204 protein-coding genes, 1 other RNA gene and 2 riboswitches (2 of these 207 running past the window's edge) are annotated in these 230,146 nt (G+C 69.4%); of the genes, 101 read left to right on the top strand and 104 right to left on the bottom strand.

The features are described from left to right. The 3 genes from ppdK to COA17_RS01700 form a co-directional block, all read right to left on the bottom strand. Positions 1-1,548, bottom strand: partial view of a pyruvate, phosphate dikinase gene (gene ppdK, locus COA17_RS01710; RefSeq protein WP_096609791.1) — the 5' portion only. It extends 1,146 nt beyond the left edge of the window; only the first 1,548 of its 2,694 coding nucleotides appear in the window; the start codon lies at positions 1,546-1,548; its stop codon lies off the left edge, out of view. A 145-nt stretch (positions 1,549-1,693) separates the two neighbouring features. Beyond that, positions 1,694-3,757, bottom strand: a complete 2,064-nt coding sequence (gene glyS, locus COA17_RS01705) for a glycine--tRNA ligase subunit beta (RefSeq protein ID WP_096609789.1) — start codon at positions 3,755-3,757, stop codon at positions 1,694-1,696. Positions 3,758-3,992: 235 nt separating this feature from the next. Continuing rightward, a complete protein-coding gene (locus tag COA17_RS01700; RefSeq protein WP_096610699.1) occupies positions 3,993-4,832 on the bottom strand; it encodes a glycine--tRNA ligase subunit alpha in 840 nt (279 codons plus the stop codon). 236 nt (positions 4,833-5,068) lie between these two features. Between COA17_RS01700 and COA17_RS01695 the strand changes: the two genes are divergently transcribed. The 10 genes from COA17_RS01695 (at position 5,069) to COA17_RS01650 (ending at position 11,831) form a co-directional block, all read left to right on the top strand. Beyond that, positions 5,069-5,272, top strand: a complete 204-nt coding sequence (locus COA17_RS01695) for a helix-turn-helix transcriptional regulator (protein WP_066485333.1) — start codon at positions 5,069-5,071, stop codon at positions 5,270-5,272. Next, positions 5,265-5,447: a hypothetical protein gene (locus COA17_RS01690; protein WP_066485332.1), complete on the top strand. Its 183-nt coding sequence runs from the start codon at positions 5,265-5,267 to the stop codon at positions 5,445-5,447. The genes COA17_RS01695 and COA17_RS01690 overlap by 8 nt, the downstream gene beginning before the upstream one ends. Beyond that, positions 5,444-5,893 carry a hypothetical protein gene (locus COA17_RS01685; RefSeq protein ID WP_141396999.1) on the top strand — a complete coding sequence of 150 codons (450 nt, stop codon included), beginning with the start codon at positions 5,444-5,446 and terminating at the stop codon, positions 5,891-5,893. Before COA17_RS01690 ends, COA17_RS01685 begins: the two co-directional genes overlap by 4 nt. 5 nt (positions 5,894-5,898) lie before the next feature. Then, on the top strand, positions 5,899-6,324 hold the full coding sequence (locus COA17_RS01680; protein WP_096609785.1) for a hypothetical protein: 426 nt from the start codon (positions 5,899-5,901) through the stop codon (positions 6,322-6,324). 43 nt (positions 6,325-6,367) lie between these two features. Further along, positions 6,368-7,267, top strand: coding sequence for a TraB/GumN family protein (locus COA17_RS01675; RefSeq protein ID WP_066485326.1), 900 nt, complete (start codon positions 6,368-6,370; stop codon positions 7,265-7,267). 119 nt (positions 7,268-7,386) lie between these two features. After that, positions 7,387-8,058, top strand: coding sequence for a 50S ribosomal protein L25/general stress protein Ctc (locus COA17_RS01670; protein ID WP_066485324.1), 672 nt, complete (start codon positions 7,387-7,389; stop codon positions 8,056-8,058). Between the two features lie 106 nt (positions 8,059-8,164). Beyond that, on the top strand, positions 8,165-8,731 hold the full coding sequence (pth, locus tag COA17_RS01665; protein WP_066485379.1) for an aminoacyl-tRNA hydrolase: 567 nt from the start codon (positions 8,165-8,167) through the stop codon (positions 8,729-8,731). A 41-nt stretch (positions 8,732-8,772) separates the two neighbouring features. Further along, complete coding sequence (locus COA17_RS01660) at positions 8,773-9,357, top strand: TIGR02466 family protein (RefSeq protein WP_096609783.1); 585 nt, start codon at positions 8,773-8,775, stop codon at positions 9,355-9,357. Positions 9,358-9,406: 49 nt separating this feature from the next. Next, positions 9,407-11,086: a DEAD/DEAH box helicase gene (locus tag COA17_RS01655; RefSeq protein ID WP_096609781.1), complete on the top strand. Its 1,680-nt coding sequence runs from the start codon at positions 9,407-9,409 to the stop codon at positions 11,084-11,086. Between the two features lie 10 nt (positions 11,087-11,096). Beyond that, positions 11,097-11,831 (top strand): TonB family protein, encoded by a 735-nt coding sequence (locus COA17_RS01650; protein WP_096609779.1) that lies wholly within the window; start codon positions 11,097-11,099, stop codon positions 11,829-11,831. 47 nt (positions 11,832-11,878) lie between these two features. Here COA17_RS01650 and COA17_RS01645 read toward each other — a convergent pair whose 3' ends face one another. After that, positions 11,879-14,374, bottom strand: coding sequence for an alkaline phosphatase PhoX (locus tag COA17_RS01645; protein WP_245857345.1), 2,496 nt, complete (start codon positions 14,372-14,374; stop codon positions 11,879-11,881). A gap of 421 nt (positions 14,375-14,795) precedes the next feature. Here COA17_RS01645 and rplJ point away from each other — a divergent pair, with 421 nt between their 5' ends. The 3 genes from rplJ to COA17_RS01630 all read left to right on the top strand — a co-directional run bounded on the left by rplJ (position 14,796) and on the right by COA17_RS01630 (position 16,927). Beyond that, positions 14,796-15,311, top strand: a complete 516-nt coding sequence (rplJ, locus tag COA17_RS01640; RefSeq protein WP_066712004.1) for a 50S ribosomal protein L10 — start codon at positions 14,796-14,798, stop codon at positions 15,309-15,311. Between the two features lie 69 nt (positions 15,312-15,380). Continuing rightward, a complete protein-coding gene (rplL, locus tag COA17_RS01635; RefSeq protein ID WP_066712002.1) occupies positions 15,381-15,761 on the top strand; it encodes a 50S ribosomal protein L7/L12 in 381 nt (126 codons plus the stop codon). Between the two features lie 257 nt (positions 15,762-16,018). Next, complete coding sequence (locus COA17_RS01630) at positions 16,019-16,927, top strand: CE1 family esterase (protein WP_096609775.1); 909 nt, start codon at positions 16,019-16,021, stop codon at positions 16,925-16,927. Between the two features lie 18 nt (positions 16,928-16,945). Here COA17_RS01630 and COA17_RS18700 read toward each other — a convergent pair whose 3' ends face one another. Further along, a complete protein-coding gene (locus COA17_RS18700; protein ID WP_141396998.1) occupies positions 16,946-18,079 on the bottom strand; it encodes a hypothetical protein in 1,134 nt (377 codons plus the stop codon). Positions 18,080-18,131: 52 nt separating this feature from the next. Beyond that, positions 18,132-18,665: an acyloxyacyl hydrolase gene (locus COA17_RS01615; RefSeq protein ID WP_176484758.1), complete on the bottom strand. Its 534-nt coding sequence runs from the start codon at positions 18,663-18,665 to the stop codon at positions 18,132-18,134. A gap of 257 nt (positions 18,666-18,922) precedes the next feature. Here COA17_RS01615 and rpoB point away from each other — a divergent pair, with 257 nt between their 5' ends. Beyond that, the gene (rpoB, locus tag COA17_RS01610) at positions 18,923-23,104 is read left to right on the top strand and encodes a DNA-directed RNA polymerase subunit beta (RefSeq protein WP_096609767.1); all 4,182 of its coding nucleotides are present in this window, start codon (positions 18,923-18,925) and stop codon (positions 23,102-23,104) included. Between the two features lie 159 nt (positions 23,105-23,263). Beyond that, on the top strand, positions 23,264-27,550 hold the full coding sequence (rpoC, locus tag COA17_RS01605) for a DNA-directed RNA polymerase subunit beta' (RefSeq protein ID WP_066487664.1): 4,287 nt from the start codon (positions 23,264-23,266) through the stop codon (positions 27,548-27,550). A gap of 349 nt (positions 27,551-27,899) precedes the next feature. Here the strand turns inward: rpoC and COA17_RS01600 are convergent, their stop codons facing one another. Then, on the bottom strand, positions 27,900-29,429 hold the full coding sequence (locus COA17_RS01600; RefSeq protein WP_176484757.1) for an aminoacyl--tRNA ligase-related protein: 1,530 nt from the start codon (positions 29,427-29,429) through the stop codon (positions 27,900-27,902). A gap of 86 nt (positions 29,430-29,515) precedes the next feature. On the opposite strand from COA17_RS01600, the gene COA17_RS01595 reads away from it, so the two are divergent. Next, positions 29,516-30,412: a DMT family transporter gene (locus COA17_RS01595; RefSeq protein WP_096609763.1), complete on the top strand. Its 897-nt coding sequence runs from the start codon at positions 29,516-29,518 to the stop codon at positions 30,410-30,412. A gap of 18 nt (positions 30,413-30,430) precedes the next feature. On the opposite strand, the gene gcvPB is transcribed toward COA17_RS01595, so the two are convergent. The 5 genes from gcvPB to gcvT form a co-directional block, all read right to left on the bottom strand. After that, a complete protein-coding gene (gcvPB, locus tag COA17_RS01590; RefSeq protein ID WP_096609761.1) occupies positions 30,431-32,119 on the bottom strand; it encodes an aminomethyl-transferring glycine dehydrogenase subunit GcvPB in 1,689 nt (562 codons plus the stop codon). Between the two features lie 4 nt (positions 32,120-32,123). After that, positions 32,124-32,318, bottom strand: a complete 195-nt coding sequence (locus tag COA17_RS01585; protein WP_096609759.1) for a hypothetical protein — start codon at positions 32,316-32,318, stop codon at positions 32,124-32,126. Continuing rightward, positions 32,315-33,673 (bottom strand): aminomethyl-transferring glycine dehydrogenase subunit GcvPA, encoded by a 1,359-nt coding sequence (gene gcvPA, locus COA17_RS01580; RefSeq protein WP_096609757.1) that lies wholly within the window; start codon positions 33,671-33,673, stop codon positions 32,315-32,317. The genes COA17_RS01585 and gcvPA overlap by 4 nt, the downstream gene beginning before the upstream one ends. Positions 33,674-33,822: 149 nt before the next feature. Further along, the gene (gene gcvH / locus COA17_RS01575) at positions 33,823-34,194 is read right to left on the bottom strand and encodes a glycine cleavage system protein GcvH (protein WP_066484465.1); all 372 of its coding nucleotides are present in this window, start codon (positions 34,192-34,194) and stop codon (positions 33,823-33,825) included. A gap of 1 nt (position 34,195) precedes the next feature. Further along, complete coding sequence (gene gcvT, locus COA17_RS01570; RefSeq protein ID WP_096610697.1) at positions 34,196-35,335, bottom strand: glycine cleavage system aminomethyltransferase GcvT; 1,140 nt, start codon at positions 35,333-35,335, stop codon at positions 34,196-34,198. Positions 35,336-35,513: 178 nt separating this feature from the next. Continuing rightward, a riboswitch (glycine riboswitch) is annotated at positions 35,514-35,616 on the bottom strand. A 119-nt stretch (positions 35,617-35,735) separates the two neighbouring features. Between gcvT and COA17_RS01565 the strand changes: the two genes are divergently transcribed. Further along, on the top strand, positions 35,736-36,002 hold the full coding sequence (locus COA17_RS01565) for a hypothetical protein (protein ID WP_066488138.1): 267 nt from the start codon (positions 35,736-35,738) through the stop codon (positions 36,000-36,002). Here COA17_RS01565 and COA17_RS01560 read toward each other — a convergent pair. Then, entirely contained in the window at positions 35,995-37,176 is a 1,182-nt protein-coding gene (locus COA17_RS01560) for an MFS transporter (protein ID WP_096609755.1), read from the bottom strand. The two genes, COA17_RS01565 and COA17_RS01560, sit on opposite strands and share 8 nt — an antisense overlap. A gap of 75 nt (positions 37,177-37,251) precedes the next feature. Then, positions 37,252-37,881 carry a nitroreductase gene (locus COA17_RS01555; protein ID WP_339346677.1) on the bottom strand — a complete coding sequence of 210 codons (630 nt, stop codon included), beginning with the start codon at positions 37,879-37,881 and terminating at the stop codon, positions 37,252-37,254. A 114-nt stretch (positions 37,882-37,995) separates the two neighbouring features. Between COA17_RS01555 and COA17_RS01550 the strand changes: the two genes are divergently transcribed. The 3 genes from COA17_RS01550 (at position 37,996) to COA17_RS01540 (ending at position 40,572) form a co-directional block, all read left to right on the top strand. After that, positions 37,996-39,195, top strand: coding sequence for an acetyl-CoA C-acetyltransferase (locus tag COA17_RS01550; RefSeq protein WP_096609751.1), 1,200 nt, complete (start codon positions 37,996-37,998; stop codon positions 39,193-39,195). Positions 39,196-39,313: 118 nt separating this feature from the next. Further along, positions 39,314-40,096 carry an SDR family NAD(P)-dependent oxidoreductase gene (locus COA17_RS01545; protein ID WP_066488131.1) on the top strand — a complete coding sequence of 261 codons (783 nt, stop codon included), beginning with the start codon at positions 39,314-39,316 and terminating at the stop codon, positions 40,094-40,096. Between the two features lie 131 nt (positions 40,097-40,227). Then, positions 40,228-40,572, top strand: a complete 345-nt coding sequence (locus COA17_RS01540) for an acyl-CoA thioesterase (RefSeq protein WP_245857343.1) — start codon at positions 40,228-40,230, stop codon at positions 40,570-40,572. A 122-nt stretch (positions 40,573-40,694) separates the two neighbouring features. Here the strand turns inward: COA17_RS01540 and COA17_RS01535 are convergent, their stop codons facing one another. Then, entirely contained in the window at positions 40,695-41,849 is a 1,155-nt protein-coding gene (locus tag COA17_RS01535; protein WP_096609749.1) for a PQQ-dependent sugar dehydrogenase, read from the bottom strand. Positions 41,850-42,040: 191 nt separating this feature from the next. On the opposite strand from COA17_RS01535, the gene rimP reads away from it, so the two are divergent. The 6 genes from rimP (at position 42,041) to rbfA (ending at position 48,638) form a co-directional block, all read left to right on the top strand. Continuing rightward, positions 42,041-42,619 (top strand): ribosome maturation protein RimP, encoded by a 579-nt coding sequence (gene rimP / locus COA17_RS01530; protein WP_245857341.1) that lies wholly within the window; start codon positions 42,041-42,043, stop codon positions 42,617-42,619. Continuing rightward, on the top strand, positions 42,619-44,244 hold the full coding sequence (gene nusA, locus COA17_RS01525; protein WP_066489619.1) for a transcription termination factor NusA: 1,626 nt from the start codon (positions 42,619-42,621) through the stop codon (positions 44,242-44,244). Before rimP ends, nusA begins: the two co-directional genes overlap by 1 nt. Further along, a complete protein-coding gene (locus tag COA17_RS01520; RefSeq protein ID WP_066489617.1) occupies positions 44,244-44,483 on the top strand; it encodes a tautomerase family protein in 240 nt (79 codons plus the stop codon). The genes nusA and COA17_RS01520 overlap by 1 nt, the downstream gene beginning before the upstream one ends. 123 nt (positions 44,484-44,606) lie before the next feature. After that, the gene (locus tag COA17_RS01515) at positions 44,607-45,317 is read left to right on the top strand and encodes a DUF448 domain-containing protein (RefSeq protein WP_066489615.1); all 711 of its coding nucleotides are present in this window, start codon (positions 44,607-44,609) and stop codon (positions 45,315-45,317) included. Beyond that, entirely contained in the window at positions 45,314-48,100 is a 2,787-nt protein-coding gene (gene infB / locus COA17_RS01510; RefSeq protein ID WP_096609745.1) for a translation initiation factor IF-2, read from the top strand. Before COA17_RS01515 ends, infB begins: the two co-directional genes overlap by 4 nt. A 154-nt stretch (positions 48,101-48,254) precedes the next feature. Then, positions 48,255-48,638 (top strand): 30S ribosome-binding factor RbfA, encoded by a 384-nt coding sequence (gene rbfA / locus COA17_RS01505; protein WP_066490309.1) that lies wholly within the window; start codon positions 48,255-48,257, stop codon positions 48,636-48,638. Between the two features lie 214 nt (positions 48,639-48,852). Here the strand turns inward: rbfA and COA17_RS19230 are convergent, their stop codons facing one another. Continuing rightward, positions 48,853-48,996, bottom strand: coding sequence for a hypothetical protein (locus COA17_RS19230; RefSeq protein WP_176484756.1), 144 nt, complete (start codon positions 48,994-48,996; stop codon positions 48,853-48,855). Between COA17_RS19230 and COA17_RS01500 the strand changes: the two genes are divergently transcribed. The 6 genes from COA17_RS01500 (at position 48,989) to pnp (ending at position 54,725) form a co-directional block, all read left to right on the top strand. After that, positions 48,989-49,573, top strand: coding sequence for a thymidine kinase (locus COA17_RS01500; RefSeq protein WP_096610695.1), 585 nt, complete (start codon positions 48,989-48,991; stop codon positions 49,571-49,573). The genes COA17_RS19230 and COA17_RS01500 overlap by 8 nt on opposite strands. Positions 49,574-49,606: 33 nt before the next feature. Further along, positions 49,607-50,272 carry a hypothetical protein gene (locus COA17_RS01495; protein WP_141396997.1) on the top strand — a complete coding sequence of 222 codons (666 nt, stop codon included), beginning with the start codon at positions 49,607-49,609 and terminating at the stop codon, positions 50,270-50,272. A gap of 28 nt (positions 50,273-50,300) precedes the next feature. Then, entirely contained in the window at positions 50,301-50,993 is a 693-nt protein-coding gene (locus tag COA17_RS01490; protein WP_096609741.1) for a site-2 protease family protein, read from the top strand. Positions 50,994-50,997: 4 nt separating this feature from the next. Further along, entirely contained in the window at positions 50,998-51,954 is a 957-nt protein-coding gene (gene truB, locus COA17_RS01485) for a tRNA pseudouridine(55) synthase TruB (RefSeq protein ID WP_096609739.1), read from the top strand. A 23-nt stretch (positions 51,955-51,977) separates the two neighbouring features. Next, complete coding sequence (gene rpsO, locus COA17_RS01480) at positions 51,978-52,247, top strand: 30S ribosomal protein S15 (RefSeq protein WP_066490321.1); 270 nt, start codon at positions 51,978-51,980, stop codon at positions 52,245-52,247. Positions 52,248-52,400: 153 nt separating this feature from the next. Then, on the top strand, positions 52,401-54,725 hold the full coding sequence (gene pnp, locus COA17_RS01475; RefSeq protein ID WP_070321721.1) for a polyribonucleotide nucleotidyltransferase: 2,325 nt from the start codon (positions 52,401-52,403) through the stop codon (positions 54,723-54,725). Positions 54,726-54,815: 90 nt separating this feature from the next. Here pnp and COA17_RS01470 read toward each other — a convergent pair whose 3' ends face one another. The 4 genes from COA17_RS01470 to COA17_RS01455 form a co-directional block, all read right to left on the bottom strand. Continuing rightward, positions 54,816-55,301 carry a hypothetical protein gene (locus COA17_RS01470; RefSeq protein WP_096609737.1) on the bottom strand — a complete coding sequence of 162 codons (486 nt, stop codon included), beginning with the start codon at positions 55,299-55,301 and terminating at the stop codon, positions 54,816-54,818. Between the two features lie 126 nt (positions 55,302-55,427). Beyond that, on the bottom strand, positions 55,428-56,198 hold the full coding sequence (locus tag COA17_RS01465; RefSeq protein ID WP_066491436.1) for a class II aldolase/adducin family protein: 771 nt from the start codon (positions 56,196-56,198) through the stop codon (positions 55,428-55,430). Between the two features lie 76 nt (positions 56,199-56,274). Then, on the bottom strand, positions 56,275-56,976 hold the full coding sequence (locus COA17_RS01460; protein ID WP_245857340.1) for a prolyl hydroxylase family protein: 702 nt from the start codon (positions 56,974-56,976) through the stop codon (positions 56,275-56,277). Between the two features lie 75 nt (positions 56,977-57,051). Then, the gene (locus tag COA17_RS01455) at positions 57,052-59,763 is read right to left on the bottom strand and encodes an EAL domain-containing protein (RefSeq protein ID WP_096609735.1); all 2,712 of its coding nucleotides are present in this window, start codon (positions 59,761-59,763) and stop codon (positions 57,052-57,054) included. A gap of 112 nt (positions 59,764-59,875) precedes the next feature. Between COA17_RS01455 and COA17_RS01450 the strand changes: the two genes are divergently transcribed. The 4 genes from COA17_RS01450 (at position 59,876) to COA17_RS01435 (ending at position 65,344) form a co-directional block, all read left to right on the top strand. Next, complete coding sequence (locus tag COA17_RS01450) at positions 59,876-61,399, top strand: fumarate hydratase (RefSeq protein ID WP_096609733.1); 1,524 nt, start codon at positions 59,876-59,878, stop codon at positions 61,397-61,399. A gap of 164 nt (positions 61,400-61,563) precedes the next feature. Continuing rightward, complete coding sequence (acnA, locus tag COA17_RS01445) at positions 61,564-64,251, top strand: aconitate hydratase AcnA (RefSeq protein WP_066491424.1); 2,688 nt, start codon at positions 61,564-61,566, stop codon at positions 64,249-64,251. Positions 64,252-64,324: 73 nt separating this feature from the next. Continuing rightward, complete coding sequence (locus COA17_RS01440) at positions 64,325-64,630, top strand: zinc ribbon domain-containing protein YjdM (protein ID WP_096609731.1); 306 nt, start codon at positions 64,325-64,327, stop codon at positions 64,628-64,630. A gap of 96 nt (positions 64,631-64,726) precedes the next feature. Then, positions 64,727-65,344, top strand: a complete 618-nt coding sequence (locus COA17_RS01435; protein WP_096609729.1) for a hypothetical protein — start codon at positions 64,727-64,729, stop codon at positions 65,342-65,344. Between the two features lie 136 nt (positions 65,345-65,480). Here COA17_RS01435 and COA17_RS01430 read toward each other — a convergent pair whose 3' ends face one another. Beyond that, a complete protein-coding gene (locus COA17_RS01430; RefSeq protein WP_096609727.1) occupies positions 65,481-66,878 on the bottom strand; it encodes an amino acid permease in 1,398 nt (465 codons plus the stop codon). 225 nt (positions 66,879-67,103) lie between these two features. Beyond that, positions 67,104-67,952, bottom strand: coding sequence for a LysR family transcriptional regulator (locus COA17_RS01425; protein WP_096609725.1), 849 nt, complete (start codon positions 67,950-67,952; stop codon positions 67,104-67,106). Positions 67,953-68,036: 84 nt separating this feature from the next. On the opposite strand from COA17_RS01425, the gene COA17_RS01420 reads away from it, so the two are divergent. The 4 genes from COA17_RS01420 to COA17_RS01405 are packed head-to-tail and all read left to right on the top strand — an operon-like array spanning position 68,037 to position 73,621. Next, positions 68,037-69,191 carry an acyl-CoA dehydrogenase family protein gene (locus COA17_RS01420; protein WP_096609723.1) on the top strand — a complete coding sequence of 385 codons (1,155 nt, stop codon included), beginning with the start codon at positions 68,037-68,039 and terminating at the stop codon, positions 69,189-69,191. A 40-nt stretch (positions 69,192-69,231) separates the two neighbouring features. Then, positions 69,232-70,830: a carboxyl transferase domain-containing protein gene (locus tag COA17_RS01415; RefSeq protein WP_096609721.1), complete on the top strand. Its 1,599-nt coding sequence runs from the start codon at positions 69,232-69,234 to the stop codon at positions 70,828-70,830. Between the two features lie 4 nt (positions 70,831-70,834). Then, complete coding sequence (locus COA17_RS01410; protein WP_096609719.1) at positions 70,835-72,685, top strand: acetyl/propionyl/methylcrotonyl-CoA carboxylase subunit alpha; 1,851 nt, start codon at positions 70,835-70,837, stop codon at positions 72,683-72,685. 48 nt (positions 72,686-72,733) lie between these two features. Next, complete coding sequence (locus COA17_RS01405; RefSeq protein WP_096609717.1) at positions 72,734-73,621, top strand: DMT family transporter; 888 nt, start codon at positions 72,734-72,736, stop codon at positions 73,619-73,621. Here the strand turns inward: COA17_RS01405 and COA17_RS01400 are convergent. Next, the gene (locus COA17_RS01400; protein ID WP_141396996.1) at positions 73,618-74,085 is read right to left on the bottom strand and encodes a hypothetical protein; all 468 of its coding nucleotides are present in this window, start codon (positions 74,083-74,085) and stop codon (positions 73,618-73,620) included. The genes COA17_RS01405 and COA17_RS01400 overlap by 4 nt on opposite strands. 156 nt (positions 74,086-74,241) lie before the next feature. Between COA17_RS01400 and COA17_RS01395 the strand changes: the two genes are divergently transcribed. Next, positions 74,242-75,516, top strand: coding sequence for a cation:proton antiporter (locus tag COA17_RS01395; RefSeq protein ID WP_096609713.1), 1,275 nt, complete (start codon positions 74,242-74,244; stop codon positions 75,514-75,516). A gap of 177 nt (positions 75,517-75,693) precedes the next feature. Here the strand turns inward: COA17_RS01395 and COA17_RS01390 are convergent, their stop codons facing one another. From COA17_RS01390 to cyoA, 7 genes are read right to left on the bottom strand one after another with little or no spacing between them, the layout of a single operon-like run. Further along, positions 75,694-76,236: a response regulator transcription factor gene (locus COA17_RS01390; RefSeq protein ID WP_096609711.1), complete on the bottom strand. Its 543-nt coding sequence runs from the start codon at positions 76,234-76,236 to the stop codon at positions 75,694-75,696. Continuing rightward, complete coding sequence (locus COA17_RS01385; protein ID WP_096609709.1) at positions 76,233-77,519, bottom strand: ATP-binding protein; 1,287 nt, start codon at positions 77,517-77,519, stop codon at positions 76,233-76,235. Before COA17_RS01385 ends, COA17_RS01390 begins: the two co-directional genes overlap by 4 nt. Then, a complete protein-coding gene (locus tag COA17_RS01380) occupies positions 77,509-78,213 on the bottom strand; it encodes an SURF1 family protein (protein WP_176484755.1) in 705 nt (234 codons plus the stop codon). Before COA17_RS01380 ends, COA17_RS01385 begins: the two co-directional genes overlap by 11 nt. Continuing rightward, positions 78,213-78,650, bottom strand: coding sequence for a cytochrome o ubiquinol oxidase subunit IV (gene cyoD, locus COA17_RS01375; protein WP_245857338.1), 438 nt, complete (start codon positions 78,648-78,650; stop codon positions 78,213-78,215). The genes COA17_RS01380 and cyoD overlap by 1 nt, the downstream gene beginning before the upstream one ends. Further along, positions 78,647-79,279: a cytochrome o ubiquinol oxidase subunit III gene (gene cyoC, locus COA17_RS01370; protein ID WP_066491375.1), complete on the bottom strand. Its 633-nt coding sequence runs from the start codon at positions 79,277-79,279 to the stop codon at positions 78,647-78,649. Before cyoC ends, cyoD begins: the two co-directional genes overlap by 4 nt. A gap of 4 nt (positions 79,280-79,283) precedes the next feature. Then, complete coding sequence (cyoB, locus tag COA17_RS01365; protein WP_096610691.1) at positions 79,284-81,284, bottom strand: cytochrome o ubiquinol oxidase subunit I; 2,001 nt, start codon at positions 81,282-81,284, stop codon at positions 79,284-79,286. A gap of 7 nt (positions 81,285-81,291) precedes the next feature. Continuing rightward, on the bottom strand, positions 81,292-82,431 hold the full coding sequence (gene cyoA / locus COA17_RS01360) for a ubiquinol oxidase subunit II (protein WP_096609702.1): 1,140 nt from the start codon (positions 82,429-82,431) through the stop codon (positions 81,292-81,294). 127 nt (positions 82,432-82,558) lie between these two features. Between cyoA and COA17_RS01355 the strand changes: the two genes are divergently transcribed. After that, the gene (locus COA17_RS01355) at positions 82,559-83,878 is read left to right on the top strand and encodes an MFS transporter (protein WP_096609700.1); all 1,320 of its coding nucleotides are present in this window, start codon (positions 82,559-82,561) and stop codon (positions 83,876-83,878) included. Positions 83,879-84,160: 282 nt separating this feature from the next. Here the strand turns inward: COA17_RS01355 and COA17_RS01350 are convergent, their stop codons facing one another. From COA17_RS01350 to COA17_RS01335, 4 genes are all read right to left on the bottom strand, one after another. Further along, complete coding sequence (locus COA17_RS01350; RefSeq protein ID WP_245857336.1) at positions 84,161-84,412, bottom strand: hypothetical protein; 252 nt, start codon at positions 84,410-84,412, stop codon at positions 84,161-84,163. Between the two features lie 65 nt (positions 84,413-84,477). Beyond that, positions 84,478-85,992, bottom strand: coding sequence for an efflux transporter outer membrane subunit (locus tag COA17_RS01345; protein WP_096610689.1), 1,515 nt, complete (start codon positions 85,990-85,992; stop codon positions 84,478-84,480). Continuing rightward, positions 85,979-89,185, bottom strand: coding sequence for an efflux RND transporter permease subunit (locus tag COA17_RS01340; protein WP_096609698.1), 3,207 nt, complete (start codon positions 89,183-89,185; stop codon positions 85,979-85,981). Before COA17_RS01340 ends, COA17_RS01345 begins: the two co-directional genes overlap by 14 nt. A 6-nt stretch (positions 89,186-89,191) precedes the next feature. Further along, positions 89,192-90,394: an efflux RND transporter periplasmic adaptor subunit gene (locus tag COA17_RS01335; RefSeq protein WP_096609696.1), complete on the bottom strand. Its 1,203-nt coding sequence runs from the start codon at positions 90,392-90,394 to the stop codon at positions 89,192-89,194. Positions 90,395-90,480: 86 nt separating this feature from the next. Between COA17_RS01335 and COA17_RS01330 the strand changes: the two genes are divergently transcribed. Then, entirely contained in the window at positions 90,481-91,113 is a 633-nt protein-coding gene (locus COA17_RS01330; protein WP_096609694.1) for a TetR/AcrR family transcriptional regulator, read from the top strand. Positions 91,114-91,129: 16 nt separating this feature from the next. Here the strand turns inward: COA17_RS01330 and COA17_RS19225 are convergent, their stop codons facing one another. Then, complete coding sequence (locus COA17_RS19225) at positions 91,130-91,306, bottom strand: hypothetical protein (RefSeq protein WP_176484753.1); 177 nt, start codon at positions 91,304-91,306, stop codon at positions 91,130-91,132. Positions 91,307-91,404: 98 nt separating this feature from the next. Between COA17_RS19225 and COA17_RS01325 the strand changes: the two genes are divergently transcribed. Further along, complete coding sequence (locus COA17_RS01325) at positions 91,405-92,427, top strand: LacI family DNA-binding transcriptional regulator (protein ID WP_096610687.1); 1,023 nt, start codon at positions 91,405-91,407, stop codon at positions 92,425-92,427. A gap of 118 nt (positions 92,428-92,545) precedes the next feature. On the opposite strand, the gene COA17_RS01320 is transcribed toward COA17_RS01325, so the two are convergent. Beyond that, the gene (locus COA17_RS01320; RefSeq protein WP_425442643.1) at positions 92,546-93,592 is read right to left on the bottom strand and encodes a YeiH family protein; all 1,047 of its coding nucleotides are present in this window, start codon (positions 93,590-93,592) and stop codon (positions 92,546-92,548) included. Positions 93,593-93,685: 93 nt separating this feature from the next. Between COA17_RS01320 and COA17_RS01315 the strand changes: the two genes are divergently transcribed. Next, positions 93,686-94,924 (top strand): MFS transporter, encoded by a 1,239-nt coding sequence (locus tag COA17_RS01315; RefSeq protein WP_096609690.1) that lies wholly within the window; start codon positions 93,686-93,688, stop codon positions 94,922-94,924. Positions 94,925-95,060: 136 nt separating this feature from the next. On the opposite strand, the gene COA17_RS01310 is transcribed toward COA17_RS01315, so the two are convergent. After that, complete coding sequence (locus COA17_RS01310; protein ID WP_096609688.1) at positions 95,061-97,385, bottom strand: TonB-dependent receptor; 2,325 nt, start codon at positions 97,383-97,385, stop codon at positions 95,061-95,063. Positions 97,386-97,458: 73 nt separating this feature from the next. Further along, entirely contained in the window at positions 97,459-98,553 is a 1,095-nt protein-coding gene (locus COA17_RS01305; protein ID WP_096609686.1) for a Gfo/Idh/MocA family protein, read from the bottom strand. 26 nt (positions 98,554-98,579) lie between these two features. Here COA17_RS01305 and COA17_RS01300 point away from each other — a divergent pair, with 26 nt between their 5' ends. From COA17_RS01300 to COA17_RS01260, 9 genes are all read left to right on the top strand, one after another. Beyond that, the gene (locus COA17_RS01300) at positions 98,580-99,488 is read left to right on the top strand and encodes an aldo/keto reductase (protein ID WP_096609684.1); all 909 of its coding nucleotides are present in this window, start codon (positions 98,580-98,582) and stop codon (positions 99,486-99,488) included. Positions 99,489-99,537: 49 nt separating this feature from the next. After that, complete coding sequence (locus tag COA17_RS01295; protein WP_096609682.1) at positions 99,538-100,599, top strand: LLM class flavin-dependent oxidoreductase; 1,062 nt, start codon at positions 99,538-99,540, stop codon at positions 100,597-100,599. An 11-nt stretch (positions 100,600-100,610) separates the two neighbouring features. After that, the gene (locus tag COA17_RS01290; RefSeq protein WP_066491939.1) at positions 100,611-101,213 is read left to right on the top strand and encodes an NADPH-dependent FMN reductase; all 603 of its coding nucleotides are present in this window, start codon (positions 100,611-100,613) and stop codon (positions 101,211-101,213) included. Beyond that, on the top strand, positions 101,206-102,399 hold the full coding sequence (locus COA17_RS01285) for a molybdopterin-dependent oxidoreductase (protein WP_096609680.1): 1,194 nt from the start codon (positions 101,206-101,208) through the stop codon (positions 102,397-102,399). The genes COA17_RS01290 and COA17_RS01285 overlap by 8 nt, the downstream gene beginning before the upstream one ends. Continuing rightward, complete coding sequence (locus COA17_RS01280; protein WP_096609678.1) at positions 102,396-102,725, top strand: cytochrome C nitrite reductase; 330 nt, start codon at positions 102,396-102,398, stop codon at positions 102,723-102,725. Before COA17_RS01285 ends, COA17_RS01280 begins: the two co-directional genes overlap by 4 nt. 64 nt (positions 102,726-102,789) lie before the next feature. After that, positions 102,790-103,965: an acyl-CoA dehydrogenase gene (locus COA17_RS01275; RefSeq protein WP_096609676.1), complete on the top strand. Its 1,176-nt coding sequence runs from the start codon at positions 102,790-102,792 to the stop codon at positions 103,963-103,965. Between the two features lie 173 nt (positions 103,966-104,138). After that, positions 104,139-105,140 (top strand): LLM class flavin-dependent oxidoreductase, encoded by a 1,002-nt coding sequence (locus tag COA17_RS01270; protein ID WP_096609674.1) that lies wholly within the window; start codon positions 104,139-104,141, stop codon positions 105,138-105,140. 53 nt (positions 105,141-105,193) lie between these two features. After that, entirely contained in the window at positions 105,194-105,670 is a 477-nt protein-coding gene (gene purE, locus COA17_RS01265) for a 5-(carboxyamino)imidazole ribonucleotide mutase (RefSeq protein WP_096609672.1), read from the top strand. Beyond that, positions 105,667-106,737: a 5-(carboxyamino)imidazole ribonucleotide synthase gene (locus tag COA17_RS01260; RefSeq protein ID WP_096609670.1), complete on the top strand. Its 1,071-nt coding sequence runs from the start codon at positions 105,667-105,669 to the stop codon at positions 106,735-106,737. Before purE ends, COA17_RS01260 begins: the two co-directional genes overlap by 4 nt. A gap of 10 nt (positions 106,738-106,747) precedes the next feature. On the opposite strand, the gene COA17_RS01255 is transcribed toward COA17_RS01260, so the two are convergent. After that, positions 106,748-107,446 carry an aspartate/glutamate racemase family protein gene (locus COA17_RS01255; protein WP_096610685.1) on the bottom strand — a complete coding sequence of 233 codons (699 nt, stop codon included), beginning with the start codon at positions 107,444-107,446 and terminating at the stop codon, positions 106,748-106,750. 187 nt (positions 107,447-107,633) lie between these two features. Here COA17_RS01255 and COA17_RS01250 point away from each other — a divergent pair, with 187 nt between their 5' ends. Further along, the gene (locus COA17_RS01250) at positions 107,634-108,428 is read left to right on the top strand and encodes an alpha/beta hydrolase (RefSeq protein ID WP_217990982.1); all 795 of its coding nucleotides are present in this window, start codon (positions 107,634-107,636) and stop codon (positions 108,426-108,428) included. A 54-nt stretch (positions 108,429-108,482) separates the two neighbouring features. Here COA17_RS01250 and COA17_RS01245 read toward each other — a convergent pair whose 3' ends face one another. Continuing rightward, a complete protein-coding gene (locus tag COA17_RS01245) occupies positions 108,483-108,782 on the bottom strand; it encodes a hypothetical protein (RefSeq protein WP_066491965.1) in 300 nt (99 codons plus the stop codon). 35 nt (positions 108,783-108,817) lie between these two features. After that, positions 108,818-111,700, bottom strand: coding sequence for a M16 family metallopeptidase (locus COA17_RS01240; protein ID WP_096610681.1), 2,883 nt, complete (start codon positions 111,698-111,700; stop codon positions 108,818-108,820). Between the two features lie 104 nt (positions 111,701-111,804). On the opposite strand from COA17_RS01240, the gene COA17_RS01235 reads away from it, so the two are divergent. The 4 genes from COA17_RS01235 to COA17_RS01220 all read left to right on the top strand — a co-directional run bounded on the left by COA17_RS01235 (position 111,805) and on the right by COA17_RS01220 (position 116,480). Next, on the top strand, positions 111,805-112,281 hold the full coding sequence (locus COA17_RS01235; RefSeq protein WP_245857332.1) for a MarR family winged helix-turn-helix transcriptional regulator: 477 nt from the start codon (positions 111,805-111,807) through the stop codon (positions 112,279-112,281). Further along, entirely contained in the window at positions 112,269-113,672 is a 1,404-nt protein-coding gene (locus tag COA17_RS01230; RefSeq protein ID WP_070321548.1) for an efflux transporter outer membrane subunit, read from the top strand. The genes COA17_RS01235 and COA17_RS01230 overlap by 13 nt, the downstream gene beginning before the upstream one ends. Then, entirely contained in the window at positions 113,669-114,865 is a 1,197-nt protein-coding gene (locus COA17_RS01225; RefSeq protein WP_096609666.1) for an HlyD/EmrA/EmrK family protein, read from the top strand. Before COA17_RS01230 ends, COA17_RS01225 begins: the two co-directional genes overlap by 4 nt. A 64-nt stretch (positions 114,866-114,929) precedes the next feature. Continuing rightward, complete coding sequence (locus tag COA17_RS01220) at positions 114,930-116,480, top strand: DHA2 family efflux MFS transporter permease subunit (protein WP_096609664.1); 1,551 nt, start codon at positions 114,930-114,932, stop codon at positions 116,478-116,480. 164 nt (positions 116,481-116,644) lie between these two features. Here COA17_RS01220 and COA17_RS01215 read toward each other — a convergent pair whose 3' ends face one another. The 7 genes from COA17_RS01215 to COA17_RS01185 form a co-directional block, all read right to left on the bottom strand. Continuing rightward, positions 116,645-117,340 (bottom strand): TetR/AcrR family transcriptional regulator, encoded by a 696-nt coding sequence (locus COA17_RS01215; protein ID WP_066484282.1) that lies wholly within the window; start codon positions 117,338-117,340, stop codon positions 116,645-116,647. 104 nt (positions 117,341-117,444) lie between these two features. After that, positions 117,445-118,329, bottom strand: coding sequence for a 3-hydroxyisobutyrate dehydrogenase (gene mmsB / locus COA17_RS01210; protein ID WP_096609662.1), 885 nt, complete (start codon positions 118,327-118,329; stop codon positions 117,445-117,447). A 45-nt stretch (positions 118,330-118,374) separates the two neighbouring features. Next, positions 118,375-119,151, bottom strand: a complete 777-nt coding sequence (locus tag COA17_RS01205) for an enoyl-CoA hydratase (protein WP_096609660.1) — start codon at positions 119,149-119,151, stop codon at positions 118,375-118,377. Between the two features lie 102 nt (positions 119,152-119,253). Then, positions 119,254-120,321: an enoyl-CoA hydratase/isomerase family protein gene (locus COA17_RS01200; protein WP_096609658.1), complete on the bottom strand. Its 1,068-nt coding sequence runs from the start codon at positions 120,319-120,321 to the stop codon at positions 119,254-119,256. Further along, positions 120,318-121,463, bottom strand: coding sequence for an acyl-CoA dehydrogenase family protein (locus tag COA17_RS01195; RefSeq protein ID WP_096609657.1), 1,146 nt, complete (start codon positions 121,461-121,463; stop codon positions 120,318-120,320). The genes COA17_RS01200 and COA17_RS01195 overlap by 4 nt, the downstream gene beginning before the upstream one ends. 241 nt (positions 121,464-121,704) lie before the next feature. After that, the gene (locus COA17_RS01190) at positions 121,705-122,244 is read right to left on the bottom strand and encodes a hypothetical protein (RefSeq protein ID WP_096609655.1); all 540 of its coding nucleotides are present in this window, start codon (positions 122,242-122,244) and stop codon (positions 121,705-121,707) included. Positions 122,245-122,258: 14 nt separating this feature from the next. Beyond that, positions 122,259-123,758 (bottom strand): CoA-acylating methylmalonate-semialdehyde dehydrogenase, encoded by a 1,500-nt coding sequence (locus COA17_RS01185; RefSeq protein WP_066484297.1) that lies wholly within the window; start codon positions 123,756-123,758, stop codon positions 122,259-122,261. 88 nt (positions 123,759-123,846) lie between these two features. Between COA17_RS01185 and COA17_RS01180 the strand changes: the two genes are divergently transcribed. After that, on the top strand, positions 123,847-124,737 hold the full coding sequence (locus COA17_RS01180) for a LysR family transcriptional regulator (protein WP_096609653.1): 891 nt from the start codon (positions 123,847-123,849) through the stop codon (positions 124,735-124,737). 3 nt (positions 124,738-124,740) lie between these two features. Here COA17_RS01180 and COA17_RS01175 read toward each other — a convergent pair whose 3' ends face one another. The 4 genes from COA17_RS01175 to COA17_RS01160 all read right to left on the bottom strand — a co-directional run bounded on the left by COA17_RS01175 (position 124,741) and on the right by COA17_RS01160 (position 128,704). Beyond that, complete coding sequence (locus COA17_RS01175; protein ID WP_096609651.1) at positions 124,741-125,781, bottom strand: mannose-1-phosphate guanylyltransferase/mannose-6-phosphate isomerase; 1,041 nt, start codon at positions 125,779-125,781, stop codon at positions 124,741-124,743. Next, positions 125,778-126,749, bottom strand: coding sequence for an SDR family NAD(P)-dependent oxidoreductase (locus tag COA17_RS01170; protein WP_096609649.1), 972 nt, complete (start codon positions 126,747-126,749; stop codon positions 125,778-125,780). Before COA17_RS01170 ends, COA17_RS01175 begins: the two co-directional genes overlap by 4 nt. A 34-nt stretch (positions 126,750-126,783) precedes the next feature. Beyond that, positions 126,784-128,085, bottom strand: coding sequence for a UDP-glucose dehydrogenase family protein (locus COA17_RS01165; protein ID WP_096609647.1), 1,302 nt, complete (start codon positions 128,083-128,085; stop codon positions 126,784-126,786). 163 nt (positions 128,086-128,248) lie between these two features. Further along, complete coding sequence (locus tag COA17_RS01160; protein ID WP_176484752.1) at positions 128,249-128,704, bottom strand: PilZ domain-containing protein; 456 nt, start codon at positions 128,702-128,704, stop codon at positions 128,249-128,251. A 619-nt stretch (positions 128,705-129,323) separates the two neighbouring features. On the opposite strand from COA17_RS01160, the gene COA17_RS01155 reads away from it, so the two are divergent. After that, positions 129,324-130,625 carry a sugar transferase gene (locus COA17_RS01155; RefSeq protein WP_070321408.1) on the top strand — a complete coding sequence of 434 codons (1,302 nt, stop codon included), beginning with the start codon at positions 129,324-129,326 and terminating at the stop codon, positions 130,623-130,625. Positions 130,626-130,779: 154 nt separating this feature from the next. Here the strand turns inward: COA17_RS01155 and COA17_RS01150 are convergent, their stop codons facing one another. The 3 genes from COA17_RS01150 to COA17_RS20015 form a co-directional block, all read right to left on the bottom strand. Further along, the gene (locus tag COA17_RS01150) at positions 130,780-132,138 is read right to left on the bottom strand and encodes an HlyD family type I secretion periplasmic adaptor subunit (RefSeq protein ID WP_096609645.1); all 1,359 of its coding nucleotides are present in this window, start codon (positions 132,136-132,138) and stop codon (positions 130,780-130,782) included. Continuing rightward, positions 132,135-133,913, bottom strand: a complete 1,779-nt coding sequence (locus tag COA17_RS01145; protein ID WP_082741120.1) for a type I secretion system permease/ATPase — start codon at positions 133,911-133,913, stop codon at positions 132,135-132,137. The genes COA17_RS01150 and COA17_RS01145 overlap by 4 nt, the downstream gene beginning before the upstream one ends. Before the next feature lie 111 nt (positions 133,914-134,024). Continuing rightward, complete coding sequence (locus COA17_RS20015) at positions 134,025-138,848, bottom strand: cadherin domain-containing protein (protein ID WP_141396995.1); 4,824 nt, start codon at positions 138,846-138,848, stop codon at positions 134,025-134,027. 230 nt (positions 138,849-139,078) lie between these two features. On the opposite strand from COA17_RS20015, the gene COA17_RS01135 reads away from it, so the two are divergent. From COA17_RS01135 to COA17_RS01095, 9 genes are all read left to right on the top strand, one after another. After that, positions 139,079-139,516 (top strand): hypothetical protein, encoded by a 438-nt coding sequence (locus COA17_RS01135; protein WP_066492187.1) that lies wholly within the window; start codon positions 139,079-139,081, stop codon positions 139,514-139,516. After that, positions 139,513-140,703, top strand: a complete 1,191-nt coding sequence (locus COA17_RS01130; protein ID WP_096609641.1) for a hypothetical protein — start codon at positions 139,513-139,515, stop codon at positions 140,701-140,703. The genes COA17_RS01135 and COA17_RS01130 overlap by 4 nt, the downstream gene beginning before the upstream one ends. 171 nt (positions 140,704-140,874) lie before the next feature. Then, entirely contained in the window at positions 140,875-141,759 is an 885-nt protein-coding gene (rfbA, locus tag COA17_RS01125) for a glucose-1-phosphate thymidylyltransferase RfbA (RefSeq protein WP_066492204.1), read from the top strand. After that, complete coding sequence (gene rfbC / locus COA17_RS01120; protein ID WP_096609639.1) at positions 141,756-142,301, top strand: dTDP-4-dehydrorhamnose 3,5-epimerase; 546 nt, start codon at positions 141,756-141,758, stop codon at positions 142,299-142,301. The genes rfbA and rfbC overlap by 4 nt, the downstream gene beginning before the upstream one ends. After that, positions 142,298-143,155 carry a dTDP-4-dehydrorhamnose reductase gene (gene rfbD / locus COA17_RS01115; RefSeq protein ID WP_096609627.1) on the top strand — a complete coding sequence of 286 codons (858 nt, stop codon included), beginning with the start codon at positions 142,298-142,300 and terminating at the stop codon, positions 143,153-143,155. The genes rfbC and rfbD overlap by 4 nt, the downstream gene beginning before the upstream one ends. Position 143,156: 1 nt before the next feature. Next, entirely contained in the window at positions 143,157-145,250 is a 2,094-nt protein-coding gene (locus COA17_RS01110; protein WP_096609626.1) for an acyltransferase family protein, read from the top strand. Between the two features lie 2 nt (positions 145,251-145,252). Further along, a complete protein-coding gene (gene rfbB, locus COA17_RS01105) occupies positions 145,253-146,323 on the top strand; it encodes a dTDP-glucose 4,6-dehydratase (protein WP_066485894.1) in 1,071 nt (356 codons plus the stop codon). Positions 146,324-146,345: 22 nt separating this feature from the next. Next, positions 146,346-147,497 carry a glycosyltransferase gene (locus COA17_RS01100; RefSeq protein WP_096609624.1) on the top strand — a complete coding sequence of 384 codons (1,152 nt, stop codon included), beginning with the start codon at positions 146,346-146,348 and terminating at the stop codon, positions 147,495-147,497. 5 nt (positions 147,498-147,502) lie between these two features. Continuing rightward, entirely contained in the window at positions 147,503-149,398 is a 1,896-nt protein-coding gene (locus COA17_RS01095) for a heparinase II/III domain-containing protein (protein WP_096609622.1), read from the top strand. Here COA17_RS01095 and COA17_RS01090 read toward each other — a convergent pair. The 6 genes from COA17_RS01090 to COA17_RS01065 are packed head-to-tail and all read right to left on the bottom strand — an operon-like array spanning position 149,385 to position 156,016. Continuing rightward, positions 149,385-150,149, bottom strand: coding sequence for an acyltransferase (locus COA17_RS01090; RefSeq protein ID WP_066486297.1), 765 nt, complete (start codon positions 150,147-150,149; stop codon positions 149,385-149,387). The genes COA17_RS01095 and COA17_RS01090 overlap by 14 nt on opposite strands. Beyond that, on the bottom strand, positions 150,146-151,339 hold the full coding sequence (locus COA17_RS01085) for a glycosyltransferase (RefSeq protein WP_096609620.1): 1,194 nt from the start codon (positions 151,337-151,339) through the stop codon (positions 150,146-150,148). Before COA17_RS01085 ends, COA17_RS01090 begins: the two co-directional genes overlap by 4 nt. Beyond that, positions 151,336-152,604, bottom strand: a complete 1,269-nt coding sequence (locus tag COA17_RS01080; RefSeq protein ID WP_176484751.1) for a flippase — start codon at positions 152,602-152,604, stop codon at positions 151,336-151,338. The genes COA17_RS01085 and COA17_RS01080 overlap by 4 nt, the downstream gene beginning before the upstream one ends. 1 nt (position 152,605) lies before the next feature. Further along, complete coding sequence (locus COA17_RS01075) at positions 152,606-153,544, bottom strand: glycosyltransferase family 2 protein (protein WP_096609617.1); 939 nt, start codon at positions 153,542-153,544, stop codon at positions 152,606-152,608. Positions 153,545-153,548: 4 nt separating this feature from the next. Beyond that, the gene (locus COA17_RS01070) at positions 153,549-154,874 is read right to left on the bottom strand and encodes an O-antigen ligase family protein (protein ID WP_096609615.1); all 1,326 of its coding nucleotides are present in this window, start codon (positions 154,872-154,874) and stop codon (positions 153,549-153,551) included. Next, a complete protein-coding gene (locus COA17_RS01065; RefSeq protein ID WP_096609614.1) occupies positions 154,874-156,016 on the bottom strand; it encodes a DUF1972 domain-containing protein in 1,143 nt (380 codons plus the stop codon). Before COA17_RS01065 ends, COA17_RS01070 begins: the two co-directional genes overlap by 1 nt. A gap of 415 nt (positions 156,017-156,431) precedes the next feature. On the opposite strand from COA17_RS01065, the gene COA17_RS01060 reads away from it, so the two are divergent. The 4 genes from COA17_RS01060 to COA17_RS01045 are packed head-to-tail and all read left to right on the top strand — an operon-like array spanning position 156,432 to position 158,875. Next, positions 156,432-156,977, top strand: a complete 546-nt coding sequence (locus tag COA17_RS01060; protein ID WP_245857331.1) for a UDP-N-acetylglucosamine transferase subunit ALG14 — start codon at positions 156,432-156,434, stop codon at positions 156,975-156,977. Beyond that, positions 156,974-157,450, top strand: a complete 477-nt coding sequence (locus COA17_RS01055) for a glycosyltransferase (protein WP_066486241.1) — start codon at positions 156,974-156,976, stop codon at positions 157,448-157,450. The genes COA17_RS01060 and COA17_RS01055 overlap by 4 nt, the downstream gene beginning before the upstream one ends. Beyond that, positions 157,447-157,935 (top strand): glycosyltransferase family protein, encoded by a 489-nt coding sequence (locus COA17_RS01050; protein WP_197418500.1) that lies wholly within the window; start codon positions 157,447-157,449, stop codon positions 157,933-157,935. Before COA17_RS01055 ends, COA17_RS01050 begins: the two co-directional genes overlap by 4 nt. After that, positions 157,919-158,875 carry a glycosyltransferase family 2 protein gene (locus tag COA17_RS01045; protein ID WP_096609610.1) on the top strand — a complete coding sequence of 319 codons (957 nt, stop codon included), beginning with the start codon at positions 157,919-157,921 and terminating at the stop codon, positions 158,873-158,875. Before COA17_RS01050 ends, COA17_RS01045 begins: the two co-directional genes overlap by 17 nt. Here the strand turns inward: COA17_RS01045 and COA17_RS01040 are convergent. Further along, positions 158,847-160,046 (bottom strand): glycosyltransferase family 4 protein, encoded by a 1,200-nt coding sequence (locus COA17_RS01040; protein WP_096609608.1) that lies wholly within the window; start codon positions 160,044-160,046, stop codon positions 158,847-158,849. The two genes, COA17_RS01045 and COA17_RS01040, sit on opposite strands and share 29 nt — an antisense overlap. Continuing rightward, complete coding sequence (locus tag COA17_RS01035; RefSeq protein ID WP_096609606.1) at positions 160,043-160,789, bottom strand: heparin lyase I family protein; 747 nt, start codon at positions 160,787-160,789, stop codon at positions 160,043-160,045. The genes COA17_RS01040 and COA17_RS01035 overlap by 4 nt, the downstream gene beginning before the upstream one ends. Positions 160,790-160,881: 92 nt before the next feature. Between COA17_RS01035 and COA17_RS01030 the strand changes: the two genes are divergently transcribed. From COA17_RS01030 to COA17_RS01005, 6 genes are all read left to right on the top strand, one after another. After that, complete coding sequence (locus tag COA17_RS01030; protein WP_096609605.1) at positions 160,882-161,925, top strand: glycosyltransferase; 1,044 nt, start codon at positions 160,882-160,884, stop codon at positions 161,923-161,925. A 69-nt stretch (positions 161,926-161,994) separates the two neighbouring features. Beyond that, positions 161,995-163,374, top strand: a complete 1,380-nt coding sequence (locus COA17_RS01025) for an O-antigen ligase family protein (protein ID WP_176484750.1) — start codon at positions 161,995-161,997, stop codon at positions 163,372-163,374. Between the two features lie 97 nt (positions 163,375-163,471). Next, positions 163,472-164,560, top strand: a complete 1,089-nt coding sequence (locus COA17_RS01020; protein WP_070321403.1) for a glycosyltransferase family 4 protein — start codon at positions 163,472-163,474, stop codon at positions 164,558-164,560. Continuing rightward, on the top strand, positions 164,557-166,620 hold the full coding sequence (locus COA17_RS01015) for an acyltransferase family protein (protein ID WP_096609599.1): 2,064 nt from the start codon (positions 164,557-164,559) through the stop codon (positions 166,618-166,620). Before COA17_RS01020 ends, COA17_RS01015 begins: the two co-directional genes overlap by 4 nt. Next, positions 166,617-168,017 carry an O-antigen ligase family protein gene (locus tag COA17_RS01010; RefSeq protein ID WP_096609597.1) on the top strand — a complete coding sequence of 467 codons (1,401 nt, stop codon included), beginning with the start codon at positions 166,617-166,619 and terminating at the stop codon, positions 168,015-168,017. Before COA17_RS01015 ends, COA17_RS01010 begins: the two co-directional genes overlap by 4 nt. Continuing rightward, a complete protein-coding gene (locus COA17_RS01005; protein ID WP_096609595.1) occupies positions 168,014-169,132 on the top strand; it encodes a glycosyltransferase in 1,119 nt (372 codons plus the stop codon). The genes COA17_RS01010 and COA17_RS01005 overlap by 4 nt, the downstream gene beginning before the upstream one ends. Here the strand turns inward: COA17_RS01005 and COA17_RS01000 are convergent. Beyond that, positions 169,021-170,322 (bottom strand): hypothetical protein, encoded by a 1,302-nt coding sequence (locus COA17_RS01000; protein WP_245857330.1) that lies wholly within the window; start codon positions 170,320-170,322, stop codon positions 169,021-169,023. The two genes, COA17_RS01005 and COA17_RS01000, sit on opposite strands and share 112 nt — an antisense overlap. A gap of 65 nt (positions 170,323-170,387) precedes the next feature. Here COA17_RS01000 and COA17_RS00995 point away from each other — a divergent pair, with 65 nt between their 5' ends. The 3 genes from COA17_RS00995 (at position 170,388) to COA17_RS00985 (ending at position 173,650) form a co-directional block, all read left to right on the top strand. Beyond that, complete coding sequence (locus COA17_RS00995; protein ID WP_096609593.1) at positions 170,388-171,641, top strand: putative DNA modification/repair radical SAM protein; 1,254 nt, start codon at positions 170,388-170,390, stop codon at positions 171,639-171,641. Between the two features lie 64 nt (positions 171,642-171,705). Then, positions 171,706-172,191, top strand: a complete 486-nt coding sequence (locus tag COA17_RS00990) for a hemerythrin domain-containing protein (protein ID WP_066487252.1) — start codon at positions 171,706-171,708, stop codon at positions 172,189-172,191. A gap of 46 nt (positions 172,192-172,237) precedes the next feature. Beyond that, positions 172,238-173,650, top strand: a complete 1,413-nt coding sequence (locus COA17_RS00985; RefSeq protein WP_096609591.1) for a UdgX family uracil-DNA binding protein — start codon at positions 172,238-172,240, stop codon at positions 173,648-173,650. Positions 173,651-173,770: 120 nt separating this feature from the next. Here the strand turns inward: COA17_RS00985 and COA17_RS00980 are convergent, their stop codons facing one another. After that, a complete protein-coding gene (locus COA17_RS00980; RefSeq protein WP_096609589.1) occupies positions 173,771-174,565 on the bottom strand; it encodes an aldo/keto reductase in 795 nt (264 codons plus the stop codon). Between the two features lie 80 nt (positions 174,566-174,645). Between COA17_RS00980 and COA17_RS00975 the strand changes: the two genes are divergently transcribed. Further along, complete coding sequence (locus tag COA17_RS00975; RefSeq protein WP_070321546.1) at positions 174,646-175,278, top strand: DedA family protein; 633 nt, start codon at positions 174,646-174,648, stop codon at positions 175,276-175,278. Between the two features lie 34 nt (positions 175,279-175,312). Here the strand turns inward: COA17_RS00975 and COA17_RS00970 are convergent, their stop codons facing one another. The 11 genes from COA17_RS00970 to COA17_RS00920 all read right to left on the bottom strand — a co-directional run bounded on the left by COA17_RS00970 (position 175,313) and on the right by COA17_RS00920 (position 183,334). Next, the gene (locus COA17_RS00970) at positions 175,313-176,011 is read right to left on the bottom strand and encodes a DJ-1/PfpI family protein (RefSeq protein ID WP_096609587.1); all 699 of its coding nucleotides are present in this window, start codon (positions 176,009-176,011) and stop codon (positions 175,313-175,315) included. A gap of 26 nt (positions 176,012-176,037) precedes the next feature. Beyond that, positions 176,038-176,124: riboswitch (ZMP/ZTP riboswitch) on the bottom strand. A 45-nt stretch (positions 176,125-176,169) separates the two neighbouring features. Further along, on the bottom strand, positions 176,170-176,619 hold the full coding sequence (locus COA17_RS00965) for a hypothetical protein (protein WP_096609585.1): 450 nt from the start codon (positions 176,617-176,619) through the stop codon (positions 176,170-176,172). Between the two features lie 4 nt (positions 176,620-176,623). Continuing rightward, positions 176,624-177,157: a demethoxyubiquinone hydroxylase family protein gene (locus tag COA17_RS00960; RefSeq protein ID WP_066485222.1), complete on the bottom strand. Its 534-nt coding sequence runs from the start codon at positions 177,155-177,157 to the stop codon at positions 176,624-176,626. Further along, on the bottom strand, positions 177,154-177,651 hold the full coding sequence (locus COA17_RS00955; RefSeq protein WP_176484749.1) for a disulfide bond formation protein B: 498 nt from the start codon (positions 177,649-177,651) through the stop codon (positions 177,154-177,156). The genes COA17_RS00960 and COA17_RS00955 overlap by 4 nt, the downstream gene beginning before the upstream one ends. Further along, complete coding sequence (locus COA17_RS00950; protein WP_096609583.1) at positions 177,648-179,033, bottom strand: S41 family peptidase; 1,386 nt, start codon at positions 179,031-179,033, stop codon at positions 177,648-177,650. The genes COA17_RS00955 and COA17_RS00950 overlap by 4 nt, the downstream gene beginning before the upstream one ends. Positions 179,034-179,132: 99 nt before the next feature. Further along, a complete protein-coding gene (locus COA17_RS00945) occupies positions 179,133-180,248 on the bottom strand; it encodes a murein hydrolase activator EnvC family protein (protein ID WP_096609581.1) in 1,116 nt (371 codons plus the stop codon). Further along, complete coding sequence (locus tag COA17_RS00940; protein ID WP_066713282.1) at positions 180,248-180,673, bottom strand: 23S rRNA (pseudouridine(1915)-N(3))-methyltransferase RlmH; 426 nt, start codon at positions 180,671-180,673, stop codon at positions 180,248-180,250. Before COA17_RS00940 ends, COA17_RS00945 begins: the two co-directional genes overlap by 1 nt. A gap of 39 nt (positions 180,674-180,712) precedes the next feature. Next, positions 180,713-181,108, bottom strand: a complete 396-nt coding sequence (rsfS, locus tag COA17_RS00935) for a ribosome silencing factor (protein ID WP_096609579.1) — start codon at positions 181,106-181,108, stop codon at positions 180,713-180,715. A 9-nt stretch (positions 181,109-181,117) separates the two neighbouring features. Continuing rightward, positions 181,118-181,738, bottom strand: coding sequence for a nicotinate-nucleotide adenylyltransferase (locus COA17_RS00930; RefSeq protein WP_096609577.1), 621 nt, complete (start codon positions 181,736-181,738; stop codon positions 181,118-181,120). A gap of 22 nt (positions 181,739-181,760) precedes the next feature. After that, positions 181,761-183,023, bottom strand: a complete 1,263-nt coding sequence (locus tag COA17_RS00925; RefSeq protein WP_096609575.1) for a glutamate-5-semialdehyde dehydrogenase — start codon at positions 183,021-183,023, stop codon at positions 181,761-181,763. A gap of 32 nt (positions 183,024-183,055) precedes the next feature. Next, positions 183,056-183,334, bottom strand: coding sequence for a hypothetical protein (locus COA17_RS00920; RefSeq protein WP_066485681.1), 279 nt, complete (start codon positions 183,332-183,334; stop codon positions 183,056-183,058). A gap of 91 nt (positions 183,335-183,425) precedes the next feature. Here COA17_RS00920 and msrB point away from each other — a divergent pair, with 91 nt between their 5' ends. Further along, entirely contained in the window at positions 183,426-183,920 is a 495-nt protein-coding gene (gene msrB, locus COA17_RS00915; RefSeq protein WP_096609573.1) for a peptide-methionine (R)-S-oxide reductase MsrB, read from the top strand. Positions 183,921-183,939: 19 nt separating this feature from the next. On the opposite strand, the gene COA17_RS00910 is transcribed toward msrB, so the two are convergent. The 3 genes from COA17_RS00910 to COA17_RS00900 form a co-directional block, all read right to left on the bottom strand. After that, on the bottom strand, positions 183,940-184,476 hold the full coding sequence (locus COA17_RS00910) for a CHAP domain-containing protein (protein WP_096610675.1): 537 nt from the start codon (positions 184,474-184,476) through the stop codon (positions 183,940-183,942). A gap of 183 nt (positions 184,477-184,659) precedes the next feature. Then, on the bottom strand, positions 184,660-186,141 hold the full coding sequence (locus tag COA17_RS00905) for an MFS transporter (RefSeq protein ID WP_176484748.1): 1,482 nt from the start codon (positions 186,139-186,141) through the stop codon (positions 184,660-184,662). Beyond that, entirely contained in the window at positions 186,138-186,965 is an 828-nt protein-coding gene (locus COA17_RS00900; RefSeq protein WP_096609571.1) for an SDR family NAD(P)-dependent oxidoreductase, read from the bottom strand. The genes COA17_RS00905 and COA17_RS00900 overlap by 4 nt, the downstream gene beginning before the upstream one ends. Before the next feature lie 143 nt (positions 186,966-187,108). Between COA17_RS00900 and COA17_RS00895 the strand changes: the two genes are divergently transcribed. The 4 genes from COA17_RS00895 to COA17_RS00880 all read left to right on the top strand — a co-directional run bounded on the left by COA17_RS00895 (position 187,109) and on the right by COA17_RS00880 (position 190,483). After that, positions 187,109-188,260: an acyl-CoA dehydrogenase family protein gene (locus tag COA17_RS00895; RefSeq protein ID WP_066485688.1), complete on the top strand. Its 1,152-nt coding sequence runs from the start codon at positions 187,109-187,111 to the stop codon at positions 188,258-188,260. Positions 188,261-188,367: 107 nt separating this feature from the next. Beyond that, positions 188,368-189,156: an SDR family oxidoreductase gene (locus COA17_RS00890; RefSeq protein ID WP_066485689.1), complete on the top strand. Its 789-nt coding sequence runs from the start codon at positions 188,368-188,370 to the stop codon at positions 189,154-189,156. Positions 189,157-189,365: 209 nt separating this feature from the next. Next, on the top strand, positions 189,366-189,596 hold the full coding sequence (locus tag COA17_RS00885) for a hypothetical protein (protein ID WP_096609569.1): 231 nt from the start codon (positions 189,366-189,368) through the stop codon (positions 189,594-189,596). Next, the gene (locus tag COA17_RS00880) at positions 189,593-190,483 is read left to right on the top strand and encodes a bestrophin family protein (protein ID WP_096609567.1); all 891 of its coding nucleotides are present in this window, start codon (positions 189,593-189,595) and stop codon (positions 190,481-190,483) included. Before COA17_RS00885 ends, COA17_RS00880 begins: the two co-directional genes overlap by 4 nt. 65 nt (positions 190,484-190,548) lie before the next feature. Here COA17_RS00880 and ssrA read toward each other — a convergent pair. Then, positions 190,549-190,918, bottom strand: a transfer-messenger RNA (tmRNA) gene (gene ssrA / locus COA17_RS00875). A gap of 45 nt (positions 190,919-190,963) precedes the next feature. Here ssrA and COA17_RS00870 point away from each other — a divergent pair. Further along, complete coding sequence (locus COA17_RS00870) at positions 190,964-191,395, top strand: RrF2 family transcriptional regulator (protein WP_066485696.1); 432 nt, start codon at positions 190,964-190,966, stop codon at positions 191,393-191,395. A gap of 88 nt (positions 191,396-191,483) precedes the next feature. Further along, positions 191,484-193,616, top strand: a complete 2,133-nt coding sequence (gene ligA / locus COA17_RS00865; protein ID WP_096609565.1) for an NAD-dependent DNA ligase LigA — start codon at positions 191,484-191,486, stop codon at positions 193,614-193,616. 3 nt (positions 193,617-193,619) lie between these two features. On the opposite strand, the gene COA17_RS00860 is transcribed toward ligA, so the two are convergent. Continuing rightward, positions 193,620-196,142: a TonB-dependent receptor gene (locus COA17_RS00860; protein ID WP_096609563.1), complete on the bottom strand. Its 2,523-nt coding sequence runs from the start codon at positions 196,140-196,142 to the stop codon at positions 193,620-193,622. Positions 196,143-196,278: 136 nt separating this feature from the next. On the opposite strand from COA17_RS00860, the gene COA17_RS19220 reads away from it, so the two are divergent. Next, positions 196,279-197,193, top strand: a complete 915-nt coding sequence (locus COA17_RS19220; RefSeq protein WP_176484747.1) for a transferrin-binding protein-like solute binding protein — start codon at positions 196,279-196,281, stop codon at positions 197,191-197,193. A gap of 2 nt (positions 197,194-197,195) precedes the next feature. Then, entirely contained in the window at positions 197,196-198,482 is a 1,287-nt protein-coding gene (locus COA17_RS19215) for a surface lipoprotein assembly modifier (RefSeq protein WP_176484746.1), read from the top strand. A gap of 161 nt (positions 198,483-198,643) precedes the next feature. Here the strand turns inward: COA17_RS19215 and ftsH are convergent, their stop codons facing one another. The 5 genes from ftsH to ptsP form a co-directional block, all read right to left on the bottom strand. Further along, positions 198,644-200,614 carry an ATP-dependent zinc metalloprotease FtsH gene (ftsH, locus tag COA17_RS00850; RefSeq protein WP_066491147.1) on the bottom strand — a complete coding sequence of 657 codons (1,971 nt, stop codon included), beginning with the start codon at positions 200,612-200,614 and terminating at the stop codon, positions 198,644-198,646. 63 nt (positions 200,615-200,677) lie between these two features. After that, positions 200,678-201,682: a tRNA lysidine(34) synthetase TilS gene (gene tilS / locus COA17_RS00845; RefSeq protein ID WP_245857329.1), complete on the bottom strand. Its 1,005-nt coding sequence runs from the start codon at positions 201,680-201,682 to the stop codon at positions 200,678-200,680. 1 nt (position 201,683) lies between these two features. Next, entirely contained in the window at positions 201,684-202,598 is a 915-nt protein-coding gene (locus COA17_RS00840) for a tetratricopeptide repeat protein (protein WP_096610671.1), read from the bottom strand. Between the two features lie 86 nt (positions 202,599-202,684). Further along, entirely contained in the window at positions 202,685-203,596 is a 912-nt protein-coding gene (locus tag COA17_RS00835; protein ID WP_176484745.1) for a helix-turn-helix domain-containing protein, read from the bottom strand. Positions 203,597-203,756: 160 nt separating this feature from the next. After that, positions 203,757-206,027 (bottom strand): phosphoenolpyruvate--protein phosphotransferase, encoded by a 2,271-nt coding sequence (ptsP, locus tag COA17_RS00830; protein WP_066485643.1) that lies wholly within the window; start codon positions 206,025-206,027, stop codon positions 203,757-203,759. Positions 206,028-206,149: 122 nt separating this feature from the next. Here ptsP and COA17_RS00825 point away from each other — a divergent pair, with 122 nt between their 5' ends. Continuing rightward, positions 206,150-206,605, top strand: a complete 456-nt coding sequence (locus COA17_RS00825) for a TM2 domain-containing protein (RefSeq protein WP_096609555.1) — start codon at positions 206,150-206,152, stop codon at positions 206,603-206,605. 10 nt (positions 206,606-206,615) lie between these two features. Here the strand turns inward: COA17_RS00825 and COA17_RS00820 are convergent, their stop codons facing one another. The 6 genes from COA17_RS00820 to COA17_RS00795 all read right to left on the bottom strand — a co-directional run bounded on the left by COA17_RS00820 (position 206,616) and on the right by COA17_RS00795 (position 210,954). Next, entirely contained in the window at positions 206,616-207,071 is a 456-nt protein-coding gene (locus COA17_RS00820) for a hypothetical protein (protein WP_096609553.1), read from the bottom strand. A gap of 245 nt (positions 207,072-207,316) precedes the next feature. Next, a complete protein-coding gene (locus COA17_RS00815) occupies positions 207,317-207,664 on the bottom strand; it encodes a DUF3060 domain-containing protein (protein ID WP_066485649.1) in 348 nt (115 codons plus the stop codon). Between the two features lie 51 nt (positions 207,665-207,715). Further along, on the bottom strand, positions 207,716-208,762 hold the full coding sequence (gene ruvB / locus COA17_RS00810) for a Holliday junction branch migration DNA helicase RuvB (RefSeq protein ID WP_096609551.1): 1,047 nt from the start codon (positions 208,760-208,762) through the stop codon (positions 207,716-207,718). A gap of 54 nt (positions 208,763-208,816) precedes the next feature. After that, positions 208,817-209,413: a Holliday junction branch migration protein RuvA gene (gene ruvA, locus COA17_RS00805; protein ID WP_066485655.1), complete on the bottom strand. Its 597-nt coding sequence runs from the start codon at positions 209,411-209,413 to the stop codon at positions 208,817-208,819. Then, on the bottom strand, positions 209,410-209,916 hold the full coding sequence (ruvC, locus tag COA17_RS00800) for a crossover junction endodeoxyribonuclease RuvC (RefSeq protein WP_066485657.1): 507 nt from the start codon (positions 209,914-209,916) through the stop codon (positions 209,410-209,412). Before ruvC ends, ruvA begins: the two co-directional genes overlap by 4 nt. Before the next feature lie 294 nt (positions 209,917-210,210). After that, entirely contained in the window at positions 210,211-210,954 is a 744-nt protein-coding gene (locus COA17_RS00795) for a YebC/PmpR family DNA-binding transcriptional regulator (protein WP_096609549.1), read from the bottom strand. A gap of 125 nt (positions 210,955-211,079) precedes the next feature. Between COA17_RS00795 and COA17_RS00790 the strand changes: the two genes are divergently transcribed. Then, positions 211,080-212,546 (top strand): ATP-binding protein, encoded by a 1,467-nt coding sequence (locus tag COA17_RS00790; RefSeq protein ID WP_096609547.1) that lies wholly within the window; start codon positions 211,080-211,082, stop codon positions 212,544-212,546. 93 nt (positions 212,547-212,639) lie between these two features. Here COA17_RS00790 and COA17_RS00785 read toward each other — a convergent pair whose 3' ends face one another. The 6 genes from COA17_RS00785 to COA17_RS00760 all read right to left on the bottom strand — a co-directional run bounded on the left by COA17_RS00785 (position 212,640) and on the right by COA17_RS00760 (position 217,166). Then, positions 212,640-213,023 (bottom strand): hypothetical protein, encoded by a 384-nt coding sequence (locus COA17_RS00785; protein ID WP_141396994.1) that lies wholly within the window; start codon positions 213,021-213,023, stop codon positions 212,640-212,642. Between the two features lie 33 nt (positions 213,024-213,056). Beyond that, positions 213,057-214,304: a DNA/RNA non-specific endonuclease gene (locus tag COA17_RS00780; RefSeq protein WP_096609543.1), complete on the bottom strand. Its 1,248-nt coding sequence runs from the start codon at positions 214,302-214,304 to the stop codon at positions 213,057-213,059. A gap of 92 nt (positions 214,305-214,396) precedes the next feature. Continuing rightward, complete coding sequence (locus COA17_RS00775) at positions 214,397-214,927, bottom strand: PilZ domain-containing protein (protein WP_066484241.1); 531 nt, start codon at positions 214,925-214,927, stop codon at positions 214,397-214,399. A gap of 157 nt (positions 214,928-215,084) precedes the next feature. After that, complete coding sequence (locus tag COA17_RS00770) at positions 215,085-215,351, bottom strand: DUF2312 domain-containing protein (protein WP_066484246.1); 267 nt, start codon at positions 215,349-215,351, stop codon at positions 215,085-215,087. 131 nt (positions 215,352-215,482) lie between these two features. Beyond that, a complete protein-coding gene (locus COA17_RS00765; RefSeq protein WP_231738480.1) occupies positions 215,483-216,775 on the bottom strand; it encodes a metal-dependent hydrolase family protein in 1,293 nt (430 codons plus the stop codon). A 100-nt stretch (positions 216,776-216,875) separates the two neighbouring features. Next, positions 216,876-217,166 carry a DUF1244 domain-containing protein gene (locus tag COA17_RS00760; protein ID WP_066484267.1) on the bottom strand — a complete coding sequence of 97 codons (291 nt, stop codon included), beginning with the start codon at positions 217,164-217,166 and terminating at the stop codon, positions 216,876-216,878. A gap of 69 nt (positions 217,167-217,235) precedes the next feature. Between COA17_RS00760 and pyk the strand changes: the two genes are divergently transcribed. The 3 genes from pyk (at position 217,236) to COA17_RS00745 (ending at position 220,026) form a co-directional block, all read left to right on the top strand. Further along, positions 217,236-218,753, top strand: coding sequence for a pyruvate kinase (gene pyk, locus COA17_RS00755; protein WP_066484248.1), 1,518 nt, complete (start codon positions 217,236-217,238; stop codon positions 218,751-218,753). Between the two features lie 66 nt (positions 218,754-218,819). After that, positions 218,820-219,161, top strand: coding sequence for an HNH endonuclease (locus tag COA17_RS00750; protein ID WP_141396993.1), 342 nt, complete (start codon positions 218,820-218,822; stop codon positions 219,159-219,161). Positions 219,162-219,420: 259 nt separating this feature from the next. Then, complete coding sequence (locus COA17_RS00745; protein ID WP_096609541.1) at positions 219,421-220,026, top strand: opacity protein; 606 nt, start codon at positions 219,421-219,423, stop codon at positions 220,024-220,026. 129 nt (positions 220,027-220,155) lie between these two features. Here COA17_RS00745 and COA17_RS00740 read toward each other — a convergent pair whose 3' ends face one another. The 3 genes from COA17_RS00740 to COA17_RS00730 form a co-directional block, all read right to left on the bottom strand. Further along, the gene (locus COA17_RS00740; RefSeq protein WP_096609539.1) at positions 220,156-221,067 is read right to left on the bottom strand and encodes an alpha/beta fold hydrolase; all 912 of its coding nucleotides are present in this window, start codon (positions 221,065-221,067) and stop codon (positions 220,156-220,158) included. After that, complete coding sequence (locus COA17_RS00735) at positions 221,064-221,375, bottom strand: EthD family reductase (protein ID WP_176484744.1); 312 nt, start codon at positions 221,373-221,375, stop codon at positions 221,064-221,066. Before COA17_RS00735 ends, COA17_RS00740 begins: the two co-directional genes overlap by 4 nt. 172 nt (positions 221,376-221,547) lie before the next feature. Beyond that, entirely contained in the window at positions 221,548-222,123 is a 576-nt protein-coding gene (locus tag COA17_RS00730; protein ID WP_066484256.1) for a TetR/AcrR family transcriptional regulator, read from the bottom strand. A gap of 142 nt (positions 222,124-222,265) precedes the next feature. Between COA17_RS00730 and COA17_RS00725 the strand changes: the two genes are divergently transcribed. Both COA17_RS00725 and COA17_RS00720 read left to right on the top strand, forming a co-directional pair. Further along, complete coding sequence (locus COA17_RS00725) at positions 222,266-224,641, top strand: TonB-dependent receptor (protein ID WP_096609535.1); 2,376 nt, start codon at positions 222,266-222,268, stop codon at positions 224,639-224,641. Positions 224,642-224,655: 14 nt separating this feature from the next. Beyond that, complete coding sequence (locus COA17_RS00720) at positions 224,656-225,927, top strand: cytochrome P450 (protein WP_096609533.1); 1,272 nt, start codon at positions 224,656-224,658, stop codon at positions 225,925-225,927. 9 nt (positions 225,928-225,936) lie between these two features. On the opposite strand, the gene COA17_RS00715 is transcribed toward COA17_RS00720, so the two are convergent. After that, positions 225,937-226,215, bottom strand: coding sequence for a UvrB/UvrC motif-containing protein (locus COA17_RS00715; protein ID WP_096609531.1), 279 nt, complete (start codon positions 226,213-226,215; stop codon positions 225,937-225,939). A gap of 62 nt (positions 226,216-226,277) precedes the next feature. Here COA17_RS00715 and COA17_RS00710 point away from each other — a divergent pair, with 62 nt between their 5' ends. Next, complete coding sequence (locus tag COA17_RS00710) at positions 226,278-227,957, top strand: sulfotransferase family protein (RefSeq protein WP_096609529.1); 1,680 nt, start codon at positions 226,278-226,280, stop codon at positions 227,955-227,957. Positions 227,958-227,967: 10 nt separating this feature from the next. Here the strand turns inward: COA17_RS00710 and COA17_RS00705 are convergent, their stop codons facing one another. Further along, a complete protein-coding gene (locus COA17_RS00705) occupies positions 227,968-229,140 on the bottom strand; it encodes an acyltransferase family protein (RefSeq protein ID WP_096609527.1) in 1,173 nt (390 codons plus the stop codon). Between the two features lie 25 nt (positions 229,141-229,165). Next, positions 229,166-230,146, bottom strand: the final stretch of a protein-coding gene (locus COA17_RS00700; RefSeq protein ID WP_245857439.1) for a TonB-dependent receptor. It continues 1,800 nt past the right edge of the window; only the last 981 of its 2,781 coding nucleotides appear in the window; its start codon lies beyond the right edge, outside the window — the gene reads right to left on this strand; its stop codon occupies positions 229,166-229,168.

The raw sequence follows: 230,146 nt of genomic DNA, 5'->3' as shown, positions 1-230,146 counted from the left end.
GTCGCCCTCGCGCACCTCGCGGCCCGAAACGCGCGCGATCTTCGCCCTGGCGTCGATCGCCAGCGTCCCCGCGCCCGACACGCACGGACGGCCCATGCCGCGCGCGACGACCGCGGCGTGGCTGGTCATGCCCCCGCGCGCGGTCAGGATGCCCTTGGCCGCGTGCATCCCGTGGATATCCTCCGGGCTGGTCTCGGTGCGCAGCAGGATCACCGCCTTGCCGTCCGCGGCCCAGCGTTCCGCGGTATCGGCGTCGAACACCGCCGCGCCGCTTGCCGCGCCGGGGCTGGCGGGCAGCCCCTTGGTCAGGACGTCGCGATGCGCATTGGGGTCCAGCGTCGGGTGGAGCAGCTGGTCCAGCGCCTGCGGCTCGACCCGCGCGATCGCCTCGTCACGGGTGATGAGGCCTTCGTTCGCCATGTCGACCGCGATCTTCAGCGCGGCCTTGGCGGTGCGCTTGCCCGACCGGGTCTGCAGCATCCACAGCTTGCCGCGCTCCACGGTGAACTCGATGTCCTGCATGTCGCGGTAATGCGTCTCGAGCCGGTCGAACACCGCCGCCAGCTCGGCATAGACCTCCGGCATCGCTTCTTCCATCGACGCGGGCCTGGCGCCGGCTTCCTCGCGCGCGGCCCTGGTCAGGTATTGCGGCGTGCGGATCCCCGCGACCACGTCCTCGCCCTGCGCGTTGATCAGGAATTCGCCGTAATAGGCGCGGTCGCCCTTCGACGGATCGCGGGTGAAGGCGACGCCGGTGGCGCTGGTGTCGCCCATGTTGCCGAACACCATCGCCTGCACGTTGACCGCGGTGCCCCAGTCGCCGGGAATGTCGTTCAGCCGGCGATAGACCTTGGCGCGTTCCGACTGCCACGAACCGAACACCGCGCCGACCGCGCCCCACAATTGGTCATGGACGTCCTGCGGGAACGGCTTGCCCCATTCCGCCGCGACCAGTTTCTTATACTCGGCCACCAGCGCGCGCAGATCGTCGGCCGACAATTCGGTGTCGAGCGTGAAGCCGCGATCTTCCTTGGCGACTTCCAGCGCTTCCTCGAACGCGCCATGGTCCAGTTCCAGCACCACGTCGGCGTACATCTGGATGAAGCGGCGATAGCTGTCCCAAGCGAAGCGCGCATCGCCGCTGGCCGCCGCCAGCCCCTCGACCGTGGCATCGTTCAGCCCCAGGTTGAGGACGGTGTCCATCATCCCGGGCATCGACACGCGCGCGCCGGAACGGACCGACACCAGCAGCGGATCGGCGGCATTGCCGAACGTCTTGCCGGTCACCTGCTCGATATGCGCGATACCGTTCGCGACCTCGGCCCGCAGCGAGTCGGGGAACTTCTCCCCCTCCTCGTAATAGCGGGTGCACATCGCGGTGGAGATGGTGAAGCCCGGCGGCACCGGCAGGTCAATCGAGGCCATTTCGGCCAGGTTCGCGCCCTTGCCGCCCAGCAGGTTCTTGTCGCCCTTGCCGCCGTCGGACACGCCGCCCCCGAAACGATAGACGTAGCGTGTATCCGTCGCTGCCTCAGCCGCCGTCGCCATGCTCTCGTCTCCTGTCCCTGTCCCGTGCCGATGCCGTTCGCATCCATGTCGTTGTTGCAACGCAACACACCGTTGCGCGCCGGAAAGCAATATGGATTCGCCTCGCCCCGCGACAGCAGGCCTTTCGCCAGCGGCGGACGCGCGCCTACCCCTCGATACGCGAGAAATCGGCGACGCCGTGCACCGCGTCGCGCACCCGCAGCAGCAACGCCAGCCGCGCCGCGCGCTTCGCCGGATCGGCATCGTTGACCGTCACCGCCTCGAAAAAGGCGTCGATCGGCGCGCGCAGCGTCGCCAGCGCGGCCATCGCCCCCGCGAAATCCTCGCGCGCGACCGCATCCGCGGCGGCGGGTTCGGCGGCGTCGAGCGCGGCAACCAGCGCCGCCTCGGCGGGTTCGCGATCATACGTCGCCCCGGCGGAAGCCGGGGCCTCGCGCGGCTCCTGCCCCGCTCCCTCGCCAGAGACCCCAGCCTTCGCTGGCGTGACGTCAGTGGTGACGCCTTCCTTCTTCAGGATGTTCGCCGCCCGCTTGTACCCGGCGAGCAGGTTCGCACCGTCATCGGTGCCGACGAACGCCTGCAACGCATGGACCCGCGCCAGCAGCCGAACCAGATCGTCTTCCCCACCCAGCGCGAACACCGCGTCGATCAGGTCATGACGAACGCCCGCCTCGCGCTGCTGGACCTTGAGGCGGTCGGCGAAGAAGTCGAGCAGGTCCGCCGGCACCGAGTAACGCACCCGGTTCTCAGTGATGAGCCGGATCACCCCGAGCGCGGACCGACGCAGCGCGAACGGATCCTTCGAGCCGGTCGGCGCCTGACCGATCGCGAAGAACTGTTGCAGGCTATCCAGCTTGTCCGCCAGCGACACCGCCACCGTCACCGGATCGGTCGGCACCTCGTCGCCCTGCCCGACCGGCCTGTAGTGATCGCGGATCGCGTTCGCGACCGCCGGGTCCTCGCCCTGCGCGGCGGCGTAATAGCCGCCCATCAGCCCCTGCAGTTCCGGGAATTCGCCGACCATGCCGGTGACCAGATCGGCCTTGCACAGTTCGGCCGCGCGACGCGCAAGTGCCGGGTCGCATCCCGGCACGACGCCCTCGCTCGTCAACCACTCGGCCAGCTTCGCGACGCGCTCCACCTTGTCGGCGACCGTCCCCAGCTTTTCGTGGAAGACGATCCGATCCAGCTTCTTCGCCTGCTCCTCCAGCGGCACCTTCAGGTCGGTGTCGTAGAAGAAGCGCGCATCGGAAAGCCGCGCCGCCAGCACCTTGCGGTTGCCCTCGACGATTTTCGCCCCGCCGTCGTCGGCATCGATATTCGCGGTGCAGACGAAGGCATTGGCCAGCTTCCCGTCAGCATCGCGGCACACGAAATACTTCTGGTTCACCCGCGCGGTCAGCTGGATCACCTCGGGCGGGACCGACAGATAATCGGGGTCGAAGCGGCCCAGCAGCGGCATCGGCCATTCGGTCAGCCCGGCATTCTCGGCCAGCAGCCCTTCGTCGCGCACCAGCGTCAGCCCCGCCTTGGCGGTGACCATCGCCGCGCCGGTCGCGATGATCGCCGCGCGCTCATCCTGGTCGACGATGACATGCGCGTCGCGCAGCGTCTCGACATAGTCTGCCGCCGACCGGATCGTCACCGCGTCCGGATGATGGAAACGGTGCCCCGCCGTCGTCGCGCCACTGGCGATCCCGGCGATCTCCACCGGCACCACCGCCTCGCCGAACAGCGCTACGATGCCCTGCAACGGCCGCACCCAGCGCAAGCTCTCGGTCGAAGCCGACGCCGCGCCCCAGCGCATCGACTTGGGCCAGGGAAAGGCGCGGATGACGACGGGGATCGCCTCGGCCAGCACCTCGGGCGTGGCGCGGCCGGGACGTTCGGTGACCGCGAACAGCACGCCGTCGCGCTCGACCAGTTGCTCGCGGGTCAGCCCGGTCTTGCGCAGGAAGCCTTCCAGCGCCTGCGGCGGGGCGCTCGCCTTCGGCCCCTTCACTTCCTCGCTCACCGCCTGGGTCGCGTCCGGCAGCCCGCGCAGGATCAACGCCAGCCGCCGCGGCGTGGCATAGGTGACCGTCTCCGACGCGCTCAGCCCGGCCTTCGCCAGTTCACCCGCGAACAGGCGCGCCAGATCCTCACGCGCCTTGGCCTGCATCCGGGCGGGGATCTCCTCGGAACGGAGTTCGAGCAGGAAGTCGGTCATGCGAAAATCGCCGTCTGGAAGGAGGGTTCACGCGAAGGCGCGAAGACGCGAAGACGCTTGGTTCGCGCCGAGACGCAGAGCCGCAGAGAGGCCGCGCCAGCGGCAAGTATTCCGCCACCGCCACGCTGCCGAACGTCAGTTGCTGCCGCACGATCGAACCGCAAGCGCCCCATCTCTGCGCCTCTGCGCCTCTGCGCGAAAAAATCGACGGCACCGTCGCGGCGTCGCGCGGACATCACGCCGCCCACCCGTTCTTCTCCATCTGTGCCGCGCACGCCGCCTTCGCCAGATCGCGCACGCGGCCGATATAGGCCTGCCGCTCGGCGACCGAGATCACGCCGCGCGCCTGCAACAGGTTGAACGTATGGCTGGCCTTGATCGCCTGTTCGTACGCCGCGATCGGCAGCTTCGCCGCCAGGCAATTCTCGCACTCGGCCGCCGCCTTGCGGAACGCGTCGAACAGCCGGTCGGTGTCTGCCACCTCGAAATTCCACGTCGACATCTGGCGCTCGTTCTCCAGGAACACGTCGCCGTACGAAACGCCCGCATCGTTGAACGCCAGGTCGTACACATTGTCGACGTTCTGGATGTACATCGCCAGCCGCTCCAGCCCGTAGGTCAGCTCGCCCGCAACCGGCTTCATGTCGAAACCGCCCATCTGCTGGAAATAGGTGAACTGCGTCACCTCCATCCCGTCGCACCACACTTCCCAGCCGAGGCCCCAGGCGCCCAGCGTCGGGCTTTCCCAATCGTCCTCGACAAAGCGGATGTCGTGGACGCGCATGTCCACCCCGATCGCCGCCAGCGACCCCAGGTACAGTTCCTGCAGGTTCGGCGGGCTGGGCTTCAGGATCACCTGATATTGGTAATAATGCTGCAGCCGGTTGGGGTTCTCGCCATAGCGGCCGTCGGTCGGGCGGCGGCACGGCTGGACATAGGCGGCGTTCCACGCGTCCGGCCCCAGCGCGCGCAACGTGGTCGCCGGGTGGAACGTCCCCGCCCCCATTTCCATGTCATAGGGTTGCAGGATCGCACATCCATGCTCCGACCAATATTGGTGGAGCCGCAGGATCATCGCCTGGAAGGACAGCGGGCGGGGGGCAGACGGGTCGCTCACGCGCGCAGCCTGTGGCGGAACCGCCCGACGGAATCAACTCGCCACCGCGTGACCCGCGTCGCTGTCGCCAACCTTGCATGACATTTTGTCAGGCACGCTTGACAAAGACGCGACTCGCTGACACTTTGTCACGGTCACCTGACATTCGGTCAGGCGATGCTGACAAGAGGCTTTGGATGTTGCAAGGAAGCGACATGAAGAATCGCCTCAAGGTGCTGCGTGCGGAACGCGACTGGAGCCAGGCCGAGCTGGCCGGGCGGCTGGACGTGTCGCGCCAGGCGGTGAACGCGATCGAAACGGGGAAATACGATCCCTCGCTGCCGCTCGCCTTCCGCATCGGCCGGCTGTTCGGCCTCACGATCGAGGAGATTTTCGATGACGGAGAAGGTGATGCGTGACCGGCCGCGCGGGCGCAACGCGGTGGCGCAGCTCGTGCTCGGCATCGTGCTGGGGCTGATGGTGATGGGGCACGATCCGCTGACCGTGCTGGAGCGCGCGATCGGCGATGGCGCGCCGTCCGCCTCGTGGCGCCTGCCGCATCTGGCTATCAACGTCGCGGTGGAATGGCGATGACCCCTGCCCCTATCGCTGCGGAAGCCGGCTGGGGCGAGGCGCGCATGCGCGACCGTCGCCGCCGCCGGGTGCGCCGCGCGGCAGCCATCATCGTCGCCGCGACCGTCAGCATGATCGCGCTGCCGTTCCTGGCCGGCGTGGCCGACGGGTTCCTCGGACGCCCCCACCGCGTCTCCGTCCCCGCGACGGAGGTGGTGGCGACCACGATCACTTTCGCAATCGTGGTGCTGGGTGCGGGCATCTGGGGCTGGCGCGAGGCGGACGAGGTCCAGCGACGCGACGCGCTATCGATGTGGGCAACGATCGGCGTCGTCGGCTTCATCGGTCATCCGCTGGCCGAGCAAATGGAACGGGCGATGGACAGCGGGTCGCTGGCGGACGCGCTGTGGTGGGTGTCGCTTGCCGCAGGGCTGGCGGTGTTCGCGTGGCGCAAGGCGCGGGGGTAATCGGGATGCCGCGGATCCATCGACCCGGCGGGCGACAGCGCGCCAATCACCGCCTGCTGGCGCTGTCGGGGCTGCTCGGCGGCGCGATCGGCCTGGGCATCGCGCTGGTGGCGACGCGCGGGGTGCCCGACGGGACACGCCCCGATCTCATGTCCGCGCCGCTGCCCTTGTGGTTCGCGGTCGTGCTCGCGTTCGCCTGGGGCGTGGTACTGCCGGTCATTTCGTGGCGCTGGCACCGCGTCGTCGACGAGCATGAACGCGAGGCGTATCGCGACGGCGCGGTCGCGGGTTTCTACGCCGTGGCGATCGGCGCGCCGATCTGGTGGACGTTCTGGCGCGCCGGAATGCTCCCGCCGGTCGACGCGACCGCGCTGTTCGCTGCGATGATCGCGGTCACCGGCATCGTCTGGCTATGGCGAAAGTATCGCTGACCCTGTTTCCACCACCCTGTTTCCTTCGTTAGGAACCTCCTCCATGAACCGCCTCATGAAGACCGCCACCACCGCCATTGCCCTGCTGCTGGCGCTCCCCGCCTGTGCGCAACAGGCGCGCGACTCGTCCCCCACCGACGCCGATCCCGCCTTGTGGGTGGTGAAGGACGCCGATACGACCATCTATCTGTTCGGCACCATCCACGTGCTGAAACCGGGTCTCAGCTGGTTCGACGAAGGCGTGAAGAAGGCGTTCGACGCCTCGCAGACGCTGGTGCTGGAGATGGTCGAACCCGACGCGGCCACCCAGCAGCGCGTCGTCATGGCCAAGGCGTTCGACCCCGCCGGCACCCCGCTGACCCAGGCGCTGCCCCCCAATTACCGTGGCGCCTTCGCCACCGCGATGGGCCAGGGCAACGTCCCCGCGGCGGCCTACGACAAGATGCGCCCGTGGTTCGCCGCGGTCACCCTGTCGCTGCTGCCGATCCAGAAGCTGGGCTACGATCCCGCCAACGGCCCCGAAGCCGTGCTGACCAAGGCGGCGCGCGCCGCCGGCAAGAAGGTCGAGGGGCTGGAAACGTTCGAGGGGCAGCTGGGCATCTTCGACGGCATCTCGCGCGACGGACAGCTCCAGCTGCTGGAAAGCACCCTCGACGAACTGCCAAAGGTGGAAACCACGTTCGAGACGATGGTGTCCGCTTGGGCGAAGGGCAACCCCGACGGCGTGGCCGCGGAAATGAACGAATCGCTCAAGGATTCGCCCGAGGTCGCCAAGACGCTGCTGACCGACCGCAACAAGCGCTGGGCGGCGTGGATCGCGGAGCGGATGAAGCAGCCGGGCACCGTCTTCATCGCGGTCGGCGCGGGGCATCTGGCGGGCGACCAGAGCGTGCAGGCGCAGCTGGGCGCGTACAAGCTGAATGCGGTGCGTGTGAACTACTGACGCGGCGCCCGGCCGACCTTGCGTTTCCGGCGCGTTGCCGCTAAGCGCGCCGGCTTCCCGCCATGGTCATCCCTGGAGGCGTGTCGGGAAACGTACTCACAAGTTTCGGAGCATATCGCATGAGCGACACCATCACGCTCGCAGCCGAGGCGCGTGACCGGGTTGGCAAGGGAGCCTCCCGTGCACTGCGTCGTGACGGCCGCGTCCCCGCCGTGATCTACGGCCAGAAGAAGGAACCGACCGCGATCCATCTCGAGGAGAAGGCGCTGGTCAAGGCACTGATGACCGGCCACTTCATGAACTCGGTCATCATGGTCGACGGTCAGCGCACGCTGGCCAAGGACGTGGCGTTCCACCCCGTCACCGATCGTCCGACGCACGTCGACTTCCTGCGCATCGCCGCGCACGAAACCGTCACCGTGCCGGTCCCGGTCGTGATCGTGGACGAGGAACTGTCGCCGGGCGTGAAGAAGGGCGCCGTGCTGTCGCTGGTCGCTACCGAACTGGAGCTGACCGTCGACGCCGCGGACATCCCGTCGGAAATCGTCGTGTCGGTGAAGGGCAAGGACGTGGGCGACACGATCCACATCGGCGACGTGCGCGTACCCAAGGGCGCGAAGCTGGTGATCGAGGATCCGGAATTCACCGTCGCCACGATCGTCGCCCCGTCGGCGATGCTCGCCGAGGCGCAGGAACAGGCCGCCGAGGAAGCCGCGCTGGCCGAAGCCGCGTCGGCCGAGGCTGCTGCCGAAGCCGCCGCCGAGGAAGAGGGCGAGGACAAGGGCGAGTAATCGCGCCGCCTTGCCGCCTACGGCAAGTCTTACGGGGGCAGGGCAGCGGCGACGCTCCCCTGCCCCCTTCGCTTTTTGCCCCCTTCGCCCTTTGAAGGAACGCGACATGCAATTGTGGGTCGGCCTGGGCAATCCGGGCGCGCAATATGCGATGAACCGGCACAATGTCGGCTTCATGGCGCTGGACGCCATCGCCGAGGTCCATGGCTTTGCCCCGCCCGCGAAGAAGTTCCAGGGCTGGTTGCAGGAAGGTCGGATCGGCGGCGACAGGGTGCTGCTGCTCAAGCCCGCCACCTTCATGAACGACAGCGGCCGGTCGGTGGGCGAGGCGATCCGCTTCTACAAGCTGGGCGTCGAGGCGCTGACCGTGTTCCACGACGAACTCGACCTGGCGCCGATGAAGGTGAAAGTGAAGCAGGGCGGCGGGACGGCCGGACATAACGGCCTGCGCTCGATCGACCAGCATCTCGGCCCCGATTTCCGGCGCGTGCGGATCGGCATCGGCCATCCGGGCCACAAGGACCGCGTGACCGGGCATGTGCTGGGCAATTACGCCAAGACGGAGATCGAGCCGCTGTCCGACCTGCTCGGCGCGGTCGCGGCGGAGGCGGACTGGCTGGCGAAGGGCGACGACACGCGCTTCATGAACGACGTCGCGCTGCGCCTGGGGTGATGCCGCGCCCGCCCTCCCCTTCCGCCGACAGGACCGCCCCGATGCCGACACGCCAGCTGTTCCCGACCCATTTTTACGAAGCGCCGATCGACTCCCCCGATCTGATCGCCGAGCTGGACGAATCGTGCCGCACGCTGGCGCAGGACGACGTCGCGGGGCGGCGCTGGTCGAAGGAGCACGGCTATCGCGGCTACACCAGCTATGCGTCGCTCGACGATCTGCCGCTGCGCGACCCCGTCTTCTCTGATCTGAAACGGCACCTCGACCGACATGTCGCCGCCTTCGCGCGCGATGCGGGAATGGAATTGGGCGGGCGCCGGCTGAAGCTGGACAGCCTGTGGGTCAACATCATGAAGCCGGGCGGCGCCCATTCGGGGCACATCCATCCGCACAGCGTCGTGTCGGGCACCTGCTACGTCGCGGTGCCGCCGGGGTCAGGCGCGCTCAAGCTGGAGGATCCGCGGCTGACGATGCTGATGGCCGCGCCGCCGCGCGCCGACACCTTCGTCTATGCGGAGCCGCAGCCCGGCACCGTCTTCCTTTGGGAAAGCTGGCTGCGACACGAAGTGATGCCCAACGCCGCGAAGGCGGACCGCATCAGCATCAGTTTCAATTACCGCTGGTAACCCGGCGCCACTGGCATTTCCGCCTTCGCGATACCATCTGGACGATCTCATGAACGCAACGAACATCCCCGCCGCACTGTCGAGCGCGCTAGAAGCGCGTGGCTATGCCGCGCTCACCCCCGTCCAGAGCGAGGTGACCGCCGACGAGGCGATCGGCCGCGACCTGCTGGTGTCGGCACAGACCGGCTCCGGCAAGACCGTCGCCTTCGGGCTGGCGATCGCCGGCCAGTTGCTGACAGACGACCAGCTGCCGCAGCCGGGCGCGCCGCTGGCGCTGGTAATCGCGCCGACACGCGAACTGGCGCTGCAGGTCGCCAAGGAGTTGACGTGGCTTTACGCCGATGCGCGGATCGCCACCTGCGTCGGCGGCATGGACCCCAGCCGCGAACGCCGCGCGCTGAACCACGGCGCCCACATCGTCGTCGGCACCCCCGGGCGCCTGCGCGACCATGTCGAGCGCGGCGCGCTGAACCTGTCGCAGATCCGCGCAGCGGTGCTGGACGAGGCGGACGAGATGCTCGACATGGGCTTCCGCGACGATCTGGAGGCGCTGCTCGACCAAACACCGGCGGAACGGCGCACATTGCTGTTCTCCGCCACCCTGCCCAAGACGATCGTCGCGCTGGCCCGCAAGTATCAGCGCGATGCGTTGCGCATCTCGACCGTCAGCGAACAGCGCGGGCATGGCGACATCACCTATCGCGCGGTCACCGTCTCCCCTTCGGAAATCGAGCATGCGGTCATCAACCTGCTGCGCTTCTACGAGGCGGAGACCGCGATCCTGTTCTGCGCGACGCGCGACAATGTCCGCCACCTGCACGCCGGGCTGGTCGAGCGTGGGTTCGCCGCGGTGGCGCTGTCGGGCGAGCATTCGCAGAATGAGCGTAACCACGCGCTCCAGGCGCTGCGCGACCGCCGTGCGCGGGTGTGCGTAGCGACCGACGTGGCCGCGCGCGGCATCGACCTGCCGACGCTGAGCCTGGTCGTCCATGTCGAACTGCCGCGCGATGCCGAGGTGTTGCAGCACCGTTCGGGCCGCACCGGACGCGCCGGCAAGAAGGGGACGGCGGTGCTGTTGGTCCCCTACCCGCGCCGTCGCCGTGTCGAGATGATGCTGCGCGGCGCGCGTATCGCCGCCGAATGGGGCGAGGTGCCGACCGCAGAGGCGATCCGCGCGAAGGACCGCGAGCGACTGCTCGAACGTCTGCTCGCCCCGGTCGAGGTGGACGAGGACGATCAGGCGCTCGCCGCCGAATTGCTGGCGCAGCGATCGGCGGAGGAGATCGCCGCCGCCTTCGTCGCGGCGCAGCGCGCCAGCCTGCCCGCGCCCGAGGAACTGTCCGACCGCGCGCCGGAGGATCGGCAGAAGGCGCACCGCCCCGGCTTCGACGATGTCGTGTGGTTCCGCATGAACGTCGGCCGGCGGCAGAATGCCGATCCGCGCTGGGTGCTGCCGCTGCTGTGCCGCCGCGGCCATGTGACCAAGGCGGAGATCGGGGCGATCCGCATCGGCGCGATGGAAACGCAGTTTCAGGTGCCCAGCGCGCTCGCCGGCCGCTTCGCGGCCGCGGTACGCGCCAGCGCCAATGCTGATGGCGAGGACGAAAGCGGCGTGCGGATCGAGCCGATGCAGGGCGCGCCGGCGCCAATGCGCGGCGGTCCGGGCGGCGCCGGCGGCCCGCCGCAGCGGCGCTATCAGGCGCAACGCACCCCGCGCCCGCGGCGCTGACGCGACGATCATGACCGGGACGCGGCGAACCGAACGGATCGTCGCGTGGGCGCTGGTGCTGGCGCTTCATTCCGCGGCCTGCTGGTGGCTGCTCGCGCCGGATGAGGCGGTGCCCGGGGCGACGCCGGGGGCTTCGCTGGCCACGTTCGACATTCCGCCGCCCGCGCCCGCTCCCCCGCCCCCGCTCCCGGCGGCGGACGATGCGGGCCGTTCATCCGTCCGGGCGCCGGCCCGGACCGCGAATCCCACCCCGCTCGCCGCGCCGCCGGTCATTATCGTCCCGCCATCCGTTCCGCTGCTGGCCGCTCCGGTCGCAGGCAGCGGAATTGGCGCGCAGGCCGACGGCGCCGCGACCAGCGATGGGAACGGCAGCGGCGCGGAAGGCGCCGGCGCGGGCGCGGGCGCGGGCGCTGCCGGGACACCCGCCCGACTGATTCGCGGGGTGATCCGCGCCCGCGACTATCCCGCCGCCGAACGCCGCGCGCGGATCGACGGGGTGGTGACGGTGCGCTTCACCGTTACGCTGGATGGCCGCGCGATCGCCTGTCGCACGATGCGGTCCAGCGGCAACGCGGCGCTCGATGCGACGACATGTCGACTGATCGAGCAGCGGTTCGGCTACGCCCCCGCCCGCGACGCGAATGGTGCGCCCCACGCCGAGGAGCGCGGCTGGGAGCAACGTTGGTGGATCGACGCGGCCGCCGACGGCGCCATCAACGGCGACGCCCCGCCGCCCGGACCGTGACGGCCGGACGACGGGGCGCCGCGCAGGGTCGGCGGAGTACCCGCGCCTTACAGGCCGACGACGCCGCCGTCGTTCTTGGTGATGACCACCGTGGCCGCCCGCGGACGACCGGTGCCGGTGCCGGTCGCCTGGCTCTGCGGCCAGTTGGAGGTGATGTTGGCGAAGTTGCCGTCCTCACCCGGGTGCTGGACGTTGACGAAGATCGTGCGGCCGTCGGCGGTCGAGGTGATGCCGGTGATCTCGCACTCCTTCGGGCCGACCAGGAAGCGCTTCAGCTTCGCACCCGGCGCCGCGCCGACGCGGGTCGTCGTGGTGGCGGTGCCGCCGAAGCTGGTCGTGACGCTCTTGGTCGTGCCGTCACCGACGCGGCCGGGCATGCCGATCAGCATCATGCAGTTGGTCACGTCGGTGTAGGCGCCGTCGTCGGTCTGTACGAACAGCAGCGGCGACGCCTGGCCGGCCGCGTTGGTGGGCAGGCCGAACCACAGGCCATCGGGCGACGAGAAATCGTTGGTGTCGTCCAGCCCCGACAGGTTGATGTTGTCGGCATTGGCGTTGGCGCGCGCACCGAAGGCGTAGACGTCCCAGGTGAAGGTCAGCGATTCGGTCGAGTCGTTGGCCTCGCGCAGGCGTACGACATGCCCGTTGGCGTTGCCGCTGTTGGTGCCGCCGTCGGTGCGGGTGTCGACATAGGCGCGCGGGTTGGCCGCATCGACCGCGCGGGTGCTGCTGCTCGACGCCACGCCGCGGCGGTTCGAGTTATTGGTCAGCGTGCAGTACATCTCGCCATTGACCGGGTTCACCGCGGTCCATTCCGGGCGATCCATCGGGGTGGCACCCAGAATGTCCGCCGCGATGCGGGCGTTGATGAGCACGTCGGCCTGGCTGGCGAACGGATAGGACGCGCTCCCCGTCAGCCCGTTCTGGCCGAACACCAGCGGCAGCCAGGTACCCGTGCCGTCGGCGTTGAACTTCGCGACATACAGCGTGCCGGTGTCGAGATACTTGTCACCGGTCGCCAGCCGGTTCGACGCGGTGGCGTCCGCCGCCGACCAGGCAGTGGCCGATACGAACTTGTAGATATATTCGTTGCGGCCGTCGTCGCCCATGTAGAACGCCGGCTTCACGCCCGCAATCATGCGGCCCGCCATCACGCCTTCGTGCGCCATGCGGCCCAGCGCGGTACGCTTGCGCGGGGTCGAGCTGGGATCATAGGGATCGATCTCGACCACCCAGCCGAAGGTGAACGGCTCGTTGCGGAAATCGGCGGTGCCGTCCGCGGCATTGGCGGCGACTGCCGAGGCGTTCCAGCGCGAGAAGATCGTGCTGCTCGCATCCGCTGCGGCCACCGTTTCCCAGCCGTAGCGGCTGGCGGTGCCGACGCCGTAGCGCGACATCGACGTCACCTGCTTGGCATTTCCCGCCGCGGTCCGCACCGCCGCGTCGGTCGACGACCGCGCGAAATAGCCCGCCCAGTTTTCCTCGCAGGTGGCGTAGGTGCCCCACGGCATCGCGCCGTTCGCGCAATTGTTGATCGTGCCGCGACCGGTGGTGCCGTCCGCCGAATAGCGCGTGCGCAGCTGCGCGTCGCCGCGCGCCGGGCCGCTGAACGTCACCGGCGTGTTCGGCGTCACGCGGCGGTTGAGCGCGCTCGCCGCGACATAGCTCCACGCACCGGTGTTGCCCGCGCGGGTCACCTCGACCACCGAAACGCCATGCGCCTCGATCTCCTTGACCACCTCGGCCTCCGGGCGGCGCTGCACGCCCGCCGAGTCCGCCACGGTCGTCGGCGCGCCGACGTGCATATACTGCGGGTTGATATATTCGTGGTTGATCGCCAGCAGGCCGCGTGTGCTGTTGCTCGCGTCCGGGGTGTTGCCGCTGGCAGCCAGCCCGAAATAGCTCATGCCGTCATGGTTGTCGCCGGCGCGCTGCGCGTAATTGGTGTCCGACCCGTTGTTGGCGAACGCCGAAACGCCCGAGGCGATCGGGTCGCCCGCGCGGTACAGCACGGTGGCGGTATAGCCGGTCGGGACGGTCACGATGTCGTTCTTGTTCTTGGCGACCGCGGTGAACGCCAGCGTCGCCGGGCTGACGACGACGGTCGAACGCTCGCTGCTCGACCCGCTCGGGCCGGAGGCGGTGAACTGCAGGACGATGTTGGTCGTGCTGGCGACGTTGGGGGTCACGAAGCTGACCGAGGTGCCGCTGACGGTCAGCGCGACGGTCGGCCCGCTCACCTGCGTCCAGGTGCTCGACGTCGCGTTGCTGCTGGCGCTGGAGCTCAGCGTGACGACCCGGCCACCCTGCGCCTGGACGGTGGTGCCGTCCGCCACGGTGATGACGGAATTGCGCCCGTCGTCATCGTCGCTGCACCCGGTCAACAGCGTGGCGCCGAACGCGGCGGTGGTCATCGCGCTCATCCCGCCCATCATCTGGCGACGCGAGTAACGCTGCTCGACCAGCTCACCCAGCGTGGTGGTGGTCGACGGGTTGGCATCGACGTTGCCGTCGTAATCGTTGCCGATGATAAGGTCAGTCACGGTAGTCCCCCGGTGCGATGCGGTGTACCGGCCGTACTTGGCCGCGGTAAAAGGCATGGCGATGAAGCTACCGCGACACGAAAACGACAGATCGGCGTCAGAACGGTGACACGCGCACGGGGCTTGACGCGCGGCGCGGTTCGGCTATGACGCCGCCCGCGTGCCCCGGCCGGATGGCCTGGGCGCACCGTCCGAGACAGCGGGTGGCATCCCCGGATGCCTTAATCTCCCGCCGAGGCGGGGACAGGATTGATCGCGCCAGTCGTGCCGCTTTCCCATGGAAGCCGCACGTGCGGCCCGTCGCCCGTTAGCGGGCATCCCATTCCCCATCGCTGGACAATGCCGCCGGCCGCATTTGCGGATGGCGGTTCGTACCCGGAAGGGTCCGTTCGCGCGGCCCCTTCCCAACGTGGAGAATGGCATGGATCGTAGTCAGAAGACCGCGGCCGTCGCCGAACTGAACCGCACCTTTTCCGAGGTTGCCGTGGTGGTCGTCACCCGCAACCTCGGCATGACGGTGGCGCAGTCGACCGACTTGCGCAACCGGATGCGGGCAGCCGGCGCGACCTACAAGGTCTCGAAGAACAAGCTTGCCAGGATCGCACTCGACGGCACCGATTACGGTTCGCTCAGCGACATGCTGACCGGCCCGGTCGGCCTGGCTTCCTCGACCGATCCGGTCGCGGCGGCCAAGATCGTCGTCGAATTCGCCAAGACGACCGACAAGTTCGAGATCGTCGGCGGTGCGATGGGCACGACCCCGCTGGACGTGGCGGGCGTGCAGGCACTGGCCACGCTGCCGTCGCTGGACGAGCTGCGTGCGAAGATCGTCGGCCTGATCGTGGCACCCGCCACGAAGCTGGCGACCATCACCCAGGCCCCGGCCGCGCAGATCGCGCGCGTGCTGGCAGCTTATTCGGAGAAGGAAGCCGCCTGATTTCGGGCAGCATCCTGTTGATTTTTTGGAATTTGGGGCACCTGTCCCCGCTTGATAGGAAGTAAGATCATGGCAGACCTGAACGCGCTGGTTGACCAGCTGAGCGAACTGACCGTCCTCGAAGCCGCCGAGCTGTCGAAGCTGCTCGAAGAGAAGTGGGGCGTTTCGGCCGCTGCGGCGGTTGCGGCGGCTCCGGCCGCCGGTGGCGCCGCCGGTGGCGCGCCGGCCGCTGAAGAGAAGACCGAATTCGACGTCGTGCTGACCGGCGACGGTGGCAAGAAGATCAACGTCATCAAGGAAGTCCGCGCGATCACCGGCCTGGGCCTGACCGAAGCCAAGGCGCTGGTCGAAGGCGCGCCGAAGCCGGTCAAGGAAGGCGTGTCGAAGGACGAGGCCGAGAAGGTCAAGAAGCAGCTGGAAGAAGCCGGCGCGACCGTCGAACTCAAGTAAGCCGAATGCGCGGGCGGGACGCGTTGCGTCTCGCCTGCGCACGGCCGGCCGGTAGTCCGGCCATCCGTGGGGCGTCATGGAATGTCCTTCCGTGACCCCGGCGACAGAAGAAGGGGCGACTCCCGTGCGGGGCCGCCCCTTTTTTGTTCGGCGGGCATGGCCGTTCATCGCCGGGAAGGCATGGCACCGTTACGTATGCGCAACATCCATTTGCGGGAGCGAAGGACGTGCGCAACAAGACGTTATTGATAGGGGCGATGGCATTGACGGCATTGGCCGCCGATGCGGGGCTGGCGGAGCGGCCCGGCCTGCTGGCGCGATGGCGCGAGGCACGCGCGGCGCAGCAGCGGACCAATGTCGATGCGACCGTCCATGACCTGTCGATCGCCGGGCAGCAGCGGCGCTACCGCCTGCTCGACGCGCATCGCGGCAGCGCCCCCGCCCCGCTGATCGTCGCGCTGCATGGCGGCGGCGGCAACGGCGCGTCGATGATCGCGCGCTGGGCGGACCAGGCACGCCGCGCGGGCGTGATCGTCGTCGCTCCCGACGGGATCGGTCGCAACGATCGCATGGGGACGTGGAATGCCGGCGGCTGCTGCGGGGAGGCGGCATCGCGCGGCGTCGACGACATCGCCTTCGTCGCGGCGGTGATCGACGATGTCGCGCGGCGCACCGCGGTCGATCCGCGCCGCATCTACATCACCGGATTTTCGAACGGCGGAATGCTGACGCACCGTGTGGCGATCGCGCTGGGCAACCGGATCGCCGCGGCGGCGGTCGTGTCCGGTGCGATGTTCGGCGACGAACCACGCGCGGTGGCGCCGGTGCCGATGCTGGTGATCCATGGTGAGCACGACGACGTGGTGCCGTTCGCGGGCGGCAACAGCCCGAAGGGCTTCGTCGGACGGATGCAGAGCCGGCCGTTCCTGGCGACCCGCCGTTCGGTCGATGCGTGGCGGACAACCAACGGCTGCACCGCCGCGCCGGTGGTCACGCACAGCGCGGGCGCATCGGTCGAAACGAGCACCGGATGCACCAGCGGCGCCGAAGTCCGCTTCGTCGACCGCCCATTGGGCGAGCATGAATGGCCGGATGCCCGCGGGGCGGACGGCGCGTTCGATGCGAGCGCGACGATCTGGCAGTTCTTCGCCGCGCAACGGCGCTGACGCGCCGCCCGGCGCCGGTCAGCTGCGCAGCGAGAGGGCGTGCGGACGAACCGCCACCGAATCGTGCATCCGTCCCGGCCCGTCGAGCCAGAAGGGCGCGAGCTTCGCCGCACCGTCGCGCTCCAGCCCGACCGCGAACGCACCGGCGGTCTGCCCCGCGATCCCCCCGGTGACGTAGCGCAGGTTGACCGCCGCGACGGGCACGAACATCGGCCGCCCGCCCGCCGTCAGCACGGTGATCGCCCCGCGCGGCAGCGTCACCAGCACGGTGACGACCCGCTCCTCACCCGGGGCGAGCGCGAAGGGTGCGGTCGCGGGCGCGGCCACCGGATGGGCGAAAATGGCGCCCAGTTCGTCGTCCTGCGACGCACTGGCACTGAGCAGCCGGACGTCGAGGCGGATATCCTCGGCCGGGCGCTCGCCGTCGTTACGGACGGTGACCTGCGCGTCCAGCGTCGCGGTCAGCAGGTTCACGCCGGCCCGCCGTGCGACCAGATCGAACGCGATCCACCCGCGCGCCGCTGGTGCGACCGGCGGCGTCGGGTCAACGGGGGCACGCGGCCGGCGGGGCACGACGGGCGCGGCCGGTGGTTGCGGCGCGGCGACCTCGTCCGCGACCACGCGCGCCGAACGGCGCCGCCACAGCCACGCCCCTGCGGCCGCGACACCCAGCACGGCCAGCACGACTGCCCACCACGGGGTGCCGGCCGGCGCATCGGCAGGCGACGGAGCCGCGATCGGCGTCGCGGGCGTCACCGGCGCGGCGGGCGTCGCGGCCTCCACCGGAACCGGCGAGGACGGCGTCTCCCTCTCGACCCGGACAGGCGTCGGTGTCGATGTCGCACGCGGGGTCGGCGTGGCACGCGCGGTCGGAGTCGAAGCCGGGGTCGGGGTCGGGCGCATGCGCGGGGTAGGCGTCGCGACCGGGCGTGGTGTCGTACGCACCCGTGGCACGGTGACGATCGGAGCCACCGCAGGCACCGACGGGCTGGCGGCGGGCAGCGGCACGCGGATCGGCGGCGGCACCGCGCTGGCATCGGCGGGTAACGTGGTCGCCGCCGGGACGGGCACGTCCTGCGCACGCGCGGCAGCGGCGACCATGGCGGTGCCGGCCGACATGCCGGCCAGCAGGACGGGGAAACGCAAACTCATCGCTCCCCCGCTACCCGCCCGCACGCCGACGTCAACCGCCCGCGACACGCATTTACGGCAGACGGATCGACACGCGCGTCCCGATCATGTCGAGCCCGGGGTTCTGCCGGCTGAAGAGCTGTGCGTGGCTGAGGTGCGTCCATTGCAGCTCCGCGGTGACGCGGGGCAGGATCGGGACCCCAACGCCCAGTTCCGGCTCGAACACCACCCGGCTGCCCAGATCGGTGCGAAAGCCATCGGCGCCGACGCGATAGGAAGGCCCGTCGTGCACCGCCAGCCCGATCCCGGGCCGCACGAACCACCCCGGCAGGCCGACCGTCAGCGCCACGCCCGCCGCGGCGAAGCTGGTGTCGCCGCGCGCGTTCGCGGATACGAACGCATAGGGGCGCAGCGTCGCAACGCCCGCGTTCAGCAGCGGCTTGCCGCGCACCCCCAGTTGCAGGTCGGTACCGCCCTCCCCGGTCGCCTTGGTGAGCGGGGTGTCGACGCCATGCGACAGGACGCCGGCAAACACCTCCTGCGCGCCGGCGGTGACGGGGAACAGCGCCGCAAAGGCACCAGCCAGGAAGGGAATGACGCGCAACATGCTCACCCCTACCCCGCCCGTCCCCGCAGCGATAGCATCACGCGGTTGACGCTGTGCCAGTGCGGGCCTATATCCCGACGACTTTCCACAGCCTCGGGACATGGCGCGCCGTCGCGCAGCGCGTCGTACGGATGGGGGCTGGAAAGACAGGACGCTGACAGGCTGCCGTCTCCCGATCTTCGGGATCAGACGTGCGGCCTTTCGTCGTTCCTGACCCAAGCGCCCGTGAATTCTGGCTGACGAGGCACAAAGCTCTTATGGCGACCAATCCGATCGACGCGGGAACCGCGCGGACCGACAAGGCGGGCACGCGCAAGCGTCGCATCCGCAAGGTATTCGGCAACATCCACGAAGTGGTGCAGATGCCGAACCTGATCGAGGTTCAGCGCGAAAGCTACGAACAGTTCCTGCGCTCCGATCCGTCGATCGGCTATGTCTCGGGCCTGGAAAAGACGCTGCGTTCGGTCTTCCCGATCCGCGACTTCGCGGGCACCGCCGAGCTGGACTTCGTCAATTACGAGCTGGAGCCGCCGAAGTTCGACGTCGAGGAATGCCGCCAGCGCGGCATCACCTATGCCGCGCCGATGCGCGTCACGCTGCGCCTGATCGTGTTCGAGGTGGATCCGGATACGGAAACCCGCTCGGTGCTCGATATCAAGGAGCAGGACGTCTACATGGGCGACATGCCGCTCATGACCGAGAACGGCACCTTCTTCATCAACGGGACCGAGCGCGTCATCGTGTCGCAGATGCACCGCTCGCCGGGTGTGCTGTTCGACCATGACCGTGGCAAGACCCACGCATCGGGCAAGTATCTCTTCGCCGCGCGCGTGATCCCGTATCGCGGCTCGTGGCTGGATTTCGAATTCGACGCCAAGGACATCGTCAACGTCCGCATCGACCGCAAGCGCAAGCTGCCGGTCACCGCGCTGCTGTATGCGCTGGGCCTCAACTCGGAAGAGATTCTCAACCACTTCTACAACCGCGTCACCTTCGTGCGCGGCGAAGGGGGCTGGCAGATCCCGTTCAACGCCGAGAACTGGCGCGGCGCCAAGCCGACGTTCGACCTGATCGACGCCTCGTCGGGCGAGATCGTGTTCCCGGCCGGCACCAAGGTGACCCCGCGCGCCGCCAACAAGGCGGCTAAGGACGGCCTGACCACGCTGCTGATCCCGACCGAGGAGATCTACGGTCGTTATTCGGCCTATGACCTCATCAACGAGGGCACCGGCGAAATCTACGTCGAGGCCGGCGACGAGATCGGTCCCGACAATCTCGAGAAGCTGGACAAGGCCGGGATCGAGAAGATCGACCTTCTCGACATCGACCATCACTCGACCGGGCCGTGGATACGCAACACGCTCAAGGCCGACAAGGCCGAGGAGCGCGAGCAGGCGCTGTCCGACATCTATCGCGTGATGCGCCCCGGCGAGCCGCCGACGCTGGAGACGGCCGAGGCGCTGTTCGCCGGCCTGTTCTTCGATCCCGACCGCTACGACCTGTCGGCGGTGGGCCGCGTCAAGCTGAACATGCGCCTCGACCTCGATGCCGAGGACACGGTGACGACGCTGCGCACCGAGGATATCCTCGCGGTCGTCAAGACGCTGGTCGACCTGAAGGACGGCAAGGGCGAGATCGACGACATCGACAATCTCGGCAACCGCCGCGTGCGGTCGGTGGGTGAGCTGCTGGAGAACCAGTATCGCGTCGGCCTGCTGCGCATGGAGCGTGCGGTCAAGGAGCGCATGTCGTCGGTCGACGTGTCGACCGTCATGCCGAACGACCTGATCAACGCCAAGCCCGCGGTCGCCGCGGTGCGCGAGTTCTTCGGCTCGTCGCAGCTGTCGCAGTTCATGGATCAGACCAACCCGCTGTCCGAAGTGACGCACAAGCGCCGTGTTTCGGCGCTCGGGCCGGGCGGTCTGACGCGTGAGCGCGCGGGCTTCGAAGTCCGCGACGTCCACCCGACGCACTATGGCCGCATCTGCCCGATCGAGACGCCGGAAGGCCCGAACATCGGCCTCATCAACTCGCTGTCGACCTTCGCGCGCGTCAACAAGTACGGCTTCATCGAGACGCCGTATCGCAAGGTCGTAGACGGCAAGGTGACCAACGAGGTCGTCTACCTGTCGGCGATGGAGGAGCAGAAGCACACCGTCGCGCAGGCTTCGGCCGAAACCGACGCCGATGGCCGTTTCACCGAGGAGCTGGTGTCGGCGCGGCAGGCGGGCGAATTCCTGATGGCGCTGCCGGAAACGGTGACGCTGATGGATGTCAGCCCGAAACAGCTGGTGTCGGTCGCCGCCTCGCTGATCCCGTTCCTGGAAAACGACGACGCGAACCGCGCGCTGATGGGTTCGAACATGCAGCGCCAGGCGGTACCGCTGGTCCGTGCCGAGGCGCCGTTCGTCGGTACCGGCATGGAAGAGACGGTGGCGCGCGATTCGGGCGCGGCGATCTCGGCGCGTCGCGCCGGCGTCGTCGACCAGGTCGACGCCAGTCGCATCGTGATTCGCGCCACCGGTGAGGTCAGCGCGACCGAATCCGGCGTGGACATCTACACGCTGATGAAATTCCAGCGTTCGAATCAGTCGACCTGCATCAACCAGCGCCCGCTGGTGAAGGTTGGCGACGTGGTGCGTGCCGGCGACACGATCGCCGACGGCCCGTCGACCGAGTTCGGCGAGCTGGCGCTGGGCCGCAACGCGCTGGTCGCGTTCATGCCGTGGAACGGGTATAACTACGAGGATTCGATCCTCATCTCCGAGCGGATCGTGAAGGACGACGTGTTCACGTCGATCCACATAGACGAGTTCGAGGTGATGGCCCGCGACACGAAGCTGGGGCCGGAGGACATCACCCGCGACATCCCGAACGTCGGCGAGGAAGCGCTGCGCAACCTCGACGAGGCGGGCATCGTCTATGTCGGCGCAGAAGTGGAGCCGGGCGACATCCTGGTCGGCAAGATCACGCCGAAGGGCGAAAGCCCGATGACGCCGGAAGAGAAGCTGCTGCGCGCGATCTTCGGTGAAAAGGCGTCGGACGTGCGCGACACCTCGCTGCGGCTGCCGCCGGGCGTGGCGGGCACGATCGTTGACGTGCGCGTCTTCAACCGCCACGGCATCGACAAGGACGAGCGCGCGATGGCGATCGAGCGCGAGGAGATCGAGCGCCTGAAGAAGGACGCCGACGACGAGCGCACGATCCTCAATCGTGCCACCTGGTCGCGCCTTCGCGAGATGCTGCTGGATCAGGTCGCCACCGCGGCGCCCAAGGGCGTCAAGAAGGGCGTCACCATCGACATGGACGTGCTCGACAGCGTCGACCGTCACGAATGGTGGAAGTTCGCGGTCCAGGACGATGCCGTGCAGGCGAACCTGGAAGCCGTGAAGGGCCAGTATGACGAGGCGGCCAAGCGCATCCGCGACAAGTTCGAGGATCGCCGCGAGAAGCTGGAGCGGGGCGACGAGCTGCCGCCGGGCGTGCTCAAGATGGTCAAGGTGTTCGTGGCGGTGAAGCGCAAGCTGCAACCGGGCGACAAGATGGCCGGCCGTCACGGCAACAAGGGCGTCATCAGCCGCATCCTGCCGGTCGAGGACATGCCGTTCCTTGCCGACGGGACGCCGGTCGACCTGGTGCTCAATCCGCTGGGCGTGCCGAGCCGCATGAACGTCGGGCAGATCTTCGAGACGCACCTGGGCTGGGCGGCGCGCAACCTGGGCATGCAGGTCGCGCGGCAGCTGGAGGAATGGCGCGAGGCCAATCCGGACGCCACGGCGGGCGAGATGCCCGACGCGGTCAAGGAGCGGCTGAAGACCATCTACGGCGACCATTACGTCGACGAGATCGAGGCACGGGACGGCGAGGAGATCGCCGAGCTGGTCCATAACGTGCGCACCGGCGTGCCGATGGGCACTCCCGTGTTCGATGGCGCACGCGAAAGCGACGTGTCGGAGATGCTGGAGCTGGCCGGTCTCGACACGTCGGGCCAGTCGATCCTGTACGACGGGCGTACCGGCGATTCGTTCGACCGGCGCGTGACGGTGGGCATTATCTACATGCTGAAGCTGCACCACCTGGTCGACGACAAGATCCACGCCCGCTCGATCGGGCCGTACAGCCTCGTCACCCAGCAGCCGCTGGGCGGCAAGGCGCAGTTCGGCGGCCAGCGGTTCGGCGAAATGGAAGTGTGGGCGCTCCAGGCATATGGCGCGGCCTACACGCTCCAGGAGATGCTGACGGTGAAGTCGGACGACGTGGTCGGCCGCACCAAGGTCTACGAGGCGATCGTCAAGGGCGACGACACGTTCGAGGCCGGCATCCCGGAGAGCTTCAACGTGCTGGTCAAGGAAATGCGCTCGCTGGGCCTCAACGTCGACCTCAAGTCCCACGAGGACCTGGGTTACGACGAAGACGGCGTGGCGATCGCGGCCGAGTAATAAGCAACCACCCTCCCTTTCCCGGCGGGAGAGGGAGGGAGCGGCCAACGGCCGCGGAAGGGTGAGGACGACGATGCGCGTCCCTCCCCCTCACCTTCCCACCCGGCGGCGCCGGGCGGGTCCCTTCCTCTCCCAGCGGGAGAGGAGAAAGAGGTTGAAATGAACGAACTGACCAATTTCGCCAATCCGCTCGCGAAGCCGGAAACCTTCGACCAGATCCAGATCGGGATCGCGTCGCCGGACAAGATCCGCAGCTGGTCCTTCGGCGAGATCAAGAAGCCCGAGACGATTAACTATCGCACGTTCAAGCCCGAGCGTGACGGCCTGTTCTGCGCGCGCATCTTCGGTCCGATCAAGGACTACGAATGCCTGTGCGGCAAGTACAAGCGCATGAAGTACAAGGGCATCGTGTGCGAAAAGTGCGGTGTCGAGGTCACGGTGTCGAAGGTCCGCCGTGAGCGGATGGGCCATATCGAACTGGCGGCACCGGTCGCGCACATCTGGTTCCTGAAGTCGCTGCCGAGCCGCATCGGCCTGCTGCTCGACATGCAGCTCAAGCAACTGGAGCGCGTGCTGTACTTCGAGGCGTATATCGTCATCGAACCGGGCCTGACGCCGCTCGAGAAGTATCAGCTGCTGACCGAGGACGAACTGCTCGAGGCGCAGGACGAATATGGTGAGGACGCCTTCTCCGCCGGGATCGGCGCCGAAGCGGTGCGCATCATGCTCGAGAACCTCGACCTCGAGGGCGAGAAGGTGCAGCTTCTGGAAGAGCTGGCGACGACCAAGTCGGAGCTGAAGCCCAAGAAGATCATCAAGCGCCTGAAGGTCGTCGAGAGCTTCCTGGAATCGGGCAACCGGCCGGAATGGATGATCCTCGAGGTCGTGCCGGTCATCCCGCCCGAACTGCGTCCGCTGGTGCCGCTGGACGGTGGCCGCTTCGCGACGTCGGACCTCAACGACCTGTACCGCCGCGTCATCAACCGCAACAACCGCCTGAAGCGGCTGATGGAGCTGCGCGCGCCGGACATCATCGTCCGCAACGAAAAGCGCATGTTGCAGGAAGCGGTCGACGCGCTGTTCGACAACGGCCGGCGCGGCCGCACGATCACTGGCGCCAACAAGCGGCCGCTCAAGTCGCTGTCCGACATGCTGAAAGGCAAGCAGGGCCGCTTCCGCCAGAACCTGCTCGGCAAGCGCGTCGACTATTCGGGCCGTTCGGTCATCGTGACCGGGCCGGAGCTGAAGCTGCACCAGTGCGGCCTGCCCAAGAAGATGGCGCTCGAGCTGTTCAAGCCGTTCATCTACGCGCGCCTCGACGCCAAGGGCCTCAGCATGACGCTGAAGCAGGCGAAGAAGTGGGTCGAGAAGGAGCGCAAGGAGGTCTGGGACATCCTGGACGAGGTGATCCGCGAGCACCCCGTGCTGCTGAACCGCGCGCCGACGCTCCACCGCCTGGGCATCCAGGCGTTCGAGCCGGTGCTGATCGAGGGCAAGGCGATCCAGCTCCACCCGCTGGTCTGCTCCGCGTTCAACGCCGACTTCGACGGCGACCAGATGGCCGTGCACGTCCCGCTGAGCCTTGAGGCGCAGCTGGAAGCACGCGTCCTGATGATGTCGACCAACAACATCCTGTCCCCGGCGAACGGCAAGCCGATCATCGTGCCGTCGCAGGACATGGTGCTGGGCCTCTACTATCTCTCCATGGAGAAGCAGAACGAGCCGGGCGAAGGCATGCTGCTGGCCGACATGCAGGAGGTGCACCAGGCGCTGAACGCCGGCGCGGTGACGCTGCATTCGAAGATCGTCAGCCGCGTTCCGCAGACGGACGAGGACGGCAAGCAGTATCTCAAGCGGTATGAGACCACGCCGGGCCGCATGCTGCTGGGCGAATGCCTGCCCAAGAGCCACAAGGTGCCGTTCGACGTCGTCAACCGCCTGCTGACGAAGAAGGACGTCGGCGACGTGATCGACGAGGTGTATCGTCACACCGGCCAGAAGGAGACGGTGCTGTTCGCCGATGCGATCATGGCGCTCGGCTTCCGTCATGCGTTCCGCGCCGGCATCTCGTTCGGCAAGGACGACATGCTGATCGCGCCGGACAAGGACAAGCTGGTCGACGAGACGCGCGAGCAGGTGAAGGACTTCGAGCAGCAGTATCAGGACGGCCTGATCACGCAGCAGGAGAAGTACAACAAGGTGATCGACGCCTGGAGCCGCTGCGGCGACCAGGTGGCGGCGTCGATGATGAACGAGATCAAGGCCGTTCGCATCGACGAGGAGACCGGCCGCGAGAAGCCGATCAACTCGATCTACATGATGGCCCACTCCGGTGCGCGCGGCAGCCCCGCGCAGATCAAGCAGCTGGCCGGCATGCGCGGCCTGATGGCCAAGCCGTCGGGCGAGATCATCGAGACGCCGATCATCTCGAACTTCAAGGAAGGTCTGACCGTCCTTGAATACTTCAACTCGACCCACGGCGCCCGCAAGGGCCTGGCGGACACCGCGCTCAAGACCGCGAACTCGGGCTACCTGACCCGGCGTCTGGTCGACGTGTCGCAGGACTGCACGATCGTCGAGATCGATTGCGGCACCGAGCGCGCGCTGGAGATGAAGGCGATCGTTCAGGGCGGCTCGACCATCGCCTCGCTGGGCGAGCGTATCCTGGGCCGCACCACGGCCGAGGACGTCGTCGACGCCAAGACGGGTGCGGTCGTCATCCCGACCGGGACGCTGCTCGACGAGCCGATGGTGGCGCAGATCGAGGCGCTGGGTATCCAGGCGATGAAGATCCGCTCGCCGCTGGTCTGCGAAAGCAAGGTCGGCGTGTGCGGCAAGTGCTACGGGCGTGACCTCGCCCGCGGTACGCCGGTCAACATCGGCGAGGCGGTCGGCGTCATCGCGGCGCAGTCGATCGGCGAGCCGGGCACGCAGCTGACGATGCGGACCTTCCACATCGGCGGTGCGGCGCAGCTGAACGAACAGTCGAACCTGGAGGCGCCGGTCGACGGCACCGTCGAGTTCCGCGACCTGCGGATCATCGAGGACCAGCGCGGCCGCCGCGTCGTGCTGAGCCGTTCGGGCGAGATCGCGATCGTCGACATGGACGGCCGCGAGCTGGCGGTGCACAAGATCCCGTACGGCGCGTACGTGATGTTCGACGACGGTCATATCGTCACCAAGGGCGACCGGATGGCCGAATGGGATCCGTTCACCATGCCGGTGATCACGGAAACCGCCGGTACGGTGAAGTTCCAGGACCTCATCGAGGGCAAGACGCTGACCGAACAGGTCGACGAAGCCACCGGCATCGCTCAGCGCGTCGTGATCGAATATCGCGCGTCGACCAAGTCGAAGGAGGATCTGCGTCCGCGCCTGACCCTGCTGGACGAGGGTTCGGGCGAGGCCGCACGCTACATGCTGGCGGCGGGCGCAGTGCTGTCGGTCGAGGACAATGCCGCGGTGCAGGCGGGCGACGTGCTGGCGCGTGTCGCGCGTGAATCGGCCAAGACCCGCGACATCACCGGCGGTCTGCCGCGCGTCGCCGAGCTGTTCGAGGCGCGCAAGCCGAAGGAGAATGCGATCATCGCGAAGGTCTCCGGCCGGGTGGTGTTCGGCAAGGATTACAAGGCCAAGCGCAAGATCGGTATCCAGCCCGAGGACGGCGGCGAGGTCGTGGAATATCTGGTGCCGAAGTCGAAGGTGATCGACGTTCAGGAAGGCGACTACGTCAAGCGTGGCGACAACCTGATCGGCGGCAGCCCCGACCCGCACGACATTCTGGAAGTGCTCGGCATCGAGCCGCTGGCCGAATATCTGGTCAGCGAAATCCAGGAAGTCTATCGACTGCAGGGCGTGAAGATCAACGACAAGCACATCGAGGTGATCGTTCGCCAGATGCTGCAGAAGGTGGAGATCATCGAGTCGGGCGACACCACGCTGCTGGTCGGCGAACAGGTGGACCGCGAGGAGATGGACGCGATCAACGCCAAGCTGGAGAAGAACCAGCAGCCGGCGCAAGGCAAGCCGGTCCTGCTGGGCATCACCAAGGCGTCGCTGCAGACCCGCAGCTTCATCTCGGCCGCGTCGTTCCAGGAAACCACCCGCGTCCTCACCGAGGCGGCTGTCCAGGGCAAGCAGGACACGCTGATGGGGCTGAAGGAGAATGTCATCGTCGGCCGCCTGATCCCGGCGGGCACCGGCGCGGGCATGAACCGCCTGCGCGTGGCAGCCTCCAGCCGCGACGCCGCGCTGCGGGTCCAGCAGCGCAAGCTGCAGGAAGCGATGATCCTGTCCGGCACCGCCGCGCAGGTGAAGGCGGCCGAAAATGCGCGCAGCCCGCGCGACGAGGTCGGCACCGGCAGCGATCCGCTGGCCGCGGTGGTCCGGTCGGGGCACGGCACCGATGCGGATGCCGGCGAGTATCTGAACGAGGCGGGGGAATAACCTTCCCCGCCCGATCGGGCAGCTGACGCGAAAGGCCGTCGTCCGGGATGCCGGACGGCGGCTTTTTCGTATCGATCCGGCCGGTATCGGCATCGAAAGGGCAGGACGGCAACAAGCGCACTATAGCGACGAAGCACACTGCGCCGCTGGCCGGGCCCCGATGGCGCTAACAGGCGTCGCGCTGTCGCCGATCCAGACGATCGCCAGCGAAACCGGGGACGCACACGCGCCCGACGCCGTTCGCCCCGCCTGTCGCGCTGCCGTCCGCCTGCCGTCCGTCACGCGGCCGGGCGTATCGCTGGCGGGCTATCGATTGCTGGAACGACGCGCGACAGCGCGCCGCGGCCGATCAGTAGGCGCGGCCGATCAGCACCCGTTCGACCGCCGGCGCACCGGTGAAGACGCACGCACCGTCGACCGCGGGCTGATCCATCGGCGCATTGCGCAGCGTCAGCTTCAACGCCTTCAGCTTCTCGACCACCGCATCCAGCGCGGCGCCGGTCGGACGCGACCATTGCACCTCGCGCCAGCCGGGGTTCTTCGCCCCGTCCGCAAAATGCGCTTCCACCGCCGCCCAATCGGCGGCGGGCATGACGTTCGCGTGCAGCCGGTCGCGTGCCTCGGCGAAGAGTGCCTGCTGGATTTCTTCCAGCAGCGCCCCCGCACCGGCGACGAACGCACCACGCTCGGTCGCGGCGCTGTCGAGCTTGCCGTCCGCGCGGTACAGCCGGTCACGACGGATGACCGAGACGTTGCCCGCCGCCATATCGCGGCCGCCGACCTCGATCACGATCGGCGCACCCTTCTTCACCCAGCCCCAGCGCTTGTTGGTGGACTTCACCGCCTTCAGGTCGAGCAGCGCGCGCACCGGTTCGCCGAGCGCGATTTCGCGCGCCAGCGCCGCCTGCAACTCCTTGCAATAGGCGATCAGCGCCTCATCCTCGGGCGTGTCGCGCAGCATCGGCACGATCACCACCTGCCACGGCGCGACGCGCGGCGGCACGCGCAACCCGTCGTCGTCGCCATGCACCATGATGAGGCCGCCGATCATCCGCGTCGACACGCCCCAGCTGGTGGTATTGGCCAGTTCCAGCTGCCCCTCGGCGTTCTGGAAGCGGATGTTCTGCGCCTTGGCGAAATTGGTGCCCAGGAAGTGGCTGGTGCCCGCCTGGAGCGCCTTGCCGTCCTGCATCATCGCCTCGATGCTGTAGGTCGCGACCGCGCCGGGGAAGCGTTCATTCTCCGGCTTTTCGCCCGCGATCACCGGCAGTGCGATGCACGTCTCGGCGAACTCGCGATACACCTCCAGCATCTTGAGCGTCTCGGCCTGCGCCTCCTCGGCGGTAGCGTGGGCGGTATGCCCCTCCTGCCACAGGAATTCGGCGGTGCGCAGGAACATGCGCGTGCGCATTTCCCAGCGCACGACATTGGCCCATTGGTTGATGAGCACCGGCAGGTCGCGCCACGACTGGACCCAGCGTGCAAAGGCGTGGCCGATCACCGTCTCGCTGGTCGGACGGACGACTAGCGGCTCCTCCAGCTTCGCTGCGGGATCGGGGACCAGCCGGCCCTTGCCGTCGGCGACCAGCCGGTGATGCGTGACGACCGCCATCTCCTTGGCGAAACCGTCGACGTGGCTGGCCTCTTCCTCGAAATACGACAGCGGGATGAACAGCGGGAAATAGCAATTCTCGTGGCCGGTCGCCTTGATGCGATCGTCGAGCAGCCGCTGGATCCGTTCCCAGATGCCATAGCCCCACGGCCGGATGACCATGCACCCGCGCACGCCGCTTTCCTCCGCCAGGTCGGCCTCGGTGATGACGGCCTGATACCAGGCGGCGAAGTCCGCCTCGCGGGTGACGGAAAGGGCGTGTTTCATGATCCGCGACCTAAACGAACCGGCGATTTTGGCAACTGGAGCGGTGCGGGGTTCCGCCGCCCCGCCCGCGCGGCTAGGCGGGCGTCATGTCCAGCGATCGCATACTGGCGGGCATCGCGCTGCGATTGCTGGCCATCTTCTTTCTCGCCACGATGTCCGCCCTGATAAAGTGGGGCGAGCATCGCGGCGCGACGCTGTTCGAGGGGATGTTCTGGCGACAGGCGTGCGCGCTGCCGGTGGTGCTGGCGTTCGTGGTGCGCGGGCCGGGGCTGGCATCGCTGCGCACGGCGCGCTTCCGCGGCCATCTGGCACGGGCGATGGTCGGGCTGGTCGGCATGGTCTTCACCTTCGGCGCGGTGATCCTGTTGCCGCTCGCGGAGGCGACGACGTTCCAGTTCACCGTGCCGATCTTCGCCACGATCCTGGGCGCGACATTGTTGAAGGAGCGAACCGGCATCCAGCGGTGGGCGGCGGTGCTGGTGGGGTTCGTGGGCGTGCTGGTGGTGGCGCAGCCGGGCAGCGCGCATTTATCCCCGATGGGCGCGGCGGTGGGATTGCTGGCCGCGCTGTTCGTCGCACTGGTCGCGGTGCTGCTGCGCCAGCTGCGTGACGAACCGACCGGTACGACCGTCTTCTGGTTCACCACGCTGACGCTGCCGCCGATCGCCATCCCCTATGCCTTCCACCTCCAGGCGCATGACGCCGGCACCTGGGCGATCCTGGCGGCGACCGGGGTGGTCGGCGCGCTGGGGCAATTGTCGATCACCGCCGCGTCGCGGCTGGCGCCGGTCAGCGCGGTGGTGCCGATGGACTATTCCGGCCTGCTGTGGGCAACCATCTACGGCTGGCTGCTGTTCGGCGCACTGCCCGCGCCGATGACCTGGGTGGGGGCGCCGATCATCATCGCCAGCGGGCTGTTCATCGTCTGGCGCGAACACCGGCTGGGCCGGCAACAGACGACGACCGTCGCGCCCGACGATTGAGCGCGGAGCGCGCGCCCTTTACTCCGCCGCCTCCGCCGCCGCGACCGGGGGCTTCCAGCGCAGCACCGGCTTGCGTGCGGCCAGCGTCTCGTCCAGCCGGGCGCGGGGCGCGAAGTGCGGCGCGGTCTTCAGCGCCATGTCGCCCGCCTTCGCCCGCTGCGCCACCGAGCGCAGCGCGCCGATGAACTGGTCGAGCGCGGCCTTGCTCTCCGTCTCGGTCGGCTCGACCAGCATCGCGCCGTGCACCACCAGCGGGAAGTACATGGTCATCGGGTGGAAGCCCTCGTCGATCAGCCCCTTGGCCACGTCGATGGTCGAGAACCCATCGGCCAGCCCGCGATCGCTGAAGATCGCCTCGTGCATGCACGGCCCGCTGGCAGCGAACGGCGCGTCGAGCGTGTCCTCCAGCGAGCGCAACACGTAATTGGCGTTAAGCACCGCATCCTCGGCCACCTGCCGCAGCCCGTCGGCGCCGTGGCTGAGGATGTACGCGAGCGCGCGGGTGAACATCCCCATCTGGCCGTGGAAGGCGGTCATCCGCCCGAAGCTGTCGAGCTTGCCGTCGAAATGCTCGTTCGAGAATTCCTCGGCACGCTCCTCCTCGATGAGGTGGACGTAACCATCCGCCGTCCGCGCGGTGAACGGCAGCGGGCCGAACGGCGCCAACGCCTTCGACAGCACCACCGGCCCCGACCCCGGCCCGCCGCCGCCATGTGGGGTGGAGAAGGTCTTGTGCAGGTTGATGTGCATCGCATCGACGCCAAGGTCGCCGGGCCGCACGCGCCCGACGATCGCGTTGAAGTTCGCCCCGTCGCAATAGACATAGCCGCCAGCGGCATGGACCGCGTCGCTGATCTCTTTCAGATCGCGCTCGAACAGCCCGCAGGTATTGGGGTTGGTGATCATCACCGCCGCAACGTCCGGCCCGAGCCGCGCCTTGAGCGCCGCGGTGTCCACGCGCCCGTCGGCGGTGGCGGGAATATCCTCCACCGTGAAGCCCGCGAAGGCGGCGGTGGCCGGGTTGGTGCCGTGCGCGCTTTCGGGCACCAGCACGACCTTGCGATGCCCCTCACCGCGCTTCTCCAGCGCCGCCTTGATGCACAGGATGCCGCACAATTCGCCGTGCGCGCCCGCCTTCGGGCTCATCGCGACGCCATACATGCCGGTCAGCGTGATGAGCCACATCGCCAGTTCGTTGATGACGCCCAAGGCGCCCTGCACCGTGTCGACCGGCTGGAGCGGGTGGACGTCGGCGAAACCGGGCAGCCGCGCGACCTTTTCGTTCAGGCGCGGATTGTGCTTCATCGTGCACGACCCCAGCGGGAACAGCCCCAGGTCGATGGCGTAATTCTGCCGGCTGAGGCGGGTGTAGTGGCGGACCGTTTCCTGTTCGGACAGCCCCGCCAGCCCGATCGGCGCGGTGCGCTCCAGACCTCCTAGCCCTCTCCCCGCCGGGGAGAGGGTTGGGTGAGGGGCCGGTGTCTCGTCGAGACCGGCCTCTCGGTGAGACCCCTGCCCCTCACCCCGGCCCTCTCCCCAATGGGGAGAGGGAGCGGAGGCGAAATCGACGCCCGTGGTTTCCGAAGAGCCGATCTCGAAGATCAGCGGCTCTTCCAGCATCAGCGCGCGGTTGCCGGTGAAGGTCGCGGGGGCGCCATCGCCCTGCTGCGGGGTGCTCGGGCGCCAGCCGCTCTGGTTCAGTGCCATCGGATCACAGACCTTTCGACGTCGCGGCGGCGGGGCCGGCGCGGCGGTTGCTGAAGACGAATGTTGCGAAAGTTGAGACGATCGCGGCCTTTTCGCCAATGTTGAGACCCGGCTCCATCCACTTGGGAAAGCATGGGAATTCCAACATTGCCAGTGATTCGCCATGATGGAAGGAGAAAGGCAGGCCGCGCATCGTCACGCCAGCGCCTCTTCCAGCGCAGTGGCCAGCGCCGCGATATCGTCGTCGATCACGGTTTCGGTCACCGCGACGACCAGCCCGTTCGCCAAGGCCTCCTCACCCGGATAGAGCCGCCCCAGCGACACGCCCGCCAGCACGCCGCGATCGGCCAACGCACGCACCACCGGCCGCGCCTCGCGCCCGATATCCAGCGTGAATTCGTTGAAGAAGGTGTCGTTGACCACGCGCACGCCCGGCACCTGCGCCAGCCGGTCGGCCGCGCGGCAGGCGTTGGCGTGGTTGATCGCCGCCAGTTGCCGCAACCCCGCCTCGCCCAGCAAGGTCATGTGGATCGAGAAGGCCAGCGCACACAGGCCCGAATTGGTGCAGATGTTGCTGGTCGCCTTCTCGCGCCGGATATGCTGTTCGCGCGTCGACAGCGTCAGTACGAACCCGCGCTTGCCATCGGCGTCGACGGTCTGGCCGCAGAAGCGCCCCGGCGTCTGGCGCAGATACTTTTCCTTGCACCCGAACAGCCCGACATACGGCCCGCCGAACTGGAGGCCGACGCCCAGCGACTGCCCCTCGCCCACGACGATATCGGCGTCCATCTCGCCCGGCGAGCGGATCGCGCCCAGCGCCACCGGCTCGGTCACCACCGCGATCAGCAGCGCCTTCTTCGCATGGCAGGCATCGGCCAGCGGGGTCAGGTCCGCGATGCGGCCGAGGATATCGGGGTATTGCACGACCACGCACGACGTCTCGTCGTCGATCTTCGCGATCAGCGCGTCGATATCGGTGTCGGCACCCAGCACCGGCAGCGAGGTGTCGAGCGCGTCGCCGGTATATTTCGCCATCGTCTTCGCGACCGAGACGTAATGCGGGTGCAGCCCGCCCGACAGGATCGCCTTGCCCCGCCGGGTGATGCGCCGCGCCATGCCGATCGCTTCCCAGCAGGCGGTCGACCCGTCGTACATGCTGGCGTTGGCGACGTCGGTTCCCAGCAGCGATGCGACCTGCGTCTGGAATTCGAACAGCATCTGCAACGTGCCCTGCGCGATTTCCGGCTGATAGGGCGTGTAGGCGGTCAGGAACTCGCCACGCTGGATCAGGTGATCGACGCTGGCGGGCACATGGTGGCGATAGGCGCCCGCCCCCAGGAAGAACGGCACGTCGCCCGCCACCATGTTCTTGCGCGCCAGCGCGGTCATGTGGCGTTCGACCGCCAGTTCGCTGGCATGGCCGGGCAGGTCGCGGATCGGCCCGTCGAGCCGCGCCGCTTCGGGCACGTCGGCGAACAGATCATCGATCGAGGACGCGCCGATGACCGACAGCATCTCGGTCCGGTCGGCGGGGGTCAGGGGCAGGTAGCGCATCGTGTCATTCTCCCCCCTCCCCGGCGGGGAGGGGTCGGGGGAAGGGTTGCGTCCGGGGATACGGGAGGCGGCTGGCGAGACGGCGACTGTCTTGCGAGCACGCGCCCCCGCCCCCAACCCCCTCCCCGCCGGGAGGGGGCTTCTTGTCGTCAGAGCTTGGCGACGAAGGCGGCGTAGGCGGTTTCGTCCATCAGCTCGTCCAGTTCGGCCGTGTCGGACAGCGTGATCTTGAAGAACCAGCCCTCCCCTTCCGGGTCGGAATTGACCAGCGAGGGGTCGTCGACCAGTGCCGGATTGCCTTCCAGCACGATGCCCGACACCGGCGCATAGACGTCGGAGGCGGCCTTCACGCTTTCCACGACCGCGGCCTCGTCGCCCTTGGCGATCTGGCGGCCGTCGTCGGGCACCTCGACGAACACGATGTCGCCCAGCTGGCCTTGCGCATAATCGGAAATGCCGACCGTGCCGATGTCGCCATCGACGTCGATCCACTCATGATCCTCGGTGAAATAACGGCTCATCTTACTTCACTCCTCGGAAGTAGCGGTGGGGAACGAACGGCATCGCGGTGACGGTCGCCTGGTGGACCTTCCCGCGCTGCGAAAGCTGGACGACCGTGCCCGGCGCGGCCAGCGCGGCGGGGACATAGGCCATGGCGATCGGCGCGCCGACGCTGGGCGCGAACCCGCCGGAGGTGACGCGGCCGATCGCGGTGCCGGCGGCATCGACCACCGTCGCGCCCTCGCGCACCGGCTGGCGACCGTCGACCAGCAAGCCGACGCGCTTGGTTTCGGCACCCGCCTCGCGCTCGGCCAGGATGCGCGCGGCGCCGGGGAAGTCGGCGGTTTCGCGGCGACGCTTGAACAGCGCGAAACCCAGGTCGGCCATCACCGGAGTGGTCGTGGGATCAAGGTCATGGCCGTAGAGCGGCAGCCCCGCCTCCAGTCGCAGCGAATCGCGTGCGCCCAGCCCGATCGGCTTCACCTCCGGCTGCGCGACCAGCGCATCGGCCAGCGCCTCCGCCGCGTCGCCGGAAACCGACATCTCGAACCCGTCCTCGCCGGTATAGCCCGAGCGGCTGATCCACAGCGGGTGGCCGTTCCAGTCGAACGCGCCCGCCTGCATGAACACCATGTTCTCGACACCGGGGATCAGCCGCGCCAGCGCGTCGACCGCCTTCGGCCCCTGCACCGCCAGCAGCGCGTGATCCTCCATCAGGTTCAGCGTCACCTCTTCGGGCAGCCGCTCGATCATGTGGCCGATATCGTCGTATTTGGTCGCGCCGTTGACGACCATATAGACCTGTTCGTCCGCCTGGCGCGTCAGCATCAGGTCGTCGAGGATCCCGCCCGCGTCGTCCAGCAGCAGCGAATAGCGCGCGCGGTTCAGCGTCAGCCCGGCGATGTCGGCGGGCATCAGCGCCTCCAGCGCGGGGACCACGCCCTCGCCCGTGAAGGTCAGCTGGCCCATGTGGCTGACGTCGAACAGCCCGGCATGCTCGCGCGTCCACAGATGCTCGGCCATGATGCCGTCGTACTGGACGGGCATGTGATAGCCGGCGAATTCGACCATCCGCCCGCCCTTGGCGCGGTGCCAGGCGTCGAGCGGCAGCGTCAGGATCTCGATCGGTTCGAGTTCGTCGTCGGGAAGCGTGTCGCTCATCATCCATGTCCGTCACGAGGGTGGAACGCCGCCACGGAACCGCTGCCCCGCGCCATCGATCCCGATGCCCCCTCTGTCACGGAACCTGAGAGCTTTCTCCGCGGCGCCGGTGCGGCGGCGGCGGATTACCCCTTCGGTGGGCCGGCGCGTGGAGCGCCCGCCGCTTTCCAGAGTGTCGATGGCCCGCGCGGTCCATGGTGCCTGAGAGATTCCGGGGTGGTTGCTCCTTCGGCGGCGACGCCCGGCCTGGAAGGCCCGTCGCACTCTCCCGCGCGTGCCCATGCCGGTCGCCCGGCATCGACGCCACCGCCTCTACGCGACCCGCCGGGTGAGTCAATCGGGAGCCGATGCGCGCGCCGCCGGTTGTTGCAGACGACAGGGTTCGTAGGAGAGGAAGGCCATGGATATCGCCCATACCAGCGCCGTCGAACGCATCGCGCGCGTGCTCGCCGGCCAGCGGCTGAGCGCCAACGCGGAGGGGCAGACCGAATCCGCCGCCGGGGCGGTCGATGCCGCCTGGAAGGACTATCGCGACGATGCGGTCGCGGTGCTCCACACGCTGCGCGCGCCCAGCGAGGCGATGGCCGCGGCGGGCGACGTGGCGATATGGGAGCGGATGGTGCTGGCCGCGATCAAGGAGGCGCGGCCCGCCGGCATCGTCATGTAGCGCGCCGCTCGACCGCCCAGGATACCGCCAGCATCGCCAGGCCGCCCAGCGCCAGCGCCGCGCCGACCCAGCCGGTCGACGTCCAGCCATAGCCGGCGGCGATCGCCATCCCGCCCAGCCACGGGCCGAGCGCATTGGCGACGTTGAACGCCGAATGGTTGAGCGCCGCCGCCAGCCCCTGCGCATCGCCGGCGACGTCCATCAGCCGCGTCTGCAACACGCTGCCCAGCGATCCGCCGACCCCAATCAGCAACACCGCGACGATCACCGACCACAGATGCCCGGCCGCGAACGGCCACAGCATCAGCGACGCCGCGCTCCACACCAATACCCCCGCGGCGGTCGGCAGCAGCGCACGGTCGGCGAAGCGCGGGACGATCAGGTTGCCCGCGGTCATCCCCACGCCGAACACCGCCAGCGCGACCGGCACGACCGCGGTCGACACCTTCGTCACCGCCGCCATCGTATCGGCCAGATAGGTATAAACCGCGAACAGCCCGCCGAAGCCGATCGCGCCGACGCCCAGCGTCAGCCACACCTGCGGCGTGCGCAGCGCCGCCAGTTCGCGCAACGGGCTGGCATCCGCGTCGGCGCGGTCACGCGGCGCGAACAGCGCCACCAGCGCGGCGGTCAGCCCCGCCAGCACCGCGACGATCACGAAGCACGATCGCCAGCCGACCACCTGTCCCAGCGCATTGGCCAGCGGCACGCCGACGATCGTCGCCACCGTCAGCCCCAGCAGCACGCGCGCCGCCGCCTGCGTCCGCCGCCGTTGTTCCACCAGCGAGGCCGCGACCAGCGTCGCGATCCCGAAATAGGCGCCGTGCGGCAGCCCGCTGAGGAAGCGGAACGCCATCATCGTGCCATAGTCGGGCGCGACCGCCGACAGCGCATTGCCGAGCGCGAACATCGCCATCAGCGCGATCAGCAGCGTCCGCCGCGCCATCTTCGCGCCGATCACCGCCAGCAGCGGCGCCCCGACGACGACCCCCAGCGCATAGGCGCTGATGACGTGCCCCGCGGTGGGCGCATCGACGCCAAGGTCGCGCGCCATGTCGGGCAACAGGCTCATCGTCGCGAACTCGGTCGTCCCGATCGCGAAGCCGCCGACCGCCAGCGACAGATGGATGAGGCCGACCGGCGCGCTGGGCCGGTCGGCGATGGCGGTGGCCATGGCGCGTTCCCGATGGTGGTTATCGCGCTTTAGCTGGCCATTGTGCGGTGCAGCGTCAACCCCGCACCACCCGGGTTACGCCAGGATGCGCAGCCATTCCTCCTCCGGCGCGCGCGCCGACCGGGTCAGATTGGCGGGATCGTCGGTGTCCTCGTAACCGATCGCGACGCCGCAGAAGAGCATCCGCTCGGCTGGCACCTCCAGGAACGCCTCCACCGTCTGCGGATAGACCGCCCAGCATTCCTGTGGGCAGGTCGCCAGCCCTTCCTCGACCGCCAGCAGCATCAGGTTCTGCAGGTACATGCCCAGGTCCGCCCATTGCGGCGGTCCCATGCGGCGGTCGACCGTCACGAAATAGGCCGCCGGCGCGCCGAAGAACTGGAAGTTGCGCGCGAACCACAGCGCGCGCGCCTTGCGATCCTCGCGCGGGATGCCCAGTCGGCCGTACATCTCCTCCCCGATCGCGAAAGTGCGCTGGCGATAGCGGTCGTCCATCTCCTTGGGATAGATGTCATAGCCCGGCGTCTCGGTTTCGCGCCGCTCGATCTTCCCGGCCATGATCCCCTTCAGCCGCGCCATCGATTCGCCGTGGACGATATCGATGTGCCACGGCTGGATGTTGCCGCCGGTCGCCGCGCGCGACGACAGCAGCGCCAGCCGCTTGAGCACCGCCGGATCGACCGCCCGATCGAGATAACCGCGCACGGACCGCCGCGCCCGAATTGCGTCCGCTACATCCATTCGACTCTCCGCCTCTTGCCGTTCGCGTCAATCTGCGCGATCAGACGCGGGATAACAGTTGTTACGGAGAGTCGGAAGATGGCCGATGCCTATATCGTCGAAGCAGTACGCACGGCCGGCGGGCGTCGCGGCGGAAAGCTGGCGGGGGTCCACCCGGTCGATCTGGCGGCGCGGGTGCTGGACGCGGTCATCGACCGGTCCGGCATTCCCGCCGAGGCGGTCGAGGATGTCGTGATGGGCTGCGTCAGCCAGGGCGGCGAACAGGCCGGGCAGGTCGGGCGCAACGCGGTGCTGGCGTCCAAGCTGCCGCAGAGCGTTCCCGCCGTCACGATCGACCGCCAGTGCGGTTCGTCGCAGCAGGCGGTGCAGTTCGCCGCGCAGGCGGTGATGAGCGGGACGCAGGACGTGGTGATCGCCGCCGGTGTCGAAAGCATGACGCGCGTACCGATGGGATCGACGTTCAAGCTGTTCCACGATGCGGGACTGGGCAAGAACAAGTCGCCCGGGCTGGAGGAGAAATATCCCGGCATCGTCTTCAACCAGTTCGCCGGCGCGGAGATGATCGCGAAGAAATACGGCTTCACGCGCGAGGCGCTGGACGATTTCTCGCTCAACTCGCACCGCAAGGCGGTGGCCGCGACGCAGGGCGGCAAGTTCCGCGATGAGATCGTGCCGATCGACATCGAGACCGCCGAGGGCGCCGAACAGCATGTCGCCGACGAGGGCATCCGCTACGACGCATCGGCAGAGGGCATGGCGGGCGTCAAGAAGCTGACCGAGGACGGCGTGCTGACCGCCGCATCGTCGAGCCAGATCTGCGACGGCGCATCGGCGGTGCTGATCGTCAGCGAGGAAGCGCTGAAGAAGTACGACCTCAAGCCGCTGGCCAAGATCGTCAACCTGACGGTCACCGCGGGCGACCCGGTGGTGATGCTGGAGGAGCCGCTGTTCGCGACCGACAAGGCGCTGAAGCGTGCCGGCCTGTCGATCGACGATATCGACCTGTACGAGGTGAACGAGGCGTTCGCGTCGGTGCCGATGGCATGGCTGCACCATACCGGCGCGAAGGCGGAGAAGCTGAACGTCAACGGCGGCGCGATCGCGCTGGGCCACCCGCTGGGCGCGTCGGGGACGAAGCTGATGGCCACGCTGGTCCACGAACTGCGCCGCCGCGGCGGGCGCTACGGCCTGCAGACGATGTGCGAGGGCGGCGGCGTCGCCAACGTCACGATCATCGAGAATTGCGACTGGCAGGGCGACGGCGCCAAGGCGGCGTAAGGCAAGATAGGTTCTTCGTCATCCTGCGCAGGCTGGGGTCTCCTGCTGCGGGCGCGCGCCGGTGGCGTGAGATCCCGGCCTGCGCCGGGATGACGACATTTTCAGAGGAGCAGGATTGATGAAACTCGACAACAGCATTTCGGCCGTCATCACCGGCGGCGCGTCCGGCCTGGGCGCGGCGACCGCGCGCGTGCTGGCGGCGAAGGGCGTGAAGGTCGCGCTGTTCGACCTGAACGAGGAAAAGGGCGAGGCGCTGGCCGCCGAGCTGGGCGGCGTATTCTGCAAGGTGAACGTCACCGACGAGGCGTCGGTCGACGCCGGCTTCGAAAAGGCGCGCGCCGCGATCGGGCAGGAGCGCATCCTGGTGAACTGCGCCGGCACCGGCAACGCGATCAAGACCGCCAGCCGCAGCAAGGAAGACGGCAGCATCAAGCATTTCCCGCTCGATGCATTCAACATGATCATCCAGATCAACCTTGTCGGCACGTTCCGCTGCATCGCCAAGTCGGCGGCGGGGATGATGACGCTGCCGCCGCTGGAAGACGGCGACCGCGGCGCGATCGTCAACACCGCGTCGGTGGCGGCGGAGGACGGTCAGATCGGCCAGGCAGCCTATTCGGCGTCGAAGGGCGGCGTCGTCGGCATGACCCTGCCGATCGCGCGCGACCTGATGAGCGAGAACATCCGCGTCAACACGATCCTGCCGGGCATCTTCAACACGCCGCTGCTGGCCGCCGCGCCGCAGAACGTGAAGGATGCGCTGGGTGCGCAGGTGCCCTTCCCGAAGCGGCTGGGCAATCCGGAGGAATATGCCGGCCTGGCGCTGACGATGATCGAGAACGGCTATTTCAACGGCGAGGACGTTCGCCTCGACGGCGCGATCCGCATGGCGCCGCGCTGATCGGCGGAGCCGGGCGGCGCGTCGCGGCGCCCGGCCACCTTACATATGGCAAGGCCATCGCCCGAGCGGCTGCTGCTCGCCAGCTATCCGTCCGCATCGTCATCCCAACGCGGTTCCAGGACCTGGACGCGATGGGGCATATCAACAACGTCGCCTTCGCCGCGCTGTTCGAGGATGCGCGCGTCCGTTTCAATCGCGCGCTGGGGCGTATGGACCGGGCGGACGGGCTGCGCGCCGTCGTCGCACGCAACGAGGTCAATTACTTGGCCGAGGGCAGCTATCCCGATGACGTCGAGATCGCGACCGGCGTCACGCGGATCGGCAACCGCTCATGGGACGTGGCGGCGGTGATGCACCAGCACGGTCGCGCGATCGCGACCTGCGACACGACGCTGGTGATGACGCATCCGGCCCAGGGAGGCATACCGGCGGATTTCCGCGCGCGGTTGGACGAGGTGATGGTGCGGGCGGGGTAACGTCGGTCTTCACACACCCCGCCTTCCCCCACGTCGCCCCAGCGAAGGCTGGGGCCTTTCGCGGCGGGCGTTCCGAACCTCACAGCGAAATCCCGGCCTCCGCCGGATGACGATGAGTTGGATCACGCCCGCGGCGTCAGTTTCAGCAACCGCCCCTTGGCGCCATCCTCGATCACCCAGATCGCGCCGTCCGGACCTTCCGCCACGTCGCGGATGCGCGCGCCCATCGGCCATTGATCGCCCTTGGTCGCCTGCGTGCCGTTCAGGTCGACGCGGACCAGCGATTGCGACGACAGGCCGCCGATGAAGGCGTCGCCCGCCCATTGCGGGAACAGCTTGCCCGAATAGATCATCAGCCCGCCGGGCGAGATCACCGGATTCCACCACACCTTCGGCGCTTCATAGCCATCGCCGGGCGCGTGATCGGGGATGTCGCGCCCGTCGTAATGCGATCCGTTCGACACGTTGGGCCAGCCGTAATTGCGCCCCGGCAGGATCAGGTTCAGCTCGTCCCCGCCCTGCGGCCCCATTTCCTGTTCCCACAGATTGCCCTGCGCATCGAACGCGATGCCCAGCAGGTTGCGGTGCCCGTAGCTCCACACCTCCGGCAGGAAACCCTGCGCCGCCAGCGGGTTGCCCGCGGCGGGCTTCCCGTCGGGCGTCAGGCGCAGCACCTTGCCCAGCGATGCGTCCTTGTCCTGCGCGGGGGTGAATTTCTGCCGGTCGCCGGCAGTGAAGAACAGATATTGCCCGTCCGGCGAAAAGGCGATCCGGCCGGAAAAATGCCCGTCGCCGTCGACCAGCGGCGTGGCGCGGTACAGCGCCTCGATCGAGCGCAGCCGCTCCGCACCGGGCGCGTCGTCCAGCACGCCGCGTGCCAGCACCACGCCCTTGCCACCGTCGCCGGCCGCCGAATAGCTGAAATAGACCCGCCGCGACCGCGCGAAATCGGGCGCGGGGACGACGTCCATCAACGCCCCCTGCCCCGCCGAGCTGACCGGCAGCGTCGCGATCGTGCGGCGCTGGCGGCCGTCGGCGGACACCAGCAACATCTGCCCGTCCTTCTGCGTCACCAGGATGCGCGCATCGGGAAGGAAGGCGATCGCCCAGGGCGAATCGAACTGCGCGACCGCGGTCGTCGCGAACCCGCCGGCGGGCGTGGCGCTGGCGGCGGGCGACGGCGTGGCGGTGGGCGCCGGGGCCGGGCCGTTCGCCTCCTCCCCGGTGCAGGCGGTCGAGGCGGCGAGCAGGGCGGTGAACATCAGCGGGCGGATCATCGGCGGCACACTCCCTCGACGCGGCGATACGATATGGCTCAAAGATGACAGCGGCGGCTTGGTTCCGCCAGAAGGCTTGCGGCGGCGGCGCAACACGGCTATATCGCCCGTGCTTTCTCTTACATCGCGAGGTGCAAGGGGCTGCGGGGTTCGCTCCGCGGCGGCGAAAAACGCATGTCCGGAAGGTCCGCTTGAACGATATCGACACCCTCACCCGTCTGATCGAGCCGGAGGCGCAGGCGCTCGGCTTCGCGCTGGTGCGCGTCCGATTGTTCGGGAAGGACGACGAACGCACACTGCAGGTGATGGCCGAACGGCCCGACACGCGCCAGCTGACGATCGACGATTGCGCCAATCTGTCGCGGCGGCTGTCCGACCTGCTCGACGCGATGGAGGCCGAGGGCCGCGACCCGATCGAGGGTGCGTACCGGCTGGAAGTGTCGTCGCCGGGGATCGACCGCCCGCTGACGCGCCGCCAGGACTTCGCCGACTGGACCGGGCATGAGGCGCGGATCGTCTTGACCGAGGCGGTCGACGGGCAGAAGCAGTTCAAGGGCGAGTTGGAGGGGATCGACGCCGACGGCCTGATCGCGATCCGCCACCCGCGCACCGGCGAGGTCGCGCACGCGCCGTTCGCGCTGATCGCCGATGCCAAACTGGTGCTGACCGACCGGCTGATCGCTGCCACGGTGCCGCTGTCGATGGACGGCGCCGACGAAGAGATTTTGGACACGTCCGCCACGACGGACGAAGCAGAGGAAACCCACTGATGGCCACCGGCGTCACCGCCAACCGTGCGGAGCTGATCGCGATCGCCAATTCGGTCGCGTCGGAGAAGATGATCGACAAGGCGATCGTCATCGAGGCGATGGAGGACGCGATCCAGCGCGCCGCGCGCACGCGCTACGGCCAGGAAATGGACATCCGCGCCAAGCTGGACCCGAACAACGGCGACCTGCGGCTGTGGCGCGTCGTCGAGGTGGTCGAGGAAGTCGACGACATCTACAAGCAGGTCGACGTCAAGGGCGCGCAGAAGCTGCAGGCCGGCGCCGCGGTGGGCGACTATCTGGTCGATCCGCTGCCGCCGATAGAATTCGGCCGCATCCAGGCGCAGGCCGCCAAGCAGACCATCTTCCAGAAGGTCCGCGACGCCGAGCGCGAGCGCCAGTATGAGGAATTCAAGGACCGCGCGGGCGAGATCATCACCGGCGTCGTCAAGCGCGTCGAGTTCGGCCACATCGTCGTCGACCTGGGCCGTGCCGAGGGCGTGATCCGCCGCGACGCGCAGATCCCGCGCGAGGTGGTGCGCGTCAACGACCGCATCCGCAGCCTGATCCTGAAGGTGGTGCGCGAGAACCGCGGGCCGCAGATCTTCCTGTCGCGCGCGCATCCCGACTTCATGAAGAAGCTGTTCGCGCAGGAAGTGCCCGAGATCTACGACGGCATCATCGAGATCAAGGCCGCCGCCCGCGATCCGGGCAGCCGCGCCAAGATCGGCGTCATCAGCCACGATTCGTCGATCGACCCGGTCGGCGCGTGCGTCGGCATGAAGGGCAGCCGCGTCCAAGCCGTCGTGCAGGAAATGCAGGGCGAGAAGATCGACATCATCCCGTGGTCGCCCGACACCGCGACCTTCGTCGTCAACGCGCTGCAGCCCGCCAACGTCGCGCGCGTGGTGATTGACGAGGAAGAGGACCGGATCGAGGTGGTCGTCCCCGACGACCAGCTGTCGCTGGCGATCGGGCGCCGTGGTCAGAATGTGCGCCTCGCCAGCCAGCTGACCGCCAAGGCGATCGACATCCTGACCGAAACCGACGCCAGCGAGAAGCGCCAGCAGGAGTTCGTCAAGAATTCCGAGACGTTCCAGAACGAGCTGGACGTCGACGAGACGCTGGCGCAGCTGCTGGTCGCCGAGGGCTTCGGCGCGCTGGAAGAGGTCGCCTATGTCGAGCTGGACGAACTGGCGGGCATCGAGGGCTTCGACGAGGATCTGGCGCAGGAGCTGCAGAGCCGTGCGCAGGAAGCGCTCGATCGCCGCGAACAGGCCAACCGCGAGGAGCGGCAGGCGCTGGGCGTCGAGGATGCGCTGGCCGAGCTGCCATATCTGACCGAGGCGATGCTGGTCACGCTGGGCAAGGCCGGGATCAAGACGCTCGACGATCTGGCCGACCTGGCGACCGACGAGCTGATCGAGAAGAAGCGCGTCGAACCGCGCCGTCGCAACGAGGACGCCCCGAAGCGTCCCGAGCACAAGGGCGGCGTGCTGGGCGAGTACGGCCTGACCGAGGAGCAGGGCAACGAGATCATCATGGCCGCGCGCGCGCACTGGTTCGACGACGAGCCGGGGGAGGAACCGGCGGGCGAAACGGCCGATGAGGAGCAGCAGGACGCCTGATGCCGTTCGTATCGATCCGACTGGCCGGCACCGCGAGTGTCGAGCAGAAGGCGGGGATCGTGGCCGATGTCACGTCCTCGCTGGTCACGCGGCTGGGCAAATCCCCCGCCGCGGTCCAGGTCGTGATCGAGGAAGTCTCCCCCGAGAATTACGGCGCCGGCGGCATCCTGATCGCGCACCGCGACCAGCCGCCGCGCGCGCAACCGAGGGAGGACGCGCATGCGGAACCCTCGCAATGAGCCGCTAACGCTCCACCATTTTCGTCACCCCGGCCTTGCGCCGGGGGCCATCGATCCGCGAACGCTGCGCTCGCGGCGTCATGGATCCCCGGTCACGCCCGGCATGACGGACGGAGGCGCCGCATGACCGCCGCGCCCGAACGCTCCTGCATCCTCAACCGCGAGCGCGCGTCGCCGGCGCAGCTGATCCGGCTGGCGCTGGCGCCGGACGGGCGGGTGCTGCCTGACGTGCGCGCCAAGGCGCCTGGTCGCGGTGCGTGGATCGGTGTGGATCGCGCGGAGCTGGAGACGGCGATCGCCAAGGGCAAGCTGCGCGGCGCGCTTGCGCGCGCGTTCAAGGGCGCGGCGCTGACCGTTCCCGACGATCTGCCCGCGCTGGTCGCCGCCGCGCTGGAACGCAACGCGCTCGACCGGCTGGGGCTCGAATCGCGTTCCGGCACGCTGCTGACCGGGTCGGAACGGATCGAGAAGGCGGCGCGCGCGGGCAAGCTGCACGCGCTCTATCATGCCGCCGACGCCAGCGACGACGGTGTGCGCCGGCTGGCGCAGGCGTGGCGCGTGGGCCGCGACGAAGAAGGAAGTTCGCTGAAGGGCTTGGCGTTGCCGGTCGACCGCCCCATATTGTCGTTGGCGCTGGGCCGCGAAAATGTGGTACACATCGGCGTCATCGACCGCGCGGCGGCCGGCCGGCTGGGCGAAGCGCTCGGCCGCTGGCTGCAATTTATCGGCCCTGATCCTATCCACGCACCTTGCGCTACGGCCGCGCAAGGCGCATCGGCGCCCGGTTCCGTCCGGGCGCAAACGGCCGTGACGACAGACGAGGAATGTGAGTGAGCGATACCGACAACGACAAGCCGAAACTCGGAATGCGCGCGCCCCTGGGGCTGAAGCGCACGGTCGAGACCGGCAAGGTGAAGCAGAGCTTCAGCCACGGCCGTAGCAATACGGTGGTGGTCGAGGTGAAGCGTCGCCGCGTGCTCGGTCCGCAGGGCGGCGCGCCCGAGGCGACGCCGGCCCCCGCTGCGCCGCCGCCGCCCCCGCCGCCGCAGCCCACCGCGGCAGCCGCCGCTGCGCCGCGCCGCCCGGCCCCGTCGAACGAAACCGCGCAGGAGCGCCAGGCACGCCTGCTGCGCGAGGCCGAGGACCAGCGCATGCAGGCGCTGGAAGAGGCTCGCCGTCGCGAGGAGGCCGAGCGTCAGCGCGCGGCCGAGGACGAACGCCGTCGCGCCGAGGAAAAGGCGCAGGAGCGCGCACGTGCCGAGGCGGAAGCCCAGGCGGCTGCCGCACCGTCGCCCGAGCCGGCTCCGGCGCCGGTAGCCCAGCCGCAGGCGGAGTCGCCCGCCGCTCCGGCCCCGGCTTCCGCTCCCGCCCCCGCTCCCGCCCCCGTCGAGGACAGCACGCCGGCCCCGGTCGCCGCGGCTCCGGCTCCGCGTCCGGCACCCGCGCCCGCCCCGACCCCCGCACCCCCGCCGGTGCTGGAACTGGGCCGCGATCCCGGCATGCCCGCGCCGCGCCGCTTTTCGCCGGTTGCGCGCCCGGAAATCCCCAAGCCGCAGCCCAAGCCCGAGCCGAAGCCGGAGCCGGCACCCGCCGCCAGTGCGCAGCCCGCCGGCGGCGCGTCGGGATCGTCCAGCTCCGCTCAGCGCAACCTGCCCAGCGGGCAGGCGACGCCCCGCAACGCGCCGCCGAGCCGGCCGACGCAGCGCGACCGCAAGGGCGACGAGCGCCGCGGCGGCAAGCTGACCGTCAACCGCGCGCTGAACGAGGACGGCGCCCGCGCCCGCAGCCTCGCCGCGCTGAAGCGTGCGCGCGAGAAGGAGAAGCGTGGCTTCGGCGGCCCGCGCGAGCCGCAGGCCAAGCAGGTCCGCGACGTGCAGGTGCCCGAGGCGATCACCGTCCAGGAACTGGCGAACCGCATGGCGGAACGCGGTGCCGATCTGGTCAAGACGCTGTTCAAGATGGGCATGCCCGTCACGATGACGCAGACGATCGACCAGGATACCGCCGAGCTGCTGGTGACCGAATTCGGCCACAACATCGTGCGCGTGTCCGATTCGGACGTCGACCTGGCGATGGACACGACCGAGGATGCGCCGGACACGCTCCAGCCGCGCCCGCCGGTCGTCACGATCATGGGCCATGTCGACCATGGCAAGACCAGCCTGCTCGACGCGCTGCGCGGCACCGACGTGGTGCGCGGCGAGGCCGGCGGCATCACGCAGCATATCGGCGCCTATCAGGTCACGCTGAAGGACAAGTCGAAGGTCACCTTCCTCGACACGCCGGGCCATGAGGCGTTCACCGCGATGCGTGCGCGCGGCGCGGATGTCACCGACATCGTGGTGCTGGTGGTCGCGGCCGACGACGGGCTGATGCCGCAGACGATCGAGGCGATCAACCACACCAAGGCGGCCGGCAAGCCGATGATCGTGGCGATCAACAAGGTCGACAAGCACGACGCCAACCCGCAGCGTATCCGCGAGCGCCTGCTGGAGCATGACGTGCAGGTCGAGGCGATGGGCGGCGAGACGCAGGACGTCGAGGTGTCCGCGCTCAAGAAGACCGGGCTGGACACGCTGATCGAGAAGATCCAGCTGCAGGCCGAGCTGATGGAACTGACCGCCAATCCCGACCGCCCCGCCGAGGGCAGCGTGGTCGAGGCCAAGCTGGACAAGGGCCGCGGCCCGGTCGCCACCGTGCTGGTCACGCGCGGCACGCTGAAGGTCGGCGACGTCTTCGTCATCGGCGCGGAAAGCGGCAAGGTGCGCGCGCTGGTCGACGACAAGGGTCGCCAGATGAAGACCGCCGGGCCGTCGATGCCGGTCGAGGTGCTGGGCATGTCGGGCACCCCGTCGGCGGGCGACAGCCTGCAGGTGGTCGAGAGCGAGGCGCGTGCGCGCGAGGTGGCCGAATACCGCCAGAGCGTGCTGCTGCAGAAGCGCACGACGCAGGCGCCGGCCAGCCTGGAGAGCATGTTCTCCGCGCTGAAGGCGAACCAGGCGATCGAATATCCGCTGGTCGTGAAGGCGGATACGCAGGGCACCGTCGAGGCGATCGTGGCGTCGATCAACAAGATCTCGACCGATCTGATCCGCGCGCGCGTGCTGCATGCGGGCGTCGGCGGCATCACCGAAAGCGACGTGACGCTGGCGGGTGCGTCGGGGGCGCCGATCATCGGCTTCCACGTGCGCGCCAATGCCAAGGCGCGCGAGATCGCCGAGCGGCAGAAGGTGGCGTTGAAATATTACGACGTTATCTACGACCTGATCGACGAAATCCGCGCCGGCATGGCCGGCGAGCTGGGGCCGGAGGCGTTCGAGACCGTCGTGGGCCGCGCCGAGATCCGCGAGGTCTTCTCCGCGGGCAAGCACGGCCGCGCCGCCGGCCTGCTGGTGGTCGAGGGGGCGATCCGCAAGTCGCTCAAGGCGCGCATCACCCGCGACGACGTCATCATCTACAATGGCGAGATCGCGTCGCTGCGCCGGTTCAAGGACGACGTGCCGGAAGTTCGCGCCGGACTGGAATGCGGTGTGACGTTCACGCAGAACTTCACCGACATCAAGGCCGGCGACTTCCTCGAAACCTTCGAGGTCGAACTGCGCGAGCGCACGCTGTAAACCTGTCTTCCCTCTCCCGGCGGGAGAGGGAGGGAGCCGGCAACGCCGGCGGAAGGGTGAGGGCGAGTGAGCGGTGGCAATGTCCCCCTCACCCTTCCACTCGGCGTTGCCGAGCGGGCCCCTCCCTCTCCCGCCGGGAGAGGGTTTTGATGCCATGACCAACCAACCCGAAAAGTCCGTCCGCACCCTTCGCGTCGGCGAACAGGTGCGCCACGTGCTGTCCGAAATCCTGCAGCGCGGCGATGTCCATGACGACACGCTGTCCAGCCACATGGTCAGCGTGACCGAGGTGCGCATGTCGCCCGACCTGCGCCATGCCACGGTGTTCGTGAAAGCGCTGCTGGGCAAGGACGAAGAGGCGGTGCTGAAGGCGCTGCGCACCAACACGGCCTACCTCCAGCGCGAGGTCGCGACGCGGGTGAAGATGAAATATGCCGCGCGGCTGAAGTTCCTGGCCGACGAAAGCTTCGACGAGGGCAGTCACATCGACGCGTTGCTGCGCCGCCCGGAGGTGGCGCGCGACCTTGACGGGGAATGAGGTAAGGTCGTGTCGCCGTTCGTCGGCGACGCGGCACATGCTGCGCTGAATTTGCGGAACGGTGGATGCCGGAACAGGTCCGGCATGACGGAAAGAGCGTTCACAGACCGCCCGGACACGGCCGGGGCGACGCTCGGTGCGAGGCGCGGGCGGCGTGTTTCTCCGCGGTCGGCATATCCGTCACGCGCTTCGTCCTCCCGGCACCGACCCCGCGTCATCTGGCGCGGGCGACGGCCCACCACCGGCCACCCGAATAGACGCCCTGATACCGGTCTTCGACGACCATGATCGGATAGAGCTCGGTCGATGCGCGGCTGGACATGGCGGTGATCCTGCGGTCTGAAACGGTCATGGCCAAGCTGTACTTCTACTATGCCAGCATGAACGCCGGCAAATCGACCACGCTGTTGCAGGCCGATTTCAACTATCGCGAGCGCGGGATGCGCACGATGCTGTTCACCGCGGCGGTGGACGATCGGTTCGCGCCGGGCACGATCACCTCGCGCATCGGGCTCACTGCGCCGGCGACGATGTTCGATGCCGAGACCGACCTCGCCGCGCTGGCGCTGGCGCGCCATGCCGAGGCACCGCTCGCGTGCGTGCTGGTGGACGAGGCGCAGTTTCTGTCGGCGGCGCAGGTCGCGCAGCTCGCCGCACTGGCCGACGAGGCGGGCATCCCGGTGCTGGCCTATGGCCTGCGCACCGATTTTCGCGGGGCATTGTTCGAAGGATCGGCGCGGCTGATGGCGCTGGCCGACGCGCTGGTCGAGATCAAGTCGGTGTGCGCGTGCGGGCGCAAGGCGACGATGAACCTGCGCGTCGATGCCGAGGGCCGCGCGGTGGCGGAGGGGCGCCAGACCGAGATTGGCGGCAACGACCGCTATGTCGCGCTGTGCCGGCGCCATTTCATGGAAGCGTTGCAGGCGACCGCGTGACGGGATCGGAAGAGGGGAGCACGGCGACCGATGATGCGCTGGACGATCTTGCCGCTGGCGCTGCTTGCCGGCGCGGCGGTGCCCGTCGCCGACGAGGATGCGGCCGTCCTGCGCGGCGTGCTCGCCGCGGTCGATCGCGGTGGGGCCGGGATGTGCGTGCCCGCCGAACTGACCGAGGCGCCGTTCGCGGGCATCCGCCGGATGATCGTCGAGGCGGCGCACGATCACAACCACCAAGCCCCCGGCCCCGCCGAGCGCCGCACGGCGATCCGCGCGATGACCGCCGAGTGGGAATGGGTCGCGGACCGGCCCGTCGGCCCGGCGTTGCGCCGCGCGGTCACCGACGCCGCCTATATGCTGGCGGAAAGCGGCGATCCGACCCCCGTCGAATATGAGGCGGTCGGCGAACTCAACGCCAGCGATACGCCCGAAGGCGGGGCGACCGTGTCCCCCGCCCAGCCCCGCGACTTCGGGAAGGTCGACGCCGGATGGCTGGCGCTCGGACAGCGGCTGGGCACAGCGGCAACCTGCGGCTTTCCCGTGCTGACGCTGTCCGCGGTCGCGCGCCGTGGCGACATCGCCTTCGTGGAGGTGGGGATCAGCGGTGGCCCGCTGTCCGGCGCGGGCGAGATCTGGGCGCTGCGCCGCACCCCCGACGGCTGGCGCACGGTAGCGCGCCGGCGCACATGGGTTTCCTGACGCGGCGCGCGCGCCTATCTGACGCGGCATGAACCCCAACGGCATCGTCTGGTCGGTCGCGATATGGCTGATCCCGCTCATCATCGCGATCGTCTTCCATGAGGTGAGCCATGGCCTGGCGGCGCGCGCGCTGGGCGATCGCACTGCGGAGCGGCTCAACCGGCTGTCGTTGAACCCGCTGCGCCATGTCGACCCGATCGGCACCGTCGTGCTGCCGCTGATGCTGGCGATCGCCAAGGCGCCGGTGTTCGGCTGGGCGCGACCGGTGCCGGTCGATACGCGCCACCTGCGCGATCCGCGCCGCGCGATGATGCTGGTGGCGCTGGCGGGGCCGGCGATGAACCTGGCGCTGGCGCTGGTCGGTGCGATCCTGCTGGGGCTGTTCGCGCAGTCGATCGAGACCGCGGCCGAGGGCAGCGTGGCGGCGTTCGTCGCGTCGAACCTGGTCAACTTCCTGCTCATCAACGTCTTCCTGGCGGTGTTCAACATGATCCCGCTGCCGCCGTTCGACGGCGGGCATGTCGTCGCAGGGCTGTTGCCGGAGCGGCTGGCGCAGAAGTGGGACGGGCTGGCGCGGTTCGGCTTCCCGCTGCTCATCGTCCTGCTATTGGTGCTGCCCGCGCTGCTGCCGCAGGCGAACATCGTCCAGCGGCTGGTCGCGCCGCCGGCACAGGCGCTGACGAACCTGTACCTGTCGCTCGCCACCGCGATCGGGGGGTGAGGCGGTGCACGGCTGGCTGATCCTCGACAAGCCGCTGGGGCTTGGGTCGACGCAGGGCGTCTCCGCGGTGAAGCGCGCGTTGCGCATCGGCGGCTATGGCAAGACGAAGGTGGGGCATGGCGGGACGCTCGACCCGCTGGCCACCGGCGTGCTGCCGATCGCGATCGGCGAGGCGACCAAGCTGGCCGGGCGGATGCTTGACAGCGACAAGGTGTACGATTTCACGATCCGCTTCGGCGAGCAGACCGACACGCTCGACGCCGAGGGCAAGGTGATCGCGACCAGCGAGGTGCGCCCGACCGCCGCCGCGGTCGCCGCGATCCTGCCGCGCTTCACCGGACCGATCGCGCAGATGCCCCCCGCCTATTCGGCGCTGAAGGTCGATGGCCAGCGCGCCTACGATCTGGCGCGCGCGGGCGAGGAGGTGGTGCTGGCGACGCGGAACGTGACGGTTCATGCCGTGCGGATACGTCATCCCAGCGAAGGCCGGGATCTTCCAGTGCAGCGCACCGGGCCATCACTAGAGGACCTCGGCCTTCGCTGGAATGACGATCCGCTTGAGGAGATCACCCTCACCGCGCATGTCTCCAAGGGGACGTATATCCGCAGCCTCGCGCGCGATATCGCGCTGGCGCTGGAAACCGTCGGCCATGTCACCTATCTCAGGCGGACGAAGGCGGGGCCGTTCGCGCTCGCCGATGCGATTACGCTGGACAAACTGGACGAAATCGCTAAGGCGCGCAGCCTTGAACACAAACTCCTGCCGTTGAGCGCGGGGCTGGACGACATCCCGGCTCTATCGCTCACCCCCGATCAGGCAGGGTCGCTCCGCCAGGGGCGCGCGCTGATCGGGATCGCCGCCGATGACGGTCAGGCCTTCGCCATGCTGGGGGACATACCCGTCGCGCTGGTGGAGGTGGAGGACGGCAACGTCCGCGTCACCCGTGGTTTCAACCTGTAACGATGTCGATCTAGGGAATATGAATGTCGATCACTGCTGAACGCCGCCAGGACGTCATCAAGGACAATGCCCGCGCCGAAGGCGACACCGGGTCGGTCGAGGTCCAGGTCGCGATCCTGACCGAGCGGATCAAGAACCTGACCGAGCATTTCAAGGGCCATGCGAAGGACAACCATTCGCGCCGCGGCCTGCTGATGATGGTCAACAAGCGTCGTTCGCTGCTCGACTATCTCCGCAAGAAGGACGGGGACCGCTACCTCGCCCTCATCGCGAAGCTGGGTCTTCGCAAGTAATCCGGAAGGGCGCCCTAGCGGCGCCCTTCTCGTATCCGCCCTCCGGCAATTCGGCCAAGCGGGCGGCGGCGGAACACTCCGCCACACGAACGGGACGTGCCCGTTCGAACACAGGCCCCGGCGACATAGGGTCGCCGGTGTGAAGGAAAACAGATGTTCGATACCAAGAAGGTGCAGATCGAGTGGGGCGGAAAGACCCTCACTCTCGAAACGGGCCGTGTGGCCCGTCAGGCCGACGGCGCGGTGATCGCGACGCTCGGCGAAACGGTGGTGCTGTGCGCAGTGACCGCCGCCAAGAAGGTGAAGGAAGGGCAGGACTTCTTCCCGCTCACCGTCCACTATCAGGAAAAGTTCTCCGCCAGCGGCCGCATCCCTGGCGGCTTCTTCAAGCGTGAGCGCGGCGCGACCGAGCGCGAGACGCTGATCAGCCGCCTGATCGACCGTCCGGTGCGCCCGCTCTTCCCGGAAGGCTTCTACAACGAGATCAACTGCATCGCGCAGGTGCTGTCGTATGACGGCGAGAACGAGCCGGACATCGTCGCGCTGGTCGCGGCGTCGGCGGCGCTGACGATCTCGGGCGTGCCGTTCATGGGCCCGATCGGCGCGGCGCGCGTCGGCTACAAGGATGGCGAATACATCCTCAACCCGACCGATGCCGAGGCGGTCGAGGGCGACCTGGACCTGGTCGTCGCCGCCACCCACGACGCGGTGATGATGGTCGAATCCGAAGCCAAGGAGCTGTCGGAAGAGGTCATGCTGGGCGCGGTGATGTTCGCGCACAAGGCGTCGCAGCAGGTGATCGACGCGATCATCGATCTGGCCGAGCAGGCCGCCAAGGATCCGTGGGACCTGCCCGCGGGCGACGACCAGAAGGCGGTCAAGGCCGAGCTGAAGAAGCTGATCGGCAAGGACATCACCGCCGCCTACAAGCTGACCGACAAGCAGGCGCGCCAGACCGCGCTGGCGGCGGCCCGTTCCAAGGCGAAGGACGCGATGGCGGACCGTTCGCCGCAGGAGCAGCTGGTCGCGGCCAAGCTGGTCAAGAAGCTGGAGGCGGACATCGTCCGCACCGCGATTCTGAAGGACGGGCGCCGCATCGACGGGCGTTCGACCACGCAGATCCGCCCGATCGAATCGGAAGTCCACTTCCTGCCGCGCGCGCACGGTTCGGCGCTGTTCACCCGCGGCGAGACGCAGACGATCGCGACCACCACGCTGGGCACCCGCGATGCGGAGCAGATGATCGACGGCCTGAACGGCCTGTCGTACCAGCATTTCATGCTGCACTATAACTTCCCGCCCTATTCGGTCGGCGAAGTCGGCCGCTTCGGCGCGCCGGGCCGCCGCGAGATCGGCCATGGCAAGCTGGCGTGGCGCGCGCTGCACCCGGTGCTGCCGACGAAGGAGGAGTTCCCGTACACGATCCGCGTGACGTCGGACATCACCGAGTCGAACGGATCGTCGTCGATGGCGACCGTCTGCGGCGGCTCGCTGGCGCTGATGGACGCGGGCGTGCCGATCAAGCGCCCGGTGTCGGGCATCGCGATGGGCCTGATCCTGGAGGGCAAGGACTTCGCCGTCCTGTCCGACATCCTGGGTGACGAGGATCACCTGGGCGACATGGACTTCAAGGTCGCCGGCACCAGCGAGGGCATCACCAGCCTGCAGATGGACATCAAGATCGCCGGGATCACCGAGGAGATCATGAAGGTCGCGTTGAGCCAGGCAAAGGAAGGCCGCGCGCACATCCTGGGCGAAATGGCCAAGGCGCTGTCGACCACCCGCACCGAATTGTCGGCGCATGCGCCGCGGATCGAGACGATGCAGATCGACAAGTCGAAGATCCGCGACGTCATCGGCACCGGCGGCAAGGTGATCCGCGAGATCGTCGCGCAGACCGGCGCGAAGGTCGATATCGACGACGAAGGCGTCATCAAGATCAGCTCGTCGGACGGCGCGCAGATCGAGGCGGCGATGAACTGGATCAAGGGCATCGTCGAAGAGGCCGAGGTCGGCAAGATCTACACCGGCAAGGTCGTCAACATCGTCGACTTCGGTGCGTTCGTGAACTTCATGGGCGGCAAGGACGGTCTCGTCCACGTCTCCGAAATGAAGAACGAGCGTGTCGAGAAGCCGGGCGACGTCGTGTCCGAGGGGCAGGAGGTCAAGGTCAAGGTGCTGGAGATCGATCCGCGCGGGAAGGTTCGCCTGTCGATGCGCGTCGTCGACCAGGAAACCGGCGCCGAGCTGGAAGACACCCGCCCGGCGCGCGAACCGCGCGGCGAGCGTAACGAGCGCAGCGACCGTGGCCCGCGCCGCGAAGGGCGCGGCGACCGTGACGGCGGCGGCCGTGGTGGCGAGCGCGGCGGCGATCGCGGCCCGCGCCGCGAAGGCCGCGGCCCGCGCCGTGAAGGCGGCAAGGACGAGGGCGACGCCCCCGCCTTCGCCCCGGCGTTCCTGACCGGCGACCGCGACTAAGCGACCGCCGGTCCCACGGGACCGAAACGACGACGGCCCCGGCAGCACGCGCTGCCGGGGCCGTTTTCGTTCGGGCGATGTGCGCGCCCCTCAATCGCCGGGGACGTTGACCACCACGTCGGTCTTCCCCTCATCGTGCCGCGAAAAGGCGATCGACACGCTCTTGCCGTCCTTTTCTCCGGCGAGCATCCCGCCATCGGCGCCGACGAACGACGACGGCACCTTCCATCCTGCGCCGGTCAGCGACCCCTTGTAGAAATCGAGCACCTTGCCGATCGCGTCGGGGGTGCTGAGCGTCACCATCTTGTTCTTCTTGCCGTCGTTTTCGGTCTCGATCACTCCGGTGACGGCCGCGCCGGGATAGAGCGGCGCATAGGCCGGCATCGTCACCTTCGCCGCGGCGGTGCCATCGGTGGCGCGGATCATGCCCTTTTCGCTCGTGATCGTCGACGTGCCCTTGCTGTCGTCGGAGGCAAAGGTCGTGCCGCCGACCGTGGTCGACTTCTCGCTCGATCCGCACGCGGCGAGCAGGGTGGCGGCAAGCACGGTGGCGGCAACGGGGACGATCGGGCGCATAGGGCTTTCTCCGACGGGGCGGTCATACAGGGATCGGCACCCGGCGCGCGATCGAACGACCGGGACGTCATGCCCCGTGCCTTTGCCGCGCCTGTGCGACGCTGGCAATGCCCCGCCCCGTGCCCGTCAGTCGCGATAGCCGGGGTCGATCCGGTCGAGCTTGCGCAGCAGCGCGGGCCACGCCAGCTTCTGCGCCAGCATCCCCATCCCCTTCGGATTCGACTGGCCGGCCACCTTGTCCTCGACGCCCTGCGGCGGGTTGTTCAGGTGCTCGCGCCCGGCGGACAGCATCAGCACCTGCGCCTCGCACGCGCGCTCTAGGAAGTACAGCCGCAGGAAACACGACGCGACGCTGTCGCCCACCGCGAGCGTGCCGTGGTTGCGCAGGATCATGACGCTCTTGTCGCCGATGTCCTGCACCAGCCGCTCGCGCTCCTCCAGGTCGGTCGCGATGCCTTCGTAATCGTGATAGGCGACGTCGTGTCCCGCGATCATCGCGGTCTGGGTATGCGGCAACAGCCCGAATTCCATCGCGCTGACCGCCTGACCGTGCGGCGTGTGCAGGTGCATGACTGCATGCGCATCCTCACGCGCCATGTGGATCGCGGAATGGATCGTGAAGCCCGCCGGGTTGACTGGGTGCGTCGTCGCGCCGACCGGATTGCCCTCCACGTCGATCTTGACCAGCGAGGAGGCGGTGATCTCCTCGAACATCATGTCATAGGGGTTGATGAGGAAATGGTGTTCCGGCCCCGGTACGCGCGCCGACAGGTGCGTGAAGATCAGATCGTCCCAGCCGTACAGCGCCACCAGCCGGTAGGCGGCGGCCAGATCGACGCGCGCCTCCCACTCGCCGGGTGCGTATCGGGACGTATCCACCTGAGCCAGCGTCGCCATCACCACTCTCCTCGTCGCGTTTCGTTTGGCAACGGAATATCGGATCGCGCGGCCGCTGGCCACCCCCGGCGGGAGATCAGCGGCGCCGCTTTCCGGAATGACGGCGCGCCGGGCGGGGCGCACCGGCGGCAGGCGACGTCCCGGCCCAGTCGCGCTCGCGATACCATTTGGTGACGATATACTTGCTGCCGCGCGTCACCGGACGCCCGGCGTGCAGCGTGTAGCGGTTCGCCCGGCCGTCGGCGCCGATGTTGTTCCAGCACAGGATCGTCCCCTGCCGGGGTATGAACGCTTCCTCCAGATAGGCGAAATGCGTCTCACCGCCTTCCTCGGGTTCGTTGAGGTAGATCATCGCGGTCCAGGTACGGTTGCCGCAGCGCGACGCATGGGTGCCGGCATCGGGATGGTGCGGCTCGAAATAATCGTGGTGCAGGCGATATTCCTGCCCCTGCCCATAACGCTGGCCCTGGATCGGCTCGCCCAGCGTGGGCGCGATGCCCAGCAGCAGCGACAAGCGCAGGTCCAGCAATTGCACCACCGGCGCCGCGGGATCGAAGGCGCACGTCTCGCTGGTGCGTGCATCCGCCGCACCATAAGCGATCTGCGACGGCCGCCGGTTGGCGTCGATATAGCGCATCAGGATGTCGCATTCGCCCGGATCGAGGAAGCCGGGCATCGACCATAATTCGACCAGCGGGCTGGGATGGCGCGTCGCCCCGGCAAAGCGCGTCGCCAGCAGCATCTCCTCGCTCAGCACGATCGGTTGGTGGACGGACATGCGCGGCGCTCTCCCACCGCCCGCGGGCGTGCGGGCGGAACCGGCCCGGTCTAGGATCGCATGGTAAAGCGCGCGTTAACGCCGTCCGCCGGCCCGGCGCGCCGCCGGAGAGGACGGCGGCGTGCCCGCCGTCCACGCGCCGCCCTCACCTGCGTCGTCCATGTCGCGCCCGGCCAGCGCGCGGTCGAACCGCAGACCCGCGCGCCCGTCATCGACCCAGCGGATCACCGCCGCGACCCAGCGCCCCTCCTCCAGCTCGATCCGCACCGGATAGCCGACCGCCTCCTCCGGCAGGTCGATGCCGTCGATCATCACGCCGGTGGCGGACAGATCGCGGATGCGCACCTCGCCGCTTTCCTCGCCCAGCATCAGCCGCGCGGTGCGCAGCATCTTCTGCCGGATCGCGCGGCTGGTCTTGTGCCCGATCGCCACGGCATAGCCGCCCGCCGCCGCCAGCTGGTCGCGCACCGTCGCCAGCCGCGCGGGGCGGCCATAGACATAGCCCTGGATATGGCTGCAGCCCAGGTCGCGGATCAGCGCGATCTCGTCCTGCTGCTCGACCCCCTCGGCGGTGGTTTCCATGCCCAGCGTATCGGCCAGGCTGACGATCGCCTTGATGATCGCGGCGTTGCGGTTGCCCGGCTGGATCGCGCCGCGCACGAAGCTTTGGTCGATCTTGATCTTGTCGAAGGGCGCCTTCTTCAGATAGCCGAGGCTGGAATAGCCGGTGCCGAAATCGTCGAGCGCCAGCCGCACCCCTATCGACTTGAGCGTGCGGAACATCTGTTCGGACGAGGCATCCTCGTTCAGGAACACGCCCTCGGTGATCTCCAGCTCCAGCCGGTGCGGGGCGAGCCCCGATGCCGCCAGCGCGCTGGTGACGATCGCGGGCAGTGCGGGGTTGGCGAACTGGATCGGCGAGACGTTGACCGCGACGCGCACATGGTCCGGCCAGCCGGCCGCCTCCATACAGGCGGTGCGCATCACCCATTCGCCGATCGATTCGATCAGCCCGCATTCCTCGGCCACCGGCACGAAATCGGTCGGGCTGATCGCGCCGCGCTGCGGATGTTCCCAGCGCAGCAGCGCCTCATAGCCGACGATCAGCGCGTCCTTCGTCGACACGACCGGCTGATAGGTCAGGTGGAACTGGTCGCGCCCCAGCGCCTGGCGCAGATCGTCCTCTAGCCGCTTGCGGTTCTGCGCGCCCTCCAGCAATTCCTCGCGATAGAAACGGTGGACGCCGCGCCCGTCGGCCTTGGCCGCGTACAGCGCCAGATCGGCATTGCGGACCAGCGTCTCAGGCGAATCGCCGTGCAGCGGGGCGACCGCGATGCCGATCGAACAGCCGATCGAGAGCGTCGCGTGATCGATATGATAGGGCAGCGACAGCGCCGCGATCACGCGGTCCGCCAGCGCCGCCAGCCGGTCGCGATTGCCCTCGCGCGGTATCACCACCTGGAATTCGTCGCCGCCCAGCCGCCCGACCAGCCCCGCCTCGCCGATCGTGCGCTGCAGCCGCTGCGCGACCTCCTTGAGCAATTCGTCGCCGACCTGGTGCCCCAGCGTATCGTTGACCGCCTTGAACCGGTCGAGGTCGAGCAGGAACAGCCCGGTCGACCCGTGCCCGCCGCCTTGCGGGGTCAGCGCCTGTTCCAGCGACAGGCGCATCCGCTGGCGGTTGGCCAACCCGGTCAGGCTGTCGAACAGCGCCAGACGCGCGATCTCCGCATCGGCGCGGCGCCGCGCGGTCAGGTCCGCGCCCCAGCCGGCGAACCCCTGGAACCGGCCGAGTTCGTCATGGATCGCGCGGCCGGAAATCGACCACCAGCGTTCCGGTGCGTCCGCCGCAGCGGGGCAGACGGTGTAATCGGAAAAGGACGTGCGCGACGACATGTGGAACGACAGGGTGCGTTCGGTTTCCAGCTGCTGCGATTCGACGGCGAAGATCGCGGTCAGCGGCTGGCCGATCAGGTCGGCAGCGGCGTCAGCTTCGCCCGCCCCCGCCCCCGACGCGCCGCGCAGCTGCTGAGCGACCTTTGCGGACAGATAGCTGATCCGCCCGTGGCGGTCGGTCTGCCAGAACCAGCCCGCGCCATGCGTTTCATATTCGCCCATCAGCCGCCGCGCCCGCCCGTCGTCGGCGCGCTCCACCCGCCGCGCGCGCGCCGCGCGCTGGTCGGTCACCCCGCCGTGCAGCTGGGCCAGGGCGTAGAGCGCCGCCACCGCCGTCGCCACCAGCGACGCCGCGGTGATGCCGTCGTTGGCGATCATCACCGCCGCCAGCATCGACGCGAAGGCGATGCTCGCCGCGCGGACCGGATAGAGCGCGGCCGCGACGACGATCGCGGCGCCCGTCACCGCGACGGTGGCGGCTTCGCCGATCCCGGCGGCGAACGCGGCAACGTCCATTCCGAGCAGCGACAGCGACAAGGCGATCCATGCCGCCGCCAGCGCCATCGCCGCGGTGCGGCGGTGCGCCATCATCCGCCCCCAGCCGGTCAGGATCATCAGGCAGGCCGGTGCCAGCGCCAGCGCCGGGCCGGCGCGCAGCGCCAGCGATACGGCCAGGTCATAGCGCCCCTGATGCGCGGCCAGCGCGATCAGCGCCGCCGGCACCGCCAGCAGCACCGCCATCGCCGCGGGCCACACCGCCGCCGCGGCACGCAGGGCGGCGCGGCGCTCGTCCTCGCACCCGTCGTCGGGTGCCGGCGTCAGCCCCAGCGCGCCGCCGGGGCCGGCGCGGGCGTCGAGGTCACGGACAGGCTCGCGGAGACGGCGCATCATCGTGCCCGCGTAACCCGCCCATGGTTACGGAAATGCTTAGGCGGCGGGTTTGCCATGCCCGCAAACGGTCCGATATTGCCCGAAACGGCGACCCGCCCTACACCGCGCGGCCATGACGACGACGATCATCCGCGAAGCCGACCTGATCGAGAGTGTGGCCGACGCGCTCCAGTTCATCAGTTACTATCACCCGATGGATTACATCCGCGCGCTGGGCGAGGCCTATAAGGTCGAGCAGGGCCCCGCGGCAAAGGACGCCATCGCGCAGATCCTGACCAACAGCCGGATGTGCGCGGAGGGGCATCGCCCGATCTGCCAGGACACCGGCATCGTCACCGTGTTCGTCAAATGGGGGCAGGAATGCCGGCTGGAGAGCGACCGCTCGCTCCAGGAGGTCGTCGATGAAGGCGTGCGCCGCGCCTATCTCCACCCCGAGAACAAGCTGCGCGCCTCGATCCTCGCCGACCCCGCCTTCACCCGCCGCAACACCCGCGACAACACGCCCAGCGTGCTGCACGTCGAGATGGTGCCGGGCGCCAAGGTGCAGGTCGACGTCGCGGCCAAGGGCGGCGGCAGCGAGAACAAGTCGAAGTTCAAGATGATGAACCCCAGCGATTCGATCGTCGACTGGGTGCTGGAGATGATCCCGCAGATGGGCGCCGGCTGGTGCCCGCCCGGGATGCTGGGGATCGGCATCGGCGGCACCGCGGAAAAGGCGGTGTTGCTGGCCAAGGAAAGCCTGATGGGCCAGATCGACATGGCGCAGCTGAAGGCGCGCGGGCCGAAGAACGATCTGGAGGCGCTGCGCATCGAGATCTTCGACAAGGTCAACGCGCTGGGCATCGGCGCGCAGGGGCTGGGCGGGCTGGCCACGATCCTGGACGTCAAGATCATGGACTGGCCGACCCACGCCGCGTCGAAGCCGGTGGCGATGATCCCCAATTGCGCCGCCACCCGCCACGCGCATTTCACGCTCGACGGCTCCGGCCCGGTCTATCTGGAAGCGCCGAAGCTGGAGGAATGGCCCGACGTCAACTGGACGCCGGACAAGGCCGCGATCCGCGTCGACCTCGACACGCTGACGCCGGAGGTGGTGCAGTCGTGGAAGCAGGGCGACCGACTGCTGCTGAACGGCAAGATGCTGACCGGGCGCGACGCCGCGCACAAGCGCATCGCCGACATGCTGGCGAAGGGCGAGCAGCTGCCGGTCGAGTTCCGCGGCCGCGTGATCTATTACGTCGGCCCGGTCGATCCGGTGGGCGAGGAAGTGGTCGGCCCCGCCGGCCCCACCACCGCGACGCGGATGGACAAGTTCACGCGCATGATGCTCGACCAGGGACTGCTGGCGATGGTCGGCAAGGCCGAGCGCGGCCCGGCCGCCACCGACGCGATCCGCGAGGCGAAGAGCGCGTATCTGATGGCAGTCGGCGGCGCGGCCTATCTGGTGGCGCGCGCGATCAAGGGCAGCAAGGTCGTGGGGTTCGAGGACCTGGGGATGGAGGCGATCTACGAATTCGAGGTCAAGGACTTCCCCGTCACCGTCGCGGTCGATGCGGAGGGCAACAACGTCCACCAGCTCGCCCCGCTGGTGTGGAGGGAAAAGATCGCGAAGGAAGGCCTGCTGCTTCCCGCGTGATGCGGGGGTGCGGAAGGGGCGTTCGCAGGCGCAGCGTCAACCCCCTTCCCCCCCGCCGCCCTCGCTGCTATCGCCCGCGGCAAATAGGACATTCGCCTCCGCGCGCCCGTGCGGCACCTGCCGCCTCCCCGAGCGCGCCCGGCCCTTGAGGAAGGATCACGCCCATGACGGCCATCGGCCAGGATACCCTGAACGCCCGTACCACCCTGTCGGCCGGGGGCGCGTCCTACGACTATTTCTCGCTCAAGACCGCCGAGGAGAAGTTCGGCGATATCAGCCGCCTGCCCTTCTCGATGAAGGTGCTGCTGGAGAACATGCTGCGCTTCGAGGACGGTGTGACCGTCACGCAGGACGATATCAAGGCGATCGTCGACTGGCAGCAGGAGCGCCGTTCGGACCGCGAGATCCAGTATCGCCCCGCGCGCGTGCTGATGCAGGATTTCACCGGCGTGCCGTGCGTGGTCGATCTGGCCGCGATGCGCGATGCGATCACCAAGCTGGGCGGCGACGCGGCGAAGATCAATCCGCAGGTGCCCGTCCACCTCGTCATCGACCACTCGGTCATGGTCGACGAATTCGGCACGCCCAAGGCGTTCGAGGATAACGTCGACCTGGAATATGCCCGCAATGCCGAGCGCTACGAATTCCTGAAGTGGGGATCGAAGGCGCTCGACAATTTCAAGGTCGTGCCGCCGGGCACCGGCATCTGCCATCAGGTGAACCTGGAATATATCGGCCATGCCGTCTGGGCGTCGCAGGAAACCGGCGACCATGCCAAGGGTGGCGCGACGATCGCCTATCCCGACACGCTGGTGGGCACCGACAGCCACACGACGATGATCAACGGGCTGGGCGTGCTCGGCTGGGGCGTCGGCGGGATCGAGGCGGAGGCCGCGATGCTCGGCCAGCCGGTGTCGATGCTGATCCCCGAGGTCGTCGGCTTCAAGCTGACCGGCGCGCTGCGCGAGGGCATCACCGCGACCGATCTGGTGCTGACCGTGACGCAGATGCTGCGCGCCAAGGGCGTCGTCGGCCGCTTCGTGGAATTCTACGGCCCGGGCCTCGACCAGATGACGCTGGCCGATCGCGCGACGATCGCCAACATGGCGCCCGAATATGGCGCGACCTGCGGCTTCTTCCCGGTCGACGACAAGACGCTGGACTATATGCGCCTGACCGGTCGCCCGGACGAGGTGGTCGCGCTGACCGAGGCCTATGCCAAGGCGCAGGGCATGTGGCGCCATGCCGACAGCCCCGATCCCGTGTTCACCGACACGCTGGAACTGGACATGTCGACGGTCGTGCCCTCGCTGGCCGGCCCGAAGCGCCCGCAGGACAAGGTCGCGCTGGACAAGGTCGACGACGTCTTCAACGCCGATCTGGCCAGGACCTATGGCAAGTCGGCCCCCGCGCGCGTCGCGGTGGACGATCGCAGGCATGACATCGGCGACGGCGACGTCGTGATCGCCGCGATCACCAGTTGCACCAACACGTCGAACCCGTCGGTGCTGGTCGCCGCCGGGCTGGTCGCGCGTAAGGCCCGCGAGCGCGGCCTGACGCCGAAGCCGTGGGTCAAGACCTCGCTGGCGCCGGGGTCGCAGGTGGTCACCGACTACCTCGACAAGGCCGGGCTGTCGGCGGATCTCGACGCGATCGGGTTCAACCTGGTCGGCTATGGTTGCACCACCTGCATCGGCAATTCCGGCCCGCTGGCCGCGCCGATCTCCGCCGCGATCAACGGCAACGATATCGTCGCCGCCTCGGTCCTGTCGGGCAACCGCAACTTCGAGGGCCGCGTGTCGCCCGACGTGCGCGCCAACTTCCTCGCCTCGCCGCCCTTGGTCGTCGCCTATGCGCTGAAGGGCACCGTCACCACCGACATGAACGCGACGCCGATCGGCCAGGGTTCGGACGGCGCGGACGTGTACCTGAAGGATATCTGGCCGACCAACCAGGAAGTCGCCGACCTGATGGCCGCGAACATCGACGACGGCATGTTCCGCGCGCGCTACGGCAACGTCTATGCCGGCGATGCCAAGTGGCAGGCGATCGACGTGACCGGTTCGGACACCTACACGTGGCGCGCCGGTTCCACCTATGTCGCCAACCCGCCCTATTTCGACGGCATGGGCATGACCCCGGCGCCGGTGACCGACATCATCGAGGCCAAGCCGCTGGCGATCCTGGGTGATTCGATCACCACCGACCACATCTCGCCCGCCGGTTCGATCAAGGCGGATAGCCCCGCGGGCACCTGGCTCCAGGAGCATCAGGTGTCGAAGCAGGACTTCAACAGCTATGGCGCGCGCCGCGGCCATCACGAGGTGATGATGCGCGGCACCTTCGCCAACATCCGCATCAAGAACGAGATGGTGCCGGGCGTCGAGGGCGGGATGAGCCGCTACGAAGGCCAGGTGATGCCGATTTACGACGCGGCGATGCGCCACAAGGCCGACGGCACCCCGCTCGTCATCGTCGCCGGCAAGGAATATGGCACCGGTTCGTCGCGCGACTGGGCAGCGAAGGGCACCAACCTGCTGGGCGTGCGTGCGGTCATCACCGAAAGCTTCGAGCGCATCCACCGCTCGAACCTGGTCGGCATGGGCGTCCTGCCGCTCCAGTTCGCCGAAGGCGTGACGCGCGAGACGCTGAAGCTGACCGGGGACGAGACGTTCACGATCCACGGCGTCGCATCGCTGCGCCCGCGCCAGGACGTGGAGGTCACGCTGGCCCGCCCGGACGGCACGACCGAGACGTTCATGACCCGCTGCCGCATCGATACCGTCAACGAGCTGGAATATTTCCTGAACGGCGGCATCCTGCAGTACGTGCTGCGCAAGCTCGCCGCATAACGCGCGGGAAGATTATCGTTTTTTGGAAGGGAGGGCCGCAACGCCCTCCCTTCTTCTTTTGGGGGGCAAGCGGATGAGCGACGATTACGTCTATGACGAGGCGACCGGCGAATGGGTGCCGGCGGGCGAGGCGAGCGCGCCCACGGCGGTGCCCGCGGGTGACGGCGTCGAGGTGCGCGACGCGGTCGGCAACCTGCTGGCCGATGGCGACAGCGTGACGCTGATCAAGGACCTGAAGGTCAAGGGCACCAGCCAGACGCTGAAGCGCGGCACGGTGGTCAAGTCGATCCGTCTGACCGGCGACGAGCAGGAAATCGACTGCCGCTTCGATGGGATCAAGGGACTGGTGCTGCGCGCGGAGTTCGTGAGGAAGCGCTAGGCGCTTACCCGGCGTCCCGCTCGCGGACACATCAGTGTCACAAAGGCTCGCGCCGCCCCCCACTTGCCGCTACGTCGCGCGCCGGGGAGAGTGCGTGTGAACAAACCGCAGACCGTCGCGCGGCTGGCCGAGCTGGGCCGGGTGCCATTGTCGAAAAGCTTCTACATGCGCGATTTCCTCTATTCGGAAATCGCCGCGATGCACGGGCTGGCCAATGTGCCCGACGATCCCGATCTGGCGATCGCGGCGGGGACGCGGCTGTGCACCGACGTGCTGGAGCCGTTGCAGGATGCGTTCGGGCGGCTGTCGATCCGTTCCGGCCTGCGGTCGGCGGAGGTCAACGCGCTGGGGGCGGCCAAGGGCTATGGCTGCGCGCCCAACGAACGCAGCCTGGCGGGGCATATCTGGGACCGGCGCGATGCCGGCGGTCAGATGGGCGCGACCGCCGCGATCGTCGTCACCAGCTTCGCCGACGCCTTCACCGCGCCCGACGACTGGAAGCGGCTGGCGTGGTGGATCCACGATCACCTGCGCTATTCGTCGCTGGAATTCTTCCCGGACCAATGGACCGTCAACGTGCAATGGCACGAACGCCCGCTGCGGATGATCTACAGTCACATCCCCGAGGCGCGCGGCTACCTGACCAAGCCGGGGATGGACGGGCATGTCGCGGACCATCGGGATATGTGGGACGGGATCGCGCCGCATCCGTGACGAATGAGGGGCCGCCGGCCTCCCTTCCCCCACCGTCATCCCAGCGAAGGCTGGGATCTCGCGATGGCAACGCGGCCCGCCAGCCAATGACGAGACCCCAGCCTTCGCTGGGGTGACGACGTAGCGGCCAACCAGCCTAGCCCGCCAGTGCCGCCCCGGCGCGCTTGCGGCCCCACAGGAAGTACACCGCCAGCCCGGCGGCGTTCCACAGCACGAAGTACAGCTGCGTCGTCGTCGGCAGGCTGAAGAACAGGTAGACGCATCCCGCGATGCCGATCGTGCCGACCAGCGGCGCGGCGGGGGTGCGGAAGGTGCGCGGCGCGTCGGGTTCGCGGCGGCGCATCACCAGCATCGCGACGCATACCGCGACGAACGCCGCCAGCGTGCCGGCGTTGGCGAGCGCGGCGATCGCGTCGATCGGCATCACCCCGGCGATGACCGCCACCAGCATCGCGGTCAGGATCGTGATCCGCACCGGCGTGCCGCGCCGCGACACCTTCGCCAGCGAGGCGGGCAGCAGCCCGTCGCGCGCCATCACGAAGAAGATGCGGCTCTGCCCGAACAGGAAGCCCAGCAGCACCGTCGGCAGCGCGATCACCGCGCTGGCCGCCAGGAAGGTCGCGAAGCCCGGCCGCCCGATCCCGCGCAGGATCAGCGCCAGCGGCTCCGGGCTGTCGGCAAAGGCGGTGTAGCGCAGCGCGCCGACCGCCGTGATCGCGACGCCCATGTAGATCACCACGCACCCGATCATCGACCCGACGATCCCGATCGCCAGGTCGCGGCCGGGGTTCTTCGTCTCCTCCGCCGCGGTCGATATCGCATCGAAGCCGTAGAAGGCGAAGAAGATGATCGCCGCCGCCGCCATCACGCCGCGCTCCGCGCCGTCGGGCGACACCGATTTGGCGAAACCGTTCGGCATGAACGGCGTCAGGTTCGCCGCGTCGAAATGCGGCAGCGCGACCGCGACGAACACCGCCAGCGCGACCAGCTTCACCGCCACCAGCACCGCGTTCAGCGTCGCGCTTTCCTTCGTCCCCAGCATCAGCAGCTCGGCGACCACCGCGATGATGAACACCGCCGGCACGTTGATCAGCCCGCCCAGTTCCGGCCCCTGCGTCAGCGCGACCGGAAAGCCCCATGGCGTCAGCAGCGCGGAGGCATAGCCCGACCAGCCGACCGCCACGGTCGACACCACCAGCGAGTATTCGAGGATCAGCGACCAGCCGATCACCCAGGCGATCACCTCCCCCAGTGCGACATAGCTGTAGGTATAGGCGCTGCCCGATGCCGGGATCATCGTCGCCATTTCGGCATAGGCGAGCGCCGCACACGCGCAGATCGCGCCCGCGATCACGAACGACAGGATCACCGCCGGCCCGGCGCGGTCGGCGCCAACCCCGATCAGCGTCAGGATGCCGGTGCCGACGATCGCCCCGATCCCCAGCGCGACCAGATGCGGCCACGACAGCGTCCGCGCCAGTTCGGTCCCGCCCTTGTGATCGACCGCGATCGGCTTCCTGCGCAACAGGCTCATCTCATCCCCTTGGTTTCTTGTGTTACGTGTAGGCGGGGAACCGCGCGGCGTCACCATCCAGCGTGAGCGGGTCGCCTAAGCCGATACCGTCGCCCCTGCGCAGGCAGGGGTCTGTTGATGGCGCCGGCCGTCGCTTGTTCCCCGCAGAGATCCCAGCCTTCGCTGGGATGACGGAGGGGAGCGTCGCCCCAACGAAGGCCGGGGCCTGCCACGGTCTGTCCTATCCTATCCCCGCAGCGCCGCCGCCAGCACCGCGACCGCCCGGCTTTCGGCCACCCGCCGCGCCGAATCCGCGGCGGTCGCCAGCCCGATCACGCGCCGCCGCGCGAAGCCCTCCAGCGGCACCAGCGCCACGCCGTCGCACGCGAAGCATTCCGGCATCACCGTCACCGCCAGCCCGGCCGCGACCAGCGCCAGGGCGCGGTCGTCGTTGGTGGTGCGCGCGGCCATGAACGGGCGCACGCCGCGGCTGGTGAAATGGCGGCTGACCTCGCTCAGCGCCTCGCAATGCCGGCGCACGATCATCGGTTCGCCCGCGATCCGTTCGGCCGCGACCGCCGCTTCGCCCGCCAGCGGATGCGCGGCGGCCATCGCCACGCGATAGCCCTCCTCGAACAAGGGCGTGCCGGCCGCATCGGGACCGATCACCGCGTCGATGCGCCCGCGCTCCAGCGCGGCGGCCAGTTCGCGGTCGCGTCCCTCCACCACCTCCAGCCGCTCGTCCGGCGCCGCCGCGACCGCGTGCGCCACCGCTGCGCCGACCAGCGCGGCCGGCAGCGTGGAGACGATGCCGATGCGGATCAGACGGGTGGGCGCGCTGGCCACCCCGCCGCCCTCCGCGCGCGCGAACTCCGCCTCGATCCGCCGCGCCGCGCCGACCAGCCGGCTGCCCGCAGCGGTCAGTTCGACCCGGCGGCTGGTGCGCGTCAGCACCGGCTCGCCCAGCAACACTTCCAGCCTCGCAATCCCCGCCGACAGCGTCGGCTGCGTCACCCGGCACGCGGCGGCGGCGCGGGTGAAGCTGCCGTGATCGACGACGGCCAGGAAATAACGCAGCAGCGCACGGTCAAGCATAGACGCCGTCTATCGTTTGGCGCGTGTCGCGGCAATTTTACTGTCGCGCGCGCCGCCGATAGGATGCCCCCAAAGGAGAGACGCATGAACGGCCTCGATTTCGCGCTGGGCGAGAACGCGCAGATGATCCGTGACACCACGCGGCGCTTCGCCGAGGAGCGGATCGCCCCGCTGGCGGCGCGGATCGACGCGCAGGACTGGTTCCCGCGCGACGAATTGTGGCCGGCGATGGGCGAACTGGGGCTGCACGGCATCACCGTGGAGGAAGCCGACGGCGGGCTGGGTCTGGGCTATCTCGAACATGTCGTCGCGCAGGAGGAGATCGCGCGCGCCTCCGCGTCGATCGGGCTCAGCTATGGCGCGCATTCCAACCTGTGCGTCAACCAGATCCGCCGCTGGGCCAGCCCGGAGCAGAAGGCCAAGTACCTCCCCCGCCTGATCAGCGGTGCGCATGTCGGCAGCCTGGCGATGTCGGAGGCGTCGGCCGGTTCCGACGTCGTGTCGATGAAGCTGAAGGCGGAGCGGACCGATGCCGGCTGGGTGCTGAACGGCACGAAGTTCTGGATCACCAACGCGCCTTATGCCGATGTGCTGGTCGTCTATGCCCGCACCGGGGAGGGCAGCCGCGGGCTGACGACGTTCCTGATCGAAAAGGACATGCCGGGCTTTTCGATCGGGCAGAAGATCGACAAGATGGGGATGCGCGGCAGCCCCACCGCGGAACTGGTGTTCACCGATTGCGAGGTGCCGGCCGCCAACGTGATGGGGCCGGAGAACGGCGGGGTCGGCGTGCTGATGAGCGGGCTGGATTACGAGCGCACCGTGCTGGCGGGCATCCAGCTGGGGATCATGCAGGCGTGCCTCGACACCGTCCTGCCCTATGTGCGCGAACGCCAGCAGTTCGGCGTGCCGATCGGCCATTTCCAGCTGATGCAGGCCAAGGTCGCCGACATGTACGTCGCGCTCAATTCGGCGCGCGCCTATGTCTATGCGGTGGCGCAGGCGTGCGACGCCGGCCGCACGACGCGCTTCGATGCGGCCGGCGCAATCCTCTACGCCAGTGAAAACGCCTTTCGCGTCGCGGGCGAGGCGGTGCAGGCGCTGGGCGGTGCCGGCTATACCAAGGACTGGCCGGTCGAACGCTATCTGCGCGACGCCAAGCTGCTGGATATCGGCGCGGGGACGAACGAGATCCGCCGGATGCTGATCGGGCGCGAACTGATCGGAGCGGCGGCATGACGACGACGACGCATATCTTCCCCGGCACGGGGAGGATGTGATGACCGCCCCCACCCTCACCACAGCGCTGTCGCGCGACGACGCGACGTTCCGCGCCAATGACGCGCACAACCGCGCGCTGGCCGCCGACCTGCGCGAGCGTGTTGCCGCCGCCGCGCTGGGCGGCAACGCGAAGAGCCGCGAGCGGCATGTCGCGCGCGGCAAGCTGCTGCCGCGCGAGCGCGTCGAACGGCTGCTCGATCCCGGCACCGCCTTCCTGGAGATCGGGCAGCTCGCCGCGAACGGCCTCTACGATGACGAGGTACCCGGCGCAGGCATGATCGCAGGCGTCGGTACTGTGAGCGGGCGGCTGGTGATGATCGTGTGCAACGATGCCACGGTGAAGGGCGGCACCTATTATCCGCTGACCGTGAAGAAGCATCTGCGCGCGCAGGAGATCGCGCAGGAAAACCGCCTGCCGTGCATCTATCTGGTCGATTCGGGCGGTGCCAACCTGCCGCACCAGGCGGAGGTGTTCCCGGACCGCGACCATTTCGGCCGCATCTTCTTCAACCAGGCGAACATGTCGGCGCTGGGCATCCCGCAGATCGCCTGCGTGATGGGCAGCTGCACCGCGGGCGGCGCCTATGTCCCCGCCATGTCCGACGAAACCGTGATCGTGCGCGAACAGGGTACGATCTTCCTCGCCGGGCCGCCGCTGGTGAAGGCGGCTACGGGCGAGGTCATTTCCCCCGAGGAACTGGGTGGCGCGGAAACCCACGGGCGCCGTTCTGGGGTGGTCGATCATGTCGCGCAGGACGACGAGCACGCGCTGACGATCGTGCGGGACATCGTCGCCACCCTGCCCCCCGGCCTGTCGGACGGCGTGCTGCCGGAGGGCGCGCCGCCGCTGCTGCCCGCCGACGACCTGTATGGCATCGTGCCGCAGGACGTGCGCGCGCCCTATGACGTGCATGAGGTGATCGCGCGGCTGGTCGACGGCAGCCGCTTCCACGAATTCAAGGCGCTGTACGGCGCCTCGCTGGTCTGCGGCTTCGCGGCGATTCACGGCCAGCCGGTCGCGATCCTCGCCAACAACGGCGTGCTGTTCAGCGAAAGCGCGCAGAAGGGCGCGCATTTCATCGAACTGGCGTGCCAGCGGCGCGTCCCGCTGCTGTTCCTCCAGAACATCTCCGGCTTCATGGTCGGCGGGAAATATGAGGCGGAGGGGATCGCCAAGCACGGCGCCAAGCTGGTCACCGCGGTCGCCACCGCCTCGGTCCCGAAGCTGACGGTGCTGATCGGCGGCAGTTTCGGCGCGGGCAACTACGGCATGTGCGGGCGCGCCTATTCCCCGCGCTTCCTGTTCACCTGGCCCAATGCGCGGATCAGCGTGATGGGCGGGGAACAAGCCGCCAGCGTGCTGGCCACCGTCCACCGCGACGCCGACCGCTGGACGCCGGACGAAGCCGAAACCTTCAAGGCGCCGGTCCGCGCCAAATATGAGGAGGAGGGCAACCCCTATCACGCGACCGCGCGACTGTGGGACGACGGCGTGATCGACCCGGCGCAGACCCGCGACGTCCTGGGCATGGCGCTGCGCGTCGCGACGAACGCCCCGATCCCCGACGCGCCGCGCTTCGGCATTTTTCGGATGTAATGCGATGATTCACACCCTGCTCATCGCCAACCGCGGCGAGATCGCCTGCCGTATCATCCGCACCGCGCGTGCGATGGGCATCCGCACCGTCGCGGTCCATTCCGAGGCCGACGCCGCCGCGCTGCATGTGCGCGAGGCGGACGAGGCGGTGGCGATCGGCCCGGCGCCGGCGCGCGACAGCTATCTGCTGCCCGAACGCATCCTGGCCGCCGCGCGCGAGACGGGTGCGCAGGCGATCCACCCCGGCTACGGCTTCCTCAGCGAAAATGCCGACTTCGCGCAGGCCGTCATCGACGCCGGGCTGATCTGGGTCGGCCCGAACCCCGACAGCATCCGCGCGATGGGGCTGAAGGATGCGGCCAAGGCGCGGATGATCGCCGCCGGCGTGCCCGTCACCCCCGGCTATCTGGGCGAGGACCAGTCGCCTGGGCGGCTGGCGGCCGAAGCGGACGCGATCGGCTATCCGGTGCTCATCAAGGCGGTGGCCGGCGGCGGCGGCAAGGGGATGCGGCAGGTCGATGAGGCCGCCGCCTTCGCCGATGCGCTCGCTTCTTGCCGCCGCGAGGCGGCTGCGGCGTTCGGCGACGATCGCGTACTGATCGAAAAGTACATCCTGTCGCCCCGCCATATCGAGGTGCAGGTGTTCGGCGACCGCCACGGCAACGTCGTCCACCTGTTCGAGCGCGACTGTTCGCTCCAGCGCCGTCACCAGAAGGTGATCGAGGAGGCGCCCGCCCCCGGCATGGACGAGGCGACGCGCGCCGCGGTGTGCGACGCGGCGGTGCGCGCCGCGCGCGCGGTCGATTACGTCGGCGCGGGAACGATCGAGTTCATCGCCGACGCCAGCGACGGCCTGTCGGCCGACCGCATCTGGTTCATGGAGATGAACACGCGGTTGCAGGTGGAGCATCCCGTGACCGAGGCGATCACCGGGGTCGATCTGGTCGAATGGCAGTTGCGCGTCGCGGCGGGCGAGCCGCTGCCGGTCACGCAGGACGACCTGTCGATCCACGGCCATGCGATCGAGGCGCGGCTGTATGCCGAGGATCCGGCGAAGGGCTTCCTGCCGTCGATCGGCACGCTGGAGGCGTTCGACCTGGGCGATTCCGCGGACACCGGCGTGCGCGTCGATACCGGGGTGGAACAGGGCAGCGTCATCTCGCCCTGGTACGACCCGATGATCGCCAAGCTGATCGCGCATGGCGACACGCGCGAGGAAGCGCGCGCGCGGCTGGCGGATGCGCTGGACGAGGCGATCGTGTGGCCGGTGCGCAGCAACGCCGGCTTCCTGGTGGAGGCGCTGGACCATCCCGATTTCGTCGCCGGGGCGATGGACACCGGGCTGATCGCGCGCGCGGGCGATGCGCTGATGCCGCCCGCCGAGCCGAGCGAGGAAGCGCTGGTCGCCGCCGCGGCGGAGCTGACCGGCCCCGCCTTCCTGCCCGGCTTCCGCCTCAACGCCGCGCCGCGCCGGGCGGGCACGTTCCTGCTCGACGGGCAGCCGATCGCGATCGACTTCGGCGATGCGCCCGTCGCGGACGAAGCGGTCGATACCAGCATCCTGATCTCCGAAGGCGGGCAGACCTGGGCGCTGGCGCCGTTCCGCGCCGCGGGCGGTGCGGCCGGCGGCGCGGCCGATGGGGCGATCCTGGCGCCGATGCCGGGGCGCGTGATCGCGGTCGAGGTGGAGACTGGCGCGCGAGTCGTGCGCGGGCAGAAGCTGCTGGTGCTGGAAGCGATGAAGATGGAGCATGCGCTGACCGCGCCGTTCGACGGCACGCTGGCGGCGCTCCACGCCACCACCGGCGCGCAGGTGACCGAGGGGGCGTTGCTGGCGCGGATCGACGCCGACTGACCCGCGCCGACGCTTGCGTTACCGCCGCCGCCCGCCCAAGGCAGCGGCATGCGGGTGCGCGACTTCCTGTTGCTGGTGGCGGTGTGCCTCATCTGGGGGTTCAGCAACGTCGTCAGCAAGATCGTGGTCAGCGACTGGCAGGTGCCGCCACTGTTCTTCGCCGCGGCGCGCTTCGCGATCGTGGTCGCCGCGACCGCGCGCTGGCTGTTGCCGATGCCGCGCCCGGCATGGCGGATCGTCGCGATCGGGCTGTTGATGGGCGGCGGCAATTTCGCGCTGCTGTTCCTGGGGTTGCAGACCGCCTCCCCCTCCGCCGCCGCCGTGGTGGTGCAGATCGGCGTGCCGTTCACGACATTGCTGTCGGTGGTGATCCTGAACGAACGCATCCACTGGCGGCGCGGGCTGGGGATCGCGCTGACGCTGGCGGGGGTGCTGCTGGTGGTGTGGCGGCCGGGCGGCATCGCGATCTCGGGCGGGCTGCTCTATATCGTCGCCTGCGCCTTTGCCGGGTCGCTGGGCGCGATCCTGATGAAGCAGATGACCGACGTGCCGCCGCTGCGGTTCCAGGCGTGGGTCGGCCTCACCTCGTGCGCGCCGCTGGCGCTGGCGTCGGCGGCGTTCGAAACGGGCCAGTGGAGCAGTTCAGTCGCGGCGGGCTGGCCGTTCGTCGCCGCGCTGCTGTTCGCCGCGCTGCTGGTGTCGGTGTTCGCACACACCGCTTATTACGGGCTGATCGCCCGCTACGAAGCGAACCTGATCGCGCCGCTGACGCTGATGACGCCGCTGTCGACGATGGCGTTCGGCGTCGCGCTGACCGGCGATCGCCTCGACGCGCGGATGATCGCGGGGGCGGCGCTGGCGCTGGGCGGGGTGCTGATCGTCGCGCTGCGCCGCAAGCGCGCCACCGAAGTGCTGGTGATGAGCGAGCGGCCCTAGAACAGCCGGAACGCGGCCCAGATCGTCGCGATCCACCCCGCCAGGCATGCCGCGATCGTCAGCAGCAGCGCGCGCGTCCCCTGCACGCCGTCGCCGATCGAGGTTTCCGCAGGCGGCGGCGCGGGGATCGGCCAGCGCACCACGGGGTCGGCGGGCGGGGCGAGCAGCGCGGCCAGTTCCGCGTCGTCCAGCGGGCTGACGAAGGCGCAGCCATATTGGCCGCCGGCATCCTCGCGCACGATCCGCGCCGCGCGCGCGCCGATGCCGGCCAGCCCCAGGGTGATCGAATCGCCCGGCGCCAGCGCAACCGTCGCGGGGATGCGGAAACCGGTCGCCGATACCTCGCTGACCAGCACGTCGTGCGGCGCGCGCACCGGGTCGCGAAGCGTCCCCCCCAGCGCCACCGCATGGCGCGCGCCGCCGCGCGCTTCATGACAGTACAGCGTCGCCACCAGCGTCGTCACATTCATTCCCCGGTTCGCCGCGTCATGAAAGGCGGCGTAACGCCCCAGGGGTTATGGCCACGTAAACAGCCGCTTGAGCCGTCGCCCGCAAACCACTAGGGCGGCCGCCACCGGTCGCGGGGGCGGACGGCGAAGCGGCAAGCAGGGGAAGATCGCATGGCGCCGGCGCAGATGAGCGTGCTGTTCTTCCTGCAATTGTTCGCGATCGTCGCGGCCGCGCGCGGCGTCGGCTGGCTCGCGCGCCGGCTGCTGGGACAGCCGCAGGTGGTGGGGGAGATGATCGCGGGCGTCGTGCTCGGTCCGTCGCTGCTCGGGCTGCTGGCGCCGGGCGTGCAGGAATGGCTGTTCCCGCGCGAGATGCGCGGGCTGCTCTACGCGATCGCGCAGCTGGGCGTCGGCCTGTACATGTTCATCGTCGGGCTGGGCTTTCGCGCCGATCATTTCCGGGCGAGCGCGCGCAGCGCCGCGGCGGTGTCGCTGTCGGGGATGGTCGCACCGTTCCTGGTCGCCGCCGCGATCGCGCCGTGGCTGCGCACCGTGCCCGGCCTGTTCAGCGCGCAGCTGACGCCGGTGCAGGCGACGCTGTTCCTGGGCGCGTGCATCGCGATCACCGCCTTCCCGATGCTGGCGCGGATTATCCACGAACGCGGGCTGTCGGACACGCCGCTGGGTACGCTGTCGCTGTCGTCGGGGGCGATCGACGATGCGGGCGCCTGGACGGTACTGGCGATCGTGCTGGCGACGTTCGGCGACGGGCCGGCGGTGGCGGTGAAGGCGATCGGCGGCGCGATCGTGTTCGCGGTGGTCGTGCTGGGTCTCGGCCCGCGGTTGCTGGCGCCGCTCGGCCGGCGCGGCGCGCGGACCGGGCGCGTGTCGCACGGCGACCTGGGCGTCGCGCTGATGCTGTTTCTGCTTGCCGCCTTCGCGATGGACGCGGTGGGGATGCATGCGGTGTTCGGCGGCTTCCTGCTGGGCGTGGTGATGCCGCGCGGTGCCTTCGCCGACGGGTTGCGTCAGCAACTGGAGCCGGTGACGGTGCTGCTGCTGCTGCCGGTGTTCTTTACCTTCTCCGGCCTCAACACGCAGCTGGCGCTGATCGCCGATCCGGCGCTGCTGGCGGTGGCACTGGCGATCTTCGCCGCATCGGTGCTGGCGAAGGGCGGCGCATGCTGGGCGGCGGCGCGGCTGACCGGACAGGACAATGCGACCGCATTGGGCATCGGCGCGCTGATGAACGCGCGCGGGCTGATGGAGCTCATCATCATCAACATCGGGTTGCAACGCGGGATCATCGGCCCGGCGCTGTTCGCCATCCTGGTGATGATGGCGATCCTGACGACACTGATCGCCTCGCCGCTGTTCGAACTCGCCTATGGCCGCCGCGCCCGCGCGCGCGGCGACCTGGCGGCGCTGGACGGCGCGCAGGCCTAACGCGAGGGCGCCGTCCCGACCGATCGTCATCCCAGCGAAGGCTGGGATCTCCCGGCAAGGGAGCATGCAGGAGCCGCAAAAGGCCCCAGCCTTCGCTGGGGCGACGTGAGCCCAGGCCGGGGCGACAGGCGTCTACGCTGGCGCGACGAGAGTCTGCGCTGGGGCGACGCTAGGACGCTACAGGTGCCGCTTGCCCAGCTTGCGGGCCAGCGTGCGGCGGTGCATCCCCAGCCGGCGCGCCGCTTCCGACACGTTGAAGCCGCAGTCCGCCAGCGTCTGGTGGATATGTTCCCATTCCAGCGTGCGCAGCGATGTGGGCGCGGCGTCCAGCTCGACGCTGGCGTCGCCGGTGCCCGATGCCTCGAACGCGGCCTCGATATCGTCGGAATTGGCGGGCTTCGACAGATAGTTGGTCGCGCCCAGCTTCACCGCCTCCACCGCGGTGGCGATGCTGGCGAAGCCGGTCAGCACGACGATCCGCATCGCCGGGTCGATCGCGTGCAGCCGCTCCACACAGGTCAGGCCGGAGGCGTTGCCGAGTCGCAGGTCGACCACCGCATGGTCGGGGCGCAGCGCGACCACCGCCGTCTCCAGCTCGGCCGGGCCGGCGATGGCGGTAACGCGATAGCCGCGCCGCTCGAACGAGCGCGCCAGCGTGCGCGCGAACATCGCATCGTCCTCGATGATGAGCAGTCGCCGCTGCGCGTTGCCGTCGCTCATCCGCCGTCCTCCCCGATCGCCAGCGACGCCAGCGGCAGCACCAGTGTCACTTCGCTGCCGCCGGACGGGCGGTTGCGTGCCGAAACCGTGCCGCCCAGCGTGCGCAGGACATTGGTGGCCAGGAACAGCCCCAGCCCGGCGCCGCGCCGGTCCTTGGTGCTGAGATAGGGTTTGCCGATCCCGTCGAGAATAGCGGGGTCGAACCCCGCGCCGTCGTCGCGCACCGCCAGCACCAGCCGGTCGCCGTCGATCGCCGCGCACAGCCGGATCGCGGTCGCCCCCGCTTCCGCGGCATTGTCGAGCAGGTTGGTGATCGTCTGCGCCAGCGCCTTGTCCGCGACGATCCGCGGGTCGCCGCTCATCAGGTGGTCGTATTCGGCCTGCGCCGCGCCGTTGCCGCGCCAGTCGGCGACGATCCCGGACAGGAAGGTGCGCGCCGTCGTGCGCGCGGGCGCGTGGCCGCGCACCTCGCCCGATGCCAGCAGGATCCCCGACAGGATGTTCTTGCAGCGCATCACCTCGGCGCGCATGTCGTCGAGGTCGGCGAGCAGCGCGGGATCGCGCGCGATCGCCGGTTCGGCGCGCCAGTCCCCCAGCATCACCGCGATCGAGGCGAGCGGCGTGCCCAGTTCGTGCGCCGCCCCGCTGGCCAGCAGGCCCATGCGCACGATATGCTCCTCCTCCGCCGCGCGCTGGCGCAGTGCCGCCAGCCGCGCATCGCGTTCGGACAGGTTGCGCACGATCTGCGTCACGAACTGCACCAGCAGCATCGCGGCGAGCGTGAAGTTGAACCAGCTGACCACGACATAGGGGACCGACAGCGTCGATCCCCAGCCCGCCGGCAGCGCGAAGGGCGGCGCGGCCCAGCCGAGCCAGGCGAACAGCGCGCTGGTGATCGCCACCATCGCCCAGCTGGACCACGGCGGCAGCAGCACCGCGGCCAGCACCACCTGGAGCAGGTACAGTGTCACGAACGGATTGCCGACCCCGCCGCTCAGGTACAGCTGGATCGTCAGGCAGGTGACGTCGACCAGCAGCATGGCGAACAGCTGGTCCTCGCCGATCCGCTCCCATGCCAGCACCGCAATGTTGAGCGCGACCAGCGCCGCCAGCGCCGCCAGCATCGGGACGAGCGGCAGCTGCACGCCGATCACGAAACGGACGGTCAGGATCGTCGCCAGCTGCCCGCCGACCGCCAGCCAGCGCAGCACCGACAGCAGCCGGACGTTGCGGCGCCGCGTCTCGTCGACCGGCGGCGCCTCCGCGACGCGCTCAGTCGTCACGCGCTGGTCCGGCGCGGATGATCCGCCAGGCGAAATACGCCATCATTGCGCTCAGCGTGAACCAGGTGACCGCATAGGTCAGATGGCTGTTGCGGAATCGCACCACCGTCAACCCGCCACGTGGCCAGCCGTCCGGCCCGCCCCCCTGCGGGCCGGCGTCGGCATCGACGAAATAGGGGGCGACCGGGCGCGACAGCCCGCGCGCTCGCGCGATCGCCGCGACGTCGCGCGAATACCAGCGGTCGCCTGCGGGATCGTTGCGGCGCAGGAAGCCGCCGCCCGGTTCGCTGACGCGCAGCAGCCCGGCGACCGAAGCGGCGCCGCTCGCCGCGCGCTCGCGGCCGCGCTGCGCGGCAGCGACGAATCCGCGGTTGACCATGACGATGCCGGTGCCCGTGTCGACCGGCGCGACCACCCAGAAGCCGGGTCCCAGATCGGTCACCGCCTGCGCATAGGCGGAGCGTACCGGCAGCCAGCGGCCCCGCACGGTGACGCGGGTATAGGCATCGTCCGCACCGATCGCGCTCCAGCGCTCCGGCCCCGGCGCAGGCACCGGCTCCGCCGCCAGCCGCGCATCGACGCGCGCGATCAGCGCCAGCTTCCACGCGCGCCGCTCGACCTGCCACACCCCCAGCGCGGCGAGCAGCGCCGCCGCCAGCAGCGCGCCCAGCCCCAGCGGAATGCGCGCGCGCATCACATGCCGCCGCTCGTCATCTCCATATGCATGCCGGGCATCATGTTCACGTTCATGTTGTACATCACCCACAGCGACCCGGCGATCGCGATCACCACGATGATGACGGTGAAGATCAGCGCCAGCAGCGTCCAGCCGTTCTCCGACTTGCTGTTCATGTGCAGGAAGTAGACCATGTGGACGACGATCTGCACCGCCGCCAGCGCGGTGACGATCCCGGCGGTGATCCGCGCGTCGGCGATCACCCCGGTCATCACCAGCGCGAACGCCGGCGCGGTCAGCAGCACCGACAGGATGAAGCCGGTCCAATAGCCCTTGCGCGTGCCGTGCGCCGCGCCGCCATGATTGTCGTGCGCGTGATGGCCATGGCCGTGGTCACGCCCATGGTCATGCCCATGTTCATGGCTGTGGACGGGCGGATTGTCGTGCGTGCTCACCGCAGCACTCCCAGCAGGTAGACGAAGGTGAAGACGCCGATCCAGACGACGTCGAGGAAGTGCCAGAACATCGACAGGCATTGCAGCCGGCGGACGTTATCGGCGATCAGCCCGCGGCGCATTACCTGCACCACCAGCACCGCCAGCCAGATCAGGCCGAAGGTGACGTGCAGCCCGTGCGTGCCGACAAGCGTGAAGAACGCGGACAGGAACGCCGACCGCTGCGGCCCGGCCCCTTCGTGGATCAGATGGCTGAATTCGTACAGCTCGATCGCGAGGAAGGCGAGGCCGAACAGCGCGGTCACCCCCAGCCAGCCGAGGACCGCCGACTGGCGCTTCTCGTCCGTGGCGATCATCGCGAAGCCATAGGTGATCGACGACAGCAGCAGCATCGTGGTGTTGATCGCGACCAGCGGCAGGTCGAACAGCTCGCGCGGGCCGGGCCCGCCCGCCAGGCTGCCGCCGTACACGCCATAGGCCGCGAACAGCATCGCGAAGATGAGGCAGTCGCTCATCAGGTACAGCCAGAAGCCCAGCATCGTGCTGCCGCCCGGCGGGTGCGGATGCTCGTCCAGCTCGTAATAGGCCGGCGGCTCGCCGGCCGCGGCGGTGGGGGTGGTGGTCGCCATCGTCTTATACTTCCGCGGTCTGGAGCTGGCGGGTGCGAATGTCCTCGGACGCGATCACGTCCTCGACCGGGATGTGGAAATCGCGGTCGTAGTTGAACGTATGCCCGATCGCGACCGCCAGCAGCGCGACGAACGCCACCGCCGCCAGCCACCAGATGTACCAGATCATCGCCAGGCCGAAGACCAGCGCCAGCCCGGCCAGGATCACCCCCGCGCCGGTATTCTTCGGCATGTGGATCGCGCGGAACCCTTCGGTCGGGCGCGCGGCCTTCTTCGCCTTCATGTCGTGCCAGGCGTCCAGATCGTGGATCACCGGGGTGAACGCGAAATTATAGGCCGGCGGGGGCGAGGACGTCGCCCATTCCAGCGTGCGCGCGTTCCACGGGTCGCCCGTGACGTCGCGCAGCTTCTCGCGGTCGCGGATGCTGACGTAGAATTGCATCAGCATCGCGCCGATCCCGGCGGCGATGATCGCCGCGCCGATGCCGGCGATAATGAACCAGATGTGCAGGCTGGGGTCGTCGAACACGCGCAGCCGGCGGGTGACGCCCATCAGGCCCAGGATGTAGAGCGGCGTGAACGCGACCCAGAAGCCGACCACCCAGCACCAGAAGCTGATCGTGCCCCAGAACTTGTCCAGCTTGAACCCGAACGCCTTGGGCCACCAGTAATTGACGCCTGCGAACATCCCGAACAGCACGCCGCCGATGATGACGTTGTGGAAATGCGCCACCAGGAACAGCGAGTTGTGGAACTGGAAGTCGGCGGGCGGCACGGCCAGCATCACGCCGGTCATCCCGCCGATCACGAACGTCAGCATGAACGCGATCGACCACATCATCGGCAGCTCGAAGCGGATGCGCCCGCGGTACATCGTGAACAGCCAGTTGAAGATCTTCGCCCCCGTGGGGATCGAGATGATCATCGTGGTGATGCCGAAGAAGCTGTTGACGCTGGCGCCCGATCCCATCGTGAAGAAATGGTGCAGCCACACCAGGTACGACAGGATGCAGATGACGATCAGCGCATAGACCATCGAGGTATAGCCGAACAGCCGCTTGCCCGAGAAGGTCGAGACGACCTCGGAAAAGACGCCGAACGCCGGCAGGATCAGGATGTACACCTCCGGGTGACCCCAGATCCAGATCATGTTCACGTACATCATCGGGTTGCCCCCGCCGGTGTTCGTGAAGAAATTGGTGCCGACGTAGCGATCGAGGCTCAGCATCGCCAGCACCGCGGTCAGCACCGGGAAGGCGGCGACGATCAGCACGTTAGTGACCAGCGCGGACCAGGTGAAGATCGGCATCTTCATCAGGCCCATCCCCGGCGCGCGCATCTTCACGATCGTCGCGATCAGGTTGACGCCCGACAGCAAGGTGCCGACGCCCGCGATCTGCAAGGCCCAGATATAGTAATCGACCCCGACGTCGGGCGAATAATCCAGCCCCGACAGCGGCGCCATCGCCAGCCAGCCGGTGCGCGCGAATTCGCCGACGAACAGGCTGGCCATCACCGTCACCGCGCCCGCGACGGTCATCCAGAAGCTGAAATTGTTGAGGAACGGGAAGCTGACGTCGCGCGCGCCGATCTGCAGCGGGACGACATAGTTCATCAGCCCGGTGACGAACGGCATCGCCACGAAGAAGATCATGATGACGCCGTGGGCGGTGAACACCTGATCGTAGTGGTGCGCGTTGAGATAGCCTTCGCTGCCGTTGAAGGCGAGCGCCTGTTGCAGGCGCATCATGATCGCGTCGGCGAAGCCGCGCAACAGCATGACCAGCGCCAGTACGATGTACATGATGCCGATCTTCTTGTGGTCCACGCTGGTGAACCATTCGGTCCACAGGTAGCGCCACAGCTTGAAATAGGTGAGCGCGCCCAGCAGCGCGATGCCGCCCAGCGCGACGACCGCGAAGGTGCCGACCAGGATCGGTTCGTGGATCGGGAAGCTGTCGAGCGTCAGCCGCCCGAAGATCGTCTTGATGAGGTCGTCCGACATGGTGTCCTCAGGCCCGCTGGCGGGCATCGGCGCGCGGGCGCGCGGGAGAATGATCGAGATGCGTCATGTTGCGGTTGCTGGCGTCGCCGGGGTCGCCCTGGCCATGCGCCGGGCCGTGCGGCGCGCTGAGGTGCGGACTTTCGCCCTTCTCGCCCGGCTCGCGGGTCAGCGCGCCTTCCGCCTCGCCGGCGCGCGGCGCGCGGTCGTTCACCGCCGGGCCGCCATGCGACATGCCCTGCATGCACGGCGTCCCCGGCTTCACGCACATCGCGACGATGCGGCGGAACAACGCCGGGTCGACCGCGCCGAAACCGATCGGGCGGACGTTCTCGCTCGGCCGCTCCAGTTGCAGATAGGTGCCCGCGTCCAGCCGGCGCGGCTGGCGCTTCACGCCCGCCACCCACTGGTCGAACCGCGACGGGCTGACCGAATGGGTCCAGAAATGCATCCCCGAAAAGCCCGCGCCGCTGTAATTGGCGGACTGGCCCTGGAATTTCCCGCGCTCGTTCAGGACGCCGTGCAGCACCGTCTCCATGCCCGGCATGGTATAGATCATGCCCGCCATCGCGGGGATCCACAGCGTGTTCATCACGCTCGACGACGTCATCTGGAACCGCACCGGGCGGTCGACCGGCACGACCAGTTCATTGACCGTCGCCACCCCCTGTTCGGGATAGATGAACAGCCATTTCCAGTCGAGCGACACCACCTCCACCACCAGCGGCGCCGGGGCGGCGGCGGCGGGGGCGGTGGTCTTGCCGGGCGCGGCCTTCGAACCGGGCGCGAGCGGGCGATAGGGGTCGAGCAGGTGGGTGCTGACCCAGGTCAGCGCGCCCAGCGCGATGATGATCAGCAGCGGTGCCGACCAGATCACCAGTTCCAGCTGGGTCGAATGGTCCCAGTCCGGCTCGTAGGGCGCATCCTTGTTTCCCTCGCGATAGCGCCAGGCGAACAGCACCGTCAGGATCATTACCGGGACGATGATGAGCAGCATCAGCACCGTCGACCAGACGATCAGCGACGATTGCTGGCGCGCGACGTCGCCTGCCGGATTCATCACCACGGTGTTGCATCCGCCGAGCGCGGTCAGCGCCCCGGCCAGCAGCGCGCCGCGAATCCTGGCGCGATGGGAAACACGGAAGATCATGCGGCGCGCCTAGACTTTTGTGCGGTGCAGCGGAATAGGACATTTTGTCCCATCCCATCGTTGAACGCGCTACGCTATTGCGCGGTTCAATACGTCCGATCGGAACCCTTTCCATGGCCAGCGCCCTATGACCACCTCGACCTCCGCATCGCTCGAACGCGACGCCCGTGCGCTCCACACGGACGGCGACCCGCACGTCCGCCCCGCCGACATCGCGATCGGGGTCATCATCGGGCGCACGTCGGAATTCTTCGACTTCTTCGTCTATGCGATCGCCTCGGTGCTCGTCTTCCCGGCGGTCGTCTTCCCCTATCTCGACCGGATCACCGGGACCTTGTGGTCGTTCGCGCTGTTCCCGCTGGCGTTCATCGCGCGGCCGGTGGGGACGCAGATCTTCATGAAGATCGACCGGCGCTACGGCCGCGGCACGAAGCTGACGATCGCGCTGTTCCTGCTGGGCACGTCGACGGTGCTGGTGTCGTTCCTGCCCACCTATGCCACGATCGGCGGGCTGGCGGCGGTGCTGCTGGCGCTGTTCCGCATCGGCCAGGGGATCGCGCTGGGCGGCGCGTGGGACGGCCTGCCCTCGTTGCTGGCGATCAACGCGCCCGAAAAGCATCGCGGCTGGTGGGCGATGGTGCCGCAGCTGGGCGCGCCGCTGGGGCTGATCGTGGCGTCGGGGCTGTTCGCGTTCGTGTCGCTGCTGCCGAGCGAGGATTTCCTGTCGTGGGGCTGGCGCTATCCGTTCTTCGTCGCCTTCGCGCTCAACGTCGTGGCGCTGTTCGCGCGGCTGCGCATCGTCGTGACGCCGGAATATGAGGAATCATTCAAGAGCCGCGAACTGACGCCATCGCGCGTCACCGCGACGATCAAGGCGCAGTGGCGCAACATCATCATTGGCGCCTTCGCCCCGCTGGCCAGCTTCGCGCTGTTCCACATGGTCACGGTGTTCCCGCTGTCGTGGGTCGCGCTGTACACGCAGGAGGATATCACCTGCTTCCTGCTGATCGAGATGGCCGGCGGGTTCGTCGGGATCGGCGCGATCGTGCTGTCGGGAATGCTGGCGGACCGGATCGGGCGGCGCAGCGTGCTGGGCTATACCGCCGCCGGAATCGCGGTGTTCAGCGGCTTCGCGCCGCAGCTGCTGGGCGCGGGCAGCGCGGGCGAGGTGCTGTTCATGGTGATGGGCTTCATCCTGCTAGGCCTTTCGTTCGGCCAGTCGTCGGGCGCGGTCACCAACAATTTCCCGAAGCGCGCGCGCTATACCGGGGCGGCGCTGACGTCGGATCTGGCGTGGCTGTTCGGCGCGGGCTTCGCCCCGCTGGCGGCGCTGGCGCTGACCGAGGCGTTCGGGCTGGTCGCGGCAGGGGCGTACCTGCTGTCGGGCGCGCTCGGCACGCTGATCGCGCTGGGGCTGAACGTGGAACTGGCGCGCCGGCTCGACTGAGGCGCGCCGCCCGGCGGCCGGAAGCAGGAAAGGCGCCGCATCGCTGCGGCGCGTTTCCTCAAGCGCGGGTTGGGAGAGGGGTGAAAGACGGCTGCGTCCGCCGAAGCGGATTCGAAGGGCTGGCGACGCTCCTCATCGGAGAGGCGTCAGCCTGACGGTGATCCGTGGTCCACGTCGGCGCGACTTGAACGGTTTGGGGGCACGCGACGCAGGGGATGCCGGATCAAGTCCGGCATGACATTGCGATATGACGGACGCGGCGTGCTGCACGCCGGCGCCCGCTCAGATGCGGCGGTGCTTCCCGCCGTAATGCTTGCCGATGTAGTCGCCGATCTTCGCCATTTCGTTCGCCGCGGCGGTCGCCGCCTGCGCACAGCAGGGAATCGGATCACGCTCCGCCTGGGCGGCGCGCATCGCCACCCGGCTGCACAGCTCCTCGATATCGGCACGAGACAGCAGGTTCTTTTCCCGCATCATGCAGAGCAATGTCTGCAGGATCACCATCGTCTCGTCACCGTTGCGCTCTTGCGGCATCATCGGCTCATCCTCTCATTTTGCGAACGAGAGTGTACGCCAAACGATCCGTCACGCAATATGGATCAGTTAAGTCCCCCGCCGAGCCGCCGGTACAGCTCCACCAGGTTGCTCGCCTGCGCGAGGCGCGTCGTCACCAGCTGTTGCCGCGCGGCATAGGCGGTACGCTGCGCATCCAGCGAGACGAGGAACGAATCGACCCCGGCACGGTAGCGCGCTTCCGACAGCCGCGACGTCACGCCGGCGGCATTGGCGCGCGCGGCCTGCGCCGCCACCTGCTCGCCGATCGTGCCGCGAGTCGCGAGCGCGTCGGACACTTCGCGGAACGCGGTCTGGATCGCCTTTTCGTAACTGGCGACCGCTGCCTGCTGCGACGCCTTGGCATAATCCAGGTTCGCGGCATTGCGCCCGCCGTCGAACAGCGGCAGCGCCAGCGACGGCGCGCCGGTGTAGGTGAACGATCCCCCGCCGAACAGGCCGGACAGCGCGGTCGAGATCGTCCCGACCGTCGCGGTCAGCGAGATGCGCGGGAAGAACGCCGCGCGCGCCGCGCCGATATTGGCGTTCTGCGCGATCAGCTGATGCTCGGCCTGGAGGACGTCGGGACGGCGCAGCAGCACCTCGGACGACACGTCGCCGGGCAGCGCGTCGCGGGTCAGCGGGCGATCGCCCAGCCCGCTCGGCAACTGCTCGGCGGGCACGGTGGTGCCGACCAGCAGGTTGAGCGCATTCTGGTCCTGCGCGATGCGCGTCCGGAGCGCGGCGATATCGTTGCGCGCCGACTGGTAATTGGTTTCCGCCTGCCGCGCCTCCAGCTCGGACGCGACGCCGACGCGGAATTGCGCCTGGGTCAGCCGCTGCGTCTCCTCGAACGCCTTCAGCGTATCACGCGACAGCTGCAGCTGCTCCTGGTCCGACGCCAGCGTCAGCCACGCGGTCGCGATCTCCGCGATCAGGCTGATGCGAGTCGCGCGCTGCGCCTCCTCGGACGCGAAATAGCTTTCCAGCGCCGCACGGTTCAGGTTGCGCACCCGCCCGAACAGATCCAGCTCGAACGCGGAAAAACCGGCGTTCACCGAATAGAATTCGATGTTCGACGATCCGGTCCCGACCGCCGCGCCCCCGGCCCCTGCTCCGGCACCCGCTCCAGCCCCGGCACCCGCTCCAGCTCCCGCACCGGCGCCCGCCCCTGCACCGCCGGTCGCGCCGAACAGGTTGTTGGTGAACGTCGCCGAGCCGGAGATCGAGGTGTTGGGGACCAGATCGGCACGCTGGACGCGATATTGCGCGCGCGCCTGCAACACATTGGCCGCCGCGATGCGAAGATCGCGGTTGTTCGCCAGCCCCAGCTCGATCACCCCCTGGAGCCTCGGGTCCAGGAAGAAATCGCGCCAGCCGATCTGCGTCACGTCGGGAGCGTCGGTCGCCGCGCGCGGATAGACCCCGCCCTGCGGCAGCGCGGCAGGGACCGCGCCGTCGGGGCGCTGATACTTCGGCGCCAGGTTGCAGCCCGCCAGCGCGGTGCCCAGCGCCAGCAGCGCCACGAAGGAAATACGGCTCGTCACATCAGGCTCCTTCATGAGCCGGTCGGGGGTCGTCGCCATGCGGATCGGCGTCACCATCCGCATCGCGCCTGTTATCGTCGTCGTCGCGCTTCGCCTCGTGCCCCTGCCCGAACAGGCGCAGCACGACGACGAAGAACACCGGCACCAGGAAGATGCCCAGCACCGTCGCGGAGAGCATCCCGCCCACCACCGACCGGCCGATCGCATTCTGTCCGCCCGCGCCCGCGCCGGTCGATACCGCCAGCGGCAGCACGCCGAACACGAAGGCGAGCGAGGTCATCAGGATCGGGCGAAGCCGAAGCTTTGCTGCCTCCACCGCGGCGTCGAACGGCTTCATCCCCTCGGCAATCCGCTCCTCGGCGAATTCGACGATCAGGATCGCGTTCTTCGCCGCCACGCCGATTGTGGTGATCAGGCCGACCTGCAGATAGATGTCGTTGTTCAGCCCGGTCAGCCACGCCGCCAGCAACGCACCCGCCACGCCCAGCGGCACCACCAGCAGCACCGAGATCGGCACCGACCAGCTTTCGTACAGCGCCGCCAGGCACAGGAACACGATCAGCAGCGACAGGGCGTAGAGCGCCGGTGCCTGCCCGCCCGACAGTTTCTCTTCATACGACAGGCCGGTCCATTCCAGCGTCGTGCCCGGCGGCAGCTTCGCATGGATCGCCTCCATCGCCTTCATCGCCGCACCCGTGCTCTGGCCCGGCGCGGGCGAGCCTTGCAGCTGCATCGCCGGCTGGCCATTGTAGCGGGTCAGCGCGACCGGCGCGTTGGCCCAGGACAGGGTGGTGAACGCGGTATAGGGCACCATCTGCCCGTCCGCGCCGCGGACGAAGAACGACCCGATGTCCTCCGGTCGCAGGCGATAGGGCGTATCGGCCTGCACATAGACGCGCTTCACGCGCCCGCGGTCGATGAAGTCGTTGACGTAGGCGCCGCCCCAGGCTGTCGAGATGGTCGAGTTGACCTGGCTGAGATCCAGCCCCAGCGCGCGCGCCTTGTCCTCGTCGACATTGACCTTCAGCTGCGGGGCATCCTCCAGGCTCAGCGGGCGCACCTGCGCCAGCGACTTGTCCTGCATCGCCATGCCCAGCATCATGTTGCGCGCCTGGGTCAGCCGCTCGTGCCCGATCCCGCCGGTGTCGACCAGCTGGAGGTCGAAGCCGGTGGCATTGCCCAGTTCCTGCACCGCGGGCGGGACCAGCGCGAAGATCATCCCGTCCTTGTACTGACTGAACGCCCCCATCGCGCGCCCGGCGATCGTCTGCGCCTTGTTCTCGGCGCCGGAGCGGTCCTCCCACGGCTTCAGGTTGATGAACGCCAGCCCGGTGTTCTGCCCCTGCCCGGCGAAGCTGAAGCCGTTGATCGTGAACACGCCCGCGACATTGGCCTTTTCCGCGCCCAGGAAGTGGTTGCGCACCAGATCCAGCCCCTTGTCGGTGCGTCCGCTGGTCGCCCCCGACGGCCCCTGCACCAGCGCGATGACGGTGCCCTGGTCCTCATCGGGCAGGAAGCCCGACGGCAGCCGCACGAACAGCAGCGCGACGCCCGCGACGATCAGCAGATACACCAGCATCGACCGCTTCCAGCTGCGCGCGGAACGCCGCACGCCGCGCTCGTAATGGCGCTGGCCGTTGTCGAACTTCTCGTTGAACCAGCGGAAGAACCGCGCGACCGGCCCGTTGCCCTGCCCCTTGTCCGGATCGTGTGGCTTCAGGATCGTCGCGCACAGCGCCGGGGTCAGGATCAGCGCGACCGCGACCGACAGGACCATCGCCGACACGATCGTGATCGAGAACTGGCGATAGATGACGCCGGTCGATCCGCCGAAGAACGCCATCGGCAGGAACACCGCGGACAGCACCAGGCCGATGCCGATCAGCGCGCTGCTGATCTCGTCCATCGACTTTCGCGCCGCTTCCCTCGGACTGAGGTGTTCGGTGACGATCAGCCGCTCGACATTCTCCACCACGACGATCGCGTCGTCGACCAGCAGGCCAATCGCCAGCACCATGCCGAACAGCGTCAGCGTGTTGATGCTGTACCCGGCCACCGCCATGATCGCGAACGTGCCCAGCAGCACCACCGGCACCGCGATCGTCGGGATCAACGTCGCGCGCCAGTTCTGCAGGAACAGGAACATGACGAGGAAGACCAGCACCACCGCCTCGACCAGCGTGTGGATCACCTGTTCCACCGACAGGCGCACGAACGGCGTCGTGTCGTAGGGATAGACCAGCTTGACGTCGGACGGCAGCGTCCTGGCAATCTGCTCGGCCTGCGCCTTCACCGCCTCGACAGTGGCAAGGGCGTTGGCGCCCGACGCCAGCTTCACGCCGAAGCCGGCGGCATATTTGCCGTTGTACTTGGTGTCGAAGCCGTAATTCTCGGCGCCCAGTTCGACCCGCGCGACATCGCGCAGCCGCACGACGGCGCCGCCGGCATCGGTCTTCAGCCGGATGTTGCCGAACTGCTCGGGCGTCTGGAGCCGCGACTGGACCGAAACGGTCGCGTTCAGCTCCTGCTCCTTGGGCGATGGCTCGCCGCCGATCTGGCCGGCGGAAACCTGCGCGTTCTGCGCCTGCACCGCGGCGGAAACGTCCGCGATCGTCAGCTGGTAGCTGTTGAGCTTGAGCGGATCGACCCAGATGCGCATCGCATATTGCGCGCCGAACACCTGAATTTCGCCCACGCCGTTGACGCGGCTGATCGGGTCCTGGAACTTCGACACGATCATGTCGGCCAGGTCGTTGGCGTTATGCGAATTGTCGTCGGAATAGATGCCGACGATGACCAGGAAGTTCGCGGCCGACTTGGCGACCTGCAGCCCCTGGCGCTGTACTTCCTGCGGCAGCAGCGGGGTGGCGGCCTGCAGCTTGTTCTGCACCTGGACCTGCGCGATGTCCGGGTCGGTGCCCTGTTCGAACGTCAGCGTGATCGTCAGCGTCCCCGAGGACGAGGACGAGGACGAGAAATAGCGCAGGTTGTCGATCCCGCGCAGCTGCTGCTCGATCACCTGCGTGGTCGTGCGTTCCAGCGTTTCGGCATCGGCGCCCGGATACATGGCGTTGATCGTCACCGCGGGCGGCGCGATTTCCGGGAATTGCGCGATCGGCAGGCTGCGGATCGCGATCGCGCCCGCCAGCATGAGCACGATCGCGATGACCCATGCGAAGATGGGCCGATCGATGAAAAAGCGTGACATGGGCCGTTACTTCGCTTGCGCCGCGGGCTGGCCCTGGCCGGGCTGGCCCTGCCCCTGGGCAGGGGCGGCGTTGGGATTATACGGCACCGCCTTCACCGGCATGCCGGGGCGCAGCATCATGCCGCCTTCCACGATCACCTTGTCGCCCGGCTTCAGCCCACCGGTCACCAGCCAGTCGTCGCCGATCGTGCGCGAGGTCGTCAGCGGGCGCGGCTGCACCTTGCCGTCGGGGCCGACGATCATCGCGACCGCATTACCCTTCTCGTCGCGGCTGACCGCGCGTTGCGGGACCAGCATCGCATTGGCCTGCGTTCCCTCGACCAGCTCGGCGCGGACGTACATACCCGGCAGCAGCAGCGCGCGCGGATTGGGGAACAGCGCGCGGATCGTCTGCGTGCCGGTCGCGGGGTCGACGCTGACGTCGGCGAACTGCAACGTCCCCTCGATCGGATAGACCGACCCGTCGTCCAGCCGCAGCCGGACACGCGCCGCGCCGCCGCCGCGCGACAGGTCGCCGGCGGCGATCTTCTGGCGCAGCTTGAGCAGGTCGGCCGCCGATTGCGGCACGTCGACATAGATCGGGTCGAGCCGCTGGATCGTGGTCAGCGCATTGGCCTGCCCCGCGGTCGCCAGCGCGCCAGTGGTCGCCACCGAACGCCCGATACGCCCGGAAATCGGCGCGCGGACGGTGGTGCGCGCCAGGTCGATCTGGGCCGAGCGCAGCGCGGCCGACTGCGCCGCGACGTCCGCCTGCGCCTGCTGCGCCTGCGTCAAGGCGTTGTCGTAATCCTGTCGCGAGATGGCGTTGATCTTGACCAGTTCGCCATAGCGCCGCTGGAGCGCGGAGGTGGAGGCGATCGCGGCGCGCGCGCGCGCCAGCGCGGCGCGGGCATTGGCGACCTGCGTCACATAGGGCTGCGGGTCGATGCGGTAGAGCGCCTGCCCCTTCGACACCTGATCGCCCTCGCGGAACAGCCGCGCGGTGATGAGGCCGCTGACCTGCGGGCGCACTTCCGACGTCTCATAGGCGGTGAGCCGGCCGGGCAGCGTCGTCGTCAGCGTCACCGACTGCGGCTGCACCGTCACGACGCCGACCTGCGGCGGCCCCGCCTGGGCCTGTTGCTGCTGCTGGGCAGCGTCCTTTCCGCCCCCGCATGCGGCCAGCGGGAGGAACAGCAGCGCGGCGACCGCGCACCCCTTGTATGTCATGCGACTCTCGTTCTAAAGTGTGAGTGATCGCTCACTCACAAATGCTGCTAATGCGAACAAACCATGCCGTCAAGTAGAGAGACGCAATGATGCACACCGACATGGATGCTCCCCCGGCGCCTCTCGAGAGAGGCGAAAAGGCCAACGCACGACGGGAGAAAGTGGTTCAGGCGGCGCGCGTACTTTTTGCCGAACAGGGCTTTCACGCCACTGGCATGGCCGCGATCTCGCAGGCGTCGGGTGTGCTGGTCGGCCAGATCTACCGCGATTTTGCCAACAAGGAGGCGATCGTCGCCGCGATCGTCGAACGCGACCTCGACGAATATCTGCGCGAGGGCGAACTCCACGAAACCTGCGCCTGCGACGATCCGGCGGCGCTGCGCGCGTGGGTCGACCGATTCGTGGCGTCCGGCGAGATCCCCGATCTGGCCCTGATCGCGGAGATCATGGCGGAGGCGGCACGCAATGTGCGAGTCGCGGACATCTTCCGCCAGCTCGAGGCGCGGCTGCACGACCGGCTGGTCGATGCGCTGCGCATCCTGGCGCCGCATGCGAACGGGCGCCGGTTCGACTGTGTCGCCGAAACGATCCTGATCCTTGCCGGCGGGATTTTTCACCACCGGCTGGCGCATGACGGCGCGATCGACGACGACGTGCTGGAACGGCTGCTGAAGATCGCCGCGAATGAGATCGACGCGCTGATCGATCAGCCCGCCTGACGCGGGCCGCCCGGCGTCAGTTGCGCAGCAGCGGCACCAGCCCGCCCAGCCCGCGGCGCGCCGCCGACCGGCGCAGCGAGTCGGCCTGCGCGGTCAGCCGCTGCGCCTCGCTGAACGTCGGCGCCATCTCGGCCCGGCGCTCCAGTTCGCGGGCACGGTCGTGGGCCGTCGCGTCGCTAGAATAACCGCCCATTTCCGCTTCATCTCCCGCCCCCGGACCGGGGGTCGCGCATCAACGCACGCGCGGCGCCCTGGTTGCGGGCAGGCGCCGCGACGTGGCAGAAGCCGGCGATGACCGACGGCAAACCCCTGCGCGCCACGATCAAGCACGTATCCGAACATGCCGGCGTCTCGATCAAGACCGTCAGCCGCGTGCTCAACAACGAACGCTATGTCGGGGCCGAGACACGGGCGCGTGTGCAGGCGGCGGTCGAGGCGCTGCACTTCCGCCCCAATCTGGCCGCACGCGCGCTGGCCGGGCGCCGCGCGTTCCAGATCGCGCTGGTGTGCGACAATCCCAGCCCCAGCTACGTCTATGCGATGCAGACCGGCATCCGCGACCGGTGCGAGGCGGATGGCGTGCGCATGATCGCCCAGCCCTATGACCGCGCCTCCGCGCATCTGGTGGAGCAGATCGAGGCGCTGGTCGATACCAGCCGGATGGACGGGATCGTCCTGACACCCCCCGTCAGCGACGACGCGGCGGTGCTCGACCTGCTGGCGCGGCGCGGCATCCCGGTGGTGCGCGTGTCGCCGGGTTTCTTGGCGGAACACAGCGCGGCGGTGTCGATCGACAATCACGGCGCCGCGCGGGAGATGACCGCGCATCTCCTGTCGCTCGGCCATCGCCGCATCGCGCACATCGGCGGCCACCCCGATTACGCGACAGCGGCGCAGCGCCGGGACGGCTATCTCGCCGCGCTGGCGGACGCGGGGCTGACGGCGGAGCCTGCGCTGATCGAAAGCGGCAGCTACGATTTCCCCTCGGGCGCCGCCGCGGCCGAGCGGCTGCTCGACCTCGCCGATCCGCCGACCGCGATCTTCGCCGGATCGGACGACATGGCCGCCGGCGCGCTCACCGCCGCGCATCGCCGCGGGCTGGTGCTGCCGCGCGACCTGTCGGTGGCCGGGTTCGGCGACGATCCGCTGGCCGGCTATGTCTGGCCGCCGCTCACCACGATGCGCCAGCCGGTGCGCGACCTGGCGTGGAACGCCGCCGACCTGCTGCTGACCCCGGATCGCGAGCCGGAGCATCGCCGGCTCGACCACCGGCTGGTCGTGCGCGATTCGACCGCCGAGCCCGCGCGGCGCTAACCGATCCACACGAACGCAAACGTCGCCCCAGCGCAGGCTGGGGCCTCCCGCGGCTCCTGCCCCTTGAGATCACAGGGAGATCCCGGCCTGCGCCGGGATGACGGCCGGTCCGAAGGCGCTAGCCGATCAGCAGCACCGCCGCAGCCAGCGACAGCGCGAATGCCACCAATGTCGCGCCCGCCACGATCACCATCGGGCGCGGCCCCGCCTCCAGCAGCTGCGACAACGGGGAACGGATCGCGGTCGCGGTGACCGCCGCCGCCAGCAGCCCGGCCGCCGCGCGCTCCGCCGCATGGGTCGCGAAGGCAGGCACGATCCCAGTCGAGTTGATCCCCGCCATCACGAAGAAGCCGATGACGAACCACGGCACCCCCTGCCCCTTCCCCGCTTCGCCGCGCGGCAGGAAGAGCGCCACCACCGCCAGCACCGGCGCCAGCAGCGCGACGCGCGTCAGCTTGACGATCGCGGCGATCTGCCCGGCGCCATCGGAATAGGAATAGCCAGCGCCCAGCGCCTGCGCGACGTCGTGGATCGACGCGCCCAGCAGGAAACCGGCCTTCAGGTCGCTCATCATCAGCCAGTGCGCGACGAACGGATAGGTGACCATCGCGAGCGCCGACAGCGCGGAGATGACCACCAGCACCAGCGTCAGTTGCGCCTGGCTGGCGCGGCGTTCGCCCAATGTCGTCGCCAGCGCCAGCGCCGCGCTGGCGCCGCAGATCGCGACCGCGCCGCCCGCCAGCGTGCCGAACGCGTCGGAAAATCCCAGCCGCCGCGCGATCAGGATGCCCGACCCGATCGTCAGGGCGACGATGGCCACCACCGCCAGCAGCGCCACCGGCCCCAATGCCACGATCTGCCCGAAGGTGACGCGCACCCCGACCAGCACGATCCCCCAGCGCAGCAGCGCGCGGCTGGCGAAGGCGGTGCCGGTCGCCAGCCGTTTGTCCGCAGACAGGAAATTGAGCGCCAGCCCGATCAGCAGCGCCATCAGTGTCAGCGGCGCGCCGTAATGATCGGAGATGAACGCCGCCGCCAGCGTACCCGCCGCCACCACCACCAGCCCCGGCACATGATCGCGCCATGTGCTATGCGGCAGGGGGACGATGTCGCCATACAGGTCCGCGGCCATCGGGAACGACGAAGGTGGACGGTTGCCGGTCATGATCCCCCCTATACGCCGCCGCTCGTTGAGGACTAGCGCGCATCGCGAACGTATGACAACGTTATCGGACAGAAAGTTGCGGGAGGGAAGAGGATGAGCGGAGGCGCCAATCGCGCGCGGTGGGTGATCGTGGCGATGGTGTTCGTCGCGATCATGCTCAACTATGTCGACCGCCAGATCCTGGCGCTGTTGAAACCGACGCTGGAGGCGGAATTCCGCTGGTCGGATCAGGATTACGCCAACATGGGCACCGCGTTTCAGGTCGCGACCGCGTTCGCGTTCCTGGGCACCGGCTGGTTCATCGACCGCGTCGGCCTGCGCCGCGGGTTCGGCGTCGGCGTGGGGGTGTGGAGCCTGGCCGGGATGGCGCATGCCGTCGCCACTACCGTCACCGGGTTCATCGGCGCGCGTGTGGTGCTGGGGATGGCCGAATCGATCGGCACGCCCGCCGCGGTGAAGACCGCCGCGACCTATTTCAACCATCGCGACCGGCAGATCGCGCTGGGCATCGGCAATACCGCCCCCAATGTCGGCGCGGTGGTGACGCCCGCGCTGATCCCGCCGCTGGCAGTCGCGTTCGGGTGGCAGGCCGCGTTCCTGCTCGCGGGCGGGCTGGGGCTTGTTTGGGTCGCGGTGTGGTTCGCGCTGCGCGTGAAGCCGGTCGCGCTGGATGCGATGGAGGCCGCGCCGATCCGCTGGGGCGATATCCTCCGCCGCCGCACCACGCTGGCGATCGCGATCGCCAAGGTGCTGTCGGATCAGGTATGGTTCTTCATGCTGCTGTGGCTGCCCGATCTGTTCCACCGGCTGTTCGCGCTGCCGCAGGGGACGCTCGGCTGGCCGGTCGCGCTCGCCTACGGGCTGGCGGCGTGCGGGGCGCTGACCGGCGGGTGGCTGCCGACGCGGATGATCGCGGGCGGGTGGAGCGTCAACCGCGCGCGCAAGACGACGATGCTGCTCTACGCGCTCCTCGTCCTGCCGGTGCCGCTGGTCCTGTCCGTCTCCAGCCCGTGGAGCGCCGCGCTGCTGCTCGGCCTGGGGCTGTTCGCGCATCAGGGGTTTTCCACCAGCGTGTTCGGCGTCGCCACCGACGTCACGCCCGCGCGCGCGGTCGGCTCGACGATCGGCATCGCGGCGTTCTGCGGCAACCTGTGCTCGATCGGGATGATCCAGTTCCAGGCCTGGGCGCTGGCGAACGGCTGGGGCTACACCCCCGCGCTGGTGATCTGCGCCAGTTCCTACCTGCTGGCGCTGCTGGCGATCCACCTGCTGATCCCGCGGATCGTCCCGGTCGAGCCGGAGGCAGGCGCGCCGCTGGTGGTGGCGCATTGACGGGCGAAAACGTCGCCCCAGCGAAGGCTGGGCCCTCTCTCGGTTCCTGCCGCGCCCGTGCGGACAGAGGTCCCGGCTTTCGCCTGGATGACGAGGCCCGAAGGCCCCTCCCACATCGGGAGGGGCCGAGGGAACGTCAGAAGTTCACCCGCGCGGTCACGCCGTAATAGCGATCCGCCTCGCGCGGGATGATGTAGCGGTAGCTGCCGCCCGGCCCGCCCGAGGTGATCGCCGCGGCGAAGCTCTGGTCGAACAGGTTCTTGACCTGGAAGGTCACGCGATAGCGGTCGTCGGCGTCGATCACCGCTGCCGACACGTCGACCAGGCCATAGCCCTTGATCGTCGTGGCGGCGCGGACCGCGGCATTGGCGTCCAGCTGCGACAGCTGGCTCGACTGGTACGACCCTTGCGCGCCCAGCGCGAAGTCCACCGCCCCGCCGGTCCGCGCGCGCCAGTCGGCGCCCAGCGATCCCTTCCACTTGGGCGCATAGCCCAGCGGCGTGCCCGACGGCACCACGCCGGTGATGTTGCCGTTGGTCGGCAGCTTGAACTGGTCGACGCGCGCGTCGGTATAGGCAAGGCCGCCGTTGAACGACAGGTCGCGCACCGGCTGGAACAGCAGGTCCAGCTCGCCGCCACGGGTGGAGATGCGCCCCGCATTGGTGAACCGCGTCACCAGCACGCCGGCGACCTCGTCCGGGTTGTTCGCCTGGAAATTGTTATACTTGGCGTAATAGGCGGCGAGGTTGACGACCAGCTTCCCGCCGAACAGCGTGTTCTTCAGCCCCGCTTCATAGCTGTCGGCCGTCTCCGGCTCGATCACGTTCGTGCCGGTCGCGGTCAGATTGTAGAAGATGTTGAACGCCGGCCCCTTATAGCCGCGCGCATAGGTGGCGTAGAAGGTCGACTGCGGCACGATGTCATACTGCACGCCCGCCTTGCCCGACCAATTGTCATTGGTCGTCTTGCCGGTGAACGGGCCGAAGCTGGGCTGGATGCCCGGCCCCGCCAGCGTGGTGACGCGCCGGTGGAACACGTCCAGCTGGTCGGTGGTGTAGCGGATGCCGACGATGCCGCGGAACCGGTCGGTGAAGTTCAGCGTGCCCTGTCCGAACAACGCGAAATTCTTGAACACCGAACCAAACACCGCGGTGCCGGTCGGCCGCGTGGTCAGCGCCGGCACGGTGCTGCACGGCGTGCCCACCGGCGCACCGTTGCACACGATATCGTCGCGCGTGAACGTGCGGGTCGTTTCCGCGCGCGAATAGAAGGCGCCCAGCACATAGCTGAAGAACTGGTCCGCCGGGCTGGTCAGCCGCAGTTCCTGCGTGATCGTGTTCGACACCTGCGGCCCGACATCGTGCAGCTGGTTGAGGCCCGAATAGGCGCGCGGCAGCCAGTCGCCGTCGCGAATCTCTTCGTTATCATATTCGCGATACGAACCGATGTAGGTGACGGTCTGGTTGCCCAGTTCCCAGTCGAACTGGCCGCTGACGCCCCAGCTCTTCTCGTTGGTGCGGGTGACGAGGTCCTGGTTGATCTCGCGCGTCTCGTCGCGGCGCGCCGGCGGCAGGACGGTGGCGGCGAACGCGCCCGCGCTGCCCGCCGCGCCGGTCGGCGTCGTGCCGATCACCTCGGCGCAGCAATTGTCCTTCGATTCGCGATAGTCGGCGATGATCGTCGCGGTGAAATTGGGCGCCAGGTTCGCCACCAGCATCGCGCGCGCACCGTAATGCTCATAGCCGTTCACCCGCTCGCCGTTATAGGCCAGGTTGCGGATATTGCCGTCATAGGTGCCGTAGAAGCCGGTGACGCGCAGCGCCACGTCGCTGCTGACCGGCAGGTCGATCGCGCCGCGCACGCGATATTCGTTGCCGTTGTCGAAGAAGAACCCGCCCTCGACATAGCCGCCCAGGTCCTTGCCCGGCCGCTTGGTGACGATGTTGATGACGCCCGCCGACGTGTTCTTGCCGAACAGCGTCCCCTGCGGCCCGCGCAGCACCTCCATCCGGTCGATATCGATCAGGTCGCTGAACGCCTCGCCCGCGCGGCTGTACACCACGCCGTCGACCACGGTGGAGATCGACGGCTCGCCCGCGATCGAGAAGGTCGATGTGCCGACGCCGCGCAGGAACAGCGACTGGTTGATCGCGGTGCCCGATTTGCGGAAGTTGAGCGTCGGGACGAGATATTGCGCGCCCTCGATATTCACCGCGCCGCGCGCCGCCAGCGCATCACCCGACACGACCGTGATCGCGACCGGCACGTCCTGCAACCGCTCCGACCGTTTCTGCGCGGTGACGATGATATCGCCGACCGGCGCATCCTCCGCCTCCGCCGGGGTCGTGGCGCTGCCGGTCCCGGCGGCGGGATCGGGCGACGCCACCTGCGCGGCGGCGGGCGATGCCGCGATCAGCGCGGATGCGGCGACGGCACTCAAAAACAGGCTCTTGGTCTTCATCTCAACCTCCCCGGAAATTCCCACTCTGCTGGTGGGGTATCACGACTGACTGCGTTGTCAGCCAAGTTCGTCTTTAGTGTCGGAAACCCAGTTCGTGCATCTCGACGACGCGCTTCTCGCGCGCGCTGATTTCCGCGGCGGTCCCGATCGCCACCGCCATCAGGCCGTCGCGCGCGGTCACCTCCACCGCGCCGGCGCCGCGCACCGCGGCGTTGAACCGCTGGTGCTCGTAGAAGGTGGAGCCATGGTGGCTGCCCGCCTTCAGCGCGGCTTCGTCGACATGGACGACGCGGCGCTCGACCTGCTTGGGCTTCATGAAGCCGACGCGCGGGCTGCGCACGATCGCGCCTTCGGGAATCAGCACGTCGAGCCGCGCCTGATCGCCGACCGCGGTGATCTCCTCCTGATTCTCCGCGCCGTCCGCGAACATCGACAGGTCCAGCATCGCGCGCACGCCATTGGCGAAATCGACGGTGGTATAGCTGTTGTCGATGATATCCGGGCGGCGGCCGTCATACGCCTCGTCCAGATGATTCACGTCCATCGCGCCGGAACAATAAACGCGCACCGCCTCCGACCCGGTGATGAGCCGCATCAGGTCGAAGAAATGGCAGCATTTCTCCACCATCGTGCCGCCCGTATTGGCGGAAAAGCGGTTCCAGTCGCCGACCTTCTCCAGGAACGGGAAGCGATGCTCGCGGATCGACAGCATCTTCAGCGCGCCGACGCTGCCGGCGTGCACCGCGCGGATAAATTCCGCGGCAGGCGGCATGTAGCGATATTCCATCGCGGTCCAGAACGGCCGATCGCTCGCCTCGGCCTGCTCGACGATCCAGCGCGCGTCCTCCACCGTCGTCGCCAGCGGCTTTTCGCAAAGGATCGCCAGTCCTTCGCCGAACAGCGGGACCAGCACGTCGCGGTGGGTGTGGTTCGGGCTGGCGACGATCACCGCATCGACCAGCCCGCTTTGGGCAAGGTCGGCGGAGGTCGCGAATGCCTGCACCCCGTCGGCCTTCTCGCCCAGCGCATCCTTCGCCCAGCCGAGCGAGGTGGACACCGGGTCGGCGATCGCGGTCACCACCGCGCCCGGCGTGATCGCCAGGTTGTTGAGATGCTCGACCCCCATCATGCCGGTGCCGACCAGGCCGTAACGGACTTGCTCTCCCACGCCTCTTGTCCTTATGTATGACAACGATGTCTGAAATCATTCTATCGCCCGATTCGCGTCCGCTCGGCAAGAGCGGAATTGCCGTCAGCCCGATCGCATGGGGGATGTGGCGCTTCGCCGGCGCCGGTGCGGCACCAGGCCGTGCGCTGATCGAGGCGGCGTTCGACGCCGGTGTCACGCTGTTCGACACCGCCGATATCTACGGCTTCGACGGCGCGGGCGGATTCGGCGATGCCGAGACGCTGCTGGGCGAAATCCTGGCCGACGCGCCGGCGCTGCGCGACCGGATGGTGCTGGCGACCAAGGGCGGCATCACCCCGCCCGTCCCCTATGACAGCGGCCGCGATTACCTGATGCAGGCGCTCGATGCGTCGCTGCGGCGGATGCGCGTCGATCATGTCGACCTGTACCAGATCCACCGCCCCGACATCCTGACCCACCCGCAGGAAGTGGCGCGCACGCTGGAGGATATGGTGTCGGCGGGCAAGGTGCGCGCGATCGGCGTGTCCAACTACACCGCCGATCAGACGCGCGCGCTGGCGTCGTTCCTGTCGGTGCCGCTGTCCTCGCAGCAGCCCGAATTCTCGCCGCTGTTCCTCGATCCGCTGATCAACGGGCTGATCGACCAGGCGATGGAAATGGACCTCGCGGTGCTCGCCTGGTCGCCGCTGGGCGGCGGGCGGATCGCGCAGCCGGGCAGCGCGCGCGAGGAAGCCGTGGCCGCCGCGCTCGATACGGTGGCGCAGCGCTTCGGCGTCGGGCGCACCGCGGCGACCTACAGCTGGATCATGGCGCATCCCGCGCGCGTCATCCCGATCGTGGGGACGCAGAATGCGGCGCGCATCGCCGAACTGGCCGATGCCTTCCGCATCCGCTGGTCGCGGCAGGACTGGTATGACGTGCTGGTCGCGGCACGTGGCGAACGGCTGCCGTAACCCCGCGCGATGACGCGACCGGCAGCAACGACATGGCAGGGAGAGGGAAGTGAGCAATCCGTGCGAGATCGCGTGGTTTTCCGCGCTGTGCGACGATGATTATGAATTCCTCGGCGTGCCCGATCCGGCGCTGCGTTCCAGCTGGGAGCATTGCCGCGATATCGTGATGCAGGCCGAAACCGGCAAGTTCGACAATATCCTGCTGCCGTCGGGCTATGCGCTGGGGATCGACACCACCGCCTTCGCCGCCGCGATCGCGACGGTGACGAAGAACATCCACCTGCTGATGGCGACCCGCATCGGCGAGATGTGGCCGCCGCAGCTGGCGCGCCAGATCGCCACGATCGACCGGATGACAGGCGGCGGGCGGCTGAAGGTGAACATCATCTCCAGCGACATGCCGGGGGAAACGCTCGCCTCCGCCCCGCGCTATCGCCGCACGGTCGAGGCGATGGAGATCCTCAAGACGCTGCTCAACGGCCAGCACCTGAATCACCAGGGCGAGTTCTGGCAGCTCGATATCGATCCGCCGCGCGTCGGCACCGTTTCGGGCAAGGCGCCGCTGCTCTATTTCGGCGGGCTTTCGCCGGATGCGCGCGACGCCGCGGCGCGCGCCTGCGACGTCTTCCTGATGTGGCCGGACAAGCGCGAGAATGTCGCCGCGATCATCGCCGACATGAAACAGCGCGCCGCCGCTTATGGCCGCACGCTGCGCTTCGGCTATCGCGCGCACATGGTGGTGCGCGATACCGAGGCGGAGGCGCGCGCCTATGCCGATCGCCTGCTGTCGAAGCTGGATGCGCAGGAAGGGGCCGCGATCCGCGCCAAGTCGCTCGATTCGGCCTCCGCCGGCGTCGCCGCGCAGGCGGCATTGCGCGACAATGCCGCGGACGACGGCTATGCCGAGGAGAATCTGTGGACCGGCGTCGGCCGCGCGCGCTCGGGCTGCGGCGCGGCGATCGTCGGCGATCCCGACCAGGTGCTCGCGAAGCTCCGGATGTATCGCGACATGGGCATCGACGCCTTCATCCTGTCCGGCTACCCTCACGCCGCCGAAGCCGATCTGTTCGCGCGCCACGTGCTGCCGCGGATCGACCACGCGCCATTGTGAGGGAGCAGACCGTGGACAGTGCCGATACGAAACCGTTGGTGGTGGGAATCGGCGGCACCGTCGGCGGCCCGTCGTCCACCGAACATGCGCTGCGCATCGCGCTCGCCGCCGCGCAGGAGGAAGGCTATGCCACCCGCCTGTTCGGGGGCGAGGCACTGGCGCAGCTGCCACTCTACGATCCGCGCGCGCGCGAGCGGACCGCCGGGGAACAGGATTTCGTCGCCGCGGTGCGCGCGGCATCGGCGGTCATCATCGCCAGCCCCGGCTATCACGGCAGCATATCGGGCGTCGTCAAGAACGCGCTCGACCTGCTGGAGGAAACCGCGCGCGATGCCGATCGCCCGTATCTGCACGACGTGCCCGTCGGGCTGATCGCCACCGCTTATGGCTGGCAGGCGACCGGATCGACGATCGCCGCGCTGCGCTCGATCGTCCACGCGCTGCGCGGCTGGCCGACGCCGTTCGCCGCCGCGGTCAATTCGGCGCAGACCAAGTTCGATGCCGATGGCGGCGCCAGCGATCCGGCGGTGGTCGAACAGCTCCGGCTGGTCGGGCGGCAGGTCGCGCGCTTCGCCCCCGCGCGCAATCTGGCTCCGTCGTTCACCGATGCCTGACCGGCGCGCCGCACTCCGACTGATCGGGCTGGGCGGCGCGGGGCTGGCGACCGGGGCCGCGGCGCAGGATATCGACCTGGGCTTTGCCGGCGGGCGCCGCGCGCTGGCGGACACTTGGCCGCAGAAGGGCGCGATGATCGTGCTACGCGAACGCGCGCCGCTGCTCGAGACGCCGATGGACGTGCTGGGCGACGACGTCTTCACCCCCAACGACCGCTTCTTCGTCCGCTGGCATTACGACGACATCCCGCTGTCGGTCGATCCCGCCGCGTTCCGGCTGCGCATCGGCGGCGCGGTGCGCCGTCCGCTGGCGCTCTCGCTCGACGCGCTGCGCCGGCTGCCGCGCGTCGAGCTGGCGGCGGTCAACCAGTGTTCGGGCAATTCGCGCGGCTTCTTCACCCCGCGCGTCCCCGGCGCGCAATGGGGCGACGGCGCGATCGGCAATGCGATGTGGACGGGCGTGCGGCTGCGCGACGTCCTCGATATGGCCGGGGTCGCGCCCGGCGCGGTCGCGGTGCGGCTGGCGGGGCTGGATCGCCCGCCGCCCGGCGCGCCATGGTTCGAAAAGTCGCTGGCGATCAACCATGCGCGCGATGGCGAGGTGATGATCGCATTCGCGATGAACGGCGCGGCGTTGCCGCTGCTCAACGGTTTCCCGATCCGGCTGGTCGTACCGGGCTGGTATTCCACCTACTGGATCAAGTCGCTCGACCGGATCGAGGTGCTGACCGCGCCGGACGACGGTTACTGGATGGCCAAGGCGTATCGCATCCCCGCCACGCCCGGCGCGAACGTCGCGCCGGGGGCGAAGGATTTCCCGACCGTGCCGATCGGCGCGATGGTGCCGCGCGCGTTCATCACTCCCCTGCCCGATGGTGCGAAGCTGGTCGCGGATCAACCCTTCTCGGTGCGCGGGCTGGCGATGGGAGGCGCGCACGGCGTCGCGCGCGTCGACCTGTCGATGGACGCGGGGCGGACGTGGCACGCCGCGCGGCTCGGCCCCGATCAGGGGCGCTACGGTTTCCGCCGCTGGTCCGCGACCATCGCGGGGCTGCGCCCGGGCGGCTATCGCCTGTGGGCGCGCTGCACCAACACCGCTGGCGAAACGCAGGCGATGGACGCGATCTGGAACCCCGGCGGTTATATGCGCAATCCCGCCCCCTCGATCGCGATCCGTACCGCATGAGGCGGCTCGCCCCCGCCGCGCTGATCGCGCTCGCCGCCTGTTCCGCGGAGCCGGACGCGCCCGCCGCCCCGGCGAACGACGCCCCGTCGGTGACGATCGCGCTGCCGGCCGAAACCGCCGCCTTCCCTGCCGGCCCGGCGGGCGAGTTGCTGACCCAGCGCTGCACCGCCTGCCATTCGGCGGACCTCGTCACCCGCCAACCGCCGCTGACCGCGGAGAAATGGCAGGCGACTGTCACGAAGATGCGCGAGGCGTATCGCGCCCCGCTCGACCCGGCGCAGGACGGGCGGCTCGTCGCCGCGTTGCTCGCGGTGCAAAACCGCTGACGGGGTGGCCCCGCGCGGGACGATCCGGTAACGCGGTTCTCAAAACGAGAGGCATTTCATCCGCATGATCCGTTTCGACTGGGCCGATCCCTTCCTCCTCGATGCGCAGCTGAGCGACGACGAACGCATGGTCCGCGACAGCGCGCGCGCCTATGCGCAGGACAAACTGGCGCCGCGCGTCATCCGCGCCTTCGCCGACGAACATACCGATCCGGACATCTTCCGCGAAATGGGCGCGCTCGGGCTGCTCGGCCCGACGATCCCGGCCGAATATGGCGGCGTCGGCGCGGGCTATGTCAGCTACGGGCTGGTCGCGCGCGAGGTGGAGCGCGTCGATTCCGGCTACCGCTCGATGATGAGCGTGCAGTCCAGCCTCGTGATGTACCCGATCCACGCCTATGGCTCGCAGGAGCAGCGCCGCAAGTATCTGCCGAAGCTGGCGAGCGGCGAATATATCGGCTGTTTCGGCCTGACCGAGCCGGATGCCGGCTCCGACCCCGGCGGCATGACCACCCGCGCGCGCAAGGTCGACGGCGGCTATGTCATCTCCGGCGCCAAGACGTGGATCTCGAACGCGCCGATCGCCGACGTCTTCGTCGTCTGGGCCAAGAGTGACGCGCACGGCGGCGCGATCCGCGGCTTCGTACTGGAAAAGGGGATGAAGGGGCTGTCGGCGCCCAAGATCGAGGGCAAGCTTTCCTTGCGCGCCAGCATCACCGGCATGATCCAGATGGACGAGGTGGAACTGGGCGAGGATGCGCTGCTGCCGAATGTCGAGGGGCTGAAGGGCCCGTTCGGGTGCCTCAACCGCGCGCGCTACGGGATCAGCTGGGGGGCGCTGGGCGCGGCCGAATTCTGCTTCCACGCCGCGCGCCAGTACGGCCTCGACCGTCATCAGTTCGGCCGCCCGCTCGCCGCGACGCAGCTGTTCCAGAAGAAGCTGGCCGATATGGAGACCGAGATCGCGCTGGGGCTCCAGGCGTCGTTGCGCGTCGGGCGCCTGCTGGACGAGGGCGATTACGCGCCGGAGATGATCTCGATCGTCAAGCGCAACAACGTCGGCAAGGCGCTCGACATCGCGCGGATGGCGCGCGACATGCACGGCGGCAACGGCATTTCGGGCGAGTATCAGGTGATGCGCCACGCGATGAATCTGGAAACCGTCAACACCTACGAAGGCGCGCACGACGTCCACGCGCTGATCCTCGGCCGCGCGATCACCGGCATCGCCGCGTTCTGACACGCACGCGGAGACCTCAGCTTTCGCTTGGGTGACGGCTTTGGGCACAGGCGTCGCCCCAGCGAAGGCCGGGGCCTCCCCGTGGACCAGACGCCTCCCGCCCAAAGCCGCGCTTCACCCGCCCCAAGCGCGAACCGCTGGCATCCGGCGCCGCGCATCCCCACTTTGCTGACATGACACGGCTTTCCCTGCTCGATCTCGTCCCCGTTACCGACACCGGTACGGTGGCGCAGTCGCTCGCCAACGCCGCCGACCTCGCGCGTCATGCCGAGGCGGTCGGTTTCGACCGCTATTGGGTCGCCGAACATCACGGGATGGAGGGGATCGCATCGGCCGCCACCGCGGTGGTGATCGCGCATGTCGGCCACGCGACCTCGCGGATCCGCATCGGCGCGGGCGGGATCATGCTGCCCAATTCGGCGCCGCTACAGATCGCCGAGCAGTTCGGCACGCTCGACGCGCTGTTCCCCGGGCGTATCGACCTGGGGCTGGGCCGCGCGCCCGGTTCCGACCAGCGCGTCGCGCAGGCGCTGCGCCGCAATCTGAACAGCGATGCCAACCAGTTCCCCAACGACGTCGTCGAGCTGCAAAGCTATTTCGCCGACGACGGGCGCACCGGCATCCGCGCCACCCCCGGCGCGGGGGCGCGGCCGCAATTGTGGATCCTCGGCTCCAGCCTGTTCGGGGCGCAGCTCGCCGCGATCCTCGGCCTGCCCTATGCCTTCGCGTCGCATTTCGCGCCCGATGCGCTCAACCAGGCGCTGGCGATCTACCGCCGCGATTTCCGTCCCTCCGCAGTACTCGACCGGCCCTATGCGATGGCCGGGTTCAACGTCTTCGCCGCCGATACCCGTGCGGAGGCGGAGCTGATCGCGACGTCGCAGCAGCAGTCGTTCTTCGCGCTGCGCACCGGCAATCCCGGGCGGATGCGCCCGCCGGTCGAGGGCTATCGCGCCACGCTGCCGCCCGCCCATGCCGCGATCCTCGACCATGTCCTGTCCGCCAGCGCGATCGGCACGCGCGACGACGTCGCGCGCGGGCTGGCCGCGTTCGTCGAGCGCACCGGCGTCGACGAGGTGATGGTCGCCAGCGCGATCTACGATCACGACGCGCGCAAGCGGTCGGTCACGCTGACCGCGGAGGCGATGCGCTCGCTGGACCGCGCGGCCGCCTGACGCGCCCCGCATAGGGGGTGGACGCCACCGGCGCGCCCGGCTAACCGCGCGCGATGGCGCACGTCGGCATCATCATGGGGTCCACCTCCGATTGGGAGACGATGCGGCACGCCGCCGAGACGCTCGACGCGCTCGGCGTCGCGTATGAGGCGAAGGTGGTGTCCGCGCACCGCACCCCGCAGCGGCTCTACGACTACGCCACCGGCGCGGCGGACCGCGGGCTGAAGGTGATCGTCGCCGGCGCAGGCGGCGCGGCGCACCTGCCGGGCATGGCCGCGTCGATGACGCACCTGCCGGTGCTGGGCGTGCCGGTCGAATCGAAGGCGCTGAAGGGCATGGACAGCCTGTTGTCGATTGCGCAGATGCCCGGCGGCATCCCGGTCGGCACGCTGGCGATCGGCAAGGCCGGCGCGATCAACGCCGCGCTGCTGGCCGCCGCGATCCTGGCGCTGGCCGATCCGGCGCTGTCGCAGCGGTTGCAGGACTGGCGCCGCGCGCAGACCGACGGCGTGGCGACCGACCCGGCATGACCGCGCTTCCCCCAGGCAGCACGATCGGCATCCTGGGCGGCGGGCAGCTGGGCCGGATGCTTGCCAGCGCCGCGGCGGACCTGGGCTATCGCACCCATGTGCTGGCGCCCGACCGCGAAAGCGTCGCGGCGCAGACCGCCTCCTCGCTGACCCGCGCCGATTACCACAACAAGGTGGTGCTGGCCGATTTCGCCGCGCAATGCGACGTCGTCACCTACGAATTCGAGAATATCGATGCCGCGCCGGTGCGCTGGCTGGCGGACCGCGTACCCGTCCACCCTTCCCCGATGAGCCTCGAAGTCGCGCAGGACCGGGTCCGCGAAAAATCGTTCGTGGAGCAGGTCGGCGGCCGCCCGGCACGCTGGCACGCGGTCGCCACCCGCGCCGACCTGGACGATGCGATCGCCGCGATCGGCTGCCCCGCGGTGCTCAAGACGACGCGGTTCGGCTATGACGGCAAGGGGCAGGTGCGCCTCTCCTCCCCCGCCGATGCCGATGCCGCGTTCGAGGCGATCGGCGCGCCCGCCGTGCTGGAGGCGTTCGTCCCCTTCACGCACGAATTCTCGATCGTGCTGGTGCGCGCGGCCGACGGCACCGTCACCAGCTATCCGCCGCCATGGAACGAGCATCGCGACGCGATCCTCCACCGCTCCACCCTGCCCGCCCCCGCCGAAATCGCGGCGCAATGGACCGAAGCGGCGGCGCTGACCGGCCGAATCGCCGATGCGCTGGGGCATGTCGGCGTGCTGACCTGCGAATTCTTCGCCGGCGCGGACGGCCCGGTGTTCAACGAAATGGCGCCGCGCGTCCACAATTCCGGGCACTGGACGATCGAGGGCGCGGCGACCTCGCAATTCGCCAACCACATCCGCGCGATCTGCGGCCTGCCGCTGGGCGACACCGCACTGATCGGCACGCATGTTGAGATGGAAAACCTGATCGGCGCCGATTGGGAACGCTGGCCCGCCCTGGTCGCCGAGCCGAACGCCTACCTCCACCTCTACGGCAAGCGCGAGACGCGCGACGGCCGCAAGATGGGGCATGTGACGCGCATCGCGCGGGGCTGACGCGCGCGTCTCAATCCGCGCGCAGCGCCCAGTCGACCGCCGCCGCGGCGTGCAGCGCGGTGGTATCGAACACCGGCACCGCGCTGTCCGCATCGCCGACCAGCAGCATGATCTCGGTACAGCCCAGGATCACCCCCCCCGCGCCCCGTTCCACCAGCCGCGCGATGACGTCGCGGAACGCCGCGCGCGATTCGGGCCGGACCTGCCCCGCGACCAGTTCGTCATAGATGATGCGATGGACTGTCGCGCGATCGCGCTCGTCGGGCACGATCACCTCCAGCCCGTGGCGCGTCGCCAGCCGCCCCTTGTAGAAATCCTGCTCCATCGTGAACGCGGTGCCCAGCAGCCCGATGGTGCGCAGCCCGGCCGCGCTGATCCGCTCGGCGGTGGGATCGGCGATATGCAGTAGCGGGATCGATACCGCCGCCTGCACCGCATCGACCATCCGGTGCATCGTGTTGGTGCAGATCAGCAGCACGTCCGCCCCGCCCGCCTCCAGCGCGCGCGCCGCCTGCGTCATCCGCGCGGTCAGCGCGTCCCAGTCGCCGCGATGCTGCAATGCCTCGATCTCGGCGAAGTTGAACGACCACAACAGGCAGGATGCCGACGCGGTCGGCCCGACGCGGTCGCGCACCCCTTCATTGACGATGCGATAATATTCGGCGGAGCTCTCCCAGCTCATCCCCCCGATCAGCCCGATCGTCCGCATCATCATTCCCCGTGCCGCTTCGTCGCGAGGCGCCGTAGCGCGACGGTGGGCGGGCCGAAACCCGTCCGACGCCGACATGCGCGATTGCCCGATCGCCGCACCGTCTTCACCCGAGTCGACGGATCGGGGATGCCGCAGGCCCGCGCCGTGCGTATCCTGCGGCCGCCGGGAACAGGAAGGAATGATCATGCGTCACCGCTCGCGCGTCGCGACGTTCGGCCTCGTCGCCGCATCGGCGGTCGCGTGTCCCGCCGCCGCGTCCGAACGGGTCGTCGATGTGCCGCTGGCGGGCGGCACGGATCAGCGCGTGCTGATCGCCGCGCCGCCCACCCCGCGCGCCGCGATCGTCATGCTGCCCGGCGGCACCGGCGATATCGGGCTGACGCGCGACGGCGATATCCGCCACGATCACAATTTCGTCGTGCGCACCCGCGCGGCGTGGAAGGCGCGCGGCTATGCCGTGCTGATCCCCGATACCGTCGACCACGCCAGCCTGCGCGGACAGCGCAGCACGCCTGCCTATGCGCGGCGCGTCACGGCGCTGATCGCGCTCGCCCGCCGGCAGACGGGGGCGCCGGTGTTCCTGCTGGGGACGAGCCAGGGGGCGATCGCGGCGATGAACGGCGCGGCGCACGCCCGTCCGGGGACGCTTGCCGGATTGGTGCTGACCGAATCGGTTTCGGTGCCCGGCGGCAGCGGCGAAACGGTGTTCGATGCCGATCCGGCCGCGGTGCGCGTGCCCGCGCTGGTGGTCGCCAATCGCGCCGACCGGTGCCGCGTCGCCCCGCGGGGCGCGGCCCCGCGCATCGCCGCGGCGCTACGCCGCAGTCCCGACGTCGCGGTCGTCCATGTCGATGGCGGCACGACCCGCGGCGACGACGATTGCGGATCGCTGACGCCGCACGGTTATGCCGGGATCGAGGATGAGGTGATCGGACGCATCGCGGCGTGGATCGATCGCCACGGCGCGCGTCGGAAATGAACAGCGCGCGGGGGAACGCCATCGCCCCCCGCGCGCCATCATCGTCGGTCCCGCTCAGCCGGTGCGCTTGCCGTTCAGCGGGAAGCTGCCGAACGCGCCCGCGCCGACGTTGCCGGTCACGGTGTCGCCATCGACCGTCGCGGTAATATCCAGCGTCATCGGCATCGGCGACGTCATCTGCTGCTTCCACGACAGCGTGTTGCCGTCGACCGTCCCGGTGACGTCGGCGGCGCCCATCGCGCCCGATGCCTGCCCCGTGAAGCTGTTGCCGTCGGCCTTCACCGTCAGCGTCAGGTTCTGGTCGCCCAGCGGCGACTTCACGGTGCAATCGTAGGTTCCGTCCACTCCGGCCATCTTGCTCTCCCTTGCGTACGTTACGTCGTGCGTGCTCACTTCGCGGCGGTGGGGGCGGCAGCGGCGGCGGGCGCCGCCGAACCGCCGGCCACCGCCGACGCCGGCATGACCTCGACCGGCAGCCCGAGCGAGTCAAGCTGCGGCTTCACCTTCGCGGCATCGCCCACCACCACCCAGACCAGTTTCGCCGGGTCGATCGCCCCTTTCAGCGCCCCCGTCGCCTGCGGCAGCGTCAGCGCGCGGTAACGGCTTGCGACCGTGGCATAATAATCGTCGGGGCGGCGATACAGGTCGTTGGCCTGCATCGCGGTCAGCACGTCGCCCGACGTCTCGAACTCGCCCGACAGCGATCGCGTGGCCGAGTTGATCGAGCGTTCGAACTCCGCCGCCGTCATCGGCGCGGTCGTCAGATAGGCGGCGACGTCCTGCTTCATCGCGGCCAGCGCGGGGCCGGTCTTGTCCGCCTGCACCGGCGCCGACAGGACATAGGGCGCGGCGAAGGCGTTGCGGCTGAAATTGCCGCTCGCGCCGTAGGTCCAGTGCTTCTCCTCGCGCAGGTCCATGTTGATCCGCCCCAGGAAGCTGCCGCCCAGCGCCTCGTTGGCGATCTGCACCGGCAGCAGGTCGTCGGTGCCCTTCAACCCGGTCTGCATCGCGCCCTGGATCAACGATTGGGGGCTGTCGGGCCGGTCGATCAGCACGATGCGCGGCGACACCGAATTGATCGTCGCCGGGAACGCCTTGGTCCCGCCCGCGCCGGTCGCGCGCCAGTCGCCGAACTGCGCCTCCAGCGTCTGGCGCACCGTGGCGAGCGGCAGGTCGGAGGTGACGAAGATCTTCGCCTTGTCCGGGCGTAGCCAGGCATCGCGGAACGCGACCAGATCGGCGCGGGTCAGCGCCGCCACCGCACGCGGATCGCCCGATCCGCGCATCTTCTCATACGGCGACCCCGGCGACACCAGCGTCGGCAGCACGCGCTGCGCCAGCCCGCTGGGGCTGGTCAGCTCCTGCGCGATCTGCGTCAGCTGCTGGTTCTTGACGCGCGCCAGCTCGCTGTCGGGGAAGGCCGGGTTGCGGACGATATCGGCCCACAATCGCACGCCCGCGGCCAGATTGGCGCTCGGCACGCGCAGCGATACGGTGCTGCGGTCGGCGCTGCTGCCCGCGCCGATGTCCGCGCCCAGCCGCTCCTTGTCCTCGGCCAGCTGGATCGAATTGCGCGTCGCCGTGCCTTCGTCCAGCATCGCCAGCACCAGCGCCTGCGTGCCCAGCTTGTCGGCCACGTCGGCGGCGACGCCCGCGTCGAAGCTCATCACCGCCTGCGTCATCGGCACCGCGGTGCGCCGGGCATAGACCACCTCGATCCCGTTCGACAGGCGCGTGCGCTCCACCGCCGGGAAGCTCAGGTCGGCGACCTGCGCCACGCCCGGAATGGGGCCGCGCGTGCCCTTCACCGCGGGCGCGGGCGCCTCGGCCGGCACGTCCTTCGCCGGCGCCGCCTGCGCCTCGGCATAGGCATCGCGCGCGCCGGGAACGATCGACAGCTGATACGCCGGGCGCGTCAGCCACTTCGCCGCGGCGGCGCGCACCGTCGCGGGGGTCTGCGCCGCCAGGTCGGCCAGCTCCTTGCGGTAATGCGCCGGATCGTTCGAATAGAGCGCGCCCTCGGCCAGCGCGACCGCCTTGCCGCCGAACCCGCCGACCGATTCCAGCCCGCCGATGCGATCGACGACGCTGCCGGTGACGTAACGGCTCACCTCGTCCGCGGTCGGGCCGTTCTTGACGAAATCGGCGACGATCGCGTCGATCCGTTGCGACACCGTCGCCGGATCGACGCCGGGGCGGACGATCGCGGTGATGACGAACATCCCGACCTGCGCCAGATTCTGGTAATTGGCCGACACCTGCGTCGCCAGCTTGTCCTGCTTGACCAGCGCATTGTCGAGCCGCGAACTGGCCAGCCCGCCCAGCACCCCGGCGGCGACGTCCAGCGGCGCGGCATCCGGGTCGTTCAGCCCGGGCACCGCCCAGGCCTTGGTGATCATCGTCGCGGCGACGCGGTCCTTCATCACCTCGACTGCCGGGCCGGGCAGCGTGGTGGGGAGCGGCGCGGGCGGGGCCACGCTCTTCGGGCCGGCGGGGATCGCGCCGAAATATTTCTCGACCAGCGGGCGCGCGGTCGCGACGTCGATGTCGCCGGCCAGCACCAGCACCGCATTGTTGGGGCCGTAATGGCTGCGGAACCATTCCTTGACGTCGGCCAGGCTGGCCGCATCCAGATCGGCCATCGATCCGATCGTGGTATGGCCATAGGGGTGGTCGGCGGGGAACAGCCCCTCGGTCAGCTTGTAGCGGCGCAGGCCGTAGGGCTGGTTGTCGCCCTGCCGCTTCTCGTTCTGGACGACGCCGCGCTGCACATCCAGCGTGTTCTGCGTGATCGCCCCGGTCAGATAGCCCATGCGATCGGATTCGAGGAACAGCGCGCGGTCCAGCGCCGCGGTCGGCACCGTCTCGAAGTAATTGGTGCGGTCGAAACTGGTGGTGCCGTTCAGGTCGGTCGCGCCGACCTGCTCCAGCGGTTCGAAGAAGTCGCCCGGCGCATTCTCGCTGCCGTTGAACATCAGATGCTCGAACAGGTGCGCGAAGCCGGTCTTGCCCTTCGGCTCGTGCTTCGACCCGACGTCATACCACACGCTGACCGCGACGACCGGCGCCTTGCGATCGGTGTGGACGATCACGCGCAGCCCGTTCTTCAGCGTGAATTGCGTGAAGGGGATGTCGACCGCCTTGACCAGCGTGGCGACGGGCGCGGCGGCGGGCGCGCCGCGCGCGGCCTGCGCGGTGGCGGCGGGGATCGCGAAGGGGGACGCCAGGACGGCCACGGCGACGCCGGCCGCCAGCACGGAACGATGCGACAAGAAGGGATACTCCACGCGATGGTTACACCCGACACCATAGCGTGCCGCAATCGCCCGGCAAGCGCGGCGACGCGGGGTATTGACTGCCGATGCAATGATTGCCAATGCAACGATCGATGGGCTTCTACGATACCACCAACCTCTATCCCGATTCGTCGATCGGCTATCTCGTGAAGGTGTGCAACCAGCTGGGGATGGCACATCTGGACCGTGCGTTCGCCGATGAGGGGCTGAGCGCGGTACACTGGTCGGCGCTGATCTCGATCCATTTCGGCCGCGCCCCGACCTGCGCCGCGCTCGCGCGCGATCTGGCGCATGACAAGGGCGCGATGACGCGGATGATCGACACGCTGGAGCAGAAGGGGCTGGTCCGCCGCCTGCGCAACGATGACGACCGCCGCGTGATCCAGCTGTCGCTGACGCCGGAGGGAGAAGCGGCGACGCTGCGCTGCCGCGATCGCGTCATCGCCTGCTGGAACGAATGGCTGACCGGCTGGACCCACGACGAGATCACCACCCTTATCGCGCAGCTGCAACGGCTGCGCGCCACGCTGGAGACTGCCGCCCCATGCGCCGCCTGATCCCCCCGCTCGCCGCCGCGCTGCTGACCGGCGCCTGCGCGGTGCCCGCGTCGCCGCCGTCGGTCGCGTCGAAGGGCGCGGCCGATCTGGCGCTGGCGGGGCCGGCGGTGGTGCTGGCGCCCGACTGGTGGACCGCGATCGGCGATCCGCAGCTCGACCGGGTCGTCGCCGATGCGCTGGCGGGCAACCCCTCGCTCGATGCCGCGGCCGCGCGCGTGCGCCAGGCGCAGGCCGCGCTGGCGCGCCAGGATGCGGAACGGTCGCCGGACGTCGCGCTCGACGCGCAGGTGCAGGGCGCGCGGCTGTCGGGCAACTACACCATCCCGCCGCCCTTCCGCGGCACCGTCCGCGCGCTCGGCACCGGACAGGCGGGGTTGTCGTGGAACCTCGACCTGTTCGGCCGACAGAAAGCCGCGATCGAGGGTGCCGCGGCGCAGGCGCGCGCCGCCGCCTATGATCTGGCCGCCGCGCGGCTGATGCTGGCCGGGTCGGTGGTGCAGGCCTATGCCGAACTGGCACGCGCCGAACGCCAGCGCGCGATCGCGACGCGCACCATCGCCGCGCGCGAGAATTCGCTGAAGCTGGTCGGCGTGCGGGAACGCAACCGGCTGGCCAGCCGCATCGACGTGGAAGCCGCCAACACGCTGCTGGCGCAGGCGCGGCTGGCGCAGGTGCAGGCCGATGGCGCGCGCGCGCTGGCCGCCGATGCGCTGGCGGCGCTGGCGGGGCGCGGCGCGGACTATGCCGCCGCGCTAGGCCCGACGCGCCTGCCCGACGATGCCGCGCTGCCGGTGCCCGCGGTGCTGCCCGCCGATCTGCTCGCGCGCCGCGCGGACGTCGCCGCGGCGCAGGCGCGGGTGGAGGCCGCCGCCGCCGGCCGGCAGGTCGCGCGCCGCGCCTTCTACCCCAATATCAACCTGTCGGCGCTGGCGGGATTGCAGGCGGTCGGCTTCGCCAATTTCGTCGATCTCGATTCGGGCACCGCCGGCGCGGGCGCGGCGATCCACCTGCCGCTGTTCGACGCCGGGCGGCGCAAGGCCGATCTGGCCGGCGCCACCGCCGCGCTCGACGCCGCCACCGCCGCCTATAACGGCGCGGTCGTCGCCGCCGCGCGCGAGGCGGCGGACGCGGTCGCGCGCGTCCGCGCCGCCGATGCCGCGCGGGCGCGCACCGCCGACATCCAGCGCGCGCTGGGCGAAACGAACCGCCTCAACGCGGTGCGCGTCGCCAGCGGGCTCAACAGCCGGCTCGATCTGGTCGACAACGACGTCCGCCTGCTCGACGCCGATCTGGCCGCCGCCAACCGTTCGATCGACGCGCTCGCCGCGCGCGCCCAGCTTGCCACCGCACTCGGCGGCGGCTTCGCCCCCGTCCAGGACCTCGCCCGATGACCGACACGCCTGTTCCCGCCGCCGCCGAGAGCCCGGAGCCTCCCGCCCCCACCCCGGCCCCCGCCCCCACCGGCAACCCGAGGGGTCGTCGCCGCGCCTTCGCCGTGCTGGGTGCGGTGCTGCTGGTCGCGCTGATCGTCTGGGCGGTGTTCCACTTCCTGCTCGCCAAGCCCGAGGAGGAGACCGACGACGCCTATGTCGCGGGCGACGTCGTCGCGATCACCGCGCGCGATCCGGGCACGGTGCTGGCGCTCCACGCCGACAATACGCAGAGCGTGAAGGCCGGGCAGCCGCTGATCGAGCTGGACCCGACCACCGCCGAGGTGAACCTGGCCGCCGCCGCCGCCGAACTGGCGCGCGCGGTCCGCGCCACCCGCGCCGATGTCGCGCGCGTCGGCCAGTCCGATGCCGCGATCGTCGAGGCGCAGGCGCAGCTGTCGCGCGCACAGGACGATTACGCCCGCCGCCGCGGCGCCGCCGCGCAAGGGGCGGTATCGGGCGAGGAACTGGATCACGCCGCCGATGCGGTGAAGGTCGCCGCCGCCAGCCTGCGGCTCGCCCGCGAACAGCGCCGCCAGACGCAAAGCGCGGTGCAGGGCACCGACGTCGACACCAATCCCGCGGTCCTTGCCGCGATCGCCGCCTATCGCCGCGCCGCGATCGTGCGCGGGCACATGCGCATTACCGCGCCGATCGACGGCGTCGTCGCGCAGCGCACCGTGCAGGTCGGTCAGCAGATCGCCGCCGGCACGCCGTTGATGGCGATCGTCCCGCTCGACCGCCTGTGGGTCGACGCCAATTTCCGCGAGACGCAGCTCAAGGACCTGCGCATCGGCCAGCCCGCGACGCTGGTGGCGGACACCTATGGCGACGACGTAATCTATCATGGCCGCGTCGTCGGCGTGGGCGCGGGCAGCGGCAACGCCTTCGCGCTGCTGCCGCCGCAGAACGCCAGCGGCAACTGGATCAAGATCGTGCAGCGCGTGCCGGTGCGCATTGCGCTCGATCCGAAGGAATTGCGCGCCAACCCGCTGCGCGTCGGCCTGTCGGTGAAGGCCACGGTCGACACCGCCGATCGCGGCGGCGCGCGGCTGGCACAGGCGGCGACCGCCCCGTACCGCGGCGACACGACGCAGGGCACCACGCCCGAAGTCGAGGCGGAGATCCGCCGGATCGTGGCGGCCAACCGGTGAGCCGCCCTTTGTCACCCGCACCCCGCCCGGCGCAGCCGGGTGGGAAGGGTGAGGATGACGCCGCATGAGCCAGCCCCCTTCGCAGCCCCCCTCCCCCGCGCCCCTCTCCGGCGCCAGGCTCGGCCTCACCGCCTTCGCGCTGGCGCTGGGGACGTTCATGATGGTGCTCGACACCACCATCGCCAACGTCTCGCTGCCGACGATCGCGGGCAATCTGGGCGTGTCGAGCGACAATTCGACGTGGATCGTCACCGCCTTCGCGGTCGCCAACGGCGTCGCGGTGCCGCTGACCGGGTGGCTGATGCGCCGCTTCGGGGTGGTGCGCGTGTTCTGCACCTCGGTGGTGCTGTTCACGATGGCCTCGTTCCTGTGCGGCGTGGCGTGGAGCCTCAATTCGCTGATCGCCTTCCGCGTCCTCCAGGGCGCGGTGTCCGGCCCGATGATGCCGGGCAGCCAGGCGCTGCTGATTTCGATCTTCCCGCCGCAGAAGCGCGCCACCGCGCTCGGCATCTGGTCGATGACCACGCTGGTCGCGCCGATCATGGGGCCGATCCTGGGCGGCTATATCTCCGACAATTTCCACTGGTCGTGGATCTTCCTCATCAACGTGCCCTTCGGCGTGCTCACCGCGATCGTGTGCTGGACGAACCTGAAATCGCGCGAGACGCCGACAATGAAGCTGCCGATCGACACGATCGGGCTGGTGCTGCTGGTCCTGTGGGTCGGCGCATTGCAGGTGATGCTGGATCTGGGCAAGAATGCCGACTGGTTCAACGATCCCACCATCGTCGTGCTGACGATCGTCGCCGCGATCGGCTTCGTCGCCTGGGTGATCTGGGAACTGACCGACGCCAATCCCACCGTCGACCTGACGCTGTTCGCGCGGCGCAATTTCTGGATCGGCAACCTCGCCTTCGCGCTCGGCTATGCGGTGTTCTTCGCCAACATTCTGATCCTGCCGCTGTGGCTCCAGACGCAGTTGGGCTATACCGCGACCTGGGCCGGGCTGGTGGCCGCGCCCAGCGGCGTCGTGGCGGTCGTCCTGACGCCGTTCGTCGCGCGCCTGTCGGGAAAGGTCGATGCACGCATCCTCGCCACGATCGCGTTCGGCGGCTTCGCGGTCAGCTACTGGATGCGGTCGGGCTATACCACGCAGGCCAGCTTCTCCGATTTCGTGCTGCCGCTGCTGGTGCAGGGCGTGTCGATGAGCACGTTCTTCCTGGCGATGCTGACGATCTCGCTCGATCGCATCCCGCCCGAACGGCTGCCGTCGGCGACCGGCATCTCCAATTTCTGCCGCATCGTCGCGGGCAGCTTCGCCGCGTCGATCATCACCACCGCCTGGGACCGGCGCGAGGCGCTGCACCAGAGCCGGCTGGCCGAGGCGATCGGCACCGGCGTGCCCTATCGGATGGCGGCGGAACAGCTGCAGCGCATGGGGCTGAACGCGGCGCAGGCGGCGGGCGCGGTCACGCGGCAGATGGTCGGGCAGGCGTATCTGCTCGCCTCCACCGACCTGTTCCGCCTGTCGGCGTGGCTGGCCGGATCGCTGATCGTCCTCGTCTGGCTATGCCGCCGCCCGTCGGCGCCATCAGGGCCGGTCGCGGCGGACTAGCAAGCGGGGTTCACGCGAAGGCGCGAGGACGCGAAGATGTATCGCTACTCGCCACGTAGTGGCCTCATCATGATCGGCTGCGAATGTGAGGATGCTTCGCGTCGCATTCTACATCTTCGCGTCTTCGCGTGAACCAAACTTCTTCTGTGGACGGGCCCCGCCCGCTATTCCCCCGGCCGCACCATCAGGCTGCCCATCAGCAGCCCCAGGACGTGCTGCGCGTAATCGCGGCGCAGCGTGTCGTCGATGTCGCCGACCGCGAACGCCCATTTCAGCGCATAGCGTGCCTGGAACAGATGGTCGCACGCGCCGATCAGCGAGAAATAGAACAGCATCGGATCGACCGCGCGGAACACCCCCTCCGCCTGCCCCTGCGCCAGGATCGCGGCCTGCGCCTCGTGCAGCGGGCGGACGACACGCTCCGACACGAAGCGCGCGCCCTCCCCCTCCACGTCCTGCGCCAGCACCGCGACCAGCCGGTTGATGTACGGATGGTCGAAATAGGTCTGGGTGATCGCGCGGATATGCAGGTCCAGCTTGCGCACCGCCGGCAGGTCGGCGCGGACCAGGTCCGCCAGCATCGGGAAGGTCCCGCCCACGTCCCGCTCGATCAGCGCGCGGAACAGCCCGTCCTTCCCCCCGAAGCGATAGTGGATCAGCGCCGAATTCAGCCCGGCACGCGCCGCGATCTCGGTGAAGGTGATGGTGATCGAATTGCGCTCGATCATCAGCGCGCTGGCCGCGTCCAGCAGCACGTCGCCCGAATGGCGACCACGCGGCCGCGACGTCGTGCCGCGCTTGCGCGGGCGTGCGGGCGGCGTGCGCCCGTCGTCCACCGCCGCCACCTCCTGGCTCGGCATCGCTGGCATCCCCTCCTGTCGCGGACCGTCCTGTGCGGCGGCCCGTCATAATCGAGGTTATGCCCGGATCGGAGCCACTGGCAAGAGGGCGATGACGGCGGGCCTTATCCGGCCGCTTCGGCCAGCATCCGGATGATCCCGGAGAAATCCTCGCCGCCCCGCCCGGCCTCGGCAAAGGCGGTGTAGAGTTCGGTGGCGCGCGCGCCCATCGGCACCTCGGCATGCGCGTCGGCGGCGGCCGCCATCGCCAGGTTCAGGTCCTTCAGCATCAGCGCGCCGGCAAACCCGCCCTGGTAATCACGGTCGGCGGGCGATTCGGGGCCGACGCCGGGGACCGGGCAGTAACTGGTCATCGACCAGCTTTGCGCGGTGGCCTTGCTGGCGATGTCGAAGAAGGTCTGCGCGTCCAGCCCCAGCCGCTCGGCCAGCACGAACGCCTCGCAGGTCGCGATCATCGTCGAACCCAGGATCAGGTTGTTGCACAGCTTCGCCGCCTGCCCCGCGCCGCTGGCGCCGGCATGGACCACCGCCTTGCCCATGTCCTCCAGGAACGGGCGCGCGCGTTCGAACGCCTCCGCGCTGCCGCCGACCATGAAGGTCAGCGTGCCGGCATTGGCCGCCGCGATCCCGCCGCTGACCGGCGCGTCGACCGCCGCGATGCCGCGCGTCGCCGCACCCTCCGCGACGCGCCGCGCGGTCGTCACGTCGATCGTCGAACAGTCGATCAGGATCGTCGAGGCCGCCACCCCGGCCAGGCTGTCGGCATAGACCTGCTCGACATGCGCGCCGGCGGGCAGCATCGTCACCACCGCCTCCGCGCCCTCGGCCGCCGCGGCGGCGCTGTCGGCGGCAAGGCACCCGGCCGCCTCCGCCCGCGCCAGCGCCTCGGCCGACAGGTCGAAGGCGCGCACGTCATGCCCCTTCTTCGCCAGATTCGCGGCCATCCCGCCGCCCATGTTGCCCAGCCCGATGAACCCGACCCGCGCCATGATATTATCCTCTCCGATCCATCCCGTTCCGACGAACGCCGCGGTCTATTTGCCCGTCCACTGCCCCGCGCGCTTCTCGACGAAGGCGGCCATTCCCTCCTTCTGGTCGGCGGTGCCGAACAGGCCGTTGAACAGCCGGCGTTCGAACTGAACGCCCGCCGACAGCGTCGTCTCATAGGCGGCGTTGACCATCTCCTTGTTCGCGATCACCGCCAGCGGCGCCATTGCCGCGATCGTCGCGGCGGTCTTCACCGCGTCCTCGACCAGGTCGGCGGCCGGCACGATGCGGCTGACCAGCCCGGCGCGCTCCGCCTCGGCGGCGTCCATCATCCGCCCGGTCAGGCACATCTCCATCGCCTTGGCCTTGCCGACCGCACGCGCCAGCCGCTGCGATCCGCCCATGCCGGGGGATACCGCCAGCTTGATCTCCGGCTGGCCGAACTTCGCCGTGTCCGCCGCCAGGATGAAGTCGCACATCATCGCCAGTTCGCACCCGCCGCCCAGCGCATAGCCCGCGACCGCCGCGATCACCGGCTTGCGCGTACGCGTCAGCGTTTCGTAGCCGCCGAAGAAATTGGTGCCGTACATGTCGGCAAAGCCCTGCGCGGCCATTTCCTTGATATCCGCGCCGGCGGCGAACGCCTTATCGCTGCCGGTCAGCACCGCGCACCCCTGCGTCGCATCGGCATCGAACGCGGCGAAGGCGGCGAGCAGGTCGGCCAGCACCTGCGAATTGAGCGCGTTGAGCGCCTGCGGCCGGTTGAGCGTGACCAGCGTCACCGCGCCGCGCCGTTCGACCAGGATCGTTTCATATTCGGCCATTTTCTGTCCCTCTCAAGATCGTCACCCCAGCGCAGGCTCGGGTCTTCATCAACGGATCGCCCAGCTGGCGGCACCAGACCCCGGCCTTCGCCGCGGTAACGGTCAGTACGGCGTCCACGCCTCGTCGTCGGGCAGCGGCGCGAAGATCTGGTCGATCACATGATCGCTCACCCCCTCGGGGGTCGCGGGGTTCCAGCGCGGCGCGTTGTCCTTGTCGACGATCACCGCGCGTACGCCCTCCAGGAAATCGTGGCGCTGCACCACGCGGCTGCCCACCGCATATTCCTGCCGCATCTCGTCCTCGAACGTCGGCATCGTGCGCCCGTCGAGCAGCAGCTTCAGGCTGACCTTCATCGTCTGCGGCGATTTGGTGTTCAGCGTCGCCAGCGTCGCGCGCGCGAAATCGCCGTCATCCGCCGCCAGCGCCGCGAACACCTCCTCCAGCCGGTCCGATGCGAACAGCCGGTCGACATGCCCACGCTGCACCAGGATCGCCGCCGCGCCCGGCTCCACCGACAGCCTGTCCAGCACCGCCGCCACGTCGTCGGGCCGCGCCGCGATCGCCGCCTTGGCTTCCTCCACCCGGTCGGCGGGGAGGAAATGCGTCGCCAGCCCCAGCGCCAGGCATTCCGCGCCGTCCAGCCGATGCCCGGTCAGCGCCAGATACTGCCCGATCCGCCCCGGCAGCCGCGACAGATACCAGCCGCCGCCGACATCGGGGAACAGCCCGATCCCCGTCTCGGGCATCGCCAGCTTCGTATTCTCGGTCGCGACGCGGAACCGGCACGGCTGGCTGATCCCCATCCCGCCGCCCATGGTGATGCCGTCCATGAACGCGACGGTGTCCTTGGCATAGGTGAACAGCCGGTGGTTCATGCGATACTCGGTGTGGAAAAACGCGCGCGCCTCCGCCCCGTCCTTCGCCCCGCTGTCGGCCAGCATCCGGATGTCGCCGCCCGCGCAGAATCCTCTGGACAGTTTTGGGTCGCCGTCCGGCGCGGGCGCATGGTCGATCACCACGCAGCGGACGCCCGCGTCCTCGCGCCACGCCTCCAGCGCGTCGAGCACGCCCGTGCACATCGCGGTGGTCAGCGCGTGGAGCGCCTTCGGCCGGTTGAGCCGGATGCGTCCGACGGCACCCTCGGTCGCAACGATCAGTTCGCCCGTCATGCCCGCACCAGCTCCCGACCGACGATCATCCGCATCACCTGGTTCGTCCCCTCCAGGATCGAATGGACGCGCAGGTCGCGCCAGAACCGCTCGATCGGATAGTCCATGAGATAGCCGTAGCCGCCATGCAGTTGCAGCGCGCGGTCGACCACGCTCGATCCCGTATCGGTCGCCAGCCGTTTGGCCATCGCGGCGAAGCGGGTCTTGTCGGGGGCAGCCGCGGTCACCTTCGCCGCGGCGACGTACAACAGGTAGCGCGCCGCCTGCAATTCGGTGTCCATGTCGGCCAGCGTGAATTGGGTGTTCTGGAAATCGGCCACCGGCCTGCCGAACTGCTGCCGGTCCTTCGTATAGGCGATCGCCTCGTCCAGGCAGCGTTGCGCGCCGCCCAGCGAACAGGCGCCGATGTTCAGCCGCCCGCCGTCCAGCCCCATCATCGCGAAGCGGAACCCCTCGCCCTCCGCGCCGACGCGGTTGGCGACCGGCACGCGGACGTTGTCGAAGATCACCTGCCGCGTCGGCTGCGCGTGCCAGCCCAGCTTGCGCTCGTTCGCGCCGAACGACACGCCCGGCATGTCCTTGTCGATCACCAGGCACGAAATGCCCTTCGGCCCCTCCGCCCCGGTGCGGACCATGGTGACGTACACCTCGTTCTCGCCCGCGCCGGAAATGAACTGCTTGGTGCCGTTGACGACATAATGGTCGCCGTCCCGCCGCGCGCTGGTCTTCAGCGCGGCCGCATCGGATCCGGAACCCGGCTCGGTCAGGCAATAGCTGGCGATCCGCTCCATCGTGACCAGATCGGGCAGGTAGCGCGCCTTCAGATCGGCGTCGGCGAACCGGTCGATCATCCATGCGGCCATGTTGTGGATCGAGATGAACGCGCTGGTCGCGGGACAGCCGTATGCCATCGCCTCCATGATCAGCGCCGCTTCCAGCCGCCCCAGATTGATCCCGCCCGATTCCTCGCTGACGTAGATCGCGGCAAAGCCCAGCTCTGCCGCCGCCTTGATGGTGTCGCGCGGGAAGACGTGCTTCTCGTCCCACTCCGCGGCGAACGGCGTGATCCGGTCGGCGGTGAAGCGCCGTGCCAGCTCCTGGATCTCGCGCTGGTCGTCGGTCAGGTCGAATTGGTCGGTCATGTCCTCATCCCGTTATGGGCCGCGTTGTTTCCTCGCCGAACGACAGGACATGTCGGCATCCCGGTCCGCCCGATCACGCACCGCGGCGCATATGCTTCGGGACGAGGCGTCGACAAGCTCGACCTCTCCTTGGCACGAACGGCAGGCAGGCGACGGGTGATCCGCCCCCAGGTGTATCGACATTCCCGTCCGTTCGCCCTGAGGATTCGTTGAACGGGTTGAGTCCGAATATCGCGCCGCCCTAGCATTTCTCGTACCGCACCACCTGCGCGCCGTCCCGCCGTACCAGCACCGTACCGCCGTTCTCCAGCCGGAAATCGTTGCGCCGCGTCCAGCCCGCGCCCTCCCCCGAAAAGCGCAGCTCGGCGCTCAGCGCGTAAGGGTCGCTCAGCGCGATCGACTGCACCCGCGCCTTCGCTTCGTGGAAACGGATCGTGTCGGCGTCGATGTTGATGCGGCCGGTCGCCGCGGTATTGGCCAGCTCGCAATCGTCGGGGGTCACCCCCCAATAGCCCTGATAATCCGCCGGCAATGCGCGGCCGCGCGCGGCGGTCAGCGGCCTGGCCTGGATCGGCACGCCGGTGCGCGCGGTCGCCCGCACGCCGTTCGTGGCCGCCGCCGCCTCGATCGCCTGCTGCGCCTCCGCCTCGCGCTCCGGGACGGGGACATTCCCATAGTCCGCGTCTGGCGACGAACAGGCCGCCAGCAACCCGGCCAGCAACAACGCCGGCACCCCGCGCCCAGGCGCTGCGAAGCGGATCGAAACTGGCGCCGGCATCATCGTTTACCCCGTCATCACCCCATGGTCGGGATGACGAACGCATTGGCGGCCTCGCCGGTGCCGCCGTCGGGCCAGCGCTGCGTCACCGTCTTCACGCGGGTCCAGAATTTCACGCCTTCCATGCCGTGCTGGTTGGTGTCGCCGAACGCGCTGCGCTTCCACCCGCCGAACGTGTGATAGGCGACCGGCACCGGGATCGGCACGTTGATGCCCACCATGCCGACGTTGACGCGCGCGGCGAATTCGCGCGCGGCATGGCCGTTGCGGGTGAAGATCGCGACGCCGTTGCCGTATTGGTGCTCGCTCGGCAGCCGCACCGCGGTTTCGAAATCGGGCGCGCGCACGATCTGGAGCACGGGTCCGAAGATTTCCTCGCGATACGCGCTCATGTCGGTGGTGACGCGGTCGAACAGCGTCGGGCCGATGAAGAAGCCCTGCTCATGCCCCTGCAACGTGAAGCCGCGGCCGTCGACCACCAGCTCCGCGCCCTCGTCCACGCCGGTCTGGATCCAGTTTTCCACGCGCTGCTTGTGCGCCGCGTTCACCACCGGGCCGTAATGCGCCTCCGCATCGGTCGATACGCCGACGCGCAACGCGGCGATCGCGGGGATCAGTTTCTCGCGCAGCGCATCGGCGGTCTTCTCGCCCACCGGCACCACCACCGGCAGCGCCATGCACCGCTCGCCCGCCGAACCGAACGCCGCACCGGACAGGTCGGCGACCACCTGGTCCAGATCGGCGTCGGGCATCACGATACCGTGGTTCTTGGCCCCGCCCATCGCCTGCACGCGCTTGCCCGCGTCCACGCCGCGCCGGTAGACGTAATGCGCGATATCGCTCGATCCGACGAAGCTGATCGCGCCGATCGCCGGATGGTCCAGGATCGCGTCGACCATCTCCTTGTCGCCGTGCACCACCTGCAGGATGCCCTCGGGCAGCCCGGCCTCGCGCATCAGCTCGGCCAGCCGCACCGGCACCGACGGGTCGCGCTCGCTCGGCTTGAGGATAAAGGCGTTGCCGCACGCGATCGCGACGCCGAACATCCACATCGGGATCATCGCCGGGAAGTTGAACGGGGTGATCCCCGCGCCGATGCCGATCGGGGTCCGCATCGAATAGACGTCGATCCCCGGCCCCGCGCCATGCGTATATTCGCCCTTCAGGACGTGCGGGATGCCGCAGGCAAATTCGATCACCTCCAGCCCGCGCTGGATGTCACCCTTCGAATCGGCGATCACCTTGCCATGTTCGCTGGACAGCGTGCGCGCCAGCTCCTCCATGTTCGCCTCGACCAGTTCCTTGAAGCGGAACATCACGCGCGCACGGCGCTGCGGGTTGGTCGCCGCCCAGCCGGGCTGCGCGGCCTGCGCGGCGGCGACCGCGCGGTCCAGATCGGCGGTCGTGCCCAGCGCGACGCGCGCCTGCACCTGTCCGCTGTTGGGATCGAATACCTCGCCGGTGCGCGCCGCGGCACCAGCCGCACCGCCCACGATATGATGGTCGATCGTGCGCATGGTGTCTCTCTCCTGCCATCTCGTGCGGCGGGGTGTGCGCCCGCCGACGCGTTGCAGGCAAGCGGCAATTCTGCAACGCTCACCTGCAATGACGCAGCCGGTGCCCTGGAACGACCTGCAGGATTTCCTCGCCATCGCGCGATCGGGGCAGCTGGCGCGCGCCGCCGCGGCGATGGGGGTCGATGCCACCACGATCGGCCGCCGCCTGCGCCGGCTGGAGGCGCGGCTGGGCCGCACGCTGTTCGAACAGACGCGCGAGGGGCAGGTGCTGACCGAGGCGGGCGAGGCGCTGCTGGCGCAGGTCGAACGCATGGCGCGCGCCGCCGACGCGATCGCCAGCGACGGCGCGGCGGGGACGCTGACCGGGGTGTTGCGCGTCAGCGTGTCGGAGGGGTTCGGCGCCTTCTTCGTCGCGCGCCACCTGCCCGCCTTCGCGTCGGAGCACCCCGGGCTGACCGTCGATCTGGTCGCCAGCAGCGGCTTTCTCAGTCCGTCGCGGCGTGAGGCCGACGTCGCCGTGCTGCTCGCGCGCCCGCGCAGCGGCCCGTTGGTGGCGGCGAAACTGTCGGATTACGCGCTGCACCTCTACGCTGCCCGCGACTATCTCGCCCGGCACCCTGCGCCGACGCGCGCGACGCTGGGCACCGCGCATCGTCTGGTCGGCTATATCCCCGACCTGCTCTACGCGCCGGAGCTGCGCTACCTCGACGATATCGACGCGCGACTCGTCCCGCACCTGCGCTCGTCGAGCATCCAGGCGCAGGCGCGCCTGATCGAATCGGGGGCCGGGATCGGTGTGCTGCCGCATTTCATCGCCGGCGCGAACCCCGCTCTGGTGCGGGTGCTGCCCGACATATCGATCCGCCGCGCCTTCTGGCTGGTCACCCATCGCGACACCCGCCGCCTCGCGCGCGTCCGCGTCTTTCGCGCATGGCTGGCCGATCTGGTTGCGCGCCACCGCGCCGAATTGCTAGGCTGAGGCTTATTTCTTCATCGCATCCAGCAGCAATTTGACGTCCTGGCTGCGCCCGCGCGGGACGATCAGCACGTCGGAACCGCTGGCCACCACGATCAAGTCGCTGACCCCGGCGATCGCGACGCGCACGCCCTCGGCCCGCACCAGGCAGTTCGCCGCGTCCAGCGCCACCACGTCGCCGCTGACGACATTGCCCTGCGCGTCGCCCTCGCTGATCGCGTGCAGCGCGTCCCAGCTGCCCACGTCGCTCCACCCCATCGCCACCGGCACCACCGCGACGCGGTCGGCCTTTTCCATCACCGCATAGTCGATCGAATCGGACGGCGAGGCCGCGAACGCATCGGCATCCGGCCACACCCGCGCGCCCTCGCGCCGCGCGGCGTCCAGCGACGCGCGCACCGCCGCCAGCATCGCGGGCGCGAACCGTTCCAGCGCGGCGACGAAGGCATCGGCGCGGAACAGGAAGATCCCGCCGTTCCACGCATGGTCCCCCGCCGCCAGCATCGCCTCCGCCACATCGCGCCGGGGCTTCTCCACGAAGCGCGCGACGCGGTGGACGCCCGCCGCCACCTCCTCGCCGACCTGGATATAGCCATAGCCGGTCTCGGGCGCGTCCGGGGTGATCCCGAACGTCACCAGCCAGCCATCCTCGACCAGCGGCAGCGCGCGGCGGATCGCGGCGTGGAACGCATCGACATCGGCGATGACATGATCGGACGGCATCACCAGCAGCGCCGCGTCCGGGTCCGCCGACAGCGCCGCCAGCGCGATCGCGGGCGCGGTGTTGCGCCCGACCGGTTCCAGCACCAGCGCCTGCGGCTCGGCGCCCGCGGCGGCGAGCTGCGCCTCCACCTCGTCGGCATGCGCGGCGTTCGCGACCACCACCGGCGCGGCGAACCCCGCCCCCCGCGCGCGCGCCGCGGTGAGTTGCAGCATCGTTTCCGCCGCGGTCAGCGACAGGAACTGCTTGGGCTTCTCCGCCCGCGACAGCGGCCACAGCCGCGTCCCCGATCCGCCCGACAGGATCACCGGAACGATCTGCGTCATGCGCCGTAGAACTCCCGATACCATTGAACGAACCGCCCGATCCCCTCGCCCAGCATCACCTTCGGTCGATAGCCGGTGAGCGCGTGAAGCTTCGACACGTCGGCGAAGGTCGCGGTGACGTCGCCGGGCTGCATCGGGCGCATGTGCTTGATCGCGGTGCGGCCCAGCGCCGCCTCCAGCGTCCCGATCATGTCCATCAGCCCGACCGGGTGGCTGTCGCCGATGTTGAGGACGCGGTGCGCGCCGCGTTCGGGCGGGTGGTCCAGCGCGCCCACCACCCCGTCGACGATATCGTCGATGAAGGTGAAGTCGCGCGCCATCTTCCCCTCGCCATAGACCTCGATCGGCTCGCCCGACAGGATCTTCCGCGTGAAGCCGAAGATCGCCATGTCCGGCCGCCCCCACGGGCCGTAGACGGTGAAGAAGCGCAGCCCCGTCTGCGGGAATTTGTAGAGCGTGGCATAGGCATCGCTCATCAGCTCGCATGACCTTTTCGTCGCAGCGTAGAGCGATACCGGGTTCACCGCGGCATCGTCCTCGCTGAACCCGCCGCCGTTGAGCGGCCGGTCGCCATAGACCGAGCTGGACGAGGCATAGACCAGATGCTCGAACCCCGGCGCATGGCGGCTCGCCTCCAGCAGCGACAGATGCCCCGCCAGGTTCGAGCGTTCGTAGGCGAACGGATTGTCGATGCTGTACCGCACCCCCGCCTGCGCGGCGAGGTGGACGATCCGCGTGACGCCATGGTCGCGCACCAGCGCCGCGACCATCTCCGCATCGGCGATATCGCCGCGCACCATCCGCATCGCGGGCACGTCGGCGAAGCTGGCGGCGCGCGCTTCCTTCAGCGCGGGGTCGTAATAATCGTTGAAATTGTCGATCCCGATCACGCTGTCGCCGCGGTCCAGCAGGCGATGCGCGACGGCATGGCCGATGAACCCGGCGGCGCCGGTGACGAGGATGGTCATCGCGTCGCTCCCTCGCCCCCGGCGCGCATCACGCTCAGCGCCCGATGCTGGTATAGTCGAAACCGGCGGCGCGCACTTCGTCCGGGATGTAGATGTTGCGCAGGTCGACCAGCACCGGCGATGCCAGCAGCGACTTGACCCGCGCCAGGTCCAGCGCGCGGAACTCGTCCCATTCGGTCACGATCGCCAGCGCGTCGGCGCCCTCGATCGCGCTGTACGGCCCGTCGCAATAATCGACGTTGTCGAGCACCTTCTTGGCCTGCTCGACCCCCTCGGGGTCATAGGCCTTCACGGTCGCACCGGCGTCCTGCAGCGTCTGGATCACCGCGATCGCGGGCGAATCGCGCATGTCGTCGGTGTTCGGCTTGAACGTCAGCCCCAGCACCGCGACGGTCTTGCCGCGCACGTCGCCGCCCATCGCGGCGATGATCTTGCGCCCCATCGCGCGCTTGCGGGTATCGTTGACCGCCACCACCGCCTCGACGATGCGCTGCGGCGCGTCATAGTCCTGGCTGGTCTTGAGCAGCGCCAGCGTATCCTTGGGGAAGCACGACCCGCCATAGCCGGGGCCGGCGTGAAGAAACTTCGACCCGATGCGATTGTCGAGGCCGATGCCGCGGCTGACGTCCTTCACGTCGGCGCCCACCTTCTCGCACAGGTCGGCGATTTCGTTGATGAAGGTGATCTTGGTCGCCAGGAAGGCGTTGCCGGCATATTTGATCAGTTCCGCGGTGCGGCGGCGCGTGACCAGGATCGGCGCGGCGTTGAGGTACAGCGGACGGTACACCTGCCGCATCACCTCGGTCGCGCGGTCGTCCTCCGAGCCGATCACGATCCGGTCGGGGCGCTTGAAATCGTCGATCGCGGCGCCTTCGCGCAGGAATTCGGGGTTGGAGACGACGCCGAACTGCGCCTGCGGTGCGGCCTCGCGGATGATCCGCTCCACCTCGTCGCCGGTGCCGACCGGCACGGTCGACTTGGTGACGACCACCGCATAGCCGGTCAGCGCCTCGCCGATCTCCTTGGCGGCGGCATGGACATAGGTGAGGTCGGCATGCCCGTCGCCGCGCCGCGACGGCGTGCCCACCGCGATGAAGATCGCGTCGGCGCCCGCCACGCCCTCGGCCAGTTCGGTCGTGAAGCGCAAGCGCCCGGCCTGCACGTTGCGCGCGACCAGTTCGTCGAGCCCGGGCTCGTAGATCGGCATCACGCCGTCCAGCAGCCGCTCGATCTTGCTCGCGTCCTTGTCGACGCAGACGACGTCGTGCCCGAAATCGGCGAAACAGGCACCCGACACCAATCCGACATAGCCGGACCCGATCATGGCGATCTTCACGAACGTCTCCCTCTTTGTGATCCGTCAGGCCGCCCGCACGTGGTGCGGCGCAAAACGATCGCGGCGCTCGCGACTTAACCTGATCCGGTGGGGAATCAAGCGTCGCGGGCGCCGCGTGGAGACGGTGCGAAGCCGTGCCGAGACGGTGCGAAAGGGTGGGACGTCAGACCAGAAACCAGAAAAGCGCCAGCGCCGCCCACGGCCCGGCGACCCCGGCGAGCAGCAGCAGCAGGCGTGCGCGCGGGCTCCACTTGCGCGCAACCGGCGGCGGCGCGAACTGGCCGGCATTGGGGAACGGTTCGATATTGCTGCCGCCGAAGGCCGCGGTCACCGCGCCCGCGGGTAGCGGCGCGTCGAATTCGCAGCCATAGCCCTCCGGCCCGTGCCACACGACACGCGCACGGGTCAGGCCGACATGCGCGATGCCGATGCTGAACGTGGTGCCCCGCGCGATCGCCGCCGCGGTGTGCAGACGACAGCCGTCGCGCGTCAGGTCGACCAGCACCGTTTCGATCACGGTGCCGTCGTCCAGGCGGATCGTCCCCGGACGCCCCAGCTCACCGCGCAGCGCACCGCGACGATCGCCCGAATCGGCCAGGTGCCGAGCAGCCGTACCCATCAGCATCATCCCATCACCCGTTGCATGGGCGGCAGGATGCACCGTCGAAGGTTTACAAACCGCTCACAGCGGCATCGCCCGGCAAAAAGATTCGGGCGTAAAATCATGCACGCGCACCATACCCGATACCCGAAACGATCTTTTTTTCCAATTTTACACTTGCATGACTCCCGCCAATTTGGGACCAGTTGTGCAAGCGCCGTGTCAGAATGACACAGAACGGCGCACGGAGAGGATGAATGATCGAACTTGCCCATGCCGATGATGTGGTTTCCGCATCGGCGCTGCTCGGCTTCGGTGGCTCGCTGGCCGCCGGTCTGTTGTGCTGGGCCGCGATCATCGTCGCCGTCATCTGACCGCCGCACGCTCGGGGTGTCGCGCGCGCGGGCCGTTCCGCCGCGCGTGACCGCCGCTCGCTTCCCTGCGGCCGCCATGGCCGTTGCTTCCTGACGATCTGTGCCTATAGTCCGCGCCCGCAGGCGACGATGTACCGGGACAATCGGTCCCGGTCGGACAGTCGGGGGAGAAGCGCGTGAATGATGGTGTGCAGCGATTGATCGCTGAGCCATCCCTGTCATCAGGCCTGCTGTTCCGCGGCGCCCCGTCGCGGACGCTTCGCGTGCATCTGGCCCTGTCGGTCGTGCTGGGTGATCTGGCCGCGATCATGCTCGGGATCCTGGTGGCATGGTTCGTGAAACCGGACCCGGCGGCGCTGGTCGCGCTGCTGGCGGTCACGCTGCCGATCTATGCCGGCACCGCGCTCAATTCGCGCGCCTTCGCGATCAGCACGCTGCGCCGCGGCAGCGGCGGCGTCTCGATTGCGCTGCGCTCGCTGGCGTTCAGTTTCGCGGCGCTGTTCCTGCTGGTCTATTTCATCCGCAGTGAACAGTTCATCCCGCGCTCCATGCTGCTGACCACGATGGTCGCGTCCGCGGTGCTGCTGGGCGGGTTCCGAATCGCCGTGGGCAGCTACATCCACCGCCACCTCAACGACCGGCTGCTCGCCGAAATGGTCATCTTCGACCGCGCGCGCACCCAGGTGCCCGACCGGATGATCCAGATCGATGCCGAAACGACCGGCATCGTCCCGGACCTGGCCGATCCGGTCGCGCTGCATCGTTTCGGCGAACTGGTCCGCGACATGGACCGCGTGGTGATCGTCTGCGAACCGGATGCGCGGGCCGACTGGGCGATGATGCTGAAAGGCGCCAACGTCCTGGGCGAGGTGATGGTCGACGACATCGGGTCGTTCGGCGCGTTCGGCATCAGCGCGGTCGCGCATCACCCCACCTTGCTGGTCGCCAGCGGCCCGCTGACGCTCAGCCAGCGGGTGACGAAGCGGCTCTTCGACCTGGCGCTGTGCATCCCCGCGCTGATCGCGCTGGCGCCGGTGCTGCTGCTGACCGCGCTGGCGGTGAAGCTGGACAGCCGCGGGCCGGTGTTCTTCCGCCAGCGCCGCGTCGGGCGCGGCAACGCCTTTTTCGAAATCCTGAAGTTCCGCAGCATGCACGTCGCGGAATGCGATGCCGACGGCAACGTCTCTGCCGGGCGCAGCGACAGCCGCGTGACCCGCGTCGGCCGCTTCATCCGCAGCACTAGCATCGACGAGCTGCCGCAGCTGTTCAACGTCGTGTTCGGCTCGATGAGCCTGGTCGGCCCGCGCCCGCACGCGCTCGGCTCGCTGGCGGGTACGCAGTTGTTCTGGGAAATCGACAACCGCTACTGGCACCGCCATGCGTGCAAGCCGGGGCTGACCGGCCTGGCGCAGGTCCGCGGCTTCCGCGGCGCGACCCACCGGCGCGAGGATCTGACCAACCGCCTCCAGGCCGATCTTGAGTATCTCAACGGCTGGAGCATCTGGCGCGACATCTCGATCATCTTCGCGACGCTGCGCGTGGTCGTCCACCGCAACGCCTTCTAGGATCTGGCGGGCATCCCCCGCCACTCCTCCCGGACCCAATCGAAATCTCGGCGAAGCTCCTTCCCGTCATGCCGGACTCGTTCCGGCATGACGGAACGATGGCGCGGCGGGCGTGCCGGACCTCGCCCGCACCATCCCCACCGCGTTCAGCCCCTCATTGCTCCGCGAAGGTCTTCGACACCCGCGCCAGCAGCGGCCCAACCAGATAGTCCAGCGCACTGCGCGCCTTCGTCGGGATCATCACCTCCACCGGCGTGCCGGCGCGCAGCGCCCCGGCCACGCCGTCGCGACGCATCCGCTGCACCTCGGCGGGGGCCAGCCGGATCGCGGCGGTGTAGAACACCTGCCCGGTGCGCTCATCCTCGATGCTGTCGGCGGACACGCGCTCGACCGTGCCGTGCAGCGGCGGGGCCAGCCGGCCGCGCGATCCGGCGGCGCGCACTTCGGCGGCCTGCCCCGGCGTCAGCTCCATCGCGTCGGTCGCCGATACCTTCGCCTCGACCACGATCGCGTCGCGCGCGGGGACCAGTTCCAGCAGCCGCGCGCCCGCGGGCACCACCGATCCCGCCATCGCGGGCTGGAGCGCAGTGACGGTGCCCGCGAACGGCGCACGCACGACGGTGCGGCGCAGCTGGTCGCGCGCCGCCTGCCATTGCGGCAGCACCGCCGCCAGATCGTTCTGCGCCGCGCGCAACCGCTCGGCATTCTGATTCGCACGCTCGCTCCGCAGCTGGGTCAGCTGCAACTGCGCCTCGCCCGCCTGGTTGCGCAGCCGCGCCATCTCCGCGACCGTCTCGCCCTGGTCGCCATCCAGCGCCGCGGCGGATCGTTCCAGGTTCAGCACCCGCTCGCGCGTCGCCAGCCCGCGCTTCAACAACCCGCGATAGGCGTCCAGTTCGCTGGCATTGAGCGCCCGCTGGCGCTGCGTCGAGCCGAGCCGCTGGCGATAGCCGTCGATCTGGTGGCCCACCTGCACGCGCCGGTCGCGCAATACCGCGGCCTGTGCCCCCTCCAGCGCGCGTTGCGTGTCGAGTTGCGCCTGCTCGCTCGCCACCGCCGCCGCCGCCAATGCGCGGTCGGCTTCAGAGGACGCACCCATCGTCGCGGGCATCGCGACTCGCGACCCACCGCGCAATTCGGTCTCGATCCGCGCGATTTCGGCCTGCAATCCGAACGTGCGCGCCGCCAGCGAGCGCTCCTGCGCCAGCGCCTCGCTCGCGGTGAAGGCGACCAGCTGCTGCCCGGCGCGCACCCGCATCCCGTTGCGCACGTCCAGCGACGAGATGATCCCCGCCGCCGGCGCCTGCACCACCTGCCGCGCGTCGGTCAGCCGCACCACGCCGCCGCTGACCACCGCCGCGTCCAGCCGCGTGGCGACCGCCCAGCCGCCGAAGCCCAGCACCAGCAGCCCGGCCAGCGCCGCGCCCCAGCGCAGCTCGCGCCGCGGATCGTGGATCGCGGTACGATCGCCATCGGGCAATACGAACCGGTCGAAGGTGGCGGACATGCTCATGCGTTGACCTTCCGGGGGCGATAGGACGCCGGGGTGATGGCGGAAATGAAGCTGCCGGGGCGCGGGCCGGCCTCGGCGCCGGCGCCGGCGATCGGCCCGAACTGCGCGATCCGGCCTCCCTCCAGCGCCAGCAGCATGTCGGCGCCGGCCAGCACGTCGGTGCTGTGCGTCGCGAACAGCACGGTCCGCCGCGCCTCGCGCATCCGCACCAGCAGCGCGGCGAAGGCGCGCTGCGCCTCCGCATCGAGATGCGCGGTCGGCTCGTCCAGCACCAGCACCGCCGGCTCGCCGAACAGCGCGCGCGCGATTGCTACCTGCTGCGCCTGCCCCGCCGACAGCCCGGTCCCGCCGATGTCGAGCAGCGTGTCGTAACCCTGCGGCAGCCGCGCGATCATCTCATGCGCGCCGATCGCCTGCGCCGCCGCGATCGCCGCCGCGTCCAGCCGCATCGCCTCCTGCGCGTCGTTGGGACGGCGGAAGCGGGTGATGTTCTCCTTCACGGTGCCGGGGAACAGGATCGAATCCTGCGGCACGAACCCGACATGCTCGGCCAGCCGCTCGGCATCCCAGTCGTTGCGCGAGGTGCCGTCGAAGCGGACATGCCCCGCCTGCGGCGCCACCGCGCCCGCGATCGCGCGCAGCAGCGTGGACTTGCCCGCGCCGCTGTGCCCGACGATCCCGACGATCGTCCCCGGCGCCACCGCGAAGCCGATCTCGCTCAGCAGCACGCGCCCCGTCAGCGGCGCGCACACCGTCAGCTGTTCCACCTGCACCGCGCCGGTCGGCGCGGGCAGCGCGGTGTGATCGCGCACCGGCGCGCCGTCGAACAAGGCGCTCAACCGGCGATAGGCGGCGCGCAACGACACGATCGTACGCCAGCTGCCCACCGCTTGCTCGATCGGCGCCAGCGCGCGCGACATCAGCAGCGACGCGGCGATCATCGAACCGGCCGACAGGCTGCCCTCGATCACCAGCACCGCGCCCAGCGCAAGCGACCCGGACTGGACCGCCAGGCGGAAGAACTTGATGATGCTGCCGTGCGCGCTCCCGGCGAAGCTGGCCTCCAGCTGGAGCGCGTTGGCCGCACCGCGTTCGCTCGCCTGGCGCAGCGCCAGCGACTGCACCATCCCCAGCGCGCGCGCTTCGGCGGCGAAGGCGGCGGCGTGGTTCTGCCGAGCGTAGGCGATGCTCACCGCCTCGCCGGCGCGCTTCATCGGCGATGCGGTCATCGCCTCGTTCGTCCAGGCGAGCGCCAGCAGGATCGCGCCCGCGACGATCATCATCAGCCCCAGCGCCGGGTGCAGCAGGAACGCGACCAGGATGTAGATCGGCGTCCATGGGGCATCCAGCGCGGCGAGCACGCCGGGGCTGCCGATCCCCTGGCGCACAGTGTCGAAATCGCGCATCGCCTCGGCCCGCTGGACCCGCGACAGGTCGGGGCGGTTCATCGCCACCGCCAGCGTGTCGCGCGCCAGCGTCGCCTCCAGCGCCGCGCTGGCCCGGATCAACACGCGCGAGCGCAGCCATTCGAACGCCGCCAGCGCCGCTAGCCCGGCCAGCGTCAGCACCCCCAGCGCCACCAACGTCGGGATGCTGCCGCTGGGCACCACCCGGTCGTACACCTGCAGCATGAACAGCGACGGGGTGAGGTACAGCAGGTTGCCGAGCGCGCTGAACGCCGCCGCCCCCAGCAGATGCGGGCGACAGCGCGCGATCGCGCGGCGGATCGGGTCCGCGCTGCCGCGCATGGAACGGGGGGAGGCGATCGACGACATGGGGGGAACCTCGTGACACGCACCGGCTGCGCGTGCGTACACGCTAGGCCGGATTGGTTAGCGAAGCGTTGACCAGCCGCGCTTTTGTCCCGCGTTCCCCGATATTTGTCGTCAGATCACATGCGGATCGAAATAGTCCGCGCCCAGCTTGATCAGGCCGTCGGGATGGTCCGGCACCACGAACGTATAGTCGCCGTGCGCATCCGCCACCATGCCCGTGCCGCCGCCCAGCGAATGCGCATCGGTCAGCCCGCTGCGGTCCGGCGCCGGTTCGCGCGAGGCATTGAACGATACCCAGCCCTTGGGCAGTTCGGGCATGTCGATCACCCCGATCGTCACCGCCTTGTCCACCGTCAGCCCGCCCGCATCGGTCGCGCGGATGGTCAGCGCGTAGCTGCCCTTGCCTTCGTAATCGAGCGCCGCGGTGGTGGTGATGATCCCGGTCCGCGCGTCGATCGCGAACGGCATCCCCTTGGCATTGACCAGCGAATAGGACAGCGCCAGCCCTTCCGGGTCGCTGGCGCGCGCCACGCCCACCAGCGCGCCGGGCGCCAGGTTTTCCGCCACCTTGCCGCCGGCCAGCGCCAGGTCGACCGGCGCCTCGTTGACGTCGGTGACGCCGATCGAGACCAGCTTGTCCACCTTCAGCCCGCCCGGATCGCTGGCGCGCACCGTCAGCGAATAGGCGTTGCGCGCTTCGTAATCGAGCGGCGCGGTGGTGGTGATGACCCCGGTGCGCGCGTCGATCGCGAACGGCAACCCGCTGGCGCCGACCAGCGAATAGGACAGCGTGTTGCCGTCCGGATCCGCCGCGCGCGCCGTCCCCACGATGGTGCCAGCGGCCATGTTCTCGGTCACGGTCCCGCCGGTCAACGTCAGGTTCGCCGGTGCCTCGTTCACGTCGGTGACGCCGATCGTCACCGCCTTGTCGGTGCTCAGCCCGCCGACATCGGTCGCGCGGACCGACAACGCGTAGCTGCTGCGCGTTTCGTAATCGAGCGGGGCGGTGGTGGTGATGACGCCGGTGCGCGCGTCGATTGAGAACGGCATGCCCGTGCCGCCGACCAGCGAATAGGTCAGCGTCCGCGCCTCCGGATCGATCGCCGACACGGTGCCGACGATCGCGCCGGCAGCCAGGTTCTCCGCCACCTTGCCGCCCGCCAGCGTCACGCTGACCGGCGCCTCGTTGACGTCGGTGACGCCGACCGTGACGGCCTTGTCCACGAACAGCCCGTTGCTGCCGGTGGCGCGCACCGTGATCGAATGGGCCTTCTGCGTTTCGTAATCGAGCGTCTTGGCGGTGACGATCTTGCCCGTCTGCGGGTCGATGGCGAACATCCCGCCGGCGCTGTCGACCAGCGAATAGCTGATCGCGCGGCCCTGCGCGTCGGTCGCCGCCGCGGTGCCGACCAGCGCGCCGGGGGCGCCGTTCTCGGCCACGTCGGCGACCGACAGCGTCAGGTTGGACGGCGCCGACGGGGCCGGCGCGGTGCTGTTGGGCACCAGTTCCAGCGCGGTGTTGCGATAATTGACCGCGATCGTCTCCGGCGCGTCGGCGCGGTACACGCCCTGCTTCAGATAGGGGCCGACCGCATCCTGGAAGCCCAGCGGCCCGGTATAGTCGACGATCGTCACCCCGTCGCGCACCACCGTCAGGCGGCCGTCCCCGCCGGGCAGGAACTTGACCGTGACGTCGAACGCATACCATTTGCCGCGGGTGATGTCGGCGGTGTCGGTGAAGTGGCGCTGATAGACCGAATCGTCCACCGCCATGATCGACGTCGCGCTGCTGCGCGTCACGATGCGCATCTTGTCGCCGACCATCTCCAGCGCGAACGGCGGGCTGTGCGGCGCGTCGCCGGGATCGAAGGTGGACTGGAGCTGCATCAGCGTCATCCACGACGCGGTGTTCTTGGCCCCCGCCTCCACCATCACGTCGAACGTCAGATGATAGGTCTTGCCCAGGTCCAGCTTGGCGGTCGCATAGGTTTCGCTGCGCTCCTTGCCGGCGGTGCCGTCGCCCGACCAGTGATCCCCCGCGCGCACCTCGAAGCGGTTGACCCCGGCGGCCGAGGTGAAGCTCCACGCCTGCCCCGCATTCTGCGCACGCAGGTCGAGCGCCACGGAGACGGGCGTAGTGACGATCCCGCCGACCACGCCGCCCACCGTGCCCAGCGCCGAATCGACGACGCCGGGCAGCGTGATCGGCCGCGAGGCGACCGGCGCGGTGAAGGTATAGCCGGTGGCGGTCGCGGTCAGCCGCGCCGGATCGACCGCGGTCAGCCGGATAGTCTCACCGGTGGTGAAGGTCAGCAGCGTGTCCAACCCGCTGGCGGCGACGGTCGGGCGCAGCCCGGCGGTGAGATAGGCCGACAGGTCCAGCTTGTCCGCCTCGCCGTTGCGCCCGAAATCGGTGATCGTGTCGTTGCCCGATCCGCGTGCGAACACGAAGGTGTCGACGCCCGCACCGCCTGTCAGCGTGTCGTTGCCGCCACCGCCGGTCAGCGTGTCGTTCCCCGCGCCGCCAACCAGCACGTCCGCCTTTGCGCCGCCGGTGGCGGTGTAGGCGGCGCCCGTGACGCCGTACAGATGCACCTCGCGCGCACCATCGGCGGTGGTGGTCACGTCCTGCAACAGCGCGATCCCGTCGCTGGCGAAGGTCTTCGTTGTGATGCTGCCATCCGACCGGCCGATCACCGACGTGGTCAGCAGCCCGTCCGTGGTAAAGCTGTTGGTGACGGTGACGACCTTTCCGTCGGACAGCACGTCGCGCGAGTAATAGAGGCTGCCATCGCCGCGCAGCCGCTCCACCGACACCATCGCGCCGGCGGCGTTGTAGGTTTCGTGAACGGTGCGGTAATTCGGGTCGGTCTGCCCGTAATACCACACTTCCTTCGATCCGTCGGCGTGGTTCAGGATGCTGCGCGTCACGGTCGCGCCATCGGCAGCATAGGTCTTCTGCGTCGTCTCCGCACCTTGCACGATCAGCATCGAGGTCAGCACGCCGGCGTTGCTGTACGATCCGGTGGCGACCGCGCCGGTCGCCAGGTCCACCGTCTTGGTGAAGACCAGGCTGTTGTCGGCCCGCATCCGCGTCAGCGAGGTGAGCGTGCCGTTGGCGGCATATTGCTCATGCGCCTGGGTATAGGTCTGGCCGGTGATGCCGTAGATCCACACGTCCTTCAGGCCGCCGGTCTGCTGGACGATGTGGCGCAACAGTGTGAAGCCGTCGGCGGCGTAGTTCTTGGTCTCGACCACGCCGGGCTGTTCGATCGTGCGCGTCGTCAGCAGACCGGCGGTGTTGTACTGGTCCGAGGTGGTGCGCCCGAGCGCGTTATTCACCGTCTTGCCGAACACCATCTTGCCGTCGGCCTGGGTGCGGGTGAGCGATATCAGCGCGCCCTTTGCGTCGAAGGTGCTGTATTCGGTGGTATAGGCCTGCCCGACAATGTTGAGCGCGTACGTCTCCTTCGACCCGTTGACATGGGTGATCGTCTTGCCGCGCAGCGTGCCGTCGGACTGGAACGAGCGTACCTCGACAGACCCGTCGGCATAATAAGTGGTGTTGCCGGAGGTGTAGGTGACCGCGGTCGCATTCTCGATCGCGGTGATCGGGGCCGGCGCATATTTCTCCAGCAGGTTCATCTGCGGCCGGTCGCTGCCGCCGACCGGGTCGATCGAGAAGTAATTGTTGTTGCCCGCCGCCCAGTACGTGCCGCCCAGCCACGCATCGGCGTGCTGCGCCATATAGGTCAGCATCTTGTCCAGGGCGGACAGGCTGGTGGCGTCGGTGCCGACGCCGAATTCGCCCAGGAACAGCTTCTGGTTGTTCTGCAGCGCCCATTGCGTGATCGCCTGCAGCCGCTGCACGCCGATATCGGCGCTGACCGGGGTGGCGACCCCGCCCGAGGCGGTGAGATCGAGATACTGGTGGACCTCGAACGCATATTTGTCGAGCGGATCGACCACGCCCTTGCCGATCGTGGCGGCATTGCCGCTGGTCAGCCAGTTGTACGCGCCGTCCCATGCGGAACCGGCGACCAGGATCGTCTGCGCCGCGCCCGCCGCGCGGATCGCCGCGATGGCCGCATTGGCGGACGCCAGCCAGTCGGCCGGGGTCTGCTCGTTCGGCTCGTTCATCAGCCCGAGCATGACGTTGCCGCGATCCTTCAGCGCACCGCCCAGCGCGCCCCACATCGCCGCGAAATCGGCGTTGGTGACCACCGGCCCGCCGATCAGCTCGCCATAGGCGCGGCCGAAATTATGGACGTCGACGACGATCGTCATGCCCTTGGTCGCGGCATAATCGATGACGTGGGTGATGCGGTCGATATACGCTTGGTCGAACGCGCCGCCCTTGGTGGGCTGCAGCTGCTCCCACAGGATCGGCAGGCGCAGGATGTTCATGCCCTTGCTGGCGTAATAATCGAGGTTCGCGTCGGTCGGGAACACCACCGGCAGGTGCCAGTCGGCCAGCTGGTTGGTGGTGAATTCCGCGCCCGAATAGGCGATGCCGAGATATTGGAGCGCGCCCGGCGTCGACGTCATGAACTGCGATGTCGAGAAGGACAGCGACCCGTTCGAGAACAGCGCCGCCGACGTCAGCCCGGCCTGATAGCCCAGATGCGCGTTCGCCCCCGTCGCCAGCGCGGCCTGGAACGTGCGGCCGTCGAGCGCGAGTTCGTTGATGTACAGGTTGCGATCCTGTCCCGTGGCCGAATCGTGATGATCGTTGGCGTAGACGATACGGATATCGTCGTTCGCCGAATCGCTCTGATACGAAAAGGTGAAGGTGTTCCACTGCCCAAGGCGGTAGTCGGCACCGACCTCGACATTGGTGGCGACCGCCACCCCGTTGACGAACACCGAGAATGCCGGCTTCCCCGATGCTTCGGTCCCCGACACCTTGATCGACAGATTATGCGTGATCGCCACCAGACAAGCTTCCCGTAAACCCACGATCGCGCGGTCGACCGTGATGAAGTTCCGTTTAGTTTTATGGATTTACCAAAGGGCTGTGGGGGGTGGTTAAGCAGCCGTTAGACCCCCTGCGACAAAGGTCGACATGCCCCACAGCGCCGGGCCGCGACCCGCCGCGATCCCGCCCCTGTCCTACATCGCCCGATCGCGATTAAGAACATATGGCGAACAACAGGAGATGTGCGATGACGATGGCATCCATCGAGGCGCCGGCGGGCTTCGTGCCCGCGCTGGGCGTCAGTTTCGGCGCGATCGGTACCGGGGCGACCCCCGTCGATCCCGACCATCCGCTGCCGGTGACCGCCGTTGCGTGGCAGGGGGCAGCCACCACCGCCCCGGTCGCCGGCACCGCGTCCGCCGCGACGTTGGCCGGGCCGTTCGCGCCCGCGCTGGGGCGCCCGATATGGTTGACGCTGATGGGAAGCTGGACGGGCACGGTCAAGCTGCTGCGCTCCACCGACGGCGGCACCACCCGCCTGCCGATGACGATCGGCGGCAGCGGCTGGGGCAGTTTCCAGGGCAATTGCAACGAACCGGTGGCGGAGGAAAGCGTCGCGGGCGCGACCTATTACCTCGACATCGCCGTGACGTCGGGCACGCTGTCGTACCGGGTGACGCAATGAGCGCCGACGTCATCGCGCGCGGGCTGGCCGCCCGTGCGTGGACCGAGCGGCCGCGCGTGCCGATCGCGCTGGCAGTGCTCGGCCAGTCGAACGAACGCGGGCAGGTATCGCCTGCCGAGGCGATCGGCGGGGTCGCGTCGCGCACCGCCTGGCCCAATGCCTTCGCCAGCCAGCGCAATCCGGCGATCCGCTACCCGGTCGGGCCGGCGGGCGCGCTGACCGGCGGCTATCATTTCCGCCTCTATGACGATCTGTTCGACGCCGGCTACGATCCGCAGATCGTCAACGCCTCGATCGGCAGCATGTCGATGCTGCGCGATGCCGCCGGGCAGATCCTGGACATCGCCGCCTGGCGGTCGCAGGGCGTCCGGCAGCAGCGCGTCGCGGATGTGCCCGGCGACCGCGGCTATGCCGGCGATTATGGCGTCGCGGCGGGCAAGCTGTTCGTGTGCACGACCGGGCGGCGCGCCTACGCCTTCCACCAGGGCACGTTCCTGCCGGGCGATACGGGGGTGAACCAGAACCTGGATTTCATCCGCGAAATCGGCAGCCATGCCACCGCCGCGACCGCGCCGGACTTTTCGGGGGCGTCGGTGGGCGGCACCGTGTCCGACGGATCGGCGGTGTGGACCTGCGTCAGCGCATCGACCAGCTATCTCGGCTTCGGCTACGGGCCGGGCGCCTGTACCGAGACGCGCGCGGGGTTCGACCCGTTCGGCATCCTGCGCCGCTGCCACGAGGAGATGGGCCGGGTGCGCACCGCGCGCGAACGGATCGTGATCCTGTGCAACGGCCAGTCGGACACCGGGCTGACCAGCGGCCAGTATCAGGGCGCGATCAACAGCATCGCGTCCTTCTTGGCCAACCGCGGCTATACCGTGCACCTCGGCCTATCCGTCTACAACCCCAGCGGCAACAACGTCGCCGGCTACGACACGCTGGCCGCCGCGCTCGCCTCTTCCTACGCCTTCCTGACCGGGGGCGGCGGTTTCTCGCCGACGCAGATCCGGCTCGGGCCAAACCTCTATCAGTTGATGGGGTCGACCGGCGACATGGCCGCGGGCGGCGCGCATTTCGCCAAGGACGGCGGGCAGGACAATATCCACCTTAACGCGCGTGGCGCGGTAGCGGCAGGCGGGCATCTCGCCGCCGCGGTCACCGCCTGGCTGCGCCCGATCCAGCGCTAGGCCGATTCGGCGGCGGCCCCGATCGCGGGGGTCGCCGCCCTCGACATATCGCATCGGCGGCGCGCATCGTCCCTCGATGACGCTGCATTGCACAAAACCGACGCCCACGGGCGTTGTTTGCGCCGCATCAACCGCCTAGAGAGCCTTCATACTGGGTATGAGGTGATCGTTGTGCGCAAGGGCATCATTCTGGCGGGCGGTTCGGGCACGCGCCTGTATCCCCTGACCAAGGGCGTCTCCAAGCAGCTGATGCCCGTCTATGACAAGCCGATGATCTATTATCCGCTGTCGACGCTGCTGCTGTCGGGCATCCGCGAGATCATGATCATCACCACCCCGCACGATCAGGCGGCGTTCCGCGCGCTGCTGGGCGACGGCAGCGAGCTGGGCATCGAACTTCACTATGCCGTCCAGCCCGAACCCGCGGGCCTGGCGCAGGCCTATCACATCGGCGCCGATTTCGTCGGCGACTCGCCCTCCGCGCTCGTGCTGGGCGACAACATCTTCTACGGCCACGGGCTGGTCGATCTGCTCAGCCGCGCCAGCGCGCGCGACGATGGCGCGACCGTGTTCGGCTATTATGTCAAGGACGCGACCGCCTATGGCGTCGTCTCCTTCGACGCCGACGGGCGCGCCGAGACGATCGAGGAAAAGCCGCCGGTGCCGAAGTCGAACTACGCGGTCACCGGCCTGTATTTCTACGACGGCAAGGCGGTGGAACTGGCGCGCGACCTGAAGCCGTCGCCGCGCGGCGAGCTGGAGATCACCGATCTCAACCGCCTGTATCTGGAGGCCGGCACGCTCTCGGTCGAGATCATGGGCCGCGGCTATGCCTGGCTCGATACCGGCACGCACGCCTCGCTGCTCGACGCCGCGCAATATGTCCAGATCACCGAGGACCGGCAGGGGCTGAAGATCTGCTGTCCCGAGGAGATCGCTTGGCGCCGCGGCTTCATCGACGATGCGCAGCTCGAACGGCTGGCCGCGCCGCTGCGCAAGAGCGGCTATGGCGAATATCTGCTGGGGCTGCTGCAGGGCCGGGGCGCGCGCGCATGAACGTGATCGAGACGGCGATTCCGGGGCCGCTGATCCTGGAGCCGAAGGTCTTCGGCGACGACCGCGGCTTCTTCATGGAAAGCTGGAACGCCGACACGTTCCGCGCGATCGGGCTGGACGTGGCGTTCGTGCAGGACAACCACAGCCGCTCGGCGCGTGGCGTGCTGCGCGGGCTGCATTTCCAGAACCCCAATCCGCAGGGCAAGCTGGTCCGCGTCGCGGCCGGGCGCGTGTGGGACGTGGCGGTCGATGTGCGCCGCTCCTCCCCGCATTTCGGCAAGTGGGTGGGCGTCGAGCTGTCGGCCGCAAACAAGCGGATGTTCTGGGTGCCGCCGGGCTTCGCGCACGGCTTCGTCAGCCTGGAGGACGGCACCGACTTCCTCTACAAATGCACCGCGCTCTACGATCCGTCGGCGGAACATTCGCTGCTGTGGAACGACCCCGCGCTGGGCATCGACTGGCCGCTGGAGGGGATCGAGCCGCAGCTGTCGGGCAAGGACAAGGTCGGCAAGCCGCTGGCCGAGATCGAGGGTTTCGCATGAAGGCGCTGATCACCGGCGCGCACGGCCAGCTGGGACGTGGCCTGGCCGCCAGCGCGCCCGTGGGCACCACGCTCGTCCTCCACGATCGCGACACGCTCGACATCACCGATCGCGCGGCGGTGGACGCGCTGGTCGCGGCGGAGCGCCCGGACGTCATTCTCAACGCCGCCGCCTATACCGCGGTGGACAAGGCGGAAAGCGACGAGGATGCGGCCCATGCGGTCAACGCGACCGCGACCGGCATCCTGTCCGACGCGGCGCGCGCGCATGATGCCCGCTTCGTCCATGTCTCCACCGATTTCGTGTTCGACGGGCGCGCGGGCGTTCCCTACGCCCCCGACGCGCCGACCGCGCCGCTCAGCGCTTATGGCCGCACCAAGCTGGCGGGCGAGCAGTTGGCGGGCGCCGGTGCGCTGATCGTGCGTACCGCCTGGGTCTATGCGCCGACCGGCGGCAATTTCGTTCGCACGATGCTGCGCGTGATGGCCGAACGGCCCGAGGTCCGCGTCGTCGCCGACCAGATCGGCACCCCCACCTACGCCCCCGGCCTCGCCGCCGCGCTATGGACGCTCGCCGACAAGGGCGTGACCGGCACGCATCACTACACCGATGCTGGCGCCGCCAGCTGGTACGATTTCGCCGTCGCCATCCAGGAAGAGGGGCTGGCCGCGGGCCTGCTCGATCGCGCGGTCCCGGTCGTGCCGATCGCCACCGCCGACTATCCGATGCCCGCGGTGCGCCCGCATTATTCGGTGCTCGACAAGACCAGCACCTTCACCGCGCTGGGCGGCCCCACCCCGCACTGGCGCGCCAATCTGCGCACGATGATCGCCGCGATCGCGGGGGAAGGCTGAGATGACCGCCGGCGAGCGCCCGGCCCGCGCCGCCGTCGGTCATATCGACGCGATCGGCGGCCTGCGCGCGCTGGCGGTCCTGTCGGTGGTGCTGTTCCACCTCGACGCCGCCTGGCTGCCGGGCGGCTTCGTCGGGGTCGACGTCTTCTTCGTCATCTCGGGGTTCGTCGTCGCCCATTCGGTGATTGGCGCGCGTGCCACGTCGTTCCGGGACTATTTCCTGTGGTTCTACCGGCGGCGCTTCCTGCGCATCCTGCCGGCGATCTTCGTCTATGTGCTGGTGATCGGCATCCTGGGAGTGCTGTTCATCCCCACCGCGGAGGTCAGCCGCTTCATCGAGATCACCGGCGCCGCATCGCTGTTCGGCGCCAGCAATTTCGTGCTGCTGTGGAAGTCGGGCGATTATTTCGCCGCAGCGACCGAGTTCAACACCTTCACCCATACCTGGTCGCTGGCGGTGGAGGAGCAATATTACCTCATCTTCCCGCTGTTCTCCTATTTCCTGCTGATCTGCGCGCCCGGCCCGCGACGCGGGCTGGCGGTGGCGCTGATGTGGGCGGCGTGCATTGCCTCGCTCGCCTGCGCCGCGGTGCTGACCGTGCGCGCGCCGGCGGCGGCCTTCTACATGCTGCCGGCGCGCTTTTGGGAATTGGGGCTCGGGTTCCTGCTGCGCTATCACGACGGCGCGGCGCGGCGCGCGGGCGCGACGCTGGCGCGGCATCGCGCGGTCGAAAGCGTGGTCGCGGGCGCGGCGCTGCTGGCGCTCGGCTATGCCTTCGTCGCCACCTCGCCGCGCGCCTTCCCCTTCCCGGGCGCGGTGCTGCCGTGCGCGGCGACGGCGGTGCTGCTGCTGCTCGCGTGGCAGCGCGGTGACGGCTGGGCCGCGAGGCTGCTGTCGTGGCGGCTGCTGACCGCGATCGGCCTCATCAGCTACTCGCTGTACCTGTGGCACTGGGGCGTCATCGTCCTGATGCGCTGGACGGTCGGACTGGACGCCATCGCACTGAGAGCGATCGCGGGTGCCGCGATGCTGCTGCTGGCGATCCTCAGCTACCGGCTGGTCGAGCGGCCGTTGCGCTACAGCGGGCTGCTCAACCGCCTGCCGCCGCTGCGCTTCTTCGCCGCTTACGGCGTGGCGGGGGCGCTGATCGGCGCCGTTGTCCTGGGCGCGATGGTGGCCAAGCCGCGCGTCGGCCTCGCCGCGTCGAACGACGCCGCGGTGTGGAGCCCCTATGTCGCCCGCCCCGGCGCGCCGGGCTGCGCGGTGCGGCAGGACGCCAGCACCATGGCGGGCGGGACGCGCGTCACGCTGACGCCCGCCTGCCCCGCCGCAACCGACGCGCGCCTGTTCATCGTCGGCGATTCGCACGCCGGCGCCTACATCCGTCTGGCCGCGACGATCGCGGCGCAGGATCGCCGCCCCGTAACGATCATGACCAAGGGCGGGTGCAAGCTGCTGCCGATCCTGCCCGACGATGTGACCCCATCGTGCACCGCGTTCGACGCCGCCGCGGTCGATGCGTTGCAGCAGGCGATGCGCCCCGGCGACACGCTGCTGGTATCAGCCTATTACACCCCGCGCGAACGCGACATCTGGGGCGACGTCCCCGCCCCCGCCCGCCGCGACCCGGCGATCGAGGCGCAGTTGCGTGCCGATGCGATCGCGCGGCTGCGCCGATGGCGCGCCGCCGGTCTGGCGGTGGTGCTGGAAGGGCCGAAGCCGACGATGCCGACCGCCGCCTTCCGCTGCGCCGACTGGTTCAACCGCACCAGCGCCTATTGCGCGCACGGCGACCGTGTCGACCGCACGACCGTGCTGCACCGCTCCGCCTTCGCGCATGCCGCGCTGGCGCAGATCGCGGCGGCGGTGCCGGGGGTGCGGCTGTGGGATCCGATCCCTGGGCTGTGCGCCGGTCCCGTCTGCCCCGCCTATCTCAACGGTAAGCCGCTGTATTTCGACACCGATCATCTGAGCGGCGCGGGCAACGAGCGGCTGGTGCCGCTGCTGCGCCGCGAACTGGCCGCCGCGCCTGCCCACACACCCGTCAACGACACCCGCCCGGCGCTGCCGGCCGTCACACGCCCACAGGAGTAATCATGGCCAACCTGATCGTCACCGGCGGTGCCGGCTTCATCGGAGCGAACTTCGTCCACCACTGGCGGCGCGTGTCGCCGCAGGACAGCATCGTGGTGCTCGATGCGCTGACCTATGCCGGCAACCCCGCGAACCTCGACGGGCTGGACGGGGTCGAACTGGTCGAAGGCGACATCTGCGACACCGCACTGGTCAGCCGGCTGATCGACGATCACGCCGTCGACACGATCGTCCACTTCGCCGCCGAAAGCCATGTCGACCGCTCGATCACCGGCCCCGATGCCTTCGTCACCACCAATGTCGTCGGGACCCACAGCCTGCTGAAGGCGGCGAAGGCCGCGTGGCTGGATCGCGGCACCGGCACCCCGCACCGTTTCCACCACGTGTCCACCGACGAGGTATACGGATCGCTGGAGCCGAACGATCCGGCGTTCAGCGAGACGACCCCCTACCAACCCAATTCGCCCTATTCGGCGTCGAAGGCCGGGTCCGACCATCTGGTGCGTGCCTATCACCACACCTACGGGCTGGAGACGACGACCAGCAATTGTTCGAACAATTACGGCCCGTACCAATTCCCGGAAAAGCTGATCCCGCTGTTCACGCTCAACGCGCTGTCGGGCAAGCCGCTGCCGATCTACGGCGACGGGATGAACGTACGCGACTGGCTGCATGTCGAGGATCATTGCCGGGGGATCGAGCTGATCCTGCGCAACGGCCGCATTGGCGAGACCTATAACGTGGGCGGCGGGCAGGAACTGCCCAACATCCAGGTGGTGGAGGAAATCTGCCGCGGGATCGACGCCGCCTTCGCCGCCGATCCGTCGCTGGCACAGCGTTTCCCGAACGCCCCCGCCGCGCAGGGCCGCCCCACCGCCGACCTGAAGACCTACGTCACCGACCGCAAGGGGCATGATCGCCGCTACGCGATCGACGAGACGAAGATCCGCGGCGAGCTGGGCTACGAACCGGCGCGCGACTTCCCGCAGGGCTTTGCCGAGACGCTCGCCTGGTATCTGGCGAACGAGGGCTGGTGGCAGCCGCTGGTCGCGCGCGCGGCGCTCGCGGCCTGATCGACAGCGAGAGGACGGGCCAATGGCACGCGCACGGCCGCACATCCTGTGCGTGCACCAGGGCGGCGAACTCTACGGTTCGGATCGCAGCTTCCTGCAGGCGGTGCAGGCGATCCGCAGCGGCTGGCCCGATGCATGGGTGCGCGTCGTGCTGGCGGTCGACGGCCCGCTGCGCCCGCTGCTGGCGAAGGTCGCGGACGAGGTGATCGCGCGCGATCTGTGCATCCTGCGGCTCGCCAATCCGGTATCGACCGCGCTGAAGGGCACGGTCGCCCTGCCCTGGTATCTGGCGCAGGCGGCGCGCGACATCGCGCGGGCCGACCTTGCGTATATCAACACCACCGTCGTCGCCGATCATATCATCGCCGCGCGGATGGCGCCGGCCAAGTCGATCATCCACGTCCGCGAAATCCCCAAGCCGCGCGCGATGCCGGTGATCCGCGGGCTGTGCCTGGCGTCCGGCGCGGGGCTGATCTACAATTCGGCGGCGACGCGCGATGCCTTTGCGATGCCGGCGGGGCGGCGACAGGCGGTGATCCACAACGGGGTGGACCGCGTCCCCGATGCCGGCCCGCCTGCGGTGCCCGACGCCTTCACCACCGATCGCCCGCTGCGGATCGCGATGCTGGGGCGGATCAACGACTGGAAGGGGCAGGACCTGCTGATCGACGCGGCGGCGCGGCTGCCCGCGCAGGCGCGCACGCGGCTGCGCGTGCGGATCGTCGGCAGCACCTTCAACGACGTGCGCGAACCGATCGAGGCGCTGGAGGCGCAGATCGCCGCCGGGACGCTGGGCGACGTCGTCTCGCTGGAGCCGTTCCGCGACGATCCGGAGGAAGTGTATCGCTGGGCCGACCTGTGCGTCGTCCCCTCGCGCCTGCCCGAACCGTTCGGGCGCGTCGCGATCGAGGCGATGGCGCACGGCCGCCCGGTGATCGCGGCGGCGCACGGCGGGCTGGTCGAGATCGTCGATGATGCTTCCGGCTGGCTGTTCCCGCCCAACGATGCAGACGCGCTGGCCGCGATCCTGGCCGGGGTGATCGCCGATCCGGCGTCGCTGTCCGCCCATGCGACGGGCGCGGCACAGCGGTTTGCCGGCCATTTTTCGTCCGAGACGATGAGCGAACGGCTGCGCGCGGTGTTGAGCGACTGGATTCCCGCGCTGAGAGGTTGACCACCATGAAACCGACGCTGCTGCTGATCGCGATCGCCCTGGTGACGGGCGTCGAGGACGAACCGGCACAGGCGGAGGCGCAGGCGACCGACATGGCCGCGCGGGCGGCGGCGGATGCCGCGCCCTATCTGTTCGGCCAGCCGCTACGCCGCGCGGTGGAGGATTGGGCGGCCGCACGCCAACGCATCGCGACCGATCCGGCCGCGCAGCAATGGCTGCGCGGCGTGCGCGCACGCACCGACAGCTGGATCGCGGGCTATGGCGACCGCCCGGACTGGGTCGCGGGCTGGGCGCACGACATGGTCGACACGCGCAGCGGGCTGCCGGTGGCGTGGCAATGGACCACCCCGGAGCCGCCGGCCGGCAGCAAGGCGCATGGCGCCTGGGTCTTCTATCGCCGCACCGCCAATATCCAGACGGTGCTGGATGCCGCGCGGCTGTTCCGCCTGACCGGGCAGGCGCGCTATCGCGACTGGGCCGCACAACAGCTCGATTTCTATGCCGCCAGTTATGCCCGCTGGCCGCTTCAGACCTTTTCCGGCCAGTCGCGGATGATGGGGCAGAGCCTGGACGAGGCGACCGCCTCCATCAGCCTTGCGGATGCCGCGCGGCTGATCGCCCCCACGGTCGATCCGGGACGGGTCGCGCAGTGGAATACGGGGCTGTTCGCCCCGATGCTGGGCGATATCGTCCAGTCGAACAAGGGCCGCAACAACATCGCGGTGTGGCAGGCGAGCGCGTCGGCGGTGCTGGCCGCGCACCTGGGGCGCGACGCCGATTATGCCGCCGCGATCGACGGCCCCAACGGCATCCGCGCGATGCTGGAGCGCGGCGTGACCCCCGACGGGCTGTGGTTCGAACCGAGCGCCGGCTATGCCGCCTATACGATCCAGGCGCTGGCCAGCCTGTTCACCTTCGCCTCGCTCAACGGCCGCGACGCGCCGCTGCGCGCGGCGATGGAAACGACGCAGCGGATGCTGATCTCGCGCGCGCTGATGCGCTTCGGCGACGGCACGCTGCCCGCCTATGGCGACACGACCTACGGGACGCAGGCGTTCCCGCCAGCGCTGATCGAAAGGACGCAGCGGACCATGCCGATCCGCGCCGGGGCGCTGCCGCTGTCCTGGGCGACGCTGCTCGATCCCGACATGCCGATGGCCCCGCCCCCGGCGCAGACCGCCTCGCACGATTGGCCCTATTCGCAGGCTGCGATGCTGCGCGAAGGCGATTGGGAGGCGTTCTTCCTCTACGGCCAGCGCAGCACCAGCCATGCGCAGGGCGACGCGCTCGCCTATGAACTGCGCTATCGCGGCGTGCCGGTGACCAGCGACCAGGGCAGCGCGGCCTATGGCTCGGCGCTGTTCCTCAATTACCTGCGCCGCTCGGTCGCGCACGATGCGCCGATCGTCGACGGCCACGGACAGGCGGCGTTCAAGCCGGGGCAGCTGATCTCGTTTGCCGACGGACGGATCGCCGCACGGCATGACGGCTATCCCGGCGCCTCGGTGACGCGCAGCCTGTCGGTCGGCGGCGATGGCGCGGTCGACGAGACGAAGATCACCGCGACCACGGGGACGTCGCACCGCTTGGGCGCGGTGTTCAACGCCGATTGTCCGGTGGCACCCGGCGGCGCCCTCTCCCCCGGCGCGGCGCCCGCCGGCGACGGGTTCGGATGGTGGCGGCAGACGCAGGTATCGGGCGCCACCGCGCGCTGGTCGGCAACGCTGGCGTGCGGCGGCGGGGCGTCGTTCACGCTGGCGCTGGCCGCTGACCGGCCCGGCCGCGTGTTCGTGTCGCAGGCACCCGACCGCGCCGGCCGCTACGGCCAGCGCACCGCCATCTATTTCGAGGCGGCGAACACCGGCGCACTGACGCTGCGCACGACGATCACGCCGCGCTGACCGCGCCGTCCCCGCCGCCCGCCAGCAGGTCGGCGGGCACCGCATCGCCCGGCGCACGCGTGCCGATGATCCGCGCGGGCACGCCGCCGATGATCGAATAGGGCGGGATCGTGCCGCGCACCACCGCGCCCGCCGCGACGATACAGCCGCGCCCGACATGCGCGCCCGACAGGAACGTCGCCTTCACACCGACCCAGCAATCGTCCTCCACCACCACCGGCGCACGGCGCACGCCCTGCGCGATGATCGGGCGGTCCAGATCGTCGTGCAGGTGGTTTTCGGTGTGGAAGCTGACATACTGGCCCATGATGACGTCGCGGCCGATCGTCACCCCGCCGCCGCAGCCGATGAACGAATATTGGCCGATCCCGCTGTTCGGGCCGATCGTGCACCCCTCGCCCAGGTTGCGCATCACGCTGGTCGGCATGATGATCGAATGCGCGCCGATGCTGGTCCCCGCGCCGATCGTCACCCCGCCGCGCGACAGCCCCTGGATCAGTACCCCGTCGCCCAGCGTCGCGCCCTTGCCCAGCCGGATCATGCCGCGCGTCTTCAGCCGAACGTGCCGGCCGACGAAGGCGGGGATGCCCGATCCGCCGCGCAGGAACGGGCGTACCAGCAACCCGCGCAGCGCGGCGGCGGCGCGCGCCGCGCTGAACGCGACGATCGCGGTCAGCGGCAACGCCGGGTCGATGGTGAAGACGTCGCCCTTCACGCGGCGCCCCAGCGCGATCACCAGCGCGCGGATCATGCCGCCACCTCAGCGAGCGCGTCGGCCACCGCCTGGGCGCCGAAGATACGCTGGACCAGCGCCGCGCGGTCAATGCCGCCGGCCGCGGCGCGCGCATCGCGTACCGCCGCGACGATCAGGTCGGCGAACCCCTCCGGCGTGTCGTCAGTGCGCAATTCGGCGACCACTTCGGCGGGCAGGCCGCGCGCGCCCTTGGTCGTGGTGACGACGGTGCGCCCGGTGGCGAGCATGTCGACCGTCTTGATGTTCACCCCGCTGCCGTGGAGGATCGGGTTCATCATCACCCGCGCGCGCGCGAACAGCGGCGCGGCATCGCGCGGATCGGCGACCAGCTCCGCCCCCGCCGCGGCGACGCGCTGCGCCAGCGCAGCCGGCGGGCGGCGCCCGGCGATCGTCAGGCGATGCGCGCCCAGCCGCTCGGCCACCAGCGGATGGACGCGCTCGAAATACCATTCCAGCCCGGCGATGTTGTTCGGGCTGGACAGGCTGCCCATGAACAGCAGGTCGATGTCGCGCGCCGCCTCCGGCGCGGCGGCGGTCGCCAGGATCGCCGGGTCCGGCTGGGGTGCCAGCCAACTGGCATTGTCCAGCCCGCGCGACCGCCAATAGGCCATGTCGTCGACGGAGATATCGAACACGCGCGCCGCCTCGCGGTGCAGCCGCGCCTCCGCCGCCTCCAGCCCCCAGGTGCCCGCGCGCAGCGCCAGCGTCTGGCGCAGCGTCGGCGCCAGCCGCGCCTGCTCGGCGACGTAGCGGAATTCGATATTGTGCGACCGGTAGGCCAGCGGCACGCCCAGCCGGCGCGACAGCTCCAGCGCCAGCCACGACGGATGCGCGCCCTCCAGCCAGATCAGGTCGGGCCGCCACGCGCGCACCCGCTCGATCAACGCCTTGCGCTCCGCCTGCGCGGGGATGCGCGCGGCGATGTAGGACGGGTGGCGGCGCAGGTTCCACACGCGGCGCAGCCGCTCGGCCGTGCCCGCCCCGACGCGCAGCAGCTCGCGCTCGTCGGTCAGCGCCTCGAACGCCGCGACATCGGCCGCGTCCGGCACCTCGCCGGCCGCCAGCCAGCCGATCGCGAACACCGGATGGCCCAGCTGCGCGAACGCGGCCAGCCGCCGTCCCATGTCGCACCGGATGCCGCTGTTGGCGGGATAGGGGAATTCGTGGAGGACGTGGACGATCCTCATGCCATCGCTCCGCTACGGTCCGGTCGCGCCAGGAATTCGGTGTGGCGCATCGCGGTCAGGATCATGTAGCCGACCGACAGCGTCTCCGCCGCCAGCGCCGAACAGGCGGTGCCCGTCGCCCCCGCCCACCAGCTGAGCGGTACCACCATCAGGAAATTGACCACCGCGGTCACCGCGAACACGCGGCTGTACTTGCCCTTCAACCCCAGCGGCAGCATCACCTGCATCCCGAACACGCTGCTGACGCCGGCCATGAACGGGATCGGCGAAAGGATGCGCAGCACGGTCCCCGACCCGTCATACTGGTGCCCCGCCAGGATGCGGATGATGAGGTCCGCGCCGAAGAACATCGTCAGCGAAATCAGCAGGGTGAACCCGCCCTGGAACAGCAGCAGCTTGCGCGCGAACGCCATCCCCTCGGCGCGCGACTGGTGCATCAGCCGCGACGTGCGCGGATAGACCGCCTGGTTGATCGGATTGACCAGCGCCTGCGCCGCCATCCGCAGCCGGTCGGCCGCCGCGAAGATGCCGACCGCCACCGGCCCCTGCGTGATCCCCAGCACGATCGTGTTGGTGCCGGTGTAGAGGTTGGCGGAGATCGCCGACACGAACAGCGGGGTGGAGTGCGCGATCTGCGCGCGCATCTCCGCCCAGCTTGGCCGGTGCCAGCGGATGATGTTCATGCTCCGCAGCATCAGGACGGAAAACAGCCCGCCGATCATCGACCCGCATGACAGAATCGCCGCTGCCAGCCACGCCTGGTCGGGGGATTTGACCAGCAGCAGCGTGGCGGGCACCACCAGCCCGCGCCCGCACGTCATCGCGATCGCCGACTTGCCCATCCGCTCCAGCCCCTGCAGGCACCAGTGGACGGTGAACAGATTGGCCAGCGTCATCCCGGCGGCGGCGAACATCACCGGCGCCAGCTGCCGCACCTCGGGGATCGTCAGCGCCGCGGTCGTCAGCAGCGACAGGCTGATCCCCAGCAGCAGGGCCTTGCTGGCCAGCACCGTCCAGAAAATCCGGCTGACCGCCGCCGGATCGTCGCGCTCGCGCGAGATTTCGGCCGGCGCGGACACCGCGAACCCCCAGTCGGTCAGCAGCACCAGATAGGTCGCCACCGCGAAGCTCAGGCTGAATTCGCCGTACGAGCGCGCGCCCAGCACGCGGGTCAGGTACGGGAAGGTCAGCAGCGGGAACAGATAGGTCGCGATCTGCCACATGAACATCCAGCCGATGTTCGCGCGCATGTTGCCGTTGCTCATGTCAGGCTTTCGTTGGGGCGCGACGGCGTCGCAGGCAGGTGACATGGACCTTGGCGTCGCGGACGATCAGCCGCAGCGGAATGCGCCCGCCGAACCGGAAGGCGCGGCGCAGCGCCGGCACCTCCGCGCAATCGCCGCGCGCGGCCAGTTTCTCGGTCTCGATCAATCGGTAATAGGCCAGCAGCCGATCGAGCAGCGCGCGCCGCTCCGCCGGGATGCGCGTGCGCAGTTCCTCGGCGAAGCGCAGCGCGGGGTGGCGCGGGTGGCGACCCGCCAGCGCATGGCCCAGCGCCGAATCCTCGACATGGAAGCGCGTGCGATAGTCCCGGTCGACGAAGATCGGCATCGTGAAGGCGAGCTGCAGCCACAGCCACGCATCCTCGCCATAGGTGCAGCGTTCGCGGTCGAAGAAGCCGCCCAGCCGCTCGAACACGTCGCGCCGCACGACCGTGGAGCTGGAATGAATCGAATCGATGTAGGCCTTGATCGCGCGCGGATCGTGGAACGCCGCGATGTTCCACACCCCGCTGCGCGGGAACAGCGCCCGCACCTCCTCGCGCTTCGCCGCCTTGTCCGCACCCACGTCATAGGCCGCGACATAGGCGCCGCACTGCGGCTCCGCCGCCAGCGCGCGCGCCGCGCTGTCCAGATGGTCGGGATACCATTCGTCGTCCGCGTCCAGGAACGCGATCAGGTCCGCCTTGACGTGCCGTGCGCCGCGGTTGCGCGCGCCACCGGGGCCGCCGTTGGGGATCGACAGCAGCTCGATCTGCGCGCGGTACTGCGGTTCGATCCGCGCCACGCTGTCGTCCGTACTGCCGTCATCGACCACCACGACCGCATCCGGCCGCCGCGTCTGCGCCATGATCGACGCGAGCGCACGGTTGATCGTCGCGGCCTTGTTGTACAGCGGGATCACCGCGACGATGCGTTTTTGCATCCTTTCAGGCGTCCAGACCGCGCCTGGACGTCAGTCGAAGCTGCTCCGGACGGCTTCCGAACACCGGATTCAGCGCGTCTCCCCTCATCCACAACACCAGCATCAACCCCAGAAACAGGCCTCCGGACCCGATCGCGGTGAAGTTGAAGAACGTGCCGAACACCCCGCTCTGGTTGGTCCAGAACAGCGCCATCACCAGCGGCTGCTCGGTCAGCAGCCGGTTCGGCACGGCCACCATCGTCCCGCACATCGCGGTCAGGATCAGGATGGTCAGCGGAAGGCCGAACACGAACGCGATGCCCGCCACCCCCAGGTCGGTGTAGAAGAACGGCTGACGCGGCCGCACGAAATATTGCAGTTCGTCGGTGGACGTCGGCAGCCCCACGCCCGTCCACAGGTGCCGCGCCGCGATCGGCTGCGCATCAATATATTGCAGGTAGCGGGCGCGGCCCGAGGCGTCGGCCAGGAATGCCTCATAGGGGTTCGTCGTCACGTCGATATAGCCGTACAGCGACCACAGCGACAGCGTCGCCAGCACCGCGACCAGCGCCCAGCCCGTCCAGCGACGCGTCACCGGCAGCAGCATGTTGGCGATCGCCACCGCGGACACGACGACGATCACCACCTGCACGAACCGCGACTGCGACAGATACAGCGCATAGATCGCGATCGCGATCAGCGGCACCGCCACCAGCGGCCGCCGCCGGATCGAGGCGATCCCGAAGAACAGGACGAACGCGGTCAACTGGCTGGCGAGATAGGCGCGTTGCTCGCGCTCGCCATCCGATGCCAGCACCCCCGCCGCCGCCTCGAACCCGCGATAGGACGACACAATCGGCTCGGATACGATGTAATAGAGGGTGTATAGGACGCATCCCAGCAACAGCGTGCCGAGCAGCAACCGCAGCGGCACGCGCGCCACCTGGAACACGAACGCCAGCGCCACCGGGCCGAAGAACGACAGCATCACCAGCGGGCGGAACTGCGCACTGGCGACCAGGTGGAAATGATACACCTGCGCCAGCAGGAAGGCGAAATAGAGCGCGATGATCCCCGCCCCCAGCCAGCGCCCACGCAGCATCGCCAGCCCGACGTAAAGGATCAGCACCGCATATTCGATGACCAGCCCGATCTGCGTCGCGGCGGGGACGAACATCGACATCGTCAGCGACATGTGCAGGCAATAGCCAGCGACCAGCACCGCCACCGCCAGCAGGTCGAGCTTGCCCGCCAGCGACAAGGCGCTGATGTCCCACAGGATGTTGCCGCCACCGGCCGCCACCGGGCGGCGCGGCAGTGCCGCGCGCGGCGGGAAGGGGGCGCGCGCCATCAGCGCGGCTCCCCGTCGGCGACCCGTTCCAGCAGCGCCTGATAGTCCGACAGGACCATCGGCCAAGTGAACGCCTCCTCCCACCGCCGCCGCGCGGCCGCTGCCATCGCGGCGCGGCGCGCGTCGTCGGCCAGCACCTCATCGATCCGCTGGCGACATTCGGCTGTGTCCGCGAAATAGGTCGCCGCATCCCCCGCAACCCACCGGTTGAAGCGATTGTCGTGCGCGATCACCGGGTTGCCCGCGCCCAGCGCCTCGACCAGCGACGGGTTGGTTCCGCCCACGCGATGCCCGTGCATATAGGCGAGCGAATGGAACCGCAGCGACGCCAGCGCCGCCGGATCGTAGATCGCGCCGACGAACTTCACCTGCGGCCCCGCCGCGGCGCGCACGCGCGCGTGGAACGGATTGTCGGGGCTGTAATTGCCCAGCACCGCCAGCGTCACGTCGCGCGGTGCGGCCGAGAACGCCTCGACGATCTCCAGGATCGAATTTTCCGGCTCGGGCCGCGCGATCAGCGTCAGGAAACGCCCCGGCTCCAGCCCCAGCGCGTCGAGCGGAGCCGTCCCCGCGGCGTCGATCCGGTCGCTGCCATAGGGCAGCATCACGATCTTCTCCTTCGGCGCGCGTTGCGCCAGATGGTCGCCGATCGACGGATGATCGGCGATCAGCACGTCGCCCGCGGCGGCGGCCAGCCGTTCGTTGACCCATAGATACGCCTTGGCGCCGGCCGAATATTTGGCGCGCTTCCACTCGACGCCGTCCATGTTGATGACCTGCCGCCGCCCCTTCATGCGCAGCCACGTCGCCAGGAAGCCGGTGTTGTAGCCCAGCATCAGGATCAGCCCCGGCTCGGCCAGAGCATGGCGCGCGGACTTCACGTCGAACTCGATCGTGCCCGCCGCGCCGTCGCGACCCACCGGGATGTGGATACGCCGCACCCCCTCCCACTCGTCCTCATGGATCGCGCCGGTTTCACTGCCTTGGCAATAGACCGTGACGCGCCAGCCATGGTCGCGCATCCACGGCGCCAGCCGCGCGGCGAATGTCTCGAACCCGCCATGCGCCGCCGGGACGCCGCGAATACCCAGAATGACCAGATGACGGGTGTCGCCGACACCGGGGGAACTTGACGTGGCCATTCGGTCTCCGTTTACTGTTTCACCGGTTTTTCGTTCTGACGACGGCTGTCGGCGGAACGGCCGTCAAGGTCGTGCGGGCCCGCCCGGATCGCCGAGTGGGGCAGTCCGCTGGTGACCCCCATCACGGCGACGTCGTGCGCCACCCGCTTTCCCCGCCCCCAGCTTCCGCCGCCTTTGTCGCGCGTGTCGGGAACCCCGTAGTCGTATTTCCGTTTCTTGCCAATCTCCGTCGCGTCGGCAGCGGGGAATGATGAGCCGTATTACGGGACACATAAGTCGGCGCTTCCGCCGCAAGTCGCCTCTTTAATGTGTGTCCTTTGTGCTTCGTAAGGTCGGTTTAACGTGTTGAAGGCACTATACGTCTTGTCGATTGCGGCGGATATCGACAAGGTGGAGCGTGCGCGTGGGAGGGGTCTTGACGAAGTTAGCGGACCACCGACCGGACGCCGCCCCGACGGCATCGATGAATCGCGAGGAGGCCGCGGATCGGCGTCCATCGAAACGGCCGTCCCACTCCATCCGGCTGCTCGCCGTTGCCTCCGCCGGTGGGCATTGGGAGGAGCTGATGCTCCTTCGCCCAGCGTTCGAGGGCTTCGACGTCCATTATGCGACGACGCTGGAGGGCTTTGCCGAGCGCGAACGACTTACGAAGGTGCATGTCCTGCCTGATGCCAACCGCCACCGCCCGCTGCGAACGATTGCCTGTGCGTGGACGTGCTGGAACGTCATCCGTTCCATCCGTCCCCATTATGTCGTGACGACCGGTGCCCTTCCCGGGTTGACCTGCGGCCTGATCGGGCGCCTGTTCGGTGCGCGCACCATCTGGGTGGACAGCATCGCCAATTCGGAGCGTCTGTCGATGAGCGGAACGTTCGCGGGTCGGTTCGCGGCATTGTCCGTGACGCAGTGGGAACATCTGGCCCAGGACGATTCCCCGGCCTTCCACGGAGCGTTGCTATGATCCTGGTGACGGTCGGCACCCAGCTGCCGTTCGACCGCTTCATCCGCATCGTCGACGAAGCTGCCCCGTCCCTCGGGCGGACGGTCTTCGCGCAGGTGGGACGCGGCTCGTACCAGCCGCGCAACATGGAATATGCGGCACTGATCGACCCGCTGAAGTTCGACGAACTGATCGCCCGGACCGAGTTGATCGTGTCGCACGCGGGCATCGGCACCGTGGTGATGGCGCAGAAGTTCCGCAAGCCGGTGATCCTGTTCCCGCGCCGCGCCGCGCTGGGCGAACATCGCAACGATCACCAGATGGCCACGGTCGCCGCGCTGGAGGGCCGGTCCGGCATGTACGTGGCGCGTGTGGCCGAGGAGCTGGTCGCGCTGATGAAGCGCCCGCTCGACCCGCCGCTGACAGAGAACGAGCACCCGGCCCGCGACCGCCTGCAGCGCGCGATCCGCGACTTCATCGAAAACGACCGGTGACCGACGCGGCGCGCCCGGTGGAAGGCCATGTGCCGCGGCGACGGCGCGTGCTGGCCGTGGCGTCGATCGGCGGCCATTGGGAACAGATGCTGCTGCTGCGTGGCGCTTTCGAGGGGATGGACGTCACCTACGTTACCAACGACGTGCGGCTGGCGCAGCGCGAAGGCCTGTCGCCCTGCTATGCGATCGACGACACCAATCGCCACCACCCGCTGCGTTCGCTGCGCTGCGCGTGGTCGGCGATGCGGATCATCGCCAAGGTACGCCCCGACGTAGTGGTATCGACTGGCGCGGCACCGGGGCTGATCTGCATGGTGGTCGGGCGGCTGGTGGGTGCGCGCGGGCTGTGGGTGGACAGCATGGCCAACGCCGAACGGCTGTCGGGCAGCGGACGGCTGGCGCGGCGGCTTGCCCACCGCGTCTTCACGCAATGGCGCCATCTGGCCGTGGAGGGCGAGGTCGAATATCATGGCAGCGTCTTCTGACGTCGGCTCCGCTGCCGATACCCGCGTCAGTGTCGTCATCGCCACCTATCGCCGCCCCGACGCGCTGGCCCGCGCGATCGTCAGCGCGCTGGCGCAGACGCATGCGCCGCTGGAGGTGATCGTCGCCGGCGAGCAGGGCGACACCGACACCGCGGCGCTGGTCGCGGGCCACGCCGACCCACGCGTCCGGCTGGTCGTGAATCCGGTGCGCGGCGGGCCAGGGCCTGCGCGCGACCTGGGCGCGCGCGCGGCGCGGGGGCGCTTCGTCGCCTTCCTGGACGACGACGACCTGTGGCACCCGGAAAAGCTCGCGCGGCAGGTCGCGCTCGCGGACGATCGCACGATCGTCACCGCTTTGTCGGAAGTGGTGTCGCCGGAGGGGCGGCTGGTGAAACCCACCCGCCCCTATGACGGCAAGCAGGCGATCGACGAATGGCTGTTCGACCGTCGCACCTGGCTGGGCGGCGGGGAGGCGATGTTACAGACGTCGTCGCTGATGGTGCCCCGCGCGCTGTTCGATACGCTCGGCTTCGGATCGGCGCAGCATGAGGAATGGGAATTCGCGATCCGCGCGCTGCGTACTCACGGCTATCGTCTGGCGACCGTGCCGGACGTGCTGGTCACCTATTTCACCGGCCAGATCTATTCATGGGAAGGCTCGATCGGCTGGGCGCGGGACACGCGGGGGCTGCTGACCCCGCGCGCGCTGAGCGGCTTCTGCCTGACCGTCGCGTCCCAGAGCATTCCGCCACGCGGCTGGGCGCGGGTGCGCGCGGCGGGGCGGCTGCTGGGCACCGCGGTGCGCCACGGCCGCCCGACCGCGCGGCAGCTGTTCGCCTTCGCGCTGATCGCCGCGGTTCCGCACGGCGTGCGGCGGCGACTGCGCAGCGGCGGGGGCGCCGCCGGACCGTTCACCCCGGCAGGCTGGCCGCGTGGCTGACCTGCTGCGCCAGCGCGATATACCGGCGCGCGATCGCCGGCCACGACCGCCGTTCCATCATCACCGCACGGTAATCGTCCGCACGCGCCCGCCACACCGCCGCCGGGGTGGCCATGAACGCCGCAATCCCCTCAGCCACGTCGCCCGCGCCCGCCGGGCGCGGCAGCACCACCGCGGGCATCCCCTCGTCGATCAGCGTCGCGATCCCGCCGGCACGCGTCGCGATGATCGGCCGCGCGTTCGACGCCGCCAGGATCGCGACCCCGCTTTGCGAATGGAAATCGTCATAGGGCATCAGCAGTGCGTCGCACTCCGCGATCAACCGCTCCAGCACCGCATCCTCGACATAACCCAGCCGCAGGTCGACCGCATCGCCCGCCGCCTGCGCCGCGGCACGGCAGCGCGCGACATAGTCCGCCTCGTCGCGATGCGGGCCGCCCGCGATCACGAGCCGGACCGACTGCCCGTCGCGCGTCGCCATCGCGGTCCCCTCGATCGCGGCGAGCACGCCCTTGTTCGACCGCACCGTGCCGAAGGCGAGCAGCATCCCCGATCCCGGCACCGGCACCGGATCGCCCATCAGGAACACGCCATGGTCGATCACCGATACTGGCACGCGCAGTGTCGGGAACGCCGCCAGCAACCGTTCGCGCGACGGCTCGCTCAACACCACCACCGCGCTCGCCAGCCGGTAGCAGGCGCCGTGCGCCGCGATCTCCCACCGCCGCCAGCGTGCCGGCAGGGCCCAGGCGTGCGGCAGGGGATCGTGCGCCACAAACAGGATCCGCGCGCCGGTCAGCCGCAACAGCGCCAGCATCGGCACCGCGAACAGCAGCGGATCCGGGATCGTCACAATCACCTCGCGACAGGTCGCGCGGGCGCGCAGCACGCCGATCGCCCCGCCGATCATCCGCGCCAGCGACGCGACGATCTTCGCGGGGCGCGATGCGCGTCCGGTGCGCTCGCGCGGCGGACGGATGCGGCGCAGGCCGGGGCGCGGGCGTTCGAAGCGCGCATTCTCGACCGGCGGGCAGACGAACGTTACCTGCGCGCCCTCGGCCAGCAGCCCGTCGACCAGGCTCTGCGCGAACAGTCCCGCGCCCGACGATCGCCACGATCGCGTGAACACGCACAGCGACGACGGCGCAGCCGCCCCGGTCGCGGCCGTCATTGCGGCAGCGTGCCGATCCTGATGCCGCGGAACCGCACCGCCATCGGCTCACGCGCGCTCGCGCGATAGATGCCGGCCTTGAAATACGGACCGACGACGTCGTTGAACCCGATCGCCCCGGCGTAATCGACGATCTGCTTGCCGTCGCGCCACACCTTCAGCCAGCCGGCGCCCATCGGATCGAATTTCACCTGGATGCGCATCGCATACCAGCGACCGCGCTGGATCGGCGCGGTATCGACGTAGTGCAGCTCATAGGGGGCGTCGTTGCCCTTGCTGATGACCGCCGGGTCGAACCGGCTGCCGATGCGCATCTTCTCGTCGCGCAGTTCGATCGCAAACGGTGGGCTGTGCCCCGCCTCGCCCGGGTCGAAGGTTGATTGCAGCTGCACCAGCGTCAGCCATGGCGCGGTGCTGGGCGGCCCCGGCTCGATCATCATGTCGAAGCGCACGTCGTTGGGCTGCGTCAGCGACAATTTGCCGGAGGCATAGGCTTCGGAGCGTTCCTTGGGCTGCGTGCCGTCGCCGCTCCAGCGATCGCCGGCGTGCACCTCGAACCGCGTGATGTCGCCGGTCTGGCGAAAGGCCCAGCGCGCGCCGCCGTTCTGCGGGTTCATCTTCGGCCCGGCGCTCGCCTGCGCGCCGGGACCCTTGTCGGCAACGGGCGACGTACAGCCCGCCAGCGCCGGCATCGCGCAGGCGAACAGCGCCAGCGCCCGTGCCGGGACATGATAAGCGGACATCGCCGTCTCCTGAATGTAACACCGCCGTCAAGGCACTGCGGAGTCTACGGTAACCGCTTGCCCGCCTCAACCCGCGATCCTAGGGAGGGGGCATGCCGATGCCCCACGCGATCGCCCCCGCGAACGGGACGGACGAACCGCGCGTGGCCGTGGTGATCCTCAACTGGCGGCGTCCCGACGATACGATGACCTGCCTGCGCAGCGTCCTGGATCAGGACTATCCGCCGGTCGACGTTTTCGTCTGTGACAATGACTCGGGCGACGGGTCGATCGACCGGCTGGAGGCGGCGATCACCGCCGAATTGGCCGCGCGCGGCGGCGACGGTTGGCGTTTCGCACGGGTCGACGATCCTGACGGCGCGCTGCCGCCGCTGCCAGCGGCGCATGGGCCGCGGCGGCTGTGGCTGGTCGCGACGGGGCGCAACGGCGGCTATGCCTATGGCAACAATGTCGGGCTGGCGCTGGCGCTGCGCGATCCGGCGATCGCCTATCTGTGGGTGCTCAACAACGATACGCAGGTCGATGCGCAGGCGCTGCGCCACCTGGTCGCGCGAATGGAGGAGGATTCCTCGATCGGGCTGTGCGGCGCGGTGGTGCGCTATCGCGGCGAGGCCGGCGGCGGGCGTATCCAGTCGGTCGGCGGCGGGCACTTCCTGGCCGATCGCGGCCGGTGCGAGCAGATCGGCGAGAACTGGCCCGCCGATACCGCGATCGATACCGCCGCGATCGAGGCGCGGCTCAACTACGTCAACGGCGCCGCGGTGCTGGCGCGCCGCGCGATGATCGACCGCGTCGGGCTGATGACCGAGGATCATTTCCTGTACTGGGAGGAGATGGACTGGGCGACGCGCATGGCGCGCGACGGACGCTATCGGCCCGGCCTTGCGGCGCGTGCGCTGGTGTTCCATGATGTCGGGGCATCGACCGGATCGAACGACCACGGCTTCGCCTCGCCGTCGTCCACTTTCTGGATGACCCGTAGCCGGCTGCGTTTCCTGGCGCGGCATCATCCGCAGCTGATCCCGCTCGTCCTCATGCTGATCGCCCGCGCGGCGCTGCGCGAGGTGGCCGGACGGCGCTGGGCGCGTGCCGCCGCGATGCTGCGCGGCGCCTGGGCCGCGCGACGCGCGCTGTAGTCGCTTTCGGCACAGATGCGCCACATCATGGCCGGGCGACGACCGGCGTTTGTGCTAAGGGCATCGCCGATGACGCGGATGCCGATCACCAGAAGGCTGTCGGGCTGGATCGCGCTGGCCGCCGCCAGTGCGTTCGTGCTGTCGCAACTGCTGTTCCAGTCGACGCTGGCCGCGCTGGGCGGCAACCGGATGACCGTGATGGCGGGGGGCGTCACCGCCGCATCGGTGGCGGCCGGATGGTTGCTGGTCGCGTTCCAGGGGGCGTGGTCGGCGCTATGGTGGGCGATGATGATGGCGCTGCTGGTGTTCTGGCAATGCCAGGTCTTCTCTGACCTGACCGGCTATCCGACCAATTACAACGTCATCCTGTCCTATGCGCCGATGTTCGCCTTCCCCCTGTTCGCCAATCCGGCGCTGCGGCTGAACCGGCTGATGGGGATATTGTTCGTCGCCGCGCTGGCCTATTGCCTGATCTATGTCGCCGGCAACGGTTATTTCGTCAGCGCCTGGGAACGCGCGCGCGAGGCGTCGTTCGCGCTGAAGGGACCGGCGGACGCCGCGCCGATGGCGCCGGTGGTGCGCGTGCTGCCCGGCGACGGGGTCCGGTCGCCGCGCGTGTTCCTGGCGACGATGTTCTCCACCTTCGCACTGTTCTACGCGCTGACGCAGGCGCGCGAAACGCGCCGCTACCTGCGCTGGCTGACGCTGGCGGCGATCCCGGCGGCGGCGGTGTTCATGGCGCAGTCGCGCGCCTATACCGCGATCCTGTTCCTGATCGCGACGCTGTACGCGCTGCGCATCACGCGGCGGGGGCAGCGGATCGCGCTCGCGCTGGTCGTGCTCGCGTCGCTGCTGGTGCTGATCCTGGGGGTGGCGGTGCCGTCGTGGAACCCCTTCGCGGCGTTCTCGGACGATTCGTCCGGCGCGGCGCGGGCGCGTGCCTATCGCGTCATCACCCGCATCATCACCGATCATTTCATCACCGGCATCGGCATCGCGCCCAGCGCGAAGGCGCAGCAGGCGTTCATCGGCGAACCGGGCGTCTTCTGGTCCGACCTGGGGGTGATCGGCATATGGTATACGTTCGGGCTGACCGGGCTGATCGTCTATTGCGTTCAGGCGATGATCGTCGTGGTCGGGGTGGAACGGCCGCAGTTCATGAGCCGGCCGGAGCAGGAGACCCTGTTCCTCAGCGGCATGGTCGTCGGGCTGACCGCGTGGCTGACGCCCGATATCTGGACCGGCGCCAACGGCGTGCTGCTGTCGATCACGATGGGGATGCTGCTGCGCCCGATGCGGCGGCCGGGACGCGAGATCGCGATCTGGTTCGGCGCGCACCGCGTCCTGTTCGGCGATTTCGGGCTGCGCTATCGCCTGCGCCAGGCCTGGCGGCGGTTCCGTTCGGCATGGCGCGGGTCGTCCCGTCGCGGTGCACCGACGCGGCCGTGATCGCGCAGGTTGTTGCGCCACAACAATAAGTCCGGCTAGATGCGCTGCCGGTCGCCCGTTGGCGAACCGAGTAAGAGGGCGTTCGATGACATCCCCGGTGCCAGTCGGTATCATCCTGTCCGACGGCCTGGAGTCGAAGGGCGGGATCGGCCGCATCGTCGGATATCTCGTCACCGCGCTGGCGCAGCGCGCGCCCGATATCGAACCCCGCGTCTATCGCGCACGCTGGCGCGAACACGGCATCGCCCGCCACCTGACCGTCCCGCCCGCACTGGCGGCCTTCGCCTGGGATGCGGCGCGGCGCCGGATCCGGGTCGCCCATATCAACGTCGCGCCGCGCGGATCGACCACGCGCAAGTCGCTGTTCGCCGCCGTCGCTCAGCGACTGGGCGTTCCGGTCATCCTGCACCTCCACGGCAGCGGCTACGACGACTTCTTCGCCGCGCAATCCCCTGCCCGCCGCGCCAGGATCGCCCGCTTTTTCGCTTCGGCGGCGCGCGTCGTGGCGCTCAGCGATCGCTGGGCCGGATTCGTCCGCGACGAACTGGGCGTCCCCGCCGCGCGGGTGGTGGTGATCGGCAACGGCGTCCCCGCCCCGCCCGTCGCCGACGCGCGCCCCACCGCGGACGGGACCGCCCCGCCGCACCTGCTGTTCGTCGGGCTGGTGGGGGAACGAAAGGGCGTCGACGTGCTGCTGGCGGCGCTGGCGCAGCAGGCGGCGCGCGGCATCGCGTGGCGCGCGACGATCGCCGGCAATGGCGACATCGACGCCGCGCGCGCCGCCGCCACCGCCTATGGCATCGCCGATCGCATCGCCTTTCCCGGCTGGGTGGACGAGGATGCGGTGCGCGCACTGATGCGCACCGCGGACCTGTTCGTCCTGCCTTCGCGCGCGGAAAATCAGCCGATCGCGATCCTGGAGGCGATGGCCGCCGCGTTGCCGGTGGTGGCGACGACCGTGGGCGCGATCCCCGAACAGGTCGTTGATGGCGATACCGCGCTGCTGGTGCCCCCGGCGAACGCGGACCGGCTGGCGGAGGCGCTGGCGCGGCTGCTGCCCGACGCCGCACTGCGCAGGCGGATGGGCGCGGCGGGACGCGCGCGGTTCGCGGCGCATTTCGCGATCGACGGGACCGCCGATCGCTTCGCCGCGCTCTATCGCGAGTTGGCCGGAGCCGCGGATTGACCGACGCGCGCGACCACAGCCGCGCCGCCATCGCCTATCGCCCCGACATCGACGGGCTGCGCGCGGTTGCGGTCGCATCGGTCGTGCTGTTCCACCTCGGCATCCCGGGGCTGCCGGGCGGCTTCACGGGCGTGGACATCTTCTTCGTCATCTCCGGCTATCTGATCGGCGGGCAGATCGCGCGCGAGGCCGGGGCCGGCATGTTCCGCTTCGCCGGCTTCTACGTGCGCCGCGTCCGCCGCATCCTGCCGGCGCTGATCGCGATGATCGCGCTGTTCCTGCTGTTCGGGTTGGTCGCGCTGACCCCGGCGGAGCTGCGCGAACTGGCCAAGGAAACGGTGCCCGCGCTGTGGGGGCTGTCGAACCTGCTGTTCTACACCGGCGGCGATTATTTCGCGCCGGCGGCGGAACGCAGCCCGCTGCTGATGACCTGGTCGCTGGGCGTGGAGGAGCAATTCTACCTCTTGTTCCCGTTCGTCATGCTGGCGGCGATCCGCTGGTGCCGGGGGCAGGTGATCGCGGTGGTCGCGTTCCTGTCGGCGCTGTCGTTCGCCGGGTCGCTGCTGCTGATCCGCATCGATCCGCAGGCGGCGTTCTACCTGCTGCCGACGCGCGCTTGGGAACTGGGGCTTGGCGCGATCCTGGCGCTGGCGCAGATGCGCGGCGGGCCGTCGTCGCCCGCGCTGCGCGAGGCGGCGGGCTGGGGCGGCGTGGCGCTGCTGGCATTGGCGCTGGTCGCCTATCAGCCGGCCATCGCCTTTCCCGGCTGGTTCGCCGCGCTGCCCGTGCTGGGCGCGACGCTGCAGATCGCGGCGGGCGGCAGTCGCGCCAACCGCTGGCTGCTGTCGTCGCGCCCGGTCGTGTTCGTCGGGCGCATCTCCTATTCGCTGTACCTGTGGCACTGGCCGGTCATCTATGTCGCGCGGGTCGCGGGCGACGGCGCGGCGCCCGTCTCCCCGCTGTGGCTGATCGCGATCACCGTGCTGCTGGCGACGCTGTCGTGGCGGTTCGTCGAACAGCCGCTGCGTCACCGCGTCCTGCCCGAACGACAGGTGCTGCTGCGCTACCTCGCGGTGCTGCTGCTGCTGAGCGGCGTGGCGGCGGCGCTGTACCGGCTGGAGGGGTGGCCCGCGCGCCTGCCCGCGATCGCGCGCGCGGGCGCGCTGGAGGCGGTCGCGGCGCGACATGGCGCCTGCCTTGCCCCTTATGGCGCGACCGCGCCGGTCGGCGGGGCGGCGTGCACCGGCGCGCTGGCGCATACGGACCGGCCGGGCCTGCTGCTGATCGGTGACAGCCATGCCGATGCGATCGCCCCCGCGATCGCCGATGCGGCGCGCGGTGCCGGGCTGACGTTCGGGCAGATGACCAAATCCTCGTGCCTGCCGCTCGTCGATGCGGCGCGCGAGCTGCCCGGGCGCGTGCGCCACCGCGGCGAATGCATGGCCTATCAGGCAGCGGTGTTCCGCTGGATCGCCGCGCATCCGCAGGTGCGCGTGATCGCACTGGCCGGCTATTGGTCGAACGGCGCGGAGGTGATCGACGCACAGGGCCGCCGCCGCTCCGTCACCGATACGCTGGCGGCGACGATCGCCGCGCTGGAGGTGCAGGGCCGGCATGTCGTCCTGATTCAGGATGCGCCGGGGTTCGCGATCAATCCTTATGCCCGCGTGATCGGCGCGGCGCTGCCGGTGCGGCGCTGGCTGATCGGCGTGGCGACCGGGCACACCGCCGGCCCCGACGACGCACGCGCCCATCCACGCACCGACGATGCGCGCGCCGCGATCGCGCGGATCGGCGCGGCGCCCGGACGGCAGCTGGTGGACCCGGCGCGCGCTTTGTGCGATCCGCGCGGCTGCCGCTTCGCCGATGGCGGGCGGCTGTTCTACGCCGACGACCAGCATCTGACCGCATCGGGCGCGCGGGCCGCGCTTCTGCCCGGAACAACGCTGGCGCAGCGGCTTTCCGCATGGGCCGCCGCTGCCGGACCAGACGCCCCCCGCTCAACCGAACGAACACCCCGCCCCGCGCGTGACGACGACGGCAGGAAGGAACATCCATGAACGACAGGCCGCGGCGCACCTTCACCGGCTCCGGTCCCCGCACCGCCCCCACCCCCGCCACCGCCCCCGGCGGCAGGGCCGGTCCCGCCCCCCGGCCGGGGGGCGCGCCGGTGCGGCTCGGCTTGCTGGCGGCGACCTTCGTCGCGATGCTGGCGCTGACCATGCTGGGGCCGATGATGACGATCACCGGCGCCGACCTGACGGGGGCGGGCAATTGGCAACGGCAAGCGGGCTATGTCGCGATCACCGTGCTGACGATGGTAGCGCTGCGCCCGCTGCACGACTGGCGACGTCTGCTGACCGTCCCGTTGCCGATCGCGCTGGCGCTGGCGTGGTGCCTGCTCAGCATCGCCTGGTCGATCGCGCCCGGCGTGGGGTTCCGCCGGCTTTTGCTGACCGCGATGGTGATCTGGTCGGTGTTCGCGGCGGTGCGGTGGCTGGGTTACGAGCGGACGGTCAACCTCACGCGCTGGGTGCTGCTGGTATCGCTGGTGCTCAGCTATATCGTCGTCTTCGCCTATCCCGAACTGGGCATCCATCAGGCGGACGAGGTGTATGACAAGAAGCTGATCGGCGACTGGCGCGGCATCTTCATGCACAAGAATACCGCCGGTGCGATCTGCGCCTTCGCGGTGCTGATGTTCGCGTTCGATCGCGGGCGAATGCCGCGCTGGCTGCAGATCGGGGCGGTCGCGCTGGCCGTCGGCTTCCTGGTGATGACGACGTCGCGCACCTCGCTGGGCGTGTGCGCGGGCGCGGCGGTGCTGGGTGCGCTGTTCACCTTCTACCATGCGCGCTACCGGCTGTTCCTGATCGGCACGATCATCGTCGCCCTTCTGATCGGCTCGATCTACATCAATATCTACAACGCGCCCTTCTCCTCCGTGCTCGACGATCGCACCGCCTTCACCGGGCGCACGCTGATCTGGGATGCGCTGATCCGCTATACGATCGACAACCCGCTGGGATCGGGGTTCGGATCGTTCTGGAACATCGGTAGCGCCAGCCCGATCTTCCAATATGCGCGCGGCTGGGTGATCACCGTGACGGAGGGGCATAACGGCTTCCTCGATCTGGCCGCGACGATCGGCATTCCGGGGCTGATCCTGGTCGTGGCGCTGGTGGTGGTGTGGCCGCTGGTGCGGCTGCTGGGCAGCGAGGCGGCATCGGGGCAGCGCGGCGCGATGCTGCTGGCGGTGATGGTGTTCTGCATCGCGCACAACGGCACCGAATCCAGCCTGATGGACCGCGACACCATCCTGCAGGTGATGCTGATGCTGACGATCGCGCTGATCTGGTCGGTGACGCGCGCGCCGCTGCGCCGCACGCCCGCGCGTCCGGCCTTCGCCGCCGATGCGCCGCGCAAGCCGCGCACCTTCGGGGTGGAACAGGCATGAGCGCGCGACACCGGCTGCTCATCGTCGGCGGATCCAGCGACCATCCCGGCGGGGTGGAGGCGTTCTGCGATCGCGGCACCGCCGCGCTGGCGGCGCATACCGATCGCTGGACGGTCGAGCGCATCGCCGCCGACAGCGCCTATCTGTCGCGCGCAACGCTGCGCCGTTACCTGCGGCAGCTGGGGCGGCTGGTGGCGCATTGCCGGCGCGGGCGCCCCGATCTGGTGTGGGTGCAATATGTGAACCTGCCCGATCTCGGCTTCGTGCTGCTGGCGCGGGCGATGGGGCGGCGGGTGATGGTGACGCCGCATCTGGGATCGAACTGGCGCTCGCAATCGCATCCGCTGCTGCGCCGGCTGAGCCAATGGGCGCTGGCGCGCGCGCAGCGGCTGGCGCTGATTTCCCGCACGCAGGAACTGGAGATCGCACTGCCCCCCGCGCTGCCGCGCTCGCTGATCCGGAACTTCCTGCCGCAATCGGTGCTGTCGAGCGTGCCGGCCGCCGGCGATACGATGCCCGACCGCCTGCAACTGATCCACTCGAGCCGCCTGTCGGAGGGCAAGGGCACGTTCCTGGTCGTGGAGGTCTGCGCGCTGCTGCGCGACCGCGGCGTCGCGTTCGATGCGCGGATCACCGGCGGCGCGGATGCCGAGACGATGGCGCGGCTCCACGCGCTGATCGCCGAACGCGGGCTGGAGAATCGCGTCAAGGTGCTGGGCCGCATCCCGGAGGAGGAATTGCTCGACCTGCTCGGCCGCTCCGACGTGCTGATCCATTTGTCGAAGATCGATTCCTATCCGCTGATCGTGCTGGAGGCGATGGCGTGCAGCACCGTGCCGCTGGTCATGGAACTGGCGGGCGCGCGCGACATGGTCGAAACCTATCGCGGCCATGTGGTCAGCGCCGCGACCCCGGTCGAGGAAGCCGCGGCGTGGCTGCAATCGCTCGACGTGCCGACGCTGCGCCGCGACCGTGCCGACGTCGCCGCGCCGGTGCGCGACGATTACGCCTGGTCGCGCGCTGCCGGCGCGCTGGAGGCGGCGCTGGACGCCACCGTCGCCGCGCTGCCCGGTGCCACAGGTGGAACTGCGCTGGACGCACCCGACCGCCGCTGAGCCAGCCAGCGCGGCGCCGGGTCACGCACCGCTGCGTGGATCAGCCACAGCATCGCCACTCCGCGCACGATCGCCGCCGCGAGGATATCGCCCTGCGTCGCCGACGGCGACGCGCCCTCCATCCCGGCGAACATCCAGAATTCGGCAAAATAGGCGGCCACATCGCCCAGCAGGAACAGCGCCATCGGCCGCGCGCGCGTCCCCGTCAGCACCAGCAGCGGCCACAGCCACAGGTCGAACTGCGGGGAATAGACCTTGTTGGTCAAAAGGAACCACGCCAGCACGGGGGTGAACAGCAGCCACGGGTGCTTCCCGTGCTGCCGCCAGCCCGCCGCGACGATCGTCGTGGCGCCGCCGACAAACAGCACGAACGACCACAGGTTGCGCGTCGGGATATCGGTGACCCACCAGCCGAACTGCGTCATCAATTCCCACACGCTCGCCGCCGTGCCCGCACGCTCGCTGGAAAAGGCGTAGAATTCGCGCCAGTTCTGGAACGCCAGCGCGGCGACGGGCAGGTTGACCGCGCCCCATGCCGCCATCGCGACCGCCACCAGCACCGCCCCCGCCACGATCCGCGCGCGCCATGTCCGATCGGACGCGAACAGTGCGCCCAGCCCCAGCAGCGGCAGCATCAGGATCGGGAACAGCTTTGCCGCGCCGCCCAATGCAGCCAGCGCGGTCGCGCGCACTAGGGCTCCCCGCGCCGCCGCCAGCATCGCCGCGACCGCGAACGTCCCCGCCAGCAGATCCCAGTTATGCCCCAGGTACAGCACCAGCGGCGGCGCCAGCGCCCAGGCATATTGGCGCGCCAGCCCGGCCCCCGCGCCGCGCATCATCTCCAGGATCACGAACGCCAGGATCGCGTTGCCCAGCGTCACTACACCCAGGAACGTCGCCGCATCGGCGCGCGCGCCGCCGATGACGCGCGCGACCAGCCCCTCGATCCAAATCAGGGCGCCGGTCAGCACCGGATATTCCATCCGCGCCTCGAAATAGGGCATTTGCCCCGCCGCTACCCCGCGCAGTCCCCAGAACGGCACCGCATCGCTGTAGCAACCGGTGGTATATTGCTCGGCACCGATCCAGCCCGCGCCGCAATGCGCCTTGAACCCCCAGCCAAGCAGGCACGTCAGCGCCAGCGCCAGATACGGCCCGTTCGGCCCCAGACGATTCACGATCCCGCGCACGGGGTTGATCCATGGCAGGTGGATCCGCCCTCGACAAGCGGACCTCCGGAACATATATCGAACACATGGCGCAGCTCGACGTCCGGCAGAAACTGGAAATCCTCGCCGATGCGGCCAAATACGATGCGTCCTGCGCGTCGTCGGGCACTGCCAAGCGCACGTCGAAGGACGGCAAGGGCCTCGGCTCGACCGAGGGGATGGGCATCTGCCACGCCTATGCCCCCGATGGTCGGTGCATCTCGCTGCTCAAGATCCTGCTGACCAACAGCTGCATCTTCGACTGCCATTACTGCATCAATCGCAAAAGCTCGAACGTCCGCCGCGCCCGCTTCTCCGCGCAGGAGGTGGTGAACCTCACCCTCTCCTTCTACCGCCGCAATTATATCGAGGGGCTGTTTCTGTCCTCGGGGATCATCCGGTCGCCCGATTACACGATGGAGCAGATTGTCGAGGTCGCGCGGTCGCTGCGCGAGGATCATCAGTTCCGCGGCTATATTCACCTGAAGACGATCCCCGATGCCGATCCCGAATTGGTCCGCCTCGCGGGGCTGCACGCCGATCGCGTGTCGATCAACGTCGAGCTGCCGACCGCCGGCGGGCTGAAGCGATTGGCCCCGGAGAAGGACGGCGAGCGGATCGAGGGCGCGATGCGCGACATGAAGCGCGCGATCATCGATACCGGCGATGCGCGCCAACGCTATCGCTCCGCCCCGCGCTTCGCACCGGCGGGACAGTCAACACAGATGATCGTCGGTGCGGACGCGGCGACCGACGGCGATATCGTGGCGCGCGCCTCGACGCTCTACGATCGCTTCGGGCTGCGGCGCGTCTATTATTCGGCGTTCAGCCCGATCCCCGATGCCTCGACCGTCCTGCCGCTCCAACGCCCGCCGCTGATGCGCGAACATCGCCTCTACCAGTCGGACTGGCTGATGCGCTTTTACGGATTCCAGCCGCAGGAGGTCGTCGCGGCCACCGATGCGACGACGGGGATGCTGCCGCTCGACATCGACCCGAAGCTCGCCTGGGCGCTCAAGTTCCGCGATCGCTTCCCCGTCGACGTCAATCGCGCCCCGCGCGAATTGTTGTGGCGGATCCCGGGCCTGGGGACGAAGGCGGTGGCGCGCATCCTGTCGGCGCGGCGTTGGCGGCGGCTGCGGCTCGACGATATCGCGCGGCTGACCGTGTCGGTGGCGAAGGTGCGGCCGTTCATCGTCACCGACGACTGGCGTCCGGTGCTGCTCGCCGATCGCGGGGACATATCGGCACTGGTCGCGCCCAAGGCGGCTACCCGCCAGCTCGAACTGTTCGCGGCGTGAGAATCGCTCGCGGGTGAAACGACCTGCCGCCTCGCGCGCTGTCGCGGGCGAAGGAGAACGACCGATGGCTACCCCCGCGATCTACGCCGATCTGAAGCGCGATCATGACAAGCAGCGCAAGATGCTGAAGGAGCTGGCCGAACTGAAGGGCGACACCGCCAAGCGCAAAAAGCTGTTCGAGGCGTTCCGGCTGGAGGTGCAGAGCCACGCTGCGGCCGAGGAGGAATCGCTCTACGCCGAAATGCTCGGCAACCCCGAATTGCGCGACGACGCGCGCCATTCCGTCGCCGAGCACAAGGAGGTCGACGACCTGCTGGGCGAGATGATGGACGAGGATTTCGCGTCGGACGAATGGGAATCCAAATTCTTCCACATGCGCCACCGCTACGAACATCATATCGATGAGGAAGAGGAGGAAATGTTCCCCGCCGCCGAGAAGGAGCTCGACGCGGATACCGAGGAGCGGCTGGCCGACACCTATGAGGAGCGCAAGCCCAAGGAACTGGAACTCGCCAAGGCCAATCCCCCGGGCGGCGACGAGCGCGACTGATCGCGCGGGCCGGTCCTGCCCGTCCGGGACCGGCCACCCCACCGCCATGCGTACCGTCACCCTTTCCGCCCCCGACGACATCGACGCCTGGCGCAGCGCCGCGCGTGCGCTGATCGCTGACCATGTCGCGCCCGATCGCGTGGTGTGGCAAATGGGTGATGCGCCCGCCGATCTGTTCGCCGAAGCCCCCACGGCCCCGCCCGCTTCCTCGACCGGATTTCGCGTGCCGCGCGCGTTCCTGTCGCTGGCCGACGACGCGGCGCTCCACCGCGATCCGCAGCGGTTCGCGTTGCTCTACACTTTGTTGTGGCGGCTGCGCGATGCGCCGCGGCTGACCGACGATCACGCCGACCCGCTGGTCCGCCGGCTGGAAGAATTGGCCAAGGCGGTACGCCGCGACATCCACAAGATGCGCGCCTTCTTGCGCTTCCGCTCGGTGGAGGAACCGGACGGCGCGACCCGCTATGTCGCGTGGTTCGAGCCGGGCCATCACATCGTGCGCGCCAATGCCGCCTTCTTCGTCAACCGCTTCGCATCGATGCGCTGGTCGATCCTGACCCCGGAGATATCGCTACACTGGAACGGCGCCGCACTGACGCAGGGGCCGGGCGCGGCGCGCACCGATGCGCCCGACGGCGACCCGGTCGAGGAGGTGTGGACGACCTATTACGCCAGCATCTTCAACCCAGCGCGCGTCAAGGTCGGCGCGATGCTGAAGGAGATGCCGCGCAAGTACTGGAAGAACATGCCCGAAACCGCGTTGGTGCCGCAGTTGCTGGCGACGGCTCAGGCGCGGGAGAGCGGGATGATCGCCACCGCCCAGGATCGCGTCGACACCGATCGGGTCGCGGCGGGCGGCAATGTCGCCGCGGCGTGGGCGGCGCTGCGCGACGAGGCGGCGGGCTGCACCCGCTGCCCGCTGTATCGCCCCGCGACGCAGACCGTGTTCGGCGAGGGGCCGCTGGATGCGCCGCTGATGTTCGTCGGCGAACAGCCGGGCGATCAGGAGGATCTGGCCGGGCGCCCGTTCGTCGGCCCGGCGGGGCAGGTGTTCGACCGCGCGATCGCCGACGCCGGGATCGAACGCGCCGCCGCCTATGTCACCAACGCGGTCAAGCATTTCAAGTTCGAGCCGCGCGGCCGTCGCCGCATCCATGCCAAGCCCGATGCGGGCGAGATCGACGCCTGTCGCTGGTGGATCGAACAGGAACGCCTGCTGCTGCGCCCGCGGATGACGATCGCGCTGGGCGCCACCGCCGCGCGCAGCCTGTTCGGCCGCGCGATGACGATCGGGCGGGAGCGTGGGCGGGTGCAGACCCTGCCCGACGGCGGCGCGGCGTGGATCACCGTCCACCCCAGCTACCTGCTGCGCCTGCCCGACCCCGCGGCGAAGGAGGCGGAATATGCGAAGTTCGTGGAGGATTTGAAGGGCGCTCAGGCGGCGATCGCGCACGTTTGAACAAAGCCGTCACCCCAGCGAAAGGGGGGCCTCAAGCCTGGCAAGCGATTCGCGAATCTCGAAGAGATCCCAATCTTCGCCCGGATGACGGCATTGGCTGGGGGTCGATCGACCTATCCCTCACAATTCCCGCGGGTCCGGCCCCATGCGCCCTTCCGAATCGTCCATCGCGTCGATCGCTGCAACGTCGTCGGCCGACAGCGTCACCTCCTGCGCGCGCCAGTTGCTTTCCAGATGCGTAAGGTCCGCTGCCTTGGGGATCACCGACAGCCCCTTGGCCAGGTGCCAGGCGATGATGGCCTGCGCCGGGGTCGCGCCGATCCGCTCGGCGATCCGCACGATCCGCTCATCCTTCAGCGTCGCCCCCTGACCCAGTGGGCTCCAGCTTTGCGTCACGATGCCGTGGTCGGCGTTATACGCCTGCACGTCGCGCTGCTGGAACGTCGGGTGAAGCTCGATCTGGTTGACCGCGGGGGTCACACCGGTCGCGGCAATGATCGCGTCGAGATGCTCGGGCAGGAAGTTCGACACGCCGATCGACCGCGCTTTCCCCGCATCGCGCAGCGCCACCAGCGTCTTCCACGCCGCGACGAACTGTCCTCCGGCGGGGTGGGGCCAGTGGATCAGGTACAGGTCGACATGGTCGCGCCCGAGCAGCGCGAGGCTTTCGTCCAGCGCACCCGCGGCATCGCCGTGCCGGTCGTGCCACAATTTGGTGGTGACCCACACGTCGTCCCGCGCCAGCCCTTCGCCGACGCCGCGCTCGTTGTGATACAGCGCGGCGGTGTCGACCAGCCGGAACCCCAGGTCCAGGCCGGCGCGCACCACCGGCGCAACCTGCGAATCGGGGATCTGATACGTGCCCAGCCCCAGTCGGGGCATGGTGCGGCCATCGTTGAGCGTCAGGTCGGTCATTCGCAACGAACCGTTGCTGCGCCGCCGCGGTTCCGCACTTCGTGCTTCCCTTTCGCCGCGCGCTGACGCAAGCGGCGCGCATGGTCGAAAAGATCCTGGCCGCGCTTGCCGGCTTCGCCATCTCCGTGATCTCCGCCGGCGGCTATTGGGGCGTCGCGCTGCTGATGGCGATCGAAAGCGCGTGCATCCCGCTGCCGTCCGAAATCATCATGCCGTTCGCCGGCTATCTCGTCTCCACGGGGCAGATGAACCTGTATCTGGCGGCGACCGCGGGCGCGCTGGGCTGCAACCTCGGCTCGATCGTCGCCTATGAGATCGGGCGGCGCGGCGGGCGACCGATGGCGGAGAAGTTCGGCCGCTACGTCCTGATCGGCCCGGGGGAGCTGGACCTGGCCGACCGGTTCTTCAACCGCTGGGGATCGTGGGCGATCCTGATCGGGCGGATGCTGCCGGTGGTGCGCACCTTCATCGCCTTTCCCGCCGGGGTAGCACGGATGAAGCTGATCCCGTTCCACGTCTATACCTTCGTCGGCAGCTGGCCGTTCTGCCTGCTGCTGGCGTGGATCGGCATGGTGCTGGGCGACAAGTGGAACAGCGACCCGCGGCTGAAGGCGTTCTTCCACCGCGCCGATGCCGCGATCGGCGTGGTGCTGGTCGCCGCGATCGCCTTCTACATCTGGCATCGCGTGCGCGGGTTGAAGAAGCACGGCTGACCCGGCGGTCGGCCGCGCCCCGTATCCCCTTCCCTTAACCGGCGAACCCCCGCCGCGCCGCCAGCGCGCGTAGCTGGTCGTCGCGCCCCGGCGCCAGCTGCGCGACGCGCCGCTCATAGGCCTCCACCACCGCCACACCCGCGCGCTCGGGCGATCCGGCGTCGAACGGCGGTATCGGGTCATATTCCAGTGCCAGCTGCACCATGCGCGCATGCGCTTCCCCGCGAATCAGCGCGGTCAGCCGCAACGCGAAGTCAATGCCCGCGGTGACGCCCCCTCCGGTCAGGCGGTTGCGATCGATCACCACCCGCTCGGCCACCGGCTCGGCACCGAACAGCGGCAGCATGTGCCGCTGCGCCCAATGGCATCCCGCCTTGTACCCGCGCAGCAGCCCCGCCGCGCCGAGCACCAGCGATCCCGTGCACACGCTGGTGACCCAGCGCGCGTCCGCCCCCACCCGCGCGACCCAGTCGATCGTCGCATCGTCGGCGATCGCGCGATGCGTGCCGAACCCGCCGGGCACGCACAATATGTCGGCGGCGGGCACGTCGGCAAAGGTCGCGGTCGGCACGATCGAAAAGCCCGCGTCGGTCGGCACCGGCTCCAGCGTCGCCGCAACCAGATCGAGCCGCGCATTGCCCAGCCGCGAAAGTACCTGCACCGGTCCGGTCAGGTCCAGCTGGGTCACATCGGGAAACAACAGGAAGGCGATGCGCAGCGGTTCGGCGGTCATGACGGCAGGCTCCTCTCGTCGATCGAACGGGGTGCCCAGGCGCGCGGCGGATCATCATCCTTGGCCGCGTTCCCCTGCGGTGACCCGCTGAAGCGCCAGTCGCGCGGCCGACCGCCACGGTAACGGCGTTCCGACCCGAAGGCTAGCGCGCCGCCCGATCAGGGAACGTCATTCTCCGCCTTGGCCGCAGCGCGGCGCTCGCGCTTCCAGCGGGTGGCATTCTGCACGACGCACCCCGTGGCGCTCGCCGCGCCGACGGTGGAGCAGGTGCCGACGCCGACATTGCCAACGGTCTGGTTCGCGGCTTCCTTCGCGGCCCAGCTCTGGTTTTCCGGCGTCACCTCGAAATTGCGCAATTCCTTGGGGATGCGGAACTGTTCCTCCGCCGGGCGGCGTACGCACACCACGATTTCGTCGCCATTGGCGTTGGTCGGGCAGCGTTCGTTGCCGTACAGCGTCAGCACGCCGTTGACCGGCGCCCCGCGCGACACGCCATCGGCCGCGGTGGACTTGGCGATGCGCGGGGTGCCGGGGGACGGCGGCCCGCTCTGGGCCAGCGCGGCCGTGGGCAGCAGCGCGAAAAGCAGGAAAACGGCCGGACGGCGCATCGGGTCAGATCCTCTTGGCGGTGGCGATGGCGATACGGCATCCCAGCCGGATCGCGGCGGACATCAACGGATAGGCGGGCGCATCCTCCGCGCCGCTGGCCAGCGCGGTGTCGCGATGCTCCAGCTCCTCGGCCTGGAATTCGGCGATCGCCTCGGACAGCACCGGATCGCTGTCGCCCAGCGCGACCAGCTGCTCGGCATAATGTTTGTCGATCTCGGTCTCGACCGCCGCGGTGCAGGCCATCGCCGCTTCCGGCCCGATCGCGGCGGTCACCGCGCCCAATGCGAAGCCGGCAACGTCCCAGAAGGGTTGCAGGATCGTCGGGCGCACGCCGCGCTCGGCGATCATCCGGTCGAAGAACGCGCGGTGGCGTTCCTCCTGAAGCGCCATCGCGGAAATCTTGCGCGCCATCGGCGACCGCTGCCCCATGATCGCCAGCTGCCCGGCATAGATGCGGGTCGCGCCATATTCACCGGCCTGATCGACGCGGATCATCGCATCGGTCGCGGCGGGGCGATCTCCGGGCTTCCACGTCATCCACGCCTCCACAGCTGCGTCGCGATCATCGCCGCACCGATCAGCGAGAGGATCGCATTCCACCCCGCCAGCGACACGCCGAACAACGCCCACTGCGCCGCATCGCAACGAACGATCGGCGCGGCCAGAAGGTCGCGCAGCGCCTGGTCGGTCGACAGACCGGTCGTCGATATCGTCTGCGTGCAGGCGGTGATGCCCTGCCACCAGTGATATTCGACCCCGGCGTGGAAGACGCCGATTAACCCGGAAACCGCGATCAGCGCCGCCGCCCCGGCCACCAGCGTCGCCTTCACCCGTGTGCCGCCGGTGACGAACGCCAGCACCGCCAGCACCAGCGCGCCATAATGCGGCCAGCGTTGCCAGTGGCACATTTCGCACGGGTACAGCCCGCCCAGCAACTGGAACGCCCATGCCCCGCCCAGCAGCGCCGCCGGGATCACCAGCGCGAGCAGCCGGGCGTTGCGCAACCCGATCGCGCGCATCGCGCCGGTCATTTCGTCCCGCCCGCTTTGTCAGCCGCCGCCTTGTCGGCCGCGGCCTTGGCCGCCATCGACTGGGTTACCGCGGCGACCTGCGTCGGACCGCCCAGCCGCGCGATCGTCTTGAGCGCATACCACAGCTGGAAGTCCTTGATCCCCTGCTTCTCCAGCGCCTCCGGCGTCGCGTCGAAGCGCGGATCGTTCTTCACGTCCTCTTCCAGCACCGCATTGTCGGGGGCCTTGATCTCGTTGATCAGATGGCGGCGCAGGTCGGCCTCGCGGAACACCGGGCGGCTCTTGTAATCGGGGTCGGACAGCTGCGGCACGCGGATGTCCGGCTCGATCCCGCCCTCCTGCACGCTACGCCCCGACGGAGTATAGTAACGCGCCGTCGTCAGCCGCAGCGCGGTGCGCGGCCCCAGTTGCAGCAACGTCTGCACCGATCCCTTGCCGAACGTCCGCTCGCCCATCACCAGCGCGCGATGGTGGTCCTGCAACGCGCCCGCCACGATCTCGCTGGCGGACGCGGTGCCCGCATCGGTCAGCACGATCACCGGCAGGCCATGCGCATCGTCGCCCGGCTTGGCGTAGTAACGCTGCGTGTTCGCCGCCTCGCGCTCGCGCTGCGACACGATCTCGCCGCGTTCCAGGAAGGAATCCGCCACCGCGATCGCCTGGTCCAGCAGCCCGCCGCCATTGTCGCGCAGGTCGACGACATAGCCCAGCGGGCGATGCCCCAGCGACTTGTCGATCGCCATGATCGCCGCGCGCGTGTCCGCGCCGGTCTGTTCGGAGAAGGTGTTGATGTTGATATAGCCGACGTCGCCCTTCACTTCCCATTTGACCGGGCGCTGGACGATCACCTCGCGGGTCAGCGTGACCACGATCGGCTTGTCGCGGCCCGGGCGCACCAGCGTCAGCGTCACCTTGCTGCCCGGCTTGCCCCGCATCTGGGCCGTCGCTTCGTCCAGCGTGCCGCCGTAGATCAGCTTGCCGTTGATATGGGTGATATAGTCGCCGGACTTGATCCCGGCGCGCCCCGCCGGCGTATCCTCCTGCGGCGCGACGACCTTCACCGCGCCATCCTCCATCGACACGGTCAGCCCCAGCCCGCCGTAGCTGCCCTGGGTCTGGATGCGCAGATTGTCGTAATCGGACCCGTCGACATAGCTGGAATGCGGGTCCAGCGCCGCCAGCATCCCGTCGATCGCGCCCTTGATGAGCTGTTCGTCGGTAACCTTGTCGACGTAATCCGCCTTCACGCGGTTATAGACGTCCAGGAACTTGTCCATCTCGCGATAGGTGGCGGTATCGGCCGCGGCCATCGCTCCCGTGGCGACGGGGATCATGGCGATTCCCGTGACCAGCGCGGCGGCCTGGAGCAGCTTGGACTTCATGCGAACGGGTCGATCCTGCGACGAAGGGATGGGACCGCGGGATGTAGCGGAAAGACACGCGCTGTCATAGCAGCTAAGCGCCTGAACCGCGGCTGAGCGTCAGCCCACCAGCTGCGCGATATCCATCGGCACGCCCTGCCGCCGCAGCTCGACGGTCACGTGTGCGCCGTCGTTGACGGCCGCGCGCCCGATCGCCGCACCGGGCGCCACCGCCTGCCCGCGCCGCACCGCCAGTGCGCCGAGCCCCGTCAGCAACGTCGTCCAGCCATCGCCATGGTCGATGATGACCACCCCGCCATAACTGCGGAACGGCCGCGCGAAGACGATTCGCCCGCCCGCCGGCGCGATCACCGCCGCGCCGGGCGCGACCGCGAAGGTCAGTCCGCGCGCCTTGACGCCATTGTCCGAAAGCTCGCCCAGCCCGGTGACCAGCCGCCCGTCGACCGGCAGGCGATAGGCCGCCGGGCTGGCCGCCGCGCCGGGCGCCGCGCGCGCCACCGGCGGGCCGGGCAGCGCGATCAGCTCGCCCAGCACCGCCTGTCCGCCGCCCACCGCCGCCAGCCGGTCGACCGCGTCGCGCGCCGCCTCCCCCAGCGCCAGCGCGCGCGCGTCGTCGCCCTCGTCGCGATCGGTCAGCATCGCCAGCTGCGCGCGCGCCTCCATCAGCCCCGCACGCCCGGCTTCCAGCTCGCGCGCGGCGACGCCGGCGCTCGCCCGCAACGCCCGCGCCTGCGCCAGTTCGCCGCGCAGCGCGGCGGTGCGCGCCTCGACCGCGGGCAGCGTTCTCGACAGCACCGCCTGCACATGCACCAGATCGTCGATGCTGCCCGGCTGGGTCAGCGTCGCCACCGCCGGGCGCCGCGCCAGCGACGTCAGCGTCGCGAGAAGCTGCGCCACGGGCCCCTGCTGCTCCGCCAGCGCCGCGCGCCGCGCCGTCAACAGCGTGTCGATCAACCCGCGGCGCACCCGCCCCGCGGTCACCTCCGCCTCCGCGGCGTCGACGCGCGCGGCCACCGCCTGCGTCTGGAGCCGCGCGCGTTCCGCCGGATCGGCGGTGCGGTCGGCGCGCGCATCCAGTACCGCGGCACGCCGCTGCGCCGCCACCACCGCCGCCTTCGCGCCGCGCAGGTCGGCGGCGGAATAAGCGGTTGCCGCACCCGCCGCCACGATCGCCAGCATCGCCGCCGCCGGCACGATCACCCGTCGCGCGCGCATCACCCCTCGCGATGGTACGGATGGTTGGCCAGGATGCTGGTCGCGCGGAACAATTGTTCCGCCAGCATCGCGCGCGCCAGCAGGTGAGGCCAAGTGGCGCGCCCGAACGACAGCAGCAGGTCTGCCTCGCCGCGCTCCGCATCGGAAAAGCCGTCCGCCGCGCCGATCAGGAAGCGCGCCTCGCGCACGCCGTCGTCGCGCCAGCGGCCGATCCGCTCGGCCAGCGCCATCGACGCCAGCACCTCGCCCTTTTCGTCCAGCAGGATGCGGCGGCCCTGCGCGGGCGGGCGGTCCGGCTCGCGCCCGCCGCGATCGGGCAATTCGCTGACGCGCGTCGGCCAGGCGATCCGCTTCATATAGCGGTCGACCAGTTCGGCCTCGGGCGATCGCCCGATCCGTCCGCGCGCGACGATATGCAGCAACATGGCGACGCCCTCAGCGCGCCGCCGTGCGATATGTCATCGTCAGGCGGTGCCGGTCGCCGCGGGCGCATCTCCGAACGACCACATCCGCTCCAGATTGTAGAAGCTGCGCACCTCGGGGCGGAACAGGTGGACGATCACGTCGCCCGCGTCGATCAGCACCCAGTCGGCGTTGGGCAGCCCCTCGATCCGCGCGGAGCGGCCGGTCTCGCCCTTGATGCGCTCGGCCAGCTTGGAAGCCATCGACGCGACCTGCCGCGTCGACCGGCCGCTGGCGATCACCATATGGTCCGCTATCGACGACTTGCCGGCCAGCGGGATCGAGATGGTGTCGACCGCCTGATCGTCGTCCAGCGACCGCAGGACCAGCTGGTGCAGCGCCTCGACTCCATCGCCGGTGTCGGCAGCGGGTCGTTCGGCGTGTTCGGTGGCGGGCAAGATGGCTCCTCAGATTGCCGTTGTGGCGGGGGACATGGGTTCGACGTGACGCAAATGCCAGTCGGGATCGACGTCGCGAAGCTGAGTCGCGGATGTCGGGTCGGGGCGGAAACGCAGCAGCACCAGTGCTGGTACACTCCACTCGGGCCAATTCCTCGCCTGGCGTGCGGGCCGCCGAAAGCGCCGCAGCCATCCCATCGCGGGGGCCGCGAGGGCATCGCCATCATACCCCGGACGCGCGACGACCGCAATCGGCATCGTTCGCGCGATGTCGCGCCACCGCTGCCACCGGTCGAACTGCGCCAGATTGTCCGCCCCCATCACCCATACGAAGCGGTGCTGCGGGTAGCGCCGCACGATCGCGCGCAGCGTGTCGGCGGTATAGCGGGTGCCCAGCCGCGCTTCGATATCGGTGGCGCGGATCGGGGCGCGGCGTGCCATCGCGCGCGCCGACGCCAGCCGCGCGGCGAACGGCGCCATGCCGCGCGCGGGCTTCAGCGGATTGCCCGGTGACACCATCCACCACAGCTCGTCCAGCGCCAGCGCGCGGATCGTCGCCAGCGCGATATGACGATGCCCGCGATGCGCCGGGTTGAACGATCCGCCCATCAGCCCGATACGGCGCGTCACCGCGCGCCCGCCGCAATTGCCATCAAGGCCGGACCTGCCCGGTCCCGCGGCCCAGCCACTTGTACGTCGTCAACCCCTCCAGCGCGACCGGCCCGCGCGCGTGGAGCCGCCCGGTGGCGATGCCGATTTCCGCCCCGAGCCCGAATTCGCCGCCGTCGGCGAACTGGGTGGAGGCGTTCCACAGCACGATCGCCGAATCGACCTCCGCCAGGAACCGCTCCGCGACGTCCGCGTCGGCGGCGACGATCGCGTCGGTATGCCCCGATGCGTGCCGCGCGATATGCGCCAGCGCGCCCTCGACGCCGTCGACCAGCGCGACCGAGCAGATCGCGTCGAGATATTCGGTGTCCCAGTCCGCCTCACTCGCCGGCTCCACCAGATCGCCGAACGCCGCCTCGGCCGGATCGCCGCGCACCACGCACCCGGCATCCTTCAGCGCAGCGACCAGCGCGGCGGGATCGGGATAGCCGCGATCGATCAGCAGCGTCTCCAGCGCGCCGCATACGCCGGTGCGCCGCATCTTGGCGTTGACCACGACGTCGCGCGCCATCGCCGCATCGGCGGAGGCATGCACGAACACATGGTTGATCCCGTCCAGATGCGCCAGCACCGGCACCCGTGCCTCCGCCTGGACGCGCGCGACCAGGCTCTTGCCGCCGCGCGGGATGATGAGGTCGATCGCCCCCTCCGCCGCCAGCATCGCGCCCACCGCGGCGCGATCGGTCGTCGTCACCAGCTGCACCGCATCGGCGGGCAGCCCGGCAGCGGCGATCCCCGCCACCAACGCGGCATGGATCGCGCGGTTGCTCTCCACCGCTTCCGATCCGCCACGCAGGATCACCGCATTGCCCGACCGCACGCACAGCGCAGCGGCGTCGGCGGTCACGTTCGGCCGGCTTTCGTAGATGATGCCGATCACCCCGATCGGGACGCGCACACGCGACAGCGCCAGGCCGTTGGGGCGCGTCACCGTGTCGATCACCTGCCCGACCGGATCGTCCAGCGCCGCCACCGCGGCGATGCCATCGGCCATCGCGGCGATTCGCGCCTCGTCCAGCCGCAACCGGTCGAGCATCGCGCCCGACAGGCCGTTCGCCTCGCCGCGCGCGACGTCGGCCGCATTGGCCGCGATGATATCGGCTGCGGCGGCACGGATCGCGTCGGCCGCCATCGCCAGCGCGCGCGCCTTGTCAACATCCGGCACGCGGGCCAGCAACCGGGACGCGGCGCGCGCGTGCACCGCCATCGCGGCGATCAGGGCGGTGGGGGTCTGACTGTCCAACATCCGCCGCCCCTAACACGCCGCCCGGCCGAACCTCAATTCGGCTTGTCTAGCGGCTCCGCGCGCAGCACCGGTGCGGCGCAGTCCCCCGGCGCCGCCGTCGCGACCGCCGACGGGCGTGCGCGCCCCATCGTCCAGTTCGCCTGCAACCGCACGCGCGGATTGGGTGCGCACCAGATTTCGCCCGTATCGTTGATCGCGGTGACCCAGATCAGATTGTGTTCCTGCCCGTAATCGATCACCGCGAAGGCGTAGCCCGCGCCCTTGTCGATCACATGGACCGGAAGCGGCGGGTCAAGTTGCTGGAACGACATGGGTTACTCCACTGATGCGGATCACCAACCCCTGTCATGGCCGCCCGTTCCGCCGGCTGGACGACGCGCCGCGCGTTCCTATATCGCGGCGATGAACCAGCCGCTCGATCGCCGCCACTTCCTCGCCGCCGCCGGTCTCGGCACGCTCGCCTCCGCGCTGGTCGCCTGCGGCAGTCGACCCGCGGAGGCCGCCGAACATTTCCCGGTGACGAAGACCGATGCGCAATGGCGCGCGCAGCTTGGCCCCGCCGCCTTCGCGGTGCTCCGCCAGGAAAGCACCGAGCGCCCCTTCTCCAGCCCGCTCAACGACGAACATCGCGCCGGCACCTTTGCGTGCAAGGGCTGCGCCCAGCCGCTGTTCTCGTCGCGCACGAAGTTCGATAGCGGCACCGGCTGGCCCAGCTTCTGGGCGCCGATGGCCAATGCGGTGGCGACGCGCAGCGACCGGACATTGGGGATGGTGCGGGTGGAGGTCCACTGCCGGCGCTGCGGCGGGCACCTGGGGCACGTCTTCGATGACGGCCCGCGCCCGACCGGCAAGCGTTATTGCATGAACGGCGTGGCGATGACCTTCCGTCCGGCCTGACGCAGGAGCGACCGGTCGCTCAGCGCGCGATCGGCAGCACGCCGTCGGCGGGCACGGCCGCAACGGTGGCGATCGTCACCGGCGGCAGCGGCGCCTCGACGGTCGGGGTGGCCGGCGCACGGCCCGAATAGATGAAGCCCGCCACCGGATAGCTGGTGGTGCCCAGCCCGCCGGTCGGCGCGTACCACACGCGCACCTTGCTCCAGTCGCCGGCTTCCGACACGTCGACCGCGCGCACGTCGCGCTCGATCCCACCGCGGCGCGACCAGTTGGCGTGGGTCAGCAGGACCTCGCGCTCGCTGACGATGCGGCTGACCATCGCGACATGCCCGACCGGCATCGAACGAACGGCCTTGAACGCCATCACCGCGCCCACCTGCGGGCGGTCGCCGCGCTGGTAGCGGCCGGCGGCCTGGCCCCACCAGGTATTGGCATTGCCGCGGATCTCGATTCCGGACACGTCACGGGCGAAGGGCGCGCACTGCAGATACTTGGCCTGCGCCGGCGCGGTGGTCCCCAGGACGCACGACATCACCAGCGCAAAACGCGCTGCCATCACCTTGAACTTCACGGGCGACCCCCCGGTCTCAACGAACTGATGCAGTGTCGCTAGCCGGGGATTTTTTCGCCCGCAAACGGTCGCGGAACCAATTCGGATGAACGGAGCATGACCGGCGACGAACCGCTGCGGCGCCGCAAAAGCGCGACAGCGGCGCTGCCGGTAACTGCGACCTTGGTCTTAGGCGAACGGCTCGCGCGGGGCCGAATCGACCACCGGCGCGCCCGCCAGCCGCGCCATTCGCAGCTCATGCTCGCGCCGTCCGAACGGGAACTGAGAATAGAAGAACGACGCCAGCACCGCGAACACGACGTAGCAGCTGGCATAGATCAGGGTCAGCCGGTCGAGCACCGTGACCGGCACCTGCCCCGGCACCGCCTTTTCGGGAAAGCCCGCCGCCGCCAGGATCAGCCCGCACACGAAGATGCCGATCCCGCTGGTGCATTTCTGGACGAAGAAGCCGCCCGCGAAGAACATTCCTTCTGACCGGCGCCCGGTACGCAGCTCGGCATCCTCCACCACATCGGCCAGCATCGATGCGCCCAGGATATAGGCGGTGACGCTGAACGCGGTGCCCATCGCCACCAGCGTGAACAGCACCGGCAGCAGCGCCGGATCGCCCACCGCGGGGAACAGCCCAGCCAGCCGCAGCCAATAGGGCGCGGTGCCGAACACCACGCTCGTCACCGCCGCCACCGCCGCCGCGCGCGGCTTGGACAGTTTCGCGCCGATCCGCGGCGCCACCACGAACGCGCACGCCACCCCCGCGAACAGCGACAGGCTGAGCAGCACGAACTTCATGCCGCGCAGCCCCCACACGAAGCTGTAGAGATAGTTGGACAGGGCATAGACCAGCCCCTGCGCGGTATAGGCGCAGATCCCCGCCAGCATCAGCGTCACGAACGCGCGGTTCCTCAGCGTCGCGCCGATGTCGCGGAAACTGTCGCGCAGCGACCGGTCGTCGGCGGGCTGCTGCGGCAGGTTGGGGATTTCGCGGTGCGTGCTGATCGCCGAGACCAGGATCGTCGTCCCCATCACCACCGCCCCCGCGATCGCGAAGCTGCGATAGCCGGCCGGGTTGAGCAGGCCGTTGGGATAGCCGGGTGTCGGGCTGAGGAAATAGAGATAGGCCGACACCAGCATCAGCAGCCCGCCCGCCCAGCCGAACAGATAGCGGTACGCCATGATCCGCGTCCGCTCGTCATAATCGCCGGACAATTCGGCCGCGAGCGCCTGACTGGGCACTTCATAGGCGCTGACCGCCGACCGCACGAGCACCGCGACCGCGAACAGCCAGCCCAGCACCAGCTGCTGCGGTGCCGCCGGCGGGTTCCACAACAGCAGCCAGCCGATCATGATCGGCAATGCCGCTCCGTACATCCACGGATGCCGCCGCCCCCAGCGCCCACGCGTGCGGTCCGACAGGAAACCGACGGTCGGATCGACGAAGGCGTCGATGATGAGCGCACACATCACGACGAAACCGACCGTCGCCGCCGGCACGCCGACCACCTGATTGTAGAACAGCAGCAGGAACGTGCCGAACCCGGCGTCCTTCACCCCGTAAGCGGTCGCGCCGATGCCATAGCCGGCCATCGTCCCCGGCGACAGCCGCCGGACCTGCGGCGCGCTCCCCGCCAGACGCGCGCCGCGATCGGTCATCGAAAGGCTTCCAGCGCGGTGAACAGCGACGGCTCGCTTTCGTCCCAGCTGGCGCGCGTGCCGATCGTCATGCCGCCATCGATCAGGATGTGCGTGCCGGTGACGAATGCCGCATCGTCGCTCGCCAGATAGGCGACCGCGGCGGCGATATCCTCCGGCCGGCCGGCACGCTGCACCGGCTGCGCCTTGGCGGCGATCCCGGCGATCGCCTGGTTGGCCATCTGCCGCTTGTCCTCCCCCACGTCGAGGTGGCGGGTGAAGATGTTGGTGGTGATGAAACCGGGGACGACCGCATTGACGCGGATGCGGTGCCGCGCCAGCTCCGCCGCCGCCAGTTTGGTCAGGTGCAGCACCCCGGCCTTGGCGGTGGAATAGGCGATCGGGGCATAGCCGCTGCCCAGTGCCGACACGCTGGAGGTGTTGACGATCGCCCCACCGCCGCGCTTCGCCATCAGCGGCGCGGCATGGCGGATGCCCAGTGCGACCGATCGCAGCAACAAGGATTGCGTCCGGTCCCAGTCGTCGGCGGCGATCTCGTCGATCCGCTCGCGCGCGCCGCCTGCCCCGGCATTGTTGAACAATATATCCAGCCCGCCCGCCGCATCGGCGGCGCTCAGCAGCGCCGCGATCGCCGCTTCGTCGGTGACGTCGGTATGCTGGAAATGGATCCGCCCGTTCGACGTGGCGGCGATCTCCGCGCCCGCGTCGCGGTCGATATCGCCGATCCACACCTCGGCGCCTTCGTCCACCAACCGCAGCGCGGTGGCGCGCCCGATGCCCGATGCACCACCCGTCACCACCGCGCGCCTGCCCTGAAGCCGCATCCCACTCTCCTGCGAACGCCGGCCCGGCCATGCTGCCGGGTCCGGTGTTTCGGCATCATAGTATGGGCTATGCTCCCGTCAACACGCCACGGTTCGAATATCGGGTTTGCCTCGTACGGCCAAATATGGCTAGGATGCGCGCCATGGCACTCGATCCCGAAACCTTCGACGCGCTCATCGACACGGTGCGCCGTTTCGTCACCGAACGATTGCGCCCGCTGGAAGCGCAGGTGGAAGCCGACGACGCGATTCCCGAGGCGGTGGTGCAGGACATGCGCGACATGGGGCTGTTCGGCCTGTCGATCGCGCCGGAATATGGCGGGCTGGGGCTGACCATGGCCGAAGAGGCGCTGGTCGCGATCGAGATGGGGCGCACCACCCCGGCGTTCCGCTCCAATTTCGGCACCAATGTCGGCATCGGCAGCCAGGGGCTGGTGATGGCCGGCACCCCCGAACAGAAGGCGCAGTGGCTGCCGCGCATCGCCAGCGGGGAGGTCATCACCAGCTTCGCGCTGACCGAGCCGGAGGCGGGCAGCGATTCGGGCGCGGTGCGCACCCGCGCGGTCCGCGACGGCGACGGCGACGTCTATCGCCTGTCGGGCGGCAAGCGGTACATCACCAATGCCGATCGCGCCGACCTGTTCACCGTGATGGCGCGCACCGGGGAGGAAGCGGGCGGGCGCGGCGTGTCGGCCTTCCTCGTGCCCCGCGACCTGCCCGGCGTGTCGGTGGGCGAACCCGAACGCAAGATGGGGCAGAAGGGCGCGAAGGTCGCCGACGTTCATTTCGACGACGTGCGCGTCCCCGCCGCCAACCGGCTGGGCGCGGAGGGCGAAGGGTTCAAGATCGCGATGCGCGTGCTCGATCGCGGGCGGCTGCACATCGCGGCGGTGTGCATCGGCGTCGCCGAGCGGCTGATCTCGGACAGCGTCGCCTATGCCGCGGAGCGCCGCCAGTTCGGCAAGCCGATCGCCGAGCATCAGCTGATCCAGGCGATGATCGCCGATTCGAAGACCGAGGCGCTGGCCGCCAGGGCGCTGGTGCTCCAGACCGCGCGCGCCAAGGATGACGGCCAGGACGTCGTGCTCGAATCCGCCGCCGCCAAATATTTCGCCAGCGAGATGGTCGGCCGCGTCGCCGACCGCGCGGTACAGATCTTCGGCGGCGCCGGCTATATCGCCGATTACGGGATCGAACGGCTGTACCGCGACGTGCGGCTGTTCCGCATCTACGAAGGCACCAGCCAGATCCAGCAGCTCATCATCGCGCGCGAAACGATGAAGCGCGGCGGCTGACCACTTCCGTCGCCCCAGCGAAGGCTGGGCTCTCGAGCGTCAGGGGCGGTCCTGCGCGGCACGAGACCCCAGCCGTCGCTGGGGTGACGTCTTTCAGGAGAGATCACATGGACACCACCAACCTGTTCCGCCTCGACGGCCGCATCGCGCTGGTCACCGGGGGCAGCCGCGGCATCGGCAAGATGATCGCCGCCGGCTTTATCGCGCAGGGGGCGAAGGTCTATATCTCCAGCCGCAAGGCGCCTGCGTGCGAGGATACCGCCGCGGAGCTGGGGCCGAACTGCATCCCGCTGCCGATGGACGTATCGACCGTCGATGGCTGCCGCGCGCTCGCCGCGGCATTGGCCGAGCGCGAGGAACGGCTCGACATCCTGGTCAACAATGCCGGCGCGGCGTGGGGCGTGCCGTTCGAGGAATTTCCCGAAAGCGGCTGGGACAAGGTGATGGACCTCAACGTCAAGTCGCCGTTCTTCCTCACCCAGGCGCTGCACGGCCTGCTCAAGGCGGGGGCGGCCGGCGGCGCGCCCGCGAAGGTCATCAACATCACCTCGATCGACGGGCTGCGGCTCAACCCGTGGGAAACGTACAGCTATCACGCATCCAAGTCGGCGCTGATCTACCTGACGAAGCGGCTGGCGGCGCGGCTGGTGAGGGACGGGATCAACGTCACCTCGATCGCCCCCGGCGCCTTCGCCAGCGAGATGAACCGCGCCGCGCGCGACCATGGCGATGCGGTGGCCAAGGCGATCCCGGCCCGGCGGATCGGCGCGGACGAGGACATGGCCGGCACTGCCATCTACCTCGCCAGCCGCGCGGGCGACTATGTGATCGGGGAGACGATCGCGGTCGACGGCGGTATCGTCAACGCCAGCCTGGGCACCAGCATTGACGCCTGATCCCGGCCGCGGCGGCCGATCGCCCGCGATTCGGCCGCTTCGCGCACCGGTTTGGTGCGACGCAGCAAGGTTTCGGCAACATCGGAAAGGCGCGGGCAACGCTGCTTCGCTGCAAGACAATATAATGTTGCTGCGCCACGGCACGCGGTTGACCGGTTAACCGCCGCCCCCGCACATCCTGCGCTTCCGCCACTATCGGGAGCGCAGCGATGCTTCACTATCTCGCCGACACGCACGACGAACCGATCACCTGGCGCGATGTGGAAGCCCTGCCGATCATCGCGCTGGCCGTGCTGGTCGTCATCGGCTTCGTGCGGATCCAGCAGGAACTGACGCCGGGTCTGGCGGCCGATTTCTGGAAGGGCGCCGGGATCGTCATCCTGCTGGGCGTGCGCAAGATGCTGGGCGACCGGCTGGACCTGGACGACGCGGCCGCATGATCGTCGGCCGTGCGCCGCGGATCCGCCATACGCTCTATCCCGCCTGGCGCACGCTGGCGGTGCTGTTCGTCTGGGATTCGGCGGTCACCCTGTTCTATTATGCGCTGCCCTTTTCCGCGCCGGCGCTGCCGGTGACGTTGTTCGGGACGGTGCTGGGGCTGTTCCTGGGGTTCCGCACCAATTCGGCCTATCAGCGGTGGTGGGAGGCGCGCACGCTGTGGGGGGCGATGATCAACGCCTCGCGCAGCCTGTCGCGTGCGATCATGGCGTTCGTCCCCGACGATCATGCCGCCGCCGCGACGATGAAGCGGCTGCTCGTCCGGCGCCAGATCGCCTATGTCCACGCGCTGCGCGGCCAGTTGCGCCGCCAGGATCCCGCGCCGGACATCGTCCGCCTGCTGGGCGAGGATGCCGCGGCGGAGGCGATGGCGCGCAGCAACCCGGCCAACGCGCTGCTCGACGGCAGCGCGCGGATGATCGCCGATATCCGTCGCGAAGGGTTGATCGACACGATCCAGCAGGCGCAGATCGAGCGCGTGATGGTCGACATCGCCAATGCACAGGGCGGGATGGAGCGGCTGAAGAACACGCCGCTGCCCGCGCAATATCGCAGCTTCCCGGTGTTCTTCACCAAATTACTGTGCCTGTTGCTGCCGATCGCGCTGGTCGACACGCTGGAATGGGCGACCCCGATCGGCTCGTCGCTGGCGGGGTTCATGTTCCTTGCCGGGTTGCAGGTCGCCGACGACCTGGTCGATCCGTTCGCCAACACCGTCCACGACGTGCCACTGACCGCGATGTGCCGCACGATCGAGATCGATCTGCTGCAATCCGCCGGCTACGAAGCCCCGCCGCCACTGCAACCCGACGGTCATGTGCTGTGGTGAACGTGGCGGGGCTGGGTCAAACGGACGAGTGGGAGGCTTCTGTTGCCCGGTGCCTCCCGTACCGCTGGAATCCCCTTCTGTTGCCCGGTGGGGTCCAACCGCGCTATTTTGGTGTAACGTCAGGCCGTTAGGCCATCAGTTACGCCGCAATCGCGAGTGCTTCGTTATCGTTGGCACTTGTGTAATGGGCCGTTGCGGTGGTCCCATTCCGAGCGAAGACGGCGCCTTTCAATACACGTCGATCCTGGTTCGGCCCCGTCAGCTGGGCCGCCCGGACGATGCGTTCGCACGCACCGCTCGCGCGGCGCAGATGGTGGAGCCGCCGGGTACTGCCCCCGGGTCCGCTGCATCTATTCTACGCCATGGTTTATCGCCATAGCCGGGTGGAACCCGGCACGACCTCATATAGGGGCCACGTCCGCGAACGCAAAGGCCGCGATGGCCATTTGTCCGCCACAATATCCCTGTATATAATGGGGTATGCTTACCCAGCGGTCGCGTTACGCCCTTCGTTCGATGCTGTTCCTGGCCACCGCGCCCGCCGACTCACCCCCGATTCCGATGACCCGCATCGCCGCGGAAGCGAACGTACCGCGCAAGTTCCTTGAGCTGATCCTCGCCGATCTGCGCGATGCCGGGCTGCTGCACAGCCACCGCGGCAAGATGGGCGGCTATTGCCTGTCGCGCCCCGCGCACCTGATCTCGCTGGGGGAGATCATCCGCATCATCGAAGGGCCGCTGGCGCTGGTCCCATGCGTCAGCCGCACCGCCTATCGCCCGTGCAAGGATTGCAAGAGCGAGGCGGATTGCGCGATCCGCCATGCGATGATGCGCGTGCGCGACGAAACCGCACGCATCCTGGACGGTACCAGCCTGGCGGATGCCACGGCGGAGGATCTGGTCGCGGCGTAAGGCGGGCGCGGGCCGCCGCAGCCATGCAGCGCCCGAAGGCGCCCGCCCCATCTTCCCCCCCGCTTGCGGATCGCCTACCCCACGCGGCATGACGCTGCCCGCCACCGATCACGACGCCGCCGCCGAGCTGGAACGCCTCGCCGCCGAGATCGCGCACCACAATCGCGCCTATCACACCGATGACGCGCCCGAGATCAGCGACGCTGATTACGACGCGCTGGTTCGCCGCAACAATGCGCTGGAGGCGGCCTTCCCGCATCTGGTCCGCGCCGATTCGCCCAGCCGGCAGGTCGGCGCCGCGCCCGCCGCACACCTTGCCAAGATCGCGCACGCGCGCCCGATGATGAGCCTCGACAACGCCTTTTCGGATGCGGAGGTCGAGGAATTCGTCGCGCGCGTCCGCCGCTTCCTGAAACTGCCGGCGGACGAGCCGGTCGCGCTGACCGCCGAGCCCAAGATCGACGGCCTGTCCTGTTCGGTGCGCTACGAGGATCGCCGGCTGGTCCGCGCGCTGACCCGCGGCGACGGCGCGGTGGGGGAGGATGTGACCCCCAACGTCCGCACCATCCATGACATTCCCGCCACCCTGCCCGACGGCGCGCCCGACGTGTTCGAGGTGCGCGGCGAGGTCTATATGGAAAAGGCTGCCTTCGCCGCGCTCAACGCCCGCCTCGCGGCGGAAGCGGAGGAGACCGGCAAGGAGGCGCGCCAGTTCGCCAACCCGCGCAACGCCGCCGCCGGATCGCTGCGGCAGAAGGACGCCGCGGTTACCCGCGCCCGCCCGCTGCGCTTCCTGGCGCATGGCTGGGGCGAGGCGAGCGCGGTGCCGGGCGACACGCAAGCCGCGGTCGTCGCGGCCTTGCGCGACTGGGGCTTCCCGATCGCCGACGCCTTCGCGCATTGCGCCGACGCTGCTGCGGCCCTCGCGGTCTATCGCGCGATCGAGGCGGCGCGCGCCGACCTGCCGTTCGATATCGACGGCGTCGTCTACAAGGTCGACCGGCTCGACTGGCAGGCGCGGCTGGGCAGCATCGGGCGCGCGCCGCGCTGGGCGATCGCGCACAAATTCCCTGCCGAACGCGCGCAGACCACGCTGGAGGCGATCGATATCCAGGTCGGCCGCACCGGCAAGCTGACGCCGGTCGCGCGGCTCACCCCCGTCACCGTCGGCGGCGTCGTCGTCACTAATGCCACGCTCCACAACCGCGACGAGATCGCGCGGCTCGATGCGCGCGTTGGCGACCGTGTCGTCCTGCAACGCGCCGGCGACGTCATCCCGCAGATCGTCGAGGTGCTGCCGCGCGGCGACGCCGATCGTCCCGCCTTCGCCTTCCCCGATCACTGCCCGATCTGCGGCAGCGAGGCGGTGGCGGAAGAAGGCGAGGTCGACGTGCGCTGCACCGGCGGGCTGATCTGTCCGGCGCAGCGGCTGGAGCGGCTCAAGCATTTCGTCAGCCGCGGCGCGCTCGACATCGACGGGCTGGGCGAAAAGACGCTGACTGAATTCCTCGATCTTGGCTGGATCGCGGAGCCGGCCGATATCTTCCGCCTCGCCGCGCATCGCGACGAACTGGTGGGGCGCGAGGGGTGGCAGGCGAAATCGGTCGACGCGCTCCTCGCGGCGATCGACGCGCGGCGCGAGCCCGATGCCGCGCGGCTGCTGTTCGGGCTGGGCATCCGCCACATCGGCATCGTCACCGCGCGCGACCTGATGAAACGCTACGTCACGCTTCCCGCGATCGCCGCGCTGGCCGACGAGCTGATCGCGCTGCGTGCGGACACCCCGGCGGTGCTGGGCGAGACCGGGGCGCGCCACCGCACCCGCCTCGACAAGGCGCTGGCCGAGCGGATCGGGGTCGAGAATGTCGGCGCCGCGGTCGGCCATGCACTCGCCGATTTCTTCCACGAACCGCACAATCGCGCGGTGTGGGACGATCTGCTGACGCAGGTGACACCCCCGCCCTTTGCCGTCGAGACGCGCGCATCGGACGTGTCGGGCAAGACCGTCGTCTTCACCGGCACGCTGGAAACGCTCAGCCGCGACGAGGCGAAGGCGCAGGCCGAGGCGCTGGGCGCGCATGTCGCCGGATCGGTGTCGAAGAAGACCGATCTGGTCGTCGCCGGCCCCGGCGCGGGATCGAAGGCGAAGAAGGCCGCTGACCTCGGCATCCGCGTCGTCGACGAAGCCGGCTGGCACGCGATCGTCGCCGCCGCGGGCTGACCCTCAGAACAATTTGCGTGCCATGATCCGCACCTGCTGTCCCAGCGGGTCGATCAACCCCGGCTGGTAGCGATAGGGAGTCGCCCCGGTGCGGTCGCGCACCGCGATGCGGCTGTTGAGCAGGTTTTCGGCGACGAGCGCCACCGACAGTCGCTTCGCCCACGGACGCGCCACCAGCGCGCCCGCGTCGAGCGTGACGTAGGCGGTCAGCCACGTCCGCCCGGAATAGGAAAGGTCCGATGCCGCGATCGTGCTGCGCGCGCGCGTCGGTCCCTGGATCCGCGCGTAGACGCCGGGGGTCACCGGCCCGATCGCGCCGCCGACCGTCCCGTCCAGCTGCCAGCGCGGTCGCCCGCCGGTCCCGTCCAGCGTGTCACCCGCCAGCAGGTCCAGCGGCGCCTGCCCGTCGCGCGGCGTCACCCGGTCGTCCAGCCGGTACGTCACCGTGCCGTTCACGAACAACGTCGGGCGCGGTTTCGGCGGCGGCGGCGGGGTGGTGGTGTCCCCCTCGGCACGCTTCGCCGGCTCGGGCGGCTTGCGCCCCAGCGGCGTCGACAGGTCGGTGGTCAGCAACAGCTTGCGCTCCCGCTCGCGCGCCAGGTTCAGCGACCGCAGGTCCAGCGTCGTCAGCGTCCCCGCGCCGTCGCGCCCGAACAACGCGGGGAACGCGCGTTGCAACGCAACGCTGGCATCGTTGGGCGCGAACGCCTGGTTGCGGATACGGGTGTCGACATAGGACAGGCCGATGCGCCATTCACGCGCCTTGATCGGGGACACCGTCACGCCGACGGTGGTCACCCGCCGCCGTTCCGCGGCCAGCGCCGGATTGCCGCCGATCGTCGTCGTCGCCAGCACGCTTTGCCCGGTCAGGAAATCGAACACCGGCACGTTGGGGGTTGTCACCAACGGCGCGGTCAGCAGCACGATCGCGGGTGCGGTCGCGGCATCGCTGACCGACAGCGTGACCTGAACCGGGCGTGCCGGCGCCCAGGCAAGGCCGTAGCTGCTGCTGGTAAGCCGTCCGTAATCCGATACGTCCGCCATCCCGATCGTGCCGTTCGCCGACAATTTACCCACGAAGGCCAGCGCGCCGCGCTCTGCCGAGGCGATCGGGACGATCGCGGTGACGCTGGCATCGCTGCTGGTGCGCGTCAGCGCCGCCGCCGGCCCCTGCCCACCCGTCGGAGCGCTTGCCGATCGGGCATAGCCCGCCGCCAGCGTCATCTGCACCCGCCCGGCGGGCAGGCGCAGCACCGGACCGCTCGCCACCGCCTTGCCGCCGAACGTGGTCGTCACGGTGCGGCTGGCGACCGCGATGCGCGTCGCGGCGCCGGCGGGCGGCGCGGCGAACGGATCGGCGCCGGCGGTCACGGCCGACTGCCACTCACCGGGGGCCAGCGCCTGATCCGATCGCACCGCCTGCCGCGCGCGGTCGTAGTTGCCGGTGACGTTCCACGCCCAGTCGTCCCAGCCACCCTGCACCGTCGCGCCCGCGTGCAGCGTCAGGCTGGTCGTGCGCTGCCGCAGCGGATCGCCAGGCAGAAAGCGCGACAGCAGCAGGTCGTCGCCGAACGGCAGCGCACCGTTGCCCGCCGGCACCGCCAGCGTCACCGGCGCAAGCCCTGTCAACGCGCCCTGCCGCTGCCCCTCCGCATTGATGTTGAGCGAGGCATCGACGGTACGGCTCAATGGCGCGCCGATCGTCCCGTCGATGCGCAGCGTGTCGACCCGCGACTGGAGCGTGCGATAGGGGTTGATGTCCGCCGATCCCGCCACCGCGCGATAGGCGGCCGGCGAGCCGCGCAGCGCCGGGTCGGCGGGCACCGCCGCGCGCGTCACTGTACGCCCCGCCAGCGCGTCCAGCCGCGGATCCATGCTGCCCCCGTCGGCGCGCGCCACCGTCCCGGCCAGCGAAAACGGCGTGTCCGGATCGGCCTCGATATCGCGCTGCGATTGCAGCACCGGGGTGAAGTGGAAATAGGACAGGGTCAGCGACGCGCGCCGCGCATCGTCGATCCGCGTCGCCGTGGCCTCGCTATAGCTGGTCGCCCCGCCGCCCGCCGTAGTCGTGCCGCTGACCTGCACCGTCGACAGCGCGCGGAAATGCTTCTTCGTGATGACGTTCATCACCCGTACTGTCGGCGAGAAGCCGAAGCGCGGCGCATCCTGTTCGGACAATATCTCGGTCCGCTCGATCGCCTCGGGCGGCAGGTTCTGCACCTCCGCAAAGCCTGAGATACGCCGCCCGTTGAGCAGATAGGCGGGGTCTTCCCCCGTCACCGATTGTGCCAGAGGCTTCAGCCGGTCGGCCAGTTCCTTCATGTTGCTCGCACCCAGCGCGCGCAGCGCCTGCGCGTCGAGTGCAGCGACCGGCGCGACCTCGCCGATCGCCGATCCGCGCAGCCGTTTGCCGACGACGACGACCTCGCCGCGCGCGTCCGCCGCCGCGGGGGCATCCTGAGCCGCCGCCGCCGGCACGGCACCCGCGACCGCCACCGCCAACGCCGCCCCGCCCGATCGCACCATGGCCCCGTGTCCTTTCGTTGCGCCGCGTTGGGACAGATCATGGCTTCGGGGCCGCAATAAGGCCGCGCGCACCACCATCACCGTTGCCGGTGCCGGGCGCCTGAGCTAGGGCTCCGCGCGATCCGGGGGGACTTGCATGAACAAGACGACGACCATCGCGCTGGCCGCGCTGACCCTTTCGCTCGCCGCGTGCGGCGGCGGCGGCGGGGCCGGCCCCAGTGTCGGCACCAATGTGCAGATCTCCCCGACCGACCAGCGCAACGCCAGCCTGACCGACCTGCGCGTCAGCGAGGGCTTTGCCGGCTACAAGGGGCGCATCCGCTACGAGGTGTCGGCCAGCGGCAGCGCCCGCAATTTCGACGGCACCGTCCCGCTGGTCAGCAACATCGCGGCGGTCCGCTACGACGCGGCGGCGCAAAGCTATACCGTCACCGGCGATGGCCTGACCACGCCGTCGTTCGGCCCGGCGCAGCGCATATCCGGCAACGCCACGCTCACCAATTACGAACGCGCCGGGACGACGCAGCAGAACCTGACGCTGTTCAACCCCGGCGCCGCCAATCCGCGCCTGGCGCTCACCTATGCCAGCTTCGGCGCCTATCAGGAAATCGGCACCGCCACGAACGGCAGCCGCACGGTCGACACCACCTTCTTCAGCTATGGCGTGCGCACCACCGCGGCCGACATGCCGCGCACCGGGCGCGCGAGCTACGACACGATCGTCGACGGGCAGTTCGCCGATTCGACCGGCGTCTATGCGCTGGGCGGGCAAAGCAGCTTCGAGGCGGATTTTGGTGCCTCCACCGTCACCGCCGGCATGACGCTGCAGGGGCAGAACGTCATCGACGGGCGCGGCAAGTCGTTCAGTCCGATGGCACTGACCGGCACGATCCGTTCGGACACCAACGGCTTCTCCTTCTCCGCCAGCGGCGATGGCGCCACGATGGGGGGCATGTTCTACGGCCCCGGTGCCGCGGAAATCGCGGGCGTCTTCGGCTTCCGCACCGGCGACGGCGCAGGGACGGGGGCGATCGCCGGCCGCAAACGCTGACGGTGGCGCTCCAGGACGCGCCGGTCGCCGCCGCCGCCGACTGTCCCGCCCCCTGCCGCACCGGCCTGTCCGCGGCGCAGGTGTTCGCGCTGGCCGAGGCGCAGCGCGCCGCGGGACGCACCGACGCGGCCGAGCGGCTGCTGCTGGCGCTGACCGCCGATCCCGATGCCGACCATCGCGCGGAGGCGCGCTTCCGGCTGGGGCAGCTCTACGAACAGACCGCGCGCCCGCGCGACGCGATCGCGATCTGGCGGCGGCTGCTGGACGAAAAGCCGCAGGCCGCGCGCGTCCGGCTCGACCTCGCCCGGCTGCTGGCGCGTGCCGGCGACGAGGCGGCGGCGCGGCGCGAATTGCGGATCGTCGGCGCCGGCCCGCTGCCGGAGGATGTCGCGCAGGTCGTCGATCGCTTCGCCACCGCGCTGCGCTCGCGCCGCCCGCTGGGAATCAGCGTCGAGGTGGCGATCGCCCCCGACAGCAACGTCAATGCCGCCACCCGACAGCGCACGATCGAAACCGTCATCGCCGATCTGACGCTGGATGCGGACGCACGCGCCCGCGCAGGGATCGGCGTGTCGCTGGCGGCACAGGGGTTCGCGCGCGTGCCGCTGGGCGGGGTGGAGACGCTGACCCGCCTGTCGCTGGGCGGCGACCGCTACCGCGCCAGCCGCTTCAACACGGGGTTCGCGACGCTGGCGGGCGGGCCGGAGTTCCAGTACCGCGGCTGGCGCATCCGCCCCGCCGCGACGCTGGCCCGCCGCTGGTTCGGGGGCGCGCGGCTCGCCGATGCGGGGGGCGTGTCGCTCAACCTGCTGCGGGCGCTCGGCCGCGCGACCCAGATCGAGCTGGAGGCGAGCGCCACGCGGCTCGACTATCGCATCGCGGCGCAGGACGGGACCAGCTGGGACGTCAATGCCGTGCTGGATCGCGCGGTGGATGCGCGGTGGAGCGTGCGCGGCACGCTGCGCGCGTCGCGGCTCGCGGCGCGCGATCCGGGCTACAGCCTGGGCACGATCGCGGTCGGCGCGCTGGCGGCGCGGCAGGGGCCGGTGCTCGCCGCCTTCGTCCAGGCGGATGTCGCGCACAGCGCGGCGGACGCGCGCTTGTTGCTGTTTCCGCGGGTCCGGAACGACTGGCGGTGGAGCGCGACCGGCGGGCTGGTGTGGCGCCGGCACCGAATCCTGGGCGCGGCGCCGCTGGTGCGCGTATCAGCCACGCGCAACCAGTCGACCGTGCCGCTCTACGCCTTTCGCCGGATCCGCGCCGAATTCGCGCTGTCGCGCGAATTCTAGAACGGATCGATATTCGCCTCCGGTCGCGCCGAGGGACCGTCGAGCAACGGCGAAACGGGGTCACTAGGAGCGGCGCTCCGCCGACGACGCGTCGACGTCGCTCAGCCTCTCATCAGCACCAACGGATCCGTTGCCGGAACGTCGATCCGCGCCGACGCGCGTCAGGCGCCGGCGGGCGACGGATTGCCGAACGGCCCCGACGGACGCCGCGTCTTCGGGATCGACGTGCCCGCGGTCGGCACCGTCCGCGTCTTCGGTCCCTGATCCTGCCGGCCGATATCCTCGCCCGCGATCAGCCGCTTGATCTCCTCACCGGACAGCGTCTCATATTCCAGCAGCGCGCCCGCCAGCGTGTGCAGCTGGTCGATATGGTCGGTCAGCACCTGCTTGGCGCGGTGCAGCCCACCCTCGACGATCGACTTGATCTCGTCGTCGATCAATTGCGCGGTCTGGTTCGACATGCGCACCGGCTGGCTGGACGAATAACCCAGGAAGCTCTCGCCCTCGGGCTGCGCATATTCGACCGGGCCGACCTTGTCGGACATGCCCCATTTGGTGACCATGTCGCGGGCGAGGCCGGTGGCGTACTGGATGTCGCCCGATGCGCCCGACGATACCTTGTCATAGCCGAAGATGATCTCCTCGGCCACGCGCCCGCCCATCGCCACCGCCAGGTTCGCGTACATCTTGTCGCGGTGATAGCTGTAGCTGTCGCGCTCAGGCAGGCGCATCACCATGCCCAGCGCGCGGCCGCGCGGGATGATCGTCGCCTTGTGGATCGGGTCGGACGCTGGCTCGTGCAGCGCGACGATCGCATGGCCCGCCTCGTGATAGGCGGTCATCCGCTTCTCGTCCTCGGTCATCACCATCGAACGCCGCTCGGCGCCCATCATGACCTTGTCCTTTGCCTCCTCGAACTCGGCCATCGCGACCAGCCGCTTACCCTTGCGCGCGCCCATCAGCGCGGCCTCGTTAACAAGATTGGCGAGGTCCGCGCCCGAGAAGCCCGGCGTGCCGCGCGCGATCGTGCGCGCATCGACGTCGGGGGCCAGCGGCACCTTCTTCATATGGACTTCGAGGATCTTGACGCGGCCCTCGATGTCCGGGCGCGGCACCACCACCTGCCGGTCGAACCGGCCGGGACGCAGCAGCGCGGGGTCGAGCACGTCGGGGCGGTTGGTCGCCGCGACGATGATGATGCCTTCGTTGGCTTCGAAACCGTCCATCTCGACCAGCAGCTGGTTCAGCGTCTGCTCGCGCTCGTCATTGCCGTTGCCCAGCCCCGCACCGCGGTGCCGGCCGACCGCGTCGATCTCGTCGATGAAGACGATGCACGGCGCGCTCTTCTTGGCCTGTTCGAACATGTCGCGCACGCGGCTGGCGCCGACGCCAACGAACATCTCGACGAAGTCCGACCCGGAGATGGTGAAGAACGGCACGCCCGCCTCGCCCGCGATCGCGCGCGCCAGCAGCGTCTTGCCGGTACCGGGCGATCCGACCAGCAGCGCCCCCTTGGGAATCTTGCCGCCCAGCCGCGCGAACTTCGACGGATCCTTCAGGAAATCGACGATCTCGGTCAGCTCGGCGCGCGCCTCGTCGATGCCCGCGACGTCGTCGAACGTGACCTTGCCTTCCTTCTGCGTCAGCATCCGCGCGCGGCTCTTGCCGAAGCCCATTGCCCCGCCCGCGCCGCCGCCCTTCTGCATCTGCCGCAGCACGAAGAAGGCGATGCCGATGAACAGCAGGAACGGCAGAGAATTGTACAGCATCAGCAGCCAGATCGACGGACCTTCCTCAGGCTTGCCCGCCACCTCGACGCCGGACTTGCGCAGCCGGTCCATCAGCCCCGAATCCTGTACCGGGTAGGTGCGGAACTTGTCGCCACTGGAAAAGCTGCCTGAGATCATATCGCGCGACACGTTCACGCTCTTGACCGTCCCCTCGTCCACCTTGTCTAGGAAGGTCGAATAGGCGATCGTATTGCCCTGCGCGGTGGAATTGCCGCCGCCCAGCACCGTCACGACCAGCGCGAGCGACAACAGCACGCCGACCCAGATCAGCAGGCTTTTCATCCACGGATTGGGGCCACCGCCGCCATTCTCGCCATTGGGCTGCCGGTCGTTGTCGTTCATGCGCTACCTTTCGTCATCCGCAATGTAGGGCGGCGAGGGTTAATGGCAATGGAACAACGTCGGTCAGACTGATCGACGCGGTGGAGCCACCGAAAACTGCCATCCTGCGGGCGTCGCGGCCACTTTCACCCCGCCCTGCACCGCCACCCGCCCCGCCTCCAGCGCGTCCAGCAGCGGTTCGACATTGGTCGAATCGTCAAACGCGGGCAGGGTGATCGCCGCCGATTCGCGCACCGCGATGATCGCGCGGCGCACCAGCCGGCGGCGCAGCTCGCGTTCCTCCTCCGCCACCGCGAAGGGCCGGTCGGGGCCGCGCCAGCGTTCCTCCCACAGCCGCCCGGCCAGCCGCGCCAGCACCGCCTCCGCCTCCGCCAGCCACGCCGCCGACGCCGCAAGCCGCACCGGGTCCAACGCCGGGGTGGCGGCCAGCAGCGCGCGCATCCGCGTCCGGTCGTGGCGCGGATCGTCGTTCGACGGATCGTCCACGAACGGCATGGCCGCCGCCTGCGCCACCAAGCGCAATTCCGCCCGGCGCCAGCCCAGCAGCGGGCGCAGCACCGCCACGTCGCCGTCGAACCGCCACGGGCGGATCGCCGCCAGCCCCGCCACCCCCGCGCCGCGGTTCAGCCGCATCAGCAGCGTCTCGGCCTGGTCGTCGGCATGGTGCGCGGTCAGCAGCATCGCCGCCCCCGCCGCGTCAGCCCATGCCGACAATGCGGCATAGCGCGCGCGCCGCGCGCGCATCTGGATACTACTTCCCGCGATCGCATCGGGCGGGGCCAATGTCCGATGCGGCACCTCCAGCGAGGCGCAGGCGCGCGCCACCATCGCGGCCTCGTCCGCCGAAGCGGCGCGCAGGCGATGGTCGAACGTCGCCGCCACGGTGCGGCCCGGAAAGGCGGCAACCGCCAGCGCCAGCATCGCCATGCTGTCCGCCCCGCCCGATACCGCCAGCGCGATCCGCGCATCGGCCGCGGGCGCCGCGCCATCGAACGCCGCCGCCGCCACCCGCGCGACGTCGTCGCGGAACCGCGCCACCGCCGCGTCGGGCGGCGGCACCGGCATCATCTCACTTGCACTTGGCGGTGGTGCGCGCCTTGGCGACATCGGCCTTCATGCCCGCCGAGATCTTGTCGCCGTACACGTCGGTCAACTCACCATAGACCTTGCACGCATCCGCCGGCTTGTTGAGCTTCATCAACGCGCTGCCCAGATAGAACAGGCTGTCGGGCGCACGCTCGCCATCCGGGTATTTCTTGTAATTGTCGTAGAAGGCGATCGACGCCAGGCTGGGCTTGCCGTCGTCCAGATAGGCGCGGCCGAGCAGGTTCTGCGCGAAGCTGGCGCGGCGGCTCTTGGGGAAATCCGCGACCATCTTCTTCAGCTGCGCCTGCGCCTCCGGGTATTTCTTCGCCGCCCACAGGCGATAGCCGTAGAGATACGCATCCTCCGCCGCGTCGCCGGTATCGGGCTTCTCCACGCCGGCGACGGCAGCGGCCGGCGTCGGCGTCGGCGTGGGCGCCGGGCGCGGCGCAGTCGGCACGCGCACGTCACCGGTGGCGGCCACATCGGCCGCCGGCACGGGCGACGCCGGGGCGGCACCGGCCGCCAGCTTCGCGTCGGTGGCGGTGCGATAGGCGGTGAACTGCTCCTCCAGCATTCGCAGCTTGTGCTGCGTCAGCTCGATCTGCCCGGTCATCGACGCCATCTGCTGTTCCAGCGAGGTGACGCGCGACGACAGGTCGGCGACCGCGCTGCTGGCCGGCACGCCGACCGGCGACGGGGCCGGGGTGGACGGCGCGATCTGCGGCTCCACCATCTGCGCGGCGCCGTTCGGGAACACCTTGCGCTGCACCGCGCGCATCTCGCTCTCCAGCCGGCCGACGCGGCCCTCCAGTGGGGCGCCCTGCTGCGCCCCGGCCGGTACCGCCGCGCCCGTCGCCAGCATGGCGGCCGTGCCCGCCCCGATTAGAAACCTGTTCATGCCCTTGATACCCCCGGCGTCGCTCATCCGGCGACCATAATCACCCCCCCATGGCTGTCGCCAGCCTGAAGCAGGATTCGCGCGACTCAGTCCGGCGTGTTCCCCGCGGAAGAGGCGGAGCCGGCCCGTGCGGAAGCGGCCGGTGCGGGCGACTGGAACGCCGCGGGCACGCCGCCCGTCGTTCCGGTCGCGCGCGCCGTCGGGGCCGCCGCCGGCGTCGCCGCGCCGCCGCCGCGCGCCGCCAGTGCCGCGGCACTGATGCCGACATCCTTGATCGCCCGCTTCCCGTCGCCCAGCGCCGGCACCTCGCGCCCGTCGACAGTGATCGCCAGCTGGTCGGGCCGGCCGACGTTGATCATCGGACGGTCGGCGGTGGCGGGCACCTCGAACGTCTCGCCCTTCTTCTTGGTGCCCAGGAACAGCGTCTGGTTGTTGGCGTCATAGACGCGCATCCACACCTCGTCGCGCGCGGTCAGCACCACCTTGCCCGCGGGGGCGGCGGTGCTGGCGGCGGGGACCGGGCGGCTGGCCGCGACGGGCGTGGGCGACGCGGCCGTCGCCGGCGCCTCCTGCGTGCCGCGCATCATGCCGGTGGACAGCCACAACAGCCCCAGCACCAGCACCGCCAGCGCCAGCCCGGCGGCGACGATCACCACCCCGCGCGACGGCCCGCGCGCCGGATCGGCGATCTCCTCGATATGGTGCTGGCGGATCGGCATCGCGCCGCGCGCCAGCTCGCCGCGGATGTCGCGGCCGACGTCGGCGGGGTCCAGCCCGACCGCGCGGGCATAAGCGCGCGCGAAGCCGGAGGCATAGGTGGGCGACGGCAACAGATCGAGCCGGTCGTTCTCCAGCGCTTCCAGGAACCGCTGCGTCACGCGGGTGCGGGCGGCGACTTCCGCCACCGACAAGCCCTGCGCCTCGCGCGCGGCGCGCAGCCGGGCACCGATCGTGCCCGGCGCCGCTGCCGCCTGTGCGGGATGCTCACCATCGCTCATTATCGTCTCCGACCCCCGCGCCATCCCCGTTTGCTCGCGGAGAAAGCGTTCGTCTCCCAAAGCGTCCCTTGGGTGTCAACCGATCCCCGTCGTGCGCCCCGGCTCGCTTTGTCGCAAAGCCGCCCCGGTCACCCGCTTTCGCGCGGGCGCAGCTTCACCGTCAGGCCAGCTCGACACCCTGCGCCGCCGCCCAGCCGGCCAGCGCGCCGCGCATGTCGGCGGGCGGATGCGCCAGCAATTCGCCGACGAAGCCGACCAGCGGGGTGTGGTCCAGCGAACGGATCATCGCCTTGATCGGTCCCACCGCCGCCGGGGTGATCGACAGCCGGTCGATCCCCAGCCCGATCAGCGCCATCGCCTCCAGCGGGCGCCCGCCCATCTCGCCGCACACGCCCAGCGGCACGCCCGCCGCGCGCGCCGGCTCCGCCACCGCCTTCAGGAACCGCAGGATCGACGGAGACAGCCAGTCGTAGCGTTCCGCCAGCTTCGGATTGGCGCGATCGGCGGCGAACAGGAACTGCGTCAGGTCGTTGGTGCCGATCGACAGGAAATCGACCTTGGGCAGCAGCAGGTCGAGCTGATAGGCGAGCGCCGGTACTTCCAGCATCGCGCCATAGCGGATCTCCAGCGGCATCCGCTTACCGCGCCCGGACAGGAACACGCGCTGCGCCTCGAACAGGTCGCGCGCCTGGTCGAACTCCCACGCCTCCGACACCATCGGGAACATCACGTTCAGCGTGCGCCCCGCCGCCGCCTCCAACAGCGCGCGCGCCTGCGCCTTCATCAATCCGTCGCGCTCCAGCGCCAGCCGCAGCGCGCGCCAGCCCATCGCCGGATTCTCCTCGTCGGCATCGACGCTGGTCAGGTACGGCAACGCCTTGTCCCCGCCGATGTCGACGGTACGGAAGATCACCGGCCGCGGCCCCGCAGCGTCCAGCACTTCGCGGTACAAGCGCTGCTGGCGCTCGCGCTGCGGCAGCGTGGCCGACACCAGGAACTGGAATTCGGTGCGGAACAGCCCGATCCCGTCCGCGCCGGTGACATCCAGCGCGGCGACGTCGTCGCGCAGCCCGGCATTCACCATCACGGTCACGCGATGGCCGTCCTTCGTCTCCGGCGCGACATCGCGCAGCGCGGCATAGGCGGCCTTGCGCTTCTGCCGCGCGGCCAGCTTGGCGTCGAATGCCTCCTCCATCGCGGCGGAAGGGCGCACCGTCAGCGTCCCCTCCGTCACGTCCAGCAGCAACAGGTCGCCTTCCGCGATCAGCCGGCGCACGTCGCGCACCCGGCCCAGCACCGGCACTCCCATCGCACGCGCCACGATCGTCACGTGCGCGGTCAGCGACCCTTCCTCCAGCACCACGCCCTTCAACCGGCGGCGGTCATATTCCAGCAGCTCCGCCGGCCCCAGGTTGCGCGCGATCAGGATCGTGTCCTGGCGCAGGCCAAGCTGCGCCGCGGTGCCCATCTGGCCGCTGACGATGCGCAGCAGCCGGTTGGACAGATCCTCCAGATCGTGCATCCGGTCGGCCAGCAGCGGGTCGTCAATCTCGCGCATCCGCTGGCGCGTGCGCTGCTGGACGCGCTCGATCGCCGCCTCGGCGGTCAGCCCGCTGTCGATCGCCTCGTTGATTCGCCGCGCCCAGCCTTCGTCGTAAGCGAACATCTTGTAGGTGGCGATCACCTCCTGATGTTCGTCGCCGACGCCGAATTCCGCTTCCCGCGCGATGCGGTCGATCTGTTCGCGCATCTTGTCGAACGCGGCATAGACGCGGTGGCGCTCCGCCTCGGTATCCTCCGCGACGGTATGTTCGATGTGGATGCGCGGCTGGTGGAACACCGCACATCCCGCGGCCATGCCGTCGACCAGCTTCTGCCCGGCGATCCGCGTCGGCGCGGTCGACTGCGGCCGGTCCTTCGGCCCGCCCTGGTCGATCAGCCCGGCATTGGCGATCAGTTCGGACAGCACCATCGCCACCGTCTGCAACGCCTCGATCTCGACATCCTCGTACCGGCGCGGATCGGCATGCTGCACCGCCAGCACCCCCACCGCGCGCTCGCGCCGGATGATCGGGACGCCGGCGAAGCTGTGGAACCGGTCCTCGCCCGTCTCCGGCTTGTACGCGAAATCGGGGTGGCTGGCGGCTTCGTCCAGGTTCAGCACCTCGCCGTTCGCCGCGATCGTGCCGACCAGCCCCTCGCCCAGCGCCAGCTTGGTGACGTGCACCGCCTGCGGGTCCAGCCCGCGCGTGGCGTACAGTTCCAGCACGCCCTCGCGCAGCAGGTAGATCGAGCACACCTCGCTATCCAGCGCTTCGCCGATGATCTCCACCACGGAATTCAGCTTGGCCTGCGCGTTCGATCGCGCGGCCATCACGTCGTGCAGGTTGACCAGGATTTCACGGGCGGAACGGGCGGCTGACACGGGCATGGTCCACGGCTAACAGACGCGGGGCTTGGGTGCCACGCAGCATTTTCACCGCGGCGCCGCGTTGCGTTCCGCGGCGGCGATGCCAACATGGCGCGGCAGACGAAAGGCGGGAAGGGACGGGAATGCGCGGGCAGGTTCTGGGGGTGGATGTTCGGACCGGGCACGGCCTGCTGGCCGGCGACGACGGGCGCCGCTACACCTTCCTGCCGGAGGATTGGGCGCCCGCCGGCGAACCCGCGATCGGCCAGACGGTGGATTTCGAAACCAGCGACACCCGCGCGCTCAACGTCTTCCCGCTGCCGGCCGTCCCGGCACCGGCGGTCGCGCCGGCGCCCCCCGCGCTGCCGGTCAGCGATCGCAACAAATATGTCGCGGCGGTGCTCGCCTTCTTCCTCGGCACCTTGGGTATCCATCGCTTCTATCTGGGCCGCAACGGATCGGGTGTGGCCATGCTGCTGCTCAGCCTCTCGATGCTCGGCCTGATCCTGACCGGGCCGTGGGCGTTGATCGACACGATCCGCTACCTGATGATGTCCGACCAGGAATTTGCCGCGCGCTACGCCCGCCATCCGCGCTGACGCCCGCCGCTCACTCGACACGGACGTCGACGGTGAAGCGGCGGACATAGCCGTCCGACGTCGCATTCTGGAAGACCATCCGGTCGCGGCCGTGGAAATCCGCGGCGGGGGTGTAGAACACCTGCTTGCCTGGCACCGCCTTGCGGTCGCACGCGACGCGCGGATTGGGCGGCAGGTAATTGGGGAAGGTCGGCGCATCGACGATGTCGAGCTGCCCGTGCCGCGGCGAATCGATCACGCTCGACGTGATCGTGCCCGACGGCGTGCAATCGGGATTGAGCAGCACCGCCGACCACAAGCGGATCTTCTGCCCCGCCATCGTCTCCTTGGACAGCCTGATCGCCTGGACACCCTGCGGCGGCGCCGATGGCAGGCGCTGGACGATATAGGTCTGCGCCAGCGCACCCTGCGCGGCGATCGCGATCGAAACCACGGCAGCGATCGAACATACAATGCGCATCGACATCACCTCATCGTAGACGTGAAGCCGATATCATGGCTGCGCGCGAACAAGAATATCCGCGGCAAACCTTACCGATATTTCATGCGCGGCAATGAAATCTCCGTGAAGAAACTGAGATTACTTCGTCACTTCGGTCGATATATTGCAACTCTCGTCGGGCGGAAAGAACGTCCCGTCTCGCGAGGTCCACCGGTCCGAACGGGTCGACGGCGTCGGGAACGCCCGGGCACGGAGCATCGTCTCCCGCTCTACCGCATCCGCCGGATCACATTGCCCGCCCCGGCGCTGCTTATCCGCGGGCGCGCATTGCCCGGCGCGCGCCACGTCACGCGGTTGCCCGCCCCGCGAACGCGGATCGCGGCATCGGCGGTCAGGTCGACGGTGACGATGTTGCTCGCGCCCTCGATCACCAGCAGGCGGCACGGCCCCTGCACGGCGATGCGGTTGCTCGCCCCGGTGATATGCGCCTCGCCATCCTCACAGGTCATCGGCATCTCGGCGCCCGCGCCCTCGTGCACCGCCTGCGCGGCCGCCGCGCCGCCCGTCGCCAGCAACACCGACGCCGCCACGGCACCCAGTCCCGTCATCACGCGCATGTCTCTCTCCCGCCAGTGATGCGGATCAAACCGCGCCGGCGGGGCAAGGGTTCACCCTTCGTCGACCGTATCGAACAGTCCGTCCTGCGATCCCGCCGGCGGGTTCAGCCCCAGGTGCTTCCACCCGCCCGCGTTCAGCACGCGCCCGCGTGCGGTGCGCGCGACCAGCCCCAGCTGGATCAGATACGGCTCGATCACTTCCTCGATGGTGTCGCGCGGTTCGGACAGGCCGGCGGCCAGCGTCTCCACCCCCACCGGCCCGCCGCGATAGATATCGGCGATCATCGTCAGGTAGCGGCGGTCCATCGCGTCCAGCCCCAGCCGGTCGACCTCCAGCCGGTCGAGCGCGCGGTCGGCGATCGTCGCATCCACCACCGCGGCGCCCGCCACCGCCGCGAAGTCGCGCACCCGGCGCAGCAGCCGCCCGGCGATCCGCGGGGTGCCGCGCGAGCGGCGCGCGATCTCGGTCGCGCCGTCGCGCGCGATGCCCATGTCCAGCAGCCCGGCGGCGCGCGTCACCACCTGCTCCAGTTCATCGACGGTGTAGAATTGCAGCCGGATCGGGATGCCGAAGCGGTCGCGCAGCGGCGTCGTCAGCAGCCCCTGCCGCGTCGTCGCGCCCACCAATGTGAAGCGCGGCAAATCGATGCGCACGCTACGCGCCGACGGCCCCTCGCCGATCATCAGGTCCAGCGCGCGATCCTCCATCGCGGGGTACAGCACTTCCTCGACCGCGGGCTGCAACCGGTGGATCTCGTCGATGAACAGGACGTCGCCGTCCTCCAGATTGGTCAGCAGCGCCGCCAGATCGCCCGACTTGGCGATCACCGGGCCGGACGTGGCGCGGAAACCGACGCCCATCTCACGTGCGACGATCTGCGCCAGCGTGGTCTTGCCCAGCCCCGGCGGCCCGAAGAACAGCACATGGTCCAGCGCATCGCCGCGCGCGCGCGCCGCCTGGATGAACACGCGCAGATTCTCGCGCGCCGCCTTCTGCCCGACGAATTCGTCCAGATGCCGCGGGCGCAGCGCCGCATCGACGTCCTCCGGGCGGCGGGCGGGCGTTATCAGCCGGTCGGAATCGTCGTCGTCGGTCACGGTTCGTTCCGTAGCGTGCGGCGCGGCGCGATCAAAGCCCCCGCCTCACCGCGATCACTTCGCCGCCTTGCGCAGCGCGAGGCGCACCAGCGCATCCAGCGTGGCGCCCGCACCCAGTTCTTCTTCCGCCGCCGCCACCGCCGCCGCCGCCTCGGGCGCGCGGAACCCCAGGTTGAGCAGCGCCGACACCGCATCCGCCCCCGCGCCAGCCGGCACCACCTGCGCCGCCGCTGCGGGGCCGATCGCGACCCCGCCGACCTTGTCCTTCAGCTCGCGCACGATCCGTTCGGCCAGCTTGGGGCCGACGCCGTTGGCGCGCGCGACGGTCGCCTTGTCCTGCGCCATCACCGCGCGCGCCAGGTCGTTCGGCTCCAGCGCCGACAGGATCGCCAGCGCCACCCGCGCGCCGACGCCCTGCACGCCGGTCAGCAGCCGGAACCAGTCGCGCTCGCCCGCGCTGGCGAAGCCGACCAGCCGGATGAAATCCTCGCCCACCAGCATCTCGGTGAACAGCGTCGCCGCCTCCCCCACCGGGCCGATCGCCGCCAGCGTGCGGCTCGACGCGCCGACCAGATAGCCGACGCCGCCGACGTCGATCACCGCATGGTCGATCCCGGTCGACTCGAGCCGGCCCTTCAGATGCGCGATCATATGTCCGTCCTCACCCGCCGCATCATGCCCTGCGCGCTCGCCACGTGATGCGCATGGCAGATCGCGACCGCCAGCGCATCCGCCGCGTCCGGCCCGGCCAGCTTCGCGCCCGGCAGCAGCACCGCCATCATCGCCTGGATCTGCCGCTTCTCCGCGCCGCCCGTGCCGACCACCGCCTTCTTGACGGTCGAGGGATGATATTCGCCGACCGCCAGCCCCGCCGACGCCGAAGCCAGCAGGACGACCCCGCGCGCCTGCCCCAGCTTCAGCGTCGACTGCGCATTGGTGTTGCCCAGCACCTCCTCCACCGCCGCGCCATCGGGCCGTTCGGCACGGATCACGTCGACCAGCGCGGCATAGAGGTTCGCCAGCCGCCGCGGCAGCGCGGCGGACGGATCGGTGCGGATCTGTCCGTTGGCGACATGGCTCAGCCGGTTGCCCTCGGCGCGGATCACGCCCCAGCCGGTGGTGCCAAGCCCGGGATCGAGGCCGAGAATGATCATGACGATAGCACGCGACGTTGCGGCGGCGTCGGGAAGAAGAGGTGTTCGCGCAGCGGCGCAGAGACGCAGAGGGCATCCGTTCGCAGCGCGTCTCGCGCGTCAGCGCACCGTCTGCGCCCGGTCCTGCCGGTAAAAAAGCCGCGTCGCGGCATGAACGACCTCTCTGCGCCTCCGCGTCTCCGCGCGAACGAACCACGCGACCTTCCCGCCTGTCGCGACGCCGCATGGGGGACTCCCGCCCCAACCCCTCCCCTGAAGGGGAGGGGCTTTCGTCGCCTCACCCCGGCTTCGCCATCACCCCAACTTCTCCATGACGGCGTCGGACACTTCGTAATTGCCCCACACCGTCTGAACGTCGTCGTCGTCGTCCAGCGCGTCGATCAGCTTGAACAGCGTCGCGGCGTCGTCCTCCGCCACCTCGACCATCGTCTGCGGGCGCCACGCCAGCTTCGCACCCTCGGCTTCGCCCAGCACCGGTTCCAGCGCCTTGGCGACTTCGTGCAGCGCGCCCTGTTCGGTCCAGATCTCGTGGCCGTCCTCGCTGGAGGTGACGTCCTCGGCGCCCGCTTCCAGCGCCGCCTCGAACACCTTCTCGGCATCGCCCGCGCTCGCCGGATAGGTGATGAGGCCCATGCGGTCGAACCCGTGGCTGACCGAACCGGACGCACCGAGGTTGCCGCCGTTCTTCGACACCGCGGTGCGCACGTTGGTGGCGGTGCGGTTGCGGTTGTCGGTCAGCGCCTCGATGATCAGCGACACGCCGCCGGGGCCGAACCCCTCGTAGCGGATCTCCTCGTAATTCTCGCCGTCGCCGCGCGATGCCTTGTCGATCGACCGCTGGATATTGTCCTTGGGCATCGACTGCGCCTTGGCCGCGGCGATCGCGGCGCGCAGGCGCGGGTTCATGTCGGGATCGGGCAGGCCCATCTTGGCCGCGACGGTGATTTCGCGCGACAGCTTGGAAAACATGCTCGAACGCTTCTTATCCTGCGCGCCCTTGCGGTGCATGATGTTCTTGAATTTCGAATGGCCTGCCATGACTGCCTCTACCGGGGAATCGGGGGGCTTTATCGCGCGGCGGCGCGGGATGCCATAGCCGGGGGGCGCGAACCCAAAACCGCGCTTGCCCCGACTCCCCCCGATCAGGCAAAGGCGGCGGCACAATGACAGTCAGCGTGGACATGGGCACCGATACGTCGGGCGCGCCCGTGACGATGGATCTCGAAGAACTGCTCGCCACCCGTCTGCTCGTCCAGGGCAATTCCGGGTCCGGCAAGTCGCACCTGCTGCGCCGCCTTCTCGAACGCTCCGCCGGGCAGGTGCAGCAGGTGGTGATCGACCCGGAGGGCGATTTCGTCACGTTGTCCGACCGCTACGGCCATGTCGTGATCGAGGGCGCGGATTATGCCGAGCGCGAGATCGCGCGCATCGCCGCGCGGCTGCGCGAACATCGCGCCAGCGTGGTGCTGAGCCTTGAGGGGCTGGAGGCGGAAGGGCAGATGCGCTGCGCCGCCGGCTTCCTCAACGCGCTGTTCGATGCGCCGCGCGAACATTGGTATCCCGCACTGGTGGTGGTGGACGAAGCGCAATTGTTCGCCCCCACCACCGGCGGAGAAGTGGCGGAGGAGGTGCGCCGCGCGTCGCTGTCGGCGATGACCAACCTGATGTGCCGCGGGCGCAAGCGCGGCCTTGCCGGCGTCATCGCGACCCAGCGGCTGGCGAAGCTGGCAAAGAACGTCGCGGCGGAGGCGTCGAACTTCCTGATGGGGCGCACCTTCCTCGACATCGACATGGCGCGCGCCGCCGACCTGCTTGGCATGGAGCGGCGACAGGCGGACGTGATCCGCGATCTGGCGCGCGGCACCTTCCTGGCGCTCGGCCCCGCGGTATCGCGCCGTCCGATCACCGTCAGGATCGGCGCGGTGGAGACGCAGGCGCGCAGCGGCAGTCCCAAGCTGGTGCCGCTGCCCAGCGCCGATGCTGTCGACGTGCAGGCACTGCTCGACATGACGCCGGAGGCGGCGCCGACGCTGCCGCTGGCGTTCGATCCGCGCCCGCGCCGCGTCCCCGAACAGGAATTGATCGCCGATATCGCCGCGCCCGCTTCCCCCGCCGTCCCCGCCCCGACGTTGCCCGAACGGTCGGATGCGGAGGTGGAAGGCGTGTACGCCGACGTGCTGCGCGCGATCGTCGAGGATGACGAGGCGGGCGGCCGCCCCGCCGCGGTGCTGTTCCAGGATTTCCAGGTCCGCTGCCGGATGGCCGGGATCGCGCGCCCCGCGCTCGACCTGCCCGCCTTCAGCCGTCGGCTGTCGTGCGCGCGTGCGGGCATCTTCGATCCGCATGCCGACGAATGGGCCGGCGCGCTCGCGCTGGCGCAGGGGCTGCCCGACGACATGCTGGGCGCGTTCCTGCTGGTCGCGAAGGCCGCGCGCGACGGCGACCCCTGCCCCTCCGACGAAGCGATCGCCGCCACCTACGGCACCAGCTCGATCGGGCGCGTGCGGCGACTGATCGGCTATATCGAAAGCCGCGACCTGTTCGTGACCCGCACCGACATGGCGGGCAAACGCTCGATCACCATCCCGCATCTGGGCTGGACCACCGCGGCCGCGGAAGCGGCGGCCTAGGCCAGCAGCCGTCCTCCCAGCGAAAGCCGGGATCTCTTGCCGCGAGGGCGCGCCCAATGGCGAAAGGCCCCAGCCTGCGCCGGGGCGACGTGCCTATCGCAGGCTCTTCGCGAACCCCTCGGGGTCCGCCGCATCCGGCACCCAGCGGGTGCCGTCGCGGTCGAACTCCATGTCGATCTGCCCGCTCGCGCGGTCGATGCGGACCAGGCATTTCTTCCAGCCCTCGCCCCCCGCCACCGCGGTCACATCGCGCAGTTCCTGGAACAGCGTCAGCGCGCGGAACCCGTCAGGGGTCGCGGCCTCCCATTCGTCGCCCCAATAGACGTAGCCGAACAGCCGCGTCCGCTCGGCGACCTCCGCCACCACCACGATCCGTTCCCACGGGCGCGCGGCGAATTTCGATCCGCGCACGATCTCGCTGCCGATCTCCTGCACCAGTTCGTCGGCGCGCCGCTGGTCGAAGGCCGTCTGCGTCATCACCACACCCATATCACTTGCGATCACCGGCCGTCACCGCGCCAGCCGCGCGCTCATCTCTGCGGCGGGCACGCGGTCGAACACCTGCCCGGCAGCATTGGCGAACAGTTCCTGATTGTCAAAGACGCGGCGCCCCGCATCGTTGAACACCTCGTAACTGACGCCGACCTGGTCCGGGCGCCCCGCCTTCCCGCCGATCAGTTCGACGTTGACCTTCACCGTCCCGCCGTGGCCGATCCAGTCGGCCCATTCGTTCTCCAGCTTCTTGTAGGCGGAACGGTTGAAGTTGAAATTCTGCGGGAACATGTTGCGCGTTCCCTGATCGCCCAGGAAGCGGTGGCCGATCACATGGCCGGCATCGTCGTCCGCCTTCCCGCGCCCGCGCACGCTGTCCTGCGCGTCCAGTTCCGCCTTGCCGCGCGGCGTCCCCGCCGGCTGAAGCTCGCGCAGCGTCGCGGTGACGCGCGTCGGCTCGCCCGCGGCGTTAAGCGTCCATTCGGCGGAATTGGCGCCGATCTTCGCGCTGTGGACGCCCGCCCGCGCCGTCGCCTGCGTGCCGCCGGCGAAGAAATCATCCAGCTGGCGCCGCGTCGCCATTATCGAATCGCGCGCACCGGCAGGCAGCTTGGCGAGCGCGCCATCGGGGATCGCATTGATCGCATCGCGCACCTTTTCCAGTGCGGGCGCCAGCGTGCTGCGCAACGCCGGATTGTGCGCGATCGCGCTGACCGAATCGCTGACCGTCTGCGCCCATTTGCCGACCTTGCCCAGCTTGGCGAGATCGCCGACACCGACCGCGATGCCCAGCGCGGAAATGCCGGCATTGCCCAGATGGCCGCCCGCCTCGCCCCAATTGCCGGAGACGGCCGAACCGATCGACCGCCCGACCGAGACGACCGCATTGGTCCCGTCCGAAATCGGCGTCGGATCGACGATGCCGGTGATGTCGAGCGCCATCTGGCCCAGGTCCAGCCCCAGCTGCACCGGGTCCGGCCCGGCCCCCGCGGCGGCCCCCGGCGGCGGGGCATTGTCGTTGCCGGCATCCAGCGCGCGCGCCAGTTCGCCGCGCTCGACCGCGGTCAGATTGGCCTCGACCTGCGTCTGTAGCGTCCCGGCGCGCTGCGGATCGCCATGCGCCAGCGTGGTCAGCCGCGTGGCGAGTGCGGCGGCATCGAACGTGCCGCCGGCGCGCGCCTGCGCGGTCAGCGCCGCGGCATCGCCGTCGGACGGCGCAGCGCCGCCACCGGTGGCGTTTCCTGACAGGGCATTGAGGGCGACCATGGCTTCATCCCGGACGACATGTACCGGGCGCCTTGAAGCAGATCGCGGCCGCCGCGCCGATAATCGGAACGACTATCCCCGTCGGCGCCGCGTCACTTGACCTCCAGCGCGCGGCTCAGCGTCGTCGTCGGCTTCGACAGGCTGTCGTAGACGAAGCTCGCGCCCAGCCCGGCGGCGGCCAGTCCGGCCAGCCCCATGATCGCATATTGGAACGCGGACGAGAATGCGCGCGACCGCTCGACCCGGCGCGCCATCCGCGCCTCGTGCATCAACCGCGTCTCGGCGCGGCGTTCCTGCGCCTGATGCTCGTCGGTCTTGACCGGGCGAGAGGCGTGGCGCGGTTCGTCGATCAGCGACTTGACCGAGATGCGGTCCTGCGTCTGGACGCCGAAGAAGCGCCCCTTGCCCCAGCGCACGCGCCCGACCAGCACGATCGTGCCGCGGCGTACCTCGATATAGGCGCCCGGTTCGGGCGGGGTGTCGCACCCGGCCATGAACCCGCGCGACGATACGTTGTGGATGACGACGTCGACCCATGATGCCCCCAGTCGCATGCGCGACGGGATGAGGACGGTGATCCGTTCCTCACGGGGCCGAAAGCCCGCCTGCATCTTCGCCAGCACGATCGTGCTTCCCCGGTTACGTCATCCAGCATCCCGGATGCGTTAAAATCGAGAAGATGGGGTTAACGAACCGTCGAAGCGCGCGCTTTTGCAAACCTTTGTGCCGCCGCCGCGCGGGGGCGCGTGCCGAGGCCGGCGGCACCCCCGCGCCCGCGTGTCAGATCATCCCCAGCGCCTGCATGTACACTTCCAGGATCGACTGTTCTTCCTGATATTCCTCGCGCTTCTTCTTGCGGATCTGCAGGATCTTGCGGATCGCCTTGGCGTCGTAGCCGCGGCTCTTGGCCTCCGCCATGACGTCCTTGATGTCGTCGGCGATGCCCTTCTTCTCTTCTTCCAGCCGCTCCGCGCGTTCGATCAGCAGCCGCAGCTCGTCGGCCGCCACATGCCCGCCACCCATGCCTTCGCCACGTTCTTCCGCCATGTGCCATCGTCCCCAAATGCCGGACGCCGCCCGTGCCGGGCGCGAATCGCGCTTGCGGCGGACGGCGTCATGAAACCCCGATTGTCCGGTGCGGCGGCGCGTCTATCGTCCCGCGCCGCCGGGCTCAAGCCTTACGCGGCAGGTCGTTTGGCCACCACCCCGCGGTGCATGACGAAATCGACATGCTCCAGCCGCGTGACGTCCTCCAGCGGCGAACCGGTGACGGCGATGATGTCGGCGCGCTTGCCCGGCGCCAGCAGCCCCACGTCGTCACGTCCCAGCAGGTCGGCGGCGTCGACCGTGGCGCTGCGGATCGCCTGCGCGGGCGTCATGCCCAGGTCGATCAGCTGCGCGAACTCGGTGGCGTTGTCGCCGTGCTTCGACACGCCGGTATCGGTGCCGAACGCGAACTTCACCCCCGCCGCGAAGGCGCGCTTGTGGCTGGCGTGCATCGCCGCGGCGGCGGCCTCCGCCTTGGGGATGGTGGCGGGCGGCAGCGCACCCGAACGCGCCTGCGCCAGTGCGGCGATCGGCGCGATCTCGGTCGGCACCAGCCAGGCGCCCTTGGCCTTGAACAGCCGGATCGTGTCGTCGTCCAGATAGCTGGCGTGCTCGACCGAATCGACCCCGGCCTCCAGCGCCGCGCGCGTACCCTCTGCGGCATGGCTGTGCGCGGTCGCCTTGCGCCCCAGCGCGTGCGCGGTCTCGACGATCGCGCGCATCTCCTCGGGCGTCATCGCGCGGCCCAGCCCGCCCGCGACGTTCGACAGCACGCCGCCGGTCGCCGCGAACTTGATGACCTGCGCGCCCAGCCCGACCTGGCGGCGCACCGCGCGACGACAGTCGTCGGCGCCGTCGCACACGTTCAGCTGGTGCGCATGGACCGCATCGGCCCATTCGGCGGCCAGCCCATTGGTGCCGTCGCCATGCCCGCCGCTGACCGAGATCATCTGCCCGGCGTTGACGATGCTTGGCCCCGCCACGTCGCCGCGCTCGATCGCGTCGCGCAGCGCGCGGATGCCGCGCGCATTGCCGCCCAGGTCGCGCACCGTGGTGAAGCCCGCCTCCAGCGTGCGGCGCGCATTGGCGACGCTCGTCATCATGTCGTCGGCATCGTCGGTGGTCATCCGCGCCAGCCGCTCGCGCAGCGGGTCGCCGCCGATCCCCCACAGATGGACGTGCATGTCGATCATGCCCGGCATCACGAAGCGACGCGACAGGTCGACCAGCGCGGCGTCCGCGGGCGGCGCGACGAAGCCGTCGCGGATCTCCGCCACCTTGCCGTCGCGCACCACGATCGTGCTGTTGCCGCGCGGCGGCTGCCCCGGCCGGTCGAGCAGCGCGCCGGCGTGGATATAGGTCACCGTCGCCGGTGCGGCCGCGGCGGGTGCCGCCGCCGGCTGCGCGATGGCAGGTGCGGCCATGGCCAGCACCATGGCGGTAGCGATCGTCCTGAGCATCGTCCCCGTAACTCCCTGTTATAGGGGCGACGCTAGGCCGAGGGGGGCCGGGGACGCAACAACCTCAGCCGTTCTTCTTCACGCTTTCCGCCATCCGCGCCAGCTGTTCCGGGGTCGCCTCCGCCTGGTGCGCGTCCTTCCACGCGGCATAGGGCATGCCGTAGATCGCCTCGCGCGCGGTGTCGCGGTCCAGCCCGGCCGCCTCGCCAATCCAGTCCGACAGGCAGTTGCGGCAGAACCCCGCCAGCCCCATCAGATCGACGTTCTGCGCATCGCTGCGGTGACGCAGATGGCGCACCAGCCGGCGGAACGCCGCCGCCGCTGCCGCGTCGTCAATCGTGTCGAGCCTGTCCATCATGGGTCTCCGGGAGGTTGAACTGTTCGCGGTAACGGGTAGAGGCGGCGCGGCAAAGCAGGAAGCGGCATGACCCTCGATCCCCAGAACGCCCGTCCCACCGGCATCGACCCCACCGGCACCGAGACCGTGCTCCCGCGTTCGCGCAAGGTCCGCGTGCTCGCCACGCTCGGCCCGGCCAGCGACACGCCGGAGATGATCGCGACGCTGTTCCAGGCGGGGGCCGACGCCTTCCGCATCAACATGAGCCACGGCGACCAGGAATCGAAGAAGGCGATCATCGCCGCGATCCGCTCGCTGGAGGAACGCTTCAACCGTCCCTCGACCATCCTCGCCGATCTTCAGGGGCCGAAGCTGCGCGTCGGCAAGTTCGCCGACGGGCGCGTGACGCTGGCCACCGGCAGCACCTTCACGCTGGATCACGATACGGCGCCGGGCGACGCCACGCGCGTGCGCCTGCCGCATCGCGAGATCTTCGCCGCGATCGAACCCGGCGCCCGGCTGCTGCTGGACGACGGGAAGCTCGTGCTGCGCGTCACCGATCACAACGCTGATCGGATCGTCACCACCGTCGAGGTCGGCGGCCCGCTGAGCGACAACAAGGGGCTGAACGTCCCTGACGTCGTCGTGCCGATGGCGGCGCTGACCGAAAAGGACCGGTCCGACCTCGCCTTCGCGGTCGACCAGGGGGTGGACTGGATCGCGCTGTCGTTCGTCCAGCGGCCCGAGGATCTGGCCGAGGCGCGCAAGTTGATCGAGGGGCGCGCCGCGCTGCTCGCCAAGATCGAGAAGCCCGCCGCGATCGAGCGCCTCGACGAGATCGTGGAGCTGTGCGACGGCGTGATGGTCGCGCGCGGCGACCTGGGCGTCGAGCTGCCGCCGCAGTCGGTGCCGCCGCTGCAGAAGCGCATCGTGGAAACCGCGCGACGGATGGGCCGCCCCGTGGTGGTCGCGACGCAGATGCTCGAATCCATGATCGTCTCGCCCTCGCCCACCCGGGCCGAGGTGTCCGACGTCGCCACCGCCATCTACGACGGCGCGGATGCGATCATGCTGTCGGCGGAAAGCGCCGCGGGCCAGTGGCCGGTCGAATCGGTCGCGATGATGAACGCGATCGGTGATGCGGTGGAACGCGATCCGATGCACGGCGACCGCGTCCATTTCACCGTCACGCGCCCCGATCCCACCACCGCCGACGCGCTGGCCGAAGCGGCGAAGAACATCGCCGAGACGGTGTCGGCGTCGGCGATCATCTGCTTCACCACCTCCGGCTCGACCGCGCGGCGCATCTCGCGCGAACGGCCCGGCGTGCCGATCCTGGTGCTGACCCCCAGCAAGGATACCGCGCGCCGCCTGGGGCTGTTGTGGGGCACCCACAACGTCAACACCCGCGACGTCGAATCCTTCGAGGAGATGGTCGCCAAGGCGAAGCGCATCGCGCTGCGCCAGGGGATCGCCAAGGCCGGCGACAGCGTCATCGTGATGGCCGGCGTACCGTTCCGCACCCCCGGCTCCACCAACGTGCTGCACGTCGTGCGGATCGTCGGCGACGAGCTGAAGGACTATCGCGGTCCCGACGCGCGCTGAGCGCCGCCCGCCGCCCGCTGATTGCGGGACGCGGAACACCGCCCCGCCGCCGCGCTTTGTCCGCTGATGGCCGGCAGGGTTAGGCGAAAGGCGGGGCTGGCCGCCGCGGCGGCACTGGCCGCGGCGCGGCGCGCGCCGGACGACCGCTGCGCGCTGTGCGCCCGCCCGCTGGGCGCGGCGGTCGAATGGCATCATGTCGTTCCGCGCAGCGAGGGCGGGACCGATACCGTCCCGCTCCACCCGATCTGCCACCGCGCGATCCACGCCGCCGCCGACAATGCGACGCTTGCCCGCGCCGGAACGCTCGCGGCGATCCGCGACTGGCCGGACATCGCGCGCTTCCTGCGCTGGATCGCCGACAAGCCCGCCGATTTCCACGCCGCCACCCGGCGGGGACGGCGGGTGTAGCGCGACGCGAGTGCCCCTCACGTCGTCGCCCGTTACGTGACGTTTTTGCGGCACATCTGCCCCATCGCCGCCATAAACCGCGGACTTCGTTCATCCGGGCGACAGAAAGCGTGACAGTTCCGCAACACCCACCACAAAGCTACGATTTTGTGTGCAGGTGCGAGCAACCAAGCGCGCGCGCCGCGGTTCAGCCAGTCCCAGTCCCGGCGGCCGCCGTTGCGGCCCAGTCACCGGGCAACACAGAAGTTTGAGGAAGCGTATGCGTAAGCTTGTTCTCGCGGCCGTTGCCGCGTCTGCCGCGTTCGTGGCCACCCCGTCGCTGGCGCAGGACATGGCCACCACCACCACCACCGACACGACGACCACCACCGCTCCCGACGGCACCCGCGCCTTCGGTATCGAGCCGTATTTTGGCGTGCGCGGCGGCTGGGAGGAATTCTCGAAGGACAGCGTTCCGGGCGCGCCGATCGGCGACAAGCTGAACGGTTCGCTGGTCGAGGGTCTGGTCGGCGTCAACGTGCCGCTCGGCCCCGTCTTCGTCGGCGCCGAGGGCAATGTCGCCAAGGGCGTGTCGGGCGACATCGACTGGCAGTATGGCGCCGCCGGCCGCTTCGGCTTCCGCGCGGGTGAAAGCGGCATGATCTACGGCAAGGTCGGCTATCAGTGGGTGAACTTCGACAAGCGCGTCGACACCACCCGCGATTTCCACGACGTCACCTACGGCATCGGCTTCGAAGTCGGTCCGAAGGAAATCGGCCTGGGCGGCATCACCGGCAATTCGGGCATCCGCCTGCGCGGTGAGGTGTCGACCTTCGGCTGGACCAACAGCTTCCGTCCGACGCTGGGCGTGATCGCCCACTTCTGATCCGACGAGCTTCCGGTCGCCAAGGGAGCACCAGGCGACCGGTCCGCACCAGTTGTGTTCCGTGCGGGAGGGAAGGGGCGGCGCCGAAAGGCCCGCCCCTTTTCCGTTTCTCTGGCGCTTGCCGCCCGATCAGGCCTCCGGCAGCCACTCGTCCAGGATCGCGTTGACCGCCTCCGGCGCTTCCTGCTGGACCCAGTGCGACACGCCGGGCAGCCGCCGGATCGTCAGGTCGGTGACGAATTCTTCCGTGCCGTCCAGCGTCTCCAGTCCCAGCGCGCTGTCTTCCTCGCCCCACACGATCAGCGTCGGTACGTCGACGCGCCCGCCGTTCGAGAGCGCCATGCGATCGCGATGACGCACCGCGGCACGATACCAGTTGACCATCGCGGTGATCGCGCCGGGGCGCTGCGCGGCGCGGGCGTAGACGTCCAGCACCGCGTCGGGGAAGCGCGCCTTGTCCACCGCCATGCCGCGGAACGCGCGGCGGATCGCGGCGGCGTCCCCGCCCAGCAGGAACCGCTCCGGCAGCCACGGCAGCTGGAACAGCGCCATGTACCAGCTGCGCCGCCGCTGCGGCCAGTGCGCCAGCGCACGCTGGAAACAGCGCGGGTGCGGCAGGTTCATCACCACCAGCCGCTCGACCGGGCGGACGCGATTGATCGCGAACATCCATGCGATCGCCCCGCCCCAGTCGTGCGCCACCAGCGTCAGCTTCGTCGCCCCGCTGGCATCGAACAGCGCCGCGGCATCGGCGACGATCCGGTCGGCGCTATAGTCGGCGACCTCGGGCGGGCGTGACGACGCGCCATAGCCGCGCTGGTTGGGGGCCCAGACGCGATAGCCCTTGGCCGCGAGCAGCGGGATCTGGTGGCGCCAGCTGTAATGAAGCTCGGGAAAGCCATGCAGGCACAGGGCCAGGTGATCGCCCTCGCCGGCCTGCGCGACCTCGAACGTCAGCCCGTTCGCCGCGACCTGGGCGATGCCGATGCCGCTCGCCGGATCGGGGGTCCAGCTCGGCTGGAACGCGCCCGGGGGCGTCATCCGACGGCCTTCCGGCTCAACTGCACCAGCGGCGCCACCGACGAATAATTCGGCACGTCGCCCTGCAGGTCCGCGTTGCGCGGCAGGCTCATCGCCTGCTGGAACGCCTCCATCGACGCGAAGTCCACGTGCACGATCGCGGAAAACGCCGGGTCGCCCGTCAGCCCGGCCAGCGCCAGATGCACCGTCAACCCCGTCACCGCATCGCCCCAGACCTCGTGGCACAGCGGGATGTGCGTGGCGGTGAAATAGTCCGCGTCGAACCGCGCATCGGCGGCATAGGGGTAGGCGATCGAAAGCGTGACCATGTCCTCATCCTTCATGATGTTCGGTTATATGCCGGAATGTGGCGGTCTGGCCGCTGCCGGTGATGATCGTCGCGCTCCCCGCGAACCGCCACATCGCTCTCCCCTGGCCCGCGCGATTCGCGGGTCCGGCGTTCAGCATAACTTCCGTTATGCGCGGATCACAAGGCCGCGATCACGACAGCCGCAGCGAATCGACCAGCAATTCCGCCGCGACCGCCGGCGCCGGTGTCAAACCACCCTCAATCCACGCCAGCAGGAACCCGCTGATCGCACCCGACAGCATCCCGACCGTCAATCGCGCGACGTGCCGGTCGGCACCGCGCGCCAGCACCTCGCGCATCGTGGCCAGCGCCGCCACCTGCTCACGGAACAGCGTGACCGCATTGGCGCCCGCCGACCCGTCCAGCAACGCCTGGTACAGGCGCGGCTGCGAGCTGATCCGTTCGAGCGCGAACCGCGACGTCGCGACATGCGCGTCGCGGATCGGCGTGCGGGCCAGCGCCAGCCGCTCGGCCAGCGCACGCTGCTCGACCAGGTCCCCGCGCAGCCGGTCGACCAGCAGCGCATCGACCCCGGAATAATGGCGATAGAAGGTCGGGCGGCCGACGCCGGCCTCCTGCGCGATCAAGCTGACCCCGATCGCCGAATATTCCATCCGCTCCGCCAACCGGCCCAGCGCCGCGTGCAACGCGGCGCGCGTCCTGCGCTGCCTCTCGTCCAGCCTGTCATGCGGTCCAACGGTCGCCATGGCATCGCATACGCTCACCGCCGCCCGCCCGCAAACCGGCCGGCAAAGATAAGATACACTTGTTCCATATGTGCGACGGTGTTAGCATCGTCGTGACGAGGCGCCCGCGACGAGGCGCTCGATAGTTGGGAGAGGAACAGCGATGTCGCTGAACAAATGGCGTATTCTGGCGTCTGCCGCCCCGTTCGCACTGGCCGTTCCGGCCCATGCGCAGGCACCTGCACCGGAGGCGCCCGCGCCGGCCGCACAGCAAGCCAGCGGCGGGCTTGAGGATATCGTCGTCACCGCGCAGCGCCGTGCCGAGAATATCCAGGACGTGCCGATCGCGATCACCGCCGCCGATGCCGATACGCTGGCGACCGCACGGGTCGAGAACGTCTCGAACATCCAGGCGATCAGCCCCAGCATCAGCTTCCGCGCGACGAACATCTCCACCTCGTCCGCCAATGTCATCATTCGCGGGCTGGGCACCACCGGCAACAGCCGCAGCTTCGAAGGATCGGTCGGCGTCTTCATCGACGGCGTCTATCGCAGCCGTGCCGCCTCCGCGCTCCAGAACTTCCTCGACATCGACAACCTCCAGGTGCTGCGCGGGCCGCAGGGGACGCTGTTCGGCAAGAACACGACCGCCGGTGCGCTGCTGCTGACCTCCACCAAGCCCAGCCTCGACCGGACCGAGGGGCTGGTCGACCTCAGCTACGCCAATTACGAAACCGTGCTGGGGCGCGCGGCCGTATCGGTGCCGCTCAGCGACACGCTGTCGGTCCGCATCGCGGGCCTGGCGGGCAAGCGCGACGGTTTCTACAAGGATTCGACCACCGGCCGGTCGCTTAACAACGATTCCAGCCAGGCGGTGAAGGGTCAGTTGCTGTTCGAGCCGAGCGCGGACCTGACGATCCGCCTGATCGGCGACTATGCGCATAGTTCGGGCGACTGCTGCTATGCGACCAGCGACTATATCAACGGCCCGACGCAGCCGCTGATCGACGCGCTGACCGTCGCCAACGGCCGCCGCGTACCGTCGCGTCGGCTGGAAGACTTCCAGGCTTCGCTCAGCGCGCCCAGCCTTCAGTCGATCGAGGATTACGGCGGCACCGCGCTGGTCAACATCGGCGTGGGCAACGGCGAGATCCGCTCGGTCACCGCGCTGCGCCGCTTCACCCTGCAACAGACCGATGCCGACGCCGATTTCTCCGGTGCCGACGTGCTGAACCTGGATGAAGGGTTCCGCAGCAAGTTCTTCTCGCAGGAACTGACCTATAATGGCAAGATCGAGGCGCTGAACGCCGACCTGGTCGTCGGCGGCTTCTTCTCCGACGAGCGGCTGACGATGAGCCGCAACCTGTACTGGGGGACGCAGGCGCAGACCTACTGGAACGTCGTGCTGGGCGGGGCGGGCCTGCCGGCGGGCACGGTGTCGGCGGTGAACGGGCGCGTCGCGACCGAGTTCATGGGCGGGCGTTCCAAATCCTACGCCGGCTTCGCGCATCTCGACGCGCGCCTGAACGACCGGTTCAGCGTGATCGGCGGCATCCGCTATTCGATCGAGGAGAAGCAGGGCGCGTTCCGCTACGGCTTCTACGATCCGCGCCCCAATGCGGTGTTCCGCGTGCTGGGCATCTCGCCGGGCCCCGGCTACGACCGGTCGACCACCGACAAGGCGTTCAGCGGCACCGTGGGTCTGCAATATCGCCCGGTCAACGACGTGATGCTGTACGCCACCTACAATCGCGGCTTCAAGGCGGGCGGCGTGAACATCGACGCCAATGGCGCCGGCACGCTGCTGAACAATCCGACGGAATTCGCGGCGCTGCCCGCGGCGGTGCAGGGCCTGATCCTGGCGGTCAACCCGGGCAGCACGGTCACCGCCCCGCTCAACCCGGTGTACAAGCCCGAAACGGTCAACGCCTATGAAATCGGCGGCAAATTCGAATATCTCGACCGCCGCGCCCGCACCAACATCTCGTTCTTCTACTACGACATCTCGAACGTGCAGGTGGCGCAGTTCGTCGGCCTGCGCTTCACCGTGCTCAACGCGCGGTCGGCGACCGACTACGGCGTGGAGATCGAGAACCTGTTCCAGCTGACGCCCGCGCTGACGCTGGGTCTGGACGGTACATGGCTGCCGCATGCGCAATATGGCGACGATCCGACGATCGATCCGGTACTGTCGGGATCGCGGTTCCGCTTCGCGCCGAAGTTCCAGGGCAATGCCACGATCAACCTCGACCAGCCGCTCAATGACGAAATCAACCTGACCGGCCGCGTGCAATATCAGTACAGCGGCAGCCAGCTGATCAACACCGCCTCGCTGGCGCAGCGCGGCGCGGTGCATGTGATCAACGCCAATCTCGGCCTGAAGCTGCGCTCGGGGCTGACCGTGGAGGCGTTCGGGCAGAACCTGACCAACGAAATCTACCCGACGCAGGCGTTCAACACCCCGCTGCAGACCGGGGACCAGAACGCCTATCTCGCCCCGCCGCGCACCTATGGCCTGCGCGTCCGGGCGTCGTTCTGAGCGGGAGGCGATCGATGGAAGCGTTCGACGTCAACCAGATCGCCGACCCGGTCCTGTACGGGGATCCGGCGCGGCTGCAGGCGTTCATGACGTGGCTGCGCACCGAACACCCCGTCGCCCGGGCGGAGCCGCCCGGGTTCCGGCCCTTCTGGGTGCTGACCCGTCACGCGCACATTCGCGAGGTGGAGCGGCGCGCGGACATCTTCAACGCCGGCCCGCGCAACACGCTGATGCCGATCGAGGTGGAGGAGATGAACCGCCAGTTCTTCGGGCTGGAGGCGGGCGTCGAATCGCTGGTGACGATCGACGGCGCGCGGCACCTGGAATTGCGCGCGATGACGCAGGATTATTTCCTGCCCAAGAACATCCGCCGGCTGGAAGCGATGGTCGACGGGCTGGCGGAGGACTTCGTCGGGCGGCTGCGCGGCTATCCCGACGGGCGCTGCGACGTCGCCGCCGATGTGGTGTTCTGGTATCCGCTGCGCGTCGCGATGACGATCCTCGGTATCCCGCCGGCGGACGAGGCGCGGATGCTCCAGCTGACGCACGAAATCTTCGGGGCGAGCGACCCGGCGGTGCGCCGCCCGGGGCTGACGATCGGCGAGCATCTGACCGCGGTGGTGCAGGAATATGGCGCCTTCTTCGCGGAGGTGAACGCGCGCAAGCTGGCCGATCCGCAGGACGACGTCGGCACGCTGATCGCGCGCGGGCTGGAGGGCGCACGCGACCTGACGCCGTCGGAACGGCTGGGCTATTACGTGATCGTCGCCACCGCGGGCCATGACACGACCGCCGCCTCGATCGTCGGGGGGATCACCGCGCTGATCGAGGATCCGTCGCTGATCGCGCGGCTGCGCGACGATCCGGCGCTGGTCAAGAGCTTCGCCAACGAGGCGATCCGCTATACCGCGCCGGTCAAGCATTTCTTCCGCACCGCGACGCAGGATTACACGATCGACGATATCGTGATCCGCGCGGGCGACCATGTGATGCTCAATTACGGCGCGGCGACCCGCGACGATGCGGTGTTCCCCGATGCGCAGCGGTTCGTCGCGGATCGCAGTCCTAACAATCACCTCGCCTTCGGCTATGGCCCGCACCAGTGCCTGGGGCAGTTCGTCGCCAAGCTGGAGATCGAGGCGTTCTTCCGCGCCTTCGCGCACAACGTCGCGTCGGTCGTGGCGGACGGCCCCGCATTGTACACGCAATCGGCGTTCGTCAGCGGGATCCGCAGCCTGCCGGTCCGGCTGGAGATGACGGGCGAGGCAGCGCGCGCCGCCCACTGACCGCGCGCGTCATCGCCGCTTGCCCCCACGGCGGTGCGTCATCAGGTCGGGGCGGGGCGGCGGCACCCAGCCGGCGGGCGGTTCCACGCGCTGCCGGCTGGTGCCCAGCCCCATGCTGCCGGGGCGCTGGCGTTCTAGCCCGTGCGTATCGGCGGCGGCGGCCTGTTCGTCGCTGGCGCCGCCACGGATCAGGTTGATGCGATCGCGCAGCCGCCGCGCCTCCTCGAAATCCAGCGCCGCGGCGGCGGCCTCCATCTGCGCGTGCAGCGCGGCGATATCCTCGGTCATGCCGCATCAACGCACCATCTGCGCGATCGGTGCGCGTGAGAACCGTGCTAGGCCGAAACGCGATGACGGCCCCTGCCACGATCGATTCGCTGCGCCATGCGCTCCACGCCGGGCAACACGCCGCGGCGGCGCGCGATGCCGAACGGCTGCTGGCGGCCAGCCCGGACGATACCGACCTGCTGGAAATCGCCGCCATCGCCGCGGAGGCGGGCGGCGATCGCGCGCGCGCCGAACGCCGGCTGCGCCATCTGGTGGCGATCGCCCCCGATGCGCTGTGGGCGCGCGACGATCTGGCGCATTTCCTGCTGCGCCACGGCCGCGCCGATGAAGCAGAGGCGGTGGCGCGCGACACCATCGCGCTCGCCCCCGACGCCCCGGCCGCGCACGCCTTCATCGGCCAGCGGATGATCCAGCGCGAGGCGCTGGTGGAAGGTGCGTGGCACCTGCGCACCGCGCGGCGCCACCTGCCCGCGGCGGAGGCGGCGCAGCTGGCGCCGGCGCTGGGCCGCGCGCTGCTGCGGTTGGGCGAACCGCAGGAGGCCGCCGCGCTGGCGCGCGAGGCGCTGGCGGCGGCATCCGCGTCGCTTGATGCCGCGACGCTCGCGACCGAGGCGGCCGAGCAATCGGGCGATGCCGCCGCGGCCGAGGCGGCCTTTGCCCATGCCGAACGGATCGCCGTCGCGACGGGGCGCGACGTCGCCTTGCTGGGGGCGCGCGTGCTGGCGATCGGCGCGCGCTGGCGCGACGCTCTGACGCGGCTCGACCGGCTGCCCGACGATGCCGGCGGCGCCGCGCTGCTGCTGCGCGGGCGGCTGCGCGACCGCGCGGGCCGGCATGAGGCAGCGTGGCGCGATATCGTGGCGGGCAAGGCGCGGCTGGCCCGCCCCTATGACCGCGACGTGGTGGAGCGGCGGTTCGCGCAGCAGCGCGCCTGGCCCGCCGCCCTGCCCGCCGCCCCGCTGCGCCCCGACATCGCGCAACCCGTGTTCATCATGGGGATGCCGCGATCGGGCACGACGCTGCTGGAACAGATCGTGTCGGCGCATCCCGATATCCGTGCCGGCGGCGAGCTGCCGTTCGTGGCGGAACTGCGCGCCTTCGCCCATCGGCTGCTCGGTACCGACGTGCCGCTGCCGGTCGCGGTGGCGCGACTGCGGATCGCCGACCGGCATCACCTGCCCGCCCTGTTCCGCGACTTCTACCTCGCGCGGGCCCGGCAATACGGGCTGGACGGCGGCGCACGGCTGTTCACCGACAAGATGCCGCTGAACGAGGTCGACGCCCCGCTGATCCGCCTCGCCTTCCCCGACGCGCCGCTGCTGCTGATGCGCCGCCACCCGCTCGACACGTTGGTATCGGTGATGGCGCACGACATGACGCACGGCGCGAACTGCGCCTACCGGCTGGAGGATGCCGCGCATCATCTGGCGGGCGTCTCCGACGTCGTTGCCGACTATCGCGACCGGCTCGGCATCGCGCCGCTCATCGTCCGCTATGAGGATCTGGTGACCGACCCGGAGACGCAGGTCGCGCGGGTGATGGCCGCGATCGGGCTGCCGCCGCACCCGGCACAGCGCGATTTCCACCGCCAGTCGCGCCACGCCCCCACGCCCAGCCATGCGCAGGTGCGCGAGCCGCTGCACGCCCGCGCGGTCGAACGCTGGCGCCCCTACGCCGCCGCGCTGGCGCCGATCGTGCCGGTGGTCGCCGCCGCGCTGGAACGGGGCGGCTATACCGCCTGATGCCGCGCGGTCAGACGCGCAGATACCAGCCGCGCTTGTCCATATAGGCGATCGGATACCAGACGATCGCGACGAAGATCGCCACCGGCACCAGCGCCGCCACCTGCGTGCCCACCGCCGGGGCCAGGCAGCGGAACGGCAGCTGGATCGCATCGCCGGTCAGGATGATCGACGCCAGATCGTGCAGCACATAGGCGGCGATCGCGTTGCGCCCGAAACTGCCGAACAGGTCGCCCTTCGTCGCCGGGCGGTCGTCGCGATCGAACCAGCCGTGGAACATTCCCAGCAGCGCCACCGTCAGCCCGGTGGACAACAGCACGAAGCTGCTGGTCCACAGGTTCTTGGCGATCGGGAACACCAGCCCCCACGCCAGCCCCGCCGCCATCCCCGCGATGCCGGCCACGAACAGCCGTTTCGCCGCGGCGGTCACGGGCTGGCCGCGGCGCAGGTAATCGCCCGCCAGCGTCCCCAGCAGCCCCTGCGCGATCGCGGGCAGCGTACCGAGCAGCCCCTCGGGATCGTAGCCGTCCGGCCCCTTCACATAGCGCCAGTTGCCGAACACCGCGCGGTCCACCCAGGACACGAAATTATGCCCCTGCACCCATAGGTCGGTGGCGCTGCCGTCGGGCATCGGCAGCAGGCACAATCCCCAATAGCCGACCAGCAGCACCCCCGCCGCGATCGCGCGCGCCCGCCCGCTCATCCGCGGATACAGGATCGCGCAGATCGCGAAGACGATGCCGATCCGCTGCAACACGCCGGGCAGGCGCGGCACATATTTGTGGAAGTCCGCCAGGAAGAACATGTGGCCGAGCAGCAGGCCCAGCAGGATCATCCGACCCGCGCGCGCCAGCACGCGCCGCGTCGCCGCCGCGCTCGCCGCATCGGGCTTGGCGGAAATGGCGATCGACACGCCCACCATCGTCAGGAACGCCGGGAATACCGTGTCCGCCAGCGTGAAACCGGCCCAGTCGGCGTGCAGCAGCGGCGCGAACACCGGCCCGTCCAGCCCCTGCACCCCGGCGGTGGCGTTGACGGTGATCATGCCCGCGACGGTCACCCCGCGCAGCAGGTCGAGCGAGCGCAACCGGCGCCCGGCACGGTCGTGCGGATCACGCGGTCCCGTCGCCACCGGCCCGACGGGCGCATCGGCTGCGGGGGAGGAAAGGTGCGTCGCGGTCATGTCCGTTCTCTCCCCGATCGTTCCATCAGTAGGTCAGCCGCAACCCGAGGTAGACGGTGCGCCCGTTGTCGTAATAGGCGCGCGGGATCGCCGGGTCGCCGACGAAATAATAGAGTTTGGCGTTGGTGATGTTCTGCGCATCCGCGCTCAGCGCGATATGCGGGGTGACATGGACCAGCAGCGATCCGTCGAGCTGCCCGAACCCGTCCTGCCACATCGGCGTCGCGCGATCGATGCCTGACCGGAACTTCGACCGGTAGCTGTACGCCAGCCGGGTGCTGATCAGCTTGTCCTCGTAATAGCCGGTCAGGTTCCAGGTATGTTTGGAATTGCCGTCGATCTCGCGGCTGAAATTGTCCGCCGCGGTCACCGCGTCGGCGTTCTTCTTCGCATCCGAATAGGTGTAGTTGGCGATGAAGCCGAACCCGCCGTAGATCGGCTGCTGCCAGTTGACCTCCACGCCCTTGTTGACGCCGCCGCCGCCGTTGACCGGCTCCTCGATCAGGAAGGTGGCGCCATTGGGGTGCAGCACGGTGCGGTAGAAGCGCCGCGACGTCGTGGTGGTGATGTAGTTGCTGATGTCCAGCGCGAAGACACCGACCGACAGCAGCGCCTGCGGCCCGTAATAGAATTCCGCCGCCAGGTTGAACTGCCACGCGCGGAACGGGTCGAGCCGCGGGTTGCCCCCCGCGCTGCCCGACAGGCTCAGGTCGTCGAGCGAGAAGGCGCCGGCCAGCTGCGCATAGCCCGGCCGCGACATCACCTTCGCCACCGCCGCGCGCAGCAGCAGCTTGTCGGTCGCGTTATAGGTCAGGTTGGCGCTCGGCAGCACGTCCCAGTACGACCGCCCGTCGTTCACCGCGCCGAACTCGCCGAACTTGTTGATGATCGTTGGCGTGACGTTGGGCGAATATTGCAGCGTGCTGATGTCGGTGTGGATGCTGCGCAGGCCGATGTTGCCGCGCCAGTTGCGGTCGTTGCCGACCTTCGCCATCGCGTAGAAGGC

This window comes from Sphingomonas ginsenosidimutans (assembly GCF_002374835.1).
GTDB classification, from domain to species: domain Bacteria; phylum Pseudomonadota; class Alphaproteobacteria; order Sphingomonadales; family Sphingomonadaceae; genus Sphingomonas; species Sphingomonas ginsenosidimutans.
Note: the sequence above shows the minus strand (reverse complement) of the source record. Positions and strands in the feature narration are given on the sequence as shown.

Bases quoted from the DNA above. Each gene is read 5' to 3' on its own strand.
- glyS (WP_096609789.1), bottom strand. From the start codon at position 3,757: ATGACCGACTTCCTGCTCGAACTCCGTTCCGAGGAGATCCCCGCCCGG.
- COA17_RS01700 (WP_096610699.1), bottom strand. From the start codon at position 4,832: ATGATCCTGCGGCTCCACCAATATTGGTCGGAGCATGGATGTGCGATC.
- COA17_RS01695 (WP_066485333.1), top strand. From the start codon at position 5,069: ATGAAGAATCGCCTCAAGGTGCTGCGTGCGGAACGCGACTGGAGCCAG.
- COA17_RS01690 (WP_066485332.1), top strand. From the start codon at position 5,265: ATGCGTGACCGGCCGCGCGGGCGCAACGCGGTGGCGCAGCTCGTGCTC.
- COA17_RS01685 (WP_141396999.1), top strand. From the start codon at position 5,444: ATGACCCCTGCCCCTATCGCTGCGGAAGCCGGCTGGGGCGAGGCGCGC.
- COA17_RS01680 (WP_096609785.1), top strand. From the start codon at position 5,899: ATGCCGCGGATCCATCGACCCGGCGGGCGACAGCGCGCCAATCACCGC.
- COA17_RS01675 (WP_066485326.1), top strand. From the start codon at position 6,368: ATGAACCGCCTCATGAAGACCGCCACCACCGCCATTGCCCTGCTGCTG.
- COA17_RS01670 (WP_066485324.1), top strand. From the start codon at position 7,387: ATGAGCGACACCATCACGCTCGCAGCCGAGGCGCGTGACCGGGTTGGC.
- pth (WP_066485379.1), top strand. From the start codon at position 8,165: ATGCAATTGTGGGTCGGCCTGGGCAATCCGGGCGCGCAATATGCGATG.
- COA17_RS01660 (WP_096609783.1), top strand. From the start codon at position 8,773: ATGCCGACACGCCAGCTGTTCCCGACCCATTTTTACGAAGCGCCGATC.
- COA17_RS01655 (WP_096609781.1), top strand. From the start codon at position 9,407: ATGAACGCAACGAACATCCCCGCCGCACTGTCGAGCGCGCTAGAAGCG.
- COA17_RS01650 (WP_096609779.1), top strand. From the start codon at position 11,097: ATGACCGGGACGCGGCGAACCGAACGGATCGTCGCGTGGGCGCTGGTG.
- rplJ (WP_066712004.1), top strand. From the start codon at position 14,796: ATGGATCGTAGTCAGAAGACCGCGGCCGTCGCCGAACTGAACCGCACC.
- rplL (WP_066712002.1), top strand. From the start codon at position 15,381: ATGGCAGACCTGAACGCGCTGGTTGACCAGCTGAGCGAACTGACCGTC.
- COA17_RS01630 (WP_096609775.1), top strand. From the start codon at position 16,019: ATGGCATTGACGGCATTGGCCGCCGATGCGGGGCTGGCGGAGCGGCCC.
- COA17_RS18700 (WP_141396998.1), bottom strand. From the start codon at position 18,079: ATGAGTTTGCGTTTCCCCGTCCTGCTGGCCGGCATGTCGGCCGGCACC.
- COA17_RS01615 (WP_176484758.1), bottom strand. From the start codon at position 18,665: ATGTTGCGCGTCATTCCCTTCCTGGCTGGTGCCTTTGCGGCGCTGTTC.
- rpoB (WP_096609767.1), top strand. From the start codon at position 18,923: ATGGCGACCAATCCGATCGACGCGGGAACCGCGCGGACCGACAAGGCG.
- rpoC (WP_066487664.1), top strand. From the start codon at position 23,264: ATGAACGAACTGACCAATTTCGCCAATCCGCTCGCGAAGCCGGAAACC.
- COA17_RS01600 (WP_176484757.1), bottom strand. From the start codon at position 29,429: ATGAAACACGCCCTTTCCGTCACCCGCGAGGCGGACTTCGCCGCCTGG.
- COA17_RS01595 (WP_096609763.1), top strand. From the start codon at position 29,516: ATGTCCAGCGATCGCATACTGGCGGGCATCGCGCTGCGATTGCTGGCC.
- gcvPB (WP_096609761.1), bottom strand. From the start codon at position 32,119: ATGGCACTGAACCAGAGCGGCTGGCGCCCGAGCACCCCGCAGCAGGGC.
- gcvPA (WP_096609757.1), bottom strand. From the start codon at position 33,673: ATGCGCTACCTGCCCCTGACCCCCGCCGACCGGACCGAGATGCTGTCG.
- gcvH (WP_066484465.1), bottom strand. From the start codon at position 34,194: ATGAGCCGTTATTTCACCGAGGATCATGAGTGGATCGACGTCGATGGC.
- gcvT (WP_096610697.1), bottom strand. From the start codon at position 35,335: ATGAGCGACACGCTTCCCGACGACGAACTCGAACCGATCGAGATCCTG.
- COA17_RS01565 (WP_066488138.1), top strand. From the start codon at position 35,736: ATGGATATCGCCCATACCAGCGCCGTCGAACGCATCGCGCGCGTGCTC.
- COA17_RS01560 (WP_096609755.1), bottom strand. From the start codon at position 37,176: ATGGCCACCGCCATCGCCGACCGGCCCAGCGCGCCGGTCGGCCTCATC.
- COA17_RS01550 (WP_096609751.1), top strand. From the start codon at position 37,996: ATGGCCGATGCCTATATCGTCGAAGCAGTACGCACGGCCGGCGGGCGT.
- COA17_RS01545 (WP_066488131.1), top strand. From the start codon at position 39,314: ATGAAACTCGACAACAGCATTTCGGCCGTCATCACCGGCGGCGCGTCC.
- COA17_RS01540 (WP_245857343.1), top strand. From the start codon at position 40,228: ATGGGGCATATCAACAACGTCGCCTTCGCCGCGCTGTTCGAGGATGCG.
- COA17_RS01535 (WP_096609749.1), bottom strand. From the start codon at position 41,849: ATGATCCGCCCGCTGATGTTCACCGCCCTGCTCGCCGCCTCGACCGCC.
- nusA (WP_066489619.1), top strand. From the start codon at position 42,619: ATGGCCACCGGCGTCACCGCCAACCGTGCGGAGCTGATCGCGATCGCC.
- COA17_RS01520 (WP_066489617.1), top strand. From the start codon at position 44,244: ATGCCGTTCGTATCGATCCGACTGGCCGGCACCGCGAGTGTCGAGCAG.
- COA17_RS01515 (WP_066489615.1), top strand. From the start codon at position 44,607: ATGACCGCCGCGCCCGAACGCTCCTGCATCCTCAACCGCGAGCGCGCG.
- rbfA (WP_066490309.1), top strand. From the start codon at position 48,255: ATGACCAACCAACCCGAAAAGTCCGTCCGCACCCTTCGCGTCGGCGAA.
- COA17_RS01500 (WP_096610695.1), top strand. From the start codon at position 48,989: ATGGCCAAGCTGTACTTCTACTATGCCAGCATGAACGCCGGCAAATCG.
- COA17_RS01495 (WP_141396997.1), top strand. From the start codon at position 49,607: ATGCGCTGGACGATCTTGCCGCTGGCGCTGCTTGCCGGCGCGGCGGTG.
- COA17_RS01490 (WP_096609741.1), top strand. From the start codon at position 50,301: ATGAACCCCAACGGCATCGTCTGGTCGGTCGCGATATGGCTGATCCCG.
- rpsO (WP_066490321.1), top strand. From the start codon at position 51,978: ATGTCGATCACTGCTGAACGCCGCCAGGACGTCATCAAGGACAATGCC.
- pnp (WP_070321721.1), top strand. From the start codon at position 52,401: ATGTTCGATACCAAGAAGGTGCAGATCGAGTGGGGCGGAAAGACCCTC.
- COA17_RS01470 (WP_096609737.1), bottom strand. From the start codon at position 55,301: ATGCGCCCGATCGTCCCCGTTGCCGCCACCGTGCTTGCCGCCACCCTG.
- COA17_RS01465 (WP_066491436.1), bottom strand. From the start codon at position 56,198: ATGGCGACGCTGGCTCAGGTGGATACGTCCCGATACGCACCCGGCGAG.
- COA17_RS01460 (WP_245857340.1), bottom strand. From the start codon at position 56,976: ATGTCCGTCCACCAACCGATCGTGCTGAGCGAGGAGATGCTGCTGGCG.
- COA17_RS01455 (WP_096609735.1), bottom strand. From the start codon at position 59,763: ATGATGCGCCGTCTCCGCGAGCCTGTCCGTGACCTCGACGCCCGCGCC.
- COA17_RS01450 (WP_096609733.1), top strand. From the start codon at position 59,876: ATGACGACGACGATCATCCGCGAAGCCGACCTGATCGAGAGTGTGGCC.
- acnA (WP_066491424.1), top strand. From the start codon at position 61,564: ATGACGGCCATCGGCCAGGATACCCTGAACGCCCGTACCACCCTGTCG.
- COA17_RS01440 (WP_096609731.1), top strand. From the start codon at position 64,325: ATGAGCGACGATTACGTCTATGACGAGGCGACCGGCGAATGGGTGCCG.
- COA17_RS01430 (WP_096609727.1), bottom strand. From the start codon at position 66,878: ATGAGCCTGTTGCGCAGGAAGCCGATCGCGGTCGATCACAAGGGCGGG.
- COA17_RS01425 (WP_096609725.1), bottom strand. From the start codon at position 67,952: ATGCTTGACCGTGCGCTGCTGCGTTATTTCCTGGCCGTCGTCGATCAC.
- COA17_RS01420 (WP_096609723.1), top strand. From the start codon at position 68,037: ATGAACGGCCTCGATTTCGCGCTGGGCGAGAACGCGCAGATGATCCGT.
- COA17_RS01415 (WP_096609721.1), top strand. From the start codon at position 69,232: ATGACCGCCCCCACCCTCACCACAGCGCTGTCGCGCGACGACGCGACG.
- COA17_RS01410 (WP_096609719.1), top strand. From the start codon at position 70,835: ATGATTCACACCCTGCTCATCGCCAACCGCGGCGAGATCGCCTGCCGT.
- COA17_RS01405 (WP_096609717.1), top strand. From the start codon at position 72,734: ATGCGGGTGCGCGACTTCCTGTTGCTGGTGGCGGTGTGCCTCATCTGG.
- COA17_RS01395 (WP_096609713.1), top strand. From the start codon at position 74,242: ATGGCGCCGGCGCAGATGAGCGTGCTGTTCTTCCTGCAATTGTTCGCG.
- COA17_RS01390 (WP_096609711.1), bottom strand. From the start codon at position 76,236: ATGAGCGACGGCAACGCGCAGCGGCGACTGCTCATCATCGAGGACGAT.
- COA17_RS01380 (WP_176484755.1), bottom strand. From the start codon at position 78,213: ATGCGCGCGCGCATTCCGCTGGGGCTGGGCGCGCTGCTGGCGGCGGCG.
- cyoC (WP_066491375.1), bottom strand. From the start codon at position 79,279: ATGGCGACCACCACCCCCACCGCCGCGGCCGGCGAGCCGCCGGCCTAT.
- cyoB (WP_096610691.1), bottom strand. From the start codon at position 81,284: ATGTCGGACGACCTCATCAAGACGATCTTCGGGCGGCTGACGCTCGAC.
- cyoA (WP_096609702.1), bottom strand. From the start codon at position 82,431: ATGATCTTCCGTGTTTCCCATCGCGCCAGGATTCGCGGCGCGCTGCTG.
- COA17_RS01355 (WP_096609700.1), top strand. From the start codon at position 82,559: ATGACCACCTCGACCTCCGCATCGCTCGAACGCGACGCCCGTGCGCTC.
- COA17_RS01350 (WP_245857336.1), bottom strand. From the start codon at position 84,412: ATGCCGCAAGAGCGCAACGGTGACGAGACGATGGTGATCCTGCAGACA.
- COA17_RS01345 (WP_096610689.1), bottom strand. From the start codon at position 85,992: ATGAAGGAGCCTGATGTGACGAGCCGTATTTCCTTCGTGGCGCTGCTG.
- COA17_RS01340 (WP_096609698.1), bottom strand. From the start codon at position 89,185: ATGTCACGCTTTTTCATCGATCGGCCCATCTTCGCATGGGTCATCGCG.
- COA17_RS01335 (WP_096609696.1), bottom strand. From the start codon at position 90,394: ATGACATACAAGGGGTGCGCGGTCGCCGCGCTGCTGTTCCTCCCGCTG.
- COA17_RS01330 (WP_096609694.1), top strand. From the start codon at position 90,481: ATGATGCACACCGACATGGATGCTCCCCCGGCGCCTCTCGAGAGAGGC.
- COA17_RS19225 (WP_176484753.1), bottom strand. From the start codon at position 91,306: ATGGGCGGTTATTCTAGCGACGCGACGGCCCACGACCGTGCCCGCGAA.
- COA17_RS01325 (WP_096610687.1), top strand. From the start codon at position 91,405: ATGACCGACGGCAAACCCCTGCGCGCCACGATCAAGCACGTATCCGAA.
- COA17_RS01320 (WP_425442643.1), bottom strand. From the start codon at position 93,592: ATGACCGGCAACCGTCCACCTTCGTCGTTCCCGATGGCCGCGGACCTG.
- COA17_RS01315 (WP_096609690.1), top strand. From the start codon at position 93,686: ATGAGCGGAGGCGCCAATCGCGCGCGGTGGGTGATCGTGGCGATGGTG.
- COA17_RS01310 (WP_096609688.1), bottom strand. From the start codon at position 97,385: ATGAAGACCAAGAGCCTGTTTTTGAGTGCCGTCGCCGCATCCGCGCTG.
- COA17_RS01300 (WP_096609684.1), top strand. From the start codon at position 98,580: ATGTCTGAAATCATTCTATCGCCCGATTCGCGTCCGCTCGGCAAGAGC.
- COA17_RS01285 (WP_096609680.1), top strand. From the start codon at position 101,206: ATGCCTGACCGGCGCGCCGCACTCCGACTGATCGGGCTGGGCGGCGCG.
- COA17_RS01280 (WP_096609678.1), top strand. From the start codon at position 102,396: ATGAGGCGGCTCGCCCCCGCCGCGCTGATCGCGCTCGCCGCCTGTTCC.
- COA17_RS01275 (WP_096609676.1), top strand. From the start codon at position 102,790: ATGATCCGTTTCGACTGGGCCGATCCCTTCCTCCTCGATGCGCAGCTG.
- COA17_RS01270 (WP_096609674.1), top strand. From the start codon at position 104,139: ATGACACGGCTTTCCCTGCTCGATCTCGTCCCCGTTACCGACACCGGT.
- purE (WP_096609672.1), top strand. From the start codon at position 105,194: ATGGCGCACGTCGGCATCATCATGGGGTCCACCTCCGATTGGGAGACG.
- COA17_RS01260 (WP_096609670.1), top strand. From the start codon at position 105,667: ATGACCGCGCTTCCCCCAGGCAGCACGATCGGCATCCTGGGCGGCGGG.
- COA17_RS01255 (WP_096610685.1), bottom strand. From the start codon at position 107,446: ATGCGGACGATCGGGCTGATCGGGGGGATGAGCTGGGAGAGCTCCGCC.
- COA17_RS01250 (WP_217990982.1), top strand. From the start codon at position 107,634: ATGCGTCACCGCTCGCGCGTCGCGACGTTCGGCCTCGTCGCCGCATCG.
- COA17_RS01245 (WP_066491965.1), bottom strand. From the start codon at position 108,782: ATGGCCGGAGTGGACGGAACCTACGATTGCACCGTGAAGTCGCCGCTG.
- COA17_RS01235 (WP_245857332.1), top strand. From the start codon at position 111,805: ATGCAACGATCGATGGGCTTCTACGATACCACCAACCTCTATCCCGAT.
- COA17_RS01230 (WP_070321548.1), top strand. From the start codon at position 112,269: ATGCGCCGCCTGATCCCCCCGCTCGCCGCCGCGCTGCTGACCGGCGCC.
- COA17_RS01225 (WP_096609666.1), top strand. From the start codon at position 113,669: ATGACCGACACGCCTGTTCCCGCCGCCGCCGAGAGCCCGGAGCCTCCC.
- COA17_RS01220 (WP_096609664.1), top strand. From the start codon at position 114,930: ATGAGCCAGCCCCCTTCGCAGCCCCCCTCCCCCGCGCCCCTCTCCGGC.
- COA17_RS01215 (WP_066484282.1), bottom strand. From the start codon at position 117,340: ATGCCGAGCCAGGAGGTGGCGGCGGTGGACGACGGGCGCACGCCGCCC.
- mmsB (WP_096609662.1), bottom strand. From the start codon at position 118,329: ATGGCGCGGGTCGGGTTCATCGGGCTGGGCAACATGGGCGGCGGGATG.
- COA17_RS01205 (WP_096609660.1), bottom strand. From the start codon at position 119,151: ATGGCCGAATATGAAACGATCCTGGTCGAACGGCGCGGCGCGGTGACG.
- COA17_RS01200 (WP_096609658.1), bottom strand. From the start codon at position 120,321: ATGACGGGCGAACTGATCGTTGCGACCGAGGGTGCCGTCGGACGCATC.
- COA17_RS01195 (WP_096609657.1), bottom strand. From the start codon at position 121,463: ATGACCGACCAATTCGACCTGACCGACGACCAGCGCGAGATCCAGGAG.
- COA17_RS01190 (WP_096609655.1), bottom strand. From the start codon at position 122,244: ATGATGCCGGCGCCAGTTTCGATCCGCTTCGCAGCGCCTGGGCGCGGG.
- COA17_RS01185 (WP_066484297.1), bottom strand. From the start codon at position 123,758: ATGCGCACGATCGACCATCATATCGTGGGCGGTGCGGCTGGTGCCGCG.
- COA17_RS01180 (WP_096609653.1), top strand. From the start codon at position 123,847: ATGACGCAGCCGGTGCCCTGGAACGACCTGCAGGATTTCCTCGCCATC.
- COA17_RS01175 (WP_096609651.1), bottom strand. From the start codon at position 125,781: ATGACGCAGATCGTTCCGGTGATCCTGTCGGGCGGATCGGGGACGCGG.
- COA17_RS01170 (WP_096609649.1), bottom strand. From the start codon at position 126,749: ATGACCATCCTCGTCACCGGCGCCGCCGGGTTCATCGGCCATGCCGTC.
- COA17_RS01160 (WP_176484752.1), bottom strand. From the start codon at position 128,704: ATGGGTACGGCTGCTCGGCACCTGGCCGATTCGGGCGATCGTCGCGGT.
- COA17_RS01150 (WP_096609645.1), bottom strand. From the start codon at position 132,138: ATGAGCATGTCCGCCACCTTCGACCGGTTCGTATTGCCCGATGGCGAT.
- COA17_RS01145 (WP_082741120.1), bottom strand. From the start codon at position 133,913: ATGTCGTCGATCGCCTCCCCCCGTTCCATGCGCGGCAGCGCGGACCCG.
- COA17_RS01135 (WP_066492187.1), top strand. From the start codon at position 139,079: ATGACGATGGCATCCATCGAGGCGCCGGCGGGCTTCGTGCCCGCGCTG.
- COA17_RS01130 (WP_096609641.1), top strand. From the start codon at position 139,513: ATGAGCGCCGACGTCATCGCGCGCGGGCTGGCCGCCCGTGCGTGGACC.
- rfbC (WP_096609639.1), top strand. From the start codon at position 141,756: ATGAACGTGATCGAGACGGCGATTCCGGGGCCGCTGATCCTGGAGCCG.
- rfbD (WP_096609627.1), top strand. From the start codon at position 142,298: ATGAAGGCGCTGATCACCGGCGCGCACGGCCAGCTGGGACGTGGCCTG.
- COA17_RS01110 (WP_096609626.1), top strand. From the start codon at position 143,157: ATGACCGCCGGCGAGCGCCCGGCCCGCGCCGCCGTCGGTCATATCGAC.
- rfbB (WP_066485894.1), top strand. From the start codon at position 145,253: ATGGCCAACCTGATCGTCACCGGCGGTGCCGGCTTCATCGGAGCGAAC.
- COA17_RS01100 (WP_096609624.1), top strand. From the start codon at position 146,346: ATGGCACGCGCACGGCCGCACATCCTGTGCGTGCACCAGGGCGGCGAA.
- COA17_RS01095 (WP_096609622.1), top strand. From the start codon at position 147,503: ATGAAACCGACGCTGCTGCTGATCGCGATCGCCCTGGTGACGGGCGTC.
- COA17_RS01090 (WP_066486297.1), bottom strand. From the start codon at position 150,149: ATGATCCGCGCGCTGGTGATCGCGCTGGGGCGCCGCGTGAAGGGCGAC.
- COA17_RS01085 (WP_096609620.1), bottom strand. From the start codon at position 151,339: ATGAGGATCGTCCACGTCCTCCACGAATTCCCCTATCCCGCCAACAGC.
- COA17_RS01080 (WP_176484751.1), bottom strand. From the start codon at position 152,604: ATGAGCAACGGCAACATGCGCGCGAACATCGGCTGGATGTTCATGTGG.
- COA17_RS01075 (WP_096609617.1), bottom strand. From the start codon at position 153,544: ATGCAAAAACGCATCGTCGCGGTGATCCCGCTGTACAACAAGGCCGCG.
- COA17_RS01070 (WP_096609615.1), bottom strand. From the start codon at position 154,874: ATGGCGCGCGCCCCCTTCCCGCCGCGCGCGGCACTGCCGCGCCGCCCG.
- COA17_RS01065 (WP_096609614.1), bottom strand. From the start codon at position 156,016: ATGGCCACGTCAAGTTCCCCCGGTGTCGGCGACACCCGTCATCTGGTC.
- COA17_RS01055 (WP_066486241.1), top strand. From the start codon at position 156,974: ATGATCCTGGTGACGGTCGGCACCCAGCTGCCGTTCGACCGCTTCATC.
- COA17_RS01045 (WP_096609610.1), top strand. From the start codon at position 157,919: ATGGCAGCGTCTTCTGACGTCGGCTCCGCTGCCGATACCCGCGTCAGT.
- COA17_RS01040 (WP_096609608.1), bottom strand. From the start codon at position 160,046: ATGACGGCCGCGACCGGGGCGGCTGCGCCGTCGTCGCTGTGCGTGTTC.
- COA17_RS01035 (WP_096609606.1), bottom strand. From the start codon at position 160,789: ATGTCCGCTTATCATGTCCCGGCACGGGCGCTGGCGCTGTTCGCCTGC.
- COA17_RS01030 (WP_096609605.1), top strand. From the start codon at position 160,882: ATGCCGATGCCCCACGCGATCGCCCCCGCGAACGGGACGGACGAACCG.
- COA17_RS01025 (WP_176484750.1), top strand. From the start codon at position 161,995: ATGACGCGGATGCCGATCACCAGAAGGCTGTCGGGCTGGATCGCGCTG.
- COA17_RS01010 (WP_096609597.1), top strand. From the start codon at position 166,617: ATGAACGACAGGCCGCGGCGCACCTTCACCGGCTCCGGTCCCCGCACC.
- COA17_RS01005 (WP_096609595.1), top strand. From the start codon at position 168,014: ATGAGCGCGCGACACCGGCTGCTCATCGTCGGCGGATCCAGCGACCAT.
- COA17_RS00995 (WP_096609593.1), top strand. From the start codon at position 170,388: ATGGCGCAGCTCGACGTCCGGCAGAAACTGGAAATCCTCGCCGATGCG.
- COA17_RS00990 (WP_066487252.1), top strand. From the start codon at position 171,706: ATGGCTACCCCCGCGATCTACGCCGATCTGAAGCGCGATCATGACAAG.
- COA17_RS00985 (WP_096609591.1), top strand. From the start codon at position 172,238: ATGCGTACCGTCACCCTTTCCGCCCCCGACGACATCGACGCCTGGCGC.
- COA17_RS00980 (WP_096609589.1), bottom strand. From the start codon at position 174,565: ATGACCGACCTGACGCTCAACGATGGCCGCACCATGCCCCGACTGGGG.
- COA17_RS00975 (WP_070321546.1), top strand. From the start codon at position 174,646: ATGGTCGAAAAGATCCTGGCCGCGCTTGCCGGCTTCGCCATCTCCGTG.
- COA17_RS00970 (WP_096609587.1), bottom strand. From the start codon at position 176,011: ATGACCGCCGAACCGCTGCGCATCGCCTTCCTGTTGTTTCCCGATGTG.
- COA17_RS00965 (WP_096609585.1), bottom strand. From the start codon at position 176,619: ATGCGCCGTCCGGCCGTTTTCCTGCTTTTCGCGCTGCTGCCCACGGCC.
- COA17_RS00960 (WP_066485222.1), bottom strand. From the start codon at position 177,157: ATGACGTGGAAGCCCGGAGATCGCCCCGCCGCGACCGATGCGATGATC.
- COA17_RS00955 (WP_176484749.1), bottom strand. From the start codon at position 177,651: ATGACCGGCGCGATGCGCGCGATCGGGTTGCGCAACGCCCGGCTGCTC.
- COA17_RS00950 (WP_096609583.1), bottom strand. From the start codon at position 179,033: ATGAAGTCCAAGCTGCTCCAGGCCGCCGCGCTGGTCACGGGAATCGCC.
- COA17_RS00945 (WP_096609581.1), bottom strand. From the start codon at position 180,248: ATGCGCGCGCGACGGGTGATCGTGCCGGCGGCGGCGATGCTGGCGATC.
- COA17_RS00940 (WP_066713282.1), bottom strand. From the start codon at position 180,673: ATGTTGCTGCATATCGTCGCGCGCGGACGGATCGGGCGATCGCCCGAG.
- COA17_RS00925 (WP_096609575.1), bottom strand. From the start codon at position 183,023: ATGTTGGACAGTCAGACCCCCACCGCCCTGATCGCCGCGATGGCGGTG.
- COA17_RS00920 (WP_066485681.1), bottom strand. From the start codon at position 183,334: ATGTCGTTCCAGCAACTTGACCCGCCGCTTCCGGTCCATGTGATCGAC.
- msrB (WP_096609573.1), top strand. From the start codon at position 183,426: ATGAACCAGCCGCTCGATCGCCGCCACTTCCTCGCCGCCGCCGGTCTC.
- COA17_RS00910 (WP_096610675.1), bottom strand. From the start codon at position 184,476: ATGGCAGCGCGTTTTGCGCTGGTGATGTCGTGCGTCCTGGGGACCACC.
- COA17_RS00905 (WP_176484748.1), bottom strand. From the start codon at position 186,141: ATGACCGATCGCGGCGCGCGTCTGGCGGGGAGCGCGCCGCAGGTCCGG.
- COA17_RS00900 (WP_096609571.1), bottom strand. From the start codon at position 186,965: ATGCGGCTTCAGGGCAGGCGCGCGGTGGTGACGGGTGGTGCATCGGGC.
- COA17_RS00895 (WP_066485688.1), top strand. From the start codon at position 187,109: ATGGCACTCGATCCCGAAACCTTCGACGCGCTCATCGACACGGTGCGC.
- COA17_RS00890 (WP_066485689.1), top strand. From the start codon at position 188,368: ATGGACACCACCAACCTGTTCCGCCTCGACGGCCGCATCGCGCTGGTC.
- COA17_RS00885 (WP_096609569.1), top strand. From the start codon at position 189,366: ATGCTTCACTATCTCGCCGACACGCACGACGAACCGATCACCTGGCGC.
- COA17_RS00880 (WP_096609567.1), top strand. From the start codon at position 189,593: ATGATCGTCGGCCGTGCGCCGCGGATCCGCCATACGCTCTATCCCGCC.
- COA17_RS00870 (WP_066485696.1), top strand. From the start codon at position 190,964: ATGCTTACCCAGCGGTCGCGTTACGCCCTTCGTTCGATGCTGTTCCTG.
- ligA (WP_096609565.1), top strand. From the start codon at position 191,484: ATGACGCTGCCCGCCACCGATCACGACGCCGCCGCCGAGCTGGAACGC.
- COA17_RS00860 (WP_096609563.1), bottom strand. From the start codon at position 196,142: ATGGTGCGATCGGGCGGGGCGGCGTTGGCGGTGGCGGTCGCGGGTGCC.
- COA17_RS19220 (WP_176484747.1), top strand. From the start codon at position 196,279: ATGAACAAGACGACGACCATCGCGCTGGCCGCGCTGACCCTTTCGCTC.
- ftsH (WP_066491147.1), bottom strand. From the start codon at position 200,614: ATGAACGACAACGACCGGCAGCCCAATGGCGAGAATGGCGGCGGTGGC.
- tilS (WP_245857329.1), bottom strand. From the start codon at position 201,682: ATGATGCCGGTGCCGCCGCCCGACGCGGCGGTGGCGCGGTTCCGCGAC.
- COA17_RS00840 (WP_096610671.1), bottom strand. From the start codon at position 202,598: ATGAACAGGTTTCTAATCGGGGCGGGCACGGCCGCCATGCTGGCGACG.
- COA17_RS00835 (WP_176484745.1), bottom strand. From the start codon at position 203,596: ATGAGCGATGGTGAGCATCCCGCACAGGCGGCAGCGGCGCCGGGCACG.
- ptsP (WP_066485643.1), bottom strand. From the start codon at position 206,027: ATGCCCGTGTCAGCCGCCCGTTCCGCCCGTGAAATCCTGGTCAACCTG.
- COA17_RS00825 (WP_096609555.1), top strand. From the start codon at position 206,150: ATGCGCGGGCAGGTTCTGGGGGTGGATGTTCGGACCGGGCACGGCCTG.
- COA17_RS00820 (WP_096609553.1), bottom strand. From the start codon at position 207,071: ATGTCGATGCGCATTGTATGTTCGATCGCTGCCGTGGTTTCGATCGCG.
- COA17_RS00815 (WP_066485649.1), bottom strand. From the start codon at position 207,664: ATGCGCGTGATGACGGGACTGGGTGCCGTGGCGGCGTCGGTGTTGCTG.
- ruvA (WP_066485655.1), bottom strand. From the start codon at position 209,413: ATGATCGCGCATCTGAAGGGCCGGCTCGAGTCGACCGGGATCGACCAT.
- ruvC (WP_066485657.1), bottom strand. From the start codon at position 209,916: ATGATCATTCTCGGCCTCGATCCCGGGCTTGGCACCACCGGCTGGGGC.
- COA17_RS00795 (WP_096609549.1), bottom strand. From the start codon at position 210,954: ATGGCAGGCCATTCGAAATTCAAGAACATCATGCACCGCAAGGGCGCG.
- COA17_RS00790 (WP_096609547.1), top strand. From the start codon at position 211,080: ATGACAGTCAGCGTGGACATGGGCACCGATACGTCGGGCGCGCCCGTG.
- COA17_RS00785 (WP_141396994.1), bottom strand. From the start codon at position 213,023: ATGACGCAGACGGCCTTCGACCAGCGGCGCGCCGACGAACTGGTGCAG.
- COA17_RS00780 (WP_096609543.1), bottom strand. From the start codon at position 214,304: ATGGTCGCCCTCAATGCCCTGTCAGGAAACGCCACCGGTGGCGGCGCT.
- COA17_RS00770 (WP_066484246.1), bottom strand. From the start codon at position 215,351: ATGGCGGAAGAACGTGGCGAAGGCATGGGTGGCGGGCATGTGGCGGCC.
- COA17_RS00765 (WP_231738480.1), bottom strand. From the start codon at position 216,775: ATGGCCGCACCTGCCATCGCGCAGCCGGCGGCGGCACCCGCCGCGGCC.
- COA17_RS00760 (WP_066484267.1), bottom strand. From the start codon at position 217,166: ATGGACAGGCTCGACACGATTGACGACGCGGCAGCGGCGGCGGCGTTC.
- pyk (WP_066484248.1), top strand. From the start codon at position 217,236: ATGACCCTCGATCCCCAGAACGCCCGTCCCACCGGCATCGACCCCACC.
- COA17_RS00750 (WP_141396993.1), top strand. From the start codon at position 218,820: ATGGCCGGCAGGGTTAGGCGAAAGGCGGGGCTGGCCGCCGCGGCGGCA.
- COA17_RS00745 (WP_096609541.1), top strand. From the start codon at position 219,421: ATGCGTAAGCTTGTTCTCGCGGCCGTTGCCGCGTCTGCCGCGTTCGTG.
- COA17_RS00740 (WP_096609539.1), bottom strand. From the start codon at position 221,067: ATGACGCCCCCGGGCGCGTTCCAGCCGAGCTGGACCCCCGATCCGGCG.
- COA17_RS00735 (WP_176484744.1), bottom strand. From the start codon at position 221,375: ATGGTCACGCTTTCGATCGCCTACCCCTATGCCGCCGATGCGCGGTTC.
- COA17_RS00730 (WP_066484256.1), bottom strand. From the start codon at position 222,123: ATGGCGACCGTTGGACCGCATGACAGGCTGGACGAGAGGCAGCGCAGG.
- COA17_RS00725 (WP_096609535.1), top strand. From the start codon at position 222,266: ATGTCGCTGAACAAATGGCGTATTCTGGCGTCTGCCGCCCCGTTCGCA.
- COA17_RS00720 (WP_096609533.1), top strand. From the start codon at position 224,656: ATGGAAGCGTTCGACGTCAACCAGATCGCCGACCCGGTCCTGTACGGG.
- COA17_RS00715 (WP_096609531.1), bottom strand. From the start codon at position 226,215: ATGACCGAGGATATCGCCGCGCTGCACGCGCAGATGGAGGCCGCCGCC.
- COA17_RS00710 (WP_096609529.1), top strand. From the start codon at position 226,278: ATGACGGCCCCTGCCACGATCGATTCGCTGCGCCATGCGCTCCACGCC.
- COA17_RS00705 (WP_096609527.1), bottom strand. From the start codon at position 229,140: ATGACCGCGACGCACCTTTCCTCCCCCGCAGCCGATGCGCCCGTCGGG.